Annotated in this window: 211 protein-coding genes and 5 pseudogenes (2 of these 216 cut by a window edge); 114 read left to right on the top strand and 102 right to left on the bottom strand. The window is 58.9% G+C overall.

All coding sequences use genetic code 11. The features are described 5' to 3' along the window. Window positions 1-859: the 5' portion of an HlyD family secretion protein gene (locus BK662_RS22500; RefSeq protein WP_123359903.1), read on the bottom strand. 275 nt of this gene lie to the left of the window's left edge; only the first 859 of its 1134 coding nucleotides appear in the window; its start codon is at window positions 857-859; its stop codon lies beyond the left edge, outside the window. A 258-nt stretch (window positions 860-1117) separates the two neighbouring features. On the opposite strand from BK662_RS22500, the gene BK662_RS22495 reads away from it, so the two are divergent. From BK662_RS22495 to BK662_RS22465, 7 genes are all read left to right on the top strand, one after another. Further along, on the top strand, window positions 1118-1741 hold the full coding sequence (locus tag BK662_RS22495) for a TetR/AcrR family transcriptional regulator (RefSeq protein WP_123359902.1): 624 nt from the start codon (window positions 1118-1120) through the stop codon (window positions 1739-1741). Window positions 1742-1749: 8 nt separating this feature from the next. Further along, entirely contained in the window at window positions 1750-2280 is a 531-nt protein-coding gene (gene mug, locus BK662_RS22490; protein WP_123359901.1) for a G/U mismatch-specific DNA glycosylase, read from the top strand. 187 nt (window positions 2281-2467) lie between these two features. Further along, window positions 2468-3043: a TetR/AcrR family transcriptional regulator gene (locus BK662_RS22485; protein WP_123359900.1), complete on the top strand. Its 576-nt coding sequence runs from the start codon at window positions 2468-2470 to the stop codon at window positions 3041-3043. A 396-nt stretch (window positions 3044-3439) separates the two neighbouring features. Beyond that, window positions 3440-3994 carry an OsmC family protein gene (locus tag BK662_RS22480; RefSeq protein WP_123359899.1) on the top strand — a complete coding sequence of 185 codons (555 nt, stop codon included), beginning with the start codon at window positions 3440-3442 and terminating at the stop codon, window positions 3992-3994. Between the two features lie 98 nt (window positions 3995-4092). After that, window positions 4093-4866 carry an SDR family NAD(P)-dependent oxidoreductase gene (locus tag BK662_RS22475; protein WP_123359898.1) on the top strand — a complete coding sequence of 258 codons (774 nt, stop codon included), beginning with the start codon at window positions 4093-4095 and terminating at the stop codon, window positions 4864-4866. Between the two features lie 120 nt (window positions 4867-4986). Next, window positions 4987-5685, top strand: coding sequence for a DsbA family oxidoreductase (locus tag BK662_RS22470; protein WP_123359897.1), 699 nt, complete (start codon window positions 4987-4989; stop codon window positions 5683-5685). A 63-nt stretch (window positions 5686-5748) separates the two neighbouring features. Further along, window positions 5749-6078 carry a thioredoxin family protein gene (locus tag BK662_RS22465; protein WP_123359896.1) on the top strand — a complete coding sequence of 110 codons (330 nt, stop codon included), beginning with the start codon at window positions 5749-5751 and terminating at the stop codon, window positions 6076-6078. A gap of 258 nt (window positions 6079-6336) precedes the next feature. Here the strand turns inward: BK662_RS22465 and BK662_RS22460 are convergent, their stop codons facing one another. Genes BK662_RS22460 through BK662_RS22450 form a run of 3 tightly spaced genes read right to left on the bottom strand, consistent with a single transcriptional unit; the run spans window position 6337 to window position 8075 of the window. Then, window positions 6337-6555: a tautomerase family protein gene (locus BK662_RS22460; RefSeq protein WP_123359895.1), complete on the bottom strand. Its 219-nt coding sequence runs from the start codon at window positions 6553-6555 to the stop codon at window positions 6337-6339. A 30-nt stretch (window positions 6556-6585) separates the two neighbouring features. Beyond that, complete coding sequence (locus BK662_RS22455) at window positions 6586-7698, bottom strand: alkene reductase (protein WP_123359894.1); 1113 nt, start codon at window positions 7696-7698, stop codon at window positions 6586-6588. Window positions 7699-7742: 44 nt separating this feature from the next. Continuing rightward, window positions 7743-8075 carry a carboxymuconolactone decarboxylase family protein gene (locus BK662_RS22450; protein ID WP_123359893.1) on the bottom strand — a complete coding sequence of 111 codons (333 nt, stop codon included), beginning with the start codon at window positions 8073-8075 and terminating at the stop codon, window positions 7743-7745. 477 nt (window positions 8076-8552) lie between these two features. Here BK662_RS22450 and BK662_RS22445 point away from each other — a divergent pair, with 477 nt between their 5' ends. Further along, complete coding sequence (locus tag BK662_RS22445) at window positions 8553-8969, top strand: hypothetical protein (RefSeq protein WP_123359892.1); 417 nt, start codon at window positions 8553-8555, stop codon at window positions 8967-8969. Window positions 8970-9264: 295 nt separating this feature from the next. Here the strand turns inward: BK662_RS22445 and phnE are convergent, their stop codons facing one another. The 8 genes from phnE to BK662_RS22405 form a co-directional block, all read right to left on the bottom strand. Continuing rightward, entirely contained in the window at window positions 9265-10032 is a 768-nt protein-coding gene (phnE, locus tag BK662_RS22440) for a phosphonate ABC transporter, permease protein PhnE (protein ID WP_123359891.1), read from the bottom strand. Continuing rightward, the gene (locus tag BK662_RS22435) at window positions 10029-10856 is read right to left on the bottom strand and encodes a PhnE/PtxC family ABC transporter permease (protein ID WP_123359890.1); all 828 of its coding nucleotides are present in this window, start codon (window positions 10854-10856) and stop codon (window positions 10029-10031) included. The genes phnE and BK662_RS22435 overlap by 4 nt, the downstream gene beginning before the upstream one ends. After that, window positions 10850-11647, bottom strand: coding sequence for a phosphonate ABC transporter ATP-binding protein (locus BK662_RS22430; protein ID WP_123359889.1), 798 nt, complete (start codon window positions 11645-11647; stop codon window positions 10850-10852). Before BK662_RS22430 ends, BK662_RS22435 begins: the two co-directional genes overlap by 7 nt. After that, window positions 11644-12495 (bottom strand): putative selenate ABC transporter substrate-binding protein, encoded by an 852-nt coding sequence (locus BK662_RS22425; protein ID WP_123359888.1) that lies wholly within the window; start codon window positions 12493-12495, stop codon window positions 11644-11646. The genes BK662_RS22430 and BK662_RS22425 overlap by 4 nt, the downstream gene beginning before the upstream one ends. Window positions 12496-12665: 170 nt before the next feature. Beyond that, window positions 12666-15107, bottom strand: coding sequence for a TonB-dependent siderophore receptor (locus BK662_RS22420; RefSeq protein WP_123359887.1), 2442 nt, complete (start codon window positions 15105-15107; stop codon window positions 12666-12668). Window positions 15108-15196: 89 nt separating this feature from the next. Further along, on the bottom strand, window positions 15197-16165 hold the full coding sequence (locus tag BK662_RS22415; RefSeq protein WP_123359886.1) for a FecR domain-containing protein: 969 nt from the start codon (window positions 16163-16165) through the stop codon (window positions 15197-15199). Continuing rightward, the gene (locus BK662_RS22410; protein WP_123359885.1) at window positions 16162-16668 is read right to left on the bottom strand and encodes a sigma-70 family RNA polymerase sigma factor; all 507 of its coding nucleotides are present in this window, start codon (window positions 16666-16668) and stop codon (window positions 16162-16164) included. The genes BK662_RS22415 and BK662_RS22410 overlap by 4 nt, the downstream gene beginning before the upstream one ends. Window positions 16669-16792: 124 nt before the next feature. Then, entirely contained in the window at window positions 16793-17014 is a 222-nt protein-coding gene (locus BK662_RS22405; RefSeq protein ID WP_123359884.1) for a hypothetical protein, read from the bottom strand. A 201-nt stretch (window positions 17015-17215) separates the two neighbouring features. Here BK662_RS22405 and souR point away from each other — a divergent pair, with 201 nt between their 5' ends. Continuing rightward, window positions 17216-18229 carry a transcriptional regulator SouR gene (gene souR, locus BK662_RS22400; RefSeq protein ID WP_185047182.1) on the top strand — a complete coding sequence of 338 codons (1014 nt, stop codon included), beginning with the start codon at window positions 17216-17218 and terminating at the stop codon, window positions 18227-18229. Window positions 18230-18338: 109 nt separating this feature from the next. On the opposite strand, the gene BK662_RS22395 is transcribed toward souR, so the two are convergent. Next, window positions 18339-18719: a RidA family protein gene (locus tag BK662_RS22395; protein WP_038983873.1), complete on the bottom strand. Its 381-nt coding sequence runs from the start codon at window positions 18717-18719 to the stop codon at window positions 18339-18341. A 32-nt stretch (window positions 18720-18751) separates the two neighbouring features. Next, window positions 18752-19393, bottom strand: a complete 642-nt coding sequence (locus BK662_RS22390; RefSeq protein WP_123359882.1) for an FMN-dependent NADH-azoreductase — start codon at window positions 19391-19393, stop codon at window positions 18752-18754. 93 nt (window positions 19394-19486) lie between these two features. Here BK662_RS22390 and BK662_RS22385 point away from each other — a divergent pair, with 93 nt between their 5' ends. From BK662_RS22385 to BK662_RS22340, 10 genes are all read left to right on the top strand, one after another. Next, a complete protein-coding gene (locus tag BK662_RS22385; protein WP_123359881.1) occupies window positions 19487-20341 on the top strand; it encodes a LysR family transcriptional regulator in 855 nt (284 codons plus the stop codon). Window positions 20342-20426: 85 nt separating this feature from the next. After that, complete coding sequence (locus BK662_RS22380; protein WP_123359880.1) at window positions 20427-21647, top strand: helix-turn-helix domain-containing protein; 1221 nt, start codon at window positions 20427-20429, stop codon at window positions 21645-21647. Between the two features lie 50 nt (window positions 21648-21697). After that, on the top strand, window positions 21698-22330 hold the full coding sequence (locus tag BK662_RS22375) for a Vgb family protein (protein WP_123359879.1): 633 nt from the start codon (window positions 21698-21700) through the stop codon (window positions 22328-22330). A gap of 91 nt (window positions 22331-22421) precedes the next feature. Then, a complete protein-coding gene (locus BK662_RS22370) occupies window positions 22422-23087 on the top strand; it encodes a DUF2238 domain-containing protein (RefSeq protein WP_123359878.1) in 666 nt (221 codons plus the stop codon). A gap of 565 nt (window positions 23088-23652) precedes the next feature. Further along, window positions 23653-24945, top strand: a complete 1293-nt coding sequence (locus BK662_RS22365; RefSeq protein WP_311196293.1) for a TackOD1 domain-containing metal-binding protein — start codon at window positions 23653-23655, stop codon at window positions 24943-24945. Window positions 24946-24948: 3 nt separating this feature from the next. After that, entirely contained in the window at window positions 24949-26277 is a 1329-nt protein-coding gene (locus BK662_RS22360) for a glycosyltransferase family 2 protein (RefSeq protein ID WP_123359876.1), read from the top strand. 1 nt (window position 26278) lies between these two features. Next, the gene (locus BK662_RS22355; RefSeq protein ID WP_185047181.1) at window positions 26279-27241 is read left to right on the top strand and encodes a hypothetical protein; all 963 of its coding nucleotides are present in this window, start codon (window positions 26279-26281) and stop codon (window positions 27239-27241) included. A gap of 6 nt (window positions 27242-27247) precedes the next feature. Further along, window positions 27248-28363 carry an HlyD family secretion protein gene (locus BK662_RS22350; protein ID WP_123359875.1) on the top strand — a complete coding sequence of 372 codons (1116 nt, stop codon included), beginning with the start codon at window positions 27248-27250 and terminating at the stop codon, window positions 28361-28363. Between the two features lie 7 nt (window positions 28364-28370). Beyond that, complete coding sequence (locus tag BK662_RS22345; RefSeq protein ID WP_123359874.1) at window positions 28371-29318, top strand: NAD-dependent epimerase/dehydratase family protein; 948 nt, start codon at window positions 28371-28373, stop codon at window positions 29316-29318. Between the two features lie 140 nt (window positions 29319-29458). Then, on the top strand, window positions 29459-32659 hold the full coding sequence (locus tag BK662_RS22340) for a glycogen debranching N-terminal domain-containing protein (RefSeq protein WP_185047180.1): 3201 nt from the start codon (window positions 29459-29461) through the stop codon (window positions 32657-32659). Between the two features lie 43 nt (window positions 32660-32702). Here BK662_RS22340 and BK662_RS22335 read toward each other — a convergent pair whose 3' ends face one another. Beyond that, entirely contained in the window at window positions 32703-32972 is a 270-nt protein-coding gene (locus tag BK662_RS22335; RefSeq protein ID WP_008068154.1) for a hypothetical protein, read from the bottom strand. Between the two features lie 467 nt (window positions 32973-33439). Between BK662_RS22335 and BK662_RS22330 the strand changes: the two genes are divergently transcribed. Further along, the gene (locus tag BK662_RS22330) at window positions 33440-34501 is read left to right on the top strand and encodes a hypothetical protein (protein ID WP_123359872.1); all 1062 of its coding nucleotides are present in this window, start codon (window positions 33440-33442) and stop codon (window positions 34499-34501) included. 16 nt (window positions 34502-34517) lie between these two features. Then, window positions 34518-34865, top strand: coding sequence for a DUF1428 domain-containing protein (locus BK662_RS22325; protein WP_123359871.1), 348 nt, complete (start codon window positions 34518-34520; stop codon window positions 34863-34865). A gap of 20 nt (window positions 34866-34885) precedes the next feature. Here BK662_RS22325 and BK662_RS22320 read toward each other — a convergent pair whose 3' ends face one another. Next, the gene (locus BK662_RS22320) at window positions 34886-35080 is read right to left on the bottom strand and encodes a hypothetical protein (RefSeq protein WP_030128949.1); all 195 of its coding nucleotides are present in this window, start codon (window positions 35078-35080) and stop codon (window positions 34886-34888) included. 125 nt (window positions 35081-35205) lie between these two features. Between BK662_RS22320 and thpR the strand changes: the two genes are divergently transcribed. Beyond that, window positions 35206-35745 (top strand): RNA 2',3'-cyclic phosphodiesterase, encoded by a 540-nt coding sequence (thpR, locus tag BK662_RS22315; RefSeq protein WP_123359870.1) that lies wholly within the window; start codon window positions 35206-35208, stop codon window positions 35743-35745. A gap of 351 nt (window positions 35746-36096) precedes the next feature. Here the strand turns inward: thpR and BK662_RS22310 are convergent, their stop codons facing one another. From BK662_RS22310 to BK662_RS22290, 5 genes are all read right to left on the bottom strand, one after another. After that, window positions 36097-37194, bottom strand: a complete 1098-nt coding sequence (locus BK662_RS22310) for a polyamine ABC transporter substrate-binding protein (RefSeq protein WP_123359869.1) — start codon at window positions 37192-37194, stop codon at window positions 36097-36099. Window positions 37195-37357: 163 nt separating this feature from the next. Further along, window positions 37358-38242 carry an ABC transporter permease subunit gene (locus BK662_RS22305; protein ID WP_123359868.1) on the bottom strand — a complete coding sequence of 295 codons (885 nt, stop codon included), beginning with the start codon at window positions 38240-38242 and terminating at the stop codon, window positions 37358-37360. Next, entirely contained in the window at window positions 38239-39120 is an 882-nt protein-coding gene (locus BK662_RS22300) for an ABC transporter permease subunit (protein ID WP_185047188.1), read from the bottom strand. Before BK662_RS22300 ends, BK662_RS22305 begins: the two co-directional genes overlap by 4 nt. A 29-nt stretch (window positions 39121-39149) precedes the next feature. Further along, window positions 39150-40292, bottom strand: a complete 1143-nt coding sequence (gene potA, locus BK662_RS22295) for a polyamine ABC transporter ATP-binding protein (RefSeq protein ID WP_050681360.1) — start codon at window positions 40290-40292, stop codon at window positions 39150-39152. 446 nt (window positions 40293-40738) lie between these two features. Next, entirely contained in the window at window positions 40739-41500 is a 762-nt protein-coding gene (locus tag BK662_RS22290; RefSeq protein ID WP_123359866.1) for a gamma-glutamyl-gamma-aminobutyrate hydrolase family protein, read from the bottom strand. Between the two features lie 280 nt (window positions 41501-41780). On the opposite strand from BK662_RS22290, the gene BK662_RS22285 reads away from it, so the two are divergent. The 6 genes and pseudogenes from BK662_RS22285 to BK662_RS22255 form a co-directional block, all read left to right on the top strand. Continuing rightward, window positions 41781-43157: a glutamine synthetase family protein gene (locus BK662_RS22285; RefSeq protein WP_123359865.1), complete on the top strand. Its 1377-nt coding sequence runs from the start codon at window positions 41781-41783 to the stop codon at window positions 43155-43157. A gap of 207 nt (window positions 43158-43364) precedes the next feature. After that, on the top strand, window positions 43365-44855 hold the full coding sequence (locus BK662_RS22280) for an aldehyde dehydrogenase (RefSeq protein ID WP_123359864.1): 1491 nt from the start codon (window positions 43365-43367) through the stop codon (window positions 44853-44855). Between the two features lie 52 nt (window positions 44856-44907). After that, window positions 44908-46191: an NAD(P)/FAD-dependent oxidoreductase gene (locus BK662_RS22275; RefSeq protein WP_123359863.1), complete on the top strand. Its 1284-nt coding sequence runs from the start codon at window positions 44908-44910 to the stop codon at window positions 46189-46191. Between the two features lie 544 nt (window positions 46192-46735). Then, on the top strand, window positions 46736-47284 hold the full coding sequence (locus BK662_RS22265; protein WP_008011722.1) for a cupin domain-containing protein: 549 nt from the start codon (window positions 46736-46738) through the stop codon (window positions 47282-47284). A gap of 300 nt (window positions 47285-47584) precedes the next feature. Beyond that, on the top strand, window positions 47585-48052 hold the full coding sequence (locus BK662_RS22260; RefSeq protein WP_123359862.1) for a GNAT family N-acetyltransferase: 468 nt from the start codon (window positions 47585-47587) through the stop codon (window positions 48050-48052). After that, a pseudogene (locus BK662_RS22255) lies at window positions 48051-48140 on the top strand (cupin domain-containing protein); the annotation flags it as partial. The gene BK662_RS22260 and the pseudogene BK662_RS22255, both read left to right, overlap by 2 nt. Window positions 48141-48246: 106 nt before the next feature. Here the strand turns inward: BK662_RS22255 and BK662_RS22250 are convergent. Both BK662_RS22250 and BK662_RS22240 read right to left on the bottom strand, forming a co-directional pair. Then, window positions 48247-48777: a DUF2867 domain-containing protein gene (locus tag BK662_RS22250; protein ID WP_123359861.1), complete on the bottom strand. Its 531-nt coding sequence runs from the start codon at window positions 48775-48777 to the stop codon at window positions 48247-48249. Window positions 48778-49049: 272 nt separating this feature from the next. Further along, on the bottom strand, window positions 49050-49670 hold the full coding sequence (locus BK662_RS22240) for a DJ-1/PfpI family protein (protein WP_123359943.1): 621 nt from the start codon (window positions 49668-49670) through the stop codon (window positions 49050-49052). Between the two features lie 126 nt (window positions 49671-49796). On the opposite strand from BK662_RS22240, the gene BK662_RS22235 reads away from it, so the two are divergent. Further along, window positions 49797-50351 (top strand): TetR/AcrR family transcriptional regulator, encoded by a 555-nt coding sequence (locus BK662_RS22235; protein WP_123359860.1) that lies wholly within the window; start codon window positions 49797-49799, stop codon window positions 50349-50351. A 232-nt stretch (window positions 50352-50583) separates the two neighbouring features. On the opposite strand, the gene BK662_RS22230 is transcribed toward BK662_RS22235, so the two are convergent. Then, window positions 50584-52410, bottom strand: a complete 1827-nt coding sequence (locus BK662_RS22230; RefSeq protein WP_123359859.1) for a di-heme-cytochrome C peroxidase — start codon at window positions 52408-52410, stop codon at window positions 50584-50586. Between the two features lie 273 nt (window positions 52411-52683). Here BK662_RS22230 and BK662_RS22225 point away from each other — a divergent pair, with 273 nt between their 5' ends. The 3 genes from BK662_RS22225 to BK662_RS22215 are packed head-to-tail and all read left to right on the top strand — an operon-like array spanning window position 52684 to window position 56183. Then, window positions 52684-53679, top strand: a complete 996-nt coding sequence (locus BK662_RS22225; RefSeq protein ID WP_123359858.1) for an isocyanide synthase family protein — start codon at window positions 52684-52686, stop codon at window positions 53677-53679. Beyond that, window positions 53679-54395 (top strand): HAD family hydrolase, encoded by a 717-nt coding sequence (locus BK662_RS22220; RefSeq protein ID WP_123359857.1) that lies wholly within the window; start codon window positions 53679-53681, stop codon window positions 54393-54395. Before BK662_RS22225 ends, BK662_RS22220 begins: the two co-directional genes overlap by 1 nt. Before the next feature lie 27 nt (window positions 54396-54422). Continuing rightward, the gene (locus BK662_RS22215; protein WP_123359856.1) at window positions 54423-56183 is read left to right on the top strand and encodes an isocyanide synthase family protein; all 1761 of its coding nucleotides are present in this window, start codon (window positions 54423-54425) and stop codon (window positions 56181-56183) included. 110 nt (window positions 56184-56293) lie between these two features. On the opposite strand, the gene BK662_RS22210 is transcribed toward BK662_RS22215, so the two are convergent. Beyond that, a complete protein-coding gene (locus BK662_RS22210; protein WP_123359855.1) occupies window positions 56294-56587 on the bottom strand; it encodes a fructose-bisphosphate aldolase in 294 nt (97 codons plus the stop codon). Between the two features lie 492 nt (window positions 56588-57079). Next, window positions 57080-57358: a hypothetical protein gene (locus tag BK662_RS34895; RefSeq protein WP_185047178.1), complete on the bottom strand. Its 279-nt coding sequence runs from the start codon at window positions 57356-57358 to the stop codon at window positions 57080-57082. Between the two features lie 43 nt (window positions 57359-57401). Between BK662_RS34895 and BK662_RS22190 the strand changes: the two genes are divergently transcribed. The 10 genes from BK662_RS22190 to BK662_RS22145 all read left to right on the top strand — a co-directional run bounded on the left by BK662_RS22190 (window position 57402) and on the right by BK662_RS22145 (window position 67045). Beyond that, window positions 57402-57824: an HD domain-containing protein gene (locus BK662_RS22190; RefSeq protein ID WP_123359853.1), complete on the top strand. Its 423-nt coding sequence runs from the start codon at window positions 57402-57404 to the stop codon at window positions 57822-57824. 536 nt (window positions 57825-58360) lie between these two features. Then, on the top strand, window positions 58361-59206 hold the full coding sequence (locus tag BK662_RS22185; RefSeq protein ID WP_123359852.1) for a transporter substrate-binding domain-containing protein: 846 nt from the start codon (window positions 58361-58363) through the stop codon (window positions 59204-59206). A gap of 53 nt (window positions 59207-59259) precedes the next feature. Then, the gene (locus tag BK662_RS22180) at window positions 59260-60081 is read left to right on the top strand and encodes an amino acid ABC transporter ATP-binding protein (protein WP_123359851.1); all 822 of its coding nucleotides are present in this window, start codon (window positions 59260-59262) and stop codon (window positions 60079-60081) included. 11 nt (window positions 60082-60092) lie between these two features. Continuing rightward, the gene (locus BK662_RS22175) at window positions 60093-60764 is read left to right on the top strand and encodes an amino acid ABC transporter permease (protein WP_123359850.1); all 672 of its coding nucleotides are present in this window, start codon (window positions 60093-60095) and stop codon (window positions 60762-60764) included. Window positions 60765-60774: 10 nt separating this feature from the next. Then, window positions 60775-61440, top strand: a complete 666-nt coding sequence (locus BK662_RS22170) for an amino acid ABC transporter permease (RefSeq protein WP_123359849.1) — start codon at window positions 60775-60777, stop codon at window positions 61438-61440. A gap of 23 nt (window positions 61441-61463) precedes the next feature. Beyond that, window positions 61464-62345 carry a 4-hydroxy-tetrahydrodipicolinate synthase gene (dapA, locus tag BK662_RS22165; protein ID WP_123359848.1) on the top strand — a complete coding sequence of 294 codons (882 nt, stop codon included), beginning with the start codon at window positions 61464-61466 and terminating at the stop codon, window positions 62343-62345. Window positions 62346-62454: 109 nt separating this feature from the next. Continuing rightward, complete coding sequence (locus tag BK662_RS22160; protein WP_185047177.1) at window positions 62455-63741, top strand: NAD(P)/FAD-dependent oxidoreductase; 1287 nt, start codon at window positions 62455-62457, stop codon at window positions 63739-63741. A gap of 8 nt (window positions 63742-63749) precedes the next feature. After that, window positions 63750-65231: an aldehyde dehydrogenase family protein gene (locus BK662_RS22155; RefSeq protein ID WP_123359846.1), complete on the top strand. Its 1482-nt coding sequence runs from the start codon at window positions 63750-63752 to the stop codon at window positions 65229-65231. A gap of 11 nt (window positions 65232-65242) precedes the next feature. After that, window positions 65243-66265, top strand: a complete 1023-nt coding sequence (locus tag BK662_RS22150; RefSeq protein WP_123359845.1) for a proline racemase family protein — start codon at window positions 65243-65245, stop codon at window positions 66263-66265. Window positions 66266-66334: 69 nt separating this feature from the next. After that, window positions 66335-67045 (top strand): GntR family transcriptional regulator, encoded by a 711-nt coding sequence (locus BK662_RS22145; protein ID WP_123359844.1) that lies wholly within the window; start codon window positions 66335-66337, stop codon window positions 67043-67045. A gap of 367 nt (window positions 67046-67412) precedes the next feature. Here the strand turns inward: BK662_RS22145 and BK662_RS22140 are convergent, their stop codons facing one another. Continuing rightward, on the bottom strand, window positions 67413-68249 hold the full coding sequence (locus tag BK662_RS22140) for an NAD(P)H-dependent oxidoreductase (RefSeq protein ID WP_123359843.1): 837 nt from the start codon (window positions 68247-68249) through the stop codon (window positions 67413-67415). Window positions 68250-68334: 85 nt separating this feature from the next. Between BK662_RS22140 and BK662_RS22135 the strand changes: the two genes are divergently transcribed. From BK662_RS22135 to BK662_RS22115, 5 genes are all read left to right on the top strand, one after another. Further along, window positions 68335-69228, top strand: a complete 894-nt coding sequence (locus BK662_RS22135) for a LysR family transcriptional regulator (protein WP_123359942.1) — start codon at window positions 68335-68337, stop codon at window positions 69226-69228. A 211-nt stretch (window positions 69229-69439) separates the two neighbouring features. Then, window positions 69440-70228, top strand: a complete 789-nt coding sequence (locus tag BK662_RS22130; RefSeq protein WP_123359842.1) for a DeoR/GlpR family DNA-binding transcription regulator — start codon at window positions 69440-69442, stop codon at window positions 70226-70228. A gap of 61 nt (window positions 70229-70289) precedes the next feature. Next, a complete protein-coding gene (locus tag BK662_RS22125) occupies window positions 70290-70526 on the top strand; it encodes a hypothetical protein (protein ID WP_007904583.1) in 237 nt (78 codons plus the stop codon). A gap of 124 nt (window positions 70527-70650) precedes the next feature. After that, complete coding sequence (locus BK662_RS35470; protein WP_123359841.1) at window positions 70651-70887, top strand: hypothetical protein; 237 nt, start codon at window positions 70651-70653, stop codon at window positions 70885-70887. Window positions 70888-70958: 71 nt separating this feature from the next. After that, on the top strand, window positions 70959-71357 hold the full coding sequence (locus BK662_RS22115; protein ID WP_123359840.1) for a YfeK family protein: 399 nt from the start codon (window positions 70959-70961) through the stop codon (window positions 71355-71357). A 15-nt stretch (window positions 71358-71372) separates the two neighbouring features. Here BK662_RS22115 and chrA read toward each other — a convergent pair whose 3' ends face one another. After that, on the bottom strand, window positions 71373-72731 hold the full coding sequence (gene chrA, locus BK662_RS22110) for a chromate efflux transporter (RefSeq protein WP_123359839.1): 1359 nt from the start codon (window positions 72729-72731) through the stop codon (window positions 71373-71375). A 35-nt stretch (window positions 72732-72766) separates the two neighbouring features. Then, window positions 72767-73618, bottom strand: coding sequence for a CAP domain-containing protein (locus tag BK662_RS22105; protein ID WP_123359838.1), 852 nt, complete (start codon window positions 73616-73618; stop codon window positions 72767-72769). A 28-nt stretch (window positions 73619-73646) separates the two neighbouring features. On the opposite strand from BK662_RS22105, the gene BK662_RS34905 reads away from it, so the two are divergent. From BK662_RS34905 to BK662_RS22090, 3 genes are all read left to right on the top strand, one after another. Further along, the gene (locus BK662_RS34905; protein WP_185047175.1) at window positions 73647-73817 is read left to right on the top strand and encodes a hypothetical protein; all 171 of its coding nucleotides are present in this window, start codon (window positions 73647-73649) and stop codon (window positions 73815-73817) included. Next, complete coding sequence (locus BK662_RS22095; RefSeq protein WP_123359836.1) at window positions 73808-74428, top strand: cell wall hydrolase; 621 nt, start codon at window positions 73808-73810, stop codon at window positions 74426-74428. Before BK662_RS34905 ends, BK662_RS22095 begins: the two co-directional genes overlap by 10 nt. Before the next feature lie 216 nt (window positions 74429-74644). Further along, a complete protein-coding gene (locus tag BK662_RS22090; RefSeq protein WP_123359835.1) occupies window positions 74645-76546 on the top strand; it encodes a potassium transporter Kup in 1902 nt (633 codons plus the stop codon). A 233-nt stretch (window positions 76547-76779) separates the two neighbouring features. On the opposite strand, the gene BK662_RS22080 is transcribed toward BK662_RS22090, so the two are convergent. Then, the gene (locus BK662_RS22080; RefSeq protein WP_123359834.1) at window positions 76780-77841 is read right to left on the bottom strand and encodes an alkene reductase; all 1062 of its coding nucleotides are present in this window, start codon (window positions 77839-77841) and stop codon (window positions 76780-76782) included. Between the two features lie 102 nt (window positions 77842-77943). Here BK662_RS22080 and BK662_RS22075 point away from each other — a divergent pair, with 102 nt between their 5' ends. Together BK662_RS22075 and BK662_RS22070 are read left to right on the top strand one after the other, a co-directional pair. Beyond that, the gene (locus BK662_RS22075; protein ID WP_123359941.1) at window positions 77944-78825 is read left to right on the top strand and encodes a LysR family transcriptional regulator; all 882 of its coding nucleotides are present in this window, start codon (window positions 77944-77946) and stop codon (window positions 78823-78825) included. Window positions 78826-79074: 249 nt separating this feature from the next. After that, on the top strand, window positions 79075-80787 hold the full coding sequence (locus tag BK662_RS22070; RefSeq protein ID WP_123359833.1) for an amidase: 1713 nt from the start codon (window positions 79075-79077) through the stop codon (window positions 80785-80787). A gap of 353 nt (window positions 80788-81140) precedes the next feature. Here BK662_RS22070 and BK662_RS22065 read toward each other — a convergent pair whose 3' ends face one another. From BK662_RS22065 to BK662_RS22055, 3 genes are all read right to left on the bottom strand, one after another. Then, the gene (locus tag BK662_RS22065) at window positions 81141-82010 is read right to left on the bottom strand and encodes an AraC family transcriptional regulator (RefSeq protein ID WP_123359832.1); all 870 of its coding nucleotides are present in this window, start codon (window positions 82008-82010) and stop codon (window positions 81141-81143) included. A gap of 295 nt (window positions 82011-82305) precedes the next feature. Next, window positions 82306-82749: a DUF4124 domain-containing protein gene (locus tag BK662_RS22060; protein ID WP_123359831.1), complete on the bottom strand. Its 444-nt coding sequence runs from the start codon at window positions 82747-82749 to the stop codon at window positions 82306-82308. Between the two features lie 358 nt (window positions 82750-83107). After that, entirely contained in the window at window positions 83108-83485 is a 378-nt protein-coding gene (locus tag BK662_RS22055) for a hypothetical protein (RefSeq protein ID WP_259695951.1), read from the bottom strand. A gap of 68 nt (window positions 83486-83553) precedes the next feature. Between BK662_RS22055 and BK662_RS35475 the strand changes: the two are divergent. Both BK662_RS35475 and fabV read left to right on the top strand, forming a co-directional pair. Then, window positions 83554-83733, top strand: a pseudogene (locus BK662_RS35475) (integrase); the annotation flags it as partial. Between the two features lie 212 nt (window positions 83734-83945). Continuing rightward, the gene (fabV, locus tag BK662_RS22045) at window positions 83946-85142 is read left to right on the top strand and encodes an enoyl-ACP reductase FabV (protein ID WP_123359829.1); all 1197 of its coding nucleotides are present in this window, start codon (window positions 83946-83948) and stop codon (window positions 85140-85142) included. 188 nt (window positions 85143-85330) lie between these two features. Here fabV and BK662_RS22040 read toward each other — a convergent pair whose 3' ends face one another. Continuing rightward, window positions 85331-85756: a GNAT family N-acetyltransferase gene (locus BK662_RS22040; RefSeq protein ID WP_123359828.1), complete on the bottom strand. Its 426-nt coding sequence runs from the start codon at window positions 85754-85756 to the stop codon at window positions 85331-85333. Between the two features lie 304 nt (window positions 85757-86060). Between BK662_RS22040 and BK662_RS22035 the strand changes: the two genes are divergently transcribed. Then, entirely contained in the window at window positions 86061-86777 is a 717-nt protein-coding gene (locus BK662_RS22035) for a class I SAM-dependent methyltransferase (RefSeq protein WP_123359827.1), read from the top strand. A 108-nt stretch (window positions 86778-86885) separates the two neighbouring features. Here the strand turns inward: BK662_RS22035 and BK662_RS22030 are convergent, their stop codons facing one another. Continuing rightward, complete coding sequence (locus BK662_RS22030; protein ID WP_123359826.1) at window positions 86886-87365, bottom strand: VOC family protein; 480 nt, start codon at window positions 87363-87365, stop codon at window positions 86886-86888. Between the two features lie 197 nt (window positions 87366-87562). On the opposite strand from BK662_RS22030, the gene BK662_RS35480 reads away from it, so the two are divergent. Then, complete coding sequence (locus BK662_RS35480) at window positions 87563-87862, top strand: hypothetical protein (protein WP_123359825.1); 300 nt, start codon at window positions 87563-87565, stop codon at window positions 87860-87862. A gap of 126 nt (window positions 87863-87988) precedes the next feature. On the opposite strand, the gene BK662_RS22020 is transcribed toward BK662_RS35480, so the two are convergent. The 4 genes from BK662_RS22020 to BK662_RS22005 all read right to left on the bottom strand — a co-directional run bounded on the left by BK662_RS22020 (window position 87989) and on the right by BK662_RS22005 (window position 91616). Next, entirely contained in the window at window positions 87989-88507 is a 519-nt protein-coding gene (locus BK662_RS22020) for an isochorismatase family protein (RefSeq protein ID WP_123359824.1), read from the bottom strand. A 274-nt stretch (window positions 88508-88781) separates the two neighbouring features. Beyond that, window positions 88782-89708, bottom strand: a complete 927-nt coding sequence (locus BK662_RS22015) for a sugar ABC transporter substrate-binding protein (RefSeq protein WP_123359823.1) — start codon at window positions 89706-89708, stop codon at window positions 88782-88784. Between the two features lie 100 nt (window positions 89709-89808). Beyond that, the gene (locus BK662_RS22010; protein ID WP_123359822.1) at window positions 89809-90597 is read right to left on the bottom strand and encodes a TIM barrel protein; all 789 of its coding nucleotides are present in this window, start codon (window positions 90595-90597) and stop codon (window positions 89809-89811) included. Further along, complete coding sequence (locus BK662_RS22005) at window positions 90594-91616, bottom strand: Gfo/Idh/MocA family oxidoreductase (RefSeq protein WP_123359821.1); 1023 nt, start codon at window positions 91614-91616, stop codon at window positions 90594-90596. The genes BK662_RS22010 and BK662_RS22005 overlap by 4 nt, the downstream gene beginning before the upstream one ends. Before the next feature lie 201 nt (window positions 91617-91817). On the opposite strand from BK662_RS22005, the gene BK662_RS22000 reads away from it, so the two are divergent. After that, on the top strand, window positions 91818-93839 hold the full coding sequence (locus BK662_RS22000) for a sigma-54 interaction domain-containing protein (RefSeq protein ID WP_185047174.1): 2022 nt from the start codon (window positions 91818-91820) through the stop codon (window positions 93837-93839). A gap of 189 nt (window positions 93840-94028) precedes the next feature. Here BK662_RS22000 and BK662_RS21995 read toward each other — a convergent pair whose 3' ends face one another. Then, the gene (locus BK662_RS21995; RefSeq protein ID WP_123359820.1) at window positions 94029-95078 is read right to left on the bottom strand and encodes a LacI family DNA-binding transcriptional regulator; all 1050 of its coding nucleotides are present in this window, start codon (window positions 95076-95078) and stop codon (window positions 94029-94031) included. 180 nt (window positions 95079-95258) lie between these two features. On the opposite strand from BK662_RS21995, the gene BK662_RS21990 reads away from it, so the two are divergent. The 4 genes from BK662_RS21990 to BK662_RS21975 all read left to right on the top strand — a co-directional run bounded on the left by BK662_RS21990 (window position 95259) and on the right by BK662_RS21975 (window position 98951). Beyond that, on the top strand, window positions 95259-96371 hold the full coding sequence (locus BK662_RS21990; protein ID WP_123359819.1) for a fatty acid desaturase family protein: 1113 nt from the start codon (window positions 95259-95261) through the stop codon (window positions 96369-96371). A gap of 149 nt (window positions 96372-96520) precedes the next feature. Continuing rightward, window positions 96521-96841 (top strand): MocE family 2Fe-2S type ferredoxin, encoded by a 321-nt coding sequence (locus BK662_RS21985; protein ID WP_123359818.1) that lies wholly within the window; start codon window positions 96521-96523, stop codon window positions 96839-96841. Between the two features lie 18 nt (window positions 96842-96859). Beyond that, a complete protein-coding gene (locus tag BK662_RS21980) occupies window positions 96860-98101 on the top strand; it encodes an NAD(P)/FAD-dependent oxidoreductase (RefSeq protein ID WP_123359817.1) in 1242 nt (413 codons plus the stop codon). A 1-nt stretch (window position 98102) separates the two neighbouring features. Further along, window positions 98103-98951 carry a sugar phosphate isomerase/epimerase family protein gene (locus BK662_RS21975; RefSeq protein WP_123359816.1) on the top strand — a complete coding sequence of 283 codons (849 nt, stop codon included), beginning with the start codon at window positions 98103-98105 and terminating at the stop codon, window positions 98949-98951. Window positions 98952-99016: 65 nt separating this feature from the next. Here the strand turns inward: BK662_RS21975 and BK662_RS21970 are convergent, their stop codons facing one another. After that, complete coding sequence (locus tag BK662_RS21970; protein ID WP_123359815.1) at window positions 99017-99931, bottom strand: LysR family transcriptional regulator; 915 nt, start codon at window positions 99929-99931, stop codon at window positions 99017-99019. 151 nt (window positions 99932-100082) lie between these two features. Between BK662_RS21970 and BK662_RS21965 the strand changes: the two genes are divergently transcribed. Beyond that, window positions 100083-101093, top strand: a complete 1011-nt coding sequence (locus tag BK662_RS21965) for a zinc-dependent alcohol dehydrogenase family protein (protein ID WP_123359814.1) — start codon at window positions 100083-100085, stop codon at window positions 101091-101093. A gap of 181 nt (window positions 101094-101274) precedes the next feature. Here BK662_RS21965 and BK662_RS21960 read toward each other — a convergent pair whose 3' ends face one another. The 4 genes from BK662_RS21960 to BK662_RS21945 form a co-directional block, all read right to left on the bottom strand. Then, window positions 101275-102105 (bottom strand): alpha/beta fold hydrolase, encoded by an 831-nt coding sequence (locus tag BK662_RS21960; protein WP_123359813.1) that lies wholly within the window; start codon window positions 102103-102105, stop codon window positions 101275-101277. A 248-nt stretch (window positions 102106-102353) separates the two neighbouring features. Further along, entirely contained in the window at window positions 102354-103343 is a 990-nt protein-coding gene (locus tag BK662_RS21955) for an MBL fold metallo-hydrolase (protein WP_123359812.1), read from the bottom strand. Window positions 103344-103385: 42 nt separating this feature from the next. Beyond that, entirely contained in the window at window positions 103386-104588 is a 1203-nt protein-coding gene (locus BK662_RS21950) for an NAD(P)/FAD-dependent oxidoreductase (protein WP_123359811.1), read from the bottom strand. 243 nt (window positions 104589-104831) lie between these two features. Next, entirely contained in the window at window positions 104832-105224 is a 393-nt protein-coding gene (locus BK662_RS21945; RefSeq protein WP_123359810.1) for a response regulator transcription factor, read from the bottom strand. A gap of 299 nt (window positions 105225-105523) precedes the next feature. Between BK662_RS21945 and BK662_RS21940 the strand changes: the two genes are divergently transcribed. From BK662_RS21940 to BK662_RS21925, 4 genes and pseudogenes are all read left to right on the top strand, one after another. Beyond that, on the top strand, window positions 105524-106459 hold the full coding sequence (locus tag BK662_RS21940) for a LysR family transcriptional regulator (RefSeq protein ID WP_123359809.1): 936 nt from the start codon (window positions 105524-105526) through the stop codon (window positions 106457-106459). Between the two features lie 169 nt (window positions 106460-106628). Continuing rightward, window positions 106629-112083 (top strand): annotated as a pseudogene (locus BK662_RS21935) (trifunctional serine/threonine-protein kinase/ATP-binding protein/sensor histidine kinase). Window positions 112084-112239: 156 nt separating this feature from the next. Beyond that, window positions 112240-112830 (top strand): lecithin retinol acyltransferase family protein, encoded by a 591-nt coding sequence (locus tag BK662_RS21930; RefSeq protein ID WP_123359939.1) that lies wholly within the window; start codon window positions 112240-112242, stop codon window positions 112828-112830. Between the two features lie 105 nt (window positions 112831-112935). Next, the gene (locus BK662_RS21925; RefSeq protein WP_123359808.1) at window positions 112936-113589 is read left to right on the top strand and encodes a response regulator transcription factor; all 654 of its coding nucleotides are present in this window, start codon (window positions 112936-112938) and stop codon (window positions 113587-113589) included. Between the two features lie 180 nt (window positions 113590-113769). Here BK662_RS21925 and BK662_RS21920 read toward each other — a convergent pair whose 3' ends face one another. Both BK662_RS21920 and BK662_RS21915 read right to left on the bottom strand, forming a co-directional pair. Continuing rightward, the gene (locus tag BK662_RS21920; RefSeq protein WP_123359807.1) at window positions 113770-114282 is read right to left on the bottom strand and encodes a GrpB family protein; all 513 of its coding nucleotides are present in this window, start codon (window positions 114280-114282) and stop codon (window positions 113770-113772) included. A 135-nt stretch (window positions 114283-114417) separates the two neighbouring features. Further along, window positions 114418-115278 (bottom strand): LysR family transcriptional regulator, encoded by an 861-nt coding sequence (locus BK662_RS21915; RefSeq protein WP_123359806.1) that lies wholly within the window; start codon window positions 115276-115278, stop codon window positions 114418-114420. 193 nt (window positions 115279-115471) lie between these two features. Between BK662_RS21915 and BK662_RS21910 the strand changes: the two genes are divergently transcribed. From BK662_RS21910 to BK662_RS21900, 3 genes are all read left to right on the top strand, one after another. Next, on the top strand, window positions 115472-117055 hold the full coding sequence (locus tag BK662_RS21910; protein ID WP_123359805.1) for an MFS transporter: 1584 nt from the start codon (window positions 115472-115474) through the stop codon (window positions 117053-117055). A gap of 78 nt (window positions 117056-117133) precedes the next feature. Further along, window positions 117134-118414 carry a peptidase MATCAP family protein gene (locus BK662_RS21905; protein ID WP_123359804.1) on the top strand — a complete coding sequence of 427 codons (1281 nt, stop codon included), beginning with the start codon at window positions 117134-117136 and terminating at the stop codon, window positions 118412-118414. Between the two features lie 41 nt (window positions 118415-118455). Then, a complete protein-coding gene (locus BK662_RS21900) occupies window positions 118456-118854 on the top strand; it encodes a DUF1801 domain-containing protein (RefSeq protein WP_123359803.1) in 399 nt (132 codons plus the stop codon). A gap of 104 nt (window positions 118855-118958) precedes the next feature. Here the strand turns inward: BK662_RS21900 and BK662_RS21895 are convergent, their stop codons facing one another. The 4 genes from BK662_RS21895 to BK662_RS21880 form a co-directional block, all read right to left on the bottom strand. Then, entirely contained in the window at window positions 118959-120146 is a 1188-nt protein-coding gene (locus BK662_RS21895) for an MFS transporter (protein WP_123359802.1), read from the bottom strand. A gap of 61 nt (window positions 120147-120207) precedes the next feature. Further along, window positions 120208-120906: a dienelactone hydrolase family protein gene (locus BK662_RS21890; RefSeq protein ID WP_123359801.1), complete on the bottom strand. Its 699-nt coding sequence runs from the start codon at window positions 120904-120906 to the stop codon at window positions 120208-120210. Between the two features lie 47 nt (window positions 120907-120953). After that, window positions 120954-121469, bottom strand: coding sequence for an HvfX family Cu-binding RiPP maturation protein (locus BK662_RS21885; RefSeq protein WP_123359800.1), 516 nt, complete (start codon window positions 121467-121469; stop codon window positions 120954-120956). A gap of 137 nt (window positions 121470-121606) precedes the next feature. Continuing rightward, window positions 121607-122236, bottom strand: a complete 630-nt coding sequence (locus BK662_RS21880; RefSeq protein ID WP_123359799.1) for a ferric reductase-like transmembrane domain-containing protein — start codon at window positions 122234-122236, stop codon at window positions 121607-121609. 229 nt (window positions 122237-122465) lie between these two features. Between BK662_RS21880 and glsB the strand changes: the two genes are divergently transcribed. The 4 genes from glsB (at window position 122466) to BK662_RS21860 (ending at window position 126797) form a co-directional block, all read left to right on the top strand. Continuing rightward, the gene (glsB, locus tag BK662_RS21875) at window positions 122466-123374 is read left to right on the top strand and encodes a glutaminase B (RefSeq protein ID WP_052962965.1); all 909 of its coding nucleotides are present in this window, start codon (window positions 122466-122468) and stop codon (window positions 123372-123374) included. Between the two features lie 88 nt (window positions 123375-123462). Then, a complete protein-coding gene (locus BK662_RS21870) occupies window positions 123463-124581 on the top strand; it encodes a DUF3616 domain-containing protein (protein ID WP_123359798.1) in 1119 nt (372 codons plus the stop codon). A gap of 83 nt (window positions 124582-124664) precedes the next feature. Beyond that, a complete protein-coding gene (locus tag BK662_RS21865; RefSeq protein WP_123359797.1) occupies window positions 124665-126167 on the top strand; it encodes an aldehyde dehydrogenase family protein in 1503 nt (500 codons plus the stop codon). Between the two features lie 279 nt (window positions 126168-126446). Further along, window positions 126447-126797 carry a BON domain-containing protein gene (locus BK662_RS21860; protein ID WP_123359796.1) on the top strand — a complete coding sequence of 117 codons (351 nt, stop codon included), beginning with the start codon at window positions 126447-126449 and terminating at the stop codon, window positions 126795-126797. 108 nt (window positions 126798-126905) lie between these two features. Here BK662_RS21860 and BK662_RS21855 read toward each other — a convergent pair whose 3' ends face one another. Both BK662_RS21855 and cynS read right to left on the bottom strand, forming a co-directional pair. Continuing rightward, entirely contained in the window at window positions 126906-127565 is a 660-nt protein-coding gene (locus BK662_RS21855) for a carbonic anhydrase (RefSeq protein ID WP_123359795.1), read from the bottom strand. Between the two features lie 199 nt (window positions 127566-127764). After that, window positions 127765-128232: a cyanase gene (cynS, locus tag BK662_RS21850; protein WP_030130783.1), complete on the bottom strand. Its 468-nt coding sequence runs from the start codon at window positions 128230-128232 to the stop codon at window positions 127765-127767. Window positions 128233-128351: 119 nt separating this feature from the next. Between cynS and cynR the strand changes: the two genes are divergently transcribed. Next, window positions 128352-129236 (top strand): transcriptional regulator CynR, encoded by an 885-nt coding sequence (gene cynR / locus BK662_RS21845; RefSeq protein ID WP_123359794.1) that lies wholly within the window; start codon window positions 128352-128354, stop codon window positions 129234-129236. 1 nt (window position 129237) lies between these two features. Here cynR and BK662_RS21840 read toward each other — a convergent pair whose 3' ends face one another. The 4 genes from BK662_RS21840 to BK662_RS21820 all read right to left on the bottom strand — a co-directional run bounded on the left by BK662_RS21840 (window position 129238) and on the right by BK662_RS21820 (window position 133331). Beyond that, the gene (locus tag BK662_RS21840) at window positions 129238-129540 is read right to left on the bottom strand and encodes a hypothetical protein (protein ID WP_123359793.1); all 303 of its coding nucleotides are present in this window, start codon (window positions 129538-129540) and stop codon (window positions 129238-129240) included. Window positions 129541-129707: 167 nt separating this feature from the next. Then, window positions 129708-130037, bottom strand: a complete 330-nt coding sequence (locus tag BK662_RS21835; protein WP_052962958.1) for a hypothetical protein — start codon at window positions 130035-130037, stop codon at window positions 129708-129710. Between the two features lie 571 nt (window positions 130038-130608). Further along, entirely contained in the window at window positions 130609-131148 is a 540-nt protein-coding gene (locus BK662_RS21825; protein WP_123359791.1) for a GNAT family N-acetyltransferase, read from the bottom strand. A gap of 233 nt (window positions 131149-131381) precedes the next feature. After that, on the bottom strand, window positions 131382-133331 hold the full coding sequence (locus tag BK662_RS21820; RefSeq protein WP_123359790.1) for a DNA topoisomerase III: 1950 nt from the start codon (window positions 133329-133331) through the stop codon (window positions 131382-131384). Between the two features lie 148 nt (window positions 133332-133479). Here BK662_RS21820 and BK662_RS21815 point away from each other — a divergent pair. Both BK662_RS21815 and BK662_RS21810 read left to right on the top strand, forming a co-directional pair. Then, window positions 133480-133569: pseudogene (locus BK662_RS21815) on the top strand (M10 family metallopeptidase C-terminal domain-containing protein); the annotation flags it as partial. Between the two features lie 155 nt (window positions 133570-133724). Next, complete coding sequence (locus BK662_RS21810) at window positions 133725-134087, top strand: DUF427 domain-containing protein (RefSeq protein WP_123359789.1); 363 nt, start codon at window positions 133725-133727, stop codon at window positions 134085-134087. A 254-nt stretch (window positions 134088-134341) separates the two neighbouring features. On the opposite strand, the gene BK662_RS21805 is transcribed toward BK662_RS21810, so the two are convergent. Together BK662_RS21805 and BK662_RS21800 are read right to left on the bottom strand one after the other, a co-directional pair. Beyond that, window positions 134342-135964, bottom strand: a complete 1623-nt coding sequence (locus tag BK662_RS21805) for an MFS transporter (RefSeq protein WP_123359788.1) — start codon at window positions 135962-135964, stop codon at window positions 134342-134344. 171 nt (window positions 135965-136135) lie between these two features. Beyond that, on the bottom strand, window positions 136136-137785 hold the full coding sequence (locus BK662_RS21800; RefSeq protein ID WP_123359787.1) for a GMC family oxidoreductase: 1650 nt from the start codon (window positions 137783-137785) through the stop codon (window positions 136136-136138). 133 nt (window positions 137786-137918) lie between these two features. On the opposite strand from BK662_RS21800, the gene BK662_RS21795 reads away from it, so the two are divergent. After that, complete coding sequence (locus BK662_RS21795; protein ID WP_123359786.1) at window positions 137919-138812, top strand: LysR family transcriptional regulator; 894 nt, start codon at window positions 137919-137921, stop codon at window positions 138810-138812. A gap of 573 nt (window positions 138813-139385) precedes the next feature. After that, complete coding sequence (locus BK662_RS21790; RefSeq protein ID WP_123359785.1) at window positions 139386-139745, top strand: DUF6124 family protein; 360 nt, start codon at window positions 139386-139388, stop codon at window positions 139743-139745. Between the two features lie 172 nt (window positions 139746-139917). On the opposite strand, the gene BK662_RS21785 is transcribed toward BK662_RS21790, so the two are convergent. The 7 genes from BK662_RS21785 to BK662_RS21755 are packed head-to-tail and all read right to left on the bottom strand — an operon-like array spanning window position 139918 to window position 146263. Beyond that, window positions 139918-141336, bottom strand: a complete 1419-nt coding sequence (locus tag BK662_RS21785; protein ID WP_123359784.1) for an ATP-binding protein — start codon at window positions 141334-141336, stop codon at window positions 139918-139920. Next, window positions 141333-141995, bottom strand: a complete 663-nt coding sequence (locus BK662_RS21780; protein ID WP_123359783.1) for a response regulator — start codon at window positions 141993-141995, stop codon at window positions 141333-141335. Before BK662_RS21780 ends, BK662_RS21785 begins: the two co-directional genes overlap by 4 nt. An 11-nt stretch (window positions 141996-142006) precedes the next feature. Then, complete coding sequence (locus tag BK662_RS21775; RefSeq protein ID WP_123359782.1) at window positions 142007-142651, bottom strand: tetratricopeptide repeat protein; 645 nt, start codon at window positions 142649-142651, stop codon at window positions 142007-142009. Next, entirely contained in the window at window positions 142648-143457 is an 810-nt protein-coding gene (locus tag BK662_RS21770) for an SDR family oxidoreductase (RefSeq protein ID WP_123359781.1), read from the bottom strand. The genes BK662_RS21775 and BK662_RS21770 overlap by 4 nt, the downstream gene beginning before the upstream one ends. Continuing rightward, window positions 143444-144118, bottom strand: a complete 675-nt coding sequence (locus tag BK662_RS21765) for an iron-containing redox enzyme family protein (RefSeq protein WP_123359780.1) — start codon at window positions 144116-144118, stop codon at window positions 143444-143446. Before BK662_RS21765 ends, BK662_RS21770 begins: the two co-directional genes overlap by 14 nt. After that, a complete protein-coding gene (locus tag BK662_RS21760; protein ID WP_123359779.1) occupies window positions 144115-145596 on the bottom strand; it encodes an AMP-binding protein in 1482 nt (493 codons plus the stop codon). Before BK662_RS21760 ends, BK662_RS21765 begins: the two co-directional genes overlap by 4 nt. Continuing rightward, a complete protein-coding gene (locus BK662_RS21755; RefSeq protein WP_123359778.1) occupies window positions 145586-146263 on the bottom strand; it encodes a thermostable hemolysin in 678 nt (225 codons plus the stop codon). Before BK662_RS21755 ends, BK662_RS21760 begins: the two co-directional genes overlap by 11 nt. A gap of 186 nt (window positions 146264-146449) precedes the next feature. Here BK662_RS21755 and BK662_RS21750 point away from each other — a divergent pair, with 186 nt between their 5' ends. Next, entirely contained in the window at window positions 146450-147022 is a 573-nt protein-coding gene (locus tag BK662_RS21750; protein ID WP_123359777.1) for a cytochrome b, read from the top strand. Here the strand turns inward: BK662_RS21750 and BK662_RS21745 are convergent. Next, window positions 147003-148109: a DNA alkylation repair protein gene (locus BK662_RS21745; RefSeq protein ID WP_123359776.1), complete on the bottom strand. Its 1107-nt coding sequence runs from the start codon at window positions 148107-148109 to the stop codon at window positions 147003-147005. The two genes, BK662_RS21750 and BK662_RS21745, sit on opposite strands and share 20 nt — an antisense overlap. A gap of 159 nt (window positions 148110-148268) precedes the next feature. Continuing rightward, the gene (locus tag BK662_RS21740; RefSeq protein WP_123359775.1) at window positions 148269-150077 is read right to left on the bottom strand and encodes a monovalent cation:proton antiporter-2 (CPA2) family protein; all 1809 of its coding nucleotides are present in this window, start codon (window positions 150075-150077) and stop codon (window positions 148269-148271) included. A gap of 194 nt (window positions 150078-150271) precedes the next feature. Between BK662_RS21740 and BK662_RS21735 the strand changes: the two genes are divergently transcribed. Next, entirely contained in the window at window positions 150272-151186 is a 915-nt protein-coding gene (locus BK662_RS21735) for a LysR family transcriptional regulator (protein WP_123359774.1), read from the top strand. On the opposite strand, the gene BK662_RS21730 is transcribed toward BK662_RS21735, so the two are convergent. Together BK662_RS21730 and BK662_RS21725 are read right to left on the bottom strand one after the other, a co-directional pair. Beyond that, window positions 151176-151952, bottom strand: a complete 777-nt coding sequence (locus BK662_RS21730; protein ID WP_123359773.1) for a substrate-binding domain-containing protein — start codon at window positions 151950-151952, stop codon at window positions 151176-151178. The genes BK662_RS21735 and BK662_RS21730 overlap by 11 nt on opposite strands. Window positions 151953-151982: 30 nt before the next feature. Continuing rightward, window positions 151983-153275, bottom strand: coding sequence for an MFS transporter (locus tag BK662_RS21725; RefSeq protein WP_123359772.1), 1293 nt, complete (start codon window positions 153273-153275; stop codon window positions 151983-151985). A gap of 280 nt (window positions 153276-153555) precedes the next feature. On the opposite strand from BK662_RS21725, the pseudogene BK662_RS21720 reads away from it, so the two are divergent. Then, window positions 153556-153907 (top strand): annotated as a pseudogene (locus BK662_RS21720) (FKBP-type peptidyl-prolyl cis-trans isomerase). A gap of 254 nt (window positions 153908-154161) precedes the next feature. On the opposite strand, the gene BK662_RS21715 reads toward BK662_RS21720, so the two are convergent. Both BK662_RS21715 and BK662_RS21710 read right to left on the bottom strand, forming a co-directional pair. Then, window positions 154162-154497, bottom strand: a complete 336-nt coding sequence (locus BK662_RS21715; RefSeq protein ID WP_259695950.1) for a hypothetical protein — start codon at window positions 154495-154497, stop codon at window positions 154162-154164. A 206-nt stretch (window positions 154498-154703) separates the two neighbouring features. Next, window positions 154704-155825, bottom strand: coding sequence for a cytochrome P450 (locus BK662_RS21710; protein WP_123359771.1), 1122 nt, complete (start codon window positions 155823-155825; stop codon window positions 154704-154706). An 81-nt stretch (window positions 155826-155906) separates the two neighbouring features. Between BK662_RS21710 and BK662_RS21705 the strand changes: the two genes are divergently transcribed. Then, a complete protein-coding gene (locus tag BK662_RS21705) occupies window positions 155907-156671 on the top strand; it encodes an ArsR/SmtB family transcription factor (protein ID WP_123359770.1) in 765 nt (254 codons plus the stop codon). Here BK662_RS21705 and BK662_RS21700 read toward each other — a convergent pair. Then, window positions 156668-157276, bottom strand: a complete 609-nt coding sequence (locus BK662_RS21700; RefSeq protein WP_123359769.1) for a LysE family translocator — start codon at window positions 157274-157276, stop codon at window positions 156668-156670. The two genes, BK662_RS21705 and BK662_RS21700, sit on opposite strands and share 4 nt — an antisense overlap. 105 nt (window positions 157277-157381) lie before the next feature. On the opposite strand from BK662_RS21700, the gene BK662_RS21695 reads away from it, so the two are divergent. Continuing rightward, window positions 157382-158308, top strand: a complete 927-nt coding sequence (locus BK662_RS21695; protein WP_123359768.1) for a LysR substrate-binding domain-containing protein — start codon at window positions 157382-157384, stop codon at window positions 158306-158308. Here BK662_RS21695 and BK662_RS21690 read toward each other — a convergent pair. From BK662_RS21690 to BK662_RS21665, 6 genes are all read right to left on the bottom strand, one after another. Continuing rightward, window positions 158298-158639 carry a hypothetical protein gene (locus tag BK662_RS21690; RefSeq protein WP_123359767.1) on the bottom strand — a complete coding sequence of 114 codons (342 nt, stop codon included), beginning with the start codon at window positions 158637-158639 and terminating at the stop codon, window positions 158298-158300. The genes BK662_RS21695 and BK662_RS21690 overlap by 11 nt on opposite strands. Window positions 158640-158773: 134 nt before the next feature. Continuing rightward, window positions 158774-159793 carry a branched-chain amino acid aminotransferase gene (locus BK662_RS21685; protein WP_123359766.1) on the bottom strand — a complete coding sequence of 340 codons (1020 nt, stop codon included), beginning with the start codon at window positions 159791-159793 and terminating at the stop codon, window positions 158774-158776. 288 nt (window positions 159794-160081) lie between these two features. Next, on the bottom strand, window positions 160082-161464 hold the full coding sequence (gene lpdA / locus BK662_RS21680) for a dihydrolipoyl dehydrogenase (RefSeq protein WP_123359765.1): 1383 nt from the start codon (window positions 161462-161464) through the stop codon (window positions 160082-160084). 17 nt (window positions 161465-161481) lie between these two features. Then, entirely contained in the window at window positions 161482-162750 is a 1269-nt protein-coding gene (locus tag BK662_RS21675; RefSeq protein WP_123359764.1) for a dihydrolipoamide acetyltransferase family protein, read from the bottom strand. Then, the gene (locus BK662_RS21670) at window positions 162751-163809 is read right to left on the bottom strand and encodes an alpha-ketoacid dehydrogenase subunit beta (RefSeq protein ID WP_007895121.1); all 1059 of its coding nucleotides are present in this window, start codon (window positions 163807-163809) and stop codon (window positions 162751-162753) included. It lies immediately after the preceding gene. A gap of 1 nt (window position 163810) precedes the next feature. After that, window positions 163811-165046: a 3-methyl-2-oxobutanoate dehydrogenase (2-methylpropanoyl-transferring) subunit alpha gene (locus BK662_RS21665; protein WP_123359763.1), complete on the bottom strand. Its 1236-nt coding sequence runs from the start codon at window positions 165044-165046 to the stop codon at window positions 163811-163813. Between the two features lie 185 nt (window positions 165047-165231). Here BK662_RS21665 and bkdR point away from each other — a divergent pair, with 185 nt between their 5' ends. After that, on the top strand, window positions 165232-165720 hold the full coding sequence (gene bkdR, locus BK662_RS21660; RefSeq protein ID WP_017339472.1) for a Bkd operon transcriptional regulator BkdR: 489 nt from the start codon (window positions 165232-165234) through the stop codon (window positions 165718-165720). 118 nt (window positions 165721-165838) lie between these two features. Here bkdR and BK662_RS21655 read toward each other — a convergent pair whose 3' ends face one another. Next, window positions 165839-166702: an MBL fold metallo-hydrolase gene (locus tag BK662_RS21655; RefSeq protein ID WP_123359762.1), complete on the bottom strand. Its 864-nt coding sequence runs from the start codon at window positions 166700-166702 to the stop codon at window positions 165839-165841. A 104-nt stretch (window positions 166703-166806) separates the two neighbouring features. Here BK662_RS21655 and BK662_RS21650 point away from each other — a divergent pair, with 104 nt between their 5' ends. The 6 genes from BK662_RS21650 to nahK all read left to right on the top strand — a co-directional run bounded on the left by BK662_RS21650 (window position 166807) and on the right by nahK (window position 174755). Then, the gene (locus BK662_RS21650; RefSeq protein ID WP_032830345.1) at window positions 166807-167142 is read left to right on the top strand and encodes an ArsR/SmtB family transcription factor; all 336 of its coding nucleotides are present in this window, start codon (window positions 166807-166809) and stop codon (window positions 167140-167142) included. A gap of 174 nt (window positions 167143-167316) precedes the next feature. Further along, window positions 167317-168561 (top strand): NAD(P)/FAD-dependent oxidoreductase, encoded by a 1245-nt coding sequence (locus BK662_RS21640; RefSeq protein WP_123359761.1) that lies wholly within the window; start codon window positions 167317-167319, stop codon window positions 168559-168561. A gap of 9 nt (window positions 168562-168570) precedes the next feature. Then, window positions 168571-169377 carry a sulfite exporter TauE/SafE family protein gene (locus BK662_RS21635; RefSeq protein WP_123359760.1) on the top strand — a complete coding sequence of 269 codons (807 nt, stop codon included), beginning with the start codon at window positions 168571-168573 and terminating at the stop codon, window positions 169375-169377. A 209-nt stretch (window positions 169378-169586) separates the two neighbouring features. Continuing rightward, entirely contained in the window at window positions 169587-170771 is a 1185-nt protein-coding gene (locus BK662_RS21630) for a porin (RefSeq protein WP_008005357.1), read from the top strand. A gap of 257 nt (window positions 170772-171028) precedes the next feature. Beyond that, a complete protein-coding gene (gene nosP / locus BK662_RS21625; RefSeq protein WP_123359759.1) occupies window positions 171029-172192 on the top strand; it encodes a nitric oxide-sensing protein NosP in 1164 nt (387 codons plus the stop codon). After that, complete coding sequence (gene nahK, locus BK662_RS21620) at window positions 172161-174755, top strand: hybrid sensor histidine kinase/response regulator NahK/ErcS' (RefSeq protein ID WP_123359758.1); 2595 nt, start codon at window positions 172161-172163, stop codon at window positions 174753-174755. The genes nosP and nahK overlap by 32 nt, the downstream gene beginning before the upstream one ends. Before the next feature lie 127 nt (window positions 174756-174882). Here nahK and BK662_RS21615 read toward each other — a convergent pair whose 3' ends face one another. The 6 genes from BK662_RS21615 to pedA1 all read right to left on the bottom strand — a co-directional run bounded on the left by BK662_RS21615 (window position 174883) and on the right by pedA1 (window position 180273). After that, window positions 174883-175548 carry a response regulator transcription factor gene (locus BK662_RS21615; RefSeq protein ID WP_008005351.1) on the bottom strand — a complete coding sequence of 222 codons (666 nt, stop codon included), beginning with the start codon at window positions 175546-175548 and terminating at the stop codon, window positions 174883-174885. 6 nt (window positions 175549-175554) lie between these two features. Beyond that, a complete protein-coding gene (locus tag BK662_RS21610; protein ID WP_123359757.1) occupies window positions 175555-176166 on the bottom strand; it encodes a PQQ-dependent catabolism-associated CXXCW motif protein in 612 nt (203 codons plus the stop codon). 398 nt (window positions 176167-176564) lie between these two features. Further along, entirely contained in the window at window positions 176565-177356 is a 792-nt protein-coding gene (gene pedC, locus BK662_RS21605) for a lanthanide ABC transporter permease protein PedC (protein WP_123359756.1), read from the bottom strand. Beyond that, entirely contained in the window at window positions 177353-178096 is a 744-nt protein-coding gene (pedB, locus tag BK662_RS21600) for a lanthanide ABC transporter ATP-binding protein PedB/LutE (RefSeq protein WP_123359755.1), read from the bottom strand. Before pedB ends, pedC begins: the two co-directional genes overlap by 4 nt. Further along, window positions 178093-179052, bottom strand: coding sequence for a YVTN family beta-propeller repeat protein (locus BK662_RS21595; protein ID WP_123359754.1), 960 nt, complete (start codon window positions 179050-179052; stop codon window positions 178093-178095). The genes pedB and BK662_RS21595 overlap by 4 nt, the downstream gene beginning before the upstream one ends. 36 nt (window positions 179053-179088) lie before the next feature. After that, the gene (gene pedA1 / locus BK662_RS21590; protein WP_123359753.1) at window positions 179089-180273 is read right to left on the bottom strand and encodes a lanthanide ABC transporter ABC transporter substrate-binding protein PedA1; all 1185 of its coding nucleotides are present in this window, start codon (window positions 180271-180273) and stop codon (window positions 179089-179091) included. Window positions 180274-180433: 160 nt separating this feature from the next. Between pedA1 and BK662_RS35490 the strand changes: the two genes are divergently transcribed. From BK662_RS35490 to BK662_RS21520, 13 genes are all read left to right on the top strand, one after another. Further along, the gene (locus BK662_RS35490; RefSeq protein ID WP_256348746.1) at window positions 180434-180562 is read left to right on the top strand and encodes a hypothetical protein; all 129 of its coding nucleotides are present in this window, start codon (window positions 180434-180436) and stop codon (window positions 180560-180562) included. 103 nt (window positions 180563-180665) lie between these two features. Further along, window positions 180666-181127, top strand: a complete 462-nt coding sequence (gene pedF, locus BK662_RS21585; RefSeq protein WP_123359752.1) for a cytochrome c-550 PedF — start codon at window positions 180666-180668, stop codon at window positions 181125-181127. A 3-nt stretch (window positions 181128-181130) separates the two neighbouring features. Further along, on the top strand, window positions 181131-182006 hold the full coding sequence (locus tag BK662_RS21580) for a substrate-binding periplasmic protein (protein ID WP_123359751.1): 876 nt from the start codon (window positions 181131-181133) through the stop codon (window positions 182004-182006). Next, a complete protein-coding gene (locus BK662_RS21575; protein ID WP_123359750.1) occupies window positions 182006-182767 on the top strand; it encodes a quinoprotein dehydrogenase-associated SoxYZ-like carrier in 762 nt (253 codons plus the stop codon). Before BK662_RS21580 ends, BK662_RS21575 begins: the two co-directional genes overlap by 1 nt. 15 nt (window positions 182768-182782) lie before the next feature. Then, the gene (locus tag BK662_RS21570) at window positions 182783-183721 is read left to right on the top strand and encodes a quinoprotein relay system zinc metallohydrolase 1 (RefSeq protein WP_123359749.1); all 939 of its coding nucleotides are present in this window, start codon (window positions 182783-182785) and stop codon (window positions 183719-183721) included. Window positions 183722-183976: 255 nt separating this feature from the next. Then, window positions 183977-185752 carry a PQQ-dependent methanol/ethanol family dehydrogenase gene (locus BK662_RS21565; protein WP_123359748.1) on the top strand — a complete coding sequence of 592 codons (1776 nt, stop codon included), beginning with the start codon at window positions 183977-183979 and terminating at the stop codon, window positions 185750-185752. Window positions 185753-185999: 247 nt separating this feature from the next. After that, window positions 186000-187520 (top strand): acetaldehyde dehydrogenase ExaC, encoded by a 1521-nt coding sequence (gene exaC / locus BK662_RS21560; RefSeq protein WP_123359747.1) that lies wholly within the window; start codon window positions 186000-186002, stop codon window positions 187518-187520. Window positions 187521-187911: 391 nt separating this feature from the next. Then, window positions 187912-187983 (top strand): pyrroloquinoline quinone precursor peptide PqqA, encoded by a 72-nt coding sequence (gene pqqA / locus BK662_RS21545; RefSeq protein ID WP_010455123.1) that lies wholly within the window; start codon window positions 187912-187914, stop codon window positions 187981-187983. 55 nt (window positions 187984-188038) lie between these two features. After that, window positions 188039-188953, top strand: coding sequence for a pyrroloquinoline quinone biosynthesis protein PqqB (gene pqqB, locus BK662_RS21540; RefSeq protein ID WP_123359745.1), 915 nt, complete (start codon window positions 188039-188041; stop codon window positions 188951-188953). Window positions 188954-189105: 152 nt separating this feature from the next. After that, complete coding sequence (gene pqqC, locus BK662_RS21535; RefSeq protein WP_123359744.1) at window positions 189106-189858, top strand: pyrroloquinoline-quinone synthase PqqC; 753 nt, start codon at window positions 189106-189108, stop codon at window positions 189856-189858. Further along, entirely contained in the window at window positions 189855-190988 is a 1134-nt protein-coding gene (pqqE, locus tag BK662_RS21530) for a pyrroloquinoline quinone biosynthesis protein PqqE (RefSeq protein WP_123359743.1), read from the top strand. Before pqqC ends, pqqE begins: the two co-directional genes overlap by 4 nt. Window positions 190989-191226: 238 nt before the next feature. Next, complete coding sequence (gene ercA / locus BK662_RS21525) at window positions 191227-192390, top strand: alcohol dehydrogenase-like regulatory protein ErcA (protein WP_008071266.1); 1164 nt, start codon at window positions 191227-191229, stop codon at window positions 192388-192390. Beyond that, entirely contained in the window at window positions 192374-194101 is a 1728-nt protein-coding gene (locus BK662_RS21520; protein ID WP_123359742.1) for a hybrid sensor histidine kinase/response regulator, read from the top strand. The genes ercA and BK662_RS21520 overlap by 17 nt, the downstream gene beginning before the upstream one ends. Here BK662_RS21520 and BK662_RS21515 read toward each other — a convergent pair. The 7 genes from BK662_RS21515 to BK662_RS21480 form a co-directional block, all read right to left on the bottom strand. Beyond that, complete coding sequence (locus BK662_RS21515) at window positions 194086-194940, bottom strand: aldose 1-epimerase (RefSeq protein WP_123359741.1); 855 nt, start codon at window positions 194938-194940, stop codon at window positions 194086-194088. The genes BK662_RS21520 and BK662_RS21515 overlap by 16 nt on opposite strands. Window positions 194941-195112: 172 nt before the next feature. Next, entirely contained in the window at window positions 195113-196393 is a 1281-nt protein-coding gene (locus BK662_RS21505; RefSeq protein ID WP_123359740.1) for a TRAP transporter large permease, read from the bottom strand. After that, the gene (locus BK662_RS21500) at window positions 196394-196921 is read right to left on the bottom strand and encodes a TRAP transporter small permease (protein WP_123359739.1); all 528 of its coding nucleotides are present in this window, start codon (window positions 196919-196921) and stop codon (window positions 196394-196396) included. 76 nt (window positions 196922-196997) lie between these two features. After that, window positions 196998-197981 (bottom strand): TRAP transporter substrate-binding protein, encoded by a 984-nt coding sequence (locus tag BK662_RS21495; RefSeq protein WP_123359738.1) that lies wholly within the window; start codon window positions 197979-197981, stop codon window positions 196998-197000. Window positions 197982-198042: 61 nt separating this feature from the next. Then, window positions 198043-198936, bottom strand: a complete 894-nt coding sequence (locus BK662_RS21490) for an SMP-30/gluconolactonase/LRE family protein (protein ID WP_123359737.1) — start codon at window positions 198934-198936, stop codon at window positions 198043-198045. A gap of 45 nt (window positions 198937-198981) precedes the next feature. Then, window positions 198982-199794 carry an NAD-dependent epimerase/dehydratase family protein gene (locus BK662_RS21485; RefSeq protein ID WP_123359736.1) on the bottom strand — a complete coding sequence of 271 codons (813 nt, stop codon included), beginning with the start codon at window positions 199792-199794 and terminating at the stop codon, window positions 198982-198984. Window positions 199795-200098: 304 nt separating this feature from the next. Next, window positions 200099-201394 carry an OprD family porin gene (locus BK662_RS21480; RefSeq protein WP_123359735.1) on the bottom strand — a complete coding sequence of 432 codons (1296 nt, stop codon included), beginning with the start codon at window positions 201392-201394 and terminating at the stop codon, window positions 200099-200101. 281 nt (window positions 201395-201675) lie between these two features. Here BK662_RS21480 and BK662_RS21470 point away from each other — a divergent pair, with 281 nt between their 5' ends. Beyond that, window positions 201676-203340 (top strand): MFS transporter, encoded by a 1665-nt coding sequence (locus BK662_RS21470; protein WP_123359733.1) that lies wholly within the window; start codon window positions 201676-201678, stop codon window positions 203338-203340. After that, entirely contained in the window at window positions 203337-204467 is a 1131-nt protein-coding gene (locus BK662_RS21465; RefSeq protein WP_123359732.1) for an HlyD family secretion protein, read from the top strand. The genes BK662_RS21470 and BK662_RS21465 overlap by 4 nt, the downstream gene beginning before the upstream one ends. A gap of 157 nt (window positions 204468-204624) precedes the next feature. Here the strand turns inward: BK662_RS21465 and copD are convergent, their stop codons facing one another. Then, complete coding sequence (gene copD / locus BK662_RS21460) at window positions 204625-205485, bottom strand: copper homeostasis membrane protein CopD (protein WP_123359731.1); 861 nt, start codon at window positions 205483-205485, stop codon at window positions 204625-204627. Between the two features lie 3 nt (window positions 205486-205488). After that, window positions 205489-205854 (bottom strand): copper homeostasis periplasmic binding protein CopC, encoded by a 366-nt coding sequence (gene copC, locus BK662_RS21455; RefSeq protein ID WP_123359730.1) that lies wholly within the window; start codon window positions 205852-205854, stop codon window positions 205489-205491. Between the two features lie 139 nt (window positions 205855-205993). Between copC and BK662_RS21450 the strand changes: the two genes are divergently transcribed. Next, window positions 205994-206614, top strand: a complete 621-nt coding sequence (locus BK662_RS21450; protein WP_007899508.1) for a TetR/AcrR family transcriptional regulator — start codon at window positions 205994-205996, stop codon at window positions 206612-206614. 143 nt (window positions 206615-206757) lie between these two features. Here BK662_RS21450 and preA read toward each other — a convergent pair whose 3' ends face one another. The 3 genes from preA to hydA form a co-directional block, all read right to left on the bottom strand. Further along, window positions 206758-208032 carry an NAD-dependent dihydropyrimidine dehydrogenase subunit PreA gene (gene preA / locus BK662_RS21445; RefSeq protein WP_123359729.1) on the bottom strand — a complete coding sequence of 425 codons (1275 nt, stop codon included), beginning with the start codon at window positions 208030-208032 and terminating at the stop codon, window positions 206758-206760. Continuing rightward, window positions 208033-209400 (bottom strand): NAD(P)-dependent oxidoreductase, encoded by a 1368-nt coding sequence (locus BK662_RS21440; protein ID WP_123359937.1) that lies wholly within the window; start codon window positions 209398-209400, stop codon window positions 208033-208035. Between the two features lie 155 nt (window positions 209401-209555). Next, the gene (gene hydA / locus BK662_RS21435; RefSeq protein WP_123359728.1) at window positions 209556-210995 is read right to left on the bottom strand and encodes a dihydropyrimidinase; all 1440 of its coding nucleotides are present in this window, start codon (window positions 210993-210995) and stop codon (window positions 209556-209558) included. A gap of 622 nt (window positions 210996-211617) precedes the next feature. Here hydA and BK662_RS21430 point away from each other — a divergent pair. From BK662_RS21430 to BK662_RS21400, 7 genes are all read left to right on the top strand, one after another. Then, window positions 211618-213102, top strand: a complete 1485-nt coding sequence (locus BK662_RS21430) for an NCS1 family nucleobase:cation symporter-1 (protein ID WP_123359727.1) — start codon at window positions 211618-211620, stop codon at window positions 213100-213102. A 241-nt stretch (window positions 213103-213343) separates the two neighbouring features. Beyond that, entirely contained in the window at window positions 213344-214627 is a 1284-nt protein-coding gene (locus BK662_RS21425; RefSeq protein ID WP_123359726.1) for a Zn-dependent hydrolase, read from the top strand. Window positions 214628-214814: 187 nt separating this feature from the next. Then, on the top strand, window positions 214815-215249 hold the full coding sequence (locus tag BK662_RS21420; protein WP_063343432.1) for a carboxymuconolactone decarboxylase family protein: 435 nt from the start codon (window positions 214815-214817) through the stop codon (window positions 215247-215249). Window positions 215250-215252: 3 nt separating this feature from the next. Next, on the top strand, window positions 215253-216146 hold the full coding sequence (sigJ, locus tag BK662_RS21415; protein ID WP_123359725.1) for an RNA polymerase sigma factor SigJ: 894 nt from the start codon (window positions 215253-215255) through the stop codon (window positions 216144-216146). A 476-nt stretch (window positions 216147-216622) separates the two neighbouring features. After that, complete coding sequence (gene proA, locus BK662_RS21410) at window positions 216623-222478, top strand: anti-phage protein ProA (RefSeq protein WP_123359724.1); 5856 nt, start codon at window positions 216623-216625, stop codon at window positions 222476-222478. A 305-nt stretch (window positions 222479-222783) separates the two neighbouring features. Next, entirely contained in the window at window positions 222784-224280 is a 1497-nt protein-coding gene (locus BK662_RS21405) for a helix-turn-helix transcriptional regulator (protein ID WP_123359723.1), read from the top strand. Window positions 224281-224473: 193 nt separating this feature from the next. Further along, window positions 224474-224722, top strand: coding sequence for a DUF1652 domain-containing protein (locus BK662_RS21400; RefSeq protein ID WP_123359722.1), 249 nt, complete (start codon window positions 224474-224476; stop codon window positions 224720-224722). 539 nt (window positions 224723-225261) lie between these two features. Here BK662_RS21400 and BK662_RS21395 read toward each other — a convergent pair. From BK662_RS21395 to BK662_RS21375, 4 genes are all read right to left on the bottom strand, one after another. Next, window positions 225262-226377: a Gfo/Idh/MocA family protein gene (locus tag BK662_RS21395; RefSeq protein ID WP_123359721.1), complete on the bottom strand. Its 1116-nt coding sequence runs from the start codon at window positions 226375-226377 to the stop codon at window positions 225262-225264. A 294-nt stretch (window positions 226378-226671) separates the two neighbouring features. After that, window positions 226672-227439 carry an SDR family oxidoreductase gene (locus BK662_RS21390; protein WP_123359720.1) on the bottom strand — a complete coding sequence of 256 codons (768 nt, stop codon included), beginning with the start codon at window positions 227437-227439 and terminating at the stop codon, window positions 226672-226674. A gap of 38 nt (window positions 227440-227477) precedes the next feature. Continuing rightward, a complete protein-coding gene (locus tag BK662_RS21385) occupies window positions 227478-228545 on the bottom strand; it encodes a phosphotransferase family protein (RefSeq protein ID WP_123359719.1) in 1068 nt (355 codons plus the stop codon). Window positions 228546-229022: 477 nt separating this feature from the next. Further along, on the bottom strand, window positions 229023-229994 hold the full coding sequence (locus tag BK662_RS21375; protein WP_123359718.1) for a 2-hydroxyacid dehydrogenase: 972 nt from the start codon (window positions 229992-229994) through the stop codon (window positions 229023-229025). Between the two features lie 349 nt (window positions 229995-230343). On the opposite strand from BK662_RS21375, the gene BK662_RS21370 reads away from it, so the two are divergent. Continuing rightward, on the top strand, window positions 230344-230686 hold the 5' end (the start) of the coding sequence (locus BK662_RS21370) for a serine/threonine transporter (protein WP_123359717.1). It continues 938 nt past the right edge of the window; 343 of the gene's 1281 nt are visible here — the first part of the coding sequence; its start codon is at window positions 230344-230346; the stop codon falls past the right edge of the window.

The following is a 230686-nucleotide window of genomic DNA, read 5'->3' as shown; positions in this document are numbered from 1 at the left end:
TGGTCGCTGCCTGGCCGGGGCGCATGTGCGTCACTTGGGTTTCGCGGAAGTTGGCCTCGATCCAGAGCTCCCGGTCGGAGATCAGGGCGAACGCGGGCGCACCGCCGTTGACGTAGTTGCCGACCTGAAGATCGTCGACCTTGGCGACAATGCCATCGTCCGGCGCGGTGACTGTGGCGTAAGAGAGGTAGAGCTGCGCCTCGTCGAACTGGGCTTTGGCTTCGCGCACAGTCGGATGGCTGTCGATAGCGATGTCCGGATTGCCGTTGAGGGCAACGACAGTGCTTGCGATCTGTTGCTCGACCGAGGCGATACGTTGGCGCGCCACTTTGAGGTCGGTTTCCGCGCGCTCATAGATCGCTTGTGATACGAACTCGGTGGCGACCAATGCTTTTTTACGGGCGAATTCCTTTCGATCGAAGTCCGCCGATTCTTTGGCCGACTGCAACTCTGCCTGCTGCTGGCGGTAGCTGGCCTTTAATCCATCGATGCGCAGACGCGCGTTGCCCAGTTGCGCTTCGGCACGGTCGACGGCGATTTGCAGGGGCTTGGGGTCGATGCGGAACAGCACCTGGCCCTTGCGCACGGGCTGGTTGTCCTCGACCGCGATCTCAACCACTTGCCCGGAAATCCGCGCATTGATCGAGGCCTTGGCCACCCGGGTGTAGGCGTTGTCGGTGGAAACGATGGGCTCGTTCGCCACGTAGTGGGCGTAGCCGACGGCGGCGAAGAGGGCGGGCACACCCGCCATCAGCCATGGCCGCAACTTTTCCTTGAGCGGTTTTTTCGGCGCGCTGTTCTGGTTTGGCCCCGGATGTTCCAAGGCTTGTGTCGCTGAGAGATCGAACTGCTGAGTCATGATCGAATACGCCCTTAACCGGGAAATCGGGCCGACCTGGCACAATCGCTTGCGGCCCCGACGTCGTTAATTACTGTGAGAAACCACTGCCGTGCGCCGTGGGGAGGATCGCTCCGCCACCGCTATTTCGTCGTCGCCACACCCAGTTCGAGCTCCGCTACAACAAACCTGCCAATCAAGGAATTTCTGGTTCCTTAATTTTGTGCGATGGTGTAAGAATATCTCTCGACCCAAACCCTTTCAAGGATTTTGTACGACATGGCACAAAAAAAAATTACGGAAGGAAAGGGACGCGGCCGTCCGCGTGCCTACGACCCGCAAACCGCGTTAGCGCAGGCGCTTGGCGTGTTCTGGAATACCGGCTATTCCGGTGCTTCTCTGGATAGCATCGCCAGCGCCGCCGGGATGAATCGCCCCAGCCTGTATGCGGCATTCGGGGATAAACATGCGCTCTACATCAAGGCGCTCGAGCAGTATTGGGAGACAGCCTCGGCTGCGATGCAGGAGGCGCTGACGGACGCCAGTCTGACGCTGGAGCAGGCGTTGACGCGTTTCTACGATGGGCAATTGGCGATTTACTTCTCGGGGGACGGTCAACCCCGTGGTTGCTTCGCGATTGGCACGGCGACCACCGAAGCGGTCGAGGACCCAGAGATTCGTGACGTGTTATCAGATCGGCTGAGCCGGCTCGATGCCGATCTCGAAGCGCGCCTGCGCAAGGCTATCGATACCGGCGAACTGAAATCCAACGTCGATCCGGTGGCGCTGGCGGTGCTTGCATCGTCCTTGTTGCACAGCATTTCGATACGGGCGAGGGCAGGCAAATCCCGGGCTGAATTGACCGGGCTGGTGCGCAATGCGATCAAGGTGATGTGCGGTTGAGCGGCTTTATGACTGGCGAAGTACTCGAAGACATTCTGGTCCAAGACCTTTCAGTGATTTTCTGCGGGATCAATCCGGGGCTGGCAGCTGCGGCCCAGGGGCACCACTTTGCGGGGCGGGGCAATCGCTTCTGGCGAACCTTGCATCTGGCCGGATTCACTCCTGAGGAAATACGTCCGGAATACGATCGGTCGATCCTGCAATATCGGTATGGGTTGACGGCCGTAGTCCCGCGACCGACGGCGCGGGCGGATCAGTTGTCAGCGCAGGAACTCACTGCAGCGGCGGCGGATTTTGAGCAGAAGATCACACGGTATGCGCCGCGCTTTGTCGCGTTTCTCGGGAAGGCAGCGTACGCCGCATTGACGGGCCAAAAGGAAGTGGAGTGGGGGCCGCAGCGGAGGGCTTTCGGGAATACGCGTGTTTGGGTTTTGCCCAATCCGAGCGGTAGAAACCGTGCGTTCAATCTTGAGCAGTTAGTTGATGCGTATCGTCGGCTCCGCTTGGCGGCGGACGCCGAGAGGATGGCCGGTAGATGAGATCGAGAGCTCAACGTGCTCGACTGCAGACTGTGGCCAGTGATGATCCTGAATGTGCCTCGCACGCCACTCGATTAGCGTTGCTGAATACCTTGCATTGGGACGTTCGGATGTGAGCAACCTGAGCGCTGTCTTATGCAGAGGTACTAATTTATGATGCTGCATTGATAAATTTGGATCCGGCATCATGAGTACACGTTCCGACCTTCTGACCACCGCTGAACTATTGTTGCGTACAAAGGGCTATGCAGCTTTCAGTTACGCCGATCTCGCGGCTGACATCGGCATCAAGAAGGCGAGTATTCACCACCATTTTCCGACCAAGGAAGGCCTGGCAATTGCCATTGTTGAGAGCTACCTGTTCCGGTACAAGAAGCAGCTGGAGGTTATCAATGATGAACATACCGGCATTATTGAACGTCTAAATGCCTTCGCCCTGATGTTTGCGCAAAGCAGTGAGAACGGCATGTTACCGCTCTGTGGTGCCTTGGCCGCGGAGTTACTGGCATTACCGCAAAGCCTAAAGGAAATGACGCGGGACTTTTTCGAAATCCATCTCGACTGGCTTCAGGCCAATATTGCTCTAGGCCAAGAGGCAGGGGAGATCAAAGCTGAGCTGGACGGCGTGAAGATCGCCAGAGTCATCCTGAATACGCTGGAAGGTGGCAGCTTTGTATCCTGGGCGCTGAACGACAAGTACGATCGTTCTTCTGGATTCGATTTCATTTTAGATGGACTTCGGGTGGCCGAACCGCGCCACTAATGCCCGATCCGCTTTTTTTGCTTCATGAGACGACCGATTCTGCCATCGCCAGCTCGGTCTGCTGTTCCTGCCAAGTAAGTGGCTCCAGTCGCTTATCTCTCACCTCCTGAATTTTATTCCCGCCTACTGGATCTGAGGAGAACCCATCTCGTCTCTCGGTTGGGCTGCGGATATCTGCCAATGCCTATGGCCTGAGGTGGAAAGGCTATAACCAATAAGATGGCAAACCCTACATTTTAATAATGACATCGCGTATCCAAAAAAGGCCGGATCGTGGGTGTATTTGTTCGGCGAGTGCTGATGGGTTTAAAGATCTCTTGAATGACAACCTACTAGTTGGCAGGGTTGTGCCTCTTTCGGGCCAAGCGCCCGGTCCATCCAAAGAGGATTGAATAGATGAGCAACAACCTGAATGGTATCGACGTAGCCGCACTCCAGCAGTTTGCCCAAGGCGTTACTGAGGATGTGACCAAGCGCAAGGCAAGTTTCAACGTCAAGACCCAATGGGAGCACCAGACTCGCTCAGTCGCGAAAGTCAGCCGATACAGCTTGGCGGGTGAAACCTACTCACGCGATTTCGAAATCGTGGCCGATGAGCCAAATGAATTGCTGGGCCAGGACACCGCGCCTAACCCCCAGGAACTGTTGATGGCAGCGCTCAATGCCTGCATGTCGGTCGGTTATGCCGCCAACGCCGCGATGATGGGTATCAAGATTCATAGCTTGGAAATCGAGACGGATGGCACCCTCGACTTGCGCGGTTTTCTGGGGATTGAAGAGAGCGTCAACCCGGGCTATGACGAGGTAAGTGTGGTTATTCGCCTGCACACCGACGCTTCCCGTGAGCGCGTTGAAGAGCTGCACAAAGTTGTGCTCAAGACGTCGGTCAACTACGCAAACTTCTCAAAAGCCATCCGTATGGTTCCCACCCTCGAAGTTCGTGAGGGCTGACTTCGCCGATCCGGGCGTTGTTCAGGCTATCCACGCACCAGCAGGCGATGAGTCGTCCTGGTGCCAAGTTTTAAATCTTGATCAGAAGGACTGATGAAATGAGCGATTTCTTTAAAGGTCAGAAACTGTTAGTCGTCGGTGGCACCAGCGGAATGGGCCTGGAAACGGCCCGCATGGTTCTCAACGCGGGCGGTAGCGTGGTGCTTACCGGAAGCAAGCAGGATAAGGCCGAGGCTGCACGCCAGGAATTGAGCCCGCTGGGTTCTGTGTCCGTGATCGTCGCCAACCTGATGACTGAAGAGGGCATGAATTCCGTTCGGCAGGAAATCAATACCCACCACAGCGATATAAGCCTGATGGTGAACTCTGCCGGGATTTTTATTCCCAAGCCGTTCACTGAGCACGACGAAGCCGAGTACGACATGTACCTGTCGCTCAACCGTGCGACTTTTTTCATTACGCAAGCCGTGGTCAAGAACATGCTTGCCGCGAAGCGCAAAGGGGCGATTGTCAACGTCGGCTCCATCGGTGCACAGGCCGCATTGGCCGGTTCACCGGCATCGGCCTATTCCATGGCCAAAGCAGGTCTGCATGCGTTGACCCGCAACCTGGCCATTGAATTGGCCCACTCCGGAATCCGGGTCAATGCAGTCTCGCCAGGAATCGTCCATACCTCAATCTACGAGGGTTTCATGGACAAAGAAGCGATCCCGGAGGCAATGAAGTCGCTTAACGCTTTCCACCCACTCGGGCGAGTCGGTGTTCCCGAAGATGTGGCTAATACCATCCTGTTCCTGCTTTCCGACAAGGCGTCCTGGGTGACCGGCGCTATCTGGGATGTGGACGCCGGTGTCATGGCGGTACGTGCCTGACCACATCAGCAAGCGCGACCTTATGAAAGTCCCCCATTGGGGGGCTTTCTGTCGTCACTCCAACTATTTGCTTGAAACGCCGGCAACGCGGTCTCTATTAATTTTGGTGCAGGATGAATTATGCAAACCCCTTCAAAAAAATATGTAGTGGATATCTGGTCTGATTTTGTCTGCCCCTGGTGCTGGATTGCCAAACGTCGCTTCGAAAAAGCGCTGGAGCGTTTTCCTGAAAAAGACAGTGTGCAGGTAAATGTCAGGGCCTATCGTCTGGCGGCGAATCACGCGCCAGAGCCTATGGTTGCGGCTCTTAGGCGCAAGCTTGGAAACCCGGACTCCGCCGACGCGATGATGAGCACCGTCAGTAAATATGGCAAAGCCGATGAGCTGAATTACCGTTTTGACACCATGCTGTTTGGCGACACCGCTGATGCTCACGTATTGGTCAAGGCGGTTGAAGATCCGGCAGCGAAGAAGCGTCTGGTGGAGACGCTGTATGAGCAGAGTACGACCCATGGGAAGTCACTGTTTGATCGCAGCAGCCTGAAGACCATTGCCAAGGCAGTAGGTGTATCGGATGAGTCAATCCAACTGGCATGGTCATCCGCTGAATTGCGCGCAGAGATGGAGGAGGACGAACATATTGCTGCGCAACTGGGTTCGGGTGTTCCTTTGTTTGTATTCGACAATGCCTTCTCATTCTCCGGCGCTCAGCCTGAGGCCGCGTTTCTTGAAGCGCTGAACAAGCTGCAAACGAAGTCAAAGACCGAGGATGACACGTTCATCGGCCAGGTCTGCGGTATAGATGGCTGCAAGATTTGATCGGCAGAAGGTGTGCGGCACTGAGTGGTGCCGCTTTCCAGTGGCGTAGAAAACGAGGCAAAAATGAGCCGTATCGTTGAGTTGAGTGCCCCACAGTTCGCCCGTTTTGTTGCCAAGGGCAGCAGCGTCGTGCTGTTTTCCGCGTCGTGGTGCAAGCCTTGTCAGGAGATGAAGCCAGTCTTTCATGCCTTGGAAGAAAAGCTCCACGCCTTGGCGGCTTTTGGAAAGATCGATGTGGCGGTGTCTCCGACGATCTCGCAGATGTATGGCATCCGTGCAGTGCCATCCTTGGCAGTGTTTCACGAGGGGCGGTTGCTCCGGGTCATGCCCGGATCTCGTTCAGTCGCAGCGCTGAAAAAAGCGGTTCTTGCACAGTTGGAAGAGGCCGTTTAATCAGCCTCCCTGATCAGCCTTCCTTCCAAGAGGCCAGGCGCGTGCCGTAATACCCAATTTGCGAATGGAGCATGGTCTGTTCAGCATTGAACGCGCCGTGGACCTCCAGCACATCTGGCAGTAAGTCGCCGTCGCTTGCAGCGGTTGAGCCAGAACCGAAAAACCCAAACTACGCGTTCATTCAGAACGTAAAACTCCCTGATCGTTGAGCATGATGATGCCCAACGATCAGGGAGTCGTTTTTGAAGTAGGAAAACCTTATTGATCTGCTTGCAGCTTCAATATCTCCTGCGCAGTCATGGGTTTTCCGGCGATACCCCAATCCCCATTCTTGACCTCTTCGAAGATGACCCAGGTAAGGGCGCGCATGTTTTCACCTTCCACCGACACTATGGTGTCAGTCACTTTCTGGATAACTTCGGCTTTCTGCTGGTCGGTAAAAACGCCTTCAATGCCTTTGATGGTAACGAGTGGCATGGTCTGCTCCTTAACGTTCGAAATGGGATGTCAGGATTCGCCCGCGGCGTATGCCGGATAATCGGTATAACCTTTGGCAATCGTGTCGCTCACCCCGTAATAGGTCGTGCGATCACCCTCAGCCAATGGCCAGCCGTACTGCATGCGTTCCACCAGATCGGGATTGGCGATATAGGCGGTGCCGAAGGCGATCAAATCGAGCTCGCCCTTAGCCAGTTCCGATTCAGCGAGCGCTTGGGTAAACCCGCCGGCCGCCATCAACGTACCTTTGTAGGCTTCACGAAACGCGGCACCGAAACCAGGCGGCGTCTGGGCGGCGAGGATGGTCGGTTGATAGTTCAGGTGAACGTACGCCAGCTCACGTTCGTTGAGCGCTGCCGCCATGCTCATCCAGGTCTCTTCTTCGCCTTCGTACACACCAAAGTCATAAAGGCGGCCAAATGGCGAAAAGCGCACGGCAACGTTCGAACTGCCGATTTCATCAGCAATCGCGTCAATGGTTTCGAGCAGGAAACGCTGGCGATTGGCGATTGAGCCACCGTACTGGTCAGTGCGGGTGTTCAGGGCGCTGCTGAGGAACTGGTCGAACAGGAAGCCGTTGGCCGCCATGATTTCGATGCCGTCAAAACCTGCTTCCATCGCCAGGCGCGCAGACTTCACAAAGTCGGCGGTGACGCGTTTTACTTCGTTCGTCTCCAACGCACGTGGCACGCTGGGTTGCACATGGCCGGACTTGCCCGGTTCGATCCATGCGTAAACCGTGGTGTCGACCGCTGGCTGCGTACCCGAAGAAACCGGGACCGCGTTCTGCGGATGTACCGATACATGGGACATACGGCCGACGTGCCACAACTGCGCGAAAATCTTCCCACCCTTGGCATGCACGGCATCGGTGACCTGACGCCAGCCCGGCAAGTGTTCATTGGCGTAAATGCCCGGAGTGTACAGATAGCCGCGGGCTTCTTCGGAAATCGGCAGGCCTTCGGTGATGATCAGGCCGGCGGTTGCGCGCTGAGCGTAATACTGCGCGGTGAATTCATTAGGGATGTTTTCCAGGGTTCGGGTGCGAGTCATCGGAGCCATGACAACACGGTTGGCCAATGCGATACCGGACAGATCGTAAGGGGTGAATAGCTTATTCATGATTAAACTCGACGTCGTTGACAGGTTGAAAGCCAGCGTTTGATTTATGACTTATCGAATGCGTCCAGCACGTGTGTGCTGTATACCAGCGCGGCGCCGGCGTTCATGTTGATGGCTACGCCAAGCGCTTCACCAATTTCCTCGCTGGTAACACCGACTTTCTTTGCTTCGGCCGCGTGGAAGGCGATGCAACCGTCGCAGCGAGTGGTCACGGCCACAGCCAGGGAAATCAACTCGCGGGTCTTCGCGTTTAGATGATTGGTCTTGGCGCCTGCAGCGCCAAGTGACGCCATGCCTTTCATGGTTTCCGGAGAAAGGCCGTTGAGATCGACCAGGCGAGTGTTGATGTCTTTACGAGTTTGCTTCCAGTCTTGCATGGGATTCTCACAGGGATACGGATGGTGGTGATTACAGTGATTTTTGAAGCTCGCTAACAAACTACCATCCAGTTGGTAGGCTAACAACGTGTTCGTGCTGATGTTTACTATCAACACAATCGAAGATTGGATAGCCTCGTCTTTGGCAACAGAACGCGGCCAATACCGCGTCGTTGACAGGCGACAAGGCTGCAGCGGCTAAGTCTGCAAGCCTTGAGGGTTTTGGGGGCTGTAGAAGGGCTGATTATGCAGATGTTTAAAATCGAGGCGAACGGATTGATTCAGCTCCGTGAGGCTCTGACCCGTGTTGCAGGCGGATTGATCCTGTGGCTTCGCACTAGCGACGATAGTAGCGGTGATCGTCCTCGTTGATGCAACAGCATAATGTGAGTTTGTTGAAGAACATCATCGGTCGCCAATGTTAGAGTTCGACGGCCTCAGACCTTGGACTGCTTTTCAAATTATGGAGATGTGTAGATGGCCGAAGAGATTTTGAAGTCGAAGCTGGTCAATTTTCTGGTGGCCGACGCTCAGGTGAACTACGACGGCGTCAGCGACCTGTACGACGTAGCCGGGAGTGGCGTTGTGGAAGCGTTGGCCGACGTACTTGAGGGCTTCAAGGAAGCATACGGAGGTCTGTGGGTTGGCGGGAAAATGCTGGTTACCCAAACCGCGGTGCGCTTGAGCGCCAATGCCATGAACCGCCTCGTTCAGGAGGGGACCCTGGATATTGAAGTCCCACTGGCATTGGTTCGAAAGGTCAGCATTGAAGGTGGGTTTGTGACGAAGATCGTCCGTCTGGATACCGACGCTGGCAGCGTTAAATTTCGGTGTTTTGGTGCGAAGGACGTCGCCTCGCTGATAGAGAAGATGACCCTCTCGCCGGTCCGGTAGCGGGCGGTCGATTATCCCTCGGGGGGAAATCCGTCCCCCTTTACCACGGCATCAAACCGAAGGTTTCGTCGAGAGCGGAGCCCATGTGTGTTCCGAATGGAATTGCGCGCAAAGGTGCAGTACCTTGTATTTGTAGCACCCTCGTGTCGCAGTCCTGTCCAGGTTGAGAGGTGACCTTCATGAACAACATCATCTACATCGTCGGGGCCGTTGTGATCGTCGTGTTTATCCTGTCGTTCCTCGGGTTTGCATAGCTTCGAAGACCCACTGAACGATTGCCCGGCACCGAAAGCAGTCAGGCTTTGACCCAGCGTTGACGGCTCCAGCTACTCAATGTATCGACGGCGAGTACCAGTAACAGCATGGCCAGAATAACCGTGCTGGCTTGAGCTTCCTGGAACAGGCTGAGGCTGACATAGAGCATTTGCCCCAAACCACCGGCGCCGACGAAGCCGAGCACACTGGCCATGCGGATATTGTTTTCCCAGCGGTACAGGATGTAGGCCAATAGCTGTGGCAACAGGTTGGGCAGTGTGCCGTAACAGAAAGCCCATACGGCATTGCCGCCCTGCAGGCGGATGGCTTCGGCGGGTTCTGGTGGGGTGTTTTCCAGCGCTTCGGCGAACAGCCGGCCGAGCACGCCGGTGGTGTGCAGGGCTAATGCCAGGGTACCGGCATTGGGGCCGAGACCGGCGGCAAGGACCATCAACGCGGCCCACACCAGTTCCGGAACCGCGCGCAAGGCGTTGAGCACCAGACGCGATGCGCTCTGCAGTGGCCAGCCGAAGCGCCCGGCCGCAGGCAATGCCAACAGCAGACCGAATACCGCCGCGAGCAGGGTGCCAAGCGCGGACATGGCAATGGTTTCCAGGGCGCCGTGGCCGATGGCTTGCAGATGGCCCGAACTCAGGTCCGGGCTGAGAAAACGCTGCGCATAAGCGCCCATCTGCTTCAGGTTGCCAGTGCTGCCCAGCTCCCCGAGGTCGATGCCCAGGTAGTTGAACGAGGCGACGACCGCTGCGCCGATGCAGAGCAGCAGTGCCAGATTGATCAGACGATTCATGCCAGCCTCCAGCGCAGCAGGCGGCTGAGTTGATCGGCGAGCAGCACCAGTACGAGGAACGTCAGTAACAAACTGGCCACTTCACCTCCAGCGAACATGCGCAACGACAGATCCATTTGCTGGCCCAGACCGCCGGCACCGACAAAGCCCATCACCACCGAGGCGCGGATTGCGCATTCCCAGCGGTACACCGTGTACGACAGCAGCTCCGCAGCGACATTGGGCAGGATCCCGTAGCAGAAGGCTGCGAGCCGACCGCTGCCCGATTGCAGTAGCGCGTGAGCCGGACGCTGGTCGACCGACTCGAAAATTTCCGCATAGACCTTGCCCAACATGCCGCTGTAGGTAATGGCAATGGCCAGCACCCCGGCAGTCGGGCCGAGGCCGACAGCGCGCACGAACAGCAGGGCCCAGACGATTTCCGGCACGCTGCGCAGGAAGATCAGTAAACCGCGTATGGGCCAACGTAGCAGTTGGCCCCAATAACTCGGGTGGCCGGCCCGGGAGGCAGCAGACAGCGACAGAGCGCGGCTGGCCAACAGGCTGGCGGGGACTGCCAACAGCAACGCCAGGGCCATGCCGGCCGTGGCGATGGCCAAGGTCTGCAGGGTGGCTTGCAACAACAGCTCAATGAACTCTTCGCCATGAGCCGGTGGCCAGAAGGCGGATACAAACCGGCCCATCTCGCTCTGACTGTCACTCGCCAGCAGCACACTGAGGTTCAACTCGCTGAAGTGGATGCCTGGCCATAGCAAGGCGAGGGCCAGCAAGGTGAGCAGCAGGCGGGGGCGGGTGGCGGGATCTCGGGTATCACGGGTCAGCATCGGGGAATCTGCACACTCAGGGGCGCCGGAGCAATCGGTGGGGACAGCAATTGTTCGTTGGCGTAGAGCTTGTCCAGTAACTCACGGTCGACTTCGCTGGCCTGAAGGTCGAACAGGATCTGTCCATCACGCAAGCCGATGATGCGCGAAAAGTGCGCCAGGGCCAGCTCCACCGCATGCAGGCTGGCGACCAGGGTGACGTTGTGCTGCCGGGCATGGCTACAGAGCACCGAAAGCGTGTGCTGGGCCAACACGGGGTCCATGGCCGATACCGGCTCATCGGCCAGCAACACCTCGGGCGCTTGGTACAACACGCGGGCAATGCCCACGCGCTGCAACTGTCCACCGGACAGTTGCTGGCATTGCGCGAACAACTTGTCACTCAGGTCCAGCTTGGCCAATGCCGCGCGTGCGCCCGGAATATCCAGTGGATGCACCAGGTTCAACAGGCTCTTGCCCAAACCCCACTGCCCCAGCTTTCCGGCCAGAACCGCGGTGACCACGCGCTGGCGCGGTGGCAGGGGAGGCGACTGATGTATCAGGCCGATGCGAGCGCGCAAACGCTGACGCTGACGGGCCGAAAGTTGCCAGGCTCGCTCGCCGAGCACCTGCAGCTCGCCGTTGCCCGGTCGCAGGGCGGTGGCCAGCAGGTTGAGCAGGCTCGACTTGCCCGCGCCGGACGGGCCGATGATGGCAACCTGTTCGCTTGCACCGATGTGCAGGTCCACGCCACGCAGCGCCTGGACGCCGTTGGCGTGGGTAAGGCTGACCTGGGTCAGACGCAATGTCATTTGAGCAGTTCGGCGGCGAGGGCGGCTTCCTCGATGCCCTTATAGTTCTCAGGCTTGGTTTCGATGAATCGGCTGGCGGCCTGCAGATCCAGAATCTCCTTGTCCGCAGGCTTCGCCGGATCGAGCGCCAGGAAGGCGGCCTTGATTTTGGCCGCCAGCGCCGGGTCGAGGGTCCCGCGCACCGTCCAGTTGTAGTCGAAGTAGGCCGGGGTGGTCGCAAACACTCTAACCTTGGTGGTGTCGACTTTGCCGGCGGCGACCAGTTTTTCCCACACGCTGGCGTTCAGTACGCCGGCGTCGACCTTGCCGGCCTGGACCCAGGCGACAGTGGCGTCATGGGCGCCGGAGTAGCCCACTCGGCTGAAGTAGGTTTCTGGTTTGATGCCATCCTTCAACATGAAATAACGCGGCATGAGACTGCCTGAAGTGGAGGACACCGAGCCGAATGCAAAGGTCTTGCCCTTGAGATCGGCGAGGGACTTGACGGCAGGGTCGGCGGTGATGAATTTGCTGGTGAATTGGGCGTCCTGTTCGCGCTGTACCAGCGGAATGGCATTGCCGGTTTTCAGACGTGCCTGCACGAACGTGAAGCCGCCCAGCCAGGCCAGGTCAATGCGGTCGGTGGCCAGCGCCTCGACCACGGCTGGATAGTCACTCACCGGCACGAACTCCACCTTCATGCCCAACTGTTGTTCCAGATAGGCGCCAAGCGGCTTGAACTTGCGAAGCAGTTCGGTAGGGGCTTCATCGGGAATCGCGCTGACTTTCAGCGTATCGGCGGCCTGCGCCAACAGGGTGCAAAATGACAGGGTCAAGCCGATGGCCAATGCCAGGGTGCGCTTGAGCATGGAAAATCTCCGGTGTATTAACGAAAGAGTGTCGAGGCGCCAAGCATGCCTGGCGCGTTGTGAGGGTAGACGAAAGGAGCGATATTGACCGGTTTTGGCCCAATTGCAATCTGTTGCGAAGGGTGACAGTCGACCCGAAGCTCCATAGCGTCAGTGCCACATCTTCGTCGCTAGAACGAGGGGGTGTATTTTACGCTGAACATGACGTTTCGCGGCTCACCAAAGTTGTTGTTGCCATTCAGTTGGTTGTATCCCGCCATGTAGTAGGACTTGTCAAACAGGTTGTTGGCGTTGAGTGCCAGACCGATCTCGGGGGAGAGTTGGTACCCGAGGCGGGCGTTCCATACGGTGTAACCTGGCACCTGGTAAGTGCGTTCGTAACCCAGGGTGTGACTTTGGGTGGTGAAGCCCAGACCGGTGCTGACTCGGTTCCAGTCGCCACTGAACTGGTAGTCGCTCCAGACCCGCAGCATGTGTTTTGGCGTCCATTGGCTGAAGACTTTACCTTCGTCGACCGGATCTTCAAGGTATTTAGTGGTGTTGTAGGTGTAGCCAGCGAACAATTGCAAACCGCTGAGCACTTCACCGCTGATTTCTGCTTCGATCCCCTGGCTGCGAACTTTCCCCGCGGCCGTCGAGCAATACCAGCCGTCGCAGGCGAAACCCGAGGCGACGTCGTTGACGGCACGGTTTTCCTGGTCGTAGCGGAACACGGCGAGGGAGGTGTTGACCCGGCCATCCATCAGCTCGCCCTTAAGGCCGATTTCGTAGTTGGTGCCGATCACCGGTTTGAGCACCGAGCCGCTCGCAGTGCGTGCGGTCTGTGGTTCGAATACGTCGGTGTAGCTGGCATAGACCGCCCATTCGTGGCTCAGGTCATAGACGATGCCGGCGTAGGGCGTGACTTCCCCGGTTTCGTGCATGGCGCTTGGAGTATTGGCGATAGAGAGGTTGGTAAAGGCCGCCTGGTTCGCAGACGTGTAACTGTAGTCATACCAGCTGACCCGAGAGCCGAGTACCAGGGTCAACGGCTCGAATGGCTTGATTCGCCAGCTGCCATACAGGCCTTTTTGACGGATGTCGTACTTGCTGGTGGTCGCACGGCCGCCAACGGTATTGAGCAAACCTTCGTAGCTGATTTCGGGGCGGTCGTGGTCGATCTCGAAAATGCTATCGCTGGTGTTATTGAAGGTTCGCGCGTAACGGTCATCCGTGGTCATCTTGGCGTAATTGCCGCCCAGCGTGATTTCTTGCTGCATGGACAAGGCTTCAAAGCGCCCGGTCAGGTTCATGTCCAGACCGATCTTGGTGGAGTCGAAGTCCGTGACCCAATCGGCGTATTGCATGCCACTGCCGTCGGCGTTGAGGCCGGCCCCGGAGGTTTGCACCCGCTGGTGGGTGGATTTGTTCTCTTCACTCATGCGCACTGCGCCGACCTTGAAGGCCCAGTCATCGTTGAAACGATGCTCCAGATCGGCATAGACGGTGGTGACGTCGATGTCCGAATGGTTCCAGCGAGCGCCCGAGTAGGTTGAACGCGAGACGTCAACAGGGTCGCCGTTAGCGTAGCGAGGCAGGCCACGCAGCATCGGGCGCGATTCGGCGTCGGAGCGGCTGACCGCCAGGCCCAGGGTGGTGTCGTCGCGCAGATCGATATCCAGAGCGCCGTACAGCGAGTGGGTCTTGCTCCATTCGTAGTCGATGAATGAACCACTCTGGTCCTCGTCGGCAACGAAGCGTCCACGCACGGTGCCGGTCTGGTTCAGCGGCCCGCCGGCGTCCAGTTGCAGGCCGTAGTGATCCCAGGAGCCGGCCTTGCCGGTGAGGGTCACGGTCGGTGCGTTCTGGCCGCGTTTGCGCACCAGGTTGATCGCCCCGCCGGGGCTGCCTGTGCCCTGAAGCAATCCGGATGCGCCGCGCAGCACCTCCATGCGATCGAAGAAGATCAGATCCTGCGTGGCCCAATTGCCCAGCGTGTAGGTGTTGCGCGGGATCGGCACGCCGTCGTACTGCCAGTCATCGATCTGAAAACCGCGAGAGGTCAGAATCATGCCCTTGCCCACGCCTTGAACGCCAACCAGTCCGGTGGTCTGGTTGGCTGCGTCTTTGAGGTCGGTCAGGCCCTGGTCATCCATTTGTTTGCGGGTCATCACCGTGACCGACTGCGGAATTTCCTTGAGCGTGTGCGTACCCTTGCCGATAGTCACCGACCGCGCGGCATAGGAACCCGAGCCTTCGGTGGTGGCATCGACGCTGTGCTCGACGATACTGGTCATGTCCAGTTGCAGCGTTGCGTTGCTGTCCGTGACCGGCTCGACGCTGAAGTTGCCTTGCTCGGTCACCCGCAACTGCAGGCCGCTACCCGTCAGTGCCACGTGCATCGCCTGTTCAGCAAGCATCTGGCCGATCACCACCGGCGCCTGTTTGCCCTGCACCAGCGAAGGCTCCAGTGAAACGATATGCCCGCTTTGGCTGGCGATGGCATTCAGCGTGCTCGCCAGTGAGCCGGCTGGCAAGTTGAAGGTCAGGCTTTGCGTCTGGGCCAGAGTGGGGCTGGTCAGGGTTGCCAGGGCAACGGCAACGGAAAGGGTGTGGGACCACGGGTTGAGCACAGCATTCTCCTGATCGTATGGAAGTGTCAGGAGATAGGTGGGACGAGAAATGAAAACCGGACACGAATGAGAGTGATTTTCAAAAAAAATTATTTGGCACGAATCAGCGTCACCCAGGGGCTGTAGCGGTCCACGCGTATTGGCAGGGTTTCGGCCAGGGCGGTGAAGGCCCGATCGGGGTCGTTGAGCGGGAAAACGCCCTGGACGCGCAAATTGCGAACTTCGGGTGCGACCCGTACAAAGCCCCGACTGTAGGGGCGTAGAGCGTCGATGACCTGATGCAGTGGATCATCCAGCACGTTCAGCCGCCCGCTGAGCCAGTCGGAGCGATGGCGCTGGTCGCCGGTAATGGGGATTATCTGCCGGTCATATAACAAGGCTGACTGACCTTCTTGCAGATCAAGCGTTGGACCGTTGAACAGCCGAGCTTCGACCGAATGCTGCAGCACCACCACTCGACTGGCGTCCTGCTCCTTAGCAACCAGGAAACGAGTGCCCAGTGCACGTATTTCACCCTGTGCGGTACGCACGCGCAGCGGACGTTGGGGATCGGCGGCTACCTGAATCACCAGCTCTCCACGGCGCAGCACCACCAGCCTTTGCTTGTCATCGAAGTACAGGTCCACCGCACTGTCGGCGTTCAGGCTCAGGCGACTGCCGTCGGCCAGATTGAAGTGCTGACGCTCTCCGGTTCCGGTGTGCAGATCAGCCAGTAGCGAGTCGCCCAGCGGACTGCGAGCAGCCAGCCACAAGCCGCCCCCGAGCAAACCCAAGCCGGCGATCACACGGAGTGCGTCGCGGCGCGAACCATGGGGCTGCAGCAACAGTTGGCGGGCTTCACCGGCTTGACCGGGCACCCGTCGATCCAGCGCGCGAACCGTGTTGAAGGAACCACCGAGACATTCCTGCAATGTTGCCCAGGCCTGAGCGTGCGCAGGATCCATAACCAGCCACGCGTTGAAACGCTCTTGCAGTACGGCATCGGGCGTACCGGCGCGCAGCCTCACCATCCAGTCAATGGCCTGCTCACTGACAGGATCCAGGCGCGGCTTGCTCATGGCGATAATTCGCTCAGGTAGCACTGCTGCAATGCCTGTTTCATGTAGCGGCTGACCGTGCGTTCCGACAGCCCCAGCTTGTGCGAAATAGCCACGTAACTCAGACCGTCCAGTTGGCTGTAGAGGAAAGTCGCCTTGACCACAACAGGCAAACCGTCGAGCGCCCGGTCGATCGCGACCAGCGCCTGGATCAACTGCAACTGTTCTTCGGGGGAGGGTGCTAGCGCTTCGGGCAGCGTAGACAGGCGTTCCAGGTAAGCTAACTCCAACTTGCGCCGGCGATGACGATCGTAAATCAGCCGTCGAGCGATCGTTGAAAGGTACGCACGAGGTTGTTCGATGCTGTCGGGGTCAACGCGGGCCACCAGCATCTGGTAAAACGTATCGCCGACGGTATCTTCGGCATCCGCGCGATTGCGTAGACGCCGCTGAATATGCTGCAGCAGCCAACGATGGTGGTCGCTGAAAAAGAAGCCCAGCTTGCTGGTCGGGAGAGAGTGCACCGGTCGTTTTTCCAGATGTTAGTGTAAATCGTTCTCAATACTACCTGTGTGATGATGGCCGCTGCAATCTCTCTAATGCCCGGTGAACGAAGCGATCCGAAGGTCTCGCCCCTCGGGTATTTTGCTAATTACCATCCGCCACCTTGCGTTCTATCTCCGCTATTTTTCGCCTGAGCTCTTCAGCCTCCAGCTCCTGGGCGTGAGTTTGATTTACTCCTTCGACGTCATTATCGCTGTCCTCAAGTTCTCCTTCGACCACATCGACGGGTTTGCCAGACGTATCGGCAGGCGGGACGTTCGAGGTCGTTTCTGATTCGTCGTCATTAACACGGTGATCATTGTTCATTTCGCTCACCTCCATTGGCCTACATATTGGATTCAGCGGTAAGGAGGGAGTTCGATGATAAAGACCCCCTTCTTCACGGCTTTCAACTGGCCTGATCGATCGCATAATGGCGCTAGGGCTTTTTGAGCTTTTGCCGTTAGCATTACGCTTTATTAGCGCACCAAATGACAGGTTGGTTAACGTAACCGAGTGGGCCGAACATTGATCGAACGACGTCAATTCAGCGGAGGCATGAAGGGGAAAAACCTCCGCTATCTGAATGAAAATCCTGGCGAGCCTGCTCGAATGACTCGAGCGGGCTTTTTGCTGCTCGAGCATTTCTCGCTGCCCGCGTTCACGCAAGCGCTGGATACGATCGTCACCGCGAATCTTCTGCGCCCCGGCTTGTTCTCTTCCCGAACGTTCGGCTTGAATGAGGGGGAGGTCATCAGCGATCTGGGCCTGGTCATTCGGCCGGATGCACGTATCGATTCTTCAGCCATTCACGACCTGGACCTGCTGGTCATTTGCGGTGGCTACAGGACAGAACTGAAGGCGACTGATGAGTTCATCAGCCTGTTGCGAACGGCGGCAGATCAGGGCGTCAGTCTGGCCGGGTTGTGGAATGGGGCATGGTTCCTGGGCAGCGCAGGCTTGCTCGATGGATACCGTTGCGCCATTCACCCCGAACATCGTCCCGCACTCGCGGAAATCTCCAAGGCGACGCATGTCACCAGTGAGCCCTATGTCATCGACCGAGACCGGCTCACCGCGTCCAGTCCGTCTGGCGCATTTCATATGGCGTTGGACTGGATCAAGGAACTGCACGATAAAGCCCTGGTCGAGGGAATCGAGGACATTCTCGCTTTCGAGGAGTCTCGCTACCGGCGCATCAAACCGGCTGAAAATATCTGTGTGAGCGCGCCGTTGCGAGAGGTGGTCAAGCTGATGGACGCCAACCTCGAAGAGCCTTTGGAGTTGGAGCAGCTGGCGGTCTACGCCGGCCGTTCCCGGCGACAACTCGAACGCTTGTTCAAGGAGCAACTCGGGACAACGCCGCAGCGATATTACATGGAGCTGCGCATCACCGAAGCGCGTCGACTGCTTCAGCACACAGAGCTGTCACAGGTAGATGTGTTGGTTGCCTGTGGCTTTGTGTCGCCCAGTCATTTCAGCAAGTGCTATAGCTCGTACTTTGGCTACAGGCCTTCCAAGGAAAAACGGCTGGTCAAATAGCCGCTTTTTGAGTCCCGGCGAGGGTCTCCCGACGGCGCAAAATCTGCCGTCAGGAATGGCCCGGTGGTAGCCGCTCGCAGGAGCGGGGCCACCGGACAAGTCCGCGGACTCAGCCCTTGGCCGCCATCGCGGTGACTTCCACGCGCATACCTTCGACCGCCAGGGACGCCACGCCAACAGCGGCGCGAACCGGCCAGGGCTTGGCGAAGAAGCGCTTGTAGACCTCGTTGAAAGCGGCGCGGTCAGCCATGTCGGTGAGGTAGATGGTCAGATGCAGAACCCGATCCATGGAACTGCCGGCAAGCTCCAGTGCCACCTTGAGTGCTTGCAGAGTGCATTCGCTCTGCTCGGCGATGCCGCCCAGCTCCAGACTGCCGTCGGCGCGGGTAGGGATCTGAGTGGAGACCAGCAGGCCGCCGAAACCGGCGACGTCGGAAGAGATGGATTCCGGGTCTGGGTCGGGGAGAAAGGTGATGTCGTGGTTTGCCATGGGGGATCTCTTGTTTGAGGGGGTAGGTCAGTTTACAGCACGAGACTATCTGCCAGCCTCACGGCCTGCTGAGTCGCGGCCTTGCGCGCACTCAGGTCAACGTCTTCCCCCAGAATGGTTTTCTCGACAATCACCGAATGCACATCGCTCACGCCGATAAATTGCAGCCAGGCTTCCACGTAGGGCTTCTGAAAGTCGAAGCGCTCCGCTGGTGTGATCGATTGCGCCGAAAAATCCAGGCCGCGGGCGTACATCACCACGGCGGTTTTATTGTGCAGCATGCCTTCCAGACCGCGTTCCGGATCGAAGCTGAACAAAATGTCTTTCTGCGACACCAAGTCGATGAAGTGTTTGAGTTTGTACGGGATGCTGAAATTCCACAGCGGTACGGACATCACCAGGACGTCTGCGCGGTGCAGGTACGCGGCCAGATCTTTCAAGGTGTTCCAGGCGTCTTGCTGCGCCGGGGTCAAGGACGTGCCATTGAGCCCGGCGTATTTGGCGTCCATTGCCAGCTCATCGAATTCCGGCAGAACCCTGTTCCAAAGGTCGAGGGTGATGATTTCGGTGTCCGGGGTATTTTCTTGATAGCGCGCAATGAAGCTGCGGGCGACTTCAAGGGAGGCCGATCGCTGTTTGCGCGGGGAGCATTCGATATGCAGAAGGGTGGTCATGGCGTGTCTCGGACGGGAAGTTGGATCATTGCAACATAGTTTTATTTGGAATATAAATCGTGAATAAATAAGCCATTAATCACGAATAGAACTATGTTCGATGTGCTGTTGTTAAAAACCTTTGTCACCGTCGTCGATGAAGATGGTTTCAGCCGCGCAGCCGACAAGCTGCACCTGACTCAATCTGCGGTCAGCGGTCATTTGCGGCGACTGGAAGAACAGATCGGTAAACCGCTGTTGAAGCGTACGACCCGTTCCCAGCAATTGACGCCCGATGGCGAGCGCCTGATCGCTTATGCGCGGACGATCCTCGCGTTGAACCGTGATGCCTGGGCGCAACTGACGCGCACACCGTTTCACGGGCGGGTGCGGATCGGGGTGTCGGAGGATTTTGTCGAAGCGCGATTGCTGCGGGCTTTTCAGGATTTCGCGGCGCAGTACCCAGGCATGGAAATCGACGTGCAGGTGGGTATTCCTGGCACATTGCTGAACCTGATGAAGCAAGGCGATCTTGAGCTGGTCATCGGTTCTCTGTGCGAAACCAGTGAAGCAGGGTTGCTACTGTGGCAAGAACCGCTGGTGTGGGCCTGGTCGGCGCAACCCGTCACCCGGTTACCGACACCGTTGCCGCTGGCGCTGTTCCCTGCGCCCTGTCCTTATCGTGAGATAGCGCTGAGGCGGCTGGCTCAGGCGGGGATCGCCCAACGTACGGCGATGTCATGCACCAGCACCGCCGGGTTGCGGGCGGCGGCATTGGCGGGTTTCGCGGTGGCGCCCATGGCGGTCAGTCAATTGGGGCAAGGACTGGCGGCTCTGGGGCTGGAGCAAGGGTTGCCGGATTTGCCGGCTGCGCAGTTTCGGTTGTTTACCTCTGCTGAAGCGGATCAGACGATTGTCGCAGCGCTCACTCAGCTGATTGTGGAGTATTGCTCCACGCGAAGGGCTTGACCGTCATCGGCGTGCGGCCCGGCGGTCGTGAGATAGACTGATCAGCGGGCATCGAACGGTGGGGGTGGCAGGTGGCGCGCTTCAGATGGAATCGCTGATCACGGCAGCGGCCCGTGCGCTCGCGGCGGGTGATCCCCTCGGCGCGCTGAACCGCATCGCCTTGCGCGACGATGCGCCAGCCCTCGCGCTTCGCGGCATCGCGATGGCGCAGTTGGGTGACCTTGTGCGAGCGAAGGCACTGGTGCGCAGCGCCGCACGTGCTTTCGGGCCGAAAGAGGCTTTGGCCCGGGCGCGATGTGTCGTCGCCGAGGCCGAAATCGCGCTCGCCTCGCGGGACCTGAACTGGCCAACCAAGGCACTCGACGCCGCGCGAGCGACACTTCAGGCACACGGCGATGGGGTCAACGCCGCCCATGCGCGGTACCTCGAGATCCGCCGCTTGTTGCTGATCGGGCACCTTGACGAGGCTGAACACCGACTCGCCGAGCTCGATCCGACGCCGTTACCACCCGCATCGAGAGCGGCCTACGAACTGGTCGTGGCGGGCATCGCGATGCGCCGCCTGCAAACAAAAGCGGCGCGCGTTGCACTCGAACGGGCCGAGCGTGCCGCACAACACGCCGCTATCCCCGCGTTGACGGCCGAGGTCGAAAACGCCGCCCGCATCCTCGACACGCCGGCGGCGCGGCTGATTGTCGGTGGCCAGGAACGGCCGCTGCTGCTCGATGAAATTGAAGCCTTATTGGCATCCCCGACGCTGGTCGTGGACGCGTGCCGGTATGTCGTGCGCGACGCAGGCTCGGCGGTTTCACTCGCCCGGCGGCCGGTGCTATTCGCACTCGCCCGGGCGTTGGGCGAAGCGTGGCCCGCCGACGTGCCGAGGGAGACGCTGATTGCGCGCGCCTTTCGGATGAAGTTCGCGGATGACTCCTATCGCGCGCGGTTGCGCGTAGAACTCGGGCGGTTGCGCGCGGCGCTGCACCAGATCGCCGACGTCGTCGCGACCCCGCGAGGGTTTGCGCTGGTGCCGCACGATGCGCGTGACGTCGTGGTGCTGGCGCGGCCTGTCGAAGAGCAGCATGCGACGCTGCTCGCCTTCCTCTCCGACGGCGAATCGTGGTCGAGTTCGGCCCTGGCGTTGGCGCTTGGCGCCAGTCAGCGCACCGTGCAACGAGCCCTCGACACGCTGGTGGCTGCCGCCAAGGTGCAGTCATTCGGTCATGGTCGCGCGCGGCGCTGGATGACCCCGCCGGTTCCGGGATTCGCGACGGTATTGTTACTCACAGGGTTGCTGCCCAATGACTAGCATCCACTTCACCAACCCAGTGAATGCAGTCAGTGAACGAGGAGCAAGACATGAAACATTCAACAGCCGAAATCATCCGCGAATACGGACCTTTTCCAGGCGTCGACAGCGTGCATGGCGTCACCCATGACGGCCAGCAGGTCTGGTTTGCCTCCGGTGACAAACTCAACGCCCTGGATCCTGCGAGCGGCAAGACGCTGCGCTCGATCGATGTCGCGGCCCATGCCGGCACAGCCTTCGACGGTCAGCACCTGTTTCAGATCGCCGAGGATCGCATCCAGAAAATCGACCCACAGACCGGCCGCGTGCTCTCCACCATCCCCGCGCCCGGCGGCGGTGGTGACTCGGGGCTTGCATGGGCCGAAGGGACGCTCTGGGTCGGCGAATATCGCGAGCGCAAGATTCATCAGGTCGATCCCCAGACCGGGGCAGTGCTGCGCACGCTCGAATCCAACCGCTTCGTCACCGGTGTGACCTGGGTCGAGGGCGACCTGTGGCACGGCACCTGGGAAGGGGAAGAGAGCGAGTTGCGGCGAGTCGACCCGGCCACGGGCGAGGTGTTGGAGAGCGTCCAGATGCCAGCTGGCATCGGCGTGTCGGGACTTGAGTTCGATGGCCACGACCGGTTTTTCTGTGGCGGCGGCAACAGCGGGAAGGTGAGGGCGGTGCGCCGGCCTGAATGAGCCTTTGTGGCGCAAGTCTCGGGTCGTACCGCAGTGCGCGAATGCAACTAATCTACAGTGGCCGAGCGAGACCTTTTGAGGGACTCAAGCCATGCAACCGAAGGAACATCCGCGATACGACCTGGCGCTGTTGATCGTGTTTCTTTTGATCGTCGCAGCGCTGGGTATTTCACCCCATAGCCGAGTGGATTGGTTCCTGGAAAATCTGCTGGCCCTGCTGCTGGTGATGGTCCTGGTGGGCGTCTCCCGACGGTTCCGTCTGTCTGCCGTTTCCATCAGTCTGGTGTTCGTATTCCTCTGTATTCATGAACTCGGGTCGCACTACACCTATGCGCTGGTGCCCTACGACCGCTGGTGCTCAGCCTTGACCGGGGTCAGCCTGAACAAAACCCTTGGGCTGGAACGCAATCATTACGATCGACTGGTCCATCTGACGTATGGACTCTTGATGGTGTATCCGATTCGGGAAGTGCTTGTGCGAATCACGCCGCTGCGGGGTTTCTGGGTGGGTTTTATCGCGCTGAACATCGTGCTGTCGACCTCGGCTGTCTATGAAATCGTGGAATGGATAGGCGGGCAGTTCTTGGGAGAAGACACGGCGAAGGCATTTGTCGCTGCACAAAATGACCCATGGGACTCTCAGGCCGACATGGCGCTGGCAGTGGGAGGCGCGTTCTTCACGCTATTGGTTGTGTGGTTCCGGCGCCGATTGTTTTATCGAAATGTTCAATTAAATGTCTCCGAAAAAAATTCATAAAATTTATAGAGTGTTCTAATTGAATGATGTCGATAAGCCGCTAATGTAAAGTTGATGTAACACTTCGGATGTGTACGCAATAGTTGTTTTGCCGACGAATAGCGTTGAACTTATTTGGTCTCGGATAGTATCGATGTTATTGCAGTGTGCCTGCAATTTGGCAGGTGTTTTTATCTGGTAACAAGACGCATTAAGGCAAGGCTAAATTGTGCTGTATATTTATACAAATAGCTTTGTTGTTCAGCTTTTTATAGTCGTAATATATTGAATATAAACGATATTATTTTGGTTATTTGCTTAGTGTTTCAGGTTATTGATAATTGCGACTCGTGATGTTTAGTGGCGATATTTTGGCAATGGCAGTGTCAAAAAATAACCCGATAATTAGTCGGGCATTTTTCTGACGGGGTGCTAGTGTTGGTAGTCTTGTGTTGGATCACACTTGGGTGCTTCTTAGGGGGAGTGCATCATGTCGACTCCAAATCCTCGTATTGCAGTTTTCGGTAATAGGGTTGCCAGTTCTAATGTCCCGGAACTTGAACACTTTTCGGATCTAAGCAGTTTATTGGCTGCGCCTGTATTCGATGTTCTATTGCTTGATATGCCAGCGGCTTATGCCGGGCGAGTGTTGCGCAAATTGCGCTCGACGCCGGCGTATCGCTACCAGCTCGTTTATTGCTGTCGAGACCAGGACGGCTGGTGTGAAGCACTGGGCGATGGCGCATGCCCCGCCGAAACCAGCGAAATAAAAATGCTCTGGGAGATCTGGCGAGAACGCTTCAACCTGTTCCGGCAGGGTTCTGCGCCCGAGCGGTTTGAAAGTCGGGTGCTGTCGTGGCTGTGGTTGCGTGCCAACGCCCATGTGTATGCCCTGCGCGACCCCGAAGTCCCCCAGCATTATCGTTATCCGCTGCTCGAAGCACTGGCGGATGCCGAGCAGGTCAACCCGTTTGTCTGGCTCAGTTTGATGGTGCAGCACGACTGGCTGGAAGAGGGCGTGCTGGTCGATCGCGTTCGTCTGTGTTCGGACTGTGGCTCGGGGCGCCTCAATTACATTGATGTGTGCGCCGAATGCCAGGCGATGGACATTTCGCGGCAGCCGTCGTTGCACTGCTTCACCTGCGGTCACGTGGGTCATCAGGAGTCGTTTCTCAAGGATGGCGTGTTGCTCTGCCCCAACTGTCTGAACCGTTTGCGGCACATCGGCAGTGACTATGATCGCCCTTTGGAAAACTACCGCTGCCGCTCATGCCAGGCGTTTTTTGTCGACGCCGATGTGCAGGCGCGCTGCCTGGATTGCGGCTTGTCCCACGCGCCCGACAAGTTGCGCATACGCGAAGTTCGAGACTTTCGTCTGACGGAGGCAGGGCGCTTCCGTTGTCGCCAGGATTTCAACGATCGATCGATCGACCATTTCGGCCGTCTCAATTTGTTGGGCGGCAAGGATTTCTTCGAGCTTTTGACCTGGCAGCTTCAGGTGGTGCGTCGTTACAAGCAGCCGGCGTTCTCATTGATCGGCCTGCGCTTCGTCAATCTGGCCGGTACGCTGGCGCGTCTTGGTGAGCACCGCGGGCATGCCTTCATCGATAGCCTGACGGATCGCCTGAAAGAATCCGTCAGGGAAACCGATCGCTGCTCGCGAAGCACCGAAGAGTTCTTCTGGGTCATGCTGCCGCACACGGATGGCAAAGGGCTGGAGTTCGTCGCCCAGCGCTTGAGCCGGGTCGCCGAATTGTTTTCCGCGCCGGAGGTCAGTGATATTTCCCTGCGTGTCGTCAGTTTCACGGCCCCCGGGGATTTGCTCGAGAAAGAAGACGGTGAGCTGTTGCTGGCCCGTCTTGCCAGTGAGTTGATTTAAGCCATGAGCCCGTTGATGGAGCAACTCTACAGCATGCTCAGTGCAATCATGGGGACGGACGGTTTGAGCCGGTTGTTCTACATGCTCTTTCCGTTGTTTCTGGTGTTTGAATTGCCGCTGACGATCATGGTGCTGCTTGGCGTATTGCGCTGGTTTACCCGTCGGCGCAGCAGCGTGCCGAAGACCAGCCTCTATCGGCCCAAGGTCTCTTGCATCATCACCTGCTACAGCGAAGGGATGGATGTCCAGACCACGCTGTTAAGCCTGTGCGAGCAGACCTACCCCGGCCACATCGAGATGATCCCGGTGGTGGACGGCGCCACGGTGAATCAACCGACGCTCAGCGCCGTTCGCCGTTTCAACGTGGACCCGCTGTTGTACCCCCGGCGCCATTTACGCCCGATCGCCAAATGGCAGAGGGGCGGACGGGTGTCGTCATTGAACGCCGGTTTGTCCCATGCCAGCGGCGAAATCGTCATGGCGCTCGACGGTGATACATCCTTCGACAACAACATGGTCAGCGCCATCGTGCGCAATTTCGAAGACCCCTCGGTGCCTGCGGTCGCTGGCAGCCTGCGGGTGCGCAATGTCTGGGGTTCCTGGGTCACAGCGATGCAGGCGCTGGAATACGTGTTGTCGATTCACATGTCGAAAATCGGTCTGGCCGAATGGAACCTGGTGAATAACGTCTCAGGTGCCTTCGGCGCTTTCCGCCGCAGTTTCCTGGTGAAAATCGGTGGCTGGAACACCCATACCGCGGAAGACCTGGACCTGACGTTGCGCATCAAAAGTTACTTCAAGCGACATGACTTGAGGATCCCCTTCGAGCCGGAAGCGATCGGGCACACCGATGCACCCGCGACGCTCAGGCAGTTTCTGATGCAGCGTTTGCGCTGGGACGGCGACCTGTTTTTTCTGTACGTCAGAAAGCACAACCACAACATCAACCCGGATTTACTGGGCTGGCCAACCTTCCTGATGATCCTGCTCAGTGGCTTCTTTTTCCAGTTGGTGCTGCCGTTCATCATCTTCATCTACACCTTGCTGGCGCTATTCATTCTGCCGGGCAAGACGCTGTTGTTTCTGTTTGCGCTGATCTACCTGCTGTACCTGTTGATCACCATGCTGCTGTTCGGCGCCATGTTGTCGATGGTGTCCGATCGACCTCGACAGGACGTGACCCTGGGGTTGTTGGTGCCGGTCTTCCCTCTGTTCATGCTACTCATTCGGTGCTGGAGCGCAGTGGCCATGCTCAACGAGATGTTTCGTCGAGGCCATGAAGAGACCTCGATGGCGCCGTGGTGGGTTCTTAAACGAGCCACGAGGTTTTGATATGCGATCGGTCCTTCTAGCCTTGACGCTGTCGCTGCCCCCTGCGGCGCTCGTCGCACAACCGCTGCCCCTTCAGGGTTTGATCGACAAGCAGCAAGCCGGCCCCATGTTTCGCGCCGCCGAGGCCGACCTGCGGCAACCGCGTTTGTTGCTGGCGTCCACATCAGCGGCAGCGCCGAAAGCAGGGGCAGAGGCGGGGACGAGTTCGGGCAAATGGTCCCAGGCCAGTTATGTCTGGGACAGCGAAGCGTTGCTCGATCCCGATCGGCGCGAGGCGGAGCTTCAGGCGCTGCGCAAGGCCGGGATGGACAAGATCTACCTCGGCCTCAAGGCTGCACAGGTTAATGACTTGGTCACGACTCGCCGACGACTGGAGCAATTGCTTCAGGACGCGGCCCGAGAAGATCTGCAAGTGAGTCTGTTGCTCGGCGATTCGAGCTGGATCGAGCCGACGGACCGCCACCAGCTCAGCGATTTACTGAAGAAGTTAAAGGGGCTTGCATTCAGCAGCCTGCATCTGGACCTCGAGGTCGAACAACTGGGCATGCCCGTGCCCGATCAGCGCCTGAAAAACTGGCTCGATACCTTGCGCATGGCGTCAAACGAGAGCCCATGGCCCGTGGAAATTTCCAGCCATCATCGCTGGTTCGTTGAACCCAAGCCTGGGCAAACCTGTGTGCCTTGCTCACTTCCCGAGGCCGGCGTGCGTCAGGTCAGCCTGATGATATACACCCGCAACCCGAAAAACAGCGCACGCATGACAGAGCAGATCGCCCAGCGTTGGCCGGCGCTGCAATTTCGTTTGGCACAAAGCACAGAACCCGAATTGCCAGCCACGGAAAGCTGGGCGGGAGCATCGACTGAACAGTTGAAACACCAGGCCAGCGCCTGGCGCGAACAATTGCAACCGCGGGGGGTTGCCGGTATCGACTGGCAGGCCTGGCGAGACTTCCCCAAACGGTGAGCCGTCATGAAAATTCGTTTCGATAGTCGCAAGGAATTGAACCCCACCCAGGAACAGGGCTTGAGCGTGCTGTACGCACCGGGCAAGCGCATGGCGTTTCGCGCGCGCTGGTATTTGATTCTGTTGCTGGTTGCCAGCCCCTTGATCTGGCTGGGTGGAAAGCTGGCGTACAGCATGCTGATGATCGACGCACCGGCGCAATTGCGCCTGCCGATTTACGAGGTACGAGCGCGCGATGCCGGCCGGGTCGATCAGCTGTTTGCGAAGGCGGGCGAGCAAGTCCAGGCCGATCAGATGCTGGTCAGTCTGGACAACCCGGAATGGCGGGCCCGGCTGGCGCAACTGGCGGCCATGCCGACCAAGGCGACGGGCACAGGCACCGGCACTGCCCAATTGGGCGGTCGCGAGCGTCAGTTGCTCCAGACCCGAATCGGCAGGGCGGAACAAAAAATCAAGGAATTGGAGTACCTGGTTGACCGAGGCGCGGCGGCTCGCGGCGAGGTGCTGGCAGCGCAGTCGGAACTCGACGGGTTTCGAGCGGACCTGTTGGCGTTCGAACGCCGCGAGCAACTGGCGCGTCAGCCCCCGCAGGGGCTTGAGCGCGAGATCATTCAGCAGAACGCCGAACAGCAGTGGTTGAAGACGCGTCTCGCCGCGTTGTCGATCAAGGCGGGGCAAAGCGGCCGGATTGCGGAAGTGCTGGTAACCCCGGGCGAAAACGTCGGCGCCGGCACGTTGTTGATGCGCCTGGAGCGGCTGGAGGACCCGTTGCTATGGATTTATCTGGAACCGCTCAACATCAGTTACGCCGCTATCGGTCAGCCGCTACGCGTGCGCATGCCGGACGGCCAATGGCTGGCGGCTCACGTGGTTCAGGCGGTGGACAGCGCCGGGCGCACGCCGACGGTGCTGCGCGGGCCGTTTGCCGCCAGTGAAATGGGCTTGCAGGTCGCAGCCCGGTTTGATGACCCGCTGCCGCCGCGCTGGCGAATCGATCAACTGCCGTTGAATGTTCGCTTCCCCACCGATTGGCAAGAGATGTTCAGTGCCGGCCGGGCGTTGATGGAAAAAGTCGAGGGGCTCGTCGCGATGGATCGACCTACAACCACTACTCCAGAGTGAATTTGCCATGTCTGCTGATCGAATTCTTGTGACGGGTGGCGCGGGCTTCATTGGTTCGCACTTGGTCGAAGCCTTGCTTGAACACGGCTATGGCGTGCGGGTACTGGATGATCTTTCAACCGGCAAACTGGCAAATCTGCCGGTGGACCGGGCGCATTTGAGCCTGATAGTCGGGGATGTAGCAGACGCGCCGACGGTGGAGCGCGCCCTGAAAGATTGCAGCGCGGTGGTGCATCTGGCCGCCGTCGCCTCGGTCCAGGCGTCGGTCGAAGACCCGGTCGCCACCCATCAAAGTAACTTCATCGGAACGCTGAATATCTGCGAAGCCATGCGCGAGGCAGGTCTGAGAAGGGTGGTGTTCGCCTCCAGCGCCGCCATCTATGGCAACAACGGCGAAGGCACCCCCATTACCGAAGACACGCCCAAAGCCCCGTTGACGCCCTATGCCGCGGACAAACTGGCCAGTGAGCATTTCTTCGATTTTTACCGCCGCCAGCATGGTCTGGAGCCAGTGATTCTGCGCTTCTTCAACATTTACGGACCGCGCCAGGACCCTTCATCGCCTTACTCCGGGGTCATCAGTATCTTCAGCGAAAGAGCCCAGAAACACCTGCCCGTCACGGTGTACGGGGACGGTGAACAGACCCGGGATTTCGTTTATGTGGAGGACCTTGTAAAGGTACTGGTACAGGCGGTGAAAGAATCGGAGCCGAGCGGCGAACCGGTCAACGTCGGTTTCAACCGCTCCACCAGCATCAACGAGCTGGCGGCCACGTTGAGTACGCTGCTGGGCCGGCCTCTGGCGTTGAATTACGCTGCCCCGCGTTCCGGTGACATCCGCCATTCCCGGGCCGATAACCAACGTTTGCTTGAACGTTTTCGATGCACCGAGCCGACTTGTTTTGCCGATGGTTTGGGTCACTTGCTCAGAAGTCTGGAGAGCGGCGACCGCTGAGTACCCGGGGCGTATTACCGGATGGAACTGTTGCAGCAGGCGCACCGTCAATCGAGGACAGGGCCGCCAGATCTGAGTGAGAGGAAACGCCGAGGTGCTGGAGGCCATTATCCTTCGACCCCATGACGGAGGGCCCCTCAATGAGGATCGCTCAGATCGCGCCGCTTACCGAACGTTGTCCGCCCCGTTTGTACGGTGGCACTGAGCGGATTGTGTCTTACCTGACCGAAGAGCTGGTGCGTCAGGGTCACGATGTCACGCTCTTCGCCAGCGGCGATTCGCAAACCTCGGCACGTCTGGAATCGGGCGCGCACCAGGCTCTGCGGTTCGATCCACGCATCAAGGACGGGGCGCCTCATCACATCCTGATGCTTGATCAAGTCTTGCGTCAGGCGGATCAATTCGACGTGATGCATTTTCATGTCGATATCTTTCATTTTCCGTTGATTCGACACTTGGCCGGGCGCAGCGTGACCACGCTTCACGGGCGTCTGGACATTGCGGACTACCAATCCTTTTACCCTCACTTTCCCGAGGTGCCGCTGGTTTCGGTGTCCAAGGCGCAACGCACCCCGGTGAAGGGTGACGTCAACTGGGTGGGCAATGTCTACCACGGCATTCCGGGTGATCTGCTGACCTTCAACCCTGAACCGAGCGGCGACTATCTGGTGTTTCTGGGGCGTATCTCTCCTGAAAAGCGCCCGGACCGGGCCATCGAGATTGCCTTGAAGGCGGGGCTGTCATTGAAGATCGCGGCCAAGGTCGACAGGGCTGATCAGGTGTATTGGGAAGAAGTCATCGCACCGATGATCGCCTCCCATCCGAATGTCGAATTTCTCGGCGAGATTGATGAATCGCAAAAGGCAGACTTGCTGGGCAATGCTCGCGCCTTGATCTTTCCCATCGACTGGCCCGAGCCGTTCGGTCTGGTCATGATCGAAGCCATGGCCTGCGGCACGCCGGTGATTGCGTTTGGTCAGGGCTCGGTGCCGGAAGTGATCGACGAGGGCGTGTCCGGTTACATCGTCGATGGCGTCGCAGGGGCAGTAGCGGCGGTGCAGCGGTTGGCAGAGCTGGATCGGCGCAAGGTGCGGGCCAGGTTCGACGAGCGGTTCACGGTCGAGCGCATGACCAATCACTATCTGGAGTTGTATCGCCATCTGACGGCGGGCAACACCTATGGCCATCCCTCCACACCCTTCGATATTCCGGCCACCGCGTCGCTGCAAGAGCTGCGCTTGCGCAACCTGAAAAACAACGACACCTTCGCGGTGTTCGATCCCAATGGCGACGTGTTGTTTGCGGACGACAGCCCGCAAGGGATTTTCCATACCGATACCCGACACCTTTCCGGGCTCTACCTGACGCTTAACGGCGCGCGGCCGCTGTTGCTCAGTTCCACGCTACGAGACGATAACGCGATGCTCACGTGCGACCTGACCAACCCGGATCTGTTCGACGCCCATGGTGAAAAAATCCTGCACCACGATTTGATCCATCTGCGTCGCTCACGATTCTTGTGGAATGGCTCCTGTTATGAACGGCTGACCCTGCGCAATTTCGACGATTCGCCCCAGCATCTGCAATTGAGAATCCAGTTCGCGGCCGACTTCAAAGATTTGTTCGAAGTTCGCGGCGCTCGGCGTCCGCAACGCGGTGAAGGGCACCGGGCGGAGATTACCGATGAAGAGGTGGTGCTTTCCTATACCGGCCTGGACCACAAACGGCGCATGACCCGCCTGCGTTTTGCCCCGGTGCCGGCCAGCCTGACCTGTGATTCGGCGTTGTTCGAGGTTCGGCTGGCCCCGGGGGAAAGCCAGTCGCTGTTCATGGACATCAATTGCGGCGTGCAAAATCCGCCGTTTACGGTGCGCCATGGGTTCTTTATTTCATTGCGCGATTCCCGGCGCGAGTTACGCACATTCTCTTCGCGGGCGGCCTCTGTGGTGACCTCCCATGATGTGTTCAACGAGGCGGTCAGCCGCAGCGTTTCCGACCTCTACATGCTCATGACCAAAACCCGCGAGGGGCTATATCCCTATGCCGGCATTCCATGGTTCAGCACCGTTTTCGGACGAGATGCGCTGATCACGGCATGGGAGATGCTGTGGTTCGATCCCGGTATTGCCAAAGGCGTGCTCGGGCATCTGGCCGCCAACCAGGCAACCATCGTTGACCCCCACGCCGATTCCGAGCCCGGTAAAATCCTGCACGAGATAAGGCTGGGGGAAATGGCCGAGTTGGGCGAGGTGCCGTTCCGACGTTATTACGGCAGCATCGATTCCACGCCGTTGTTCGTCATGCTGGCCGCCGCGTACCTGGAGCGCACCAATGACCTGGGTACACTGCGTCAGCTCTGGCCCAATATCGAAGCGGCGCTGACCTGGATCGAGGAGTACGGCGACCGCGATGGCGATGGTTTTGTCGAGTATGGCCGGCAGTCCGCCGAGGGGCTGATTAACCAGGGCTGGAAAGACAGCCACGATTCGGTTTTCCATGCCAATGGGCAACTGGCCGTGGGCCCGATTGCGATTGTCGAAGTTCAGGCCTATGTGTATGGCGCCTGGACTGGTGCGGCCAAAATCGCTCGTCGGCTGGGTGATCCGGAGCGGGCTCAGCGCCTGAAATACAAGGCTCAACGCTTGCGTGAAGAATTCGATTCCCGCTTCTTCGACGAAGAACTGGGCACTTATGTATTGGCCCTGGACGGCAACAAGAAACCCTGTCGAATCCGTACCTCCAATGCCGGTCATGCCCTGTTCGCCGGCATCGCTTACCCGGAACGCGCGGCGTCGGTCGTCGACGCCCTTATGGACCGCTCATCCTTTTCCGGTTGGGGCGTGCGCACGGTCGCGTCCTCCCAGGCTCGCTATAACCCGATGAGTTATCACAACGGCTCCGTCTGGCCCCACGACAATGCGCTGATCGCCGCTGGTTTCGCCCGCTACGGATATCGTCGGGACGCGGCGCGGATTTTCGAAGGCCTGTTCGCCGCGTCTACCTATATCGATCTGCGGCGCTTGCCCGAACTGTTTTGCGGCTTTGCCCGGCAACGCACCCAAGGGCCGACGTTCTATCCAGTCGCCTGCATGCCCCAGGCCTGGGCCGCCGCTGCGCCGTTGTCGATGATTCAGTCGTGCCTGGGGCTGAGCTTCAGGCCGAGGAAACTCAACATCCTGTTCGACGAACCGGTGCTCCCGGCATTTCTGGACACCATCGCCTTGCGGCGTTTGGCAGTGGGTGCCGAATGTGTGGACTTGATGCTCCGGCGCTCGGGGGAAAATGTCATGATCGAGGTTCTCGATCGCCAGGGCCCGGTGCGAATCTTGAGCACCAGTTAGGGTGATGAGCGCGGGGCTTGGATTCTGAATATCTCGTAGCATGTCAGAAGGTGAACGCTTGTCCCGCCCGTGACGGATGCTGAGCCATTTCAGTCTCCAGCAAATGCTCAACCAGCACATCATTCAAAAAGCGGAACTGATCGTTGAGCCCGACCACTTCGTTACTGAAGTGGTTGGCCGCTGCCGGCATCAGCAAGGCCTCGAAGTGCTCGTCGAACACCAGCGCGACTGCTTTGCGAGACACGACCTGCTGCGAATAATAGTTGCTGCCGAATACCGGAAAGCTCACGGCGAGGCTGACGGAATGAATCATGATTTCGACTCCTCGGTTTGACCGATATCCAGCACCAAGCGGGAAAACAAGGTCAGGGTGACGGCCGTCAGGGCCAGGCAGGTCAGGAGATGGATCAACATGATTTGCCCCTCCGTGCGGGGGTTTAAAATGGGGATGACGTCAATCCTGCACCTGACGGTTTTTTTGCGGAAGGCATTCACGGCGATGGTGAATATTGATGTGAATGATGGTGGTGATCTGTAGGAGCTGCCGAAGGCTGCGATCTTTTGATCTTGCTCTCCGATGGCCCCTAAAAGATCGCAGGCTGCGCCAGCTCCTACATTTGAAATGCATTCTCCTGTGGGAGCGAGCCTGCTCGCGAAGGCGTCCTCGAGGGCGTCATCCACCCATCTGACGGACGGAGCCCCACCCCGACCTATACTCAAATCAGCACGTTCTTTAGCGTCGAACACTCCGTTTGGCGAAGACTGTAGGACACCGCGATCTTGAACCTGCGTTCGCTGATCGTTGCTGTGTTGGTGATATTGGCGGGATGCGTCACGCACACGCCTGCCCCGGTAATCGTGGTGCCGGTGGTGGTATCCCAGAGCACCTGGCAGCAGGTGGACCGAGAGATTGTCGCCGCTTCGCAACAGGCCACCGAACAGGCCAGGGTCTACGCCCGCGGGTCCATGGAGCACTGGCGCACGCGGGTTTATCAGCAGACCGAAGAAGTCTTCATTCCGTGGTTCAGCAGCTACTGGACCCAGGAATGGCTGTCGATGAAAGTCAGCTGGTACGCCATCAATGCCGGGGACGAGCAGGATGCGACGAGCAAACGCCTGGCGGCCTATCTGCTGGAGCAATATCACCAGCGCGTGCTTGAGCCAGTGGCAGTGGAGATCGATCCCGACGCGATTCTCGGGCAGGCGACAGAGTTTTATGTGCAACTGATGGGGCAGCAACTCGAAATCATCTCCAAACGTCATGGCGTGCCGATGGCGCAGCTCAACGGTCGTATCCAGAAAATCCCGGCTATTTCACTGGGCCCGCCGTCTGCCCGTGACGCTTCGCTGTATCAGGTGGTGCATGCCGAACTGAGCAAATTGCCGGCCTACACGGCGCTGATCGAGAAGATCCACACGGCGGGCGGCGAGAAGGGCATTGCTTCGACGGATGCCGGCATGGCGCCGGTGGCCAAACGTGCCAGCCGACGAATACAAGCCGAAATGGCCCCCCGAGGCGCGGCCAGTGCCGTGGCGGCAGTGGCGGGGAAGGCGGCCGGGGCGTTGATTTCCGTGGGGGTGGCGGGGGTGCGCGCGATTATTCAGGCCAACGATCGGCCCGATAGCGAAGCGCTGATCCGCAGCAGCCTGGGTAATTCGTTCGACAAGGCATGGGTGAAACTGGTGGATAACCCCGCCACCGGCGTCATGGCCGGAACGCTGTACATGGCCAGGCAGATCGAAGGCAGCCTGGAGGAGACCCTCGAGCCGTCGGTCGGTCTGGATGCAGGGGCTGTCGATTTTAGCCACGCTGATTCGACTACCCACCAGATCAACCCATAACCCGAGGAGAACGATCATGGCTTACGTTGATGGCTTCGTCGCTGCAGTACCCACCGCCAACCGCGAAAAATTCAAGCAACATGCGCTATCCGCCGCCGCAATCTTCAAGGAAAACGGCGCGCTCAGCCTCGCCGAATGCTGGGGCGACGACGTGCCCGACGGCAAAGTGACCTCGTTTCCCATGGCGGTAAAACTCAAGGAAGACGAAACCGTGGTGTTTTCCTGGATCGTCTGGCCCGACAAGGCCACCCGTGACGCCGGGATGGCGAAACTCATGAGCGATCCGCGGCTGCAACCCGACGTCAATCCAATGCCGTTTGACGGTCAGCGCATGATTTTTGGCGGTTTCGAAATGATCGTGTAAGCCTGAACGTAGTCGCAGGATCACTCCGGCGTCGGGGCGGTCCTGCAACTCTTGCGATTACGAATCTCGCTGTCCGAGGGGCGCTCCTTGATGAACTCGAAGCGCGGCTCGCCTTCGTTGTAGTGAACCAGCCAGCCCCATTCCAGCTCGGACTCATCCTGGCCGGGTTTCGGTGGAACGGCCCACCATGGCTCTTTACTGATGATCTGACGCATGGCGCCCTCCCGTCGATTCGGTTGCTTCAACTATAACCCGCATGCCGTCACGTGCCAGAAATGCACTTGCTGGCGTGGTATCCCTTTGTAAAATCAAAGGGTCCCCCAGCCTTGAGGTGCCAGACATGAGCGATGAAACCCGTGAGCCGTTCAAGCGGCTGTTCTTCGCCCTGAACTGCGCCCCCGAGCAACGCCGGGCCATCGCCCAATGGCGCAACGCGCTGGAACTCAATGTCGGGCGCCCGGTGCCGGCGGAAAACTTTCATCTGACGCTGCTGTTTCTCGGCACAGTGGGGATGGCGCAGATAGCGGGTGTCTGCGAGGCCGCCGCCAATGTCCAGATGCCCGGCATGCCGTTGACGGTTGTGCTTGATCGTCTGGAAGTCTGGCGTCGCTCCGGGGTTTTGTTGCTGGCGCCCGCGCAGGCAGCACCGCAGTTGTTGCGGTTGGTGTATGCGCTGGAGCAGGCCATGTTGCCGTTTGGCTTTGAAGACACCCGTCGGGAATTTCGCCCGCATTTGACCCTGATGCGCGACTACCGGGCGCCGGTTCCCGAATCCGCTACGCCGCCAGAGTTTTTCCTGCGCGCCGACCGCTTCACCTTGTTCGAATCCCATAAAGGCCGGTACCGGGCGCTGGCCGAATGGCCGCTGGTCTCTGCATAAGCCCAAAAAAAGGCGCCCGAGGGCGCCTAAATTCACCTTGACCGAGGAAGCCAGGTGAAGCCGTTCTTCTTCAGAGGAGTGCAGCGGTGGTAAGGCGCTGCGTGAACGGAAAACGAGAAAGCTGTAATTGATGTTGGATGTGATGGCCTCATCGCGAGCAGGCTCGCTCCCACAGGGGATAGGCGTCATCAAAAAATCTGTGTTCCACTACGGACTCCTGTGGGAGCGGGCTTGCTCGCGAAAGCGGTAGATCAGTCACCAATGATGTTGAATGTGATGGCCCCTTCGCGAGCAAGCCCGCTCCCACATTTTGGTCCGTGGTAGTCAGATATTTTTGTGTCCGATCGTGAATCACTTACCGAGCTTCACCCGCGTCCAGCCCCGGGTCATCACCCGCTGAATACCGATCGGCATATCTGGAATCGCATACAACGTCGCCATCACCGCTTGCGGCGGGTAGGAGCCCGGGTCGTCACGAATCGCTTCATCCACCAGTGGCGTGGCCGCTGCGTTGGCATTGCTGTAGCCAACGCTGTTGGTGACTTCGGCAATGATGTCCGGGCGCATCAGGAAGTTCATGAACAGGTAGGCGTTGTCGACGTTGGCCGCGTCCCGTGGGATGGCGACCATGTCGTAAAAGCTGCCGGCGCCTTCTTTCGGAATGCTGTATTCGATCTTCACCTTGTCGCCGGCTTCCTTGGCGCGGGCCTTGGCTTGCAGCACGTCGCCGGAGTAACCGACGGCGACGCAGATGTTGCCGTTGGCCAGGTCGGAGATGTACTTCGACGAATGAAAGTAAGCCACCGACGGCCGAATCTTCATGAACAGCGCTTCGGCTTCAGCGATCTGCGCCTTGTCCTGAGAATTCACCGGGTAGCCCAGATAGTGCAGGGCAGCCGGGAGCATCTCCGTCGGCGAATCAAGGAAACTGATGCCACAGGCTTTGAGCTTCGCGGCGTTTTCCGGTTTGAACAGCAAGTCCCAGGAGTTCACCGGCGCATCAGTGCCCAGCACTTCCTTGACCTTGGCCGGGTTGTAACCGATGCCGATCGAACCCCACATGTACGGGAAGGCGTGGCCATTGTCAGGATCGCTGGCGGAGGCGTTTTTCAGCAGCACCGGGTTGAGGTTTTTCCAGTTCGGCAGCTTCGATTTATCCAGCGGCTGATAGACGCCAGCCTTGATCTGCTTGGCCAGGAAACTGTTGGACGGCACCACAATGTCGTAGCCGGATTTACCGGCCAGCAAGCGTGCCTCAAGGGTTTCATTACTGTCGAACACATCGTAGGTCACGCGGATGCCGGTCTCGTCTTCGAACTTCTTGACGGTGTCCGGGGCGATGTAATCCGACCAGTTGTAGACGCGCAATACCTTGTCATTGGCCTGGGCACCGGTAGCCATCGCGCCCAGTAAGGACAGTGTCAGCAGAGTCCTGCCAAACATTTTCATCGGTACAACTCCATTTTCTTTTTATAGAACCTGTGGCGAGGGAGCTTGCTCCCGCTTGAGTGCGCAGCACTCACAAAATTGGCATGGGTTGCCAGAATTTTTGGGGCCGCTTCGCAGCCCAGCGGGAGCAAGCTCCCTCGCCACAGTTAACTGAACCGCAGCACTAAGCCGTCGCTTCGACTCGCTGGTTTTTCGGCTGCTGCCACGACTCGCTGGCGGTCTGGTCCATCGCTTCCTGAATCGCCCGTTTGCGCGTGGCTTCGGCCTTGCGGCTGAAGTACCAGACCATGAACGTCACGATCGACACCGCCAGCAGAATCAGACTGGCCACGGCATTGATCTCAGGCTTCACGCCCAGACGCACCGCCGAGAACACTTCCATCGGCAAGGTCGTCGAGCCTGGGCCAGAGACGAAACTTGCCAACACCAGATCATCCAGCGACAGAGCAAACGACATCATGCCGCCGGCCGCCAGTGACGGCGCGATCATCGGAATGGTGATCAGAAAGAACACCTTGAGCGGACGCGCACCCAGGTCCATGGCCGCTTCTTCAATCGACAGGTCCAGCTCACGCAAACGCGCCGAGACAACCACCGCCACATACGCTGCACAGAACGTGGTGTGCGCGATCCAGATCGTCACCAAACCACGCTCCTGCGGCCAGCCGATCAACTGCGCCATGGCCACAAACAGCAGCAACAGCGACAGACCGGTGATCACTTCCGGCATCACCAACGGTGCCGTTACCAAACCACCAAACAGCGTACGCCCCTTGAAACGCGTCACACGGGTGAGCACGAAAGCGGCGAGGGTGCCCAACGCCACGGCGGCAATCGCGGTGTAGCAGGCGATTTCCAGGGAGCGCACCACCGAGCCCATCAGTTGCGTGTTGTCGAGCAGGCCGACGTACCACTTCACCGACCAGCCGCCCCACACCGTCACCAGTTTCGAGGCGTTGAACGAGTAGATCACCAGAATCAGCATCGGCAGGTAGATAAACGACAGACCGAAAATCAGCATCAACTTTGAAAATCCGAAGCGTTTCATCCCCGTCCCTCCATCTCTTTAGCCTGGCTGCGGTTGAACAGCAGAATCGGCACAATCAGGATCGCCAGCATCACCACCGCCAAGGCGGATGCCACCGGCCAGTCGCGGTTGTTGAAGAACTCCTGCCACAGTACGCGGCCGATCATCAGGGTTTCCGGGCCGCCCAACAGTTCTGGAATCACGAACTCACCGACCACCGGAATGAACACCAGCATTGCACCTGCAATGATGCCGTTCCTGGCCAGCGGTACGGTGATTTTCCAGAAGTTGTTGAAGTTGCTCGAACCCAGGTCTGACGCGGCTTCCAGCAGGCTTTGATCGTGCTTCACCAGGTTGGCATACAGCGGCAACACCATGAACGGCAAGTAGGCATAGACCACGCCGATGTACACCGCCGTGTTGGTGTTGAGGATCTCGATCGGCTGCGACGTGAGCCCGGTCCACATCAGGAACGCATTGAGCAAACCGTTGTTGCTGAGAATGCCCATCCACGCATAGACGCGGATCAGGATCGCGGTCCAGGTCGGCATCATGATCAACAGCAGCAGAACGTTCTGCGTTTCCTTGTTGGCCTTGGTGATCGCATAGGCCATCGGGAAACCGATCACCAGGCACATCAGCGTGCTTAGAAACGCGACCTTCAACGAGCCGAAGTAGGCCGAGATGTACAACTCATCTTCGGTCAGCAGCGAGTAGTTGCCGATGTTCAGCAGCAGCTGAAATTTCTGTTCGGCGAAGGTGTAAATCTCGGAGTAGGGAGGAATGGCCAGGGCCGCTTCCGAGAAGCTGATCTTCATCACCAGGAAGAACGGCAACAGGAAAAACAGGCACAACCACAGGAAAGGAATGCCGATGACCAGTTTGCGGCCGCTGGGCACCAGGCGCAGGAATTGCTGATTGAAGGTTCTCATGAGCGCAGTACCACGCCGCTGTCGTCTTCCCACCACACGTAGACCTGATCGTCCCAGGTCGGGCGGGCGCCACGGCGTTCGGCGTTGGCCATGAACGACTGGACGATCTTGCCGCCGGGCAGTTCCACGTAAAACACCGAGTGGCCGCCGAGGTAGGCGATGTCATGCACCTTGCCTTCTGACCAGTTGTAGCGAGTCTCGGGTTTGAGGGTGCTGACCAGCATTTTTTCTGGACGGATGGCGTAGGTGATCGACTTGTCCTGCACCGACGTACTCACGCCGTGGCCGACGTAGATCTTCTGTTGCAGATCCGGGCTGTGAATGATCGCGTGACCTTCCAGATCCTCGACCACGGTGCCGTCGAAGGCGTTCACGTTGCCGATGAACTCACAGACCATGCGGCTGACCGGGGCTTCATAAATGTCGACCGGGCTGCCGATCTGGGCGATCCAGCCCAAGTGCATGATCGCGATGCGTTCGGCCATGGTCATGGCTTCTTCCTGGTCGTGGGTCACCATCACGCAGGTCACGCCGACGCGCTCGATGATTTGCACCAACTCCAGTTGCATCTGTGAGCGCAGCTTTTTATCCAGTGCGCCCATCGGTTCGTCGAGCAACAACAGCTTCGGACGCTTGGCCAAGGAACGGGCGAGGGCGACACGCTGACGCTGGCCGCCGGACAACTGATGCGGCTTGCGTTTGGCGTATTGCGTCATGTGTACCAGCCGCAGCATCTCCTCCACCCGAGCGTCGATTTCGCTGGCGGGCAAACGGTCCTGCTTGAGGCCGAAGGCGATGTTCTGCGCCACCGTCATGTGCGGGAACAGTGCGTAGGACTGGAACATCATGTTGATCGGCCGTTCGTAGGGCGGCATGTCGGTGATGTCGACACCGTCGAGCAGAATCCGCCCTTCGGTCGGGCGCTCGAAGCCGGCGAGCATGCGCAGCAGCGTCGATTTACCCGAGCCGGAACCGCCGAGCAGGGCGAAGATTTCCCCTTGATGGATCTCCAGGGACACATCGTCCACGGCGGTGGTTTCGTCGAATTTCTTGGTGACGCGGTCGACTTTCACCAACACCTTTTTCGGTGCCTGGTGACCTTCAAGAGCCTTCCTGTAGATGCTGGAGGCGTTTGCCATATGAAACTCCCAACAGGTTTCAGTCGTCGGGCCAACGCGGCCTGACTTAAGAGTGGATTGCAAGCCCAAGCCGTACGGTGCCAGTCAATTCCGCGAAGATCCCCTGTGGGAGCGAGGCTTGTGTGGCGAGGGGGCTTGCCCCCGTTGGGGTGCGAAGCGCCCCTGAATCAGTCGCCGCGATCTTGAATTAGAAAGCGGTGACCGATTGACGATTGCTTCGCAATCGAACGGGGGGCAAGCCCCCTCGCCACACAAGCCCGCTCCCACAAGGGGATTTGCATTTGAATCACTGGCCCATACCGATCGGGCTTATTCGGCACCGCCATCCTGGCTGCCTGGTCGTACTTGTTGTTATTGCGGTTCATCTATTACGTGAGCGACCAGCGCGCAAAGGCACGCCCGCCAAACTCACGGGGGCAGTTAAATCGTTGAATGCTTTTTTGAAGTCAGCGCGTATTACGCAGCGCCGCCCGTTGCCGGCACGCATCGCCAAACGCCTGGAAAATACTCAAATAGGGGGGATTCGAAAGCACCTGCCATTCCGGGTGCCATTGCACGCCGACAGCGAAGGCCTTGCTGTGATCGACGGAGATCGCCTCGATCAAACCATCCGGCGCGACAGCTTCAGCGCGCAGGCCGGGAGCGAGCCGGTCGATGCCCTGGCTGTGAATCGAATTCACCTGGAACACCTGCGGCAGGTCCAGCGCTTCGAACACACCACCCGGCTGCACATTCACCGCATGGGCCGCTGCGTACTGCACCGCCAGGTCCGGGTGATCCGCTTCGCGGTGATCGAGGTAGCCGGGCAGTTCATGCACCTTCTGATGCAGGCTGCCGCCGAACGCCACGTTCATTTCCTGAAAACCCCGGCAGATGCCGAGCACCGGAACACCGGCGGCAATGGCTGCGCGCAATAAGGGCAGGGTGGTGGCGTCCCGTTGCGGATCGTGATCCGTGCCGGGGGCACTGGCCGGGCCTTGATAGTGGAAGGGCTCCACATTCGACGGCGATCCGGTCAGCAACAGACCGTCGAGCTGCGCGAGCAGGTCATCGATTTCGGTCAGATCGCCTAAGGAAGGAATGACCACTGGCAACCCCAAAGCCGCGACGCTGACAGCACGCAAATACTTGTCGCCGCTGACGTGGTAGGGGTGCAGGCCAATCTGTTTGACGCACGCAGTAACGCCGATCAATGGCTTGAATGCCATTTTTATCACCTCGAAGTTTCACACTTGAACGAGCTTTTCCGGAGCTTAGCCTTGTTGATTTTAATTAACAACTCTCATGTAAAAAATTCTAAACGCCACGCGTCCGATCTTCAGGGTTTACGCGGTGCGCAAGCCTTAATTGACACTCTTGTGCCCTAAAAAGGCCCGAAAATAAAGGTTGAAAGGCCAGGTGTTCGCTATTGACTTCACTTTGCCTTTCGGATTGACTGGGCTCGTGAAAGGGTGGTGAACATAATAATTAACAGCTAATAGGTGCATCATGTCGGTCCCTCTGCGTGCCGTTCAACTCAACGAAGCAAACGCATTCCTTAAGAAATATCCTGAGGTTTTGTACGTCGACCTTCTGATTGCGGATATGAACGGTGTGGTGCGCGGCAAGCGCATCGAACGCACCAGTCTTCATAAGGTTTACGAAAAAGGCATCAACCTCCCGGCGTCACTGTTTGCGCTGGACATCAACGGCTCGACGGTGGAAAGCACTGGCCTGGGTCTGGACATCGGCGACTCGGATCGCATCTGCTTTCCCATCCCCAATACCCTGAGCATCGAACCCTGGCAGAAGCGCCCGACCGCGCAGCTGTTAATGACCATGCACGAACTCGAAGGTCAGCCGTTCTTCGCTGACCCGCGCGAAGTGCTGCGTCAGGTGGTGAGCAAGTTCGATGACATGGGCCTGACCATTTGCGCAGCCTTCGAACTGGAGTTCTATCTGATCGACCAGGACAACGTGAACGGTCGTCCGCAGTCACCACGCTCGCCGGTGTCCGGCAAACGTCCGCACTCGACTCAGGTGTATCTGATCGATGATCTGGACGAATACGTCGACTGCCTGCAAGACATCCTCGAAGGCGCGAAAGAGCAGGGCATTCCTGCCGACGCCATCGTCAAGGAAAGCGCCCCGGCGCAATTCGAAGTGAACCTGCATCACGTCTGCGACCCTATAAAGGCCTGCGACTACGCGGTGTTGCTCAAGCGTCTGGTGAAGAACATCGCCTACGACCACGAGATGGACACCACCTTCATGGCCAAGCCGTATCCGGGCCAGGCGGGCAATGGTTTGCACGTGCATATTTCGATTCTCGACAAAGAAGGCAACAACATTTTTGCCAGCGAGGATCCCGAGCAGAACACCGCACTGCGTCACGCGATCGGCGGTGTGCTCGAGACCCTGCCGGCGCAGATGGCGTTCCTCTGCCCGAACGTCAACTCGTACCGACGTTTCGGCGCGCAGTTCTACGTACCGAACTCGCCAAGCTGGGGCATCGACAACCGTACCGTTGCGGTACGCGTGCCAACCGGTTCGGCGGATGCTGTGCGCATCGAGCATCGTGTAGCCGGCGCCGATGCCAACCCGTACCTGTTGATGGCTTCTGTTTTGGCCGGTATTCACCACGGCCTGACCAACGAAATCGAACCGGGCGCCCCGGTGGAAGGCAACAGCTACGAGCAGAACGAACAGAGCCTGCCGAACAACCTGCGCGACGCCTTGCGCGAGCTGGACGACAGCGAAGTCATGGCGCGCTACATCGACCCGCTGTACATCGACGTGTTCGTCGCGTGCAAGGAAAGCGAGCTGGCCGAGTTCGAAAACTCCATCTCCGATCTTGAGTACAACTGGTACTTGCATACGGTTTGATGGACTGCATGCGCAGGCTTTGCGAACAACGCCGATCAACTGTGGGAGCGAGCCTGCTCGCGATGAGGGCGGCACAGTCAACATTGATGTTGCCTGACACTCTGCCATCGCGAGCAGGCTCGCTCCCACAGTGATCGTGGTTTTCTGATCGTTAATTGGTCGGCTTTAGTCCGACGACTACTTATTCCTCTGCGTAGAGTCACAACAATGACAAACACTCGCAGCGACTGGGAGCAACGCTTCCAGTCCTTGACGCTAGAAGGCCGCGCATTCATCGACGGCCAATATCGCCCGGCACTCAGCGGCGATACCTTCGAATGCATCAGCCCGGTCGACGGCCGCTTTCTGGCGAATATCGCCAGCACCGACGAAGCCGACGCCAATGCCGCCGTGCAGGTTGCACGCCGCACCTTTGAATCCGGCATCTGGGCCAAACTGCCCCCGGCCGAGCGCAAGCGCATCCTGATTCGTTTCGCTGATCTGATTCTGCAAAACCAGGAAGAACTGGCACTGCTCGAAACCCTCGACATGGGTAAACCGATCAGCGATTCCATGAGCATCGACATCCCTGCGACCGCCAACGCGATCCGCTGGAGCGCCGAGGCCATCGACAAAATCTACGACGAAGTCGCCGCCACACCGCACGATCAACTCGGCCTCATCACCCGCGAACCAGCGGGCGTCGTCGCTGCCATCGTGCCGTGGAATTTCCCGCTGATCATGGCCAGCTGGAAGTTCGCCCCGGCCCTGGCGGCAGGCAACTCGTTCATCCTCAAGCCTTCGGAAAAGTCACCGCTGACGGCCATTCGCATCGCGCAATTGGCGCTCGACGCCGGCATCCCCAAAGGCGTGTTCAACGTCCTGCCAGGCTTCGGTCACACCGTCGGTAAAGCGCTGGCGTTGCACATGGACGTCGACGTGCTGGCCTTCACCGGCTCCACGGCGATTGCCAAGCAACTGCTGATCTACGCCGGGCAAAGCAACATGAAACGCGTCTGGCTCGAAGCAGGGGGGAAGAGCCCGAACGTGGTGTTCGCCGATGCGCCGGATTTGCGCGCAGCAGCACAAGCAGCGGCTGGTGCGATTGCCTTCAACCAAGGCGAAGTCTGCACCGCCGGTTCGCGCTTGCTGGTGGAGCGCTCGATTCGCGAGCAGTTCATTGCGCTGCTGGTGGAAGCACTGCAAGCGTGGAAACCGGGGCATGCCCTCGATCCTGACACCACCGTCGGCGCGGTCGTCGATCAGCGCCAACTGGAGAACGTGCTGCGCTACATCCAGATCGGTAAAGACCAGGGTGCGCAACTGATCGCTGGCGGCAATCGTACCCTCGAACGCACCGGCGGCCTGTACGTGGAACCGGCGATTTTCGACGGCGTGACCAACGCCATGACCATCGCCCGGGAAGAGATTTTCGGCCCGGTGCTGTCGCTGATCACCTTCGACACCGCTGAAGAAGCACTGGCGATTGCCAACGACAGCATCTTCGGCCTCGCCGCTGGCGTGTGGACCAGCAACCTCAGCAAGGCTCATACCTTCGCTCGCGGTTTGCGCGCCGGCAGCGTCTGGGTCAACCAGTACGACGGCGGCGACATGACCGCGCCGTTCGGTGGGTTCAAACAGTCGGGTAACGGTCGGGACAAATCGCTGCACGCGTTCGACAAATACACCGAACTCAAAGCGACCTGGATCAAGCTCTAACACTTTTACAGCGGCGGTCGCAGGCGAGCGTTTGCGGCCATCGGAGAAACCTATGAAACAAACCCATGTAAACAGCTACTACGCCGCGACCCGCAATCACACAGCCGACTTCCCGATGCTTGAAGAGCTGGTGGAATGCGACGTCTGCGTGATCGGCGCCGGCTACACCGGTCTGTCCTCGGCGCTGTTCCTCAGCGAAGCGGGTTACAGCGTCACCGTACTGGAAGCCGCCAAAGTCGGCTTCGGCGCCAGTGGTCGCAACGGCGGCCAACTGGTCAACTCCTATAGCCGCGACGTCGATGTCATTGAAGAACGCTACGGCGATAAAACCGCCGAAGTGCTCGGCAGCATGATCTTCGAAGGCGCCGACATCATCCGTTCGCGCATCAAGGAATACGACATCAAATGCGATTACCGCCCCGGCGGCATCTTCGCAGCGCTGAACAAAAAACAACTCAACGGCCTGGCCGAACAGAAGAGCAGCTGGGAACGCTACGGCAACAAAAACCTGAGAATGCTCGACGCGGCTGACATCAAGCGCGAAGTGGGTTGCGACAACTACGTCGGCGGCCTGCTCGACATGCAGGGCGGCCACGTTCACCCGCTGAACCTGGCCCTCGGTGAAGCCGCCGCGATTATCAGCCTGGGCGGCAAAATCTACGAACAATCCGCCGCCGTGGAAATCACCTACGGTGAACCCATCACCGTGCGCACCGCCAAAGGTGTGGTACGGGCCAAGTACCTGCTGATCGCCGGCAACGCCTACCTGCCTCAAGACCTCGACAACCGCGTCACGCGCAAAAGCATGCCCTGCGGTTCGCAAATCGTCGTCACCGAACCGCTGTCCGAACGAGTCGCTCGCAGCCTCATCACCAACAACTACTGCGTCGAAGACTGCAACTACCTGCTCGACTACTACCGCCTCACCGCCGACAACCGCCTGCTGTACGGTGGCGGCGTGGTCTACGGCGCCCGCGAGCCGGACGACATCGAACAACTGATCAAACCAAAAATCCTCAAGACCTTCCCGCAACTCAAGGACGTGAAAATCGACTACCGCTGGACCGGCAATTTCCTGCTGACCATGTCCCGCATGCCGCAATTCGGCCGCATCGAGAAAAACGCCTACTACATGCAAGGCTACAGCGGCCACGGCGTCACCTGTTCGCACCTGGCCGGCAAACTCATCTCGGAAATGATCCGCGGCGACGCCGAACGCTTCGACGCCTTCGCCTCCCTGCCGCACATGCCCATGCTCGGCGGCCGCACCTTCCAGGCCCCGCTCACCGCCATGGGCGCCGCGTATTACGCGCTACGCGACCGCTTCGGCATCTAAGTAGAACCTTACCGGCGGCCATCCCAAAAATGTGCCGCCGGCCAATGCCAGCCATAGCAGGGCACCGCTCCCACAGAAATCCAGGCCGAACACCAAATTGGTGGTCGACCGGGACCAAACTGTGGGAGCGAGCCTGCTCGCGATGAGGCCATATCAGCCGCCATCGATGTCGCCTGAAACACCGCTATCGCGAGCAGGCTCGCTCCCACAAGGGAATTGGCGACATACACAAATTTTGCGAACAGCACCGACCCCTGTGGGAGCGGGCTTGCTCGCGAAGAGGTCAGCACAGTCAACATTGATGTCACCTGACCCACCGCTATCGCGAGCAGGCTCGCTCCCACAGGTTTCGGACATGGACGGACGACTATCATTCACCTATTCGATTTATCTGCCGTTTATCGAACCTGCTGAGCAACACCAACAAACGTGATTTAATACCCGCCTTCCACGGTTCCGGGACGGGAAACGGCGAAATCCGCGGCCACCAGTCGCCCGCCACCCACCCCCATTACCCCTTAAGTATTCTTCGCATAAGGCTGTCATGGACACGGGCTCACGACTCAAATTAGTACGCGAAAGCTACAAACTGTCCCAGCGCGAGCTGGCCCGGCGTAGCGGCGTCACCAATGCCACCATTTCCCTGATCGAACAGAATCGGGTCAGCCCCTCCGTCAGCTCCCTGAAAAAACTGCTCGAAGGCATTCCCATGTCCTTGGCGGACTTCTTCACCTTCGACCAACCGCCGCGTGAGCATCAATACGTGTTCCGCGCCAATGAGCAGCCGGATCTCGGGCGTCATGGGCTGCGGTTATTGCTGATCGGCGCTTCGGTGCCGAGTCGGCAGATGCGGCTTTTGCGCGAGCAGTACGCGCCTGGGGCGAGTTCTGGCGAAGAGCCCATCGTGCATGCTGAAGGGGAGGAGTGTGGGCTCGTAACCCGTGGCACGGTTGAGCTGACGGTGGATGGGCAGATTAGTGTGCTGAATGCCGGGGATGGGTATTACTTTCCGACGACGCTGCCACATCGGTTTCGGAATATTGGGGCGGATGAGGCGGAAATCATCAGCGCCAACACCCCGGCTAACTTCTGATCTCGATAGCGAATATCAAACCTGTAGCAGCTGCCGAAGACTGCGTTCGGCTGCGAAGCAGTCGTAAATCCGGGTACTGTTCCTAATCATTCCGCTGCACGATTGACAACCCGGATCATCCAAAACACTATCTGCCCATGACCTACACACGCCACATGAACATGATGTGCTCCTCCATGACCGCCTCTGGCGGGCCATGAGGTCATGCGTTCATAGAATTTGACGTAAAAACCCAAGGCCCCGCCAGAAATGGACGGGGCTTTTTAGTTCTCCGTCTACCGATGGCTAATGGAGAATGAAATGTTCGAGATTCGACGAGCCACGCATAGCGATGCCCAAATGGCGTTCGACATTCGCCTTCAAGCGATACGGCATCAATGCATCGGTGCCTATACCACGGAGCAAATGCTGGCCTGGACGGCAGGAGCAGCCAAGGACGGGTATAGCGACCTGATGGATAAACACTTTTATCTGGGTTGTATTCAGGGTGAACCGGTGGCGACAGGAATGCTTGACCTAGAGAGGAGCGAAATCGGTGCGATCTTTGTGCTCCCGAGCTTTATGCAACGTGGTATTGGCTTGAGAGTCTTGGACTACCTTGAATCCCTGGCACGGGATTTGGGGCTGAGGGAAGTCAATCTGGACGCCACGTTGAACGCAGCTGACTTTTACCGGCGCTGCGGTTTCGTTGGTGACAAACCTGCTATTTACCATTCGCCCTCCGGGCTTCAGCTGGCTTGTGTTCCGATGGTGAAAGGGCTTTTGTAGGCTTGGCGTTGATGGGCAGATTAGTGTGTTGAATGCCGGGGATGGGTATTACTTTCCGACGACGTTGCCGCATCGGTTTCGCAATTGAATGAATTTTAGAGGCCTGACGTTTGACCTGAGAGACTTGGCCAGGCTTGCCAGAACAGCCTTTCGATGGAAGGGTTAGACCTCAGGGGCACACAGCGCTCTCAGCCTTAGGGGCAGGTAGCCAGAGGCCAACCGACGCGCGCTGCACGGAGGAGGCTGGCCTTAACCACCAAGCGGTGAAATGGGGCAATAACGAAGATGTAGGCCCGGCCTAGACGGTTGTGGCACTGGACCACGGTTGAAAAAACGAGTTGGCGACTGCCTTCTGGCTCTGCCTCTCCAGAACACAGGATCGATATCCGGAAGTCGAGATGCTTGTCGTCCTCTCCCAACACGATTTCAGTCTGGTTCGTGCTGTAGACCTTGAAGATTCCAACCCGATTAGCAAGTGATGCCAAATGTTTGGCTGTCTTGAGACCAAAACAGGCAACGATAGTGTCTCGGACTTTCATCAGCCATCCAATCCAGGATGGCTGGTGGGAAAGGATGAATCGAGCTAGCAAATCTGGATTGCTAGATGTGCCCGCAGGGAGCCGAATCGCAAAAGCGTCCGCTAGGTTCATCGACTTGTAAAGGTGGGTGATGCCGGACCTCGAGGGGACTGGCACGGACATAATGAGCTCAAATTCTCGGGGCATAGGGGATCTCTCCTGAGTTCTAACTACTAATTAGACGACATGCCATGTCGCGTTTCTTGTTGCGATGGTTTGACGTATAACGCTCCTTGTCGCCCTGTAAGTGCTTGTCTAGCTTAGAAGTGACGGTTACCGACTTTCAAGCCGGACAGGGACAACCGCGCTCACTGCTCATTCCCAAGCACACGAGGTATCTGCATAGTGGAGGAATCTCGCTGTACAAGCGGCTCTTTTTCCATATTGCGGCGTGCCTACTTAGGCTATCAGGTACGTATTCAAGTGTGGGGTGTTGAGGCGCCAACTTCTCCTTGTCGGATACTGAGCCCGATCAAGGCATCATAGAGCTCTTGCTGCCCAGTTGGCAGAACAGGGAGCAACGTCGCACGGCGCTTGTCGACATCGAACCAGGATTCAACCAACCATCCCACCAGATAGAGCGCCGAAAGGCATCCGCCAGCGGTTGCAACGTTCCCCTGGCATACAAGAGGCTGGTCCACGGGCTCAAGTCCCAGAGCTCGCAAGCTCGATCGTGCATCCGGGTGTGTAGTTGCTTGGCCGCTGAGCAGCCCAAGCCGTTCGAGAATGAAAGCTCCGGCGCATATGGAGCCGATTCGCTGGCGTCTGGAGTCAAGTTCAAACGACTTCAGGAAATCTGGGGCGGCAAGTGCAGCGGGTATCCCTTCCTTGCCGCTGACGAACAATACCGCGTCGGCGCTATTGGCCTCGGAAAGCGGACCGTGCACCGAAACAGGCAGGCCGTGCGCCGATCGCACGATAGAGCTAGAACCCAATATTCGGACGTGCCAGTCCTCAGTGTTGCGGCCTAAAATGTCCCACATCAGGAATAGGTCGATATCAGTGAATTGGTCGAAAGCAACCAGAACGATTTTCTTCAAGGCGAGCTCCATGAAAAGTGCTGGCGTGCAAAACGCAACGGCCATCTTTGCTGGTGTTCGCAGCGTATCAATCGGTTGCGCACCATACACAGTCTGTATGGCGCTAAATATGGAGCGAAATAACTGGTGAGAAAACTAACTCGTAACCATTGGATCGCGGCTGGTTTTGAGGCCCTCGACCAAATAGGGCATATTGGCGTTTCGGCCGAGAGTCTCTCGCGCCGATTAAATGTGACCCGCGGATCGTTCTATCACCATTTCCGCAATCGCGAAGACTTTGTCCGCACCTTGCTGGCCGCTTGGGAAGAAGACTACACGGAGCGCATGCTCGCTTATGCGGCGCAGGGTCGTAGCGCGGGCGAAACCTTGAAACGCTACTTGAGTATTGCCGCTGAGAAACAACCTGGGCGGGAAGTTTCCATCCGAGCCTGGTCGCTGCACGATCCGTTGGTAGGCGAGTTTCAGCAGCGTGTTGACACAAGACGACTGAACTTCGCGATACGGACGTGCCGCCGCTTGGTCCATATGCCAGGCGAAGCAGAAGTGATTGGTCAGGTGGCCCATCTATGCCTGATTGGTGGTCAACAGGCAGGGCTGCGGCGTGATGCCGCTCGCTTCAACAGTTTCCTGCATCGAGCCTTTTCACTTTTCGAAGGGGCTCTTCCACCGTGGCGGGCCTAAGTCATGAGGCTGCTTGAACGCCATTCCCTTCAAGGCAAGCAGCCTAGCTAACGCGATCTACCATATTGGGTCGGATGAGGCTGAAATCATCAGCGCCAACACCCCGGCTAACTTCTGATAGCTAAAGCAAACATTAAACCTGTAACGGCCTCGGCGGGGCGACCACTACTTTTGGTCGCCCCTCCTAGCGATTACCACGCCATGCCTCAGGTGAGGGCGTCTGCGACGCAGCTCAAAGTGACTTCAAGTAGTCGAGAAGCTGTGACCTTTGGATATCACTAAGACTGCCCACGCCATAGTCATGGCCGGCGTTGCTGTTGCCCTCAAGCTTGGTGTCGAAAAGAAACCAATTCTTGTCCGATTTCTCGGTCTTGAATCCCACCTTTTGATTATCGAATTCATGGGTCCCTGTATAAAAACTCGAGGGACGCTGACGGGGTGGCAGGAGAAGGTCGTTCAGGGTCGGAACAGAGCCGTTATGCAAGTAAGGCGCTGTGGCCCAAATGCCGGTGAGGGGTCTTGCTTTATAGGCGAGAAGAGCGACCTTTGGGCTGGCACGGTAACAGTTGTATAGCCGTAACGCTTTCTCATCAACACTACTGAACAAGGCACGGTCTTTGAATCCCGGGACTTTTACAGGTTGAGGCTCTATGCCAAGCAATCCATCGAAAACCAGCTCGGCGACATCGCGTCCTTTGCCAAGTAATGTCTCCAGGACGGTCACACCCAGCATGTTGTAGAGAAGCTCATTTGACTGAATGGGCTCTTTTGTTTTATCGGCTTTAAGATAACCCGCTAACACTCCAGCATCCGCTTTAAATTGATAGGCATTGCACGCCATCCAGGGGTCCGTGCTAATGGTCCTGTCATTTGGGCCCCGAGGATTTAAATGTTCATTCGCAGCAATTGGAACCATGACCGCTTTGATTGGCGTGGTGAGATCGTTTCTCTCAAGGGGTGCATGGCAGCCTGCACAATTGTCCGTAAATAATTTGGCACCTGATGTGAGGTCTTTTGGCAGCGCCCCGGGCCACCGCGGAGGCTTCAGGCTATAAAGAGAATGTTCTAAAACCACCAGATTTTTCACGTTCACACTGGAGACAAATCCTGGCTTGGCCGGATTTTCTTTAACCGGTCGAATATCGGCGTACACGCCGATAGCCTCTCCAGCATTACGCCCCAGACCTCCAACATCGAGGCCGTCGCCGCCTGGTATTAACGGGTTGATTTCTGATTTACTGACCATTCCGTTCCATTGGAGGACGTTGTGTTGATGTGTATTCCAAAGAAATGGATAACTCACCGGAGCATCAGAGGGGTTAGGGGTAGGCGGGTTCGCTTGGGTGACTTGACTGATCTTGTTGAGAATGTGGCCCACTGCATCAAGGCGACCTGGGCCATATTGCAGATCGGTGGCGTTCAGTGTCTCGTTTTGTGCATAAAACGCATTCAAGCTTTCCAGGGATTTTTTCAGCCGTTGGCGATTCCCGTCCGACAGGTCATCCTCCAGGACATTCTTTGCAAAGCGTTCAAATTTTTCAGGGTCGGAAGCCGTTGTGGTTAAAGCCGCTCTCAACGCTTTAAAGAAATTTTGAAAGTCGGCGTTGGTTGGCCCGCCATTGATGACAAGATTCTGTCCTTCAAAATTGATTTGAGCCGTGTGACAAGCAGAGCAGTTCATCCCCACCCACGGCTCTTGCGTCCCTTGTCCAAAAAACCAACGGAGTTTGGTGAAAGACAGCTTGCTGTCGTGGCTATCATCCAAAACGAAACCCATCGGCAACGTAAGACGCTTACCTTTATAAGACGGATTATAAGGCGTGTAACCGTAGGCTGAGATCGTGTTGTCACTCATGAATTTCTCCTCTGAAGTGGGCTCTTCCAATGCAAGCGCCCAGGAGAGAGGGAGAATTCTCGATCCTTGTGAAAGGTCATGCCAATTGGAGAGGGTGGTGTCATTCCATCCCTGATCCAGAATGTCGGCAGCCTGAGTCATTGAATTGCAGCCGAAAAACAACAATGCAGCGCAGGCAAACGGGGGGGCTTTTAATTTGTTCATCAGATTCCCTTCTATTTGTAATTTCCTATTGGGACCCATCACGTTGGTAGCCAAAAGCTACCAGTGATGAGTGTAGCCACGAAAAAACACAGTTCTTTAATTTTTGTTCTATGGCATTCGCATCGAGCCCCTCGACCACAAACCAGACCGCAATATTCCTGATTGCCACGATTGACAGCCCTAACGACTTGTAGGAATTTAGCCGCCCGCAGGTAAGGAATATCTGCTGGCGGCCAAAAAAATGGCCGTTATTCACCACACAAGGGATTGTCTATGCAGGGTTCAAACACCGTTGCTCAACAGGTGTGCGGTCAGCTGGTGCACGAGCATCAGAACATCGCGCACATGAACATTGCCCAGCAAATCCTCGAATGCCTGTTTCGACGTCGTAGCCTTGCCCCGGGGCAGGATCACGAACTTTCGTTGCAGGTGCTGCAACCCCATCTGGCGAAGGTAATGCAAGCGGTCGAGAGCGGTCGCCAGATCGAAATGGTCTTGCCAGCCTTTCCCGGCAAGTCGCCCAGCCGCAAGAAAACCCTCAGCCATCTACCCGATCTTGCTGAACATCATGCAATCGACGAGTTACATCGCCTGTGCAATGAGATCCACGAGATCTACGCACCGGGGGCGCTGATTCATATCTGCTCCGACGGCTATGTATTCTCTGACCTGGTGCATGTTCCCGATGCGGACGTTAAGGCCTACACCGACGCTATCCAGGACTACGCTGAACAGCACTATCCCGGCACGTTCGCCCATTTCGACCTCAGGGATGCCTATCCTCCGCTTGATTGTCTGGACGCCATGCGTGAGGAAATGATGATCGAGCACGGCCAGTCATTGGTCTTGTTGCAGCAGCGTTTCAAGGATGATCCGCACATGATGTTGATGTACTGCGGCATCCATCGCTTCCTTTCCGAGGATTACTCGGGGCTCAAGGTATTCGCCGGCATGAGTCTCAATGCGGTGAAGAAAATCGCCAAGCCTGCCTCGCAGCGGGTGATCCAGCGCAGTGAAGCCTGGAGTGCTCTGTTACAGGCGCGCTACCCGCATTGCCTGCGCCTGTCGATTCACCCGCAACTGGCGGTGTCGACGAAGATCGGTATTCGACTGGTGCCAACCAGTGACCTGTGGCGTACGCCCTGGCATTCGGTGGCGATCAAGCGACGGGGTGTGGTCACCCTCGAAAAACGCAGCAATGTCGATGAGCGCTACCACCGACTGGTGTTTCGCAAGGGGCGTCCTTGTCACTACGCCAGTGCTCAATGATGGCGTCTCGGTTGCGGGTCGAAGCCGTACTCTTCGATTTAGACGGGACCTTGGTCGACACCCTGCCTGACATCACTTGGTGCCTGAACCAGGTGTTGCTCGAACACGGTTGCCCGGCGCAGACAGCGCAAACGGTGCGGGGTTATATCGGCGGCGGGGTCACGGCGATGATCGAGCAGGTTGCCGAGCGGTTTGGCATTGCCGATGCGGTCGCTATGCACCAGCGCTATGTGACGCTGTATCAAAACAACCTTGTGCAATTTTCCCGGCCATTCAGCGGTGTGCTTGCCTTGCTTGAAGGTTGTCGCCAGTTACAAGTGCCGCTGGCAATCGTGACCAACAAGACCGAGGAAATGGCCCTGCAAGTAGCCGATGCGCTGCTTCCACAAAATACCTTCGGGACGATTCTGGGGCATCGCGCGGGCAGGGCGCTCAAACCTCAGCCGGATGTGGCATGGGAAGCCGCCCGGCGATTGTCGGTTGATCCGCAACGCTGTTTGTTCGTCGGTGACACCGAGATCGATTTGAAGACCGCGCGTGCTGCAGGCATGTACTCGGCGGCGGTCACTTGGGGGTATGGCCTGCCCCCAATATTGCGGGCCCAGGCCCCGAACTTCTGCTGCGAACAGCCGGCCGGGTTGCTGCGCATTCTGCAGCAAGTCTGCGGTACCGCGCCTGCATTCACCGAGCATGGCGACACGGTTAAATCCTATTGATACACACACTCTCAAGGAACTTGTTCTATGGAACATAGAGACGCATGGATCGCTGCCGTCAGCGATTTGCTCGCGGGTTATCTGCTCAAAGGCACGGATGATTGTTTCGACACACAAGGCAGAGCGCATCTCGCGTTACGTCTGGGGCATTGCTTCGATCAGAGCCTGCCGGTGCGTCTGGTACTGCCAGGCTTTCCCTGCAAGTCGCCAAACGCCACTGACCAGACATTCGGCGTGCTGCCGGATTATGGCGAAGTCATCGCTATCGAGCGCCTCGACCAGCTCGGCCAGGCCATCGCCGCGCTGCACGCACCGGGTTGTGTGGTGTCGATCCTCAGTGACGGAACAACGTTCAATGACATCGTCGGGGTGGCCGACGACGTTCGTGAGACCTACAACCGGGCTTTGCGTGAACTGTGTACCACCCATACGATTCAGTGGGTCAGCATGGAAGACCTGTTCCCTCAGGCCCAAAGTGCCGAGTCGGTTCGCGCCTGCCTGATCAAGCAGGCTCGTCTGCCCTGGAAAAACCTTGGGGATCTGATCGAGCAGAGCCGGCACGATGAATCCCTCAGCCAGGCGCATGATCACCTCTGCAGTCATCTCTACAACGACCTGCGTCTGTGTCGTGAGGACGGGCAGAGCGAGGATGAGTACCTGCAGCAAATCAATTTCAAAGCCTACCAAATGATGTTTCGCGGGCAGGCATTGAATGCGGCAGTGGATCGTTTCTTCGGTGACGACATTCGATTGTCGGTCCATCAATACAGCAATGCCGGGCCCAAATTCACCTTCGGCTTGGCCGAAGGGCTGACCCGTGTCGTCAGCCCCTGGCATGCCGTGCCGGTGTGCAACATCGATGGCAGCCAGAGCCTTCGCGCACGCGCCCAAGTCGACCTCGACCACCATGTGCTGGTCACCTGGCAAGGGCGGCCGTGGCTCTACCACCAAACAGAAAACCCGCAGGCCAAAGGCTTCGAATACGAACTGCAAAAGCTTCCGCTCTTTGGCCTGGTGGTGCGAGACCCGTTGGGGCTGGGTTTCGAACGACTGTCCACGGGCCTGTTGGAGGCACTGGTGGAAACCTTTGGTTTCGTCTGCCTCAAGGGCTGTCGCTTCGACGACCAGGACAGTTTTGCTCGCAGCTGCGAACGCTTCGGCACGCTGTACGAATGGGCCTTCGGCGCCGTGCATGTGGTCAAACCTGCGGACAAACCCCAAGGCGTGGTGCATTCGCTGGAGAAAACACCTTTGCACTGGGACCTGAACATGCTGCCCGACAGCGACGCACAGGTTCAGCGCAATCCAAAATTCTGCGCCAGCAAATTCATGCTGTATTGCAAGACAGCGCCGCAGCCGGGCGAGGGCCAGACCACCATCGTCGACAGCCGAAACGTACTGCGCAAAGTCGGGCAGCAAGTCGCCCGACAATGGCAGAACGTGAACATCACCTACTACACCAAAATGACCTACTTCGGTGGCTCCCCGCGCATGTACAGCCTGGTGGATCATCACCCCCGCAGCGGCGAACTCATCCTGCGCTACCAAGAGGGCACCGACTCGACACTGCAGACCCTGAGCCAGGCTGTGCAGGACCATGATGAGGAGGCTCAGCAGGCGTTGTTGGAACAGGTCAACGCGCTGGTTTATGACCCGGAGTGCATGATTGCCCATCAATGGAGTGAAGGGGATTTGGTGCTGATTGATAACTATCGGACACTGCATGGAAGGCTGCCGATGTCGGCGGCTTCGTCTTCGCGGGAGTTGTGGCGGGTGCAGGTTTACTGATCGCTGTTGTCTTGCAGGCCTTGGAGACATCGGCGGTGAAAAATCCGTTGGCAGCAATGAAGCGATTAGAAAACCCGCAGCAACGCGGGTTTTTTGCAGCTCAAATCTGGTTACTGGCCCATAGGTGCATCAAACCCACGCTGCTCAATCACCCGAAACACATCGCTCACATCCTGGACCATGATCCGGGCGATGTTGGTGACGGTGTTGATGTCGTGCTCGGCGTAGTCCGGCAGGCTGGTGCAGGCCATGAGGTTGAGGTATTTGAGGACGGCGCTGAGGCGTTCGCTGAGGCAGTTGTGGAGTTCGCGCAGTGGGGCGTCGGCGTCGATGAGGAGGACGGGATGGTCGGTGGCGAAGTGGGACATTGGGGCGTAATGGCGGAGCGGGGTATTCGTGCTCATAAGTAAATCTTCCTCGTATCTGTAAGAAGAGCTACTGCCGTTCGCTGCGAAACGAATGGGTGGTAGCTATGTGCGGGTTCGCAGACCGAGGATACGAGGAACCCGGCAGACCAGAAGGTCTCCCACACACAGCCACCATAAAACGGAGTACGGGCGCGTTTGTGCGACCGTTGCTGGTTATGGGGTGCAAGGTTACTACACGTATCGTCAGGGCTGCGAAACCCTATCGCTAAATGCGGTCAGCGACAGACCCACTCTAGTCAGCGACTTTGATAGCCGCAACCGGGCTGTAGGACCACGCGCGGTCACTGTGGCGAGGGGGCTTGCCCCCGTTCGGTGGCGCAGCCGCCGCAAAACCGGGCGTTGCGGTGTGTCTGAGGAAACGGGCTAGCAGGATTGGGGGCTGCTTCGCATCCCAGCGGGAGCAAGCTCCCTCGCCACAAACGGTTATTTCCTACGAGATTCTCAGACTTCAAAATCCTGGCCGCACGCTCATTGAACGATCAGGCTCGGGATTTTCGGCGGTGAGGACGCTTGCTTCCGTTCAGCGCCGCCACCGTCGTAGACTGAAAGCCGACGGGAATTCAAGGATGGAACGCGCCCATGATCGAAATCGGCAACCGCAACAACGCCCCAACGCCACAGCACAAAACCCAGGACATTTACCTCTTCCACATCGACCTTTCCCGGCCGGATACGCCTTTTTGTTTCGAGCAGTCCATCGGTGGCGCTCATTACGAAGAGGGTTGCAGTTTGGTTCAAACGCAACATTCATTTCAGCGGCCGTTACGGCGTTTAACCCGAGGAGAATCCCATGACCCAGACACTGGAACGCGCCATTGCCATCGCCGCGGCGGCGCACGAGGGGCAGTTGGACAAGGGCGGTGCGCCTTACATCCTGCATCCGCTGAAAGTCATGCTACGGGTGAACACGCTGGAAGAGCGCATCGTCGCGGTGCTGCATGACGTGGTCGAGGATTGCGGCATCAGCTTCGACGATCTGCGTAACGAAGGCTTCAGCGAAACGGTGCTGATGGCAATTGCGTCGGTGACCAAGGTACCGGACGAGTCCTACGAGGCGTTCGTCGAGCGCGCGGCGCAGAACCCGATCGGGCGGGTGGTAAAGCTGGCGGATCTGGAAGAGAACAGCGACTTGTCGCGGATTGCCCAGCCGTCCTGGGAGGATCTGGAGCGCGTTGAGAAGTATCGGCGGGCGATGGGGGTGTTGCGTTCGTAGAGTGGAATTCCGGATTTACTGCGTGCTCATGCTTACAGTGGCCCCATGTCTAGCGCCCGCACGGCGATGATACCGGGCACGATATCAGCAATCATGACCTGCGCGAGCAGTGTGAATCCATGACGCGCTGATTAAATGGCTCTGCGGGCGAACCCATAGCCTTGATCGCAATAAATTAAAATCCGATGCCTGAACGGACATCGGATTTTTTATGCGCATCAATCGGGCGAAACCTTCACCTACGCGCTGCTAACAAGCTTCCCACTCGATAACCGGCGCTCGTAGGCGCTGTCCCGGCTGGACGCCTGAGCCTCACCCCTTTCTGAAACCGTACAGCAAACCGCGTGACGGTTTCGACCCTTGAGCGGTCATCCGACCGCTCAGTCACTTTCCTGAAAAAATCTCCGGAAGCCTGTTGACAGCTCAATTCGTTCAAAACTAATCTGCATACAGCGCTGCATACATGACAGCGCACATCGTTACACGCTTGTACCTTTCTGCCCAAGAACAACTACATATCGGTGAGGTTCAAAAAAATGGCTCGGTTATTCTCTCGCTCCGTCCGCAACATGCTCGTCTGTGCAGCCGCTATCGGTGCGCTACTGAGCCAGGCTCCAGCGCACGCCGCTGATCCGTCACTTTGGCAAGGCGTGCAAAAAGCCGGCGTGCTGCGTTGCGGCGCTGCCGTCGCGGCGCCCTATGTGATGCGTGATGCCCGTTCGGGTCAGTACAGCGGTTACTTCGTGGATTTGTGCCGGGACTTCGGCGAGAAGGTGCTCAAGGTCAAGGTGGAGTTCGTTGACACCAATTGGGACAATCTGGTCGCGGGCCTGCAAGGCGGGAAATGGGATCTGGCGATGGCGTTGAATCAGACCCCGGAACGCGCCATGGCCGTCAGTTTCTCGGTCCCGGCGACTGACTACCAGATCTCGTTGCTCACCCATAAAGACAATCCCAAACTCGCCACGGCGGGCAATGCAATCGCGGACTATGACAAGCCGGGCGTGTCGTTCGCGGTGATGTCTGGCACTGCCGCCGACAAGGCGATCAGCGCGGTGGTGAAGAATGGCACGGTCATGCGTTTGCCCGGGATGGACGAGACGCGACTGGCAGTGATGTCCCGTCGGGCCGACGTCCTGGTCGACGCCAGTGACACCAACCATTTGTTCGCCGTCGCCAACCCGGACTGGACCAAGGAAATACTGCCGGCCCCGGCATTGGCGAAGCAGGGCGTAGCGTTCGGGCTGAGCCGTGACGCGTCACCATCAGACCTGCAAGTGCTGAACATTTACCTCACCCAGCGTCGCGAGACAGGCGAGATTGCCGCCCTGGTCGACAAGGCTTCCGTCCTCGCGAACGCCGACGAAAAAACATCCAAGTAATTTCGATGATTCCCGAGAGCGGCCCGTAACCGCCGCTCTCCTGGAGACCCCCTATGACAGCTCCTTTACTGGTGGCCGCCCAGCCACAGGCTTCGTTCGTCCCTGATTCGGCCGGCGGTGACTTCATCCAGCTTCGCGATGTTTACAAATCCTATGGCGAAGGGTTGGTGGTCATGGACCATTTGAACCTGGATATGCGCGCTGACGATCGGTTGGTCATCATCGGTCCCAGCGGTAGCGGAAAGAGTTCGTTGCTGCGGGTCATGATGGGGCTTGAAAGCATTCAGGGCGGGACGATCAGCTTCCAGGGCAAGCCTTACATCGATGGCAATGCGAGAAATCACGGCAAGCCACTGGATGTGCGCTTGCAAACCCAGGTCGGGATGGTGTTTCAACATTACACGCTGTTCCCGCATCTTTCGGTCTTGAGCAACCTGATTCTGGCGCCCATGAAGGTTCACGGACTCTCCAAGGTCCAGGCGACCGAGAAGGCTCGGCTGTTTCTGGCTCGCCTGGGTCTGGAAAGCAAGCTCAATGCGTATCCGAGCCAGCTCTCCGGCGGGCAGAAGCAGCGTGTCGCGATTGCCCGAGCCTTGATGCTCGAACCGAAGCTGATGCTGTTCGACGAGGTGACCTCGGCGCTCGACCCGGAAATGGTGACCGAAGTGCAGAACGTGATGATGCAACTGGCAGAAGAAAAAATGGCCATGATCATCGTCACCCACGACATGCACTTCGCCAGGAACATCGCCTCGCGGGTGGTGTTCTGCGCCAATGGAAAGGTCGTCGAGCAGGGGCCTCCCGCGCAGATCTTCACTCAGCCGAAGGAGCCGCGCACCCGCGAATTCCTCGAAAAAGTCCTGCACCTGGACTGAGGATAACGGCCATGAATTATCAATTTGATTTCCATTTTTTGACCGGCAACTTTGGTGCCCTGTGGGAAGGCCTCAAGGTCACCCTGCAACTGGCGTTGGTGTCGAACGTGGTGGGGCTGATACTCGGTTTTGGCCTGTGCCTGCTGACCTTGAACCGCTGGTTTTTCATCCGCTGGCCCGCTCAGCTGTTCATCGAGTTCTTCCGCTGCACGCCGGCCTTGTTGCAGATCGTCTGGTTTTTCTACTGCTTGCCGATGCTGTTCAATGTGTTCATCGATCCGATCACCATGGGCGTACTGGCCCTGGGGCTGAACCTTACCGCGTTCAACGCAGAAGCCTATCGGGCAGGGGTGCAAGCGGTTCCGCGCGAACATCTGGATGCCTGCGTTGCGCTGGGTCTGCGTCCGTGGCAGCGAACGCTTTACGTGATTCTCCCGCAAGCCGTGCGCACCGCGCTGCCGGTGCTGATGACCAACGGCATTTCAATTCTCCAGCAAAGTGCGCTGGTTGCCATTGTGGCAGTCGCTGACCTGATGTACGTCGGCAAAAGCATTGCCACTGAAGCCTATCGCCCACTCGAAACTTACTCGCTGATTGCCCTGATCTACTTCGCCCTCTCGTTGCCCATCGCGCAGTTGGTGCAGTGGCTAGAGCGACGCCAGGACACTGCGCTCGCGCGCTGAGGAGACAATGATGCAACTGGATTTCATGGTGGTCCTTTCCTATTGGCAGGTGTTGGCCAAAGGCCTGGCGCTGACGCTGGCGTTCACCGTCAGCTGCGCCGTACTGGGTAGCGTTTGCGGGTTTCTCTTGAGCCTTTTGCGGCTCTCGAAAAGCCCCTTGATCCGAATCCCTACCGGGCTTTACGTCGAGCTTTTTCGCGGCACGCCGTTGCTGATTCAACTGTTCTGGATCTTTTTCTGCCTGCCTGTCGTATTCGGTATCTCGGTTCCCCCTTACGTATCGGTGGTGTTGGCGTTGACGCTGTACATGACCGCCATCACCAGCGAGACCTTTCGCGGCGCGCTCAAGTCCATTCCGAGCGAACAACACGATGCCTGCACTGCCCTTGGCGTGGCGTCGTGGAACAAGGTGTTTTACGTGATTTTCCCGCAAGCACTCTTGCGCGCAGTCCCGCCACTGCTTTCCAACGTGGTCAGCCTGTTCAAGGAAAGCGCGCTCATCTCGTCGGTGGGGATCGCGGACCTCATGTTCGTCGGCCAGAACATTTCCAACAGCACCGCACGCCCGGTCGAGTTCCTGTCGGCGGTGGCGGTGATTTATTTCCTGGTGGCGTTCCCCCTGACCCGACTGGTCGGCGTGATCGAAACCCGGATGCTCAGACGCTACGCGTACTAACTCAACACACTGGAGACACTCCCATGCAGCAACTCAAAGGCATCCTGCCAGCCCTGGTGACCCCGTTCGATCAATCCGGTGCCATCGATTACGACGTCCTTGCATCGATCATCGAATATCAACTCGAGCAGGGTGTGAGCGGTTTCGTGCCACTGGGCTCTACGGGCGAATACTACGCGCTGACCAATGATGAGCGTCGTCAGGTCATGGCCACTGTCCGTGAGGTGGTCGGTGATCGCGGCATGCTGATCGCGGGTGCCAACGGCTCATGCACCCGTGAAGTGATCGAGCAGGTCAAACAGGCTCGCGACATCGGTTACAGCAACCTGCTCATCGCGCCGCCGTACTACGCCATTCCGACCCAGGAAGAGCTGATCGGTCACTACGAAGCGATTCTCGATGCCGTCCCGGATGTGAATGTGGTTCTTTATAACTACCCGATCCGGACTAACGTTGAAGTGGGCTATAGCGTGCTCGATGCGCTCAAGGATCATGAGCGGGTGATTGGCATCAAGGAAAGCGCAGGCAGCCTGCTGCGCGCCATTGAGATCGGTGAAAACTATAAAGGCAAAATTCAGCTGTCCTGCGGTTCCGATGACCAGGCGCTGGACTTTTTCCTGTGGGGCGCTACCAGCTGGATCTGCGCACCGGCGAACTTCCTGTCGCCGCAAATCGTTTCGTTCTACGACAAGTACACCTCGGGTGACATGGCCGGTGCGCAGCAAATCGTCCGCTCGCTGTTCCCGTTGATGGCCAATCTGGAAAGCGGCAAGTTCATTCAGAAGGTCAAATACGGATGCGAACTGGCTGGCTTTGAAGTGGGTATCGCGCGCATGCCACTGTTGCCGCTGACGCCTGAGGAAAAAACCGAATTCCGCAAAGAGTTCGAGAAGCTGCAAGGCTGATACTTTTCCCGCATCGGCCTCCACGCGGGCCGATGCGGGTAATGGCGTGTCCGTGTCAGGATGGGTTCCACCTGTACGGGCTCGGCTTCATGAAAGAGAGACGGTGTTTATGACCCCTATGCAATCACCCATCCAGCAGCAAGCCGATCGCCAAACCGCCGTTGTCATTGGCGCAGGCATCGTTGGCGTCTGCTGCGCCTTGTATCTGCAGCGCGAGGGTTATCGAGTCACGTTGATCGATCCCGAGGCGCCGGGCGACAGCACGGCCAAGTGGAGTTGCGGGCAAATGGCGGTGAGTGAAGTCATCCCGTTGTCCAAACCGGGAATACTGAAAAAGATTCCGGGCTGGTTGCTGGATCAGAAAGGACCATTGGCGTTGCGACCCAGTGCCTTGCCGGGAATCCTGCCGTGGTTTATGCGGTTTTTGGCCTGCGCGCGGCATTCCAGGATTGTCGAGATTTCCAATGAGATGGCGACGCTGACGCATCATGTCTATGAAGACTATGCGCCCCTGCTGGATGCCTGTGCAGACAAGACGTTGATGGGCGAACGCCCGATCATCGAAGTCTTTGACACGGCTGCAGGGCTTGAACAGGAAGGACCGCATATGGAGCTGCGCAGGTCCCTCGGCTTCAAGTCGCAGGTTTTGGATCGCGCAGCAATCGCCGACCTTGAACCTGCATTGGCCGGTAAATTCAGCCACGGGCTGCTGTTTCCCGATTGGCGCGCGGTCAGCGATACCAAAGGATTTATTGCCGCGTTGACGCAAAGTTTCGTCGATCAGGGCGGCGTCAGGGTACGTGCTCAGGTGAAGCACATCGATGAGGTCGCAGACCGTGCCAGCGGCGTGACCGTGACCACCGGTGAGCGTTATGCCGCTGATCATGTGGTGATCGCGGCCGGCACCGGCTCACGACAATTCTTCGAACAGACAGGCGCCAGCGTGCCTCTGGCGGGCATTGCCGGCTATCAAGTGCTGCTCCCGCATTCCGGTGTCGAGGTTCGTCACTCGGTGATTTACGCCGACGGCGGTTTTTGTTTCGCACCGATGACCCGAGGCCTGCAAATAGGCGGAACGATCGAGTTCGCGGGCCCTAATGCCGCGCCTAATTACAAGCGTGCGGAAATCATCCTGGAGAAGGCGCGCAAGATCCTTCCTCAGTTGAAGATCGACGACCTTGAATACGGCGTGGGTTATCGGCCGTTTCTGCCGGACACCAAACCGGTGATCGATCGTAGTGATCGGCTCAAAAACGTATTTCTCGCGTTCGGCCACGGTCAACTGGGGCTGACCCTCGGTGCTACAACCGGGCGACTCATTACAGACCTGGTCGCCGGGCGCAAACCTGCCCAGGACCTGACCCCATTCAGTGCCAAACGCTTTGCTTTCAATTGAGGCCATTCATGAAATCCTACGACCTGCTTTACATCGACGGCCAATGGGTGAGCCCCGCCAAGGGCGGCAGCTTCGAGACCATCGACCCGAGCAATGAGTGTGTGATCACCCGCGTGGCCGCCGCGACCGCGCAAGACATCGACCTGGCGGTGAAAGCCGCGCGCCGCGCGTTTGATGACGGTCCCTGGCCGCAGATGACCGGGGCTGAACGTGCCATCGTGCTGCGCCGAATCGCCGCCGGGATTCGCGAGCGTCTGCAGCCCCTGGCCGAACTTGAGGTACGAGACAACGGCAAGCCTTTGCCGGAAGCCCTGTGGGACATCGGCGATACGGCGGGCTGTTTCGACTTCTATGCCGATCTGGCCGAAGACCTCGATGGACATCGGGAGCAACCGATCGCCCTCGCGGATGAACGCTTCAGCTCGATCGCCCGTAAAGAGCCCATGGGTGTCGCGGGCGCGATCATTCCCTGGAACTTTCCGATGCTGATGGCGGCATGGAAAGTCGCCCCCGCGCTCGCGGCGGGCTGCTGCATGGTGTTGAAACCGTCTGAGCTCACGCCGCTGACGGCATTGGAGCTGGCCGACATCGCCCATCAGGCCGGCTTGCCCGCCGGTGTGTTGAACGTCGTGACCGGTCTGGGCAGCGAGGCCGGCGCGCCGTTGAGTGAGCATCCGGGCATCGACAAACTGGCCTTCACCGGCAGCGTGCCGACCGGAACGAAGATCATGCAGTCGGCGGCTCGCGACATCAAAAACATCAGCCTGGAACTGGGCGGCAAGTCGCCGTTCATCATTTTCAATGACAGCGATATCGACGCTGCCGTCGAATGGATCATGTTCGGGATTTTCTGGAATCAGGGCGAAGTGTGTTCAGCGACCTCCCGTGTGCTGGTCCAGCGTGATCTGTACGAGCCTTTGCTCAAGCGTCTGGTCGAACAGACCCGAAGCCTGAGCATCGGCAATGGCCTGAAAGAAGGCGTTTTGCTTGGTCCGCTGGTGAGCCGTGGCCAATACGACAAAGTGCTGGAAGCCATCGCCAAAGGGCAGGAGGAGGGCGCAACCTTGTTGTACGGCGGCAAGCGCCCGGCTGACTGTGAAAAAGGCTACTTCCTGACGCCGGCGATTTTTGCCGATGTGCCCGAAGAGAGCTGGGTCTGGAAAGAGGAAATCTTCGGCCCGGTGGTGTGCGTACGTCCTTTCGACGATGAGGCCGAGGCATTGCGTAGCGCCAACGATTCACGCTTCGGTCTCGCGGCGGCGGTGATGTCTGCGGATCTGCAGCGGGCGGAGCGAGTCGCGCGCCGACTGCGGGCCGGTATCGTCTGGGTCAATTGTTCGCAGCCAACCTTCACCGAAGCGCCTTGGGGCGGCTACAAGCAAAGCGGGATCGGCCGTGAGCTGGGTGAGTGGGGCTTGAACAATTACCTGGAAACCAAGCAGATCACCCGTTATGACAGCCAGCAGCCTTGGGGCTGGTACATCAAGTAGAGGAGGCCGAGATGCGCTGGAAGAAAACCCTGCAAATGGCCGACGTGCATTGCGAAGGCGAGATCGGCAAAGTCATTACCGGTGGCGTGCTCGACATCCCCGGCAAAACCATGCTCGACAAGATGAACTATATCAACGAGGTGGACGATAGCCTGCGTCGGCTCGTGGTGCTGGAACCCCGTGGCTGCCTGCAAATGTCCGTCAACCTGCTGTTGCCGCCCACCCGGCCAGAGGCTCAGGCTGGCTTTATTGTGTTGCAAGCGGACAAGGCTCACCCGATGTCCGGCAGCAACTGCATCTGTGTGGTCACCGCGTTGCTGGAGCTGGGCATTTTGCCGATGCAGGAGCCGTCCACCACCGTGGTGCTCGACACGCCGGCCGGCCTGGTCACGGCGCGTGCCCAGTGTGCGGATGGGCGCTGTCTCAGCGTCTCGCTGGATATGGTGCCCTCGTTCGTCGAGCATTTGGACGTGGTCATCGAAACCGCCGAATATGGACCGATCAAGGCTGACATCGCTTTTGGCGGTGTCTATTACGCGTTGGTGGATGTCGATCAGATCGGCCTGAGTATCGCCCCGGAAAACGCCCGTACGCTGGCAAGCGAGGGGGTACGTTTGCGGCGCGTGATCAACGAGCAGGTAGTGGTCCGCCACCCGTTGATCAAAGAGCTGAATGAAGTCGCGTATGTGATGTTCCGCAATCGCCTCGACGATAAAACCTGGCAAACCTGCACCACATTGCCGCCCGGCCGAGTGGACCGTTCGCCGTGCGGTACGGGCAGCTCTGCGAACCTGGCGACCCTGAGCGCGCGCGGTCTGGTGCGCCCGGGCGACCAGCTCACCTCGCGTTCCACCATCGGTGGTGAATTCAAGGTCGAGTTGCTGGGCTTGACCGAGGTGGGGGATCGGCCCGCGGTATTGCCGAGAATCACCGGGCGTGCCTGGGTATATGGTTTGCATCAGATCGGCGTGGACCCGGACGACCCGCTCCGTGAAGGGTTCATGCTGAGCGATACCTGGGGCGAAGGTTTCTAACCGAGCCTTGGCTGATGCTAAAGTTGCGGGCCGGACAAACGTCCGGCCCGCACCGCTGAGAGCTGCCTGATGAGCAAAGACACCGCTGAACCCAACGCAAGCGTCAAACGCCATGGTGGGCGTTACATTTACGAAGAGCTGCGTAAACAGATCCTGACGCTCAAGCTCAAGCCGGGCACGCCATTGGATGAAGTGTCATTGGCGGCGCAATTCGGGCTGTCACGCTCGCCTGTGCGCGACGCTCTGGCGCGACTGATCAGCGAAGGGCTGGTCACGATTCTGCCCAATCGCACCACGTTGGTGACACCGTTCGAGATCGAAGAATTCCCTAATTACATCTCCGCCCTGGACCTGATTCAGCGTGCCGTCACAAGGCTGGCGGCGTTACAGCGCACCGAAGACGACTTGTTGCGTATTCGCGCCGCCGATGCCGCCTATCTGGAAGCCGTCAGCACCGGGGATTTTCAGGCGATGTCGGAAATGAACAAAGCCTTCCACATGACCATTGCCGAAGCCGGCAAGAATCCCTACTTCATCAACTATTACGAGAAGCTCCTGGGGGAAGGCCAGCGACTGCTGCATCTGCATTTCGACTACATCATCAGTGCTGCCAGCACGAGCACGCGGTTGGGGCGTGACCATGATGAAATGATCGACGCCATCGCGGCGCGCAATCCAGATGAGGCCGAACAGGCCGCGCATGAACACACCATGCTGTTTCAGCGTCGCTTCCTGGCTTACATGCAGCAGAACCTTACTGGCAGCATGTCCGTGAATTAGATCGTCACGGTCGCGTTAGTATTTTTCCATTTGCCGGTGATTCCCCTAGAAAAGAATCGGTCTAAAAAGCCCGACCCAGGCTTCGATCAATTTGCTATTCTGAAGCTGTAGGTGAAGACGCAGACTGATGCGCAAAGGGATAGCGAGGAAGCGTGGGGCGCGCTCCCAAGGGTACACGGTTAGAAAGATCTCCGCGCTGAGATCCAGCCCTTATGCCGTGTGAGGCAGAACAGCCTAAAGTTAAAAATCCTGTTCTGTGAGAGGCCCGATAAACCTTGTAAGCCAGAGACCAGCGCTGGCCACCTACATCGATTTCCAAAGCCCGCCTTGTGCGGGCTTTTTCGTGTTTGCGGGTAGCCAGTTTGTTCTACACGGCGGCGCGCGCTTTTGCGAATGGCGCACGCACGCCTGGTCCATCGCGTTCCGCCTGTCTGACGTGAGCCGCAAAGCCAGTCTGATCCGAAGCAATCTCCGCACGCAATGTAAGCTGCGGGATGTCATACGCCCCGGCATTCTGCGGCCGGAAAGGAATCGGTGCGGCTTTCCAGAGATCATCGAGCCGTTGGCCGAGCGCGTCGCAGGTCGTTGAAAATTTCTCCTCATCCATTCGGCTCGTGCGATAGATCACGAACGGTGGCAGCACGTCGAAGCCGGGGTAAAACAGTACGCCATGCTGAATGGGGAATAACAGGTCATCGATGGGCCCATTGATGCCCCGAGGGCTGTAATGAGACTCCCATCCACCTGCAGTGACGATCAGCATCGCCCGTTTGCCCGCGAGCGTACCTTCTCCATAGCGGTTGCCCCAGCGCGCATCGGAATGCTCCCCTACGCCATAGGCAAAACCATAGGCATAAACGCGTTCCACCCAGCCTTTGAGGATCGCCGGCATCGAGAACCACCACAGCGGAAACTGCAGAATGACGGCATCGGCCCAGAGCAGTTTTTCCTGTTCGAGGGCGATGTCCTGGCTTTGCCGGCCTTCTTCGAAGGCAAGTTTGGAGTCCAGCGAAGGATTGAACCGCGATTCGGCTGGCCGGCCGGGACTGTCATCGGCGTCCAGCGAGGCTTTCCAGTCCATCGCGTATAGATCGGAGACCTGCACCTGATGGCCAGCGGCCTCCAGGCGTTTGACGGCAAAGTCTTTGAGCGAGCCGTTCAATGATTTGGGTTCGGGGTGGGCATAAACAAGCAGAACTTTCATGGCTGAGTCTCCAGTGTCAGGAGCCAGCAGAATCAGACTTTAGCCGGTATATTGGAAATGAATAACCAATATGCCAGGTATTACCATGAATAATCTGCGACGCCTGGACATCAACTTGCTGCTGACCCTTGATGTCTTGCTCTCGGAACACAACGTGACCCGTGCGGCGCAACGCCTGAATTTGTCTCAACCTTCGGTGAGTGTTCATCTTGCCAAATTGAGGGACATTTTCGGTGATCCGCTGTTATTACCAGGACCGCGGGGCATGCGGCCCACGGCCAGGGCCGATGAGTTGCGCGAGCCGTTGCGCCTGGCACTTGAAGCCCTGGAGCGCGCCGTGTCGCCCGCCAGTCCTTTCAACCCGGCCGAGGCACGCCAGACGTGGAATGTCATGGCGTCCGACTACGGTGAGACGACTATCGTTTTGCCTGCGTTAGCCGGGCTGCGTTCGGCAGCGCCGGGCACGCGTTTGGCGGTGTTTGACCTGGTTCCGTCACAGATCGCCAAGCAAGCGGAGCAGGGGGTAATCGATCTGGCTTTTCACACCAGCGAGGACGCTCCCCTCGGCTTGCGACGTCGCGCGTTGTTTACCGAGCAGTATGTTTTGGTGGGCCGTGCCGGCCATCCGCAGTTGAAAAAACGGCCGACACTTGCGCAATTCTGCGAGCTCGACCACGTGATCGTGTCGCGGGATGGCGGAAGTTTTCAGGGTGTCACCGACCAGGCGCTTTCGGCGGTGGGCATGACACGCCGGGTGGTGCTTTCAGTCCCGCATTTCCTGTTTGTGCGGTCGGTAGTGGAGAGCACTGACATGGTGGCGATGCTGCCATCGCGGCTGGTTCGCGATGCGGATGCGTTGGGAGTGGTCGAGCCACCGCTTGATGTCCCGGGTTACGAGATGTCGATGCTCTGGCCCGAGCGTGTTCATCGCGACCCTGCGCATCAATGGTTGCGGGAGTTCATTGTGGGCGCGTTGTGATTTATTTCAGTTAACGCATCCCATGTGGGAGCGAGCCTGCTCGCGATTGCGGTGTGTCAGGCAACATCAATGCTGGGTTGCCGCCGCCTTCGCGAGCAGGCTCGCTCCCACAAGTTCTGCGCCTGACATGAGCCTGCATTCTTCTGCTGCCAGTTGTGTTCATCCCGCCGTTTGGCTAATCTCGCACAAACACGCAAAAACAGGCATAACCATGCAGGCTGAGCATTCCAGCGCCGAACTCCCGCAGTTGCGCCGTCAAAAAATCCTGCTGATCCTGGAGCGCGACGGTAAGGTCATGGCCTCCGAACTGAGCCAGCATTTCGCAGTGTCCGAAGACACCATTCGCCGGGATCTGTCGGAGCTGGCCAGCGCCGGGCTGGTGCAGCGAGTGCATGGCGGGGCGCTGCCGCGGCCCAAGGACACGGGCAAGGATTACTTCACCCGGGTCGGCGAAACCGATGAGGTGAAAACCCGGCTGGCCCAACTCGCCGCACGCCGGGTCAAAGATGGCCAGATCGTGATTTTCGATTCCGGCAGCACCACACTGCAGATCGCACGCTCGCTGCCCGTTGATATCTCCATCACAGCCATCACCGCCTCGCCAATGATCGCGATCACCCTCGCCGAATACAAAGGCATCACGGTGATCGTCGCCGGCGGTCAGCTCAATCCCGCGACGATGTCTTCCGGCGGCCATGAAGCGCTGCGGCTGATCGAGAGCATCAAGGCCGACCTGGTGTTTACCGGGGTTTGCGCCATTCATCCGGAAGTCGGCCTCAGCTCACTGCATTTCGATGAGGTGCCGGTGAAGCAGGCGATGCTCGCCAGCGCTTCCCATGTGATTGCCGTCACCACCGCGGACAAACTGGGGGCGGTGGAACCCTTCGTTGTTGCGCCTTGCAACCGCGTGCATACCCTGATCACCGAACGTCACGTGGCCTCGGGCAATATCGAGGATTATCAGAAACTGGGGATCGAGGTGGTGCAGGTGGACGCTTGAGCGTCATCGCGGTCAGCGCTGCATGGGTTACGCTGATAGCTACGACGGGAGGAATGCAGTCATGACTGAGCGCCATATGATCCACTCGGAAACGCTATCGAACGGATGCACGATCAAGGTTAAGGCCGAGATATTGAGAGACGGTTCGCTGGGGATGTTCATCGGTGTTTACTGGCCGGACGGCTCGGCCATCGTTGAGGACAACCATCCGTCGCCGCATCTGCTGGACATGGAGGCCGCACTGGACTGGGCCATCGAAAAAGCCAAAACCATCGGTAACAGTCAAAGAACGCTGTAAGACCCGGCGATAACTGAATCATTGATCGGCTGGAAGGTCGTAGCTATGGGTTTGAACGCACTGCGATTGAATTCGCGGGCAGCGTCACCTCATCCCCGTAGCTCTGACCTTTTAGGACGTTTAAATGAAGCGCACCGCGATAATGACCCTGGCCATTGCAAGTACCCTCCTGCTGGGAGGCTGCTTTCCTCACTGGGAAGATGACGACAGGTATGATCGGGATCACCGCCGTGAATACCGTCGCGACCATGACCGAGGGTATGACCAACGTGATGATCGAGGGTATGACCGGGATTACGACCGTCGTGATGATCGCCGTCGTTACCGCGATCGGGACCATGACGACCGCGACGACGATTGAGACTTGCCGTCAGCCTTCAGAGCGGAGGGCACCGCCGCTCTGATCTGCCATTGCTCATGCGAGGCCCAACCATGGGAATTCTGACTGGACGTATCGCCAGGCCCCTCAGCCTATGGCTGATTGCGGCAGGGATTGGCCTGACCGCCATGGTGCTCGATGCACAGGCGCAAACCCCACCTCAAGCCACTCAGGAAATAAACAGCTTGCTGGACTTTGTCGAGCACAGTGAGTGCCGGTTTGTGCGTAATGGAAGCGAATACCCGGGCGTTCAAGCCCGGGCGCATCTGCAGAAGAAGCTGACGTACCTCGAAGACAGAAACAAGATAAACAGCGCCGAAGACTTCATCGAGCTGGCGGCCAGCCAAAGCAGTATGAGTGGCCGCGCCTATGAAGTGCGCTGTCCGGCAGGCGTACAACCCGCCAACCTCTGGCTGAAGACTGAGCTACAGAGGCAACGGCAAGGTCAATGATTGCGTCTTGATGGGCTAGCGCAGCAGATGCACCGCCAGCCCGATCAACGCGCAGGCCATCAACACCTCGATTACCCCCCGTTTGAAACGGAACAAGGCAATGGCCGCTGCAATGGCGATCAGCGCCGAAGGCCAGTCGAGTTGACCGCCGAAGCCGTTGGGCCAGAGCACGTGATAGCCGAAGAAACACGCCAGATTAAGAATCACGCCGACCACCGCCGCCGTAATCGCGGTCAGCGGTGCGGTGAGCCTGAGTTCGTTGTGCGTCGATTCCACCAACGGGCCGCCGGCGAGAATGAACAGGAACGAAGGCAGGAAGGTGAACCAGGTCACCAGCGTGGCGGCGAGGGCGCCTGCCAGGAACATGTGTTCGGGGCCGAACACTTGCTGAACATAGGCGCCGACAAAGCCGACGAAAGCAACCACCATGATCAGCGGCCCGGGGGTGGTTTCGCCGAGCGCCAGGCCATCGATCATCTGCGTGGGTGTCAGCCAGCCATAGTGACCGACAGCGCCCTGATACACATAGGGCAGCACGGCATACGCGCCGCCGAACGTCAGCAACGCCGCTTTGGTAAAGAACCAGGCCATCTGGGTGAGGGTGCCTTCCCAGCCAAACAGCGCGGTGAGAATGCCCATCGGCAATACCCACAAAACAGCACCTACCAGCAACAGGCGCAGCAATTTGAAACTGCTGAAACGGGCATGTTCGGGAGGCGGGGTATCGTCGTCGATAAAAGCCGGGCCGAAGGTTTTTTTCGTCGCGCTGTGGCCCCCGGCGCGGAATTTTTCAGGTGCCAGTCGTCCGCCGACATAACCGATGATCGCGGCGCCCAGCACAATCAACGGGAAGGGCACATTGAACACGAAGATCGCCGTGAATGACGCCGCGGCGATCCCCCATAGCCAGTTGTTCTTCAGGGCCCGCGAGCCGATTCGGTGGGCCGCCTGCACCACAATGGCGGTCACGGCCGGTTTGATCCCATAAAAAAGCCCGGCCACCACCGGCACTTCGCCAAAGGCGATGTACACCCAGGACAATGCGATCAGGATGAACAGCGACGGCAGCACAAACAGCGCGCCGGCAATCAGGCCGCCCCACGTCCGGTGCATCAGCCAGCCGATGTAGGTCGCCAGCTGCTGAGCCTCAGGCCCGGGCAGCAACATGCAGTAGTTGAGGGCATGCAGAAAGCGCCGTTCCGAGATCCAGCGTCGGCGTTCCACCAACTCCTGGTGCATGATCGAGATCTGTCCGGCCGGCCCGCCGAAACTGATGAAGCCGAGCTTCAGCCAGAACAGAAACGCTTCCCGCAGGCTGATGGCCTCAGGCTTCGACAGGTCCTGTTCGACGGTCGAAGAGGGGGCTTTATTCAAATGACGATTCCTTTTTCAACTGTCGATTCAAGCCTTCACGGCGTACCAAACATCGCCGTCCAGTAAATCCCCGCGTCACTCTTCGGGTCCACCGCATAGGCCGCACCCAGCTCGCGAAATTGCGGGTTCATCAGGTTGGCGCAATGGCCCGGGCTGGCCAGCCAGCCATCGACCACTTTGCGCACGGTGTCTTGCCCGGCGGCGATGTTCTCGCCGACCTGTTGACCGGCGTAACCCGCCAATTCAGCGCGATCACCCGGCGTGCGGCCGTCGCGGTCCTTGTGATCGAAATAGTTATTGTTGGCCATGGCCCGGCTGTGGGTCTCGGCCGCGGAACCCAGCGTGGCGTTCCAGGCCAGCGGCGTCGTGGCGGTAAAGGCTTGGGTGCCGCACTGGCGCGTCTGAGCGCGAGCGCTGTTCATCGCTTCAAGCAGTTTCTGTCCCTCCGCCTGCCAGTCGCCCAGACGCCCGGTCAACAGCGGACGCGCGAGCACGATGCGCCACTCACGGCCATCGCGGCTGACGCCGACGTCGACGAATTGCGGGTCCAGCACCACCTGGCAGAAGCTCTCCTGAATCGCCTTCATGGCGGACGGCGCATCACGCGGGCCAGACAGGCTGATCGCCTGCACATTGACCATCGGATAAGCCGCGCGGGCCAGTGCCTGCTGCAAGTCGCCGATGCTGTTGGCGGACAGGACCAGGCGCGGATCGCTCGCCAGCGGCGGCAACTCCGAAGACGCCTGGCCGCCGCAGCGCTGCACCTGGCTACGGTAAACGTTGATCGACTCGACCAGCTGCGTTTCATCGGCCGCCGAGGCGGCGACGCTGAACACCAGCCCGAATGACAACACGGCAAGATGCAAAACGGATGACAGGCTGCGCATGAAAATCTCCCTTGAACGGACTGCGTCCATGATGCGCGATTTCACCCCTTTGGATGCAATGCCTTTTCGCCTCGACATGCAGATTTTTGTCAGGCTGCTGGAATGCCTTGCGACGACTACAATCACAGCAGGTCAACGCTACAACATCGCCGTTTCATTGCTCAAGCCAGGTTCATCGGAAGGATCGACATGCGATTAAAATGGGTAGTCACCTGCTTCGCAATCATCCTTCTGTGTGGCCAGGTGTTGGCGACTGAGCAGGAGCAAAAACAGGAAGTGGCCGAAGACAAGGCGCAGGTCCTGGAACAGAAAGCCGCCGAGAAGGACAGTGAACTTCCGGTGCCCAAGTCCGCCGTCATCACCCCCTCCGAAGCGCAGGCGGTCGATCCGGCAGGCGCAGCCCCTCTGGACGATGCCATCACCTGCCTTGCACGCAGCATCTATTGGGAATCCAAAGGTGTGGCCGGTGCGGACATGGAAGCCGTTGCCAGCGTGGTCATGAACCGGCTGGGCCATGAGGGTTTTCCCGATACGGTGTGTGCGGTGGTCAAGCAAGGTTCTGAAACGCATGCCTGCCAGTTTTCGTGGTGGTGCGACGGACGTGCGGATCAGGTAAAGGAAGACGACGAATATGTCCTCGCCAAGGAAATCGCGCGCAAGGCACTCAACAAGCAACTCACGGACCGCACCCATGGTGCTTTGTATTTCCACGACAGAACGGTGAAACCCGCCTGGGCGAAGAAATACACCAGGACGGCCGAGACCCGGAGGTTCCTGTTCTATAAACCTCATGGCGGGACGGCGAAGTAGGTGGGAGTCGCTGGCGGAGCGTGCTGTCCGTAGAATTTTACGGATTCTTTACGGTGGGTATTCTTCCTCGCAACGATACTTGCCGCGTTTTTTTGGTCATCGATATGCCTGTAATTTTTCGTCCTTATCAAGCCGTTGGGTCTCATGGCGGCCGAGTCGAAACGTCTACCCAGTGACCCCGCAAACCCTCTTTTCCTCAATTTCGAGAAGCGACCCATGAGCGAAACAGCGATCCCTGCCCATGAAGAAACCCATTCCAAAACCTCGGGAGTGGGTTTGCTCGTCGCCGCGGTGGGCGTGGTTTATGGGGATATTGGCACCAGCCCTCTTTACACCCTCAAAGAAGTGTTCGCCGGTCACTACGGAGTCCAGGCCAATCACGACGGTGTACTGGGTATTCTGTCGTTGATCTTCTGGTCATTGATCTGGGTCGTCTCGATCAAGTACGTGCTGTTTATCCTTCGCGCCAGCAACCAGGGCGAGGGGGGCATCATGGCCTTGACGGCACTGGCACGCAGGGCTGCGGCGCCATATCCCAAGATGAGCAGGGTCCTGGTGCTGCTTGGCCTGTTTGGCGCGGCACTTTTTTACGGCGACAGCATGATCACCCCGGCCATCTCGGTGCTCTCTGCGGTTGAAGGGCTACAGCTTGCGTTCGATGGCATTGAGCATTGGGTGGTTCCGTTGTCCGTGGTCGTCCTGGTAGCACTGTTCCTGATACAGAAACATGGCACGGCTCGTATCGGCATCCTGTTCGGCCCGGTCATGGTGCTGTGGTTTGTGGTGTTGGGTACACTCGGCATTTACGGAATCTTGCAACGGCCGGAAGTTCTGCAAGCGCTGAATCCCGCGTGGGCGGTGCAATTTTTCGTGGTTCATCCGGGCATTGGCGTCGCCATCCTGGGTGCCGTCGTTTTGGCATTGACCGGTGCTGAAGCACTGTATGCCGATATGGGCCATTTTGGTCGCAAACCCATTGCTCGTGCCTGGTTCATCCTGGTGCTCCCCGGCCTGGTACTCAACTACTTTGGCCAAGGCGCGCTGATCCTCGGGAACCCTGAAGCGGTACGTAATCCGTTCTATCTATTGGCACCTGACTGGGCGTTGCTGCCGATGGTCGCGCTCTCGACACTGGCCACCATCATCGCCTCCCAAGCGGTGATTTCCGGCGCATTCTCACTGACTCGCCAGGCTATTCAGCTGGGTTACGTGCCTCGTATGTTTATCCAGCACACCTCCAGTCAGGAGCAGGGGCAGATTTACATCGGCATGGTGAACTGGGCGCTGATGGTCGGCGTCGTGTTGCTGGTCATCGGTTTTGAATCGTCCAGTGCACTGGCGGCGGCATATGGCGTGGCGGTGACGGGGACCATGCTGATTACAACCATTCTGTCCTCGGCCGTCGTATTGCTGCTATGGAAAACACCCCGTTGGCTGGCTATTCCGATGCTGTTGGGGTTTCTCATGGTGGACAGCCTGTACTTCGCCGCCAACGCTTCGAAGATCTTCCAGGGCGGTGCGTTCCCGGTGATTGCCGGTATTGCCCTGTTCATATTGATGACCACCTGGAAACGCGGCCGAAAGATCATTGTCGAGCGACTGGACGAAACCTCGCTGCCGCTGCCGTTGTTCATCAGCAGCATCGGCTCGCAACCACCCCATAGGGTGCAGGGTACCGCGGTATTTCTGACGGCCAGGGCTGATGCGGTCCCTCATGCCCTCTTGCACAACCTGTTGCATAACCAGGTGCTGCACGAGCAGGTGGTGTTGCTTACCGTGGTGTCTGAAGACAGCCCGCGTGTGGCTGCGGATCGGCGATTCGAGGTCGAAGCTTTTGGTGAAGGATTCTTTCGAGTGAGTCTGCACTTTGGTTTTATCGAGGAGCCTGACGTACCTCTGGCGTTGAGCCTTTGCCATTTGAAAGAGTTGGATTTCAGTCCAATGCGTACCACTTACTTCCTCAGCCGAGAGACGGTCATTCCGACCAAGCGTATCGGCATGGCCCGTTGGCGCGAAAACCTGTTCGCGTTCTTGCTGAAGAACGCCAACAGCAACCTCAAATACTTCAAGTTGCCGCTCAATCGTGTGATCGAGCTGGGCACGCAGGTTGAGATGTAGACGGCAACAGTCAGTTAAACGCACCTAAGCCCTGTGGGAGCGAGCCTGCTCGCGATTGCCGTCAGTCATTCCAGTTGATGTCGACTGATCCACCGCTATCGCGAGCAGGCTCGCTCCCACAGGTTTTGTGCTTAATGGCCTGAAAGCTTTTAGCCTTGAAGCGCTTCCATCAGCACTTGCACCAACTGTCCACCTTGCGGCGTAGCCCAGCTTCCGGCGTTTCCTCAGGCGCTTTAAGCCGGGCTCATGGCCGGGTAATCGATATACCCCTGAGCGCCCGGTGCGTAGAACGTGTCTTTGTCCGGCACATTAAGTTCGGCGCCTGTGCGAAAACGCTCGGGCAGGTCGGGGTTGGCGAGGAATGCGTTGCCAAACACCACCGCGTCGGCCTGGCCCTTAGCGAGCAGGGATTGGGCGGCGTTTTGGTCGAGCCCGCCACCGATCAGGTAGCTGCCATCAAACAGTGGGCGCAACAAGGCGTGGTAGTCGACGCTGGCGCCGAACAGGGCAACGTGCAGATAGGCGAGATTCAGCCCGCGCAATTGCTCGACCAGCCAGGTGTAGGTTTCTTGCGGGTTGGCATCGACGATGTCGTTGAAGTTCATTTCAGGGGAGAGCTTGATGCCGACGCGATCACTGCCAATTTCCGTCGCTATGGCGTTCAACACTTCCAGTACAAAGCGAACACGGTTTTCAACCGATCCACCGTACTCATCCGTGCGCTGATTGCTGCTCGTCGAGAGAAACTGTTCCGGCAGATACCCCGAAGCGGCATGCAGCTCGACACCGTCGAAGCCGGCCTCGATGGCCAGGCGTGCGGCCTGACGGTAGCCCTCGATGACCGCGGCAATCTCGACCACGCTCAGCGCATGGGGTGTGACGAAGTCCTGAAGGCCTGAGGCTGTCCAGGTCTGGCCGGCGGGTTTGATCGCGGAGGGGGCCTGTGGCAGGGCGCCGTCAGGCAACAGCGAAGGGTGCGAGATGCGACCGCAGTGCATCAGCTGCATGAAGATTCGTCCGCCACGAGCATGCACGGCCTCAGTGACGTGCTTCCACGCGGCGACCTGCTCAACGGTTTCGATGCCTGGGGTACGGACATAGCCCTTGCCCATTGCAACGGGGAACACCCCTTCACTGATGATCAGCCCGGCGCTGGCACGTTGTGCGTAGTAAGTCGCAACCAGTTCGCTTGGCACACCAGCGTCGTCGGAACGCGAACGGGTCATCGGGGCCATGACCATGCGGTTGGACAGTGTAAGGCGACCGATCTGGACTTGAGAAAAAAGCGAATGCATTGCGGTACTCCTCGGTAAACGATGTGGCTATCATTGATCAATCCGAATCCGGGATAAACCGGGTAAAACTGAATTGACTGATCCACTGATGGAGCAATGACATTGGAGTTTCTCAACGACATGGCATTGTTCGTCGAAGTCGTGAAGGCGCGCAGTTTCCGCCGGGCGGCGGAGGCGATGGGGATGCCGAACTCGACGCTGTCGCGCCGGATAAGTGGCCTCGAGAAGGAAATCGGGCTAAGGCTTTTGCATCGCACCACGCGCAAAATCGAGCTGACCGAGGCGGGGCAGTTGTACTTCGATCGCTGCAAACGCATCGTCGATGAAGCCAGGCTCGCGCACGAGCAGCTCGGCGAAATGCTTGCCCGGCCCAGCGGTGTACTGCGGGCCTCGCTGCCGGTGGATTTCGCCAATATCTACCTGGCACCGCTGATCGCGGAGTTTGCCCGGTTGTATCCCGGCATCAATTTCGAGATTGATTTGACCCCGCGTCAGGTCGATCTGGTGAGTGAGCCGGTTGATGTGGTCATTCGCATGGGCGAACCCGCGAGTTCGAACCTGATCGCCCGTAAGCTCGCCAGTTTGCGCCGCGGCCTGTATGCCTCACCCCGTTATCTCGAACTGTACGGTGATCCGATTCATCCCTCGGACCTGACCGGGCACGAATGCTTGCGTATGCGCGGCACGCGCGCCAACCGCTGGATACTCACCGACAGTGAAGGGGAGGTGGAGGTTGAGGTGGGCGGTCGATTCGAACTCAACAGCGTGGGAATGATTCGACGTCTGGCGACGCTGGATCTGGGTATCGCGTTATTGGGGGAGGGTATCGTTGCGCAAGACCTCGCCGATGGCACACTGCGCAGAGTCTTGCCGCAGTGGCAGGCTTCACCTGTCTCGGTTTACGCCCTCACCGAGACACGGCTGTTGCCAGCGAAAACCCAGCGATTTATCGAGTTTCTGCGTGAGCGGCTTCAGGACGCATAGCGCTCCAGGGCCGTTCATGGAGTGGGCTCTTTCTCTAATCTCATGCAAAATCACGGGTACGACGTACTCACCGCGTATTGATCGCAGATCCTGCAGCAAGCGCCCTGAAATAAAGATGTTAAGCACGTATTGTGGATGATCGAGCGCGCTAATGCAGTGCAACGAGAACCAGTACAAAAACCCATTTTGAGATAAGTGATGTCTTTGAGCCCAAGATCCAGTCACCCATCAGCAGCCGGCGGTAATAGCATGATTGAGGTCACCGAGGTTTCCATTGCCCAACTGCGTGCTGCGCTCGAATCGGGCCAGACGACGGCGGTTGAGCTGGTCCAGGCCTATCTCGCCCGGATCGATGCCTACGACGGTGCCGACACGCCCACCGCCCTCAACGCGGTGGTGGTTCGCAATCCCGATGCACTCAAGGAAGCGCAGGCGTCCGATGCCCGTCGGGCCAAGGGCGAAACGCTGGGTCCGCTCGATGGTATTCCCTATACCGCCAAGGACAGTTATCTGGTGAAGGGGCTCACTGCAGCCTCTGGAAGTCCCGCCTTCGCGAACCTGATTGCTTATCGCGATGCGTTCACCATCGAACGGCTTCGTGCCGCCGGCGCGATTTGCCTGGGCAAAACCAATATGCCGCCCATGGCCAACGGCGGCATGCAGCGCGGGGTCTACGGTCGTGCGGAGAGCCCGTACAACGCTGGCTATCTCACCGCACCCTTCGCGTCGGGCTCATCGAACGGCGCCGGTACTGCAACCGCCGCCAGCTTCGCTGCATTCGGCCTCGCCGAAGAAACCTGGTCGAGCGGCCGGGGGCCTGCATCGAACAATGGCTTGTGCGCCTATACGCCTTCGCGCGGAGTGATCTCGGTGCGCGGGAACTGGCCGTTGACGCCGACCATGGACGTTGTCGTGCCGTTTGCCAGAACCATGGCCGACCTGCTCGAAGTGCTCGACGTGGTGGTGGCGGACGATCCCGACACACGAGGCGACCTGTGGCGGATGCAACCTTGGGTGCCCATCCCGAGTGTCGCTTCGGTGCGTCCCGCTTCCTATCAGTCGCTTGCCGCGAATACCGATGCCCTCGCCGGAAAGCGCTTCGGCGTTCCTCGTATGTACATCAACGCCGATCCCGATGCAGGCACCAGCGATGCGCCTGGCATCGGCGGTCCGACGGGCCAGCGAATCAACACCCGTCCCTCGGTTATCGGGCTCTGGGAAGAGGCTCGCAAAGCACTCGAAGCCTTTGGTGCCGAAGTGATCGAAGTCGATTTCCCGCTGGTCTCCAATTGCGAGGGTGATCGTCCAGGTGCGCCGACGGTGTTTAACCGGGGCCTGGTTTCCAAAGAGTTCCTTCACCATGAGTTGTGGGACCTGACGGCCTGGGCATTTGACGATTTTCTGCAGGCCAATGGTGATCCAAAACTGAATCGCCTGGCCGATGTGAACGGCCCGCTGATTTTCCCGCACGATCCGGGGACGCTGCCCAACCGTGAGGGCGACCTTGCCGCTGGTATGGACGAATATGTGCGGATGGCCGAGCGCGGCATCACCCCTTGGGATCAGATCACCACAGTACCTGACGGACTACGCGGCCTTGAGCAGACGCGCCGAATCGATCTTGAGGACTGGATGGATCGGTTGGGGCTCGACGCAGTGATCTTCCCGACGGTGGCCGACGTTGGGCCGGCGAATGCCGATGTCGATTCGAAGTCTGCGGACATCGCATGGAGTAACGGTGTCTGGGTCGCCAACGGCAACCTCGCCATCCGCCACTTGGGTGTTCCCACGGTCACGGTGCCGATGGGTGTCATGCCGGACATTGGCATGCCCGTCGGGCTGACCTTCGCCGGTCGTGCCTATGACGATTCGACGCTGCTTCGCTTGGCTTCGGCGTTTGAGTCGACGGGGACGAAACGATTGATTCCGCCTCGAACCCCACCATTGTCGGGTGGTCAATAATAGGAAGGGCGGGATTGGGGCGTTACACGTTCCAAATCCCGCCCGGTAACGGTAAGCCAGAGCAGTCTGGCTCGTGTCGCAGTCCAATCCAGGTGGAGAGGCGGACTTCATGAACAACATCATCTACATCGTCGGGGTCGTTGTAATCGTCGTGGTTATCCTGTCGTTCCTCGGGTTTGCATAGCTTCGATGGCCGTCTTTATTCATCGATTGTGATCGATTTTCATGACGTCGACGTCCGCCTCATCATCAGTGCTTCGATGATGGCACGGACGTCCACTCGTCACATGACGATGCCGATATCGCGCTCAAAAACGTTTTTACACAGCTTCGGTCAAAAGCTGCTTGCTCCGCTATTGCAGCGGAACATACACATCAGTTTGCCATTGATCCTGCGGTGTCTCGGGATAGACGCTCAGGTAATGAAAGAACAGTGGCTGGTCACGAAGTTCCTCTCCACTGGCGGGAAGCCAATCGCGGTAAATCGGATAGATCGTTTCGCCGATGTGATCCGGTGACCCCGCGTGTCGCACCACGACGCAGCGACCGCCAGGAATGACGATCTCATGAACGCCGAACCCATTCGGCGCCACGGCCTCGTGAATCTCGCCGCAAATGGCGAAGCGAAATGCTTGTGGAGGTGTCGTATCGGGGTTGCCATAGGGAATGCCAAAGGTGCGACTCGAGGCCACCGGCGACTGTCCGCTCTGCATACGCCACTCGATGAACTTGCACACGCTCTCATTGACGAGCCCGGCTGGTCCGCAGTGCTCAAGCGTTGCTACCCTGACTTCAGGGAATTCCACGATTCGTACTTGCATGATAATAGTCCTGGAAAAGTGAGGGATTGCGAATACCGCATTCCAGACCTGCCAGTTCGGTTCCTTCCTGAACGCACTCGGCGTCATACCGAACGCCCGCCTGAATGCCCTGCAAAATGCCTCGGGACTTTCAAAGCCGGCACCAAGTGCGGCGTCCAGTACCGAGTGATCAGCGAGGGCGGCCAGGCGATGTGCCGCGCGTCGTAGCCGCATCAGCTGCACATAACGTGAGACAGGCACTCCTACGAACGCGGTGAATTGTCGATGGAAGTGAAACACCGAAAAGTTCGCCACATGGCTCAACGTCTTCACCGACAGGTCACCTTCGAGATGGGCATCAATGTAGGCGAGTACGGCGTTGAAGCGTTTTGTGTAAGCGAAGTTGGTCGGCATGTCGGACACTGGGAAAAGGCTCCTGGAAGTACGGTCGGCAATAGAGTCGACTATAGCGGCGTGAACGTGCCTAGCCGCGTTTGCTCAAGGCACGTTTTGGGTTGGCCAATGCGATATCTTCCAAAGCGATGTAAAGGTCGAGGGCATTCCAGATGTCACTTCTGGCCGATTGCTGCCTGTGACGAAAAGCTGCTTCGACCATGGACCGAAATAGCGGTATCACTTGTTCGCTAGATAGGCGCTTGAGCAGCGCGCGAAGTCCGGTCACGCGAGACCATCAATTCAAATTCGTCATTCAAAACAATTAGTGTTGGTAGTAAAGTTCTCGAGCCTCCTCTTTCAGACGCATCGATTTTTCGTGGTTGGTTTCGCTACCCTTATTTTTGATCACCGTCACGCCAGGGATTTTCGGTTTCAGACTGTCGAGATACTCCTCCTGAGCCCTTAAACGTCGCTTGATACGACCATCCCTTGTATCTTCATCGGCGGAATCTTGGACTACGGTCGGCGAGTTATGAGGCGAATCCGAATCCACGCTTTGGGTTTTCCGTTGCCCAGAAGATGGTTGGATGGGCCCCCCCATGTTGTTGATTTTCAGCTCTTGTAATTCTGCGCTCCCGTTTGCGGTTCCGCATCCGGAGTTCGAGAAAACCACACGACCATCCGGGGTCGTGCATTTGTACACATCCGCAGCTTGGACGATGGTGGTACAAAGAGCCGCGAGTGCCAAGTGCGAAGTCCATTTCATGATGCACCCCCCCAGAAGGCTGGACGACACTGCAAACTGCTGTGGCGCTTCCCATTTCTGAGCTTAATCGTAAAAAGTACAGTGACATTGATGATAGCCGCAATGGTCAAGATTGCTGCCGGGCGCGCGCTCCATTATCGGAACGGGAGAGACGGGCTTTCGAAGACTGACCGCCCCTCGCCTGGTAACTGCCCGTCAGGGAGGGGTGCAATATGGCCCATGGTTGCCTGTTGCAAAGGTCTGCAATCGATCCCGCTTTAGTAATGCAGTTAAATCACCTTTTAGATCCCCGCCGCATCGTTGATAGCCGCCTCATATGCATGCTTCTCAAATGTGAAGGGGCCAACGCCTTCTATGATTAAAGGCTCTTCATAACCGTTCTCGTAAGCAAAGGAATCCCACGTAAAGCAGTCATCGTTTTGGCGAACATGCACCGAGTAGGAACCACACCCATGTCGCCGCACTCGGGGCAAATGTAGAGGAGGATACGACCACTTTCTGTTTCAGCGTGTTCGCATAAAAGCAGGCGAGAGTTAGACAGGTTGTTTGGCTCCGGAAAGCCTTTGACGAAACAGCCCATATAGTCTGAATGATCACCAGCAGCTGTGATGAGAGCATTGAGCAATGAACGTTCGTCAATTAGAAAATCGATGGAGCATCGTTCGGCCACGGTGCAGCCATTTGAGTAGCTCCCCGGACGAAACAACTGTTGAAATGTGAGGGAGCGGGTGTCCATTCTCGCGACCATTTTATGCACCGAATGTGCGTGAGATTACCGTAGAGAGGTTGCCGATGCAGGACACACCAACCATGTACGGTACCCACACGCTACGGAGAACCAAGGTATCGCTAATCTATCGCAGGACGAAGAACCTGAGAGCAATGCGACTCCTGCTTGGCCGTACGAAGCTTGGATGTACCGTCAGATACCTGGGGATCGAGGTCGATGACGCCCTGGAAATTGCGGAACAGACGGACGTCTGACCACCCACTGCAACGGTCGAGGCTAGACCGTCGCAGTCTCTTGCCCGGCTCGAGGTCGGCCAATGCCATATGACTAGAAGGAAGGATTTGTTCAAGTATTGCTTGGCGAGGCACCAATCGCTGCAGATCTTCCATCGTGACGTTCCAGCTTTCCAGGCGTCTATAACTTTGTAGCCAAGGTTGGCTCTCATCCTGGAAGAGGGAGAACTTTTATGATCATTAAACCGCGCGTTCGCGGCTTTGTCTGTGTGACTACCCATCCCACTGGCTGCGAAGCCAACGTAAAGAATCAGATCGATTACGTTACTACGAAAGGATTGATCACCGGAGGGCCAAAGAGCGTACTCGTGATCGGTGCATCGACCGGATACGGACTTGCTGCGCGGATAACGGCAGCTTTTGGTTGTGGCGCCAGCACTCTCGGTGTGTTTTTCGAACGTGAAGGCGATGAGGGCAAGCTCGGCACCGCCGGCTGGTACAACACAGCGGCCTTTCACACGTTTGCCGAGTCCGACGGCCTCTACGCCAAGAGCATCAACGGCGATGCTTTTTCCGATGAGATCAAACAGAAGACTATCGACGTTATCAAGCGCGACTTCGGGAAGGTCGACCTGGTTGTTTACAGTCTTGCCGCACCGCGCCGGACACACCCCAAGACGGGTGAAGTATTCAGTTCTACCCTCAAGCCGCTCGACAAGGCCGTGACCTTGCGGGGTCTGGATACTGATAAGGAAGTGGTCAAGGACACCACGCTACAACCCGCGACCCAAAGCGAAATCGATGGCACGGTGGCCGTGATGGGCGGCGAAGACTGGCAGATGTGGATCGATGCCCTGCACGAAGCGGGTGTTTTGGCTGATGGGGCGAAAACGACCGCGTTCACTTACCTGGGCGAAAAACTGACTCATGACATCTATTGGAATGGCTCCATTGGTGCGGCCAAGAAGGACCTGGATCAGAAAGTCCTTGGTATCCGTGAACGGTTGGCTGTGCTGGGGGGCGATGCGCGGGTCTCGGTATTGAAAGCGGTGGTTACCCAGGCAAGTTCAGCTATTCCGATCATGCCGCTGTATCTGTCATTGTTGTTTAAAGTCATGAAAGCGCAGGGCACACACGAGGGGTGTATCGAGCAGGTCTACGCGCTCTACAAAGACAGCTTGTACGGCCATTCTCCAGTTATGGATCAAGAGGGTCGCCTGCGCGCGGACTACAAGGAGCTGGCTCCCGAAATCCAGAATCGCGTCAAGCAACTCTGGGATCAGGTCAGCAATGACAACCTTTATGAACTTACTGACTTTGTCGGTTACAAGACGGAGTTCCTGCGTCTCTTCGGTTTCGGGATCGAAGGGGTGGACTACGAGGCTGAGGTCGATCCGGACGTCAAGATCTCCAACCTGGTTCAGGCTTAGGTCGCAAGTGTGAAAAGCTGCCTCGACGCCTCTGAGGCAGCTGCTGTCGTGGAGTGCTGTAAATGGATGTCTGCTTCTGGCCGATTACTGCCTGCAGTGAAGGGCAGCAGTCGACCCAAAGCTGACGGTCAGCATTGGCTGAAATTGGTCTGCTATGAAGCAGTTATCTGGCCAAGATCAAAACGTTGTCAGCACAACAGCTTCTGGTAATAGAGTCGGGTATGTCCCGGTGGATAGTCTGCCAGGCGTCCGAATTCGGAGTAGCCCAGTTTTTGATAAAAGCCTGGTGCCTGAAAGCTGAAGGTCTCCAGCCAAATACCAGTGCAGTTCTTTTTCTGAGCGATATCTTCGGCCATGCGCATTAGCCGCTCTCCGATACCTCGGCCACGCATCGACTCGGGAACGCTGACAAGATCAATGAGCAGCCATTGATATGAGACCTTGCCGTATAGCCCGCCTATAACTTCATTACTGTCAGGGTCTCGTAGCAACAGGGCAAATGTTTCATGGGCGTCATCCCCACCGTTGGCCAGATTATGGGCCAGTAAAGAAGTCAAAATTCCTAACCGCTCTGCTTCGGTCGCGTTTTCCGAAAGCTGGATCTCTACAGACATGACGCTCTCCCTGAGCTATGAGTAAATGGGTCAACAAGGTAGCCCATTTCTGTCACCCCATGGTGAAGCAGTAAATCGTCCGTTTTTTTGATGGGCTGGACGGCTGCTCTTGGCCGATAGCGGTCTGTCAGGAAGAGCTGCAACCGACCCAAAGCTAACTGTCGCCACAAGGCTGAATCAGCTTAAGCAGACGAGAAAAATGTTTGGGCTATATATTCCTTACGGGAATGCAATACATAAAATTAATGAATTTTTATTATTGCTGGGTATAACGTAGCTTGATTCAAGGACATGGAGAACCGCCTTGAAATCATACCCTCTCAACGCTGCTGGAAAATTTGATATCTCACGAGCCAATGAGTACGGACGACAGAGCCGTATTGCACTAGCCGGATATGACGCTTGCCAAGACTTGGCGGCGTGCATGCTGGCGGCAAGCCTTGGTAATACAAGCATGGCAAAAATACTGGTAGTGGGCGCTGGGGGCACGGCGCAGGAGATTATTGCTATGGCCAAGCTTGAGCCGGGTTGGCGCTTCACTGCCGTTGATCCATCCGAGCCGATGCTGGAGGCAGCAAAGCAGCAGTTAGAGGCGAACAACTTGCTTGAAAGAACGACCATGCATCTTGGGCATGTTGAAGACCTGGCAGCAGACGAATCATACGACGCAGCCACCTTGATCGGTGTACTCCATCATCTCGATGGAGATGATACCAAGCGACAAATTTTACGATCCATTCGGACTCATCTAAAGCCGGATGCACCGCTGATTGTCGCGGGGAATCAATATGCTTATGCCAGCCAGCCGTTACTGCTTGCTGCCTGGGGGCAACGGTGGCGGCAGCATGGAGCCAGCCCGGATGAAGTGAAGGTCAAGCTTGGGAAGATCCTTCAAGGTGCGGACCCTCCACACTCCGAGGCGGCGGTTCAAAAGCTGTTGCATGACGCCGGATTTGGGGATGCCACCCGTTTCTTCAGCAGTCTTTTCTGGGGGGCGTGGTTGACGTGCAAAGCGGCCTGAACATGGAGGCTTTTTGGCCGATATCTGCCGGTTACAGTTTTTCAGTACCCGGCTTCAGCACCGGCCACATCCGACACGTCCAAGCGCGCCAACCCCAGGCACCGCTGGTTAACCCTTCAGAGCCGCTTCAATCGCAGCGATGTCGATCTTTATCATCCCCATCATGGCGTCGAACGCGCGCTTGGCCGCCGCTCGATCAGGATCGGTTATCGCCGCTGTCAGAACGCGTGGGGTGATTTGCCATGACAGTCCCCACTTGTCCTTGCACCAGCCGCATGCACTTTCCTGGCCGCCGTTTTTGACAATCGCGTTCCACAAGCGGTCTGTTTCGGCTTGGTCGTCGGTCGCCACCTGGAACGAGAAAGCCTCGTTGTGCTTGAACGCCGAGCCCCCGTTCAGCCCAAGGCAAGGAATGCCCATCACCGTGAACTCGACCGTCAAGACATCGCCCTGTTTGCCCGCCGGATAATCGCCCGGTGCGTGAAAGACAGCTCCCACAGCGCTGTCCGGGAACGTCTCGGCATAGAACGTCGCAGCATCCAGCGCGGTGCCGTCGTACCAGAGACAAATCGTGTTTTTGCTGATCATCTCGGTTCTCCAAAATAGGGACTGATGCATACATTTTAGTAGCGTAGGCAACCGGGCTATTTTGGCAACTTCCGGAGAGTGGCAGGCCCGCGCAAATCAGTCCGCTGAACGGAGCCAAGGGCAGGCACAACACCGTCTAATCTGAATAGTACACGAGCACAAACGTGGCTCATGCCTCTTGCTACAGGGGAAACGGGATGACCGGAACAACAGCGTGCCAATGCTCGTCATGGGTTCTACTCTCCCTGTTAGTCATCAACCTGGCGCTGACGGCGGGATGTTCAAGCAACGTTTCCACGGCTCGCTATTCGGCCTCAAACATAGGCTCAAGCTGTTATGCAAAAGCGCTACCCACCGCTGGTGAAGGTGGCCTGGCTTGGGGCTCAACCTTGAGCATGGCGCGCGAAAAATCCCTGACTAATTGCATACGCTATGCCGGCCGATCCGGTGGCACGCCGGGTACCTGCCACGTGGTTTTGTCGGAGTGCAAAAATTAGAAAATGGCTCGTTAGATGGAACGAGCGAGTAGTGTCAGGCCCGATATCTGACACGCTCGGGCTCAAGCGGAAACGACGCCGACGAAGGATAGATCGACCCAGCCTGAGCCGATCTATCAACGTTGGTCAGAAGTGCCAGTTCTCAGCGCGAACGACACGACAGAATGGGCCCGCCAGGGTTGCATTGTGATGAGCGACGATATTTTCGGCCGTCAACGCAGGGGTGTCGGCGCAGGTATGACCATCGGCGATCAGCACTGCATCGAACCCAAGATCTCGTGCGGCGCGGCAGGTGCTGTCGACACAATACTGGGTCTTCATTCCGGCAATAACCACACCTTGAGATTCACACGCTTTTAACCGATCGGCCAGATCAGTCATGGCGAAAGCGTTGGGTCGGCTTTTTTCGAAGATCACTTCGTCGCCTTGTAGCAGCAGTTCCTGCACCAGTTGTGTCAACGGGCTCGCAGGCTCGATAGGCGAGCCAGGCGGACCCACATGGCGAGCCAGGAAAACTGGTGCGCCTGCCTTCCGGGCTTTGCTCAGCAGGCTATTCAAGGTATTTAACAGCGCTTCGCCAGCCCAGGGTTTATCCGGGCCATGAAACAATCCAACCTGCATATCGAGAATCAACAGTGCATGCATAGTGCTTTTTCTTGCGTTTGGACCAGTGACACAAGGGCAAAAGAAAAGGCCCTCTCCATCACTGGCGGGCCTTTGAAGTTCGTGCGTTATTGGCTCACGACACCTCTCACGACCCGCCCTGGGCGGTCGTGGTTGTGGTGGTCGAGGCAATGCGTGGTTGATTCATGAAGCTGACAGTATCTGCACGGTGCCTGGTTGGCAAGGGCGCGCATCCGTGCGCCAAACATCGTGATGCCACGGGTCGCTTTGAGGAGTAGGCCGCAACCGTTTGACGCTATTTATAATGCTGCTCAAACACCGCTACCTGCTCCGGCGTGATCAGCTGAAAGGGCACCCAGACATCCGTCTCGACCGGCTCCCCTTTGATCATTTTGATGGCCGCTTGCAGCGCGCTGGTCGCTTGGGCTTTGGGGTCTTGAAACACGGAGGCTACGAGCATTCCTCGCTTGATGGCCGCCAGGCCGTCAGGCAGGCCGTCGATGCCGACAATTGCAATCTCGCCCTTGGCTTTACCGGCTTGCTGCAGTGCCATGGCGGCGCCGATGGCCATCTCGTCGTTGTTGGCAACGATGGCATCGAAGCCGGTGCCGGCCAGCAGCCAGTTGCTGGTCAGGTCCATCCCTTTGTTGCGCTGCCACTCGGCACTTTGTTGTTCGACGATCTTGATCCCGGGATAGTCCTTGAGCACCTGTTTGACGCCTTCGGTGCGGTCGTGCGTGGAGTTCTGCGCCAGGTCGCCCATGATGATCGCGATGTTGCCTTTGCCCGCCATCTTGTCAGCCAGGTAGCGCATTTGCAGCTGCCCGGCCTCAACGTCGTTGGACGCGACCGTGACCACGCCTTTGGGCAGGACGCGTTCGTCCGGATGGCGGTTAACGTAGACCAGCGGTATTTTCGCTTCGACGGCGGCGCGAGTCATGTTGGCGGTGGCGGCGGTGTCCACGGGCAGGACGATGACGGCATCCACCTTCTGGCCGAGAAAGCCCTGAATCTGATTGAGCTGGCGAACCACATCGCCCTGGGCATCCTCGAACTGGATCTCGACGTTTTCCTTCCTGGCGGCATCTTCCAGGCCGCTGCGCACATAGGTCATGAAGTTGTCGTCAACCCTGGCAATGCTGACGCCGATGCGATAGCTGGCGGCGGCCCATTGGCTGAAGAGGAATAACAGCGTGGCAAAAAGAAGTGTGCAGCGACGCATGATGGTTTTTCCTTTTTTGTTATGAGTTGAAATTCATCAAGATCAAACGTGAGGGTTTCTGGCGCTCTCTGAATCAAACCCGCCGAGAGCGCCAGCGTCCTCAATCCAGCGTGAAGGCTTGCCGAAAGCGTTCAAGTGCCGCTTCGCTGTCGCCGCTGGCCCAGCCCTCAAGCCCGACGACACCGGTGTATCCCATGCGGAACAAGGCTTTGGCAATGGCCGGATAATGGATTTCGCCGGTGCCGGGTTCCATGCGGCCGGGGACATCGGCGACCTGGATTTCGCCGATGGCGCTGCCGGCGCGCTGGATCAGTTCGATCAGGTTTCCTTCGCCGATCTGGGCATGGTAAAGGTCCAGGTTCATCTTCAAATGAGGGCTGCCCACGGCCTCGATCAGCGCCAGGGTATCGTCGGCGCGAGCGAAGGGCGTGCCGGGGTGGTCCACCTCGGTATTGAGGTTTTCCAGCAAGAATACCCGGCCTGCGTCTTCGCCCAGGCGAGCGATTTTCTCCAGGGTCTTGCAGGCGCTCAGCCACATGCGTCCGGTGGTGTGGGCCACGGGTTTGACCGGCAAGCCTTGGTCGCCCAAACCGGTGCCATGCAGGTTGAGGCTCGGGCAATTCAGTTGTGCGGCGACGGCCAGGGATTCTCGTGCGCTGTCGAGCAGGTGCTGGATGTCTTCGGGGTCGGTCAGGTTGCCCGAGATGTAGCCGGTCATCGAGGTGAAGTCAGCGCCCGTGGCGACAAGGGCCGCAATGTCTTTCTTCGTCCAGTCCCAGAGTTCGGCGCTGAAACCCAGCGCGTGAATGCGTTTGACGCGCTCTGTGAATGGCAGATCGAGGAAGACCATCTCGGCACTGATCGCCAGTTTGAACGGTGTGAAACTCATGACTGGGCTCCTTGCACGCGCACAGGTTTGCCCTGCTGGAAGGACTCGATACACGCGCGGGCAATGGCCAGTGCCGCCCGGGCATCTTCGCCGCTGGCGAGTGGTTTCTCGCCGGTGCGCAGGCAATCGACAAAGTGGTTGAGCTCAGCCACATAGGCATCACGCAGCAGGTCGGTGTCCATGCGCTGAGTGTCGGCCTGGATGCCATTGGCCAGATAGCGCACCAGGTCAGAGTCATTGAGGCTGCCCATGATCAGCATGCCAGCGCTGCCGAACACTTCCCCTCGAACATCGTAGCCATACACAGCCTGGAAATTGGCCTCGGCCGTCGCGATGGCGCCGTTGTCGAAACGGATCGTGACCACGGCGGTGTCGAGGAAGCCCTTGGCCTTGTAGTCCGGTGCAATCAGGGCATCGGCCATGACAAAAACTTCGACCGCTTCGGCACCGAGATTGAGGTAGCGCAGGGTATCGAAGTCATGGATCAGGGTTTCGAGGAAAATCACCCACTGCGGCGAGGCAGCCGGGTTGTTCAGCGCCGGGTCGCGGGTCAGCGAGCGCAGCAGTTGCGGCGTACCGATACGGCCGGCGACCACGTCCAGGTGGGCGGCCCTGAAGCTCTTGGCAAAGCGGCGGTTAAAGCCGACCTGTAGCGGCACACGCGCATCGGCGGCTGCGGCGATGGCGCGGTCCGCCTCGTCGAGGGTGATGGCCATGGGTTTTTCACAAAACACGCCTTTGCCGGCGCGGGCCGCACTGATCACCAACTCGGCATGGCTGCGGGCGGGGGCGGCGATCAAGACAGCATCAATTTCCGGGTCATCGAGCAGTTGCTGTGGATCGGTATAGACCCGTTGCACACCCAACTCTGCGGCCAGGCGGGCGGCTTGACCGGGTGTTGGGTCGGCGATGGCGGCCAGGCAGGCGCCGGGAATGTGTCTGGCGGCAGTCAAGCCGTGAAAGCTGCCCATGCGGCCAGCACCGATGAGACCCAGGCGGATGATCTTGGACGTACTCATGAAATGACTCCCTTTTATTGTTGTTCAATGACTCGCAGCAGGAATGTCCTTGCTGGCGTCAATCAAGGGAGCAAGGGCTGTGCCAATATTTAACTCATTGATATTCAAGGGTTTAATTAATATTTTTTGAAAGATGTGTTCATTCCCATGACATGTCTACACTGACATGTCTAAAACGTGAACATGGAAGTGGATCTGACGATGGTGAACCCACAGCTGACAGCCTTCAGCGCGCAAGACCTCGATTACATCACCGCACTCGGTCCTGCGTCGTTGAACGAAGGACCGATCGCCGAGCTGGACCAGGCTTGGCTGGCTTGCCTGAAAGGGCGCATCGATCGACCTGCCGGGGTCAGGCAGGTCATTTGGGATTCCTGGCTGCGCAGCGTCAGTGCCGGTCTCGATTCTGAGGATGGCGAATACCGGTTTGTCGCCCCGACCGTTCTGGCTGCAACGCTGGCGGCCAATCGTGCCTTGATCGCCGCGGCGGCGGAGGTCATGAAGGGATTGCTGGCTTACAATCCCAGGGGCCATATCAATCTGACCGATGCCGCAGGCACGACCCTGTATTTCTGCGGCCTGGACCTTACGCCTGTGGGCAGTCGACTGCTGGAGTCGGTGCAGGGCACCAACTGCACCGGGCTGGCGATTGCCGAAGATCGCTTGGTGTATGTGCTGGCCGAGGAAAACTTCGGGATCGGTCTGCGTCGCCGGCGCATGCATTGTGCCGCCGCGCCGATCCGGGATGCGCAGGGCAGGACGCTGGCCATGCTGACCCTGACCGCCGAGCCGGGGTGGTTTCATTTCCATACGCTGGGCACCGTCCAGGCGGCGGCCGAAGCGGTCTCGCGGCAGATGGCGCTGCAAGCTCTGCTGGAAGAACAGCAAACCGTCCTCGAAGTGCTCAACGAGGGGCTCGTGGTGCTGGATGAGCGGGGCTGCATCAAGGCGCTCAACCGCTATGCCCGCCAATTGTTTCGTGTCGGCCGGGACCTGTTGGGCAGCCCGTTCCAGCGTCTGGGCCAGAGCGAACTGACCGATGAGATTCTGCTGCGCGGCGGGGAAGGGCAGCAGTATGAAGGGATAAGAGATCTGGATTGCACGTTTGAGCTGCATGATCGCAGCCTCTTGGCGTGTCTGGTGTCGGTGTGCCCACTGGAGCAGGGTGGGCGCATTGTTTCGTTGCGCGAGAACCGGCGCATCCGGGAAATTACCCGGCGAATAATCGGCACTCAAGCCAGCTACACCTTCGAGACCATTCAAGGCAGTTCGCGAGCCATACAGGACGCGTTGCACCTGGGGCGGATTGCCAGTCGCAGTGACTCGACCACGCTGATCCTCGGTGAGAGCGGTACCGGCAAGGAGCTGTTTGCCCAGGCGATCCATAACGCCAGTGAGCGTTGCAGCGGTCCGTTTGTGGCGGTCAATTGCGGGGCCATTCCGCGAGATCTGGTGCAGAGTGAACTGTTTGGTCATGTCGAGGGTGCCTTTACCGGATCGGCCCGTGGAGGCTCTGCCGGGAAGTTCGAATTGGCCGATGGCGGAACGATTTTCCTCGACGAAATCGGTGACATGTCTTTCGATGCCCAGGTCAGCCTGCTGCGCGTTTTGCAAGAAGGTGAGGTGACTCGCGTGGGCGCGAAAAAATCCCGGCAAGTGGATGTACGCATCATCGCCGCCACCCACCGCAACCTGAGCCAGGCGGTTGCCGATGGCGCGTTCCGTGAGGATCTTTACTACCGGCTCAATGTGCTGAACCTGACGGTTCCGCCGTTGCGGATGCGCCGGGAAGATGTTCCATTGCTGGCGCGACATTTTCTCAATCGTTGCACCCGGTCGTTGCGCAAATCGGTGCAGGGCATCTCGCCAGAGGCGTTGGATATTCTTTCGGCGTACAGCTGGCCGGGTAATGTTCGCGAGTTGGAAAACACCATCGAGCGCGCGACCAATCTGGCGGTGACCGAACTGATTCAGCCAGCTGATCTACCGCTTGAAATCAAGCAAAGGCTGCGTCAGTCGACGCCGGGAAGTGTGCCCGAGCCCCGGGCTGCCCTGGACCTTGGCACCCATGAAATGAATGCGATCATCGCGGCCCTCAGGGATACCCGCGGCAACATCCGCCTGGCCGCGAGGCAGCTGAATGTTTCTCGCGGCGGGTTGTACAACAAGATGAATCGGTTCGGGTTGAGCGCCGATGCTTTCCGTTCGGAACCCAACCTCTGACAGGCTGAAAATGACCTTGTGGCGAGGGAGCTTGCTCCCGCTGGGTTGCGCAGCGACCCCAATAGGTCTTGTCTCAGTCTTTCAGAAGAAACTCAGTGATTGGTTTTGGGGCTGCTACGCAGCCCAGCGGGAGCAAGCTCCCTCGCCACAGGTTTAGTGTGTCTGCGAAACTCGGTACCACTCACAGGTTCACTGTCGGGCGTTCTCTGAGGTGATGATCTGCAATGGAATATGGATTCGATGCCGGCTCGGATCGAAGTCTGGCGTGGTCTGCAGCTCGACCAGCAAGTCGACCAGCGCGGTTGCCAGTAATCGCGGCTGGGAGTCGATCACCAGGCTGATCAATCCCTGATCCAGGGCTTGTCGCGACAGCTCGGTCGACTCCTGCAGGATGCAGCACAGCGACGGCTGCTTCGGCAGTTGCGACAGGGCATTGATGACCCCGTCGCCGCCACCGCCGACCACGCACAAACCGCGCAAGTCGTCATGCCGCGCCAGCAGGTCCAGCGTCGCCTCTTCGGTGATGTCGCAATTGTCCAGATTGATCACCGCTTCCAGCAGCCGCAACCCCGGGGCGCGTTCCGCCAGGTAGCTGCGCAACCCCTCGACCCGCGCCTGATGGCCAAGAAAACGGTGACCGCCGAGCAACACCCCGACACTGCCTTTGCGGGCGCCACAGGTGTGAGCCATCAGCCAACCCATGGTACGTCCGACCTCGTGATTATCCTGGCCGACGTAAGGCTCATCCGCCGCCTCATGAATGTCGGACAGCATTGCGATCACCGGCACGCCGGCTTCTCTGATCTGCGCAATGGCGGCATTGATCAGCGGATGCGCGAAGCTGACCACCGCCAGACCATCGCACTGCACCGCCAGTTGTTCGATCTGGGCAATGATCGCGCTGGGCGTGCGATCGAAAACGTACTCGAATTGAATGCTCAGGTTGGCGCCAGCCTGACGCTGCGCCGCCTCGGTGATGGCGGTGGCCACGTTGCCATAGAAGGCCTGGGCGGTGCCGAGCAGCAGGATGCCGAAACGATAGGTGGGACGCCGTTCGCGGATCCGCTGGCCGATCAGCCTGGCGGCGAAATAACCGACCGCTTCGGCGGCCTGGAATACCTGCTCGGCGGTGTCCGGGTTGACCGGAGCCCTGGCGTTGAGCACCCGGTCCACGGTGGCGACACTCAAGCCAGCGTGTTCGGCAACGGTGGCGATGGTTGGGCGTTTAGTGTTGTTCATGGCGGGCCCCGCAAGCGCTTTGATAGAAAACTATCAAGCTTCAATGGGCCTGGATGATAGCTTGATAGGGAATGTATTCAAGGGCTTGAGGGTGATTTCTGCGCTCTCTATATTTTCCCCAGCGATGTGATCCCGCGTCGAAAAGTGCCTAAAACAATCAAGCTTGCGGAGAACAATAAAATGCCTGAACAAAACGCAGCCTTTGAAAACCCCGGTAAGCCCGAGCCTCGGGATTATCGATTGACCGGCCCCGAAGCCGCCCGAGCGGCGCAAAAAGGCCTGGTATCGGCAAGCTGGTACCAATCCCCCATTTCTCGTAAACGCATGAAGGAATTGATGCAGCGCCGCGATGGCCCGGCCTTGCTTGATACCGCGATCTGGCTGTCGGCGATGGTCGTGACCGGCTTCGGCGGTTACTGGCTCTGGGGCTCCTGGGCCTGCGTTCCGTTCTTCTTCGTCTACGGGATGCTCTACGGCACGGCGTCCAATGCCCGTTGGCACGAAGCGGGTCACGGTACGGCGTTCAAGACCCGCTGGATGAATGATGCGGTCTATCAGCTGTCGAGCTTCATGTTCATGTTCGAACCCCAAGTCTGGCGCTGGAGCCATGCACGGCACCACACCGACACCGTCATCGTCGGCCGCGATCCGGAGATCGTCGAACCGCGTCCGCCAAGCCTGATCAATATGGTGCTGAGCCTGTTCAGAATGCCTTATGCGTTGAAGACGATGTGGTCAGTCTGCAAGCATGCGGTAGGGCGGATGGGTGAAGAAGAACAGACGTTCATCCCCGAGTCCGAGTGGCCCAAGGTGGTGAGGGACGCACGTGTCTGGCTAGCGATTTATGCGCTCACCGTGGGCGCTGCGCTGTACATGCAGAGCTGGTTGCCGCTGATGTTTATTGGTCTGCCGACCCTCTATGGCGGTTGGCTGTCCTACCTGTTCGGCCTGTCGCAGCATGTCGGCCTGGCTGAGGATGTACTCGATCACCGCAGCAACTGCCGCACGATTTATATGGGCCCGGTGCTGCGCTTCATGTACCTCAACATGAACTATCACCTTGAGCACCATATGTATCCGATGGTGCCTTTTCACGCGCTGGCGCAGCTTCACGAGGAGATTCGCAACGACTGCCCGCCGCCTTACACCAGTCTGTTCGAGGCCTTCAAGGAAATCATCCCGACCATCTGGAAGCAGCGCAAAGACCCGACTCATTTCGTCTCTCGTCCTTTGCCACAAAGCACCAAAGCCGCCGCAACCGTCCGGGCACAACCTGAAGCAATGCCGGGCTGACATCCAATAGGCACAACCCCTGTGGGAGCGGGCTTGCTCGCGAAGACGGCGTCACAGTCAACATCGATGTCGCCTGATACACCGCTTTCGCGAGCAAGCCCGCTCCCACAGGACACCTTCCTGTGTGTACCACTACAAGAGAAAACGCCATGACCGATCAATGGATCGATGTATGTGCCGTGGGCGATATCGACGAAGAAGATGTCATTCGTTTCGACCATGGCCAGCACACCTATGCCGTCTACCGCTCCGCCGACAGCGAGTTTTTCGCCACCGCGGGCCTGTGTACCCATGAGTCCATCCACTTGGCCGATGGCCTGGTGATGGAGCATGTCGTCGAGTGCCCCAAGCACAACGGGCGTTTCGATTACCGCTCCGGCAAAGCCCTCGGCGCACCGGTGTGCGTCAACCTCAAGACCTATGAAGTCCGGGTCGAGGCGGGGCGTGTGCTGCTCGCCATCACGGTTTAACTGCACGGAGTCTGTGCCATGAATCCTGCCAATGCTCCATTGATCATCGTCGGCGCCGGGCATGCGGGTGGCCGTGCGGCCCTGACCTTGCGCGGTGAAGGTTATAGCGGCCGCCTGATTCTGATAGGCGACGAGTCCCACCCGCCCTATGAACGTCCGCCGCTGTCCAAGGGGCTGTTGCAGGGCACGGTCGATCTGGCGGGTTACAGCCTGTGCGACACCGCTCAGCTCGCCGATCTGGACATCGAACACTTGTCCGGCAACCCGGTGAAATGCCTGGATCCGCAGCAGCATCGTCTGCAGTTGGCCGACGGCAACTGGCTGCATTACGCGCGGCTGTTATTGGCGACAGGAGGGCGGTCGCGCAGACTCGCCTCGGTGCCCGAGCATCTGGGCAATGTGCTTTATCTGCGTACCCATGACGAGGCCCTGGCACTGCGCGCTTCGTTGCAACCCGACGCGCGGGTGGTGATCATCGGCGGTGGTTTCATCGGACTCGAAGTCGCCGCCACCGCCCGAGCCTTGGGTTGCACGGTGACCTTGCTCGAGGCCGGACCGCGTTTGGCGGGGCGAGTGTTGCCGGAGCAACTGTCTAGTGTCCTGCTGGAACTGCATCGCAGTCGGGGCGTGGATGTCCGGCTGAATGTGGCCATTGAGGCGGTGCAGGGCGCTACTCACGCTGAGTCCGTGCAACTGGTCGACGGCGAGTTGCTGCCCTGCGACCTGGTGGTGGTGGGCATCGGCATGCAACCCAACACTGAACTGGCTGCGGCCGCAGGACTCGAGGTCGGCCAGGGCATCCGCGTCGATGCCCGACTGCGCACCAGTGCGCCGGACATCTTTGCGGCGGGCGATGTCTGTGAGTTTCGTCTGAACCCGCAAGGCGTTTTCCAGCGTCAGGAAACCTGGCGCAACGCCGAAACCCAAGGTCGTCACGCCGCCCTGAATCTGTTGGGCGGCGAGTTGCCCTTCGAGGTCATTCCCGGTTTTTGGTCCGATCAATACGACTGGGGATTGCAGACCGTGGGCGTGATCGCAAACACACAACCCGCCGCGAGCCGGACAACCCCCGGTGGCGGTTTCCTGTCGTTCTACCTCGATGCCGAGCAACGTCTTCAAGGCGCTTGCGGCTGGGGGCAGGGGAATAGCATCGCCAAAGACATCAAGCTTTGCGAGCGGCTGATCGCTCACCATAACCCTCTCTCGGTAGACGCTCTGGCCGACGCCGATGTACCGCTCAAACAACTGCTGAGGAACTGACATGCGTGAATTTCTGGTCTTTCAGTCCCAGTGGGCCATGCAAGATCACCGCGGCCAATGCGACCTTCCCCTGGAAGCGCAAGTGGAGAAAATCGCCGCCGCCGGTTTCGATGGCATCACCGACCATTTCTGGGTCGCGCCACATGCCGCACGCCTGCATGCCGCCGCCAAGGCGCAGGGCCTGCAAATCGAAGGGCAGGTGTTCCCCCGCACCGTGGATGATCTGGCGGCAGCGATCGATGTCGCATCCCGCTACGGCTGCCACCACCTCACGCTGCAAGCAGACGTGAGACCGCGCACGTTGAAGCAAGCTATTGAACTGATCGAAGGCTGGCAGCGTCTGGCCGAGCAGGTGGACTTTCCCGTTCTGCTGGAAACCCACCGTTATCGCCTCACCAGTGACCTGTTGTTCACCCTCGACATTCTCGCTGAAATGCCCGACCTCAAACTGTTGGCCGACTTGTCCCACTATGTCGTAGGCCGCGAATTGCCAGAGCCGGCCACCGCCGAGGACGACGAACAGATACACACCATCCTGCGCCACAGTTGGGGTTTTCATGGTCGTGTCGCCAACGGCGAACAGGTCCAGGTGCCCCTGAGCTTCGCCCAGCATCGACCCTGGCTGGAGCGTTTCCTGGGTTGGTGGCGCTATGGGATCGAGGATTGGCTGGCCCGACCGAACACGCCCGACAGCCTGTCCTTCACCTGTGAACTCGGCCCGCCGCCTTATGCCATTACGGGTGCCGACGGACGCGACATCACCGATCGCTGGGCCGAGGCGCTGATGCTTAAGGAGGTGATACGTGAGGTTTGGAATGACTGTCGGGCACCGTCAAACGATGGGGGCTGATTTAACGCGGGAATGGTTTTGGGGCTGGCAGCTTTCGGACGCGTTGTAGCGATTTTTTTGATCGCTTATTGTTCCAGCCAGTCAGAGTGGAGCTGCGGAAAACGCTCTTGCAACCATTCAATAAAAACTTGCACCTGCGGTGCCAGGTGCGTCCGGCTTGGGTACAGCACCGACACAGGACGAGGGGCTGGCCGATAGGGTTTTAGAATCTCCACCAAAGCGCGACTGTCCAAATGCTCGGCCACGGTGATGCCTGGCGCCTGGATTATTCCGAAGCCCGACACGCCACACTGAACGTACGCATTCGACTCGGTGACTGTGATACCTGCGTTACTGACAAACGCTCGATCCTGACCCTTTACCGAGAAGTGCCAAGGCAGTGTCCTGTTGCTCTGACCGGACAAGAAGTTGACGCCTCGATGGGACACTAGATCATCGAGTGTCTCGGGTTCGCCGTGCTCATACAGATACTCGGGAGCTGCGCATGTCACCATGGTTGCCATCGCGATGGGGCGAGCGATCAAGGTCGAGTCCGGTAAATCACCTATACGTAACGCACAGTCGATGCCTTCACCTATCAGGTCAACGGCTCGATCGGTCACGCCCAGTACCATGTTGATGCCGGGGAAGGTTCTAGTGAATTCTTTCAGACTTCTTATGAACTCCATTTGCGCGAAAGCGGTCGGGATATCGACTCGAAGTCGGCCCATGAGCGTTGCTCCGGTGCGGTCAAACATCGAGGTCGCGGCAGAAATATCCGCGAGAATTTCCTGCACCCGCTCATAGAACCGTTCGCCCTCGGCGGTGAGCGCCACCTTTCTCGTGGTGCGTTGGAATAGGCGCACGCCCAATGACGTCTCCAGCTCCTGGATGTAACGGGTGACCTGAGGCCGCCCGATGTCCAGCGACTCGGCGGCTTTAGTGAAGCTGCCGAGTTCAGCAAGCCTGGCGAACAGTCGCATTGATTGCAGCAATTCCATGATGTCTTACCTTGCCTAATACAATTGTTGCCTCAGGATAGAATAATCATGTCCTTTTTTACGTATTTATTGCGCGCCCCCAAAAGCGAAAGATGTGCTCAAGGCGAAGCCGTTGCGGTTTGCAGCCATTGACTCGTTTTGGAGATTCGCAATGAAAGCTTGGTTATTGAAAGATTTCGGACTCGACAACCTGCAACTGGGAGAGACAGCGACCCCGCAACCCAAGACCGGCGAGTTGCTCGTAAAGGTCGGCGCTGTCTCACTCAACTTTCGCGACAAGGCGATTGTTGATGGCATCTATGAGCCGCATAGGGTGCCCAAACCCCTGATCCCGGTTAGCGATGCAGCCGGCACAGTGGTCGCGGTCGGTGACGGCGTCACGCGCTTCAAAGTCGGTGATCGGGTCAACTCGCATCTGTACTCCCGTTGGCTGGATGGCGAGCCTGGGCCGAATGAGCCGGATTACTGTTTCGGTTCGCCGTTGCCTGGCGGTTTGGCCGAATACATGATCATCCACGAAGACAGCGCCGTTGGTGCGCCAGACAACATGAGCGATGAAGAGGCAGCGACGCTGCCGATTGCCGCGCTCACGGCGTGGTACTCGCTGGTAGACTTTGGACAAATTCAGCCCGGGCAAACCGTGTTGGTTCAAGGCACTGGCGGTGTGTCCATATTTGCCGTGCAGATCGCTACTGCGCTTGGCGCGAAGGTGATCGCAACGTCGAGTAGCGACGAGAATCTGCAAGCCGTGCAGGAGCTGGGAGCCGTAGCGGGCGTCAACTACAGAACTACTCCGAACTGGGCAGACGAGGTACTGAGGCTGACCGAAGGCAAAGGCGTGGACCTGCTGCTCGATGTGGCCGGTGGCAGCGGCATCAATCAATCGGTCGCCGCGACCAAGGCATCCGGGCGTATTGCGCAGATCGGCTTTTTGACCGGGCAGACCGTTGAACTCAATCTGATGCCACTCATTTTTCGCCAGACGACCATTCGCGGTATTGCTGTGGCGCCGCGCTCATCGTTCGACCGGATGAATGCATTCCTCAACGAACACAAGATTCGTCCTGTGATCGATCAGGTGTATCCGTTCGAGAAAGCACGAGAAGCTTACGAGCATCTTGCGAAGGGGGCGTTTGGGAAGGTTGTAATCAAAATCGCTTGATACCGCTAAAGGCGCCAATATGGCGCCTTTTTTCAACGCCGAGTGCGGCTCTGGCTCGAACGTCCGCTATTGGCTGTAGATTCAACCGGTCGATGCAACAGATTGGCTAAATCGTTCTGCGGGCGTTTCGTAGTTTAGTGTTTTCCAGCACCGGCCATTTCAGACGTCGCGACGTTAGTGCTCAACCGCGAATGAACGCCAGCAAATCGGCGTTGATCTGATCCGCGTTGGTAGTCGGCATACCGTGAGGAAAGCCCGGGTACGTCTTGAGGGTGGAATGCTTCAATAGTTTGGCCGAAAGCGGCGCAGAGTCGGCAAACGGCACAATCTGATCATCCTCTCCATGCATGGCCAGTGTGGGCACCTGAATCGCCTTCAGGTCTTCGGTGAAGTCGGTCTCGGAAAACGCTTTGATGCAGTCGTAATGAGCTTTTGCACCGCCCATCATCCCTTGACGCCACCAGTTGTCGATTGCGCCTTGTGAAACCTTGGCCCCGGGTCGATTGAAACCGTAGAACGGCCCCGACGGCACGTCCAGGTAAAACTGTGCGCGGCTGGCGACCAGTGCCGAACGGAACCCGTCGAACACTTCCAGAGGTAAACCGCCGGGGTTCTTCTCTGACTTAACCATGATGGGGGGAACCGCGCTGATCAGTACGGCCTTGGCAACGCGTCCCGGTTTGGCTCGAGCGGCGTAGCGCGCTACTTCACCACCACCGGTCGAATGGCCGACATGGATCGCACCTTTAAGGTCGAGCGCATCGGTCAGCTCGATGACATCGGCGGTATAGGTGTCCATTTCGTTGCCCACCCAGGTTTGGGTCGAGCGCCCGTGACCGCGGCGGTCGTGCGCGATCACCCGATAGCCTTTGAGCAAGAAAAACATCATCTGGTTGTCCCAGTCGTCCGCGCTCAATGGCCAGCCGTGGTGAAACACGATGGGCGTCGCGTCTTTCGGACCCCAATCCTTGAAGAAAATCTCGGTGCCGTCTTTGGTCGTAATAGAGTTCATAGCGTGCATCTCCTTGTGATCTGGTTTGTTTTGGGTTGCAGAGTGCTTAATAGCGGCCTGCGTCAACTCGGAAAAGCTGGAAAGCGGTACCAACAAACTGGCGGCCACTACTGCTGAACTTGTCAATATGGCCCGACGCTGGAGATCTATCTCCCGATTGGAGTCTTTCATTGAAGGTCGCTCGATCATGTGATGTTGCTCAGGGAGATTCGTGCCTCCGTGAACGGAGGCGCAAACCCGACAAGCGATCAGTAGTCCCAGAAACCCGCGACCCAGCGAAAGGCGTCACCGTCCACTGCCACCCGGCCAACGGAGGGGAACGGCAGGTGAGTCGCCACAAACAGCTCACCGCTAGCTGCCGCCTCTTGCAACAGGCGGACACGAACGCGAACCGACTCCTCAGGGTCATGTTCAAAGCCGTTATGCCAGTCGGGGTGTTCGAAGGCGACCGGGAACAGGGCGTCGCCTGCGAAGGTCAACCGCTCACCGCCGGATGTCACGTAGACCACGCTGTGCCCTGGGGTGTGGCCGCCGGTGAGCTTGACGACCACGCCTGGTGCCACCTCATACTCATCCTCGAACGTGCGCACCTTGCTGCGGTATTCGTTAATGAACTGATTGGCCGTTGCCCGCAGGACGTCCGGCACCGGCGACGGCATGGAGGTGAGGGAGAAATCGGGCGACTCCCAAAACGCGACCTCGGTGGCTGAAACGTGGATACGCAGATCTGGACGTAGTTGGCTCTTCACCTCATCGACAAGCAGCCCGCCGATATGGTCCATGTGCATGTGGGTTATCACCACGTCGGTCACGGACGCAAGATCGATACCGGCGGCCTTCAGTCGTTTGGGGAACTGCCCGGCCCGCGGAAATCCGGGGAACTGCCCTCCGAGTCCAGCGTCGACGAGGATGAGCTTGTCGCCGCTACGCACCACAAGTACGTTCAGCGCCCAATCGAACGCGTCCGGCCCCAGGAACATGTCCTTGAACCAGGTCGCGCGGGCGGCTGGGTCGGCATTGGTGGACATCGTCTCGGTCGGCAGAGGCAGCACCCCATCACTGACCACCAGCACGTCAATCTCGCCGATCCGCAGCGCATAGCGCGAAGGAACCAACTCCTCGGACCCCGACCCACCGGGGTGTGAGGTGTTGTGCAAGCTCAGGTTTGACTCCTGCTGAGCGTTCCTTTTTTGATGTGTTCCATCCTTTTGGGTGGGGTGGTTCAAATGCATAGTCATGGTCCTTCTCCTATTGCTTGGGTCAAGAATCTCAGAGGGGCTTCAAGCCACCGGAATCATCGGGTCGGCTGCCGCCAGGGCGGCGGCCCGATCAGCTGCCGGTGGGTAGATCCACTGGGTGTTGATCTGCGTCTTGAGCTCCTTGGCCGTTTCCTTGACCAGCTTGAGCTGGCGATCCCAGCCTTCAGTAAACACCGCGCCCCAGGCGCCCAGATCGAGGCAGGTCACGTACTTGGGCTGACGGTAGGGGGTGGGCGCGACACCTAGCAGGTCCGCAGCGACGTTATTCCCGGCGTGACGGCCTAGAGAAATCGCATGCTGGCAAGACATTGCGGCGAAGTTGCCGAGGTCGTCGGTGGCGGCATAGGCGACATCTCCAGCGGCGTAGACATGTTCCTGGCCGAACACCTTCAGGTTCTCATCGACGTGCAAGCGACCCTGGACATCGCGCACGCTGGAAATCTGTTCGGTCAGCGGGCTGGCGCGAAAGCCGACGGTCCAGATCACTGTTTGGCTCTCGATGCGGCGACCATCAGCGAGGGTAACGCCGTTGGCGTCCACCGCCGTCACACTGGCGTTGACCACCCATTCAATGCCCAGGTATTCGGAGGCCTCGATGATTGATGGACGAATTCCCTCACCCATGGTCGCGCCGATCTGAGGCGCACGGTCGATGATGATCACGCGGATGTCCTGATCGTTACCGAGCAAGGACCGCAGGCGTTCCGGCATCTCGGTGCCGGTCTCGATACCGGTGAAACCGCCACCGGCGACCACCACCGTGTTGCGGGCAACGCTGGAGGGACGGTTCTTGAGGGATTTGAGGTGGTTCTCCAGGCGCACCGCGGCTTCGATCTGATCAACGTCGAAGGCATGGGCGTCAAGGCCTGGCACCGTCGGGCGGGCTAACTGGCTGCCAGCCGCAAGTACCAGGCGATCGTAGGTCAATGTGCTCCACCGGCCAGCCTCATCGCGATAGCCAACGGTCCTTCCAAGGTCATCAATGTGCTCGGCGGTGCCTTTGATGAAACGCACACCTACCGAGTCGAACAACCCATCCAGGGGAGCGAACATTTTGTGCACGTCGCTTTCGTAGAAGCGGGGACGGATGCGCAATTGCGCCTGGGGCGCCAGCAACGTGATGTCCACGTCGCTACGACTGTGCTTATCCAGTAGACGGGCGGCGCTCAATGCACTCCACACACCACCGAACCCCGCACCAATAACCAGAATATGCTGTTTCATTAGTTGTTCCTCAAAAAGGTTTTCAATGTTCTTGAAGTTATTCTTCAAGTTTGGTGGAGCGATACAAGGGCGCCGAAAGTCAAGGTGTCTATGTTGAATGCAGCAGGTCGCCCGCTGTGGATTTATGTTATTGCTGGATTATTGTCGGCGCACTTCTACATCGGTTCAGAAAAGCTATACGTCAGTGGTATGGGGATATACGAAGGTTTGTATTGGATGCAAAAGAGAACTTTCAGAACGCTCTCAATTCTGCTGGAGGAGGGCTGTTTCGATGCAGTTCAGAAGCTTATTGGTTTCACAAGGTTTAGGCAGATAGGCAATCAGCGCAGGCGTATCGGTGCTAAGGGGAGGGAGGGCTTCAGGGTAAGCAGTGATGAATATAGTGGGAATGTGAAAGCCCATCGCGACGAGCTGCTTATGAAGCTCAAAACCGCTCATTCCCGGCATCTGGATATCGGATATAAGGCAACGTGTTTGAGCGGGGCCATCCGTGTTGAGAAACTCCAGAGCGCTGCAATAAGTTTGAACTTTGTAACCGCAGGATCGCAGCAAGCTTTCAAGCGCTGTCCGGACCGAATCATCATCGTCGACGATGGCGATAATCATTGAATTGCGTATTTGCGTATCTTGTTTCATTTGGGACCCTCGTGACAGCTTTGGCCGTTACTACAACATACGCCAACTTATAAGGGGTAGAAGTATACCAATGTATAGTCAGCTAAGACCAAGGTGTAGATGGTCTACCTGGAAGTTCGATGAAGTCACCCAGGTTGGTCTTGTGCTACTGGGTCGCAGTTCCGGGCATACCCACGTACAAGGCTGCCCAACCAAGGGATACATCGGTTGAACCTAGGTACAAGTGACGTCTTGCTGTTGGCCTGCATAAGCTTGAACTCCCCTTACCCATGCGGCCTTGCGCCTAGGCGGTGAACGTGATGAACAGAAATGATCTGCGGCGTGCCGACATTAATCTGTTGATTGTCTTCGAAACAGTGATGTGCGAACGCAACGTTACCCGGGCCGCAGAGAAACTTTTCCTGTGTCAGGCCACTATCAGCAGCGCCCTCGGGCGACTGCGTTCGATGTTCAATGATCCGCTGTTCATCCGCACTGGCAGGGTGATGGAGCCGACGGCGCGGGCAGAAGAAATTCATGCGCGGCTGACGCCAGCATTGGATGGCATTGCTGTCGCCTTGAGTTGTGCCCAGACGTTCGACCCACTCACCAGTGACGAGACCTTTCATATCGGACTCTCTGACGATGTCGAGTACGCGCTGCTTCCTCGTTTGATCAAGCACCTGCGGGACGAGGCGCCAAACATCACACTGGTAGTGCGCAGAGTGGACCATCGGCAATTACCCCAATTGCTGACCTCGGGAGAGATTTCCGTGGGTATCAGCTTTGCGCAAGAACTGCCTGCAAGTGCCCATTGCAAAAGCTTGCGAGCGATGCAACCCATGCTATTGCGCGCCGATTCGGCCCCCGGTTCCCTCGAGCTGGATGACTTTTGCAGGCGGCCTCATGTGGTTGTCTCTTCGATGGGAAATGTCATCGACGATGCCGACCATGCCCTGAGTCTGATCGGTCGGCAGCGCAGGGTAGTACTGGCTGTTCCGCAGTTCAGTGCCTTGCCCGCTTTGCTCGCCGGCAGCGACATGATTGCGATCGTACCGGACTACGTCGCCCGGGCCATGGCGCGAATGGAAGGGATGCGTGCCGACTTTGCGCCATTGGCGTTACCGGCGCCGGACTTGTCCATGGCTTGGCGCGGCGCGGCCCACAACGACCCTCGGGAACGCTGGTTGCGTTCGTGCTTCTGTCGCTATCTCGGTCAACATCAAGAGCAGCCCGCGCCTCTGGCCGTAGCGTGACCTTTGTGCTGACGGTGGGCTGGGTCAAATCTGAGTTCTAATGGTACTGGAAGCTGTTGTAGGCTATTGCGGCGGCATTGGCATGTGCGGCGCGACTCTGGATACAGCGTGACGGCAATGTGCGGCAGTCAAGAACCTACTTATTGTTCCCGCTCCGACGGATAACAACATGCAGATACTATGGAACGATGGTGAGCGTACCTTCTGTCGAGAGTTACGCTCGGGGGTGGAAGGCGACCGCAATGTTCTAGTTGCACGACCCGCTGCTGAACAACCGCTTCCGGCTTGTCTTGGCCGTTTCGCCCACGAGTTTGGCCTGAAGGACGAACTGGATGGCTCCTGGGCTGTGCGTCCGCTTGAGATGGTGCGAGAAAGTGGGCAGATGTATCTGCTGCTGGAAGATACGGGCGGCACGCCGCTTGTGCAGTTGCTGGTTGCCCCCATGGAAACGCTAACTTTTCTGCGTCTTGCTATTAGCATCGCGCAGGCATTGGGAAAGCTCCACCAGCGCGGACTCGTCCATAAAGATATCAAGCCCTCCCATATTTTGGTGAACTGCTCCGACGGTCAGGCCCGGCTTACAGGGTTCGGCCTCGCCTCGTGGCTACCGCGTGAGCGACAGGCGCCTGAGACCATCGCCGGCACGCTCGCTTACATGGCACCTGAGCAGACCGGCAGGATGAATCGCTCGATCGATTTGCGCAGCGACCTCTATTCCTTCGGCGTCACGCTTTACCAGATGCTCACGGGCTCGCTGCCGTTTACGGCATCTGAGCCGATAGAGTGGGTGCACTGCCATATCGCCAAAAAACCGCAGCCACCGAGCGTGCGGGTCGAAACCGTCCCCGATGTACTTTCCCGGATTGTCATGAAGCTGCTCGCCAAGACCGCTGAGGAGCGCTACCAGACGGCTGCGAGTGTTGAACACGATCTGCGGCAATGCCTGGCAGACTGGGAGTCCTTGAGCCACATCAATGCCTTCGCGTTGGGCGAGCAAGGGACATCCGATCGGCTGATGATTCCCGAGAAACTCTACGGGCGCGAGCATGAGGTGAGTACCTTGATCGCCGCGTTCGATCGGATCATCGCAAGCAGCGCGCCGGAACTGATGTTGGTCACCGGCTATTCCGGTATTGGCAAATCCTCTGTGGTCAATGAGCTGCACAAAGCGCTGGTCCCGCCGCGAGGACTCTTCGCTACCGGCAAGTTCGATCAATACCGGCGCGATATTCCCTATTCGACGCTGGTGCAGGCATTTCAAAGCCTGGTGCGCACGCTGCTGGGCAAGAACGACACTGAACTGGCGCAATGGCGTGACGCATTACAGAACGCACTGGATGCCAACGCGGGGCTGATGACCGACCTCATTCCCGAACTGAAGCTCATCATTGGTGAGCCGCCACCGGTGCAGACACTTGAACCTCAACAGGCGCAACGCCGTTTCCTCCTGGTGTTCCGGCGCTTTATCGGTGTATTTGCCCGGGCGGAGCATCCGCTTGCCCTGTTTCTGGACGATCTGCAGTGGATCGACGCGGCAACGCTCGACCTGCTGGAGGATCTGTTGACCAGCTCGGATGTGCGGCATCTGATGCTGGTAGGTGCCTACCGCACCAATGAAGTGAATGTCACGCATCCATTAGCGGGCAAACTTCAGGCCATTCGGAACGCCGGGGGCAGGGTAGATGAAATCACTCTGGCGCCGCTCGCGAAGGGACACATTGAGCAGTTGATTGCGGATGCGCTTCACGACGAGCTTGCGCACATCGAGCCCCTGGCGCAGTTGGTGCTGGACAAAACCGCCGGCAACCCGTTCTTCGTGATCCAGTTTCTGCAAACGCTCGCTGACGAACAGCTGCTGACCTTCGATCATCAAGCAAGGCAGTGGTGCTGGAGCCCGGAGCGCATCCATGCCAAGGGGTACACCGACAACATCGTGGACCTGATGGTCGGCAAGCTGACCCGCTTACCGGCTGAAACGCAACTGGCATTACAGCAGCTTGCCTGTCTGGGGAACGTTGCCGGGACCACGACGCTTTCGACCGTTCTGGGCATCCCCCAGGCACAGATCCGCACGGTATTGTGGGAAGCCGTGCGCCAGGAGTTGGTTCAGCGGCTGGAAGGCGCTTATGGCTTTGTCCATGACCGTATTCATGAAGCGGCCTATTCACTGATCCCTAAGGATTCACGCGCCGAGGCTCATCTGCGAATCGGCCGGCTGCTCGCAGCGCAGACGCCCCTGCAAGGGCGGGAGGAGGCGATCTTTGACATCGTCGGCCAGCTCAACAGCGGCGCAGTGCTGCTCACCGATCAGGCCGAGCGGGAGCAATTGGCAGAGCTCAACCTGATGGCCGGCCAGCGTGCCAAGGCGTCAACGGCCTATGCCTCGGCGCTCAACTATCTCACCACGGGTGCGCAGCTGTTGGACGACAGCTGTTGGGCGCGTCTGCATGGGTTGATGTTCGCGCTGGAGTTGAACCGGGCCGAATGCGAGATGCTGACTGGACAGTTATCGGTCGCGGACAAACGCCTGGCGGCGCTTTCGGATCGCGCCATGACGACGATCGAACGAGCCAATGTCGTGTGTCTGCAAATGGATGACTACCTGCTCCTGGATCGGAGCGATGGCGCGGTCGCTGCTTGTCTCGCCTATCTGCGGCATGTGGGTATCGAGTGGTCAGCCCATCCGAGCGACGATGAAGTGCGCCAGGAGTACGACCATATCTGGTCGTTACTGGGCGATCGGGCAATCGAGGAGCTCATTGATTTGCCATTGATGGAGGACGCAGCTTCCCTCATGACCGTCAGCGCGCTGGGCAAGCTCTTCCCGCCTGCCTTGCAGACGGATGCGAACCTGACGGACCTGTTGATCTGCAAGGCGATCAGCCTGAGCCTCGAAGGGGGCAACTGCGATGCCTCATGTGTGCATTACGCCAATGCATTCAGAGTCGCCGGACGGCGTTTCGGCGATTACGAGGCAGGATTCCGATTCGGCCAGCTCGGCTGCGAACTCGTTGAACAGCGAGGCCTGAAGCGATTCGAAGCCAGTACCTATCTTTGTTTCTCGAATTTTTCCGTGCGCTGGATGAAGCCCGTAGAGCAATGCCGCGACCTGCTGCACCGCTCATTTGCTGCGGCGAACCGGATTGGTGACTTGCCATATGGTGCTTACGCGGGCAATAGCCTCACCTCCGACGCTCTCTTCGCCGGCGAGCCATTGTCCGAGGTACAGGACGAAGCCGAACGTGGCCTGGCTTACGCCAGGAAGGTGCGGTTCGGGCTGGTCACCGATTTCATTGGCACACAACTGGCGCTGATCCGGATGCTCCGGGGCTCGACGCCAGTATTCGGTTGTTTTGATGATGGACAGTTTGACGAGCCAGGCACCGAAGCCCACCTGTCCAGCAATCCGGACCTGGCATTGGCCGAGTGCTGGTACTGGGTCCGCAAATTACAGGCATGCTACATGGCCGACGACCCCAGGGCGGCCATGCAAGCCGCCGCAAAGGCACAGCAGTTGCTATGGACGTCATATTTGTTCTTCGAGGAGGCTGAGTTTTACTTCTATGACGCACTGGCTCGTGCCCGATGGTGCGACAGTGTCCCGGTGGACGAACGTGCGCAGCACTTGATCGCAATGGCGACGGATCACCGGCAACTCCAGATCTGGGCTGAACAGTGTCCAGAGAATTTCGCGAGCCGGGCCGCGCTGGTCGACGCCGAGATCGCCCGCGTCGAAGGGCGCATGATCGAGGCTGAGTTGCTTTACGAACAAGCCGTCCACTCGGCGCAGAAGAGCGGTTTCGTCCATATCGAAGCGCTTGCCAACGAACTGGCGTCTCGCTTCTATGCGGCCCGCGGTCTTGGGAAAGTAGCCCGCGTTTACTTGCAAGACGCTCGCTACGGCTACCTGCGCTGGGGCGCTGATGGCAAGGTGCGGCAGCTTGAGGCGCGGTATCCGTTGCTGAGGGCCGAAGAGCAAACGCTCGGCCCGACAACTACGATGGCCGCACCGGTCGAACACCTCGATCTGGCCACCGTGATAAAGGTCTCGCAGGCCGTGTCGGGAGAAATCGTCCTGGAAAAACTCATCGACATGATCATGCGCACAGCCATCGAACAGGCCGGTGCCGAACGAGGCGTGTTGATTCTGTCGGACACTGGTGAACACCGCATAGCAGCGCAAGTGACCACTGGCAGCCATTCGATGCAGTTGCGCGATGAGCCGATGACTTCGGCGCTGCTGCCGGAGTCACTTCTCTACCATGTCCTGCGCACGGGTGAGAGTGTTTTTCTTGATGATGCCCTGACCGAGGCCCCGTTTGCCGAAGACCCCTATATACGTCGGCACCACGTCCGATCGGTTCTCTGCCTGCCGTTGATGAACCAGGCCAAACTGACCGGTGCGCTCTACCTCGAAAACAATCTGACCGCCCGTGTGTTCAGCCCATCCCGGATTGCCGTGTTGAAACTGGTGGCCTCACAGGCTGCTATTTCGCTGGAAAATGCCCGTTTGTACCGCGAGGTCGCGGAGCGCGAAGGGAAGATTCGGCGTCTCGTAGACGCCAACATCATCGGGATCCTCGTCTGGAACGCCGACGGTGATATCGTCGAGGCCAATGATGCATTTCTTCGCATGGTCGGATACGACGGGCTGTCTGCGCTGGAGAGATCTGACAACACCGGAATTTCATGAACTCAGCGAGCACTTTTTGGCGCAAGCCGTGCGGACCGGCTATGCCCAACCCCACGAGAAGGAATATTTCAGAAAGGATGGTAGTCGCCTGCCGGTGATTGTCGGTTTGGCGATGTTCGAAGCCAGCAGCAAGGAGGGGGTCGCTTTCGTGCTGGATCTGACCGAGCGCAAACAGGCGGAAGAAAAAATCCGCGAAAGCGAACGACGCTATCGCGAGGTGCAAACGGAGTTGGCCCACGCGAACCGCGTCGCGACCATGGGGCAGCTTGTCGCCTCGATTGCTCACGAAGTCAATCAGCCGATTGCAGCGGCCATCCTCAATGCCAACGCCGCGCTGCGCTGGCTAAACATCCAGCCGCCGGAGATCGAAGAGGTCCGCAAAGTACTTGGCAGTCTCATCATGGATGCCAATCGAGCAGCCGATGTATTGGGTCGAATTCGTCGACATATCCGCAAGGCACCCCCGCAAAAGGGGGCGGTGGACATCAGCGCGGCAATTCGCGAGATGATCGAGTTCACCCGTGGCCAGATCATGAAGAGTGGGGCCTTGATTCGGACTCAACTCAAAGACGGTTTGCCATTTATCGAAGGCGACCGCGTTGAACTGCAACAGGTGCTGCTCAACTTGATCATGAATGCGCTCGAGGCCATGAATGGTGTGAGCGAGGGTGAACGCCAATTGCACATCAGCGCTCTGTTAAATGACGCCGGCTGTGTGCTCGTCAGTGTGAGCGATTCGGGGCCAGGGTTTGCCTCGGAAAACACCGAGCAAATTTTTGCTTCTTTCTACACCACCAAGCCCACCGGATTGGGGATGGGGTTGTCCATTTGTCGCTCGATCATCGAGGCACATGGCGGCCACTTGTGGGCAAGCGTCAACCGGCCCCGCGGTGCTACCGTTCAATTCACCCTGCCTGTCGAGCATCATTGAATCTACTGCACTCTGGTCGCCTGCAACCAGGTGCTCGGTTTAATACTTAGGTTTAGGGGAGGTATATTAATGGTCACTTAAATTAATCCTGTGTACAAATGAAGCTTCGCAGCCCTGGCGATATATTACATGACAAGGGTCTGCGGAGAATTTGTCGTGAATACTCTAGCTATCAAGTTGATAAGTGGATTTTCATCGCTTCGATCAGCAATCGTTTTTTGTCTGACGATAATGGCAATAGACCTCGCTGGTTATTTGAAGGCGCTGATGCTCGAGCGCTGCAATGGTAGTAAGTCGCCAAGAAGATCCTTCATGTTTCCATTGGAGTTAGTGCATGTCGAAAAGGATGCAGTTAATTTGCCAATAGGTTCGCACCTGATTAGCCCGCGCAAATTTTATGTGCATCATGGCATATACCTTGGGTGTGGAGACGTCGCTCATTACTCTGGATTTAGCAGTTCACTCAAACCAGGTCCCATCGAAGTGACTGACCTTGAAAGCTTCGCACGTGGCAAGCCAGTCTGGTTGATACGGGAATCGTGTGAATATTCAAGCGATGAAATTGTCAGCCGTGCGCGCTCTAGAATGGGTGAAAGTCAATACAGGATTCTGTCCAATAACTGCGAGCATTTTTGCAACTGGTGCATTAGTGGGAGAAGTTGTAGTGTCCAGGTCAGGGCGTTTCTACATTGCCCACGTTATCTGCTTTCTTTTATTTCAGCGCTGGAGCTGTATTTTATTGCATGACTTTTCCCGGTCTTTCCGGGTAGTTGTAATCGTGCTTGTGCGCGCTAACGCAAAATAAAGTGTTGTGCTAGACTTTTTCCTTCAACCAACCAAAGAGGGCTGTGCATGAACGGAAATCCACCATCCAATGAGCAAGGCAGTAAAGGTTCTATGGTGTTCGTGGTGGATGACGATGCTTCCATGCGCGACGCATTAAGCAATCTTTTACGCTCTGCCGGTATACAAGTCGAGACGTTCGCATCCACTGCGGAGTTTCTTCAACAGCCAAAGACAGAGGGTGCAAGCTGTTTGATCCTTGATGTACGACTTCAAGGTAACAGTGGTCTTGAGTTTCAAAGCCAGTTAGCTAAATCCAATGCCAATATTCCGATTATTTTCATCACTGGGCATGGGGACATCGAAATGTCCGTCAAGGCGATGAAAGCCGGCGCGGTGGATTTTTTGGCAAAACCGTTCCGTGAACAGGACCTTCTGGATGCGGTGTCTGCCGCACTGCAGGCAGATGTCAAACGCCGGCAATTTGAGCAGCAGTTTTCAGATCTGCATGCCCACTATCAGACGCTGACAGTTCGTGAGAAAGAGGTAATGGCCCTTGCAGTCAAAGGTCTGATGAATAAACAGATTGCAGGGCAGATGAATCTGAGCGAGATCACCGTGAAAATTCACCGCGGGCATGCAATGAAAAAAATGCACGCAAAGTCGTTTGCTGATTTGGTTCGAATGGCAGAGTCATTAGGGGTGTCGAGATCGATCCCATAAGCCCTTCGATAAAGGTAATGCGGGTCATGTAGGCATGACTCCTCAGTCATGCCTACCTTTGTGGCGAGCGAGCTTGCTCGCGCTGGGCTGCGTAGCGGCCCCAAAAATCTGACAACCATTGCCGATTTTTTGTGAGTGCTACGCACTCAAGCGGGAGCAAGCTCCCTCGCCACAAGTTTCTCACTGACTCAAGACTCTCTTAAGTGAACAGCATTGCTCGATAAAGGGTGCTTTCCGTGCCAGGTATTCACCTATGCCCCCGGTGTTGCTTGCTTCCAGTTCAAGTTTCAAGTCTTGATACTGCTGGCGAATCACAGGGGCGTCCCTGAGCAGGTCACGAAAACGGAGCATTCTTTCGATTTGACCGTGGCCGGTGATACAAACGTGGGCCTTATGTGTTCGCACACCCTCAATATCGCGACGATAAAAATGGTGTCCCGCCGACAGATCGCTTCCCCGTGCGTAGCCTAATTCGCGCATGACATTGTCTCGGGAGGATTCGTTTCGATGCTCCGCAACCTCGACCAGGAGGTCGATCTCTGGCTTGGCTGCGAGCCCGGGAACGGCGGTACTTCCGACATGATGGATGGCAACAAGCTCAGTGCCAAACGCCTTCGCGATCTGCTCTTCGGCACTAACGAAGAACGCGGGCCATCTACTGTCGTAGGGGGAAATCTTGCTGGTTAGCGCCATGGTGTTTCTTCCTTGTATCCGCAGGCTTGGCAATATTGCGGCGATAGCCATTGCGTGTCCAACGTCCACAACCCAAACAGCTATTCGCAATCAACAGGGCGCTTACCCTGGAATGCCAATGGCAGTCAGCCTGTTCTAGATTGATGACGACTCAGACATCTCCACCAGCAGTTGCCCAAATGCATGGGCCGCAGGCGTCTTTCCTGTGACACTCCATATCAGTCGGAAATCAGCATCCAGCAGCGGTGGCAGGCCATGTTGACCGTCAATCACTACCATGCCGGGCTCTAGATCTCCCTGCGGTAGCGCGGTGACGGCAAGCCCCGCCAATACCGCCGCGCGCAGTCCTTGTTGACTTGGAGAGGTAAAGGCGACCCGCCAATCCACTGTGGAACTCGCCAGTGCCTCTACAGCCACTTGCCGGTGCATGCAGGGCGCTGGTGCAAACGCCAGCGGTAAAGGGGCGTCGTCGGCAGGGTCGAAACTCTGCGCCGCGGCCCAGACAAACCGGGTTTCGCGCAGCACGGTACCGCCGGCCTGACTGCCCGGCAATGCCATGACCACGGCCAGATCGAGCCCATCGGCATCGACCTGCGCGCGCAGATCGAGGTAAGTGCCGACGGTTACATCCAGACGTACTGCGGGAAATTGTCTGGCAAACCGAGTCAGTAACGGCGGCAGACCGTCGCCAATAAAGTTTTCTGGCACACCGAAGCGCACGGTCCCGGATACCGATGATGTTTCGAAACGCCGGGAGAGGGCGTCTTGCGCTCTGAGGACATGTTCGGCATGACGCAGAAAATCTTCGCCATCTTCTGTCAGCGTCAAACGTCGGGTGGTGCGCACCAGCAGGGTGGTGCCGGCCTGTTCTTCCAGACGCCGGATCTGATGACTGATCGCTGACTGGCTCAAGTGCAGGCGTTCTGCGGCACGAGTGAAACTTCCGGTCTCCTTGATCGCGACAAAAGCACGCAACAGAGCTGGGTCGAAGTCCATTTAGTCAACTCATGATGAATATTAATAAAACTTACGAAATTAAATCATTTCTGTCATTTTTTAATTACTTCCAGAATGCGGCCGGTCACTTGGAGTTATGTCTGGTGACGCTGGTGAGGCTATCGCGCCAACTTCCCTGAGGGGGGGCAGGGCCGTCTTGCCAGTGCCTATCAACTTGATCTGAAAGATCACGATGCAGTTCTCTTCTTCGCAAAAGGATGTTTTCACAATAGCCGCCGTTTGCTTGGCCTCGCTGATGTTCGGCCTGGAAATCTCGAGCGTGCCGGCAATCTTGCCCACACTTGAATCGGTTCTGCGCAGCGATTTCAAAGATATGCAGTGGATCATGAATGCCTACACCATCGCCTGCACCACGGTGCTGATGGCCACCGGCACACTGGCGGATCGGTATGGGCGCAAGCGAGTGTTTGTCATTAGCCTGCTGCTTTTCGGCATGACCTCTCTGAGCTGTGGATGGGCGCAAAGCACCAGCGTGTTGATCGCAAGCCGATTTCTGCAAGGCATGTCCGGTGGTGCCATGCTGATTTGTCAGGTGGCAGTACTGTCTCACCGATTCCAGTCGGGAGCTGCGCGCGGCAAAGCGTTCAGTGCCTGGGGGATCGTGTTCGGCATCGGTCTGGGGTTCGGTCCGATTATCGGCGCAGCTATCGTGGCGTTGTCGAGTTGGGAATGGGTGTTCCTGGTGCATGCGCCCATTGCCGTGCTTGCGCTGGTGCTGGTGCTCGTCGGTGTCGATGAGTCACGTGATCCGCAGCGCCGCAGGCTGGATGTGTTGGGCATTATTTCGTTATCGCTGGCGGTGTTGGGTCTTTCCTGGTTCATCACTCAGGGAGCGGGGCTGGGCTTCTCCAGTGGTTCGGCCATCGCCAGCCTGGTTGTAGCAATGGTCAGCTTCATTGTCTTTGTCATCGCACAGCGACGCTATGTCGATCCCATGTTCGACTTCTCTGTATTTCGCATCCGCCGTTTCTCGGGTGCCTTGCTAGGGTCGGCAGGCATGAACTTCAGCTTCTGGCCATTCATGATCTACCTGCCTCTGTACTTTCAAAATAGCCTGGGCTACGCCAGTGTCGGCACTGGTTTGGCACTGCTGGCGTATACGCTGCCGACGCTGGTTATCCCTCCGTTGGGCGAGCGGCTGGCGCTGCGCTATCGACCTGACGTGGTGATTCCCGCAGGCTTGTTCACCATAGGTCTGGGGTTCCTGCTGATGAAATGGGGCAGCAGTGTCACGCATGCCAGCTGGTTGACGATGCTTCCTGGCTGCCTGATCGCCGGGATCGGACTGGGGCTGACCAATACGCCTGTTACCAATACCACTACCGGATCGGTGCCCAGTGAACGTGCCGGCATGGCATCGGGCATCGATATCAGTGCTCGTATGATCAGCCTTGCAATCAATATCGCGCTGATGGGGTTCATCCTGGTGGAAGGCATCCTGTCTTCCCTGCGCGAGCAGTTATCTGGCTCCTCCGATGATGTGCAACTGAGGTTGCTGGCGGAGAACATTTCAGCCGGCAACTCCGCTGTGTTGGCGCAGACTGGCCAAGGCACTACGATTCCGGTCGATGTGGCCAACGCAGCGCTGGCCCATGGATTTGGCTGGGTGATGCTGTATGGCGGTATTGCGGCATGGGTGCTAGTGGCGGCGAGCTGCCTGGTCTTTCGTTCGAGCAAAGCCGTGCATTCTCAGTCAATCGCAACTGGGCCGTGCCGAGATGGCCAAGACCATGAATCCAGCGGAAAGCCTGGTTAAGACTCGACCTGTTGCAACGCCACGCTTCAACAACGACTAGACTTTTTGCACTGACCGTCGTCTCCCAAGGAGAGTTCTGTGAGCGCCGCTGCCCTGTCCGAACTCGATGCCGCTTTGCCCGGTTTGGCCCGCAAGATCCGCGTACTGGATGCCCTGGCCTGGCCGGATGGGGTCGAGGAAGTATTCCTGGCGCGTTGGCGCGCCGGGCATGCAGAACTGCCCAGGGTCGAACTGCGCCCGCGCGCGCACAGCGCGGACATCGCCGCCCTGGAAGCCTTTACCGACCGCTGCGATGAGGGGCATCCGGCCGGGCGCTACCTCGCCATGACGGCGCGCAGTTATGCCACGGCCGGGCGCATGCTGGGTGCCATTGGCACACCTGCTTTCACTCAGTATTCGTCAGCGTTGTACCGGCGCCCGGACTTCTATTACCCGAGCCAGAAACTGAGCATGCTGGACGCGGCCCAATTCTTTCTCAAGACCACCGATGCCCTGCTGGGCGGTGCCCGGATTCCACCGAGCCCGGCGGAGATTCCGGCTGAGGCCTTCGCTGCCTGGATGCAGCCGGAACTGGATGGCTTCTTCGGCCCGGGCCGGATCACGGTCGTGCTTGATCCCACTCTGGCCGCCAAGGCCATCGCCGGGTCGAGCCGCATCCGTCTGCGTGCCAGCGCCCTGTTTTCGGAGCTGGACAAGAGCCAGTTATTGCAGCATGAGGCTTTCGTGCATGTCGCCACGGCACAAAACGGCGCGCTCCAACCCAACCTGAAAAGCCTGGGTCTGGGGGCGCCACGCACCACCCAGACTCAGGAGGGCATTGCCACCCTGGCCGAGCTGTTCACCGGCAGCATGGACATCAACCGCCTGCGCCGCCTCGCCCTGCGCGTGCTTGCAGTCCAGCAGGCGCTGGATGGCGCCGATTTCATCCAGGTATTCGAAGGTTTTCTCGCGGCCGGCCAGTCGCAAGAGGAGTCCTTCCGCTCGACACAGCGGGTTTTTCGCGGCGCCGACCTGCGCGGTGGTTCGGCGTTCACCAAGGATGCCGCCTACCTGACCGGTTTGCTCGGCGTCCATACCCTGCTGCGTATCGCGATCCGCGACAACCGGCCAGAACTGGTGGGTCATCTGTTTGCCGGGCGCCTCAGCCTGGGGGATACCGTTCGTTTGGCTCCGCTCTTCGAGTCCGGCTGGCTCCAGGGGCCGGTTCATGTCCCGGCCTGGGCCGCCGATCTGCGTCGGCTCGCCGCCAATCTTGCCTTCTCGGCCTTTATCGCCCAGATCAAGCTGGATGTGCTCGATCTGGAGGTGCTCATGGCCTTCGCGGACGAGCATGAAGCCGATGCCAGCGCTTTGGCTTGAAGCTAAGGCGTTGATAACCCCTCATAGGAGTGACAACCATCATGAAGAAGATCGACACAAAGGAAGACGAGGAGGGAGGCTCTGCCTCTGAGCTGATTGAGGCGAAAATCCAGGCGCTGAGTGACTGGCGGGGTGAGACGCTCGCTCGGGTTCGGGCGCTTATCAAGCAGGCAGACCCCGACGTGGTCGAGGAGTTGAAGTGGAGAGGGGTTCCGGTGTGGTCGCATGCCGGCATCATCTGCACCGGTGAGACGTACAAGAATGCCGTGAAGATGACCTTCGCCAAGGGTGCCTCGCTGGAGGATCCTTCAGGTCTGTTCAACGCCAGCCTCGACGGCAACACCCGACGTGCCATCGATATTCATGAGGGCGAGAGAATTGATGAGCAAGCGTTGAAGGCGCTGATCCGCGCAGCGGTGGCGCTTAACACGTCAGTGTGAACGGCTGACCGCACTATTAACAGGTTTGGCGCTCATGTTGGTTGGCTCAATCCTGGCAGTCGCCAATGGATAGTTCAGGCGATCGTGTTCGCAGTTGCGGTGGGCTAAGGCTTTCGAAACAGTAGCAACAGCAGCGCCGCCGCCGCCAGCACCGCCCCGACGATGAAGGTGCTGGCCGAGCCTGAGGTCTCCCACAGCGCGCCGGCGAGCACACTGGCGATCAACAGGCACACGCCGCTGCTCAGATTGAACAGACCGAATGCCGTGCCCCTGAGATGTTCGGGCGCGGTGTCGGCGATCAGCGTTGCGAGAATTCCTTGGCTGAAGCCCATGTGCAGGCCCCACAGGGCCACGCCCGCCAGCATGGTCATGATCGAATCCGCTTGTGCCAATAACAGGTCTGCCAGGATCAACAGGACTATGCCGATACACAGTATTTTGGTGCGGCTGATCCGGTCGGACAACCAGCCGGCAGGGTAGGCGGACACGGCATAGAGCAGCGACATGACCACCATCACCATCGGCACCCAGGTTGCCGTCAGGCCTGTTTGTTGCGCCTTCAATACCAGAAAGGCTTCGCTGAAACGGGCCAACGTGAAGAGGCCGCCGACGACCACCACCCACCAGTAACCACGGGAAAAATCCCGCAGAACCTTCCAGTGGATAGGTGAGCGAAAGGTGTGTTCGCCAGCGGCAGCGGTCGGTTCTTTTACCCCGCCGACAATCAGCGCCACCGATATCACCGCCGGGATCACCGCGAACCACAACACCAGATGGATCTGCCCGAGCCAAAGCATCAGCACGATGGCCAGAATCGGACCCAGAATGGCGCCCACGGTGTCCATCGACTGGCGCAAGCCGAAGCAGGCGCCACGGATTTCGGCGGGCGCGATATCGGCAACCAGCGCATCTCGCGGCGCGCCACGAATACCTTTGCCGATGCGATCCAGAAAACGCGCGGTGAACACCACATCCACCGAGTGCGCGAGGGGAAAGAGCGGCTTCGTCAAGGCGGCCAGACCGTAGCCCATCAACAGCAGGCCTTTGCGCCGGCCGATGAAGTCGCTGATGGCGCCGGAGAAGATCTTGGTCAGCATCGCAGTCGCCTCGGCGATGCCCTCGATCACCCCAACGGTCAACGCGCTGGCGCCCAGGGTTGTGACCAGAAACACCGGCAGCAGGCTGTGTACCAGTTCTGAAGACAGGTCCATGAACAGGCTGACAAAACCCAGGGCCCAGACCGTGGAGGGAATGCGCAGTGAGGCCGATCTGGGTTTTGAGAGGTTGTCCATGCTGGTTTCCGGGATTGAATGCTCACCGATTGTTTATGTCGCCAACCCCAGCGATCAGGCCTTAAAGGTTCTGACTCAAAAAGAGCAACGTATTGCCATGTGCCTCGACCGCCGCCCGCTGGTTGTAGCTGTCACGGTGTGAGCAGTTGAAGCCATGTTCGGCTCCCGGATAAACCTCGATATCGACGTCGTCATTGAACTCGAAACGCTCGGCGATTTGCTTCACGGCGTCGATGGGGATGTGGCTGTCCTGTTCACCGAAGTGCATCAGCATCGGCACCTTGATTTCACCGGCCCGATCCAGTTGGTTCTGAATGCCGCCGCCGTAGTAGGCGATCGCCACGTCGACGAAACCGTTGGCCGCGGTGTTGTACGACAGCATGCCGCCGAAGCAGAAACCGATCGACGCGATTCTGCCGTCCAGCCCCGGCTGCGCTTTCAGGGCGTCGATGGCCAGTTTGATGTCGGCCTGGGCCTTGGTGGTGTCGGTGGCGTTCATCAGCTCGACGGCGCGTTTCCAGCCGGCTTCGTCGTAACCCAGTTCGATACGGTGGCCGTTGCGCCAGAACAGATCCGGCGCGATGACCAGGTAGCCGTCGGCGGCGTATTGCTCGGCGACCGAGCGGATGTGCTCGTTGACGCCGAAGATTTCCTGAATCAGCACAATCCCCGGACCTTTAAGGGTGTGGGGAATGGCCAGGTAAGCGCCGAATGTGCCTTCGGCGCTGGTGATCTCGATCCATTGGGTGGTCACGCTCATGATGGCTCCTTTACATAAGTTGGGTGGGTTATCGAGACGCTGGCGTATCAGCGGAGACTGCGCCGCCAGAAGTATCGAGCCAACAGCGCGTCCACGCTGAGTTTGCCGGCCCCCGAGAGCAACAACGGCATGAGGGCTGCGAGGTAGATCAGCGGCAGTTTGAAGTTGCCATGGCCTTTATTGCTGATGGCATAACCCTGGGCAAGTTCACTCAATGTAGACCAATCGGCCGGCCAGTGAACGGCAGCGGTCGCAACGATCGTGACCACGGTCAGAATAACCGCCGAAACCCGCGTTCCCAGACCCACCAGCAAGGCGAGGGCGCAGATCAGTTCGGCCCACATCGACAGTTCCCAGTTCAGCGTGGCCGGCACGTGGTTGAAGGGAAACGGGAAGCTGCTCTGGATGTCGGCGAACCAGTTCTGGCCGTTCCATTTTTCCAGGCCTGACTCGAAAAACTCCCAGGCCAGAAACACCCGCAAGGTCAGGGGCGCGATCCAGCTGCCGGCGCGGTCGAGGTTCAGGTGCAGGCCTTTGATGGCCGACGAGAGAGAGGTGTTCATGGGCTTGAGCTCCAGGGATTTATTGTGGGAGCGAGCCTGCTCGCGATAGCTGGCTGACAGTCAACATTGATATCGACTGTTGTGGCCTCTTCGCGAGCAGGCTCGCTCCCACAGGGGATTGTGGTGTTCCAGGGATTTCACTCGGCCAATAGCGCACTCCTGGCCGACCGTTTGTACTTCAACGCAATCTTGCCCAGCAGCCGAATGACGATCGCCGAAAACATCAAACCGAACGGCAGGACGTACCAGGCACTCATGGGGATGCGTTTGAAGTTGGAATAGGTGAACACCGCTGCGAGTACCCACATGCCGCTGAGGTGCAGGGCTTTCCAGGGTTTGGGGCCGATCAGCCGCGCCGTGGTTTTGAACGAGGTCAGCGCCATCAACAGGATGAACAGATAACCAACCGAGCCCGGAATGTTGCCGACCGTGGTGCGGCTGGGCCAGAACTCGGGATTCAGTTGGCCGTAGCTGTAGATCAGGACGGCGTGGACCAGATGGGAAAATGCAAAGGCCAGGCCGATGAAGCGTCGCTCGCGCACCAACGATCGGGTGAAAGGCGAGGGCACCAGCACGGCCAAAGCGGACGCAGTAAACGCAGCGAGAAACAGTGCAAACGAAGTGCGTGCCGTGGCGCGAATGGCGCTGCGGGTGGCTTCCACCAGGTCCGGGTTCAGCAACAGAATCAGGCCGGTCATCAACAGCACCAGCAAGGACAGCAGGCCAAACAGCGACCAGCCGTGGTAACGGGGAACTTGGGTCAGCATGACAACACTCCTGAGCAAGGGCCGACCTGGTTTTGCCGGTGGTCAGCGGACAGCAGGAGTTTTTCAACCCGGTGTGTGGGGGGTATGTCCGAAAGGTCGCCCGGTGCAAGTTCATGTATCCGGGGCCGCGACAGATACATTCCCATACAAAACTGTGATTCAGCACCGACCAGCAGCGTCTAGCGACAGTGTCCCCGCAATCCTATGGGGCGAGACTTCGGAACCCGGCATGCAAGCGCTGTTGAACGAGATCCTTGACGCAGTCCGACCGTTGATCGGTCAGGGCAAAGTGGCTGACTACATTCCCGCCCTCGGCACCGTGCCGTCCAATCAGTTGGGCATTGCCGTGTATGGCAATGACGGCGAGTTGTTTTGTGCCGGAGACGCCGACACGCCGTTCTCGGTGCAGAGTATCTCCAAGGTATTCAGCCTGGTGCAGGCCATCGACCATTCCGGCGAAGCGATTTGGGAGCGCCTTGGCCACGAGCCTTCCGGTCAGCCGTTCAACTCGCTGGTGCAGCTTGAATTCGAGCGCGGGCGCCCGCGCAATCCTTTCATCAACGCCGGTGCGCTGGTGATCTGCGACATCAACCAGTCACGTTTTGCCGCGCCGGCGTTGTCGATGCGCGATTTTGTCCGGCGTTTGTCTGGTAACCCGAATGTCATGGTGGACGGCAAAGTCGCCGAGTCGGAATATCAGCACCGCGCGCGCAACGCGGCCATGGCTTATCTGATGCAGTCGTTCGGCAACTTTCATAACGACGTCGAAGCCGTGCTGCGCAGCTACTTCAGCCATTGCGCGCTGCGCATGAGTTGCGTGGATCTGGCCCGCACGTTCTGCTTTCTGGCCAACGACGGTTTCTGCAAACACAGCGGCGCCCAGATCCTCAGCGCCCGCCAGACCCAGCAAGTCAACTCGATCATGGCCACCAGCGGGTTGTACGACGAAGCGGGCAACTTTGCCTATCGCGTCGGCCTGCCAGGCAAGAGCGGTGTGGGTGGCGGGATTGTCGCAGTAGTGCCGGGGCAATTCACGGTGTGCGTCTGGTCTCCGGAATTGAACGCTGCCGGCAACTCCCTCGCTGGCATGGCCGCGCTGGAATTGTTGAGTCAGCGGATTGGCTGGTCGGTGTTCTGATGACCAGTCTTGACTAGCGCCCGATGACCGCTACCGTGAAGCAGGCATTCTTTGACTCACCCGAACGGGTGAAGGAGCGGGTGACTTCATGGTGAAATTCGGTTCCGCGCTTCTAGTCTTCAATGACCCGGGCGCTCATTTGCGCAAAGGGTTGTCTGCCGTGGTCCAGATAGGCAATACCCTGTGGGTCGCCAATGATGAATCCTTGAGCCTGGAGCGCCTCACCCTGCGTGAGCCTGCCGGTGCGGGCGAATTTCTGTTTGACCAGCACAAACAGTTCTCGTTGGCGTCCCTGTTAGCCCTGCCGGTCATCCCGACGATTGGCAAAGAATTCGTTGAAGCAGACCTGGAAGGCATGAGCTACGACCGCGACACGGGGTATCTCTGGGTTGTGGGGTCTCACAGCCTGAAACGGAAACAACCCGACAACAGCAAGTCCCTGAAGAAAAACGCCGAGCGTCTGGCAACCGTCAGCAGCGATGGCAATCGTTTTCTCCTGGCCCGGATTCCGGTGGTCGAAGAAAACGGGACGTTCACTTTGGTGAAGAGTACCGCCGGCGATGATCGAGTTGCCGCCCAATTGGCCGGCAATCAACTGGGTAACGAATTGCTCGATGAGCTCAAGGACGACGAGCATGTGGGGGCATTTCTGCACATTCCCGGCAAGGACAACGGGTTCGATACCGAAGGCCTCGAGATCAACGGCAAGCGTGTTTTTATCGGGTTGCGAGGGCCGGTGTTGCGGGGCTGGACCATTGTTCTGGAGGTCGAACCCGAAGACCATCCAGATGCTGCTCACACACTGACGCTGAAAAAAATCGGGCCCAAGGGGCGCAAATATCGAAAGCATTTTCTCCAGCTGGATGGACTCGGCGTCAGGGACTTATGCATCGATGGTGACGACATGTTGATCCTGGCCGGGCCGACGATGAACCTCGACGGGCCTGTCAGCTTATTTCGATGGCACGACGGCGCCAGGCCAACAGACGAAAGTTTTGTCTTCAGCGAACAATTGACGCCGGTCCTGGAGGTTCCTTACGGACAAGGAGAGGATAAAGGCTGCGATCATGCCGAAGGACTGACCTTTGTCAGCACCGCGGGCGTAGAAGAGCCCTTGCTGCTGGTGGTCTATGACGCGAATGCCGGGTGGCGCAAACAGGGGAGCAATCGCCTGGAGCAAGATGTATTTCGACTTGCGAAAAAGTAACCGCCACCACGCCCCAGGGAATGACGCTCCACGGATTTTCCTATACATTTTCTGGCCGCTCTCCTGCATGGTGAAACCGTTTCATGTCTCTTGCGCTCGAACGTCTAGTCGCTGGCACGCCAATCCCTTTTGCCGGTAATCGTGTCACTGTCGTCAGCCCCGAACTGGCGGCGCGCTTTCAGCCCGGCGACCATCTGCTGGTGGAGCAGGTCAGCGGCGAATTGTTGCTGATCCCGGTAGCGGACCAGCAAGCGGCGGCGGTCGCCATCGAGCGCGCAGAAGCGGCTTTTGCTGCGATGTCCGGTGTCTCGGATCACGCCATCAGCGAGTTCTTCGATCACTTTGCTCAACGTCTGGAAACCCCGGAATGCTGGGCCTTGATTGCGGCTGCCAACCTGGCCGACATCGAGCGGGCCAAGGCGCGCGGGCGCTCCACCACGCGGTTGCTCGCCGATGAACGCATGCGCGGCGACATGATCGCCGGCCTGCGCGCCTGGCGCGATGCACCGGCCACCCGTGGCAAGGTCGTGAGTTGTGTCGAGCATGACGGCTGGAAAGTCGAGCAAGTGGTGTCGCCGCTGGGCATCGTCGCGTTCGTGTTCGAAGGCCGGCCAAATGTCTTTGCCGACGCCGCCGGGGTATTGCGCACCGGTAACACCGCGGTGCTGCGCATTGGCAGCGATGCGCTGGGCACCGCCCAGGCCATCGTCACCCATGCATTGAATCCTGCATTGGCTGATGCCGGATTGCCGACCGGAGCAGTTTCGCTGGTGGAAAGCGTCAATCACGCCGCCGGTTGGGCGATGTTCGCCGATAGGCGCTTGTCGCTAGCTGTGGCCCGCGGGTCGGGGCGTGCGGTCAGTCAGTTGGGCAGCATCGCGCAACAGGCCGGCACCGCGGTCAGCCTGCACGGCACCGGTGGCGCGTGGCTGATCGCCGACAAGGACGCCGATGCCCAGCGCTTTGCCGCTGTGGTGCGCAACTCGCTGGACCGCAAAGTCTGCAACACCCTGAACGTTTGCCTGATCCACCGCGACCGCGCCGCCGAGCTGGTGCCGCTGTTTCTCGACGCCCTGCAACAGGCCGGCACCGCTCGGGGCCAGGGCTGCAAGTTGCATATCGTCGAGGGTAGCGAGCAGCATTTGCCAACTGATTGGCAAACCGCGAGCGTCGAGGTGTACCGCGCCGAAGGCTATCAGACCGAAGCGTTGGCCGAACCGCTGCCCGAGGATCAATTGGGCCGCGAGTGGGAATGGGAAGAAACCCCGGAAGTCAGCCTGAAGATCGTCGACGACCTGGACCAGGCCATCGCTTTGTTCAACCGCTACAGCCCGCAATTCACCGTGTCGCTGATCAGTGAAGATGCCCCGGCGCAGGAGCGTTTCTACAACGCGGTCAACGCGCCTTTTGTCGGCAACGGGATTACCCGCTGGGTCGACGGGCAGTACGCGCTGAACAAGCCGGAACTGGGGCTTTCGAACTGGGAGAGTGGGCGCCTGTTTGCGCGCAGCGCGATTCTCTCGGGGGATGGCGTGTTCACCATCCGTAGCCGCATGACGCAGACGGATCTGTCGGTCAAACGCTGAAACGGCACTCCAGAACAGCCGGCATCGGTAGTTAAGGGCTTGAACACCGCAGTCCTGTGGGAGCGAGCCTGCTCGCGATAGCGGCGGGTCAGGCAACATTGATGCTGAAGGTGCCCCCGTCATCGCGAGCAGGCTCGCTCCCACAAGTTTGCGCGGCTTAACTTACCGGCATCAGGGACAGCCCCCCGACTGCAGGCAACGGCCGCACTATAATTAATGTGTGTCCGTGTCTGCGGTGGGGCGGGCGGCGCATCTGATTACGTGAGGGAGGGTTGCGCCATGAAACTTCATTCCTTTCAACATTACTCTCATGATCTGGAATCGGTCGTTCACGACGCGTGGATTACCACCAGGGTGAAGTCGGCCCTGGCATTGGCCGACTCAACCCTTGGCCTGCATGTCCATGTCAAAACCCATGCGGGCAGGGTGGCATTGAGCGGCCGCGTCAACACTCACAGGCAGTGTGAGCATGCTGTTGCTCTGGCCCGTTCGGTTCACGGTGTTGTCGACATCGACGCCAGCGAATTGCTCACTCACGTGTTCACGCCGGGCAGTTTTCCAGAAGCGCCCAACGCCGAAGAGTCCTCCGAGCGTCGGTCACAATCGTCTACAAAGATGGACGATAAATGACAGTGGCGATCTTGTGAGTGTCACATTCCCGGTCGGCGGGTGTAGTCGCGCGCGTGCCCATTTTGTCATGCTGCACCAAGCCTGGCGCAGCTCGGGCGGGTGAAGACTTCAGGCGGCTTCGACCGCTTGACCATACACCGCACAGGTGTCCGGGTGCTCGGCCAGCGACACGAAGTTGCGACGGCTGGCATCCAGAGCATCGACCGAACCGGTCTCGATGTCATACACCCAACCATGCAGATTCAGCAGGCCTTTTTCCTGGGCCAGACGCACGCTCGGGTGAGTCTGGATATTTGCCAGTTGGGCGATAACGTTTTCCCGGACCATCGAATTCACCTTGGCTGCGTCGCTGGCGTGAGGGCGGGAGTCATTGATCACTTTGGCCGACTCGGCGTGTTGCAACCAGCCACTGACTGCGGGCAGGTGATCCATGCATTTGCACTGGGCAATGGCGGTCATGGCGCCGCAGTCCGAATGCCCGCAGATTACGATGTCGGTCACGCCCAATACCGCGACCGCATATTCGACCGTGGCCGACACGCCGCCGGGATGCGGACTGTAAGAGGGCACGATATTGCCGGCATTGCGCACCACGAACAGTTCGCCGGGCTCTTGCTGGGTCAGCAGTTCCGGCACCACACGGCTGTCGGAACAGGTGATGAACAAAGTGCCGGGATGCTGGGTGGTGGCCAGGTGTTTGAACAGGTCGGTACGTTGTACAAAGGCTTCGTTCTGAAACTTCAATAAACCTTCGATGAGCGCTTTCATGGCGGACTTCCTTGCAATGAATGAGGGGGGGTTAATGCCAGTCAGTTAGGCACAATCCATGTGGGAGCGAGCCTGCTCGCGATGGCGGTACATTCAGCATCAATGTTGGCTGACCCGCCGCTATCGCGAGCAGGCTCGCTCCCACAGGAGGGCGGTGTTCAAATTCTTAACTGACTGACATCAGTCGGTGCGGGCTATTTCAGAACGGACGCAGCGGCAGGAACTTGCCGTCCAGAGTAATCACTGCGCGGGAACCACCTTCCGGGTCTTCAACTTTCTTCATGTCCAGCTTGAAGTTGATCGCGCTGATGATGCCGTCGCCGAATTGCTCGTGAACCAGGGCTTTGAGCGTGGTGCCGTAGATCTGGATCATTTCGTAGAAGCGGTAGATGGTCGGGTCGGTCGGGACGCCCGAGAGGCTGCCGCGCAGCGGAATGATTTGGAGGCGGGCCACGGCGTCGGCGTCCAGTTCGAGTTTCTCGCCAATCACTTTGGCGGCAGCTTCCGGCAGCGGATGTTGGCCGAGCAGGGCGGCGGTGACGTAGGCCAGACCCAGGCCGGTGCCGTCGGTCAGATCCTGCCAGGACAGATTCTTGCGCGCCTTGGCATCGAGAATCGAAGTGGTCAGGGCCAGACTCGGGTCCTGGTAAGCGTGGGACTGTTGCATGATGTGACTCCTATCGGTTGTGGCTGGAAAGTGGAGCCATCTTCGGTCGATTGATCCATAGCGTCCAAGACCGATATACAATGCTTCGCATAAGCCCTGCCTATAGATGGTGTACCCCCATGCTGCTTCGACATTTGCGCTACTTGCTGGCAGTCGCCGACCACGGCGGCTTCACCCGCGCCGCCGAGGCGTTGCATGTCTCCCAACCGACGCTGTCCCAGCAGATCCGACAACTGGAGGAAACGTTGGGCGTGAGCTTGTTCGACCGCACCTCGCGCACGGTCAAGCCGACCGATGCGGGACTGGCCTATATCGAAAGTGCCCGTCGGGTACTGGTGGAGCTTGAAGCGGGGAAACGCGCGCTGCATGACGTGAAGGACTTGTCTCGCGGCACTTTGCGATTGGCCATGACGCCAACGTTCATGGCGTATCTGGTGGGGCCGTTGGTGCGCGATTACGTGGCGAAGTTTCCGAACATCCGTCTGCAGATTTTCGAGTTATCGATGGATGACATCGAGGCCGGGTTGCTCGATGACTCGCTGGACATCGCCATCGCCTTTACCCCGGTGAGAAGCCCCGACATCGAGTGCGTGCCGGCGTTTGTCGAGACCTTGGGCGTGATGGTCGGGCGCAGTCATCCGTTGTACGAGCGCCAGAACCCGCTATCGGCAAAGGAGGTGGCGCAGCTGGAGTTCGCGTTGCTGACGCCGGACTTCATTACCCGATCCTCCATCGACGGGTATTTTCGGCAACAGAACATCACGCCCAAAGTGGCGATCGAGGTGAACTCGGTGAGTACGCTGTTGGAGGTCATTCGCCACGCGCCGATGGCCACCATCCTCCCTGAACCCATCGCCACTGCGGAGCGGGCATTGCGCCGGATTGAATTACAGGGCGAAGCACCCCGGCGCGACGCGGCGTTGCTGCGCAGGAAGAACAATTATCACAGCGCCGCGTCGGTGGCGTTCGCGAACCTGGTGATGACCGCCAGCGCCAGCGTGTAGATCAATCATCCACGGACTGGCAGATGCCATTGCCGCCTTTCTTGCTGGTATAGGTCACGGCAACCGAATCGTCATCCGCGATGCTGATCGAGATCGTTACGTCCGCCCCCTTGGCCTCGAAAAGGCGATCGTTGATCATTTTGGTCTGGGCTTCTTTGCTGTTGATCAAGACCGGGCCATCCTGGTCGGCGTGGACCATGATTTTCCCGGGGCAGTCCACATCAAAGGCAGGAACGCCGGGAACGCTGTTCGCATGAGCGGCACCCGCCAACGCCAGTAGCATGAATGTCAGGGTTCTTTTCATCGCAGACCTCCAGTGAATAAACCGATGTCCAGCGCTCTGTTAACCATAGCTCTGTTCTTTTGACTCAGTGCGAAGTAAGAGGTGTATACGCGACAAACAAAAAAAGGCCCCGCTCGATGATACGAGCGGGGCCTTTTGTTTATGGGGGGAGACCCCTTTGAAAGAGATCAGTACAACCGATCAATCACCCGAACTTCGTTCTGGTTCTGCATCGATGCCCACGCTTGTTTCAGCGTTTGCAGCACATTACCGATGAAGTCCTTGTCGGCCGCGGCTTTCTTGCCGACATAGCCTTGGCCGCGACGGTACATCTTCAGTCGGGCGAGCAGGTTCTGGTTGTTCTGGTCGAACTCTTCTTCGTGGGCATGAGGCGACAGGCAGTCGATATGAACCTGGCCCGATTTGCTGATCCACAGAATATGGCTGTCCTGGCTGTCTTTTTGCGCAGCGAACAAGCGAGCCAGTTCATCGATAGTAGGTTGATTGTTCAGATTCATTGTAAGCCCCTTGACCATTTGGTGATCTTTCAAAGTTGATTCGCTAATACAAGTAGCCCATCGGTTAGTTGATCCCTGGCACCGAAACCAGGACGTCAGCGGTCGACCGTCAATACGACGGGGTCTCGCGTCTGCTGCATGTAGTCGTGTTGAATAACTGCTACGCAATAGCGTCACAACGAAGAGAAGCAGCGAAAACCTGGAGGCCACTGCCGACATTTTCAGGGTCGGCCACAAGCTTCATGAGGATTGATCGCCAGCGCTTCTCGTCCTTTGTACTGGACGTTCAGGCCAGGTCAGCTTCTTCAATCTGCCTTGTGGGCAGCGTGTATCCGGGAAAAACAGCTCGGCGGTCAGACGAGCTTGCTCAAACGTGTTGCCTGTACTCCCGATCGGGGAGACGTCTGCATCATGCAAGGGCAAACCGGAGGCGTCAACGGTTTTGTAGTGATTATTTTTGTTCACTACATATTGTCGGACAAAGTGGTTTTGGAATTAGAAAGTCGGGTGTGGCTAGCGATTGGAGGGCTGTGATGTCACAGAATCGCCAAGATCGTACCTTCGGCAGCTCCTACCCCGGCCCCGTAGGAGTTGCCGAAGGCTGCGATCTTTTAAAGCGGTAAACGGTGCATGGATAACCGTCGATCGACAGGTGATGCAAGGTGAACTCGCCACCCGTGAGATCGGGCATCACCCTGGCCCAGAACAGCCGTGCAGGCTGGTTGGCATCGATGTGGAAAATCTGCCATTGACCGGGGAATCGGTTCAAGAGGGCAGAGACGACAAACTTCGCGACGCCTTGGCCACGAAAGCGTCGACTGACAAAAAAGTAGCCGATGTTGTGCTCGGCGCCGACGGTATGGGTTTCATTATCCACGGTCACAAAACCGGCAAGCTCGCCGTCAACCTTGATCAGAAACGGCCTGGTTGCCGGGTTGCGCCAGTAATCAAGCTTGGGCTGGATGTTGAAGAAGCCATGATCCCCGAGTTTCAGGGGCAGCCATTCGCTGAAATCGTAGATGTAGAACTGCATCAGGTTTTCGATGGTTTCCAGTTCGTCGCGCTGAGCGGCGTGCAGTTCTATTGAGGGCTGGCTTCTGATTGTCGTCATGGTCGTACCTTTTCAGAAAGCTGGGCTGTTGCCTGATGCCTGTCAGTTAGGGGGCGGAACCTGTGGGAGCGAGCCTGCTCGCGATAGCGGTGTGTCAGTCGACATCAATATTGACTGTGCCGTCGCCTTCGCGAGCAGGCTCGCTCCCACATGGATTGGGCTTGACTGACTGGCATGGGGGCTATTGCCGGACATGAAGAACACTAGACCATTCAGGTTCGCTCGAACTGTCCTCAAGCCTTGCTTGCCGGTTTCACCGCGCGTTTGGTGCCGGTCGAGGGCTTGCGTTTGGCCGGTTTGCGTTTGTTTTTCCACGGTGTGGCGCCACGCCCGGCCGGGCTTGCCGGCCCGCTGATGGTCAGGTTCAGGCCGGCGCAACGTGCCACCTGCTTGCTCATCCACGCAGCCTGTTTGGTGACGAATTCTTCCAGGCTCATTTCACCGCTCTGCACCATGTCCAGGGCCTGTTCCCAGATCGCCGTGGTTCCGGGGTCGGCAATCGCGCGCGGCACGGCATCGATCAGGCTGAACGCTGCCGGCGTCGCGGCCAGGGCCTTGCCATTCTTGATCAGGTAGCCGCGGTCCAGCAGGCCCTGGATGATCGAGGCGCGGGTGGCTTCGGTGCCGATACCAGTGGTGTCCTTGAGCTTCTGCTTGAGCAGCGGATCTTCCACCAGTTTGGCGACGTTCTTCATCGCCTTGATCAGATCACCTTCGGTGAATGGCTTGGGCGGCTGGGTCCAGAGGTCCTTGAGCTTCACGTCGGCCACTGCGCAGTCACGCCCTTCTGCCAATGCCGGCAGTGTTTGTGGTGCCGGTGCTTCGCGGCCCTTGGCTGGCGCGAGGGCTTCGGGCAAGGCGCGTTTCCAGCCGGGCTCGACAATCTGCTTGCCCACGGCACGCAAGGCTTCACCGGCACAGTCGAAGTCGGCCTGGGTCCGGTCGTACTCATGGTTGGGCAGGAACTGCGCCAGATAACGCGCACGAATCAGGGTGTAGACCGCCCGTTGCTTGCCTACCAGTCGGTCGAGGTTTTTCGCCGCCGCAGTGGGAATGATGCCGTGGTGAGCGCTGACCTTGGCATCGTTCCAGGCCCGTGAGCGGCGCTGGGGCTCCAGGTAATCGTGCAAGGCGTTCAGGGCCGGATCGGCTTGCCGAAGCGCCGCCAGAATACCCGGGGCTTCGCTGTGCTGACTCAGGGGCAGGTAGCCGCAGTCGCTACGCGGGTAGGTAATGACTTTGTGGGTTTCGTACAGCGCCTGGGCAATATCGAGGGTTTCCTGAGCACCGAGCCCGAGCTTCTTTGAACAGACTTCCTGCAACGTGCCCAGATCGAACGGTAAAGGCGCGACTTCGCGCATCCGCTCGGTGCGCAGTTTGATCACCCGAGCGCTCGCCGCACCGCTAATGGCCGTAGCCGCTTTTTGCGCCAGCGCCTGATTCAGGCAACGGTCCTGATCGTCGCAAGCGTCGGAGGACGCACGCCATTGGGCGGTGAACGCGGTGCCATCGTGCAGCAGTTGCACATCGATCGCCCAGTAGGCGACCGGGACGAAATCGGCAATGCTGCGGTCGCGATCCACCACCAGGCGCAAGGTCGGTGTCTGCACCCGACCGACCGGCAATACGCCCTGATAGCCGGACTGACGCCCCAGCAGGGTGAACAGCCGACTCATGTTCATCCCGATCAGCCAGTCGGCCCGGGAGCGCCCCAATGCCGAATGATAAAGGCTGAACGTCTCGGCCCCCGGCTTGAGCGCCGCCAGTGCCTTGCGGATCGATGCATCGTCCAGCGCCGACAGCCACAGCCGCCGGATCGGCCCGCGATAACGGCAATGCTCCACCAGTTCCCGGGCGATCATCTCGCCCTCACGGTCGGCGTCGGTGGCAATCACCAGTTCACTGGCCTCGCCGAGCAAGCGTTTGACCGCCTTGTACTGGCTGGCCGTGCGCGGTTTGACGGTCATCTTCCATTTTTCGGGAATGATCGGCAGATCCGCCAGCACCCAACGCTTGTAACGCGCGTCATAGGCATCCGGCGGTGCGGTTTCCAGCAGATGGCCGATGCACCAGGTCACCGTGACACCCGTTCCCAGCCAGCAGCCGTCGCCCCGGCGCTTGGCGCCGAGCACGGCCGCGATGTCTTTGGCCTGGGAGGGTTTTTCACAGAGGTACAGCTGCATAACCACCATCATCAATCAGTGTTCGGGAGATGCACAGAATGGCGGCTGATGAGCGATGGAGCAATCTTTATCTGTATGGATGTACAGCTTAAGCTGTTGCCGTTGATGACTGTGGTCAATCCACCACGATCAACCTGGTGCCAATGGCGGTGCCAACCTCGAGACTCGCGCCGACGACACGGTCTATGGTTTCAACTCCAACGCCAAGCGGGATTTCGACAGTACTACCTCTGCGAGCAAGCTTGCACCCGTTCGGCTGCGAAACCGTCGCGTCGACGGAACATGGGTTATACCTGATGGTTCCTGGTAAAGGTGTGTGAGGGCTATGCTGCCCATCGCGAACAAGCCTGCGCTCCATTTGGATCTTCGCCGTTGTAACAGAGGAGCTATCCCATGAAAGTCCCAGGTCCCGGTAATCCCATCGCCATCGCCCCTCAACCCGGCTGCGTGGTGGTGAAGTTCCATGGCATTCAAGTGGCGTCATCCACTCGGGCGCTGGTCATGCATGAGGCCAATTATCCTCCGGTGTACTACATCCCTCGTGAGGACATCGCCGAACACTATTTCGCCCGCACCGACCACACCAGCTATTGCCCGTACAAGGGCGATGCCAGCTATTTCAGCCTGCAAATACCCGGGCATGAAGGTGCCAATGCGGTGTGGAGTTATGAGGACCCGAAGGTGTCAGTTGAGCAGATTCGCGGGTATGTGGCGTTTTATCCTGAAGAAGTGACGTTTGAGGTGCTTGATACCTGAGGTGCAGAAAGCATTGTGGTGGGGGGCTTGGCCTAATGTCGGCCAGTTAACAGAAATTCAGAGTCTCGCGTACCATTGTGGCGAGGGAGCTTGCTCCCGCTGGGGCGCGTAGCGGCCCCGAAGCCTGTCAGCGCACGGGATTCAGATAGAGCATGGTGTCCGTCTTGCGACTGCTTCGCAGCCGAGCGGGAGCAAGCTCCCTCGCCACAGGAAGCCCGCTCCCACAGGTAAGCCTGGGCTAGAGGTACGTGCCGTCAGTTCTTGTCCAGATCCACATTCTTCGTCTCACGCAAACAGATCATTCCCACCACCAGGCTCACCCCGGTAATCACCACCGGGTACCACAGCCCATAGAAAATATCCCCGGTGTACACCACCAGGGCAAACGACACCGTCGGCAGGAAACCACCAAACCAGCCGTTGCCGATGTGGTAGGGCAGGGACATGGAGGTGTAGCGAATGCGGGTCGGGAACAGTTCGACCATCAACGCTGCCAGCGGGCCGTAGCACATGGCGGAGATGATAATCAGCGCCACGATCAGCGCCACGATCATCGGTTTGTTGATCAGCTGGGTGTCGGCTTTTGACGGATACCCAGCCAGGGTCACGGCGCCACGCAGGGCCGCTTCATCGTAGCCTTCAAGTTTCACTTCACCGACGCTGACCTGCACGGCGCTGCCGGCCGGAGCCGCTTCGCTGTTGTAGGGCAGGCCTTGTTTGACCAGGAAGGTTTTGACCTTGTCGCACGGGCTATCAAATTTAGCCTTGCCCACCGGGTCGAACTGGAAGGTGCAGGTGGCCGGGTCGGCCAGCACGGTGATCGGTGCCTGGCGGCTGGCCTGGTCGATGGCCGGGTTGGCGTAATGGGCCAGAGTCTTGAAGATCGGGAAGTACAGCGCGGTGGCCAGCAACAGGCCGATCATCAGCACCGGTTTGCGCCCGACCTTGTCCGACAGCCAGCCAAAAAAGATGAAGAACGGTGCGCCAATGATCACGCTGACGATCAGCAGACTGTTGGCCAGGGCCGGGTCCATTTTCAGGAATTGGGTGAGGAAGAACAGCACATAGAACTGCGCTGCGTAGAAGGTCACCGCTTGCCCGGCGTTGATGCTGAACAGCGCAATCAGCACCACTTTGAGGTTGTCCCATTTGCCGAAGGAATCGCGCAGCGGCGACTTGCAGAGCTTGCCTTCTTCTTTCATTTTCACGAACGCAGGCGACTCATGCAGGCTCAAGCGAATCCAGGTCGAGATGCCCAGCAGCACGATTGAAAACAGAAACGGAATGCGCCAGCCCCAGACTTCGAACTGGTCACCGGTGAAGTAGCGGCAGCCGAGCACCACCAGCAGCGACAGCAGCAAGCCGAGGGTGGCGGTGGACTGAATCCAGCTGGTGTGGAAACCGCGTTTGCCGATCGGCGCGTGTTCCGCGACATAAGTGGCCGCGCCGCCGTATTCACCGCCCAGCGCCAGACCCTGGAGCATGCGCAGCACCACGAGGATGATCGGCGCGGCAATGCCGATACTCGCATAAGTCGGCAGCAAACCGACGCAGAACGTCGCCAGGCCCATGAGGACGATGGTCGCGAGGAACGTGTATTTACGCCCGATCATGTCCCCCAAACGTCCGAACACCAGCGCACCGAACGGCCGCACGATGAAGCCGGCGGCGAAGGCCATGAGCGCGAAGATGAACGCCGTGGTGTCGTTGACCCCGGCGAAGAACTGTTTGCTGATGACCGCCGCGAGGGCGCCATAGAGGAAAAAGTCGTACCACTCGAACACCGTCCCGAGGGACGAGGCGAAGATGACTTTCTGGGTTTCCTGACTGGTGCCGGCGCTGCGGACGGCTTCCAGGGGCTGAACATGTTCTGACATATCGGTATCCCTCACAGTGATTGTTTTTGTTGTTCCACTGGTGTTGCGTGTTCCTTGTAGGGGTAATGCTCAATGCTCGCGAATCAGCTGCAATCCCTGTTGGAGTGCAATCCCTTGTGGGAGCGAGCCTGCTCGCGATGGCGGTGTATCAGTCACCATAGATGTTGGATGTCAGACCGTCATCGCGAGCAGGCTCGCTCCCACAGTGGGGGTGTTGGCGGTAGTTTCGAGGATCAATTGCGCAGCTTTCTCGGCAATCATCAACGTCGGCGAGCAGGTGTTGCCTGAGGTGATGCGCGGCATGATCGAAGCATCGGCGATGCGCAGGCCGGGGATGCCGTGAACACGCAACTCGGCGTCGACCACCGCGTGCGCATCGTTGCCCATCCGGCAGGTGCCCACCGGGTGGAAAATCGTCGTGCCGATCCGGGCGGCCGCTTCGTGCAATTGCTCTTCACTCTGCAAGCTGTCGCCGGGCAGGTACTCGACCGGTTTGAACGCTTGCAAGGCGGGCGCGGAGACGATGCGGCGGGTCAGGCGGATGGCGTCGGCTGCCACTCGCAAGTCTTCGGGATGACTCAGGTAGTTGGGCTGAATCAGCGGCGCTTCCCGCGGGTCGGCGGAACGAATGTCTATCCGGCCACGGCTTTGCGGGCGCAGATCGCAGACCGACGCAGTGAAGGCGGGGAAGGCGTGCAGCGGCTCGCCGAAGCGCTCCAGCGACAACGGTTGCACGTGGTATTCGAGGTTCGCCGAGGTCTGCTCCGGCCCCGAACGGGCGAAGGCACCGAGTTGGCTCGGTGCCATGGACAGCGGGCCGCTGCGGTCATACAGATAACGCAGGCCCATGCCCATCTTGCCCCACAGCGTGCCGGCAATCTGGTTCAGGGTGCGGGCGTTTTCCAGTTTGTAGATCAGCCGCAGTTGCAGATGGTCCTGCAGGTTGCCGCCCACGCCGGGCAGTTCATGGACAACGCCGATGCCCAGTTTTTGCAGGAGCGGGCGAGGGCCGATTCCGGAACGCTGAAGGATGCCCGGTGAACCGACGGAACCGGCACACAGCACAATTTCCTTGCGTGCCTTGAAGGTTTTGGCCTGGCCTTGCCAACGTGCGCTGACTGCTGAGGCACGGCCGTTTTCCAGCTGCACGCGGTCCACTTCGACGTCGGTCAGCACCGTCAGATTGGCGCGCTGGCGGATCGGTTTGAGAAACGCCTTGGCCGCGTTCCAGCGGATCCCGGCTTTCTGGTTGACCTGGAAATAGCCGCAGCCTTCGTTGTCGCCCTGATTGAAGTCATCAATGCTGGCAATGCCGCTTTGCTCGGCAGCGGTGCGGAAGGCGTCGAGGATCGGCCACGACAGCCGCTGCCGTTCGATCCGCCATTCGCCGGCAGCGCCATGAAACTCCGAGTCGCCGGCAAAGTGGTTTTCGCTTTGTTTGAACAGGGGCAGAACGTCTTGCCAGCCCCAGCCGGCATTGCCCTCGGCCGCCCAGCCGTCGTAATCACCGGCCTGGCCGCGCATGTAGATCATGCCGTTGATCGAAGAACAGCCGCCGAGCACCTTGCCGCGTGGGTAGCTCAGGGCGCGGCCTTGCAGGCCCGGTTGCGTTTCGGTCTTGAAGCACCAGTCGGTGCGCGGGTTGCCGATGCAGAACAGGTAACCGACGGGAATGTGAATCCACGGGTAGTTATCGCGGCCGCCGGCTTCGAGCAGCAGCACGCGATGCTGCGGGTTGGCTGACAATCGATTGGCCAGCAAACAACCGGCCGGCCCGGCGCCGACCACGATGTAGTCGTATTCATCAAGGGAAGTCTGCATCCCTGACCTCGTATTGTTGTTCTTGTTGTCGGTCATCCTAGTTGTTAGCTTTCGTTAAAAGAATGTTAGTTTTTGCGCAGCTGCTGTGCGTTTTTAGACAGCGTCGTTAACGGCATAACGTCAGGGATGGTTCATGTTCGACTGGAATGACCTGCGGTTTTTTCTCGAATTGCAGCGCAGCGGCCGCTTGCTCACCGCCGCTCGCCGTTTGAACACCACCCACGCCACCGTGGCCCGGCACATCGAAGCCATTGAAAAAAGCCTCGGCACCGCGCTGTTCGTCCAGCATACCCAAGGCTACGAATTGACCCCGGCCGGCGAAGCGCTGCTCAAACACGCCGAGGCCATGGAAAACGTCGCGCTGCTGGCTCAGGAAGAAATCACCCAATCATCCGCGCCGCTGGGCAAGATCCGCGTCGGGGTGACGGAAGGGCTGGGCATCATGTTCCTCGCCAGCCGCATGAACGGGCTGTTCGAACGCTATCCGGGGTTGGAGGTGGAGCTGGTGGCGGTGCCGCGCTTCGTCAGCATTCTCAACCGTGAAGCCGAGATCAGCATTCACCTGGAACGCCCGGCCGCCGACATGCTGGTCACTCGAAAACTCACCGATTACCGACTGGCGCTCTACGCCAGCCAGGCCTATCTGGACCGCGCGCCACCACTGCGCAGCCGCGAAGACCTCGGTCGGCATGCATGGATCGGCTACGTCGACGACTTGCTGTTCAGCCAGGAACTGATGTTCCTCAACAGCTTCTGCCGCAACCCCCAGGTGGTCTTCCACAGCACCAGCGTCATCGCCCAACAACAGGCCGCGCGCTCGGGGTTGGGGATCGCCGTGTTGCCGTGCTACATGGCCAGCGCCGATCCGGACTTGGTGCCGTTGCTGCCGGATGAAAGCATCCAGCGCAGTTATTGGATCAGCACGCGGCGCGAGCTGCACAAGTCCGTGCGGCTGCGGGTGTTGTGGGATTACGTGGTGGAGTTGTGTGAGCGTGAGCAGGATCTGCTGCGAGGCTCCTACGGGTAATGCTGTTCACTTAAGAGAATCTTGAGTCAGTGAGAAACCTGTGGCGAAGGAGCTTGCTCCCGCTTGAGTGCGTAGCACTCACAAAAACCGGCGATTGTTCAGATTTTGGGGCCGCTACGCAGCCCAGCGCAAGCAGCTCGCTCGCCACAAAGGCAGGCATGACCGAAGAGTCGCGCTTAAGTGAACATCATTACGCTCCTATGGGGCACGTTTTAAACAAGAAAAACCGCGATCGTTTAAATGAAGCTTGCCGTTACCATCCAGAGGCTACAACGCCTTGCGCCACTCCCTACACGTAAGACAGAATCCGCCGGCTTGTGCGCCTTGGGCCCGCTCGGTAACTTGATTCCCGTCACTGCTCATCAGTGATCGGGTCTGCAAGCCCGCCGGAATACCAGTCGCATAGCCCTGCCAAAGGACGCTCGTTTATGTCCGCGAAATGGCGGCTTTGTGCGGGAGATCTTCGGATCTGCCGGGTTCCTGGTTTCCCGGTCTTGCAGACCCGCACATGGCTGCCACCCATCATCTGCAAGTGATGTCGGTAGTTCCTAATGAACAATCAGGAGTTTCACCATGATCAAACCTACGCCCAATCCGCCGGACACCGATCCGATATCCCCGTACGAACCCGATTCAAAAAAACTCAATGAGGCCGCCAAACGCGCCCTCGACTTCCACTTTCCATCGAATGCCGATATCAAAGCCACCGCGCGTAACCCCAGCAAGCTGTTTGCCGTGGCCCCAGAGGCCACAGCCGAAACCCTGGCGATTTTTTTGGTCGAGACGCTGGCCTCGGTCGATGTGATGGTCCATCAGTTGGTGGATCATCTGGAGGGTGAGTCACGCTACGCCCTGCTGGGCATTTCAAACAGCATCATGGTGGCGGAGATCACCGCGAACCGGGTTCTGGATCACATTGATACGCCCGAGTAGGCATGGGCTGCTGTGGTGAGTGAGTGACTGACGCAGGGTTGTGCAGTGGCTCCTTTTTTGGGACCGCTTCGCGGCCTAGCGGGAGCAAGCTCCCTCGCCACAGATTGTTCAGCGGCCACGAACAGGATGTGCCGCATGCACCATTCGCCTGTAGGAGCGGGGCTGTGGTCATTCAGCCATTGGGCGGCAGCTCGCGGGTGGTCCGTCGCACAGAGTTGTGCTTCTGGCCATCGGGAATCGACAGGGTCGCCCGCAGCCCGCCTTCGGGTGGATTGACCAGCGTAATCCGCCCACCCAGCCGCGTCGCAATGGTGCTGACGATGGTCAACCCCAACCCCGCGCCCCCGGTATTTCCGCGGCTGTAAAAACGTTCGAACAACCGCGTACGTTCCGCTTCGTCGATGCCCGGCCCCTGGTCCTGGACGCTCAAGTTGTAGAACCCTTCCTCCTGGCTCAATTGCACGGTGATGACGCCATGCTCTGGCGAAAAATTCGCGGCGTTGGTGACCAGATTGTTCAGGGCGATGTCGATGGCGGCGGCGTCGGCGAGGACTTTGAACGGCTGGTCATCGACGTCGAAGGCCAGTTCCAGGTTCCGGCTCAGTAACCAGGGTGTGAGTTGGGCCAGGCTGGCGCGCACGGTTTCGCTCAGGTCGATGCTGTGCAGCACCGGCGCCACGGCTTTGGGCTCGAGACGGGCCATGGTCAGCAACTGATTGACCAGGCGGCTGGTGCGGTCGACCCCAGCAATCAGAAACGCCAGGGATTCACGACGTTCCTGTTCCGTGCCGGCTTCCTGCAGGTTTTGCGCATGCACCCGCAGCACGGCCAGCGGCGTGCGTAATTCGTGGGCGGCGTCGGCGATGAAGCGCCGCTCGCGGCCAAGCACCTCTTGAATTTGCGCGAGCATGCGGTTGAGCGCTGCCTGCATCGGTTCCAGTTCGCTGGGCAATGGAGTCAGTTGCAACGGCTCCAGAGAACCACTGTGCCGTGCCCGCAACGTTTCCGCCATATTGGCCAGGGGTTTGAGCCCCCAGCCAATGGCCAGCCAGACCATGGCCGCCAGTATCAGGCTGCCCAGCACATTGGGCCACAGGGTATGACGCACGATCCGGTCTACCAGGTCCGCACGCACGTCGTCCCGTTCACCGACCCAGATGCGCAGGTCATTCTGTTTGTCTTCGAGCATGAACACCCGCCAATGGCGGTTGTGCAGATCCACCACATCGCTGAAACCGGATTTCGTCGGCGGCGCCGTGAAGGAGGGCGCACTGGCGGTATGCACCAGTACTTCGCCCTTGCGATTCCACACCTGAAAGGCAATTTTGCTTTCATAGGGATGACCATCAACTCTCGGCACCGCTTCACTCAAAGCCATGTTGAATGCCTGGTACAGTTCGGCGTGTTCATTGCTGGCCAACGGCATGCGCATCACACCCTGCAGCAACCGGGCGTTCTGGGCCAGTTGGGCGTCGTAGACTTCGGCAATCTCGTGATTGCTGTCGTGCAGGTTGAGCACGCTGATGATCGCCAGGCCAGTCAGTAACAGGCCGATGATCAGCGTCAGGGTGCGACGCCGGATGGAAGTCATCGACGCTCCTCCACCAGGTACCCGACACCGCGAATGGTGCGGATTAGGTCGGTGGAGAACTTCTTGCGCAGGTGATGGATATGCACTTCCAGGGTGTTGCTTTCGGCTTCTTCGTTCCAGCCGTAAAGCAGTTGCATCAGGTGATCGCGGGTCATGACCCGGCCCGGCGGCGAAAGCAATTCGTGGAGCAGTTGATATTCCTTGGGCGTCAGCGCCACCGGCTCGCCTTGATAGCTGACTTGCTGGGTGCCGGGGTTCAGGCTGATGCCGGCGTGTTCGATCAGCACTTGGGCGCGACCGGCGCTGCGTCGCAACAAGGCCCGCAGGCGAGCCTTGAGTTCGGCCAGGTCGAAGGGCTTGATCAGGTAATCATCGGCCCCCGCATCCAGGCCGGCGATGCGGTCTTCGGTGGCGTCCCGGGCGGTGAGGATCAGTACCGGCAGGTTAGAGCCGCTTTCGCGCAGGCGGCGCAACACTTCCAGGCCATCCAGGCGCGGCAGGCCGAGGTCGAGCACGGCCAGGTCAAACGTCTCGCTGAGCAGCGAATGCAAGGCACTGCTGCCGTCTTGCAGCCAGTCGACGGTGTAACCCTCACGGCCCAGGGCCTGATGAATGCCCTCGCCGAGAGCCACGTCATCCTCGATCAGTAATAAACGCACGCGGACTCCTGTCAGCTGAGTTTCTTGTTCACGTCCACCAGTAATGCCTCGATCTCTTTGCGGCGCCCGGCATCGGCGCTTTCCCGGCCAGGACGCGGTGCCGCTTGCAGGGCTTTTTGCAGTGCGTCCTTGGCTTCACCATAGCGCTTTTGACGGTAAAGGTGATCGCCCCAGAAGTACAGACTGTCGATGCCGGCCGGGTTCAACTGCAAGGCCTGCTTCAACAGTTGTTCGGCCTTGTCGGCATCGCCGAAACCGATGGGCCAGCCGGGCACGCGATCATACAACGCCGCAAGGCTGGTGTAGGCCGAGCCTTGCAGGGCCTTGGGATCAATGGCCAGGGCTTTTTCCAGATCGACTTTGGCGGCCTTGGCTTTGCTCAGGGCGCCGAGGCCACCCTGGGCTCCGGCCCAACTGCTGGTGACAATGCCGGACCAGATCCACGCTTCAGCCAGGGATTGACGTTCCTGGGTGAACGCCGAGGCCTGGGTCGCGAGTTTTTCGAAGGCCGCGGTGCGCTGTTCGGCGGGCAATTCGTATTGAATGTGCGCCCAGCTTTGCTGAATGCCATTGAGGCGCTGCTGATCGGCGGCGTCCAGCGCCCAGACACTTTGGCTCAACACCCCGAACAGCAGGCACGTGACGATTTTTTTCATGGTTTGAGGCTCTCGTTATCGGGCTTCTGACTGAGGCGACGGATCAGCGGCAATTGTTTGCGCAAGCCACGGTCCACCAAGTGCGGCAACAGACTGTTCAGGCGGACGAAAAAGCGTTCCGGCCAGCCCAGGTACAAGTCGCGCCGGTCACCGGCAATCGCATGGATGACCGCCGAGGCAACGGTCTGCGGGTCGTCGACGTTGGCTTTGAGCGCGTCGTTCAACGCCTGGGCCGCCGGGCTGTTCATGCTGGTGTGGGTCGCCCGGGGGGCGACGTAGAGCACGCTGATGCGAGTGTCGGCCAGTTCCCGGCGCAGGGCTTCGGAGAAACCGCGCAAAGCAAATTTGGTGGCGCAATAGCTGGCGTAACCGGGGTAACCGATGGAGCCGTAGGTTGAGCCGACGTTCACCACCATGGCGCTCTCGGCTTGTTTGAGCAGCGGCAGCAACAGCTTGGTCAGGCAGATCGGCGCACTGATGTTCACCGCCAGCATCGCATTGATCTCGCTGTCATCGAGCTGTTCGAGCATGGCGAAGTGATTGACCCCGGCGGCATTGACCAGCAGGTTGATGCCACCGATGGCTTCGGCCGCAGCCAGCACTTTGTGTCGGTCGCCGGGGACGGTCAGGTCAGCGCCGACCCAACACAGGTGCAGCGGGTAGTGTTCGAGCAAGGGCTCCAGCGACTCCCGGTGCCGGGACACGGCCAACACCCGCGCGCCACTGGCACACAGGGCACTGGCAATGGCCAGGCCGATACCGCCGCTGGCTCCGGTCAAAACCACACGGGCTTCATGCAGCTGCATGCAGGTTCTCCCCATCGCGGGGCAGGCCGCGGAACATGTCGGTATAGAGTTTGTAAACGACCTTCGAGGCATGAATCACCGCGGCTTGATCCGCCGGGTCTTCGAGTGTGTTCATCAGCCGGCGGTAAGTTTGCATGTGTTCGATATCCAGCGAGCCGTGGGAGCTCAGGTAGCTGAAGGCGGTTTCCGGCAGCGCCAGGCGTTCGCGGATGCTGCCGGCCGCGTGGGTGGCCAGGGCAATGCTGGTGCCTTCCAGCACGTTGACCATGCCGAACAGGCCCACCGGGTTGTCCCGTGCAATCAGGTCGTAAAGGAAGCTGACCATCAACTCGATTGGCAGCGATGGACGACCGTCACACACCGCCTCTCTGTCGCCACCACAGGCCTCGATGTCGTCGAGTACCCATTGTTCGTGGCCGTATTCGTCCTCGATGTACTCGCACACTGCTTTGCGCAGCCATTCCAGCCGCTGCGGCAGCCGTGCGCCGCACGCCATCATCAACGGCACGGTATGGCGCACGTGGTAGTAGGCCTGGGCGAGGAAGGCGCGGTAGCTCTCCAGGCTGACTTTGCCCTCGAGGGCATCGCGGATGATCGGCAGGTTGAACAACTCGTGGCGTTCCTGCTGGGTGGCTTCTTGCAGGGTGTCGAAAAAACTCATGATGCGGATTCCTCGGAAAAAACGGAGTCAGTGAGCTGCGCCCGGTAACGCTCGACGATGGCGTCGCGGCGTGGTCGGCCATTGGCGGTCAGCAAGCCGTTGGCGGCGGTGAACGGTTGATCGAGACGGGTCCAGTGATGAACCTGGGCGTAATCGGGCAGGGCCTCGTTGGCCTGGGCCACCGCAGCGGCCAGTTCTTCATCGGTGCAGTCCGGCCGATGGGGCCAGAGTAGAGCGTGGTTGGTTGGCATCGCTTCGCCGTAGACGAACGCCTGAGCGATGTGGCGACGCTGAGTGAGTTCGGCCTCGACCCATTCCGGATTGACGTTGCGACCGAAACTGGTGACGAACTGATGCTTCTTGCGCCCGTTGAGGTAGAGAAAACCTTCCGGATCGAACTCGCCGAGATCGCCGGTCGGCCACCATTCATCGCTGAAGGGCGCTTGCCCCAGATAGCCGAGCAGGGTCGAGCCCTTGACCAGCACTTCACCATCATCGGCCAGGCGAATCTCAACATGGGGCAGGGGCCGGCCGACGCTGCCGGGGCGGCGCGCGCCCGGGCGATTGAGGCAGACCACCGACGAGCATTCCGACAACCCGTAACCCTCGTAAACCGGAATGCCGATGCGCTGAGCGCGATGCAATAATTCTTCGGAAACCCGCGCACCGCCCACGGCGGCAAAGCGCAACGACTGAGGGTTGAACGCTTTTTGCTCGGCGGCGCTGACCAGCATCAGCAGCAACTGCGGCACCAGGATCAAGCTCTCGGGTGCGCGGATGGCCAGGCAACCCAAAAGCCGCGGCACATCGACACCGCTGGCGCCTTGAATGCCCAGGGTTTTCTGGCTGGGTACGCTCAAGGTCGCGCCGGCATACAGCGCGGCATAACAGCCGAGGTTTTCCAGCAGAATCGCCAGGGGCAGCAGCGCCAGGTGATGCCGTGGATCGGTGGGCTTGCTTGCCTGATCCAGTTCACGGGCCACCCGCAAAAGGCTCTCGGCGCTCAGGCACACGCCTTTGGGCGTGCCGGTGGTGCCTGAGGTGAAGGTCAGTTTGGCGGTGCGTTCGGGTATCCGGTTCGGATCGCTGAAGGTGCGACGCCAGAATTCGCCGGTCTTCTCGTAGCCGGCCGCCTGCAGTTCGGCCTCCAGTTCCGGTTCGGCAATCACCCGTTCGGCCTGGCTCTGTTCCAGGCAATGACTGCGTTGTGCCGGGCTGAAGAAGGGCGGCAACGTCAGGCAGGTCAGGCCTTCGAACAGTACGGCCAGGTCCCATAGTATCGCCTCGGCGCCGTTGTCCAGGGCCAGCGCGACCACTTTGACGTGCTCATCGCGCAGACGCTGTTGGCGGTACATGACCTCGGCGTACAGCGTGGCGTAGTCCAGTTTCAACTGATCGCCCCACAAGGCGATGGCGTTGGTCTTGCGTTCGGCGTGATTGCGCAGGGTCTGTTTGAACCGCTCCATTTCAGGCGACATGGCTGGACTCCTCAAGGGACGTCGGCAACCCCAGGCGATTGAACAGACCGATGTTGCGTAAATGGATGAAACCGGCGCGGATGTTGCCGACATGCACCCATGGCTGACTCTCGTAATAACTGCCCCAGAGGTGACGGTCGTCGCCCAGTCGCGCAGGGTCGGCGGCGCAGAGCGTCACCGGCTTCAAGCCCAGGCGATGAAAACTGTTCACCAGCCCGATGTTGCCGGTGAACGCCACCCATTCCAGCCCGCCCATGGCCAACAGGTAGGTGATGGCGATGATGCTCAGGCGCGCACTGCCGGTATCGCTGGCAGCGAGGTTCCCGACCTCGACAATACCGGCCCGGTCCACGGGTTGACCGGCAGCGTCGCTGATCAGCGGATCGATCGCCTCGTCCAGGTAACGCTCCAGAAACAGCGGTTCGGCACTGGCCAGTCGTACGCCGGCCACCGCACACAGCGTGCCTGACGCATCGCTCATGCCGAACAGCTGTGGCATGAATTGGCGGATGTCGGCGCCGTGGGTCTTTCGAAAACGCTGCTGGATAAAAGCTTCGAAGACCGGACGCTGGGGATCGTCCGGCAAGGCTCTGGCCAGACTCATCTGCGGGGTTTCGGCTTGGCCGAAGTGCAGGGGCAGAGGGATGTTCCAGTCGAAATCGGGCATGGGCAAGAACGCCTCCCTGAGTAAGTTTGGGAGGAGTATCAAAGGCAATTCTTAACGGAGTCTGAAGGTGGCCTTCAGATTGCCTTAAGACTGGGCGGGCAGGGTGGCGCCGGTCGGTTCGACGAAACCGGATCCAGGCTGTACGAAATGAGTCGGCAGCCGCCACCGATCTTCACGAGGCCCTGTATGACCCGAGATTCAGCAGTACACCGGTATGGAAAACTCTCGATCACCTTGCACTGGCTGATGCTGGCGCTGTTCGTCGGCGTTTACGGTTGCATCGAGATCAAAGGATTGTTGCCCCGTGGGCATGCCTTGAAGGGCCTGTTTCTGGGGCTGCACGGCATATTCGGGTTGAGCATTTTTGTGCTGGTCTGGGTTCGCTTGCTCGGGCGCCTCACGCCCCGACCACCGATTACCCCGGCCCCACCCACCTGGCAGACGGGCGTCTCGCACCTCATGCACCTGGCGCTTTATGGGCTGATGATCGCTACGCCGCTATTGGCCTGGTTGATGCTGGCCGCCGGGGGCAAGCCGATGCCGTATTTCGGCTTTTTCCTGCCGGCGCCGATTGCGGTTGATCCCGATCTGGCCAAGCAACTCAAGCATTGGCACGAATTGCTCGGTAGCACTGGCTATTGGTTGATTGGTATGCATGCAGCGGCGGGGTTGTTCCATCACTACTGGGTCCGCGACAACACGCTCACGCGCATGCTGCCGGGCGGCTCTGGTGTGGGCATCAATGAGCGTCAGCGATAATTCGGAATTGGGTGCTGGCCAAGCGTTCGCCATTTACCAGAATGTGCACCGCGTGCTGGCCGGCATAGTGCCTGCGGGTGGTCAGTTCCTTGATGTGCTGACTGCGGCTAATGGCTTCGCTGGCATTGTCGGACAGCGTGAGGGCTTTAAGTTTGAACACCTTTGCCGAGGTGCTGCCGTTGGCTTTGACATAATCGATAGCGTAATCGATCACCAATCGCTGACTGTCCGGGACCGTGGACTTCACTCTGAAAGACAAAGTGATTTTCTCCCCCAGTCGAATCACCGCCGGCTCAACCTTCACGTCAATGATTTCAACTTCGGGCTTGCCACCCGCGCCAATGATTGCCAGCGCCCGCTTGTTACCTTGTTTGATCAAACTGCGCAGAGCGTGTATGGCGATCCACGCCGTATGCTTGTTGTCCAGCGACCAACCCTCGATCAGCGCCAGCACCCACTCGGGATGATCCTTGGTGATGTCGTTGAGGTGGTTGGCCACGGATTTGCGCACGTAGAGGCTGTCGTCGGCCTTGAGGTTGTCGAGGATCGCAACCGCCAGTGTCGGGTCGGCCTGGACCTGTTCCAGGCGGAACGACCATGGCAGGCGCGGTCGGCTGCCTTCGCTCGCCAGGCGCCGGACGTGTTCGTTTTCATCCAGCGACCAGTCGTGCATCAGCGCCAACGAGCGTTCGATATCACTGCGCAAAAAATGCCGGATGGCAAACTCCGAGGAGCCGAAGGAAGTGAAATATTTGAGCGAATTCATCGACAGATCGAACGTGTGAGCGCCGTAGGTCGCGACGTAGTGCGGCAAAAACATACTGACGAAGGCGCTGTTGAGGCGCGGGGCGAGGGCGCGCAGGACGTCCAGGGATTCTTCAAAATCGAGTGGCAACACCGCGTGCAGACATTCACTGACGCGGGCCATGCGTTGCATGACTGACAATTTCGCCAGACCGGTTTTGGCCAGTTTCAGGAAAGCTTTGGCATCGAAGCCGGGGTAGACCGCAGTCATCTCCGTGGCGATGTGCGCGAGGCGTTCGGCGTTGAAGATTTCCTTCAGGGCGGGGGAGGTCTGGTCAGCCATTGTGGGTTCCTTGGTCGTTGTTATTTATCCCATGCACCGCGTCATCGTTCATCGCGAGCAGGCTCGCTCCCACAGTGATCGAGTCAGCCACAAGATTTTCGGCTGACATAGATCCCCTGTGGGAGCGAGCCTGCTCGCGATGGGGACATCAGATTCACCTCAAGCCTTACCCGCTTCCTCCTCCAACTGATCCGACTCAAACAGTTTTGCCAGTTCCGCCCGTGCTTCCTGCGCGGTCTGCATCACCTTGGCCGCATCGTCGTACACCGCATGCTGGGCTTCCAGCACCTGTTCATCGTGATGGGTAAAGCGCTTGATCCGCGCATCCGCCTGGGCCTGGGTCAACCCTAGTCCAACCAGGGTCCGCCGGGTCATTTCCAGGCTGGAGTAATAGGTTTCCCGTACCGCCTGAGCCCCGACATCCACCAACCGGTGTACATGCTGACGGTTACGGGCGCGGGCGATGATTTTGATGTGCGGATAAAGCTTGTGTACCACCTCGGCCGTCTTGATGTTGGTGTCCGGATCATCGGTGGCGATCACGAAAAACTCCGCTTGCTCGACCTTGGCCGCGCTGAGGATTTCCGGGCGCATCGGATCACCGTAGAACACCGGCACGCCGCCGAAGCTGCGGGACAGTTCAATGGTTTCCACCGACGTGTCGAGGGCGACGAACTTGATGTTCTGCGCCCGCAGAATCCGCGCCACGATCTGCCCCATACGGCCCATGCCGGCGATGACTACGCGAGGTGTGTCGGTGTCGATTTCGCGGAATTTCTCCGGCACCTCCACCGGTTGAACCTTGGGTTTGACCAGTCGTGCGCAGGCCAGCAACAACAGCGGTGTCAGCGCCATCGACAGGGTGATGGTCAGCACCAGCAAGTCGTACAGGCGCGGCTCGAACAAGCCCTGATCCCGGCCGATCTTGAACACCACAAAGGCAAACTCACCACCGGCCGCCAGCACGATGCCCAAGCGAATCGCATTGACCTTGCCCAGGCCCCCGGCCAATCGACCGACCACAAACAGCAACGGCAGCTTGATCGCGATCAGCAGCACCGTCAGCCCCAGCACCACAATCGGCGCACTGAGCAACAAACTCAGATTGGCGCCCATGCCGACGCTGATGAAAAACAGCCCCAGCAGCAGGCCCTTGAACGGCTCGATCTGCGCTTCCAGTTCGTGGCGATATTCGGAATCCGCCAGCAGCAAACCGGCGAGGAACGCGCCAAGTGCCATGGACACACCGACCAGGTCCATCAGCCACGCCGTACCAATCACCACCAGCAACGCAGTGGCGGTGGACACCTCCGGCAAGCCGGTCTTGGCCACCACGCGAAAAACCGGTCGCAGCAAATACCGCCCGCCAATCACCACCACCGCGATACTGCCCAGCACCCGCAAACCATGGTTCAGATCATCGGCGGCGCTGCTGGTGTGATCACCGCCGGCCAGCAGTGGCACCATCGCGATCAGCGGGATCGCGGCGATGTCCTGGAACAGCAAAATCGCGAACGCCAACCGCCCATGGGGGCTGGTCAGTTCCTTGCGCTCGGCCAGGCTTTGCAAACCAAATGCAGTAGACGACAACGCCAGGCCAAGGCCCAACACGATGGCGCTGTTCAGGGATTGGCCGAACACGAACAACGCCAGCACACCAATCACCGACCCGGTCAGCAGCACCTGCGCCAGGCCCACGCCAAACACCGATTTGCGCATCACCCACAAGCGTCGCGGCGACAGCTCAAGGCCGATGATGAACAGCAACAACACCACCCCGAGTTCGGAGATATGGCTGACGCTTTGCGGATTACCGATCAAGCCAAGCACCGACGGCCCGATGATCACCCCGGCAAACAGATAACCCAGGACCGCCCCCAGTTGCAGGCGCTTGGCCAAAGGGACGGTGAGCACCGCCGCGAATAAAAAGACGACAGCGGCTTGCAACAGATTGCCTTCGTGGGGCATGGCGAAACTCCATTAACTCGGTGCGACGGGGGCGCATAGGATAAAGGCTGACACTGGATGCGTCAGCCATGAACGAAAACGTTATGCGCCGACACACATCGCGAGCAGGCGACAAAGATGTCGTTACATTTGGCATCAATTAGTTACATTAATAGGATAAGCTGATCAATCCGTTTCGTTCCCGAGTGCGCACCATGACCATCAACTTCGACCTTAACGATCTGCAAGCCTTCCGCGCCGTGGTGGAGCAGGGCAGCTTTCGAAAGGCCGCGGACACGGTGCGTATTTCCCAACCGGCCCTTAGCCGGCGGATCGAAAAGCTCGAAGACGCTCTGGGCGTGAAATTGTTCGAGCGCACCACTCGACGGGTCAGTCTGACTCAGGCCGGACGCGGTTTCTTGCCCAGCGTTGAGCGCTTGCTGGATGACCTGGACGTTGCGCTTTTAGGCATCAGTGAAGTCGCTTCGAGCCGGCTCGGCCACGTGACCGTCGCGTGTGTACCGTCTGCGGCGTACTACTTCATGCCGCGTGTGATCGCCCACTACCACCGGCAATTTCCGCGGATCAAGGTCAAGGTGCTCGATTCCAGTGCCCACGAGGTATTGAGCGCCGTCGTCAACGGTGAAGCGGATTTCGGTCTGAGTTTCATGGGGGTTCTGGAGGTCGAAGTCGAGTTCGAGCAGTTGGTGCAGGAAGGTTACGTGGTGGCGTGCAGACGAGATCATCCCCTGGCGGGACGCAGCAGCGTGACGTGGGATGAGTTTTATCAGCAGGATTACATCTCGCTGGACAAGACTTCGGGCAATCGATTTCTGCTGGATCAAGCGCTGGCTGGCGTGGTGCCCAAGCGGCCGAGCATCTGCGAAACCCGTCATGTGACGACCATGATCGGTCTGGTAGAAGCCGGGTTGGGCGTGGCAGCGGTGCCGTTGATGGCGATGCCGGCTGCGGACCATCCGATTCTGACGCGGGTACCGCTGACCGATCCGCAGGTGATGCGCAGTGTTGGTTTGATCAAGCGCCGGGGTCGTACGTTAACCCCGGCGGCATTGGCGTTGGAGCGCCTGGTGGTGGAAATGAAAGTCCAGCAACCCTCGGTCAGTGGCTGACCGAGTCCAGCCCCGTTGCTTTTACATCCGGCTGAGCTGCGGTGGAGGCCAGGTATTCAAGCAGCGCCTTGGCCTCGGTCGGGTGTTGCGCATTGACCGGAATGCCGGCGGCGAAACGGGTGACCGATTGCACCGATTCTGGAATTTTCGCCACAAAGCTCACTCCCGGCACCGGCAGCAATTCGCTGACCTGCTGGAAGCCCAGTTGATAGTCACCGGTGGCAACAACCGAGCCCACCGGGATTTTCGAGATCATTTTTGACTTGGGTTTGAGCTGGTTTTCGATGCCCAGGCGCTTGAACAGTTGCTGTTCGATGTACACACCGCTGGCACTGTCGGAATAGGCGACTGATTTGGCATCGAGCAAGGCTTTTTTCAATCCATCCTCCGAGCTGATATCCGGCTTCGGCGCACCTTCACGCACTGCCAGACCAATTCGCGAATCCGCCAGTTCGACCCGTGAAGCGGGATCGATTTTGCCTTGCTTGATCAGGTCGTCGAGGGCATAACCGACCATGATGACCACGTCGGCTTGTTCACCACGGGCCAGACGATTGGGAATGGCTTCCGGGGCTTTTCCCATGGATGGGCCGAGGGCGGTGTCCAGGGTGTTGCCGGTAGACTCGACAAATTTCGGGCCGAGGATCTTGTAGGCTGCGGTGAAACCACCGGAAGTCATCACACGGATTTCTTCGGCCTGGGCGACTGCACTCAAACCGAGGCTGATCACCAGGGCCAGGGCGGTGAAGTTGAAAAATTTTTTCATCGAATGGCTCTCGCAGTTAGAGGTCGGGGTTTACGACACGGCCGGTTGCAGGCGGCCAGAGGCACGGCGATAGAGAAACAGCGTTGCGCACAAGGCACAGAGTGCGGCGAAACTCATCCAGTACCCGGGTGCAGCCTTGTCGCCGGTGTACTGGATCAGGAAGGTCGATATCGCCGGTGTGAAACCGCCAAACACCGCCGTCGCCAGGCTATAAGCCAAAGAGAAACCTGCAACCCGAACCTCGACCGGCATGATTTCCGTGAGCGCGGCGATCATCGCGCCGTTGTACAAGCCATAAATGAACGACAGCCACAGCAGCACCAACAGCATGTTGATGAAACTCGGTGCTTGCACCAGATAGGTCAGCGCAGGGTAGGCGGTGGCCAACGTCAGCAACGCCATGGCGATCAGTACCGGGCGACGACCGATGCGATCCGACAGTGCGCCGCCAATCGGCAGCCAGAAAAAGTTCGAAACCCCCACCAGCAAGGTCACCAACAGCGCATCGGAGGTACTCAGGTGCAGCACGGTTTTGCCGAAGGTCGGCGCGTACACGGTGATCAGATAGAACGCGGTAGTGGTCAGGGCGACCATCATCATTCCGGCGAACACGATGACCCAGTTCTGCGCCAGGGTGCGGAACACCTCGGCCATGCCAGGCCGATGTTTACGAGCGGCAAACTCTTCGGTTTCTTCCAGGTTACGGCGCAGGAAGAAGATGAATGGCACGATCATGCAGCCGACGAAAAACGGAATCCGCCAGCCCCAATCGGCAATCATCGTCGGCGCCATCCATTGGTTCAGACCATAGCCCAAAGCCGCCGCGATGATGATCGCCACCTGCTGGCTCGCTGATTGCCAACTGGTGAAGAAGCCTTTGTTGCCGGGAGTGGCGATCTCCGCGAGGTACACCGATACACCGCCCATTTCCGCACCGGCCGAGAAGCCTTGCAGCAATCGGCCGATCAGCACGATGGCCGGAGCGAACAGCCCGATGGTGTCGTAACCGGGCACCAGCACAATCAGAATCGTACCGCTGGCCATGATCGACAGGGTGACGATCAACCCCTTGCGTCGCCCCACATCATCGATGTAAGCGCCCAGCACCACGGCGCCCAACGGGCGCATCAGGAAGCCTGCGCCAAACACCGCGAAGGTCATCATCAGGGACGCGAACTCGCTGCTGGCGGGGAAAAACACGGCAGCGATCTGCGTGGCATAAAAGCCGAAAAGGAAGAAATCGAATTGTTCGAGGAAGTTGCCCGAGGTCACCCGGAAAATCGAACTGGCCCGGGAGCGACCGGAATGGATTGATGCTGTCATTGACGTGTACTCCACCGCTTTTATGACGTGCACTGCCTGGACGCGGTGCACGGTTCTTATTAGGGCGGATAGTGGAGCAGGGCCATCGATATGTTAATTGCATAGTTGGCATGCATTGATGCGTTGAGCGGATCAATGCATGCGTAAGCATCGAGGTGGTGGGTATCTTAGATCACGGCCACTGCCGGAGACAGGCCGAAACGGTTGCCAACAGCCTGTATTTCTGGGAAAACGGCGCCCATGAAGCTTGTTCGGGCAAGCGCACACTAGAGTGAATGTAATGAATGATGAATTGCAGGTAATCGACCTTGAAGTGGGCGACGGCAAAGCGGCTGTCAAAGGCGCGCTGATCACCACCCAATATCGGGGTTGGCTGGAAGATGGCACTGAATTCGATTCTTCCTACAGTCGGGGTAAACCGTTTCAGTGCGTGATTGGCACGGGGCGGGTGATCAAGGGCTGGGATCAAGGGCTGGGATCAAGGGATCATGGGCATGCAGGTTGGCGGTAAACGCAAGCTGCTGGTGCCGGCGCATCTGGCTTATGGCGAGCGAACGATGGGCGCGATTACACCGAATTCGAATCTGATTTTCGAGATTGAATTGCTGGAAGTGCTGACGCGTGATGATTGATGGCTGTGTGAGTTGAAACGACAAACCCCGCCATTTCTTCTTACAGAGATGGCGGGTTTTTGGCTTTTTTGTGGCGAGAGGGGCTTGTCTTGATGACTGTCCGTTTAGTGTTGGCGGCCCCAAAAGATCGCAGCCTGCGGCAGCTCCTACGGATTTGTGTACGGCTTCGATTCCATGGGTGTACCCGGTCGGCGTAGGAGCTGCCGAAGGCTGCGATCTTGGCGATCCCAAGTGTCCTTTTGCTAAACGGTAAGTCAGGTGTATGCCTCAATATCATCAAGGGTGTCCGCCACAGTCCCTTCCAGTGAGGGGAATCTTTCCTTCACCTTTTCAAGAGCCGGGCGTACAGCACCCAAGTCCAGACCACCCTGTCTGCGGGCTATGTGACCGAGCGCGGTGATGGCAGCTGCTGCAACCGATTCGGATTCACCCTCGAGATACTTCAGGCAGGTGTTCTGAGCCCAAACCCTGTCTTGCTCATTCAGCCCGATAGAAATCAATGCGGCGGCAACGTTGGTTTCTAAGTCGCTCGCTAGAAGTCTCGTCGCTTCCTCGTGGCTCATTGTTGGATCTTGGTAGAGGAGGCTCACTTTGTAACTCCATTCTGTGGCTGGTTCACGGTCAGTTCACCCGCGATGTAGCCTATTGCGCAAGTCAAAAGTAATGCGTTGTTTGTCAGGCCGCCTTCGCGAGCAAGCCCGCTCCCACAGGGGATTTGTGTCGATCACAAATGTTGTGAACATCGACGATCAAGTGTGGGAGCGGGCTTGCTCGCGAAGAACGATGACGCGGTCTGTCAGGTATTCGGCAGGTCGGTGAACAAAGGAATCCGCCCATTCAGGGAAGGGCGATAGTGCCAGGCCAAACGGTCCAAAGCAGGTTTCATCGCCAGGATCTCAGTCAGCGTGGCGCTGGCAATGCTCATGGCTAACACCTGCCCCGGACATTGATGACGCCCCGCGCCGAAAGTGAAACTGCGACGGTTCGGGCGATCGGGCAAAAACGCATCGGGATCCTCATTAAGCTGCGGATCGCGATTGGCTGAGGCCAGCAGCACCAGAATAACGTCGCCGGGGTTCAGGTTTATGCCGTCGATTTCACACGGCTCGGCGACGAAACGGCGGGTGTTTTGCACCGATGGGTCGAAGCGCTGGACTTCAGCGATCAAGTCATCAACTTGAGCCGAATCCAGCTGTGGGTTTCGGATTAACGCTAATAGCGCATTACCGATCAGCCCGGCAGTGGCTTCATGGGTCTGGGAGAAAAGGCCGATCAAATTGGCGATCAAGATTTCAGAATCGGTCGATGTTGCCGCGAAGCGCTGCCGGATACCGGCGAGCAGGGCACTTCGGTTGCTCGGGTCGTCCAGAAGCCCGATGAAATAACCCTTCAGTTGTTCCGCCGCGACATGGGCGGTGTCCAGCTGCGCTTGGTCGCTGAGGGGCGACAGGCAGGCGACGAAGTCGGCGGTCAGCTCGCTGATGGCCCGGCCCTGAGCTGGAGAAAACCCCAGCAACGCCGCCACTACGCAGACCGGCCCGCGAAACATCGCCGCGTACAACCCGTCGGCGCCCGGGGTAATCAACCGAGCGCCGACCAACGCATTGACCTCGTTCACGTCAATCAACGCCAGCCCCGGCTCAATCGCCGCCCTCGGGCAACGCTGCCGTGCGCCCTCGTTCATCCGCATCAACTGACCGAACACCTTGCCGGCCATGCCTTGAGCAATGCCCTTGGGCACCGGTTCATGGGGAGGCCGCACATGACAATCCGGATGCGCCAGCACGGCCGCGACGGATCGCGCGCTGCTGGCCACCCACAGTTTCAGTCCTTGATGAAAAGCCAGTCCGCCCTCGGTGCGCAATTGCGCGTAGTAAGGGTAGGGATCGGCGTGAGTCGCAGCGATGATCGGGTCCATGGGTCGCAGCCTTATCGGTGGTTGAAAAGTGTTGCTACTATCTCCAGTCCGAAAGGGCCTTGATTCGTCCAGGAGCGAAATATGAACGTAGAACAACACGACATTGGCGTCTCTCAAGTGGCGGCAGCGATTGCCGAACCGGCCCGGACGAAAATCCTCTGTTCGCTGATGGACGGCCACGCCCGCACCAGCACCGAACTGGCGGCGGTTGCCGAAGTCAGCGCCTCGACCGCAAGTGCTCATCTGGCCAAGCTCAAGGAGCTGGCGCTGGTGCGTTTGCACATTCAGGGCCGTCACCGCTATTACAGCCTCGCGGACAAGCGCGTGGCCCAGGCCCTGGAAGCGCTGATGGTAATCGGCCAGAACGCGGCGCCGACGTTCAATCCGCGCACCCCCGACCGCCTGCAATTCGCCCGCACTTGCTACGACCACATGGCCGGTACGTTGGCGGTGTTGCTGCATGACCGGATGATCGAAGCGGGGTGGTTGCTGGAAACCGATGAGCAGGCTTATCGACTGAGCGACAGCGGTGAAGCGTTGTTCGAAGGGTTGGGGATCGACGTCAAAGACCTCGGCACCTTGCGCCGCCGCTTCGCCTGCCCGTGTCTGGACTGGAGCATGCGTCGGCCGCATTTGGGCGGCGCCTTGGGCGCGGCATTGCTGCAAACGGCGATCAAACGCAAATGGGTGACGCAGGATCTGGACAGCCGGGCGCTGGCGTTGACGGCGGTGGGGCGCAAGGAACTCAGTAGCCGGTTCGCCGTTGAGCTGCCGGTTCAGGCGACAACAGCACAACCCGCGGCCACTGAGAGCAGGCGCCGCGCGATTGCCAGTCCTGTGGCTTAGCGACTCGACGAGGCCATGAGCACGCCAAAGCCGGCGAAGGTCACGCCCGAGACTTTCGCCGCCAGCCAGGAACCCTTCGGGCTCGACAACCAGCCTTTGGCGGCATTGGCGAGCAAGGCATAGCTGCCATGCACCAGAATCACCAATACGCCGTAGGAAGCGACCAGTTTGATGAACTGGGTGTAGAAGTGCGCCGAGGTATCGATGAATTGCGGAAACACCGCCAGAAAGAAAAACACCGCCTTGGGGTTCAAAAGCTGCATCGAAGCCGCTTCAAGGAAGCGATAGCCAGGGCTTGAGGGGCGCGTTTCAAGCAGCGTACTGAAACGATCCGAGCGCCAGCTTTTGTAACCCAGGTACAACAAATAGGCGGCCCCTGCGTATTTCAACGCGGTAAAGGCGTTTGCGGAGGTGCTGAGTATCAGACCCACACTGGTGGCACTGATGGCGGCGACAACGAACGCCCCCGACGCGATCCCCAGAATGCCCGGCACTGCGCCCGTCCAGCCGTGACGCACTGCGTTGGACAGGGTCAGGACCACGCCAGGCCCCGGGCTCAAAATGGTCAGGGTGGCGAAAAGTATAAAGAGTCCATAGCTGTTCATGTCGTGCTCCGTCAGGTGGCGCTGGCTGCGTGCTGGCAGAGTGGCGTGACGACGAGGGCGTGACAAACGCTTTAATTAAAGCGCATAGGTGACTAAATTAGACGCATGAAAAATCAACTACCGCCGCTTAATGCTGTTCGCGCCTTCGCCATCGCTGCTCGTCATCAGAGCTTCAGGCTGGCGGCCGAAGAGTTGCATGTGAGCCACAGTGCCGTCAGCCGGCACATCAAATTGCTCGAGGAATACCTGGGCGTGCTGCTGTTCGAGCGGCGCATCCGGCAATCGGTGCTGACGCCGGCCGGCCAGCGCTTTTATGAGCAAGTCAGCGCCGGGCTGGCGCAGATAGCCAACGCCGCCGCTGCGCTCAAGCAACATGCCTCGCTGCCTACCGTGAAGATCAATGTCCGTCCGTCCTTTGCCGTGCTTTGGCTGACGCCCAGGCTGGGGGATTTCATTGCGCAGCACCCGGACATCAAGCCGCAGGTGATCACGCAAACCCAGGCGCCCGATCAGGCACGCGACGGGTTCGATATCGTCATTCGCCGTGGTCGTGACGATTGGGCGCCGGAGATTGAGGCGCGAGCGCTGTTCGAAGACGAACTCTTACTGGTCGCGGCGCCATCGCTGATCGAGCGCCTGCCACTTGAAGACCTCACTTCGCTGAGCCGGCACACGTTACTGACCGCCAAGGCACGTCGTGAAGACTGGCACCATTGGGCGATGCACTTTGGTCAAAGTCTGTCAGCTACTCAGGTCACCCGGCAGTTTGATCACATGCACATGGTGCTTCAGGCTGCCGTGGAGGGACAGGGCATAGCCTTGTGCCCGACCTCTTTGCTGGGCACCCATCTTTTGAGCGGAGACCTGACCTGCCCGTTGCCCGAGTTGCGTATGCCGTTGCCGCGTTATTACTACGGTGTTGCGCCGGACGTGACGGCGCAGACACGGGTGTTTGTGGAGTGGTTGTTTGCCCGGATTGCTCAGGATGAGCAGCGTTGGAAAACACCTCGTGCTGTGACCGCTACGCTCTGAAAACCCAGACAATCTCCACCACGCGGACTGCCAAGATCAGGTAAATCAGAAACAAGATAATCTGAAATGCCGTGTGATACGGCAACTTGGACAGCCGGCGCAGACCGTCACTGACACTCAGCAACATCAGCATCGCTGACACCAAAATCAGCCCCCAACCCGCCAGATTCGAAGCGAGCAACCCCATGAACAGGTGATGCTCGCGATCCAGTACGTTGGTGCCTGCAGCGAACAGAAGGGCGCACACCAGCAGGTTTTTGATGTTGTCGAACACTTGCGTGGTGAAATCGGTGTCCAGCAAGGCCAGATACTTTCGCCAGAGTTTTCCCATGGTTTTAGTGGCACCTGTTGATGGCTGTTGCACGTGGCAAGTCTAGTGACGTTTCCACGAAACGCAGACGAAAAAAAGCCCGGCCTTCAATGTGATGGCCGGGCTTTTGTGTTCAAACGGGCAGTCGCGTCAAATCAAACTTTGACGATCCAGCCCGCTGGCGCTTCGACGTCGCCGGTCTGTACACCGGTCAGCTCTTTGTAGAGCTTCTGGGTGACCGGGCCGACTTCGGTTTCGCTATGGAACACGTGCAGCTTGTCGTTGTAGCTGATACCGCCGATCGGGGTGATCACGGCGGCAGTACCGCAAGCACCGGCTTCCTTGAAGTCGGACAGCTTGTCGATGAACACGTCACCTTCGATCACTTCCAGGCCCAGACGGGTTTTGGCCAGCTCGATCAACGACAGACGAGTGATGCCCGGCAACACCGAAGGGGAATTCGGGGTGACGAACTTGTTGTCGTGGGTGATCCCGAAGAAGTTGGCCGAGCCGACTTCTTCGATTTTGGTGTGCGTCAGCGGGTCCAGGTAGATGCAGTCGGCGAAATGCGCCTTCTTGGCCTGGGAGCCCGGCATCAGGCTGGCGGCGTAGTTGCCACCGACCTTGGCCGCGCCGGTGCCTTGTGGGGCAGCACGGTCGTAGCTGGAGATGAGGAAGTTGTGCGGGGTCAAACCGCCCTTGAAGTAGGCGCCGACCGGGATGCAGAAGATCGAGAAGATGAACTCGGGCGCGGTACGCACGCCGATGTTGTCACCCACGCCGATCACGAACGGGCGCAGGTACAGCGCGCCGCCGGTGCCGTAAGGCGGGATGAAACGCTCGTTGGCGCGCACCACTTCCTTGCACGCTTCGACGAACTGCTCGGTAGACACCTGCGGCATCAGCAGGCGCGCGCAGCTGCGTTGCATGCGTGCGGCGTTCTGGTCCGGGCGGAACAGGTTGATCGAACCGTCCTTGCAGCGGTAGGCCTTCAGGCCTTCGAAGCACTGCTGGCCATAGTGAAGGGCAGTGGAGCCTTCGCTGATGTGCAGCACGTTGTCTTCGGTCAGGGTGCCTTTGTCCCACTCGCCATTACGCCAGTGCGACAGATATCGCTTGTCTGTCTTGATGTAGTCAAAACCCAGCTTGTCCCAATTGATGCTTTCGTTACCCATGACACCCTCTATCACTTAACAACCGCCGAAACGGTTCAAGGCTTCTGACATTTTTCTGGATGGGGACAACAATACTTCATTCCGGGCCCATTTCGCAGCCCGGACTATCGGCTCGCTCATTAAATTTGCTGCCGATTATTCATTGTTCGAAACCCTGTGGCGAGGGAGCTTGCTCCCGCTCGGCTGCGAAGCAGTCGTAAATCCAGACAACGCGGTGTGCCTGAAAGTCAGCAAGGGGCCGCTTCGCAGCCCAGCGGGAGCAAGCTCCCTCGCCACAGTTGATCGCGTTTACAGGTGCAACGCATGCCCCAAAGCACGCAACGCCGCTTCCTGCACCGCCTCACCGAGCGTCGGATGCGCGTGGATGGTGCCGGCGATGTCTTCCAGTCGGGCGCCCATTTCCAGGCTTTGACCGAACGCCGTCGACAACTCCGACACGCCCACACCCACCGCCTGCCAACCAACAATCACATGATTGTCACGGCGCGCCACGACCCGCACAAAGCCGCTTTTCGACTCCAGCGTCATCGCCCGGCCATTGGCGGCGAACGGGAAACTCGAAACGATGCAGTCCAGTCCCGCAGCCTTGGCCTCGTCCGGTGTCTTGCCGACCACCACCAGTTCCGGGTCGGTGAAGCACACGGCGGCGATGGCGGTCGGGTTGAATTCGCGGTGTTTACCGCTGATCAGCTCGGCAACCATTTCACCCTGAGCCATGGCCCGGTGGGCGAGCATCGGTTCGCCGCTCAAGTCGCCGATGGCGTAGACATTGCGCATGCTGGTCTGGCAACGGTTGTCGATCTTGATCGCCGAACCGCTCATCTCCAGATTCAAGGCTTCGAGATTCCAGCCCTGAGTGTTGGGTTTGCGACCGACGGCCACCAGCACCTGATCGGTTGCAAGATTCAGGATGTCGCCGTTAGGGTCACGAACTTGTAGAGTATTTCTTTGTGAATCAAAGCCTTCGACGCTGTGTTTCAAGTAAAGCTTCACGTCGAGTTGCTTAAGCGCTTCGTGTACGGGATGGGTCAGTTCGGCATCGTAGGCCGGCAGGATACGATCCTGCGCCTCGACCACACTGACCTCGGCGCCGAGTTTGCGATAGGCAATCCCCAGCTCCAGACCGATGTAACCGCCACCGACCACGACCAGCCGTTTCGGCACGCTTTTCGGCGCCAGGGCTTCGGTGGAGGAGATGATCGGCCCGCCAATCGGCAGCATTGGCAGGTTCACGCTTTTCGAACCGGTGGCCAGCACCAGGTGCTCGCACTGAATGCGCGTGTCGCCGACATCGACGGTTTTGCCATCGATCACTTTGGCCCAGCCTTGAATGACCTGGACCTTGTGCTTCTTCAACAGCGCCGAGACGCCGGTGGTCAGACGATCAACGATACCGTCCTTCCACTCGACGCTCTTGCCGATGTCCAGGGTCGGTGTCGACACGCTGATGCCCAGCGCCGAGTATTGGCTGTGGTGTTGCGTCTGATGGAACTGTTCGGCGACGTGAATCAATGCCTTCGATGGAATGCAGCCGATGTTCAGGCAGGTGCCGCCCAACGATTCGCCTTCCACCAGAATGGTCGAAATGCCCAGCTGACCGGCACGGATCGCCGTCACATAGCCGCCAGGGCCGCCGCCGATGATCAGCAGCGTGGTGTTCAAAGTTTGCATGCCTGCTCCACTAATAATTAGTCCACAAACAGGGTGGCGGGTTGTTCGAGCAAGCCACGAACGGCCTGGATGAATTGCGCCGCGTCCATGCCATCGACCACGCGGTGATCGAAGGAGCTGGAGAGGTTCATCATCTTGCGAATCACGATCTGGCCTTTGACGACCATCGGCCGTTCGACGATTTTGTTCACGCCGACGATTGCCACTTCCGGCAGGTTCAGCACCGGGGTGCTGACGATGCCGCCCAGGGCGCCGAGGCTAGTCAGGGTGATGGTCGAACCGGACAGCTCATCGCGGCTGGCCTTGCCAGTGCGCGCGGCGGTGGCCAAACGGGAGATTTCCGCGGCGCTGTCCCACAGGCTGCGAGTTTCGGCATGACGCACAACCGGCACCATCAAACCGATGTCGGCTTGGGTGGCGACGCCCACATGCACCGCGCCGAGGCGGGTGATGACTTGCGCTTCGTCGTCGTAGCGGGCGTTGATCTGCGGAAAGTCGCGCAGAGCCACAACCAGCGCGCGGACCAGGAACGGTAGCAAGGTCAGCTTGCCGCGGGTCGCGCCGTGTTTTTCGTTCAGGTGTGCGCGCAGTTCTTCCACGGCAGTGACGTCGATTTCTTCGACGTAGCTGAAGTGGGCAGCACGCTGGGTGGCGTCTTGCATGCGCTGGGCGATCTTGCGGCGCATGCCGATCACCGGGATTTGCTCTTCGTCGTTGCGCTGGGCGTACGCGGCGGTGGCGGTCGATGCATTCGACTGACCCTGAGCCAGCCAGGCTTCGAGGTCTTCGTGCAGCACCCGACCGGCAGGGCCGCTGCCACGCACCAGACGCAATTGAATGCCGAGGTCCAGGGCATGTTTGCGCACGGCCGGGGAGGCCAGCGGGCGTTCATCGGCCTCGCGAGCAACCATCGGGCCTTGGCACGCGGCGGCCGGGCGAGGCGCCGCAACCGGTTTGCTTTCAACAACGGCTTCAACTTTCGGCGCTGCAACGGGTGCTTCTTTAACCGCTACTGGCTGGGCCGACTCTTTAACGTTGCCCGTGCCTTCAACTTCAATGCTGATCAAGATGCTGCCAACCGCCATGACTTCGCCAGGCTGTCCGCCCAGCGAAATCACCTTGCCATGCACCGGGGATGGAATGTCGACCATCGCCTTGTCGGTCATGACATCGGCCAGCACCTGATCCTCGACGACCATGTCGCCAACCTTGACGTGCCACTGAGACAGTTCAACTTCTGCAATGCCTTCGCCAATGTCCGGCATTTTAATAACGTGCGTGCCCATTCAGACCTCCATAACCCGATGCAAAGCCGCGCCCACTCGGGACGGACCAGGGAAATACGCCCACTCTTGCGCATGCGGGTAGGGGGTGTCCCAACCGGTGACGCGTTCGATCGGCGCTTCCAGGTAGTGGAAGCAATGCTCTTGCACCAAGGCGACCAGTTCGGCGCCGAAACCGCAGGTGCGGGTCGCTTCGTGAACAATCACGCAACGGCCGGTTTTCTTCACCGACTTGACGATGGTGTCCAGGTCCAGCGGCCACAGGCTGCGCAGGTCGATGACTTCGGCGTCGATACCGGTTTCTTCAGCCGCCACTTGCGACACATAAACCGTGGTGCCGTAGGTCAGGATGGTCACGTCTTTGCCCGGACGAGCGATGGCGGCGACGTCCAGCGGCACGGTGTAGTAACCGTCCGGTACTTGCGCGGCGGGGTGTTTCGACCATGGCGTTACCGGACGGTCGTGGTGACCATCGAACGGGCCGTTGTACAGACGTTTTGGTTCGAGGAAGATCACCGGGTCATCGTTTTCGATGGAGGCGATCAGCAAGCCTTTGGCGTCGTAAGGGTTGGACGGCATGACCGTGCGCAAACCGCAAACCTGGGTGAACATCGCCTCGATGCTCTGGCTGTGGGTCTGGCCACCATAGATGCCGCCGCCGCATGGCATGCGCAGGGTCATCGGCGCGGTGAACTCACCGGCCGAGCGATAACGCAGGCGTGCCGCTTCGGAAATGATCTGGTCCGACGCCGGGTAGACGTAATCGGCGAACTGGATCTCGGCCACCGGCCGCAAACCGTAAGCGCCCATGCCCACGGCGACGCCGACGATGCCGCTTTCGGAGATCGGCGCATCGAATACCCGGGAGGTGCCGTATTTGTTCTGCAGGCCTTCGGTGCAACGGAACACGCCGCCGAAATAACCGACGTCCTGGCCGAACACCACGACGTTATCGTCACGCTCAAGCATCACATCCATGGCCGAGCGCAGGGCCTGGATCATGGTCATGGTGGTCGTGGTCATGGCGGTTTCCAACTCGATTTTATTGTTGTGATCGTTCATGTCAGATCCCCAACTCTTGACGCTGGCGCTTCAAGTGCTCCGGCATCTCTTTGTAGACGTCTTCGAACATGGTCGCGGCGCTTGGAATCTGGCCGCCGGCGAGGGTGCCGTACTGCTCGGCTTCTTTCTGTGCGGCGATCACTTCGGCTTCCAGTTCGGCGCTGACGGCGACGTGTTCCTCTTCGGACCACTGACCGACTTTGATCAGGTGCTGCTTGAGGCGGGCAATCGGGTCGCCCAACGGGAAGTGGCTCCAGTCGTCGGCAGGACGGTATTTGGACGGATCGTCGGACGTCGAGTGCGGGCCGGCGCGGTAGGTGACCCATTCGATCATGGTCGGGCCGAGGTTGCGGCGCGCGCGTTCGGCGGCCCAGGCAGAGGCGGCGTACACCGCGACAAAATCGTTGCCATCGACCCGCAGGGAGGCGATGCCGCAACCGACGCCGCGACCGGCGAAGGTGGTGGCTTCACCGCCGGCAATCGCCTGGAACGTCGAGATCGCCCACTGGTTGTTGACCACGTTGAGGATCACCGGCGCACGGTAGACGTGGGCGAAGGTGAGGGCGGTATGGAAGTCCGATTCTGCGGTAGCGCCGTCGCCGATCCAGGCCGAGGCGATTTTGGTGTCACCCTTGATCGCCGAGGCCATGCCCCAGCCCACGCCCTGAACGAATTGAGTGGCGAGGTTGCCGGAAATGGTGAAGAAGCCGGCGTCTTTGACCGAGTACATGATCGGCAGCTGACGGCCTTTGAGCGGATCGCGCTCGTTGGACAGCAGTTGGCAGATCAGGTCGACCAGTGGCACTTCGCGGGCCATCAGGATGCTTTGTTGACGGTAGGTGGGGAAGCACATGTCGTCGATGTTCAAGGCCAGGGCCTGGGCGCTGCCGATGGCTTCTTCGCCAAGGCTTTGCATGTAGAACGACATTTTTTTCTGACGCTGGGCGACCACCATGCGGTTGTCGAAAATCCGCGTCTTGAGCATGGCGCGCATGCCTTTACGCAGGATCTCGACTGGCACGCCTTCAGCCCATGGGCCGAGGGCATTGCCCTGGTCGTCGAGCACGCGAATCAGGCCTTTGGCCAGATCAGCCGTGTCCGCCGGTTCAACGTCGATTGGGGGTTTGCGCACCAGGCCTGCGTCAGTCAGATGCAGGTAGGAGAAGTCGGTTTTGCAGCCGGGGCGGCCCGAAGGTTCGGGAACGTGCAGGCGCAGCGGTTCGTACGCTTGGTTCATGGCTTCTACGCTCGATCTTGTGAATTTCTTGTAGTGAGCTGGCAGTCATTCTTCGGTAAAAGAATTCTTGTCCTACAACAATCATAGGCCGGCCCAAGAAGAATATTTCTCTCTGTTTCGTTGCGCTTGCGGTCATTTGAGGATAAAAATTCTGCATAAACATAAAAAGCAGGTGGTTTTGTCTCATGCGCAAACTGGACCGTACCGATATCGGCATTCTCAACAGCCTTCAGGAGAACGCGCGCATCACCAACGCCGACCTCGCGCGCTCGGTGAACCTGTCGCCGACGCCGTGCTTCAACCGGGTCAAGGCGATGGAAGAATTAGGACTGATTCGTGAGCAAGTGACCCTGCTGGATGCCGACCTGCTGGGGCTGCATGTGAATGTGTTCATTCACGTCAGCCTGGAGAAACAGGTGGAGGAGGCGTTGCAGCATTTCGAAGAGGCGATCTCGGATCGCCCGGAAGTGATGGAGTGCTATTTGATGGCCGGCGACCCGGACTACCTGATCCGCGTGCTGGTGCCGACCATTCAGTCGCTGGAACGCTTCATGATGGATTTTCTGACCAAAGTGCCGGGGGTGGCGAACATCCGTTCGAGCTTTGCGCTCAAGCAGGTGAGGTATAAGACGGCGCTGCCGTTGCCGGCGAACGGGTTGACGTTGGCCAATTGAAAATCAAAAGATCGCAGCCTTCGGCAGCTCCTACGGCGGGGGTTGGGTACACCCATTACATTGAGGTTGCATACGATCAATGTAGGAGCTGGCGAAGCCTGCGATCTTTTGATCTGATTTACAGCTTATTAATCGGGATCTTCAGGTAAGTCACGCCATTCTCTTCCGCCGGCGGCAAATTCCCCGCCCGCACATTCACTTGAATCGCTGGCAGCAACAACGTCGGCATGCATAACCCGGCATCGCGCCGGGTACGCATGGCGACGAAGGCGGCCTCATCAATGCCATCGTGAATATGAATGTTGCTTTTGCGCTGCTCACCCACCGTGCTCTGGCATTGCGGAGCGCGGCCCGTGGGCGGGTAATCGTGGCAGACGTAAAGCCGCACGCTGGCGGGAAAAGCCAACAGTTTCTGGATCGAGGCAAACATCTGGTTGGCGTTGCCACCGGGGAAGTCGCAGCGCGCCGTGCCGACATCCGGCATGAACAACGTATCGCCCACCAGAATCACATCGCCGTCGATCAAATAGGCCATGTCCGCCGGGGTATGCCCGGGCACATGCAGGGCCGTGGCCTTGAGGTTGCCGATCCGGAATGACTCGTCCGGCGCGAACAGGTGATCGAACTGTGAACCATCGACGCTAAATCCCGGCTCCAGATTGAACAGCGTCTTGAACACCCCCTGAACCTTGCTGATCGACTCACCAATCGCAATCTTGCCGCCCAGTTCCCGACGCAGATAAGGCGCGGCGGACAGGTGATCGGCATGGGCGTGGGTTTCCAGCAGCCATTGCACCTGCAACTGGTGTTCGCGTACGAAGGCGATGATCTTGTCGGCCTGGACGGTCGCGGTGCGCCCGGCGGCGGGGTCGTAATCCAGCACCGGATCGACAATCGCGCAGTGCCCGCCATCGTGTTCGTAGATCACGTAGCTGTAGGTCTTTGATGCGGGGTCGAGGAAGGCTTCAATCAACGCAGACATGGGGACGAACCTGTGGAAAGGGGCGAGAGCACAGTAACCGGTTGCAACACTTTATGTTTAAACATAATGTCCGCAGCTTAAGTGACGTCGAAGGCATCCTGCAAATGCAATCCAGTCTGACCGAATGTGAAGTCGCCCAGCTCCGGGCCTCGGCCTCCAAGGCTTGCGCGCTGCTCAAAGCCCTGGCCAACGAGGACCGCTTGCTGATTCTCTGCCAATTGACCCAGGGCGAGCGCAACGTCGGCGAGCTGGAGAAAATGACCGGCGTGCGCCAGCCCACACTGTCCCAACAGCTGGGCATCCTGCGCGACGAAGGATTGGTAGTCACCCGTCGTGAAGGCAAGTACATATTCTATGGTTTAGCCAGTCACGAAGTGATTCAGGTGATGAAGACACTGTCCGGCCTGTACTGCGGAGCGGTGCTGAAAAGCTGGGGCTGAACCTGATGCCGGTCAGTTAAGCGCAATCCATGTGGGAGCGGGCTTGCTCGCGAAGGCGGTGGCACAGTCAATAATGATGTCGCCTGACACACCGCTTTCGCGAGCAAGCCCGCTCCCACAGGTTCCGCGACTTAATGAACCTGGCGCCATGCATGCAATAACAAGGAATGAATGATGAACGATCAACACTGGGGCCCATCCATCAGTGCCGACATCGTGGTAATAGGCGGCGGGACCGCCGGCATTGGCCTGGTGGCCAGCCTGCTGAAACGCGATCCGGGCTTGAACATCACTGTTATCGAACCCGATAGCCGGCACTACTACCAACCGGCGTGGACGCTGGTGGGCGGCGGTGCTTACGCGGTGAAAAACACCGCGCGCCCGATGTCCTCAGTGATGCCGCGTCAGGCCACTTGGTTGCAGGCGTCCGTGACTGATATCGCCCCGGACAGCAAACAGCTGACCCTCAACGATGGCCGCACCGTCAGTTACCAGAACCTCGTTGTCTGCCCGGGGTTGTGCCTGGCCTGGGAGAAAATCGAAGGCTTGCAGGACACCCTCGGCCAGAACGGCGTGACTTCCAATTACAGCTATCGGCACGCGGCCTACACTTGGGAACTGGTCCAGGGATTGCGCGGCGGCAAAGCGATCTTCACCCAGCCAGCGATGCCGATCAAATGCGCTGGTGCGCCGCAGAAAGCCTTGTACTTGTCCTGCGATCACTGGCGTAAAACAGGGGTTCTGAACAAATTCGACGTCGAGTTCAATCTGGCCGGCGCAGCGTTGTTCGGCGTGGCGACATTCGTGCCGCCGCTCATGAAGTACATGGAAAAGTACAACGCCCGGCTGGCCTTCAATTCCAATCTGGTCAAGGTTGACGGACCGTCGAAAACCGCGTGGTTCGAGGTCAGGGACGCTGCAGGTGTTGTGACCGTAGAAGAAAAAACCTTCGACCTGCTGCACGTCGTGCCGCCTCAGGTCTCGCCGGATTTCATCCGCCAGAGCCCGTTGGCCGACGCCGCTGGCTGGTGCGAAGTGAACCCGCACAGCCTGCAACACGTACGCTATACAGACGTCTTTGCCTTGGGCGATGTCTGTTCCACCAGCAACGCGAAAACTGCTGCCGCCGCGCGCAAGCAGATCGTGGTGGTGGCGCAAAACCTGCTGGCCCTGCGCAAGCAACAGCCGTTGCCACTCAAGTACGACGGCTACGGTTCCTGCCCGCTGACGGTGGAGAAGGGCAAGGTGATCCTCGCCGAGTTCGGTTACGCCGGTAAATTGCTGCCGACCTTTCCCCTCGACCCGATCGTGCCGCGTCGTTCAGCCTGGTTTCTCAAGGCGACCCTGCTGCCATGGTTCTACTGGAATGGCCTGCTCAAGGGCCGTGAATGGCTGACCCATCTGTCCAAGGTTGACTGAGAGAACTCTATGTTGCTGGCCAGTTTTTTCGGTGTGGTCATGGGCCTGGTGCTCGGTTTGACCGGTGCCGGTGGCGGTATTCTTGCGGTGCCGGCCCTGGTGCTGGGGCTGGGATTGACCATGACCCAAGCGGCGCCCGTCGCCTTGTTCGCGGTGGGCAGTGCGGCGGCGATCGGTGCGATCGACGGTTTGCGCCATGGCCTGGTGCGCTATCGCGCGGCGTTGTTGATTGCACTGCTGGGCGCGGTGTTTTCGCCGGTGGGCATCTACTTCGCCCATCAGTTGCCGGAAAAGATCCTGATGATTCTGTTCAGTCTGCTGATGGTCATGGTGGCCTGGCGGATGCTGCGCCGGGAAAAGCCCGACGATGGCCCGAGCGATCACGGGCATGCCAACTGGGGCCAGAAGAACTGCATGCTCGATCAGCAGACCGGGCGTTTTTCCTGGACCGCCAAATGCACCGCAACCCTGGCGGTACTCGGCGCGGTGACCGGTGTGGTCTCGGGGCTGCTCGGTGTTGGCGGCGGCTTTCTGATTGTGCCGGCGTTCAAGCAACTGACCGACGTGCAGATGCGCGGCATCGTCGCTACTTCGTTGATGGTGATCAGTCTGATCTCGGTGATTGGGGTGATCGGCGCGTTTCATGCCGGGGTGCGGATCGATGGTTTGGGCGTGTCGTTCATTGTCGCCAGCATCGTCGGGATGATCCTCGGTCGAAAACTCTGCGCACGGGTACCGGCCCGAGGGCTGCAGATCGGCTTCGCCAGCGTCTGCGTGGTGACCGCCGTTTACATGCTGTTTAGAGCGCTCGCCTAGCGGACACCGGTTCCTGTGGACGCCAGTCGGGTCCACAGGCGTACACCCTAAGTTCCGGGCCTGGCCGGCGGGCGGTCTTACACCGAATTTGCCGCGCGCCACCGGCCAATCCAAAGCAGCTGACAACCGCCCCCAAGGCAGCGTATGACGCCGCCGGTCCACTTTCGATAATCGCCTCCGACATCAAGTCCCCCGTTGCGGAGCGCGTCATGCACAACAATAAGAACTTCAAGCATCGTTTCTTGCCGGCCTTCATCGCCAGCCTGTCCTCCCTGGGCCTGAGCTCAATGGCCGAGGCCGAGATCATGCTGTACGACAAGGACCAGACCACGTTCTCCACGGATGGCTACATCAACGCCTTCTACGTGAACAGCGACGTGGACCGGGCCGGCGAGCAGTACGACCGGCGCCAGGCGCGGGTGAAGATGGGATTCCTGCCCAACTACCTGGGCTTCAACATGGGCAAACAAGTCGATGACCTCAAGCTCGGCGCCCGCGCCTCGTTCTGGGTGACCATCAACGACAGCGAAACCAACGGCACCGACACCGCCATCGACGTGCGGCAGTTCTACGGCACGGTGGCCAATCCAGAGTGGGGCGAGGTGCTGATCGGCAAGGACTTCGGCCTGTTTGCCCGCTCCAACATCCTGCTCGATGAATTGCTCGCCGGTTATGGTCAGGTCAGCGATACGTTGGGCCTGGTGGACGGCGGCGGGGTGTCGTTCGGCAACATCGGCAGCGGTTATCCGTACCCGTTCCCGACGTCGCAGATTACCTATCGCACCCCGGTGATGGATGGCTTGCGGGTGGCGGTCGGGATCATGGACCCGGTCGACACCAACGACAGCAGCGCGACGGGCAAGGCGTATCAGGAGAACCCGCGCACCGAGAGCGAGATCACCTATCAGTTCGACGTCGGCGGGGCGAAGATTTACAGCTGGCTCAACGGCAGCTACCAGACTTCGGACAACACCGACTCCAGCGTCGAGTCCGTCACCTCCAAAGGCGTCGGCTACGGCGTGCAGGCGAAGATGGGCGGGCTGTCGCTGACCGGCTCCGGTTTCCAGGCCAAGGGCATCAACCCGTTCTTCACCAACAACGCCGGCGAACCGACCTTGCGCAACGTCGACAGCGACGGTTACTTGTTGCAGGGCTCCTACAAACTCGGCAAAAACCGCCTGGCACTGTCTTACGGCAAGACCGAGGACGACGGCAACGGCGTGGTCGGCAGCGGCGCCGATTACGAGACCCGCGGCATTGCGCTGTTCCATGACGTCAACGACAACCTGAAGCTGGTGGCCGAGTACAACCAGTTCGAAATCAACGGCCATGACACCAGCGCTCAGAATGAAGACACCGATACGTTTGCAGTGGGGGCGGTGTTGACTTGGTAACTCCGTAATCGGCACAACGCAGATCCAATGTGGGAGCGAGCCTGCTCGCGATGAGGGCCTAATATTCAGCGAATATGTTGAATGTAAGTCCGCCATCGCGAGCAGGCTCGCTCCCACAGGGGATCTGCAGTGTCTTATAGATTCTGAAAGCCCTCTCATCCCATCGAACCACCCACCCACTACCCAAGTAGCATTCGCCGCCGCCCGCAGGCTTCGTACACTCGTGCCTCATACAGGCGCACCGGCGAGGGGCGAGGATGGAGCAGGTTCAGAACGACGGTGTGGTCAGTGCCATGTCCCAGGCCACCGACGCCCAGCAAGCGGCTCAGGATCTGGCGCGACAACTCTTGCACCCGCATTTGGGCTTCGTGCTGTTCTTCTGCTCCGCCGAGTACGACTTGCAGGCGCTGGGGCAGGCGTTGCAACAGAGCTTCGGCGGCATTCGTCTGGTGGGCTGCACCAGTGCCGGAGAAATCACCCCCCAAGGCTATGGCCGCAGCTGCGTGACGGCGGTGGGCTTCGATCATCGGCACTTTTCCATCTCCACCGAACTGATCGACGAAATGGAACATTTCAGCCTGATCGATGCCCAGCAAATGGTCGAGCGACTGGTCAGTGGCTGTCGCAGCAACACCCTGGCGCCAATCAAGGGCAACAGCTTTGCCCTGACCCTGCTCGATGGCTTGTCCAGCCGTGAAGAAATGGTTCTCGCTGCCCTGAGTGCGGCGTTGGGCGACATTCCGCATTTTGGCGGTTCGGCCGGCGACGACAACTACCTGACCCACACCCACGTGTATTTCGGCGGCGAGTTTCACAGCGGCGCGGCGGTGGTGGTGTTGGTCAATACCTGGCTGGACTTCGAAGTCTTCACCACCCACCACATCCTGCCCAGGGCCGAGAAACTGGTGGTCACCGCTGCCGACAGCGCCTCACGCCGGGTGTTCGAACTCAACGCCGAACCGGCCGCCGAAGAGTACGCCCGGCACATCGGCGTGGCGGTGGCCGACCTCGATTACCGGATCTTTGCCGCGCACCCGTTGGCGGTGCGAATCAACGATCAGTATTACGTGCGGGCGATCCAGCAGGTTCATCCGGACCTGAGCCTGAGTTTCTACTGTGCGGTGGAAAACGGCATCGTCCTCACCGTCATGACCCCCGGCCCCATGCTGCCGAATCTGCAAAACCTGTTCGACGGTTTGCAGGAGCGTCTCGGCGACCTGTTGCTGACCATCGGCTGCGACTGTTTTCTCAGGCGTCTGGAACTGGAAGACGGCGGCCGTCTCGAGCAGATCGGCGCATTTTTGCGGGATCAGCGGGTGATGGGTTTCAACACCTACGGAGAACAGTTCAATGGCATGCACATCAACCAGACCTTCACCGGGGTTGCCATTGCCCGAGGCCGCTCCCCTGGACAGCGCTGACCTTCAGGCGCAGATCGCCAGCCTGCGGCGCGAAAACCACAAACTGCAGCGCATTAATGGCGCGCTGATCGAGCGCATCGAATCCGGCATCACCCGGGGCAACGACCCGTATGCGGCGTTCCAGCATTCGGTGGTGCTGGCCGAGCAGGTGCGTGAGCGCACCGACGCCCTGAACCAGGCCATGGCCGAACTCAAGGCCGGCAATCATTTGCTCAGCGAGGCACGACTGCGGGCCGAAACTGCCCATCAACACTTGATCGACGCCATCGAAAGCATTTCCGACGCCTTTGTATTGTTCGATGCCGAGCAGCGGATCGTGCTGTTCAACAGCCGTTTCAAGGCGTTTTGGGGCAACAGCCGGGTGCGGATCAACGCCGGCATGCGCTTGCGCGAGGTCAAACGGCTGATGACCGCGACCGGACTGTTCAGCGAAGAACCCCGCGGGCACGCCGACGAAAACCTGCTCTATCGCCTGCACAACGGGCGCTGGCTGCAAGTCAGCGAACGGCCGACTCAGGAAGGCGGGCGGGTGATCCTGTTCACTGACATTACCGACGTCAAACTCAGCGAAACCCTGCGCCGCGAACAGGCCGTGGCGCAGAAGTCGCATTTGTTGCAGCGGGCGGTCGACAACCTGTCCCAAGGGGTGGCGATGGTCAACGCCGAGGGCATTCTGGAACTGTGGAACCGGCGCTTCCTGGAACTCAGCGGTCTGGCCCCGGTGGCGGCCCATCGGCCGTTCGCCGAAGTGATTGCCGACAGCGAACTGAACCTGCTGACCCCGGCCAGTCGCGACCCGAACGGGCGGCACGTGCAGGAGTGCGAGCAGCGCCTCTACGATGGCCGGGTGCTGGAAATCCGCACCCATCCGTTGCCCACCGGCGGTTTCGTCAACACCTTCACCGACATCACCGAACGCTACCAGCACGCCGAAGCACTCAGCGAAAGCGAGCGCTGGATTCGCCTGATCACGGACCACGTGCCGGCGCTGATCGCCTACCTGAACGCCGATCTGGTCTATGAATTCACTAACAAAGTCTACGAAGAATGGTACTGCTGGCCCCGGGGCGTGATGCTCGGGCAGAGCCTGCGCGAAGTTCACAGTGAACAGCATTATCAGCGCCTGGAAGCCTACGTGGCCCGGGCCCTGACCGGCGAGAGCGTGACGTTCGAGTTTGCCGAAACCAACATCAATAATCAGGAGCGCTACATGCTGCGCTCCTACGTGCCCAATCGCCTGGCCACCGGGGAAGTGGTGGGGATTTTCGTGTTGATCCGCGACATCACCGAGCGCCGCCGCACCGCCGAAGCGCTGCATCAGGCCTATCAGAACCTTGAATTGCGGGTGCGTGAACGTACCACCGAACTGACCACCCTCAATGACCAATTGCTGCGCGAAATCGACGAGCGTCGCCGCGTGGAGTCACGCTTGCGCGAGGCCAAGCTCGAGGCCGAGCAGGCCAACCTGTCGAAGACCAAATTTCTCGCGGCGGTCAGTCACGACCTGCTGCAACCGCTGAATGCTGCGCGGTTGTTTACCAGTGCCTTGCTGGAGCGCCGGGAGCCGGTGGCCAACGAGATTCTGGTGCGCAACGTCAGCAATTCCCTGGAGGACGTGGAAAACCTGCTGGGCACCCTGGTGGATATTTCCAAACTCGATGCCGGAGTGATCAAGGCTGACATTGCGCCATTTGCCCTGAGCGAATTGCTGGAAAACCTCGCCGCCGAATACACCCAAGTGGCCCGCAGCGAAGGCCTCGAGCTGCATTTCATTCCGTGTTCGGCGCTGGTGCGCAGCGACATTCAGTTGCTCGCGCGGATCCTGCGCAACCTGCTGAGCAATGCCATTCGCTACACCTACAGCGGGCGAGTGGTGCTCGGCTGCCGGCGTCATCATCAGCGGCTGACCATCGAAGTCTGGGACAGCGGCATGGGCATTGCTGAAAACCGTCTGGAGGAGATTTTTCAGGAGTTCAAACGCGGTGACGTACAGCGTCCGGATCAGGATCGCGGCTTGGGGCTGGGTCTGGCGATTGTGGAGAAAATCGCGCGCATTCTTGGCCACCGGATTCATGTGCGTTCGTGGCCGGACAAGGGCTCGATGTTTTCCGTCGAAGTGCCGTTGAGTGCCACGGCGCCGAAGGCGTTGCCGAACCTGCTGATGAGTGAACCGATGCTCGAGCGCCTGCGCGGCGCACGGGTGTGGGTGCTGGACAACGACGCGGCCATTTGCGCGGGGATGCGCACCTTGCTCGAAGGTTGGGGTTGCCGGGTAATCACGGCGTTGTCGGAGGAGGACCTGGCGCGGCAAGTGGATAATTACCACGACGAAGCTGACCTGCTGATTGCCGACTATCACCTGGATGACGAGAAGAATGGTGTCGACGCCGTGGCCCGCATCAACGCCCGTCGCGCTTCAGCGATCCCGGCGATGATGATCACCGCCAACTACAGCAACGAACTCAAACAGCAGATCCGCGAACTGGGCCACACCCTGATGCACAAACCGGTGCGGCCGATGAAACTCAAGACGGCGATGAGTCATTTGCTGGGTCGGCCTTGAGTTTTCTGGTGTTTGTGAGGGCCTCATCGCGAGCAGGCTCGCTCCCACATTTGACCGAGTCATCTCAGATCTAATGTGGGAGCGAGCCTGCTCGCGATAGGGGCGACGCGGTCTTTCTGAAGAAGCATCAACGCCGCAAATACGACCCGAAATCAATATCCCCGGCACTCAAAATTGCCTGCACCCGATTGTGTACATTGAGTTTGCGCAATATCGCCGAGACGTGAGCCTTGACCGTGGTTTCGGCGATTTCCAGGGTGTAGGCGATCTGTTTGTTCGATTCGCCTTTGGTCATACGCTCAAGCACCAGCAACTGCTTGCGGGTCAGTGCCTGGAGCAGCTCCGGCGGGAAGCTCGGGGTGTCATTCATCCGGCGATGAGTGCCGCTTTTCTGCGTGCGGATGATGTCCGGCGGCAGGTAGACGTTGCCATTGAGAATCTGCTGGATGGCCTCGGTCATCTGCACCCGAGGCGAGGACTTGGTGATGAACCCCACCGCGCCATAGGTGATGGCTTGCAGCACGATTTGCTTGTCCTGCTCGGCCGAGACGATCACCACCGGAATGGTCGGCGCCTCGTTGCGCAGGTTGATCAGGCCATTTAGGCCGTGCATGCCAGGCATGTTCAGGTCGAGCAGGATCAGGTCCAGGTCATCGTGTTCCTGAGTCAGGGCCAGGGCACTGTCGAGGTCGGCGGTTTCCATGACCTCGCTGCCGGGGAAACCATCGCTGATGACGTTATGAATGGCTTCGCGAAACAGCGGGTGATCGTCGGCAATCAGAATTTTGTACATGGCCTTTCACCTCATTATTTTTTTTTGATCAGGGTGTGGCAACAACACGCAAGCGCTCAAGTCAGGGAAAGGGTCGGGCCGGGCCGGCGTCACGGGCAGATTCGCCGCCTGCCACGCATCCAGTCCGTCGCGGTACCAATACAGTGTCTTATAGCCCATGGAAGCGGCGCGTTTTACCGCGTTCCAGCTCAACCAGCAATCGGAACGGCAGTAAAAGACCAACGGTCGCGTCAGGTCACCCGCCGTCAATTGCTGCAGGTGGTGCGCGAAATATTGCTGCCACGGGGGCGTCAGGTCGCCGTCACCGGTATTGGCCAGCCAATGGCTGCCGGGCAGGTTTTCGTGGGCCTCGTCTTCGATGAAACGGTCTTGCAACCATTGCCGGCGGTAGACATCGATCAGCAGCGGTTGGGGCGTGTGCTTGAGCAGGTTTTGCAGGGCGGGGGTGTCGATGATGTTCGCACCCTGGAGCTGAGTCGGGGTCGGGCTGCGGTACAGACCGATGCGATAACCTTCGGCGGAGAACAGCGCAGTTTCAGCCTGCGCCACGCCCAGCAACAGGCTCAGCGACAGCGCGGCGAGAGAAGGGCACAGCAGAACACGTCGTGCACGCGGCATGGAGGTTCAGTCCTTATAGTTATGAACCCATTACATGCCAGTAGCGGTGCGTTGTGAATGCGACGATAGACAGGTAAACCAGTACTAAAGTAGTAATTTTGCCCGGATTGCCGGGTGCTTTCCTTGTGAACACAAATATGTGAACACCTCAGATCAACTGTGGGAGCGAGCCTGCTCGCGATGAGGCCATCACATCCAGCATTGATGTCGACTGACACACCGCAATCGCGAGCAGGCTCGCTCCCACACTGAATGGTGTGTGAACACAAAATATGTGAACACCTCAGATCAACTGTGGGAGCGAGCCTGCTCGCGATGAGGCCATCACATTCAGTATTGATGTCGACTGATACACCGCCATCGCGAGCAAGCCCGCTCCCACACGGGGAATCGTGTTGTCAGTTGGTTTTGCGCAAGGCCGCGTGCTGCGGGTTGAAGGTGAGCACGGCCAGCAGGGCAAACACCAGCGTCAGCCCTACGCACACCGCCAGCGCGACCGGGTTGAAGCGTTCATACAGCGCAAACCGCACCAGTTCCACCGCATGGGTGAACGGGTTCAAGGCACACAACCAATACAACCACTCGCTGGATTCGCGCATTTTCCACAGCGGATACAGCGCCGACGACAGGAAAAACAGCGGGAAGATTACGAAGTTCATCACCCCGGCAAAGTTCTCCAGTTGGCGGATGGCGTTGGACAGCAACAGCCCCAGCGCGCTAAGCATCAACGCGACCAGAAGCAACGCCGGCAACGCCAGCAACAAACCCGTGGCCGGCGGTCGCACGCCGTACAGCCAGGCAATCGCCAGAAAGGCATACACCTGCAACAGCGAAATCAGCGATGTCGCCAGCAATTTGCTGCACAGCAGGAAGGTCCGGGGCAGGGGGCTGGTCAGCAGCACGCGCATGCTGCCCATCTCCCGGTCGTAGACCATCGACAGCGAACCTTGCATGCCGTTGAACAGCAGGATCATGCAGGCCAGGCCCGGGATGATGTAAACCTCATAGGGAATGTAGGTGTCATAGGGCTCGATGATGGCGATGCCGAGTGCCGCGCGAAAACCGGCGGCGAACACCAGCAGCCACAACAACGGCCGCACCAACGCACTGAGAAACCGCGTGCGCTGCAACACAAAGCGTAGCCATTCACGCAGTACGATACCGCTGAAGCATTGCCAGTAAACATTCATCTGACGACTGCTCCTGAAGGGGCCGAGGTGGTCAGTCGCGCGAAGGCCGAACCGAGGTCACCGCCATGTTCCAGGCTCAACGCATCAGCCTGTCCGCTGGCCACCAAACGGCCTTGATGCAGGATCAGCAAGTTGTCGCTGGGCTGCACTTCATCCAGCAAATGAGTGGTCCAGAGCACACTGATGTTGTGCTCGCGGCACAGACTGCGGATGTGTTGGTTGAGCGCCAGACGACTGGCCGGATCGAGGCCGACACTGGCCTCATCAAGCAGCAGCAAGCTTGGCTCATGCAGCAACGCGCGGGCGATTTCCACCCGCCGGCGATGGCCGCCATTGAGTTCGCGTACCCGTTCGCCACGGCGTTCGGTCAAGGCCTGACGTGCCAGTTCGGCGTCGACCCGAAGTCCGGTCTGGCGTCGGGACAGGCCATGCAGCGCGGCGTGATAACGCAGGTTCTGCTCGACGCTGAGGTCTAGATCCAAGGTGCTTTGCTGAAATACCACACCCAACTGCTTGAGCGCCGGACGTGCCGAGGTGCGCAAGGAACAGCCGCCGACCCGAATATCACCGCGCTGTACATCATAAAGACGGGTGAGCAGGGCGATCAGTGTCGACTTGCCCGCGCCGTTCGGTCCCAGCAGCGCGGCAAAACGCCCGGATGCCAGGTTGAAACTCACCTGACGCAAGGCCTCGCGCTGGCCGTAAGCGAAACTCAGGTCGCTGACTTCAAGGGCGTTCATGGCGTCACCACCACGCCCCACGGATAGCGCCCGACCTTCACCGATTTGGTCACCTTGAGGCTGTCGACATCGATCACCGATACGTCGCCACTGACGCCATTGGTGGCCAGTAATTGCCGTTGATCCGGGGTGAACGACATCTGCCAGACCCGTCGGCCCACCAGCAGGTAATCAAGGATCTCGAAGGTCTTGGCGTCGATCACCGCCACATGGTTGGCCGGGCCGAGGGCGACGAAACCGTATTTGCCGTCGGCGCTGAGTTTGATCCCCACCGGCTGAACCTTGTCCGGGTGTACGCCTTTGATCTGGAAGGTCAGGGTCTTGAGGATCTTGCGGCTGGCGACGTCGAGAATCGTCACCGTGCCGCCGATTTCCGCCGAGGCCCAGAGCTGCGAGCCATCGGGATTGAATTCGACAAAACGCGGCCGCTGATCGACCAGGGTGTTGTCGGCCAGGTTCTGGGTGCTGGTGTCGATCCAGTGCAGCATGTTGGTGGTTTCACTGGTGTTCACCGCCCACTTGCCGTCGGGGCTGACGGCCATGCCTTCGGGCTCGACGCCGACGTTGATCTGCCCGAGCACTTTGGAAGTTTCGGTGTCGATCACTGTCACCAGTGCATCGTCCTCGTTGGAGACATACAGCCAGCGATTATTAGGGTGCAGGGCGAATTGCTCGGGGTCTTTGCCCGAAGGCAGTTCCTTGATGATCTTGCGCGTGGCGACGTCCATCACCTGGACCCGGTCCGAATCGCTGGCGCAGATGTACAGCAGCTTATTGTCGTGGGACAGCAACAGGCCGCGCGGGCGCTGGCCGACGGGCAGGGTGTCGGTGACTTTCAGGGTCTGCATGTCGATCAGGCTCAGGCTGTTGTCCTTTTCGTTGGAGACCCAGGCGGTGCTGGCAGCGGCGTGCCCGGCGGCGAGCAGCAGGGCGCAGGAAAGCAGGGTGCGGCGCATGGCAGATTCCTTATTGTTGTTGTCGTGAAAAAAGGATCAGAGAAAGCGGCAGCTGACCTCGGCTTTGTCGTAACCCAGGCTGTCCATTTCGTTGACGGGGTGCAGGAAACCGTCTTGCGGCGAGGTGCTGACCAGTGCCCGGGGTTGCACGATGGGGATCGGCTGGCGCAACTGACCGTTCCATGGCCGATAACTGAGCTTGCGACCCTTGAAGCCGTCCAGAGGCAATTGATCGCTGATTGCAAGCGTACGGATCGCCATGGCATCGGCCTGACGCAGTTTGCCCACCGCACTGGCGATGCTGCGTACGGCCATCCACGCGGCGAAATCCCGGTCGTTCATCCAGCGTCCGGTCAGGGCTTCGAAGCGCTTCTGCAACTGCGCGGCGCCGTAGGTTTCTACGGTCTTGTGCCAGCCCACCGGGGTCAGGCCCTGAGTGCCGGCGACCGGCCGTGGATACCAGGTCTGGTAGGGCACGTACTCGCCGAAGTCGCCGCGTTCATCGGCCACCAGCACCACGTCGTACTCGGCGGTCTGGGTGAACAGTGGCATGTCGGCCTGGGCGCTGCGGCGCTGGTCGTTATCGAAGCTCCAGGCTTTCTCCGCTATCAGTTGCAGGCCGAAGCGTTTGGCCGCCCGACGCAGGGCGGCGGCATAGGCTTGATCGTCCGCGGTCGGGCCGACAATCAGCAGCGCCCGTTGCCATTTACGCAGCACCAGAAATTGCGCCAACGCATCGGCCAGCATCGCGCGGCTTGGCAGGCTGTGCAGCACGTTTGGCAGACAATCGGTGCTGCGCAGACTGTCATCGGGGCTGCCGGCATTGAACAGCAAGCTGTCGGGTAGCACGGCGCTGAGTCTGCGCAGGGTTTCCACCGGTGCATTCACCACAAACAGGCGCAGGCCTTGTTCGTGTTGGGCTTTGGCTGCTTCGATCAGCGCATCCGGAGTGTCGACGCTGGCGCTGACCAGGCTGTAGCTGTGATTGAGAAAGCGCCCGGTACTGTTGCTGTCGGTGATCGCCAGTTCGGCGCCCCGCAGGCCGGCATCGGTCGGTTCGGGAATGACGTTCGACAGCAACGGGCCGGGGTCGGGGCGATAGCCCAGGTAGCCGATTTGCACCTGCAACGGCGCATCCGCCGCCTGAACCTGGGTCGCCACCCCGGCGGCGCAGGCTATCGCCAGCAAGTAGATCAAGGCATAAGGGGCGAGCTGGCGCATAAAGGCACTCCATCACAGGTAGCGTCAGCATAGGAACCCAGGACGGGCGGGGAAATATGCAGAAAGTACCGATGAGCCAGTACCAAGGTCGTAACTCACCCAGGGCGGCGCGGTTTTAGCATGGGCTACAACGGCCATCACTCAAGGGGGGAGATTGACCATGCGAATTCTCAAAGCACTGCTCCTGCCGTTTTTGCTGATCCTGACCCTGATCGGCATCGACAAGCTTCACGGCGCCCGACCCGTATTGGTTGGTCCTGCGCCACAAGCCCTACTACCAAGGGAGTAGGCCGCGGCCACCAAAGCAGCATGGGGTTGGCGCAAAGCCGTTCCTAAGATGGGTGCCATAGCCTCTTCAAAGAGGTTTTGCGTGCAATCTTGAGGGCAGAACAATGACAACAAAACGCAACGCCTTGCTCATTGCCGGACTGCTGGCCGGTTTTATCAGCGCAGGTTCCGTCTGGGCTCACGGCAACGTGGTACCCCAGGCCGTCGAAACCAAGGGACTGACCCCGATCAAGGATGCCGGTGTGCAGGTCGATGCCGATGGTTGGGCGGCGGCGAACCCTTACCGTTCCTCCCCGGAACACGATAAAGCCTTGGAAATCGGCTCTTCGGCCTACAACCAGAACTGCGCGGCCTGTCATGGCCTGGAAGCCAAGTCCGGCGGCATCGCCCCTGACTTGCGCATGCTCGACGTCGGCGAGGCCGGTGATGAGTGGTTCGTCGAACGCGTGCGCCATGGCGCCGTGCGTGACGGCCGGGTGTACATGCCGAAGATGGCCGACTACCTGAGTCAGGAAGCCTTGTGGGCGGTGCGCACCTACCTGGACAGCGTGCATGTCGAGGAGTGACCCATGCGTTTGCTCGCGGTGTTGATCAGCGCTGTGTGGCTGTGTTGCCAGACAGCGCAGGCGCAGGTCCGTACCTATGACGAAATGATCGCCGCCGCCGAGCTGAAAGTCGCGGTGTACAAGGACTTCGCGCCCTACAGCTTTGAAGACGCTGGCGAGGCTCGCGGGGTCGATGTCGAGCTTGCCCAGGCACTGGCCAAGGCCATGGGGGTGCGCCTGAAACTGATCTGGGCACCCGCCGGGGAAAAGCTCGACGACGACCTGCGCGATTACATCTGGCGGGCCAGTCAGTTGCACAATCAGCAACTGGCCGACCTGATGATGCGCGTGCCCTACGATCGCGATTACTCACAGAAACGCAATGAACTGGGTGAACTGGAAAACGGCCATGTGGTGATGTTCGGGCCGTACCAGACCGAACAATGGCAAGTGGCTTATGACCGTCGTCGTCTGGACTCGGTGGCGAGTGTCGCGGTGTTCCAGCAACACCCGATCGGCGTCGAGGTCGACAGCGTGCCGTCGTTTTACCTGACCTCGGTGTTCAACGGCATGCTCGCCGCCAAGACCCACCATTATCCAGGCGTATCTCAGGCGTTTGCCGCGATGAAGGCTGGTGAAGTCGACGCGGTAATGGCCATGCGCGGCGAGATCGACTGGCAAGTCCATCAGGCTGCCGACCCGCAAGTGGCGCTGGCGGAAAACGCCTACCCGAACATGGGCAAACAGCTCTGGGAGATCGGCATGGCGGTGCATGAAAGCAATCGGCAACTGGCCTACGCCGTGGAAGAGGCGCTGGAAGGGTTGATTCGCGAGGGCTCGGTGAAAGCCATTTATGCCCGTTACGGCCTGCGGTATGACGTGCCCGAGATGTATCAATAGTGAACTGGCGCGCGAGTTGTCTGTTGGCCTGCTGGTTACCCTTGGCCGCGAACGCGGTGGACGTCGAACCGGGTAAAGACCCGGTGCCGTCGGTGATGTGGGCGTTCTATCACAAGCAGATGCTCGGCGACGCACCGTTCGTGTTCGACGAGCGGGTCAAGTTGCTCGCGCCGCCATTTGCCGAAGACGCCCGACAAGTTCCGCTGGAAATTGACGCCCGGGCGTTCAAGGGTGAAGTGGTGCGAATCCTCGCCTGGGCCGAACTCAATCCGCTGCCGAAAATCGTCGACTTCGAACCCTTGCCCGGTGTGCTGCCGTGGCTGTCGATCCGCATCCGCGTTGAACAGGCCACGCCATTACGTGCGGCGGTACTGACCCGCGACGGACTGTGGCATGTCGGCTCGACCCTGATCGATGCGGCAGGCGGCGGCTGCACGGCACCGAGCGTGGTGCGCACCCAGCCGGGTTGGGAAGAACACATCGGCGAAGTGCTGGGTGGTCGCTATCCCCGTGGTGAATTCAGTCGCGTGCGTTTGCAGGTGGCGCATCCGATGGACAACGGCATGGTCAGCGGCATCCCGGAATTTTTCATCAACCAGGCCGAACTGCGCGATCAAAACGATCAGCTGCTGGCACGTCTGGCGTTGTTCCCGGCGGTCAGTGAAAACCCCAACCTGGCCTTCGACATCGAAGGAGCAGGGCAGACGCGCCTGGTGTTGCGCGACAACAGCGGCAATCAATTCGATGCGGCCATTCCCTGACCCAAGGAGCGAGTGATGCGCTGGATGCTGCTGTTGTTCATCAGTCTGAGCCTGCCGACCCTGGCCGATCCCGACTACGCACTCAAGCCCCGACAGATCGCCGAAGACACCTGGTTGCTGGAAGGCAGCACCGACAACTTCGCCAAGAGCAACGGCGGCAACATCGTCAACACCGCGTTCATCGTCACCGAGGAGGGCGTGGTGGTAATCGATACCGGACCGTCGAAACGCTATGGCGAAGCCCTGCGCAAAGCGATTGCGATGACCACCGATAAACCGGTGACCCAGGTGCTGCTGACCCATCACCATCCCGACCATGTGTTGGGTAATCAGGCTTTCACCGACGTGCCGATCGGCGCTTTGGCCGGTACCACCGAGTTGTTGCATCAACAGGGTGATGTCATGGCCGAGAACATGTATCGGCTGGTGGGCGACTGGATGCGCGGCACTGAGGTGGTATTGCCGACGCAGGCGCTGATGCCAGGTGTGAAAAGTTTTGGGAATCACGATTTGCGCCTACTGAGTCTGGGTGGGCACACCGGCGCGGATCTGGCTATTCTCGACCAGAAAACCGGCGTGCTGTTTGCCGGGGACCTGGTGTTTTATCAACGCGCCCTGACCACGCCGAACAGCCCGGGGCTGTCGGTGTGGCTGGCGGACATCGCGACCCTGCAGGGTTTGCCGTGGACATTGATTGTCCCTGGCCATGGGCCGGTGGCCACGGACACAAAACCGTTCGAGCAGATGCGCGATTACCTGACCTGGCTGGACCAGCTGATGCGCGATGGCGCCGCTCATGGCAGCGACATGGCCGAGATGATCCGCAGCCCCATTCCCGAACGTTTCGCCGGGATCAGCCTGAGCCGCTATGAACTGATTCGCAGCGTCAGCCATTTGTACCCGCGTTACGAACGGGGGCAGATGAGGCGGGTAGATTCCGGCATGCGCAAATGACGCTTTTTGTGGGAGCGAGCCTGCTCGCGATGGCGGTGTGTCAGGCGTCATCAATGTTGAATGTTCTGGCCTCATCGCGAGCAGGCTCGCTCCCACAGGGGCCGATGTCGATCACAAAATCCGCGACCGACCCGGTACTAAGGAACTAGCAATCTCCGCATTGCGGGCAATTGTTGCAAGGGCGGCGGCGCCCAAGAATCTGCACCAGACCGGGAAAATTTCCCGGGTATAACAAAAACCGCAGAGGTAGCCGTCATGACCCAACCCGCACGTCGCCAACCCTTCGCCTTGAGCGTGCTGCTCAGTGCCATGCTGTTGTCCGGCCAGGCATTGGCCGCAGTCTCCGATCAAGACATCCTCCAGGACCCGAAGAACCCGGAGCAGGTCGTCACCAACGGCCTGGGCGTCCAGGGTCAGCGCTACAGCCCGCTGGACACCCTCAATGTCGACAACGTGAAGGACCTGCGCCCGGTCTGGGCCTTTTCGTTCGGCGGGGAAAAACAGCGCGGTCAGCAGGCGCAGCCGATGATCAAGGACGGCGTGATGTACATGACCGGCTCCTACTCGCGGGTATTCGCGGTGGATGCGCGCACCGGTCGCAAGCTCTGGCAATACGACGCGCGCCTGCCCGATGACATCCGCCCGTGCTGCGACGTGATCAACCGTGGTGTTGCGCTGTATGGCGATCTGGTGATTTTCGGCACCCTCGACGCCAAGCTCGTGGCCCTGAACAAGGACACCGGCAAGGTTGTCTGGAGCAAGAAAGTTGCCGACCACAAGGAAGGCTATTCCATCAGCGCCGCGCCGTTGGTGATCAACGGCAAACTGATCACCGGTGTGGCCGGTGGCGAGTTCGGGGTGGTGGGCAAAATCGAAGCCTATGATCCGAAAAACGGCGACCTGCTGTGGACTCGTCCCACCGTCGAAGGCCACATGGGCTATGTCTACAAGGACGGCAAAGCGGTAGAGAACGGCATCTCCGGCGGCGAAGCGGGCAAGACCTGGCCGGGCGATCTGTGGAAAACCGGCGGCGCGGCCCCTTGGCTGGGTGGCTACTACGACCCGGAAACCAATCTGCTGCTGTTCGGCACCGGCAACCCGGCACCGTGGAACTCGCACCTGCGTCCGGGCGACAACCTTTACTCGTCCTCGCGTCTGGCGCTGAACCCGGACGACGGCACCATCAAATGGCACTTCCAGAGCACCCCCCACGACGGTTGGGACTATGACGGCGTGAACGAGTTGGTGTCGTTCAACTACAACGAAGGCGGCAAAGAAATCAAAGCCGCGGCCACGGCGGACCGTAACGGTTTCTTCTACGTGCTCGATCGCACCAACGGCAAATTCATCCGTGGCTTCCCGTTCGTGGACAAGATCACCTGGGCCAGCGGCCTGGATAAGAACGGCCGGCCGATCTACAACGAAGCCAGCCGTCCGGGTGCGCCGGGCTCCGAGGCCAAAGGCAGTTCGGTGTTCGTCGCGCCAGCGTTCCTCGGCGCGAAAAACTGGATGCCGATGGCCTACAACCGCGACACCGGCCTGTTCTATGTGCCGTCCAACGAATGGGGCATGGACATCTGGAACGAAGGCATCGCCTACAAGAAAGGCGCGGCGTTCCTTGGCGCCGGTTTCACCATCAAGCCGCTCAATGAAGACTACATCGGTGTGCTGCGCGCCATCGACCCGAAAACCGGCAAGGAAGTCTGGCGCCACAAGAACTTCGCGCCGCTGTGGGGCGGAGTGCTGACCACCAAGGGCAATCTGGTGTTCACCGGTACGCCGGAAGGTTTCCTGCAGGCATTCAATGCCAAGACTGGCGAGAAAGTCTGGGAATTCCAGACCGGTTCCGGCGTGCTCGGCTCGCCCATCACCTGGGAAATGGACGGCGAACAATATGTCTCGGTGCTCTCCGGCTGGGGCGGCGCGGTACCGCTGTGGGGCGGAGAAGTGGCCAAGCGCATCAAGGACTTCAACCAGGGCGGCATGCTCTGGACGTTCAAGCTGCCTAAAGATCTGGTGGCGAAGCATTAACTCAAAATCCACCGCATAACCCTGTGGGAGCGAGCCTGCTCGCGATAGCGGTCTGACAGTTAACATCATTGTTGAATGTACTGGCCCCATCGCGAGCAGGCTCGCTCCCACATTAGTTTGTGTGAAACCTACTACCAAATAACGAGAATCCCCCTGCCAACGGCGCATTCGTCTGGCAGGCGGGGCTCTCTACTATCGGTTCATCGCCTGTTGGCTCGACAGGCATCGACCCAGACAGAGGCCCACCATGATCTACGCACAACCTGGAACACCCGGCGCCGTCGTTTCCTTCAAACCGCGCTACGGCAATTTCATCGGCGGCGAATTCGTTGCCCCAATCAACGGCGAGTACTTCACCAACACCTCACCGGTCACCGGTGAAGTGATCGCCGAATTCCCACGCTCCAGCGCCGCCGACATCGAAAAAGCCCTTGACGCCGCCCATGCCGCCGCCGATGCCTGGGGTAAAACCTCGGCGCAGGATCGCTCGCTGGTGCTGCTGAAAATCGCCGACCGCATCGAGCAGAACCTGGAAATTCTCGCCGTCACCGAAACCTGGGACAACGGCAAGGCCGTGCGCGAAACCCTCAACGCCGACGTGCCGCTGGCCGCCGACCACTTCCGTTATTTCGCCGGTTGCATCCGCGCTCAGGAAGGCGGCGCCGCCGAGATCAACGAACTGACCACCGCCTATCATTTCCACGAACCGTTGGGCGTAGTCGGGCAGATCATTCCGTGGAACTTCCCGCTGCTGATGGCCGCGTGGAAACTCGCCCCGGCCCTGGCTGCCGGCAACTGCATCGTGCTCAAACCTGCCGAACAAACGCCACTGTCGATCATGGTGTTCGCTGAGCTGATCGCCGACTTGCTGCCAGCCGGCGTGCTGAATATCGTCCAGGGTTTCGGTCGCGAAGCCGGTGAGGCGCTGGCCACCAGCAAGCGCATCGCCAAAATTGCCTTCACCGGTTCCACCCCGGTCGGCGCGCACATCATGCATTGCGCGGCCGAGAACATTATTCCAAGCACCGTTGAACTGGGCGGCAAATCGCCGAACATTTTCTTCGAAGACATCATGAACGCCGAGCCGCAGTTCATCGAGAAAGCCGCCGAAGGCCTGGTACTGGCGTTTTTCAACCAGGGCGAAGTCTGCACCTGTCCGTCCCGGGCGCTGGTGCAGGAATCGATCTACGAGCCGTTCATGGCCGAGGTGATGAAGAAGATCGTCAAGATCAAGCGCGGCAATCCGCTGGACACCGAAACGATGGTCGGCGCCCAGGCGTCCGAGCAGCAGTACGACAAGATTCTCTCGTACCTGAAAATCGCTCAGGAGGAGGGCGCCGAACTGCTCACCGGCGGCGCGGCCGAGCGTCTTGAGGGCGACTTGTCGAGCGGCTATTACATCCAGCCGACCCTGCTCAAGGGCCACAACAAAATGCGTGTATTCCAGGAAGAAATCTTCGGCCCGGTGGTGGGTATCACCACCTTCAAGGACGAAGCCGAAGCCCTGGCGATTGCCAACGACAGCGAGTTCGGCCTCGGCGCCGGCCTGTGGACCCGCGACATCAACCGCGCCTACCGCATGGGCCGGGCGATCAAGGCCGGGCGCGTCTGGACCAACTGCTACCACCTGTACCCGGCCCACGCCGCGTTCGGTGGCTACAAAAAGTCCGGTGTTGGCCGTGAGAACCACAAGATGATGCTCGACCATTACCAGCAGACTAAAAACCTGCTGGTGAGCTACGACATCAATCCGCTGGGGTTCTTCTAACCCGCAAGAACACCATTGAAACCTGTGGGAGCGGGCTTGCCCGCGATAGTGAACTGTCAGTCAACGAATGTGTTGAATGTGATGGCGCCATCGCGGGCAAGCCCGCTGCCACAGTGGATTTGTGTCTGTCAGTCATTGCCGGGTAACGCAGTTCAAAGGTGGGAGCGAGCCTGCTCGCGATGACGCCAGCACATTCAGCATCAAGGTTGACTGACATCCCGCCATCGCGAGCAGGCTCGCTCCCACATTGGTTTTGTGTGTTTCCAGGACCTGCGCAACACCCCCTACCAACGCACCCCACAACCTCCTTCGAAAGTAGCATTCGGTCATCCCATCCCCCGTGCATTAATGGTCTTACCGGAATTGCCCGGCACAAGAAGAGGATTGACCCATGTGGAATAAACCCGCGTTTACCGATCTGCGCATTGGCTTCGAAGTGACGATGTATTTCGCCAACCGTTGATTTGATCGCCCGGTCAGCCGTCGCGTTGGCCGGGCCTGCCTTCTGGAGCCATCCCATGCACATCCGCGTTCTCGGTTCCGCCGCTGGCGGCGGTTTTCCGCAATGGAACTGCAACTGCCGTCAATGCGCCGCCATGCGCAACGGCAACCTGCGCGCGCAACGCCGCACGCAGTCGTCCATTGCCCTGAGCGACGACGGTGTGGAGTGGGTGCTCTGCAATGCTTCACCGGACATTCGCGCGCAACTCGAAAGCTTCCCGGCGATGCAACCGGCCCGACGCTTGCGTGACACGGCGATTGCCGGTGTCGTCCTGCTGGACAGTCAGATCGACCATTGCACCGGGCTGTTGAGCCTGCGCGAAGGTTGCCCGCATTCGGTCTGGTGCACCGAGCGGGTTCACGAAGACCTGAGCAGCGGCTTTCCCTTGTTCGCCATGCTCAAACACTGGAACGGTGGCTTGCAGTGGCAACCCATCGGGCTGGACCGCGAGCCGTTCAGTATCGCTGCCTGCCCACACCTGCAATTTCGCGCGATTCCGTTGGTCAGCAATGCACCGCCGTATTCTCCCAACCGTGGCAACCCGCAACCGGGCGACACCATCGGCCTGTTCATCGAAGACCTGCGCAGCGGTGCATCGGTTTTCTATGCGCCGGGGCTGGGGCAGGTCGACGCCGAGGTGTTGAGCTGGATGCAGCGCGCCGACTGCCTGCTGCTGGACGGCACGCTGTGGCGCGACGATGAAATGCGCGCGTGCGAAGTCGGCCAGAGCCTGGGCAGCGAAATGGGCCACCTGCCGCAAAGCGGCCCCGGCGGCATGCTCGACGTGCTGGAGGGCTTCAATCGCCAGCGCAAGGTGCTGATCCACATCAACAACACCAACCCGATCCTCGATGAAGACTCGGCCGAGCGTGCCTTGCTGGAGCGGCGTGGGATTGAAGTGGCTTATGACGGCATGGACATTGTGTTGTAGCTGATGGCCCCATCGCGAGCAGGCTCGCTCCCACAGGAGTCCGGGTCGTATCCAATTTTCTGTGCAAAGCAGGTCCATTGTGGGAGCGAGCCTGCTCGCGATGGGCCAGACCAGACAATACAGAACACACGGTTATTCCCCGGAGAACCGCCATGACTAGCAAAGCAATGACCCCCGCCCAATTCGAAGCCGCCCTGCGCGCCAAGGGTGCCTATTACCATATCCACCACCCGTTCCACCAAGCCATGTACGCCGGGCGCGCCACCCGCGAGCAGATTCAGGGCTGGGTCGCCAATCGCTTCTATTACCAGGTGAACATCCCGCTCAAGGATGCCGCCATCCTCGCCAATTGCCCGGACCGCGACGTGCGCCGGGAATGGCTGCAACGGATTCTCGACCACGACGGCGTCCCCGGCAGTGAAGGCGGCATCGAAGCGTGGCTACGATTGGGCGAAGCAGTGGGGCTGGATCGCGAACAAATCCTCTCGCAAGAACGGGTGCTGCCGGGCGTACGTTTCGCCGTGGACGCCTACGTCAATTTCGCCCGCCGCGCTCGCTGGCAAGAAGCGGCCAGCAGTTCCCTGACCGAACTGTTCGCGCCACAAATCCACCAGTCCCGGCTCGACGCCTGGCCCACCCATTACCCATGGATCGACCCGGCCGGTTACGACTATTTCCGTACGCGTCTGAGCCAGGCCCGGCGCGATGTCGAGCATGGTTTGCGCATCACCCTGGCGCACTACGTCACGGTCGAAGGCCAGCAACGCATGCTGGAGATTCTGCAGTTCAAGCTCGATGTGCTGTGGAGCATGCTCGACGCGATGAGCATGGCCTACGAGCTGGATCGCCCACCGTATCACACCGTCACCACCGAGCAGGTCTGGCATCGGGGGATCACCCTGTGAGCCAGATCGAACAGCAACCCGGCCCACCGCTGTGGTTGCTGGCGGAGCTGACCTATCGTTGCCCGCTGCAATGCCCGTATTGCTCCAACCCGCTGGACTTCGCCCAACAGGGTGAGGAGTTGAGCACAGAAGAGTGGATTCGGGTGTTCCGCGAGGCGCGGGAGATGGGCGCTGCACAACTGGGTTTTTCCGGGGGCGAGCCGTTGGTGCGCCAGGACCTGGCCGAGCTGATCAAGGCCGCGCGGGACATGGGTTACTACACCAACCTGATCACCTCGGGTATCGGCCTGACCGAACAGAAGGTCCGCGACTTTAAAGTCGCCGGGCTGGACCATATCCAGATCAGCTTTCAGGCCGCCGACGAAGAGGTGAACAATCTGCTCGCCGGCTCGCGCAAGGCCTTCGCCCAGAAACTGGCCATGGCTCGGGCGGTGAAGGCCCAGGGCTACCCGATGGTGCTGAACTTCGTCACCCATCGGCACAACATCGACCAGATCGCGCAGATCATCGAACTGTGCCTGGAGCTGGAGGCGGATTTCGTCGAGTTGGCGACGTGTCAGTTCTACGGTTGGGCTGAACTGAATCGCATCGGCCTGTTGCCGACCCGCGAACAGTTGCAGCGCGCCGAGCGCATCACCAATGAATACCGCCAGCGGCTTGAGGCCGAGGGCCACCCGTGCAAGCTGATTTTCGTCACCCCGGATTACTACGAAGAACGCCCCAAGACCTGCATGAATGGCTGGGCCAACCTGTTTCTCGACATCACCCCGGACGGCACGGCGTTGCCCTGTCATAGCGCCCGCCAGCTGACGGTGCAGTTTCCCAACGTGCGTGAGCACAGCATCGAACACATCTGGAACGACTCCTTCGGTTTCAACCGTTTTCGCGGCGATGACTGGATGAAAGAGCCATGCCGTTCCTGCGATGAAAAGCACAAGGACCTCGGCGGCTGCCGCTGCCAGGCGTTCATGCTCACCGGTGATGCCGCCAACGCCGACCCGGTGTGCAGCAAGTCGCCGCAGCACGACGTTATTCTCAAGGCTCGGGACGACGCCGACGTGCCGGGGCAGGGCATGGAGCACCTGACCTTGCGCAATGAAAAGGCTTCGCGACTGATTTATCGCGGATGAGTTGTGAACACAGAACCCTGTGGGAGCGAGCCTGCTCGCGATGGCGGAGTGTCAGACAACATCATATTGACTGGAAGACAGCCATCGCGAGCAGGCTCGCTCCCACAGGGGATCTTCGGTGAATCTGAAATCGGAGTGCACCCCCGGGCTGGCTCGCTATCCATTGGTCTGATTGCATTCGCAGCCGGATGCTTTAGTGTGGACTTTACCTTCCAAAACAATAAAAACAGGCTTTCCAATGAGCCAGAATCTCAGCCAGCTGCGTAAATTCGTTTCGCCTGAAATCATCTTCGGTGCCGGCTGTCGGCATAACGTCGGCAACTACGCCAAGACCTTCGGCGCCCGCAAGGTGCTGGTGGTCAGCGATCCCGGTGTGATTGCCGCCGGTTGGGTCGCCGATGTCGAGGCCAGCCTGCAAGCCCAGGGTATTGATTTCTTTTTGTATAGCGACGTTTCGCCCAACCCGCGGATCGAAGAGGTCATGCTCGGCGCCGAGTTGTACCGGGAGAATCACTGCGATGTGATCGTGGCGATCGGCGGCGGTAGCCCGATGGATTGCGGCAAGGGCATCGGCATCGTCGTCGCCCACGGGCGCAACATCCTCGAATTCGAGGGCGTGGACATGTTGCGCATGCCCAGCCCGCCGCTGATCCTGATCCCGACCACCGCCGGCACTTCGGCCGACGTGTCGCAGTTCGTGATCATCTCCAATCAGCAAGAACGCATGAAATTCTCCATCGTCAGCAAAGCCGCGGTGCCGGACGTGTCGCTGATCGACCCGGAAACCACCCTGAGCATGGACCCGTTCCTGTCGGCCTGTACCGGCATCGACGCGTTGGTCCATGCCATCGAAGCCTTCGTCTCCACCGGTCACGGGCCGCTCACCGACCCTCATGCGCTGGAGGCGATGCGGCTGATCAACGGCAATCTGGTGCAAATGATCGCCAACCCCAGCGACATCGCCCTGCGGGAAAAAATCATGCTCGGCAGCATGCAGGCCGGGCTGGCTTTCTCCAACGCGATCCTTGGCGCGGTGCACGCCATGTCTCACAGCCTCGGCGGCTTCCTCGATCTGCCCCATGGCCTGTGCAATGCGGTGCTGGTGGAACACGTGGTGGCGTTCAACTACAGCTCGGCGCCCGAGCGCTTCAAGGTGATTGCCGAGACGTTCGGCATCGATTGCCGTGGCCTCAATCACCGGCAGATTTGCGGGCGGCTGGTCGAACACCTGATCGCCCTTAAACACGCCATCGGCTTCCACGAAACCCTCGGTCTGCACGGGGTGAGTACGGCGGACATTCCGTTCCTGTCGCAACACGCCATGCACGACCCGTGCATCCTTACCAACCCGCGCGAATCCAGTCAGCGCGACGTCGAGGTCGTCTATGGCGAAGCCCTCTGACGAGCAACAACGGGCGCTGGCCGGGTTACTCGGCTTGGGCAACCACTCGGCGCGCAAGAGTCATTACCCGGAACTGGCTGCGCGCCTGGATGAACTGGAAACCGAACGCAACCGCTACAAATGGCTATTCGAAAACGCGGTACACGGGATCTTCCAGGCCAGCCTGCTGGAGGGCATGCGCGCCGCCAACCCGGCGCTGGCGCGAATGCTTGGCTATCAAAACCCGCAGGAGGTGCTGTTTTCCCTGACGGACCTGGCGGGCACGTTGTTCGTCGGCGGGGCGCAAGAGCTGGAAAGCATCGGCGAAATCCTCCAGCGCGAGCGCAGCCTGCTGGGCTATGAAACTCAGCTGCGGCGCAAGGACGGCAGCGTCCTCGACGTATTGATGAACTTGCTGCTCAAACCGGATCAGGAAGGTTTGGTGGAGGGCTTTGTCGCCGACATCACCGAGCGAAAACTGGCTCAGCAGCGCCTGCAACAACTCAATGACGAACTGGAGCAGCGGGTCACCGCGCGCACCAACGAGTTACTGGACGCCAACCGCAACCTGCAACAGCAGATCACCCAGCGCAAACAGATCGCAGAAGCCTTGCGCGATGCCCGTGATGCCGCCGAAGCCGCCAATCGCAGCAAGGACAAATACCTCGCCGCCGCCAGTCACGACTTGCTGCAACCGCTCAACGCTGCGCGTTTGCTGATCTCGACCTTGCGCGAACGCAAACTGCCCGACGTCGAGCAGGTGCTGGTGGAACGCACGCATCAGGCGCTGGAGGGGGCTGAAGACTTGCTCACCGATCTGCTGGATATTTCCCGGCTCGATCAGGCCGCGGTGAAGCCGGACATTGCCCTGTACCGCCTCGACGAATTGTTCGCGCCACTGGTCTCGGAGTTTCAGTCGGTGGCCGCGGCAGCCGGGTTGAACCTGCGGGTGCGCATGGGCGATTACGCCATTCATACCGACTTGCGCCTGATGACCCGAATCCTGCGCAACTTCCTCAGCAATGCCTGCCGCTACACCGACGAAGGCTGCATTCTGCTGGGGGCAAGACGCCGGGGCGATGCGCTGCGTCTCGAAGTCTGGGACACCGGGCGCGGGATTCCTGCGGATCGTCTTGACTCGATCTTCCTCGAATTCAACCAACTGGACGTCGGGCGCGCCGCCGATCGCAAGGGCGTGGGCCTGGGACTGGCGATTGTCGAACGCATCGCCAAGATCCTCGACTACAGGATTCAGGTTCATTCGCAGCCGGGGCGTGGTTCGATGTTCAGCATCGAAGTACCGATTTCCCATGAGGTTCCACTGCCGATCAGTCAGGTCGCGCCGCAACCGAGTACCGGCAACCCGTTGCCGGGCCGGCGCCTGTTGGTGCTGGACAACGAAGTCAGCATTCTTGAAAGCATGAGCGCGCTGCTCGGGCAGTGGGGCTGCGAGGTGGTCACCGCCACCGACGAGGCCACGGCACTAGTGGCTTTGCAGGGACAGGCCCCGGAACTGATTCTGGCGGACTATCACCTGGATCACGGGGTAGTGGGTTGTGAGGTGGTTCGGCATTTGCGCGAGCATTTCAGCCAGGCGATTCCGGCGGTGATCATCACCGCCGACCGCACCGACCAATGTCGGCGCTCATTGCAGCGCCTCGACGCGCCGCTGCTGAACAAACCAGTGAAGCCCGGCAAATTGCGCGCAGTGCTGACTCAGTTGTTGGCGTAGCGATAGCGCAGGCTGAAACCGAGCTCGGCAGATTGGCCTTGCTCCAGCAAACGCAACCCTGGCCGACCCGGCAAGTGATGGGCATTGACCGGGTGGCTCACCGGTTCGATGCAGAAAAATTCCAGGCCTACGGGGCAGTAGAGCAGGTAGTAGTCGCTGCCGGTGGCCTGGCATTCCAGTTCATAACCCAGCTCGGGTTGCTGGATCAGGCAGCGGCCGTCCCATTCGCAAAAGCCGTTGTCCACCAGCGTTTCGGCTAATGCCCGGGGCTGGCTGAAGTCCCAATCCTTGGGTATCGAAGTGAGTTGTGTTGGCAGTTTTGTGCTGTCGCACAACCAGACCTGCCGCGCCTGTGCCTGCAACCGAGTGCCTGCGGTGCGGGGGAAGTAGGGATGTAAACCGAGCCCATGCCAGGCGGCGTGTTCGGCCAGGTGGGTGACCTGTAAATCGATGCTCAGCTTGCCCTCGCTCAGATGGAAACGTTGCCTTGCGCAATAAGCGAAGGGTGTGGTGCTGTCGAGTTGCAGGGAGACGATCTGCCACGGCTGTTGCCAGGCACTGCCATGGATCGGCAGGGGATCGGTGAGGCTGTTGGGCGTCAGCGCCAGCCAGCGATCCGGGCAATCGAAACCGCCTTCGGCGATACGGTTCGACCACGGCGCCAGGGGATAGCAGGCGAGTTTGCCGGGCAGGCCGGTGTTCAAGGCGTGTTGGTCACTGTGACGCAACAGCGGTTGGCCGGTGCTGCGTACCGTCCAGTTGACGATGCCCGCCCCGAGTGCCGGGGCGAGGGTGAGGCGGGTGAGTTCGTCTTCGAGTTCCAGGAGTGTTGGCGTCATGGCGATCTTCATTGGCTGCATGAGGTTTTTTGTGGCGAGGGAGCTTGCTCCCGTTCGGCTGCGAAGCAGTCGTAAATCCAGATAACTCGGTCCCTCGGGAAGATTGCTGGGGCCCGCTGCGCGAGCCAACGGGAGCAAGCTCCCTCGCCACAGGGAGATTTGCCAGCCGTTGTTACAACACCAAATGCGGCAACCACAGCGAAATGGCGGGAATGTAAGTCACGGCCATCAGCACCAGGAACAGCACGCCATAGAACGGCAGCAGCGCTTTCACGGTGCTTTCGATGCTGACCTTGCCCACCGCCGAGCCGACAAACAGCACCGCGCCCACCGGCGGTGTGATCAAGCCGATCCCCAGGTTCACCAGCATGATCATGCCGAACTGCACCGGGTCCACGCCAATGCCCAGAATCACCGGCATCAGAATCGGCGTGAGGATCAGGATCAGCGGCGCCATGTCCATCACCGTGCCGAGCAACAACAGCATCACGTTGATGCACATCAGGATCACGTAACGGTTGTCCGACAGGGTCAGGAACATCGTGGTGATCTTCGCCGGGATCTGCATCAGCGTCATGATGTAGCCGAAGCTGGCGGCGAAGCCGATCAGGATCATCACGATCGAGATGGTGCGCACCGTGCGGTGCATCAACTTGGGCAGCTCACTCCACTTGTAGTCGCGGTAGATGAACATGGTGACGAAGAACGACCACAGCACCGCGATCGCCGCCGATTCGGTGGCGGTGAAGATGCCCGAGAGAATGCCGCCGAGAATGATGACCATCGCCATCATGCCCCACATCGCTTCACCGCAGATTTTCAGCGCCTCCTTGAGCGGAATGACTTCGCCCTTGGGGTAATTGCGCTTTCTGGCGAAAATCAGGCACAGCACCATCAGGCACGCGCTCATCAACAGGCCCGGCACCACGCCGGCCATGAACAGCGAGGCGATCGAAACGGTCCCGCCAGCGGCCAGCGAGTAGAGCACTGAGTTATGGCTGGGCGGCGTCAACAGGGCTTGCACCGAACCGCTGACCGTCACCGCTGTGGAGAAATCCCGCGGGTAGCCGCGACGCTCCATTTCCGGAATCAGCACCGAACCGACCGACGCCGTGTCCGCCACCGAAGAGCCGGAAATCGCGCCGAAGAAAGTCGAAGCCATGATGTTCACCAGCGACAAGCCGCCGCGCACGAACCCCACCAACACCCCGGCAAACGCCACCAGTCGCCGGGACATGCCGCCCTCGGCCATGATCGCGCCAGCGAGCACGAAGAACGGAATCGCCAGCAACGAGAATTTGTTAACACCGCCGGCGACCTGAATCATCAGCGCCTGGAACGGGATGTCGATCCACCACGCACCGATCAGGGCAGAAAGCCCCAGGGCGTAAGCGACCGGCATGCCGATCAGGATCAAAGCGATAAAACTGCCGAGCAGAATCAGAGCGTCCATTTATGCGGCACCTTCGCTTTCTTCAACCAGGTCGAAACGCACGACCCGACGGTTGCTCTGGTCACCGAGCAAGAGTTTTTCCAGCACGAAAATCAGCGTCAGCACACCGCCAACAGGAATAGGCATATACGTGATGCCCACGCGCAGGGTGGGCAGGGAGCTCATGAACTGATTCCAGGTGGACATACAGAGCTTGGTGCCCCAGATGGCCATGAACAGGCAAATGGTCGCCATCAGCAGCTGCGAAACGATGCTCATGGTCTTGCGCAGTTCGGGGGGCATGCGCTCGGTGAGCATGGCCACGGCCATGTGCGCTCCGGCGCGATAACTGGCGGCGGCACCGATGAAGGTGAAGACCATCATCAGCAAAATCGCGGTGGGCTCTGGCCAGCTTGAACCGGTGCCGAGGACGTAACGGGCGAAGACGCCCCAGGGAATGATCAGGGCAATGGTCAGGACCGACAGGCCGGCGACCCAGATGCAGGTCATGTAAATCCTGTCGTTGATGCGCAGCAGCAGATTCTTCATCGGGTTTCACCGTAACCGGGCGCCGCTGACGATCCACTCGTCAACGGTACCGGGCCTTTCATGAATGCAGGGAGGGTTACTGAACGGCTTCGATGCGCTTGATCAGGTCGGCGTAAGGCGCGCCGTATTTTTCCCGGACCGAAGCCGTGGCTTCATAGAAAGGTTTTTTGTCGACGGTGATGAACTCGACGCCGGCAGCCTTGAGTTTTTCTTCACTGCTGGCCGACTTCGCATCCCACAGCGTGCGCTCCTGGGCCTGTGCGGCTTTGGCGGCTTTTTTCACCAGCACTTGCTGCTCGGGGCTGAGTTTTTCCCAAGTGATTTTCGACATCACGATTGGCTCGGGCAGGATCAGGTGCCCGGTCAGGCTGTAGAACTTGGCGTTCTGGTAGTGGTTGTGTTCGAGCAGGGTCGGCGGGTTGTTTTCCGCGCCGTCGATAACCCCGGTCTGCAATGCACTGAATATCTCGCCGGTGTCCATGGCAATGCCGTTGCCGCCCATGGCGTTGATGGTATCGATGAACATCGGGTTGCCTTGCACGCGGATCTTCATGCCTTTGAGGTCGGCGAGGCTGCGTACCGGTTTTTTGGTGTAGATATTGCGCGTGCCGCCGTCCATCCAGGCCAGGGCGACCAGGTTGAATTCGGAGTTGGTGATCTTGTCGAGGATCTCATCGCCGACCTCACCGTCGATGACATTGCGCATGTGCGCCTGGTCGCGGAACACGAACGGCATGTTGAACACGTTCACGTCCGGCACCACTGGCCCGACGATGCCGAGGCTGACCCGGGCCATTTGAATAGCGCCGACCTGGGCCTGTTCGATGACTTCTTTTTCCGAACCGAGCACACCGCCGGCGAACATCTTGAACGTCAGTTTGCCGTTGCTGTCGGCCACCAGGGTTTTACCCAGCTGTTCCTCGGCGACCACGGTCGGGTAACCGGCGGGGTGAATGTCGGCGAATTTGATTTCCAGCGCCTGGGCGGCGCTGCTGAGGGTGAAGGTGAGCGCTGCGGTGATGGGAAGTGCGGCGGCGAGCAAGGTGCGTTTGAAGTCCATGGGGTGCGTCTCCAGTCTTGTTGTTTTTTTTATTCAAGGCACAGCGATGCAGCAGGCGGGGTTAAAGCCATTCGTTGAACACCGGTTCCGGCAAGCCTTTGACACCGGGGTTAAGAGCGAACACGCCGCCGGCCAGCGACTGTTCGTCATGGTCGTCAGCGGGGCGGATCGAGGTCACAAACAGAGTGTCGAGCTGGCTGCCACCGAAGGCGCACATGGTCGGTTTCTTCACCGGCACGGGGAGCGAACGATCCAGTCGGCCATCAGGGGTGAAACGGTGAATCAGCCCGGCGTCGTTGGCGCAGATCCAATAACAACCTTCGGCATCCACTGCCGCGCCATCGGGGCGGCCAAGGAAGTGATGCATGTCGACAAACAGCCGACGGTTGGACGGCGTGCCGCTATCGATGTCGTAATCGAAAGCCCAGATCTGCTGCACATTCGGGTGCGAATCCGAGAGGTACATGGTCTTGCCGTCCGGGCTGAAGCCCAGGCCGTTGGGCACGATGAAACCGCTGAGCCGGGCGTCGAGCGGCCCGCGTTGTCCGGCACTGTAGCGATAGAGCGTGCCGTCGGCGGCGTTGGCGCCCATGTTCAGCACCATGCTGCCGGCCCAAAAACGGCCCTGACGATCACAGCGGCCATCGTTCAGGCGCATGTTGGGGCGGGCGTGATCGACGTGGGCCAGCAGTTCGCTGTCGAGGCTGCCATCGTTGTGCGGGTGCAGGTGAAAAAATCCGCTTTCCATGCCGGCGACCCAGCCACCCGCGCTGTGACGAGCGATGCAGGCAAGCATTTGCGGGGCTTTCCAGGCGTGAACGTGCCCGCTGTCGGCATTCCAGCGCTGTAATCCACCGGCCGGAATATCGACCCAGTACAGGGCGTTTTCCTCGGGGACCCACACCGGGCTTTCACCGACCGCATTGCGGGCATCGACAATCAATTCGGCTTGCATGGCAACGCATTCCCTTGGCTTTGTTATGTGGGGATTGGCGAGGGCTCAGTCGCCGAACGGCCCGGCCGCGACAAAGGCGCCACCCTGATAAACCCGGGCCGGATCATCTTCGGCGGGCATTGGTTGGGCTTCGACTTTTTCGCGGAAGACTTCGGACGTGTCCTGGGGCGCATAACCCAGGTGCGCCGCGAATCGGTTGTCCCACCAGATGCTCTTGTTGTCGGACATGCCGTACACCACGGTGTGGCCGACATTCGGGGTGTACAGCGCGCGTTCGAGCAGTTGGGTCAGGTCGTCGAAGCTCAGCCAGGTGCTCATCATTCGGCGGTTCTGTGGTTCCGGGAACGAGGAGCCGATGCGGATGCTGACGGTTTCGATGCCATAGCGATCGAAGTAGAAACTGGCCATGTCTTCGCCGTAGGACTTGGACAAACCGTAATAGCTGTCCGGGCGGCGAGGGGAGTGGGCGTCGAGGGCTTCGTCCTGCTTGTAAAAGCCGATGACGTGGTTGGAACTGGCGAAGATCACCCGCTTCACGCCATGGCGACGGGCCGCTTCGTAGATATGAAACACGCCGCAGATGTTGGCGCCGAGGATCTCTTCGAACGGACGCTCCACCGACACGCCGCCGAAGTGCAGGATCGCATCCACGCCTTCGACCAGTTGATGTACTGCTTGCTTGTCGGCGAGGTCGCAGGGCACGACTTCTTCGCGATCATCAATGGCTGGCGCCATGTCGGCGATGTCCGACAGACGGAGTACGTTGGCGTAAGGTCGCAGGCGTTCGCGCAGGACTTTACCGAGGCCACCGGCGGCGCCGGTCAGGAGCAGGCGATTGAATGGGGATGTGGTCGTCATGTAAATCCCTGAACAGAAAATTGTAGTTATTGGGTTTGTTGTAGGTTGTCGTATGACTTGGACGAAGTATTGTTAGGCTTTCCGGTGCTTGTCAACGCCACTTTGGTTGAAATTGACGGAGGGTCATGTTCATCCAATGAGTTCACTGACCTGTGGCGAGGGAGCTTGCTCCCGCTGGGCTGCGAAGCAGCCCCCATCCAGAAGTTCAGGAACATTCAGTGATCGGATTGGGAGCGCTTCGCACTCCAGCGGGAGCAAGCTCCCTCGCCACAAGGGGGTATCCTGCCTGCAGAAGATCTGCGCCTTACAACAACGAAATCGGGTAACTGATAAAGATCCTGTTCTCATCAAATTCGTTGGTGCTGAAATCGCGGCGGATGGTCGCGTTGCGCCATTTGACGTTGAGGTTCTTTAGCGCGCCGCTTTGCACGGTGTAGGCCAGTTCCGATTCGCGGCCCCATTCCTTGCCGTTGGTGATCGCGCCGGTGTGTACGTTATCGCCGCTGATGTAGCGGTTCATCAGCGTCAGGCCGGGGATGCCGAGGGCGACGAAGTTGTAGTCGTGACGCACCTGCCAGGAGCGTTCCTTGGCGTTGTCATAACTGGCGTTGTAACTGTCGTTGGCCAGCGTGCCGCCGCTGGTGCCGTTGACACGCATCCAGGCGTTGTCGCCGCTGAGTTTTTGCAGGCCGACATAGAAGGTGTTGCCGCCGTATTTGGCCGAGAGCAGGGCGAACGCGGTTTTGTTGTCGAGATCGCCGGCCAGCGCACTGCCGTCTTCCTTGCCGATGAAGTAACCGAGGTTGGCCCCCAGGGTCCAATCGCCCATGGGCTGGCTGTGGCTCAGGTTGAAATACTGCTGCTGATAAATGTCGCTGAGTTCCGCGTACCAGACGCCGACCTGAGTGCGTTTTTCATTGAACGCATACTCGCCGCCGCCGAAGTTGAAGCGGTCGGAGGTGAACGCGCCTCTGCCGTTCATCGACATGTCTTCCATGCTCGCGTCATTGCGCGGGCTGTTGCCGCGGAACTGGCCGCCGTAGAGCGTCAGGCCGCTGAGCTCGGTGGAGGTGACCTGGCCGCCGCGGAAGGTTTGCGGCAGCGAGCGACCATCATCGGAGCGCAGGATCGGCAGCACCGGCATCCATTCCCCGACCTTCAATTCGGTTTTCGACACCTTGGCTTTCAGCGCCACGCCCAGACGACCGAAATTGTCCGCGGGGCGACCGTCATCATGGATCGGCAGCAACTGCGTGCCGCCCGTACCCTTACCGCCGTCGAGTTTCTGCGAGTACATACCGAGCACATCCATGCCGAAACCGACGGGGCCCTGGGTGAAGCCGGATTTAGCGTCGAGGATGAAGTTTTGCGTCCACTCTTCAGCCTTGCCTTGGGCGTTGTTCGGATTGGTGAAGTTGCGATTGATGTAGGCGTTACGCAGGTTCAGCGTGGCCTTGGCGTCATCGACGAAACCTTCGGCCTGGCTGGTCATGGGCAGGGCGAGGGCCAGGCTGCTGCAACCGATCAAACTGAGGGTATGGCGACGGGCGAAGGTGGGGTGAGGGGTGCTGGTGAAGGAATTGCGGGCGAGTCTGCTCACAGTAACGCTCCCTGGTTTTTTGTTATTTTTATTTTTTGTTATACGTCGTCGTACAACATTGGCGGCGATTATTTGCGAGGCTTTGCACGAATGTCAATCACAAGTTGTACGATCACATCGTCCCCTTGTGGGAGCGAGCCTGCTCGCGATAGCGGTCTGACATTCAACATTGATATCAGCTGACAATCCGCCATCGCGAGCAGGCTCGCTCCCACAAGGGTTTTGTGTTTCGGCTGAGATTTTCCGGCAAACTGACAACCTTCCCGAAACAAGGCCATTGAATGGATCACTACACCCCGCGCAACTGGCAGCCTCACGAGCGCCCCAGCCTGCCCGGTTCGCCTTCGACGCCATTGCACTCCAACCCCAGACGGCTGGCCTATGCGTTGGTGGGTTTGCTGGTGGCATTGACCGGCGGCCTCGGCAACTCGCTGGTGATCGCCAACCTGCCTTACCTGCAAGGCGCGTTGGGGGCGACCACCGCCGAGATGGCCTGGTTGCCGGCGGCCTATGTGATGACCAACGTATCGATGAACCTGCTGCTGGTGAAGTTTCGCCAGCAGTTCGGCTTGCGGGCGTTCACCGAAGTATTCCTGATGCTCTATGCCCTGGTGACCTTCGGCCATTTGTTCGTCAACGACCTGAGTTCGGCGATTGCCGTGCGCGCGGCCCACGGCATGGTCGGCGCGGCGCTGAGTTCGCTGGGCCTGTATTACATGATCCAGGCCTTCCCGGCGAAATGGCGGATGAAGGCGCTGGTGTTGGGCCTCGGCACCTCACAACTGGCGTTGCCGATGGCGCGGTTGTTCTCCGAAGACCTGCTGCAAATCGCCGAATGGCGCGGCTTGTATCTGTTCGAACTGGGCATGGCGCTGTTGTCCCTGGGCTGCGTATTCCTGCTGAAATTGCCGCCGGGTGATCGCTTCAAGACCTTCGAAAAACTCGACTTCCTGACCTTCGCCATCCTTGCCAGCGGCGTGGCCTTGCTTTGCGCGGTGCTGTCCTTGGGGCGGATCGACTGGTGGCTCGAAGCGCAGTGGATCGGCGTGGCCTCGGCGGCCTCGATCGTGTTGATCCTCACGGGCCTGGCCATCGAGCACAACCGCAGCAACCCGATGCTGATGACCCGCTGGCTCGGCAGCGGGGCGATGATTCGCCTGGCCTTGGCGGTGATTCTGATCCGAATGGTGACGTCGGAACAATCCACCGGCGCGGTGGGGTTCATGCAGACGCTGAACATGAGCAGTCAGCAACTGCACAGTCTGTATGTGGTGATGTTGATCGGCAGCATTGCCGGTCTGGCCACCAGTGCCCTGACCATCGATCCCAAACACCTGATCATGCCGCTGAACATCTCTCTCGCGCTGATGGCGGTCGGCTCGGTGATGGACAGCTATTCGAACAACCTGACCCGTCCGGAAAACTTGTATTTCAGCCAGTTCCTGCTGGCCTTCGGCGGGACGTTTTTTCTCGGGCCGACCATGGTCTACGGCATGCGCAACGTGCTGTCCAGCCCCCGTAACCTGGTAAGTTTCTCGGTGCTGTTCGGTATTTGCCAGAACCTCGGTGGCCTGATTGGCGCGGCATTGCTGGGGACGTTCCAGATCGTGCGCGAGAAGTTCCACTCCAGCCACATCGTCGAGCAGCTGACCCTGCTTGATCCGCGTGTGGCTGCGCGGGTACAGAGCGGTGGCAACGCGGTCGGCTCGGTGATCGCCGACCCGAGCCTGCGCAACCTGCAGGGCATTCGCAGCCTGGCCGCCGCGGCCACCCGCGAGGCCAATGTTCTAGCCTATAACGATGTGTTCATGCTGATTGCCGTGATCGCGGTGCTGACCATGATCTGGATCTCCATTCGCGCCCTGTGGCTGATGAGCACCACCCAAACTGTCGCCCCGGCGCCTGCCACTCCAACCGTACAACCCAGCGGTGCCACTTCTCCATGACCGAACCGACCACCAACGCCATTGCCGCCACCCCCGAGGGCGTAACGCCGCCATCCTCGCCGGGCACCGAACCGCGTTCGCTGCGGGTGCGGATCATCTCGTCCTTGGGCTTTGCGGCGATTGCCATCGTCGGCGTGCTGATCGTGTTGTACGCCTGGCAACTGCCGCCGTTCAGTAGCGCGGTCGAGACCACGGAAAACGCACTGGTGCGGGGCCAAGTGACGATCATTGGCCCGCAGCTCAGCGGTTACGTGTACGAAGTGCCGGTGCAGGATTTTCAGTTTGTGAAGGCCGGGGATTTGCTGGTGCGCCTCGACGACCGCATCTACAAGCAGCGCCTCGATCAATCCCTGGCGCAATTGGCGGTGGAGAAAGCCGCGCTGGCCAACGTGGTGCAGCAACGCAACAGCGCCGAAGCGACCATCAAGTTGCGTCAGGCCGCCGTCGCCGACGCCCAGGCGCAGTTGCGCAAAAGTGAAGCGGATTTGCGTCGTAACAAGGAGCTGGTCAGCGATGGTTCGGTGTCGAAACGCGAACTGGACGTGACCCTGGCCGCCAATGCCCAGACCATTGCCGCCGTGGCGCAGGCCCAGGCTAATCTGGAAATCTCCCGGCAGGATCTGCAAACGGTGATCGTCAATCGCGGCTCGCTGGAAGCGGCGGTGGCCAATGCTGAAGCGGCGGTGCAACTGGCACGGATCGACCTGTCGAACACCCGCGTGGTGGCGCCGCGCGATGGGCAACTCGGGCAGATCGGTGTGCGCCTTGGCGCCTACGTGAACTCCGGGGCGCAGCTGATGGCGCTGGTGCCGAACCAGTTGTGGGTGATCGCCAACATGAAGGAAACCCAGATGGACAACGTGCGGGTCGGCCAACCGGTGAGCTTCACGGTCGATGCGCTGAGCCATCGTCAATTCCACGGACGGGTACAGCGGATTTCGCCGGCCACAGGGTCCGAGTTCAGTTTGCTCCAGGCCGATAATGCCACCGGCAACTTCGTCAAGATCGCCCAGCGGGTGCCGGTGCGGATCACCGTCGATGCCGATCAGGAACAGAGCGAGCGGTTGCTGCCGGGGATGTCGGTGGTGGTGAGTATTGATACCGCTGCCGCGATCACCCCTGATTGACACGGTCCTTGTAGGAGCGACCTGTGGCGAGGGGGCTTGCCCCCGTTGGGCTGCGAAGCAGCCCCAAAATGTCTGTTGTAGCAAAAATCTTGTGAGCGCTACGCACTCAAACGGGGGCAAGCCCCCTCGCCACAGGGCTCCCACATTGGAGGTGTGTTCAGGCAGTAGTCATCGGCGGCATGGTGCCCAGTAGCGAAACCGCTGCCACCGCGCCAATCCCCAGCAACCACTCCAGCACGACGCTGGCACGCAACAGGTCCGGGCGCTGCTGGCAATCCTTGACCCGCCGCCGATTGAACAGCGCCAACCCCAGCATCCCGATCACCAGCACAACCTTGATCAGCAGGATCAGCGCAAACCCGGACAGCAACGGCGTCGGCCAGAACACGCCGGTCAATACCCGCACGTTGATCAGCCCGGTCATCACCAGCCCCGCCACCAAGGCGTAACCGATCCCGCTGAAGCGTTGCAATATCGCGCTCAAGGGATGATCGGCCGGTTGGCGCAGGATCATCACCAACAGCATCAACCCACCCAGCCAGGCGCCGACGCACGCCAGGTGAATGATCTGGTTAAGAATCAGCAACTGGCCTTGCAGGCCATCGAGCATGGCGCCATGACCGACCGGGGCCAGCGTCGCCAGCAGCAAGCTCGAAAGGCTGATGCGCCAAAGCGAACTGGAACGCCAGGGCGTCAGCAGCAGGGCCATGAGCAACAGATTGAGCAGCAGATGCCAACGCCAGACCTGACCGAAAAAGGTATTGCTCAGCACCAGGCCTAGCGTCGCCGGATCAAGTGCCGCGTCCGCGGAGCCGGCCATGCTGGCGGTGATCAGCAGCAACCAGCCGACGCCACTGATTAACGCTACAGCGGTAAGCCAGCGGGTCACACGCGCCAGAGATGGATCCAGCCACGCGGTTTCACGGCCCAACAGCAGAGGCCTGAACACCCAGGCCCCGAACAGCATCAGCACCACGGTGAAATGCAGAAAGCGGCACAGCACCAGCGCATCGGTCATGAATTACTGACCGACCTTGAAGCGATAGGCGCCTTCACTTTTATGGGTGTCGACCGACACGGCGTGCCATTCGACTTTGTAATCGCCAGCGGCCAACGGCACGGCAGGGGTGACGATCAGGGTTTTCTTGTCGCTGCCTTCGGTGGCGAGGTTTTTTACCGGGATGTCGGCACCGTCTTTGCTGATCGTCACTTTGGTGAACGTCGCTTCAACCCCTTCGGAAAACTTCAGGCGCAGCTCCGAGGGCGCGCTGACGGTGCTGTCGGCCGCCGGGGTCTGGCTTTTCAGGTGCGCGTGGGCAAACACCGATGAGGCGGCGAGCAACGAGCCGAGAAGGGCGGTGGTGGTCAGGGCGTTCTTGAGCAGCATCGTGAAGACCTCGGAGGCAGGTTCAAAGAGGCGGCCAGTTTACCTGCCACAAGACCACCGTACGAAGTTTCGTTTTCCCCTGTCGCCCCGATCCAGAGCGGATGCTAGTCTTGATCAACGCTGTTGTCAGGGAGCCCTCATGGGCAATCACAAGATCGAGATTCGTCGCAGTAACGTCGAAAAGATTCTGCTGGGGGCCGAAAAAGTCTTCGCCGAAAAAGGTTTCGGCAGCACCGCCATGGCTGACATCGCCGCCGAAGTGCAATTGCCGCGTTCCAACCTGCATTACTACTTCAGCACCAAGAGCGAGCTGTACAGCGCGGTGTTGCTGGGTTTGCTGGAGGTCTGGAAGCAGGACGCCCTGTGCTTCGAGATGTTCGACGACCCGCGAGTGGTGCTCAGCAGCTATATCCGCGCCAAGATGAACCATTCCCGCAGTCGCCCTTACGGCTCGAAAGTCTGGGCCAACGAAATCATCCACGGTGCGCCGACACTGGGTGAGAAACTGGACGCCAGCCTGTACGACTGGGCCAAGATGAAAGAAGCGAAAATTCGCCAGTGGGTGGAGGACAAACGCATCCTGCCGGTGGAGCCTTCCAGCCTGCTGTACATGATCTGGGCCTCGACCCAGCATTACGCCGACTTTGATCACCAGGTGAATATTCTTAATGATCACCAGCCGTTGTCGGACATGCAGTTCGAGCGGGCGGTTCAGACGGTGACCAGCGTGATATTGCGCGGGATCGGGTTGGAGCCTTGAGGTTTGCGGCGCAGCAGCTGGCCTCTTCGCGAGCAAGCCCGCTCCCACATTAAATCTCTAGCGAACACAGGATTTGTGCGCGAAGTTGATCCACTGTGGGAGCGGGCTTGCTCGCGAAGGCGTCAGTTCAGGCGCCGCTGAGTTCAGACCGCGACATGGTACGGATTCCTCGGATCATGGTTCCAATCCAGAAACGGCTTGCCGGTATCCATCGGCACCATTTCGATGCAATCCTGCACCGGGCAGGTGATCTGACACAGGTTGCACCCCACGCACTCATCATCAATCACTTCATATTTATGCGTCCCGTCCGCCTGCTTAAGGCTCGCAATCGCCTGGTGCGAGGTGTCTTCGCAAGCGATGTGACAACGACCGCAACCGATGCACGCCGCCTGATCAATCTTCGCAATCACCTGATAGTTGATGTCCAGGTACTTCCAGTCCGTGGTATTGCCCACCGCCCGCCCGGAAAATTCCGAGACGCTGGCGTAGCCCTGACTGTCCATCCAGCGTGATAAACCGTCCTTCATCTCCTCGACAATCCGGAAACCATGCAGCATTGCTGCCGTGCATACCTGCACCGCGCCGCTGCCCAGGGCAATGAATTCCGCCGCATCGCGCCAACTGCCAATCCCGCCAATGCCACAGATCGGCAAGCCCTGGGTCTGCGGATCGCGGGCGATTTCGGCGACCATGTTCAACGCAATCGGCTTCACCGCCGAACCGCAATAACCGCCATGGGTGCTTTGGCTGCCGACGGCGGGATTGGCGACCATGCGTTCCAGGTTGACGCTGGTGATCGAGTTGATGGTGTTGATCAACGACACCGCATCAGCCCCGCCCCGGTAAGCGGCACGGGCGGCGACGCGGATGTCGGTGATGTTCGGCGTGAGCTTGACGATCACCGGCAGCGAGCAATAGGTCTTGCACCAGCGGGTGACCTGTTCGACGTATTCCGGCACCTGGCCGACCGCCGCGCCCATGCCCCGTTCCGGCATGCCGTGGGGGCAGCCGAAATTCAACTCGATGCCATCGGCCCCGGTGGCTTCCACCAGCGGCAGGATGTTTTTCCACGACTCTTCGACGCAGGGCACCATCAGCGACACGATCAGCGCGCGGTCCGGCCAGTCCTTTTTGACCTGGGTAATTTCACGCAGGTTGATTTCCAGCGAACGGTCGGTGATCAGTTCAATGTTGTTAAAACCAAGCACCTCCCGATTAGCCCCGAAGTGCGCCGAGTAACGCGACGACACGTTGACCGCCGCCGGGTCTTCACCCAGGGTTTTCCAGACCACGCCGCCCCAGCCTGCCTCGAACGCGCGAACCACGTTGTAGGCTTTGTCGGTCGGCGGCGCGGAAGCCAGCCAGAACGGATTGGGGGCTTTGATGCCGGCGAAAAAAATCGAGAGATCGGCCATTTACGCAGCCTCCACGTTGAGCATGAGTTGAGCGTTGATGGCCTCGGCGGCCAGCTTGCCGTGCTGCACGGCTTGCACGGTGAGGTCCTGATCGAGGCTGGTGCAATCGCCACCGGCATACACCCCGGGAATGCTGGTACGCAGCTGTTCGTCGACGAGGATGCGGTCGCCCTGACGCTTGAGTTCACGGGCCAGCGGATCGGCGAGGGTGCTGTTGTCGAAGGCTTGGCCTATGGCTTTGAAGATCGCGTCGGCGGCCAGTTCAAAGGTTTCGCCAGTGGTTTGCAGGCGACCATCCACCAACCGGGTGCGGGCGAAGCGCATGCCGCGCACCTTGCCCTTATCGTCGAGCAGCACTTCTTGCGGTTGAGCCCAGGTCAGCAGACGCACCTGATTGGCCTTGGCGATGTCCTGTTCGTGACCGGTGGCGCCCATGTCCTCGACGCCGCGGCGGTACACAAGATTGACGTCGCGAGCGCCGAGGCGAGCCATTTGCACGGCCATGTCGATGGCGGTGTTGCCGGCACCAAGGACGATGCAGCGCTCGGCCAGCGGCAGTTGCGTCAGGTCATCGGCCTGGCGCAGTTCGCGGATGTAGTCGGTGGCGGCAAGCAGGCCGGGGGCATCCTCGTGGGCCAGACCCAGCTGTTTGCTGGCGGCCAGACCGAGGCCGAGGAACACCGCATCGAATTGCTGATGCAGTTCGCTGAGGGTCAGGTTGTCGCCGAGCTTCTGCCCGTGACGAATTTCGATCCCGCCAATCCCCATCAGGAATTCAAGCTCCTTCTGCGCGTAATCGTCCACCAGTTTGTACTTGGCGATCCCGTATTCGTTGAGTCCACCAGCCTTTTCCCGCGCCTCGAAAATCACCACGTCATGGCCGTGCATGGCACTGCGGTGCGCGCAGGACAAACCGGCCGGACCGGCACCCACCACAGCGATGCGCTTGCCAGTTGCGGCGGCGCGTTGGAACGGGTGTTCGCTGAAGTGTGCGTTGTCCACGGCGTAGCGTTGCAACAGGCCGATCAGCACCGGCGCGCATTCTTGGGCGTTGTTGCGCACGCAGGCTTGCTGGCAAAGAATCTCCGTCGGGCAGACCCGGGCGCAACTGCCGCCGAGGATGTTCGCCGAGAGGATTTTCTGCGCGGCGCCCTGAACGTTTTCCTGATGGATATTGCGGATGAACGACGGAATGTCGATGTCACTCGGACAGGCATTCACGCACGGCGCGTCGTAGCAATACAGGCAGCGCGAGGCTTCCAGATGCGCCTGACGGTCGTTGAGCGGCGGCGCCAGATCGGTGAAGTGGCCGGCGAGGGCGGCCGCGTCCTCATGGGGATGCGGGAGGTGGTTCAGGGTCTTGATCACGGTGTTGGCCTCACGGTTATTTGAGGTATTGCCTCTGGTGGGCATTGGTTTTTGTGTTGTCAGGACTGCCGCCTTCGCGAGCAAGCCCGCTCCCACATTTGGAATGCGTTCCCTTGTGGGAGCGGGCTTGCTCGCGAAGGCCGAAGGCCTCGATTTCAGCGTTTCACAGCAACCGGCCTGCACAATTCAGCCCGCTTGCTCAGCAAATCGAACACCGCCGGATACGCCGGCCGTTCGACATACCGACCGGCACCACGCTCGGCCCGCAAATCACCATCGGCCCACACCACTCGGCCCTGGCTGACGGTGTGGCTCGGCACGCCGCGCACGGTCTTGCCTTCGAAGATGTTGAAGTCGACTTGCTGGTGATGGGTCTTGGCTGAAATCGTCCGCGTGCCTTCCGGATCCCACAGCACCAGATCGGCATCAGCGCCCACACGAATCGCACCCTTGCGCGGATAGAGGTTGAAGATCTTCGCGGTGTTGGTGGAGGTGAGGGCAACGAAATGTTGCATCGACAAGCGCCCGGTGTTCACCCCTTCATCCCAGAGCACTGCCATGCGGTCTTCGATGCCGGCGGTGCCGTTGGGAATCTTGCTGAAGTCGTCACGGCCGGCGGCTTTTTGCTCGGCGCAGAAGCAGCAGTGGTCGGTGGCGGTGGTGTGCAGGTTGCCTGATTGCAAGCCATGCCAAAGGGCTTCCTGATGGCCGTGAGGACGGAAGGGCGGGCTCATTACGTAACCGGCGGCGGTCTGCCAGTCCGGGTGTTGGTAAACGCTGTCGTCCAGCAGCAAATGCCCGGCCAGCACTTCGCCGTAGACCTGTTGACCCTTGCTGCGGGCATAGGTGATTTCGTCGAGGGCTTCCTTGGTCGAGACGTGGACCAGGTACAGCGGCGTGCCGAGGGTTTCGGCAATACGGATCGCCCGGCTCGCGGCTTCACCTTCCACCTGCGAAGGTCGCGACAGCGGGTGCGCTTCCGGCCCGGTCATGCCCTGGGCCATCAACTTGCGTTGCAGGTGATAGACCAGCTCGCCGTTTTCCGCATGCACGGTGGGCACTGCGCCCAATTCCAGACACCGCTCGAAACTCGCCACCAGCGTATCGTCGGCAGCCATGATCGCGTTCTTGTAGGCCATGAAATGCTTGAAGCTGTTGACCCCGTGATGGCTCACCAGCTCAGCCATTTCTTCGCGGACCTGCTCGCTCCACCAGGTAATGGCGACGTGGAAACCGTAGTCCGACGCCGACTTCTCGGCCCAGCCGCGCCATTGATGAAATGCCTCCATCAACGATTGCTGCGGGTTGGGAATCACGAAGTCGATGATCGAGGTGGTGCCGCCGGCAAGCCCCGCCGCGGTGCCGCTGAAGAAGTCTTCGCTGGCCACCGTACCCATGAAGGGCAACTGCATATGAGTGTGCGGGTCGATGCCGCCGGGCATCAGGTATTGGCCGCTGCCGTCGAGCACTTCGGCATCGGCGGGAACATCAAGGTTTTCACCGATGGCTTTGATCACGCCCTCGGCGCAATAGACGTCGGCGCGATAACTTTCATCATGGGTAATAACGGTGGCGCCACGGATCAACAGAGACATTCCGAGTTCCTCGCAGGCATTGACCGACTGATGCCGGTTCTAAATGTTTTATATGAAGCAGACGCCAATCGGTGTATTCCTGTCAGCGCTGTCAAGAATAGACGCTAGCTGCAGTTTACGGATTGAGCAAGAATATTTTTTATAAGCTTATGACTGTTTTAACTGATTGATAAATAACGATTAAAACTGAAAATCACCAAAATGGTGAGGCCTCTCACCATTTTGACGCACTTGACAGGTTCCAAAAATAGACGAGATTTTCTATGTGAAATCAGCCGCTTGTAGATGGTCTATGGTTGAGGCGCAGTCTTTCAAAAAAGATCGACGCACCAGATTGAGTCCTGACTGTTCGGACAACTTGCCTGACATTCGGCCTGAGTGGCATCGCAACTCACCGCGGATTCAATAGTTGGATAAATAAAGCTGATCAATATCAGTTGGTTAGCGAAATTTTATGGCACTGCCCGATGCGTAAGCGGGGTACCCGGCACGTTTATTGATGCCGCCGCTGACACCTTGGCCGGTCCGTAAAAGTTGTCAGTTTCTCCGGCCATCGTCCGGCTCGCGCGTCTCGCGCCAGCCCCTGATGAGCAAAAATAATCAAAAGAACAGTGGAGCGGCCATGCAACAGATCAGATCGCAAGTGACCGAGCGCGACGGCTTGTTTGAGCTAGAAGCCGGCAGCGATGTCCTTGACAGTCCCCGTTACAACCACGACATGGCACCAACCAAGGTGCATGAACGAACCTGGAACAAATGGCACATCACCGCGTTATGGGTCGGCATGGCGATCTGCGTGCCGACCTATACCCTCGGCGGCGTGCTCACCGCTTATTTCGGGCTGACCGTCGGCGAAGCGCTGCTGGCGATTCTGTTCGCCAACATTATCGTGCTGATTCCACTGACCCTGAACGCCTTCCCCGGCACCAAGTACGGCATCCCATTCCCGGTGTTGCTGCGTTCGTCCTTCGGCATCCTCGGTTCCAACATTCCATGCCTGATCCGTGCCCTGGTAGCGTGTGGCTGGTTCGGCATCCAGACCATGTTTGGCGGGTTGGCGATTCACCTGTTTCTCGGGTCGGTGTTCGATGACTGGAAAGCCCTCGGCGGCACCGGTGAAGTGATCGGCTTCATGGTGTTCTGGGCCTTGAACCTGTGGGTGGTGATTCGCGGCGCGGACTCGATCAAATGGCTGGAAACACTGTCCGCACCGTTACTGGTACTGGTCGGCGTGGGGCTGCTGATGTGGGCGATGCCGAACGTATCGATGAGCGAATTGATGGCGATCCCGGCCAAGCGTCCGGAAGGGGCCAGCGTGGTCAGTTACTTTGCCGCCGGGCTGACCGCCATGGTTGGCTTCTGGGCCACCTTGTCGCTGAATATTCCGGACTTCAGTCGCTACGCGAGAAGCCAGAAGGATCAGATTATCGGGCAGATTATCGGCTTGCCCCTGACCATGTTCCTGTTCGCCTCCCTCGGCGTGGTGATGACGGCCGCTTCGGTAAAACTGGTGGGCGTCACTGTTTCCGATCCGGTCACCCTGATCGGCCATATCCAGAGCCCGGTCTGGGTCGCCCTGGCCATGGCGCTGATCATCATCGCCACGTTGTCCACAAACACCGCGGCCAACATCGTTTCGCCGACCAACGACTTCCAGAACGTTGCGCCCAAGATCATCAACCGCACCAAAGCGGTGATCCTCACGGGGCTGGTCGGCTTGGCGCTGATGGCTCATGAATTGTTGAAAAAGCTGGGGCTGATCGTTTCGGATTTGAGCCTGGAGACGGTGTATTCCAACTGGTTGCTGGGCTATTCGAGTCTGTTGGGGCCGATCGCCGGGATCATGGTGGTGGACTATTTCCTGATCAAGAAACAGCAGCTGGATCTGGCGGGTCTCTACCGCGATGACGTTTACCCGGCGTGGCACTGGTTCGGTTTTATCGCGTTCGGCGTGCCGGTGGCATTGACGCTGCTGTCGCTGGGCAGCGATGCGTTCAGCTGGTTCTACAGCTACGGCTGGTTCACCGGCTCGGCCCTTGGTGGGCTGATTTATTACGGGTTGAGTGTGATGCGGCCGAGTCCTACTGCTGTGAAAACTGCGGTGTGAGGGATGGCCTCATCGCGAGCAGGCTCGCTCCCACAGGGGAATGCATCTCAACTGTGGGAGCTGCCGAAGGCTGCGATCTTTTCGGGGCCGCCGGAGAGCAAGATCAAAAGATCGCAGCCTTCGGCAGCTCCTACAAGGGAATGCATTTCAACTGTGGGAGCGAGCCTGCTCGCGATGGCGGCCTCACAATAACCACAAATTTTCATGAAGAAACCTATAACAACTGCCTGAGGAGATCACCATGAACGCTGCCATAGACGTTCTGCAGTCCACCCATCAGCACATCAACCGCGACCGTCTGTGGCAGTCGCTCATGGACCTGGCCAAACTCGGTGCCACGGTCAAGGGCGGCGTCTGCCGACTGGCCCTGACCGACCTCGACCGCCAGGCCCGGGACATCTTCGTGAACTGGTGCGAGGAAGCCGGCTGCACCGTCAGTATCGACGCTGTCGGCAACATCTTCGCCCGCCGTCCGGGGCGCAACCCGAACCTGCCGCCGGTGATGACCGGCAGCCACATCGACACTCAACCCACCGGTGGCAAGTTCGACGGCTGCTTCGGCGTGCTGGCCGGGGTCGAAGTCTTGCGCACCCTCAATGACCTGGGCGTGGAAACCGAAGCGCCGCTGGAAGTGGTGGTCTGGACCAACGAAGAAGGCTCGCGCTTCGCCCCGTGCATGATGGGCTCCGGTGTGTTCGCGGAAAAATTCACCCTCGAAGAAACCCTGGCCAAGGTCGATGCCGAGGGCGTGACCGTCGGCGAAGCCCTGAATGCCATTGGCTATGCCGGCCCGCGCAAAGTCAGTGGCCACGCCGTCGGCGCCTATTTCGAAGCCCACATCGAGCAAGGCCCGATTCTTGAGGACGAGCGCAAAACCATCGGCGTGGTCATGGGCGCCCTCGGGCAGAAATGGTTCGACCTGAAATTGCGCGGCGTCGAAGCCCACGCCGGCCCGACACCAATGCACCTGCGCAAGGATGCTCTGGTCGGCGCCTCAGTGATCGTCGGCGCGGTCAATCGCGCCGCCCTCGGCCATCAACCCCACGCCTGCGGCACTGTCGGCTGCCTGCAAGCCTACCCCGGCTCACGCAATGTGATTCCCGGCGAAGTGCGCATGACCCTGGACTTCCGTCATCTGGAACCGGCGCGACTCGATTCAATGATCGCCGAAGTTCGCGAAGTCATCGAAACCACCTGCGAAGAACACGGCCTGACCTTCGAATTGACTCCCACCGCCGACTTCCCGCCGCTTTACTTCGACAAGGGTTGCGTCGAAGCAGTACGCGGCGCCGCTCAAGGGTTGGGTTTGTCGCACATGGACATCGTCAGCGGGGCAGGGCACGACGCGATCTTCCTCGCCGAACTCGGCCCGGCGGGGATGATCTTCGTGCCCTGCGAAGGCGGCATCAGCCACAACGAAATCGAAAACGCCACGCCGGATGACCTCGCTGCCGGGTGTGCGGTGTTGTTGCGGGCGATGCTGGCGGCTTCGGATGCGATTGCCAGCGGAGAACTTGCGGCCTGAAGATCAAAAGATCGCAGGCTTCGCCAGCTCCTGCATTGAGCCGTACACCCATGGATGTACGCGACCCCTGTAGGAGCTGCCGAAGGCTGCGATCTTTCGCTTTTATGCGTTAAAAAAAGTCCCCACGTCACAAACCCGAATCCTCAATCGTCATCCTGTTGAACCCCTCAATTAGCGGAGCAACACGATGTCGTCCAACACCCAACCGGTCAATCTGCTGCAGTCCATTCCTCAGGTTTTCGAAAGCCTGACCCAAGTCCATGTCACCCTCGACAGCCATGACCTGGACCCGACCCTCAAACACCTGCTGCACCTGCGTGCCTCGCAGATCAACCAATGCGGTTTCTGCGTGAAGATGCACACCCGTGAGGCGCGTGAGGCCAATGAAACCAACGAGCGCCTGGACCGCCTGATCGTCTGGCGCCATGTCAGCGATTTCAGCGCTGCCGAACGCGCGGCGCTGGCTTGGACCGAAGCCCTGACTGTGCTCGATGAAAAGACCGACTACGCCAGCCTGCGCGGGGACTTGCGCGAGCATTTCAACGATGCTCAGATCGGTGCCTTGACGGCCGAGATCGGCATGATCAACCTGTGGAACCGTTTGCAGGTGTCGAGGCACTGATTGATGAACTCCGCTGAAAACGCCGCCGCTGTGTTCGAGCAGCGCCGGCCCTTTTTGCTCGGTCTGGCGTATCGCATTCTCGGCTCGCGCACCGAAGCCGAGGATGTGGTGCAAGAGTTGTTCATCAAGTGGCTGGAGGCCGACCGGGCCTCCATCACCACGCCAGCCGCCTGGCTCACCACCGCTTGCACCCGGCACTGCATCGACCTGTTGCGCTCGGCGCACAAGTCACGGGTCGATTACATCGGCACCTGGCTGCCGGAGCCGATTCACACCACCCATCAGCATTCACCCGAACACCTGCATGAACTGGCCTCGTCATTGTCCACCGCGTTCCTGCTCTTGCTGGAACGGCTGACCCCCAAGGAGCGCGCCGCGTACCTGCTCTACGAAATTTTCGATATGGATTACGCCCAAGTGGCGGAGGTTATCGGGGGCCAGGAAGCGGCTTGCCGCAAGTTGGTGTCCCGGGCCAAGGCCGGTCTGGGTAGCGGGCAAATCCGCTATCAACCCGAACCCGCGCGTCAGAACCAGTTGCTGAACGCCTTCCACAGCGCCATCGCCAGCGGCTCAACCGCGTCCCTGACCGCGCTGCTGGCCGAAGACGTCGAACTCTGCGCCGACGGCGGCGGCAAGGCCTCGGCCATCCGCGAAACCCTGTTCGGCATCAACCGCGTGCTGGATTTCATTGGTCAGTCGCTGCACACCTACTGGCAGACGTACGAATGGCTGCCCACGCAAATCAACGGCGCTCAAGGCGTGATCATCAAAGCCGACAGCGAACTCGTCGCATCGCTGAGTTTTGGTTTTGACGAAGCGGGGCGGGTGAACCGGATTTTCATCATGCGTAATCCGGATAAGTTGGTGGGGTTGCGAGATTTGTTGGATGTGCAGTAACTCAGTGCGAGATTGTTGCCACCACACTCAGCGGTCCCGTTTATTTTGTTCAGAGCTCCTGACAATTCGGGCCGCAATTATCGAAAAATCCTGTTGCCATTGAGCGTTTCTACACGCGCCCTATGAGACTACAAGAAACGGCCTGCGGGCCGTTTTTTGTTGGCTGGCGAAAACCTTCGGCCGGATGCTACTTCTGTGGCGAGGGGGCTTGCCCCCGCTCGACTGCGAAGCAGTCGCCTGAGGGAGAGTGCGTACTGAATTGATGACTTCACTTTTAACTGGCCAAGGGGCCTACGCTTGCGAGCTTTCAGTGTTGATTCTTACGATAAATGCACAGCCTTAAGAGTAGGAGCTTTCGCAACTACACATATAGTAAAAAAAGCAGTTTCAAAATCCATGCATGTCGGTGAGTATGCCCACTATTTGTGCCTGTCTTTCAAAGTCGCGTCGTCGAGTTCACCACGGAGAAATGGTTTATGACCATCAAGATCGAGGGAGTGATCGCCAATAAAATTGGCTTTGCTTCCCACCAGAATGCTGTGCCAGTCCTAAGGGAGCTGATGGTACACAATGACGGTGATGCAGATTATAACGATCTTGAGCTGGAGCTTGTGGCGGATCCTCCCTTCCTCGAAGGCAAGACGTGGCGGCTCGACCGGTTAAGCAAAGATTCGACGCTGCATATTTCAGAGCGCAATTTGACGCTGAATGCTGGCTATCTTGCAGACCTTGCGGAAAGCCTGACTGCAACGTTGGTTCTGCGCCTCCGCTGCAAAGCAGAAATTCTCTACAGCCAGTCGTTCCCGATTGAGCTTCTAGCAAAAAACGAATGGGGCGGCGTGAACTCCATGCCGGAGTTGCTTCCTGCGTTTTCCATGCCCAATGATCCGGCCGTTGATCGGATACTTAAGTCTGCTTCGGATGTTTTACGTCGCGCTGGTAAACCAGATGGCATCAACGGATACGAAAGCAAATCCAGAACCCTAACGTGGGAACTGGCTTCCGCGATATGGTCGGCAGTCTGTGGTCTGAGATTAAGTTATGCATTACCACCCGCAAGCTTTGAAACCCAAGGGCAAAAGGTCCGAACACCAGGGCTTATTCTGGAGGGTGGTGTCGCAACCTGCTTGGACACCGCATTGCTTTTTTCGGCAGCACTAGAACAGGCGGGGCTCAATGCTCTCTTGATACTGACCAAAGGCCACGCTTTTGTTGGTGTTTGGCTTCAACCACAAGAATTTTCCCAGCTCATTACCGACGAAGCTTCTGCTGTACGAAAGCGTATTGACCTGAAAGAAGCCCTCGTATTTGAAACCACCCTTGCTACGCGGTTTCCTGTGCCGAGTTTCAGTCAGGCAGTAAGTACAGCAGAGCGGCAAATTAATGATGAAGATTTCATCATGGCCATTGATATACACCGGGCGCGTATGCAACGCATCCGACCTTTGGCAACGTCGATCTCTGGGCCAAAATCGGAAACTGTTCAAGATTCGGAAGCAACTCTAGAGGCGTTGGAAATTGCGCCTTCGCTACCTGGTTTCGACATTGAAATTCTTACCGAAACCGATTCTCCGGCTGGGAAGCTAACCTTGTGGCAGCGCAAGCTTCTGGACCTGACTACTAGAAACCGCCTCTTGCACCTGCCTGATAGCGCAAAGGGCGTTCGCTTGATTTGCCCCGAGCCTGCTGAGTTGGAGGATCAACTGGCCAGTGGTAAACGCATCAGAATTGTTTCGGTACCCGATCTAGAAGCAGGCGGTAGAGACGCCGCTCTTTATGAACAGCAAAATCGTGAAAGTTTGCGCGATGAATATGCACGGAGCGCTCTGTCTCGAGGTGAAGTACTGGCCACGCTGGAGAAAAGCAAACTTGAAGTAGCGCTGATAGAGCTTTATCGCAAAGCCCGGAGCGATCTTGATGAGGGCGGCGCTAACACGCTGTTTCTTGCTCTCGGCTTTCTAAAGTGGAAAAAGTCGGCAGACGATTCGAAGACCTATTCAGCTCCCCTGATTTTGTTACCGGTAAAGCTTGATCGAAAAAGTGCCTTGTCGGGTGTGACGATGACCCTGCTTGAGGATGAACCTCGCTTTAACCTGACATTGCTCGAGTTGCTTCGGCACGATTTCGAGTTGGTGATTCCAGGATTGGAAGGAGAGCTTCCGACCGATGAAAGCGGTATCGATGTAGCAGGTATCTGGAATACTGTCAGGCGTGCGATAAGGGATGTGCCGGGGTTTGAAGTCACTACGGAACTTGTGCTTGGGACTTTTTCCTTTGCAAAATACTTGATGTGGCAGGATCTGGCGGCCCGCTCAGAACAGCTTTTGAAAAGCCCCATGGTCAAGCACTTGCTCGAGAGGAGTGTTGGCGGTGAAGGTTATTCCACCTCAGGTGACTTTCCTCACCCCAATGAATTGGATAGGAAGGTCAATCCGGCTGATCTTTTTACACCGTTACCGGCAGACTCCTCCCAATTAGCAGCCGTCGTTGCATCGGCCAGTGGTTGTGACTTTGTACTCGACGGACCTCCCGGCACCGGTAAATCTCAAACCATTGCCAATATGATTGCGCACAACCTCGCCTTAGGGCGCAGAGTATTGTTTGTCGCTGAAAAGATGGCTGCTCTGGATGTGGTTTATCGTCGACTTGAAGAAAAAGGATTGGGCGAGTTCTGCCTTGAGCTCCACTCCAGCAAGACCTCGAAAGTGGAAGTGCTCAAACAACTCGAACGTGCATGGGACGTGCGTGATGCTCTGACAGCAGACGAATGGACAGTTGAAACAGCGAAGCTGCATAAGCTGCGAAATCGACTAAATGAAGTTGTTGAGTTGTTGCATCGCCGTTCGCCCAATGGATTGTCTGTGCATCAGGCTATCGGCCGGGTTGTGCGGGATGGAAATTCCTCGTTACCGCGTCTTGGATGGCCAGAAGGAACAACCCACGACGCGCATACCTATGCTCTGCTGCGCGATATCGCTAGACGTCTTGACCTAAATAGTCAGGCCGCCCGAGAGCTTTCTGTCGGCTTTTCACTTTTGGCCCCTACGGATTGGTCGAACGGGTGGCAGGAGGCGATTGTTGCTGCTGCCAGTGATTTGCCTAGTGCAATAGAACGACTTAAAGCCGCAAGCACCAGTTTGTTGAAGGCAACGGACCTTCCACTTGCGGTCGCACATAGCGACGATATCGAGCAACTTGCGCAGTTCGTCGCTGTTCTGGTTGATGCACATGGTGTTGATCTTTCATTCGTTTTTACGCTGAATGTGAGCGCGAAGATAAGCGCCGCCAAAAAAGCCATTCAGCTACTAGCTGAATATCGAGAAATCGAACAATCGCTATCTCTGCGATACGCACCAGAAGCTTGCCGCACCCTCAACCTTGAACAGCTCAAAAACGACTGGGAGGTAGCCAACGGTAAGTTCTGGATACTCGCTACTTTCGGCAAGAAGAAGGTGGCCAAAAACTTGGCAAGCGTTGGTGGTGCTGCTGGTCTTCCAGACGTTGAGTCGGATCTGCTCAAGTTCAACGAAATGCGCAGCTTGCTTATCTCTCTGGAGGGTGTATCTGCAGATTTGAGCTCTGTGCCTGGCTGGAGCGGCCTGTCCAGCAATGTGTCTGCCATGGCCGCTGCATGTGAGTTGGGCGAGCGCTTGCGGACGATGATTAGCTCAAGGGCAGAGTCCCCTGAGGACCTGATTGTATTGCGCGGGGCCACTGAAAAGCTTGTCGTTAAAGCCAATGAATTACTGGGTGGAGGAGGGTTCATTGCCTCGGCGCTTCATCAGTTGAAGGATGCACTGGCTTACTTTAATCAAGCAACTAAACGATTCAACGAACTGGGCAACCGTCCATTTGAAGGCAAGCTGACGATTGAGTCCTTGCTAGAAGCCTCTAATGCCATCGTCCGGCAGGAGTCGAAGCTGAAAGCCTGGTGTGATTGGTGCCGGGTTAGAGAGGAGGCAATTGCCTCAGGGCTTCAACCTTTAAGCGATGCACTGGCGGCTAATGCGATACCTGAAGGTGGCACTGTTGATACCTTCGAAACGGCCTACGCTCGTTGGTTTGCAACGGTGACGATTGATGCAGAACCGTTGTTGCGAAACTTTGTACCCGCGGAACACGCAAGCGACATTGACGCATTTATTCGCCTTGATGAGGATTTGTCCAAGCTCACAGTGCGATACATCCGAGCAAAACTGTGTGGTTTGATCCCGTCAAAAAACGAGATCGGCAAGCAAGGCGGCTTTGGTATTTTGAAACATGAACTGCTAAAATCTCGGCGCCATAAACCAGTACGACAACTGGCAGTCGAGATGGGTGATGCAATGTCCAAGCTTGCCCCTTGTATGCTGATGAGTCCGCTTTCGATTGCGCAATATCTACCGACAGATCTGGCCCTTTTTGACTTGGTCATCTTCGATGAGGCTTCGCAAATTGCCCCATGGGACGCCATCGGCTCCATTGCGAGAGGCAAGCAGGTGGTAATCGCAGGTGATCCTCGGCAGATGCCACCTACTAATTTTTTCAATCGCGCTGCGTCCGCCTCAGAAGATGATACGGCGGAGGATATGGAAAGCATTCTGGATGAGTGTCTCGGCGCGGGCATCCCGAGCCATAGTCTCAGCTGGCACTACCGTAGTCGCCATGAAAGCTTGATTGCGTTTTCCAACCATCGTTATTACGACAGTAACTTGATTACGTTCCCGGCTGCCGAAACACGGGCGAGTGCTGTGGAGTGGCGTCGTGTTGACGGTGTTTATGCGAAGGGTAAAGGCCGGCACAATCAGGCAGAGGCCGAGGCCATCGTTACCGAAACCGTGAAGCGCTTGATGGACCCAGCCTTTATCGCTGCGGGTCATACGATCGGGATCATCACGCTTAACAGCGATCAGCAAAGGCTTATTACCGATCTGTTGGACAGAGCACGGCAACAATTTCCGCAGATTGAGCCATTTTTCCAGGATGATATTGCCGAACCTGTAGTCGTAAAAAATCTGGAGACAGTACAAGGTGACGAACGTGATTTGATCATGCTGGGTATTGGGTATGGTCCGACGGAATCTGGTGCTCAGGTTATGTCGATGAACTTCGGCCCCCTGAATAAGGAAGGTGGATGGCGTCGTTTGAATGTCGCGATAACACGTGCGCGTAGGGAAATGCTGGTCTTCTCGTCTTTTGATTCTTCGATGGTTGACCTGAACCGTACCAATGCACGAGCCGTGCGTGATCTGAAACACTTTATTGAGTTTGCGCAGCGTGGGCCGAGGGCGCTGGCTGAAGCGGTACAGGGTTCAGTGGGTGGCTACGATTCGCCGTTTGAAGAAGCGGTCGCTCAAGGTTTGCGACGTAAGGGCTGGCAAGTGGTGCCGCAGATTGGTGTCTCTCGTTTTCGAATTGATTTGGGGATCGTCCATCCAGATAGACCAGGTGACTATCTTGTCGGTGTCGAATGCGATGGCGCGACCTACCACAGCGCTGCGACAGCCAGAGACCGCGACAAAGTCCGCAGTGCAATTCTCAAAGGGTTGGGCTGGAAGTTGGTTCGACTGTGGTCCACCGAATGGTGGATTGATAAGTCTGGTGCCCTTGATCGCTTGCATGTGTCACTGGAAGCGCTGCTGCAGGAGTCTCGTGCGGTCCCCGCCGCAAGCCTGTCGCCCAACAAAGATCTGCATATTCCTCAATTGTCACTGGTGCAGAACGCTCCAGTAGCAACAGTCGTTGATCAAGTAGAAGAAGTTGTCGACGCACCAGCGATGGAAATGCCAGTCGAGGAGCCGGTAGACCTCAAAATTGCGAGATCCTTTATGGCGTCGGCCAGCCCTGCGATCAAAGGTGAGTACCGTGTCACTGATTTCACCGGTGTGGGCGACAGGATTAGTGCAGAGGCCTTTTACTCGCCAGAATACGACGCAGTTCTCGCAGATTTGATTGCACATGTATTAGTACACGAAGCTCCAATCCTCGACTCATTGCTGGTGCAACGGGTTGCTCGAGCTCATGGGTTTCAGCGCTCCGGACGCCTTATTCGAGAACGAGTCCTGGACCTGACAGAGCAGAATCATCACCTGAGAACCGATCCCGTTGACGGTCAATTTGTCTGGCACTCTGAAAATGATGTTGCTGGCTGGAACCGCTATCGGATACCGGTGACTATCGAAGATGCCCGGTCTGTAGAAGAGATAGCTGCCGAGGAGTTGCTGACGGTGGCGTCCTTGATCTCAGCAGGTGACAGGCCACTTGAAATCGCTAAAGCATTGGGGGTGAGGCGCCTGACCAGCGCTGCACGGGAGCGAATAGAGCTGGCGATGAAGTCGATGTCAGACTTCTAAGTCATCACGGAAGAAACACTCAGCATCGAGGGGCGCGCGAACGTCGCACCGCCGCCGTATGGCGAGGGAGCTTGCTCCCGTTCGGCTTCGTAGCGGTCGTAAACCAACTAACGCGCAGTACCTGAAACAACGCGGTGACAGGATTTGGGACCGCTTCGCGCTCCAGCGGGAGCAAGCTCCCTCGCCACAAAGGTTGTGTTGGCAATTGGAGGAGGTGGCAGTGCTATCTGCACTATCGCAAACGCTGGCGGTCGTAATCTTCACAGGGTCGCGCGTAACTGCGCCGCCGCAATCGTGGAGTTCCAATGAGCCAGGACGTCCTGACCACCGAAACCAATCGCCGCCAGTTGCAGCAGATCATCGCCGGACTGTCCGATGGGGTGATTCTGCTGGAGCTCGACCAGACCATTCTCTGGGCCAATGACGCCGCGCTGGCCATGCACGGTGTCAATCGGATTGGTGAGCTGGGCGCCAATGCCAGGGAGTACGCGAAGCGGTTTGCCTTGCGCTATCGCAACAATCATCCGGTAGCGACGGAGAATTATCCGATCAGCCGCGTGGCCCGCGGCGAGATGTTCAGTGATGTTCTTGTTGAATTGACGCCAGTCGAAAACAAAGAGCGCACCTGGGTTCATAGCGTGCGCAGCATGGTGCTGGCCGACCGCGCCGGCGAGCCGGAGTCGTTGGTGCTGATCATGAACGACGTCACCGAATGGGCCAGCGCCGAGCAGCGTTTCGAAAAGACCTTCAATGCCAACCCGGCCCCGGCGGTGATCTGTCGCCTCAGCGATTTGCGCTTCATCAAAGTCAATCAGGGCTTCCTGGAAATGACCGGTTATGCCCGCGATCAGGTGATCGGCGCTTCGACCTATGAGCTGGATGTACTGGAGCGCGCTGAAAACAAGGAACTGGCCAAGCAGCGTTTGCGTGACGGGGCAACCATTCCGCAGATGCAGGCCGAACTGCAATTGCCCGACGGTGGCAGCAAACAGGTGATCGTTGCCGGGCAACCGCTGGAGCTCAACGACGAAGCTTGCATGCTGTTTTCCTTCGTCGACATGGAGCTGCGGCACAAGGCCGAAATTGCCCTGCGCCAGAGCGAGGAACGGTTCGCCAAAGCCTTTCGCCTCACCCCGGTGCCGATCCTGGTGTGCAGCGCCGACGATCAAGTGGTGATGGACGTCAACGAAGCCTTTCTCGATACCCTCGCGTGCCCCAGTGAAGAGGTGCTCGGCAAGACCGTGGCGCAACTCGGATTCATCGACGATGCGGGCACTCGCACGCGACTGTTTGCGGCCCTGGAGAAAACCGGGCGCGTGGATCGCGTCGATGTCAGGGTACGCTGCAAGGATGCCGGGCTGATCGATTGCGCCGTCTCGGCGGACACCGTGAACATTCAGGACGGCACTTGTTATCTGCTGGTGTTGATGGACATCACGGAGCGTAAACGCACCGAGCTGGAGTTGGTGTCGGCGATTGAAGAGGTGATGAAAGATGCCTCCTGGTTCAGCCGCACGCTGATCGAGAAACTGGCTAATGTGAAGAACGTCAATTTGCCGCAATTGCCCAGTGTGTCGTTCACCGACCTGACCGCCCGGGAGCGTGATGTGCTCGGCTTGATCTGTGAAGGCCTCGCCGACAAGGAAATCGCCGCGCGCCTGAAACTGGCGCCCAATACGGTGCGTAATCATGTCTCGACGGTGTATTCCAAGCTCGACGTGCATAGCCGCAGTGAGGCGATTGTATGGGCCCGCGAACGGGGTCTGTTCTCCAGCGAGAGGCGGCCCAAGGGGCAACGTTAAGATGCAAATGCACTAGTTGGGATGGTGCAATTTGATGTTCTGCCAAGGGGCTGGTTTTTCTAGGCTGTAAGGGTGCGATACGTGACTTCGGGTCGGTATCGGGTCCTCTTCGATGCAGCTAAAGGAACAGCCACATGGGTGCGAACAGATCAAGCGTGGGGTCGATTTTGCGTCGTCGCCAAGGTGAATCGGGATGATTCATCTGGCGCAATTGCGTATGCAACTGGAGCGGAATTTTTCACCGTTGGCCTGTGAGTGTGCGCTCACGGGGGATAATTCGTTGACGGTGAAGCTTTATCACCCGGCGACGGGGCAGGTGGATCTGGTGGTCAGTGGGTTGAGCATGGCGATGCTCAGGACGCCAGAGGCAATGGCGGCGTTGATTGAAGAGTTGCGGTACGAGCTTGAGAGCATTGGCCTGCATCGGTCCAGTGCTTTGTAGGCGCTGGCTTTTCTCTCGCAGATATCCCCCGATCCACTGTGGGAGCGGGCTTGCTCGCGAAGACGACCTTATAACCTATAAATCCCCCTCTGATGTACGCCGTTCAAACTGTGGGAGCGAGCCTGCTCGCGATTTTCTGGCATTGGCGGGTGGCTGGGCTATAAGGAATGCGAGGTATTTCTTTTCTGTGACGGGGCCGCGGGTGTGCGGTGTGGTTTTTGTGTCGCGGAAAATGTCGATTACTTACCGCGGGTCAGCCTATGAACAGTTTTGGGATACGTATTTTTTCGCCATTGTCGCTCGTACTCTGCGCGGCGATTCTGGGTGGTTGCGCCAGTCCGCCGCCTCCACCACCCGCTGCGCCGCCACCGCCACCGGTTCGAACCTGTCAGACCTCCGAAAACACCGATGTGCAGGGTGATATGAGGGTTGAAGGGCAGGTGACCCGGACCACGACCCTGACCCGTTGCGTCACTCAGTAAGCCGGGTCAGGTGTACCGGCGCGATGTGCGACCGGCGGGTGTGGCCTGAGTGGCGGGTCAGACTTCCTCGATCCTGACCCACCGCGACGCTTGTGCCGCCAAACGAATTGCCGTCGCCAGGCGTTCGACTTCCCATGCCTGTTCGAAATCTGTCCCGTCCTGACCGAGACCGGCCAGCGCCATCACCAACTCATGCACTTCAAGGGTCTTGAGTTCGTTGTAACCCAACTGATGCCCCGGTGCCGGGCTGAAGGCGGCATAACCCGGTAAATCCGGCCCGGCCAGCAGCCGTTGGAAACCGCCTTGCCCTGCGCGATACAGCCGCAGTTCATTCAAGCGTTCCTGATCGAACGCCAAGGTGCCTAGGGTGCCGCTGATTTCAAAACTCAGGTGATTCTTGTAACCGTGTTTGAGCCAGCTGCTGCTGAACGTCCCGCGCGCGCCGTTGGCGAACCGCAGCAACGCGTGGACCTGATCGTCGACCGCGACCTCGCGCCGTTCCTGACCGCCCAACGTAACGGGGCGTTGCGCATGTACGGTCTGGGTGTCCGCGCACACCGCCTCGATATCGCCCAGCAGATGACGAGCCATGGCCAGCAAGTGACTGCCCAGGTCCGCCAAGGCACCGCCGGCGTAATCGGCGTCGCAGCGCCAGGACCAGGGTGAAACAGGGTCGGCCATGAAGTCTTCGCTGAATTCGCCCTGGAAACTGATGATCTGCCCCAGCGATCCGTTTTGAATCAGATCGCGAGCCAGGCCGATGATCGGGTTGTGTTGATAGTTGTAACCGACCCGCGTCACCACACCCGCTGCTTTGGCGGCCAGACGCATGGCACTGGCCTGTTCGAGATTCACGGCCAAGGGCTTCTCGCAGTACACCGGTTTGCCGCCTGCTAGGGCGGCCATGGCCATGGGGTAGTGCAGATGATTAGGAGTAGTGATGGCGATCAGGTTGACCTTGGGGTCATTGATCAGCTGTTGCCAGTCGCTGTGAGCCGCATCGAAGCCCCAGGCGTCGGCGCAGTGGCGCGCACGTTGCGGGTCGGCGTCGGCGAGGGCGGCGAGTTTGAGCTTCAGCGGCAATTCAAAAACGGCGCTGACGTTGCGAAAGGCCAAGGCGTGGGCACGGCCCATGAAACCTGTGCCGATAAGTCCGATACCGAGTTCGCGCATAGCCAAGGTCCTTTGGTTTTTATTTTCAGGAGGGTTATTTATGGAATAAATATTCCCAATATGCAAATGGTGGAATAAATATTCTTATGTTTGGATTCGATACTTCCTGTGAAAACGCCGATCCCACTGTAGGAGCTGCCGAAGGCTGCGATCTTTTTGACCTTTAACGATTCAACTGACGCCATAGATCAAAAGATCGCAGCCTTCGGCAGCTCCTACACGGGGACGGTGTACATACGCAGGACACAAAAAAGGCAGCCTTTTGGCTGCCTTCAGTTTATTCGCAGAACCAAATCAGGACAGAAAACCACCATCCACATTCAACGAAACCCCAGTCGTGTAGCTCGACGCATCACTCGCCAGATACAACACCGCACCGGCCATTTCACTCGGATCCGCCACACGCTTGAGCGGAATCTGCTGCAGCGCCGTTTGCAATATGGCGTCGTTCTTCACCAGCGCCGAAGCAAACTTGGTGTCGGTCAGACCCGGTAGCAGGGCGTTGCAGCGAATGCCGAATTGCGCGCATTCCTTGGCGAAGACTTTGGTCATGTTGATCACCGCGGCCTTGGTCACCGAGTAGATGCCCTGGAAGATCCCCGGCGAAATACCATTGATCGAGGCGACGTTGATGATGCTGCCGCCGCCGTGTTCGCGCATCAGCTTGCCGGCTTCCACCGACATGAAGAAATAGCCGCGAATGTTCACGTCGACGGTTTTCTGGAATGCGCTGAGGTCGGTGTCCAGGACGTTGCAGAACTGCGGGTTGGTCGCGGCGTTGTTGACCAGAATGTCCAGGCGCCCGAACTGTTCGCGGATGCCGGCGAAGACTTGGGTGATCTGCTCCATCTCACCAATGTGGCAGGCGATGGCGGTGGCCTTGCCGCCGGCGGCGATGATGGCGTCGGCGACGTGCTGGCAACCATCGAGTTTGCGGCTCGAGACGATCACGTGGGCGCCTTGCTGCGCCAGCAGTCTGGCAATGGCTTCACCGATGCCGCGGCTGGCGCCGGAGACGAAAGCGATCTTGCCGTCGAGGTCGAACAACTGAGTCTTGGACATGATTTTTCCTTGTTTTTGGGCCCGATCAGCGGCCGTGATCAGAGGCTGGATTTCGAGATGACTTGCAGGCTCATCTGCTCCAGCAGTTTGTTCATGTGAATGAACTGCGCGAAGCGTTTGTCCTGGGTCTGACCATGGAAGAAGCGGTAGTAGATCTGCTGCACGATGCCGGCCAGACGGAACAGGCCGTAGGTGTAGTAGAAGTCGAAGTTGTCGATCTGGATGCCGGCGCGCTCGGCGTAGTAATCGACAAACTCACGGCGGGTCAGCATGCCGGGAGCGTGGCTTGGCTGGCGGCGCATTAATTGCACCGGCGCCGGGTCGTCGGCTTCGATCCAGTAGGCGAGGGTATTGCCCAGATCCATCAGCGGGTCGCCAAGGGTGGTCAGCTCCCAATCGAGCACGCCGATGATCTGCATCGGGTTCTCGGGGTCGAGGATCACGTTGTCGAAGCGGTAATCGTTATGGACGATGCTCGAGGTCGGGTGATCGGCCGGCATCTTGTCGTTGAGCCAGGCCTTGACCGCTTCCCACTTCGGCGCATCCGGGGTCAGGGCTTTTTCGTAGCGCTCGCTCCAGCCTTTGATTTGCCGCGCGACATAACCTTCGGGTTTGCCAAGGTCGCCCAGGCCATAGGCCTTGTAGTCGACCTGGTGCAGTTCCACGAATTTGTCGATGAAGCTTTTGCACAGGGCTTCGGTCTTGGCTGAATCAAGACCCAGTTCCGGCGGCAGTTCGGAGCGCAGGATGATGCCCTTGACCCGCTCCATCACATAAAACTCGGCGCCGATCACCGATTCGTCAGTGCAATGCACGTAGGCTTTGGGGCAATAGGGAAAGCCGTCCCGCAGCTGATTGAGTATGCGGAATTCGCGGCCCATGTCGTGGGCGGACTTGGCCTTGTGACCGAACGGTGGCCGACGCAGGACGAATTCCTGTTCGGGGTATTCCAGCAGGTAAGTCAGGTTCGACGCACCGCCCGGAAACTGGCTGATTTTCGGCAAGCCACTCAGGCCCGGAATGTGCGCCTTGAGGTAAGGATCGATCAGGCTGGCATCGAGTTCTTCGCCGGAGCGTATACGGGTGGACTGGTCAGTAAGCGCCATGCTTATCCCTTCTGCTTATTTTGGAGGCCAGACATCATTGGCTAATCTAATGGTGCGCCGGGGGGGCCACAAGCGCGGCACGGTCTTATAGGTTAGCGTGTTGCCGGATAATCAGCGTTCCTGATGTGCGAGCGCAGGCTCGGCGGACGAATGTCGGCCAGCATCGATAATGAATGTGCCGACGTCATCGCGAGCAGGCTCGCTCCCACAGGGATCTCGGTTGAGCGCGGTATTTATGTACGACGGAGATCCAAAAGGTGGGAGCGAGCCTGCTCGCGATGAGGCGATCTCAGTCAATACAAGGCTTTAAGCTCCGGCAGCATCGGTCGAGCGCCAAACCAACCCCGGCGCCTGTCGATACGCTCATGGTGGCGGCATCGACCCCGGCCGCCAGGCCGCCAGTCATCCCGGCACCCCAGTACTCAGCGAACCCGCGAATAGTGAAGAAGCGTACCGATAACTGCTATTGGGCGTCCTTTAGTGATTGTGCCGGGTGGCTGCCGTCGGCGGCGGTAAAGCAATGGGGGTCAGTACCGGTTGACCGGAAAAAAACGCCGTCAGGTTTTTGCCGACCAGTTCCACGGTGCCTTGGGTGGCCTCCGGGGACAATCCGGCGACATGCGGGGTCAGAATCACGTTGGCCAGTCCCTTGAGGGCGTCCGGCACCTGGGGTTCGTTATCGAAGACATCCAGCGCGGCGCCAGCGATCCGTCGTTGTTCCAGCGCGCTGATCAGGTCTGCCGTGATGATCACACTGGCCCGGGCAATGTTGACGATAAATCCGTTGGGCCCTAAAGCATCCAGTACCTGCCTGTTGATCAAGTGTTGGGTGCCGAGCCCGCCGGGTGCGGCAACTATCAGAAAATCCGAATGGCGCGCCAGTTCAGTCGGCGTCGAGCAGAAACTGTAGGGCACATCGCTGCGATGCTGGCGATTGTGGTAACTCACGCTCATGTCGAAGCCGTTGGCGGCACGTTTGGCGATAGCGATGCCGACGGCCCCAAGGCCGAGGATGCCCAGGTGTTTGCCAGCCAGGGAAGGGCGCATGATTTTCGGCCACTCGCCCCGACGCACGGCAGCATCGGCCCGAGGAATATCCCGCACCAGTGCCAGCAGCAACGCCATGGCGTGGTCGGCGACGGAAGAGGCATTGACGCCGGCCCCGTTGGTGACGGTGATGCCGCGGTCGGCGGCGGCTTGCAGGTCGACATGTTCGTAGCCGGCGCCGATCACGCAGATGATCTTGAGGTTGGGCAGGGCGGCAATTTCATTGGCGTACAGGCCCAATGGACCGCGCGTCAGCACTGCATCGATCTGACTGCCCTGTCGGGCAATGGCGGCGGCACGCTCGGCCGGGGTCGGGGCCAGAATCAGATGAAACCCCTGATGTTCGAGAATCGGCAGGTATTCATTAATGGTTTCAACCAGTACCAGAACAGTTGCGGTCATGCTGGGCTCCTGCGGGCAGCGGAATGTCGGGGGCTCGAACGTCGCTTCAGATTGCTGACCTCAGAGCGATTTGGCAATGGCCAGGGTTTTGGCTCCCGGTGGCGGAGCTGGCGAAGCCTGCGATCCTTCTAATGACAACACTAGATCAGTGCGAGGCAGATGGAGAGGATTTGTCCGCTCGCTCCTACGGGAGAATCTGATCCGCATAACCATTCCTCACCTAAGCCTTTGCTTCTGTTGATTAATCCCGGACAATCGCGCCCCTGTTTCGGCCAGGGCGCTGCCTGTCGGGTTTTTCCGACTCGTCCTGACCGGGTGGCAAGTGACCGGAAAGCGGAGATCCGACCCGATGAATGATCAGGCCAATAGCGTCGACGAACGCTATGTAGCGGCAACACCAGCGAGCCTAGAAAGCTGGAATCGCCATGACACCACCTGGATGCTGGGCCTGTTTGGCACGGCAATCGGGGCCGGTACCCTGTTTTTGCCGATCAACGCGGGGCTGGGCGGTTTCTGGCCGCTGCTGATCCTGGCAGTGCTGGCGTTCCCCATGACGTTTTACGCACACCGTGGCCTGACCCGCTTTGTGTTGTCCGGCCGTGAAGGCGCCGACATCACCGAAGTGGTGGAAGAACACTTCGGCATCAAGGCCGGTGCGTTGATCACATTGCTGTATTTCTTCGCGATCTTCC

The organism is Pseudomonas frederiksbergensis (assembly GCF_003732275.1).
Lineage (GTDB): Bacteria > Pseudomonadota > Gammaproteobacteria > Pseudomonadales > Pseudomonadaceae > Aquipseudomonas > Aquipseudomonas frederiksbergensis_H.
Note: the sequence above shows the minus strand (reverse complement) of the source record. Positions and strands in the feature narration are given on the sequence as shown.

Bases quoted from the DNA above. Each gene is read 5' to 3' on its own strand.
- BK662_RS22495 (WP_123359902.1), top strand. From the start codon at position 1,118: ATGGCACAAAAAAAAATTACGGAAGGAAAGGGACGCGGCCGTCCGCGT.
- mug (WP_123359901.1), top strand. From the start codon at position 1,750: ATGACTGGCGAAGTACTCGAAGACATTCTGGTCCAAGACCTTTCAGTG.
- BK662_RS22485 (WP_123359900.1), top strand. From the start codon at position 2,468: ATGAGTACACGTTCCGACCTTCTGACCACCGCTGAACTATTGTTGCGT.
- BK662_RS22480 (WP_123359899.1), top strand. From the start codon at position 3,440: ATGAGCAACAACCTGAATGGTATCGACGTAGCCGCACTCCAGCAGTTT.
- BK662_RS22475 (WP_123359898.1), top strand. From the start codon at position 4,093: ATGAGCGATTTCTTTAAAGGTCAGAAACTGTTAGTCGTCGGTGGCACC.
- BK662_RS22470 (WP_123359897.1), top strand. From the start codon at position 4,987: ATGCAAACCCCTTCAAAAAAATATGTAGTGGATATCTGGTCTGATTTT.
- BK662_RS22465 (WP_123359896.1), top strand. From the start codon at position 5,749: ATGAGCCGTATCGTTGAGTTGAGTGCCCCACAGTTCGCCCGTTTTGTT.
- BK662_RS22460 (WP_123359895.1), bottom strand. From the start codon at position 6,555: ATGCCACTCGTTACCATCAAAGGCATTGAAGGCGTTTTTACCGACCAG.
- BK662_RS22455 (WP_123359894.1), bottom strand. From the start codon at position 7,698: ATGAATAAGCTATTCACCCCTTACGATCTGTCCGGTATCGCATTGGCC.
- BK662_RS22450 (WP_123359893.1), bottom strand. From the start codon at position 8,075: ATGCAAGACTGGAAGCAAACTCGTAAAGACATCAACACTCGCCTGGTC.
- BK662_RS22445 (WP_123359892.1), top strand. From the start codon at position 8,553: ATGGCCGAAGAGATTTTGAAGTCGAAGCTGGTCAATTTTCTGGTGGCC.
- phnE (WP_123359891.1), bottom strand. From the start codon at position 10,032: ATGAATCGTCTGATCAATCTGGCACTGCTGCTCTGCATCGGCGCAGCG.
- BK662_RS22435 (WP_123359890.1), bottom strand. From the start codon at position 10,856: ATGCTGACCCGTGATACCCGAGATCCCGCCACCCGCCCCCGCCTGCTG.
- BK662_RS22430 (WP_123359889.1), bottom strand. From the start codon at position 11,647: ATGACATTGCGTCTGACCCAGGTCAGCCTTACCCACGCCAACGGCGTC.
- BK662_RS22425 (WP_123359888.1), bottom strand. From the start codon at position 12,495: ATGCTCAAGCGCACCCTGGCATTGGCCATCGGCTTGACCCTGTCATTT.
- BK662_RS22415 (WP_123359886.1), bottom strand. From the start codon at position 16,165: ATGAGCAAGCCGCGCCTGGATCCTGTCAGTGAGCAGGCCATTGACTGG.
- BK662_RS22405 (WP_123359884.1), bottom strand. From the start codon at position 17,014: ATGAACAATGATCACCGTGTTAATGACGACGAATCAGAAACGACCTCG.
- BK662_RS22395 (WP_038983873.1), bottom strand. From the start codon at position 18,719: ATGGCAAACCACGACATCACCTTTCTCCCCGACCCAGACCCGGAATCC.
- BK662_RS22390 (WP_123359882.1), bottom strand. From the start codon at position 19,393: ATGACCACCCTTCTGCATATCGAATGCTCCCCGCGCAAACAGCGATCG.
- BK662_RS22385 (WP_123359881.1), top strand. From the start codon at position 19,487: ATGTTCGATGTGCTGTTGTTAAAAACCTTTGTCACCGTCGTCGATGAA.
- BK662_RS22380 (WP_123359880.1), top strand. From the start codon at position 20,427: ATGGAATCGCTGATCACGGCAGCGGCCCGTGCGCTCGCGGCGGGTGAT.
- BK662_RS22375 (WP_123359879.1), top strand. From the start codon at position 21,698: ATGAAACATTCAACAGCCGAAATCATCCGCGAATACGGACCTTTTCCA.
- BK662_RS22370 (WP_123359878.1), top strand. From the start codon at position 22,422: ATGCAACCGAAGGAACATCCGCGATACGACCTGGCGCTGTTGATCGTG.
- BK662_RS22360 (WP_123359876.1), top strand. From the start codon at position 24,949: ATGAGCCCGTTGATGGAGCAACTCTACAGCATGCTCAGTGCAATCATG.
- BK662_RS22355 (WP_185047181.1), top strand. From the start codon at position 26,279: ATGCGATCGGTCCTTCTAGCCTTGACGCTGTCGCTGCCCCCTGCGGCG.
- BK662_RS22350 (WP_123359875.1), top strand. From the start codon at position 27,248: ATGAAAATTCGTTTCGATAGTCGCAAGGAATTGAACCCCACCCAGGAA.
- BK662_RS22345 (WP_123359874.1), top strand. From the start codon at position 28,371: ATGTCTGCTGATCGAATTCTTGTGACGGGTGGCGCGGGCTTCATTGGT.
- BK662_RS22340 (WP_185047180.1), top strand. From the start codon at position 29,459: ATGAGGATCGCTCAGATCGCGCCGCTTACCGAACGTTGTCCGCCCCGT.
- BK662_RS22335 (WP_008068154.1), bottom strand. From the start codon at position 32,972: ATGATTCATTCCGTCAGCCTCGCCGTGAGCTTTCCGGTATTCGGCAGC.
- BK662_RS22325 (WP_123359871.1), top strand. From the start codon at position 34,518: ATGGCTTACGTTGATGGCTTCGTCGCTGCAGTACCCACCGCCAACCGC.
- BK662_RS22320 (WP_030128949.1), bottom strand. From the start codon at position 35,080: ATGCGTCAGATCATCAGTAAAGAGCCATGGTGGGCCGTTCCACCGAAA.
- thpR (WP_123359870.1), top strand. From the start codon at position 35,206: ATGAGCGATGAAACCCGTGAGCCGTTCAAGCGGCTGTTCTTCGCCCTG.
- BK662_RS22310 (WP_123359869.1), bottom strand. From the start codon at position 37,194: ATGAAAATGTTTGGCAGGACTCTGCTGACACTGTCCTTACTGGGCGCG.
- BK662_RS22305 (WP_123359868.1), bottom strand. From the start codon at position 38,242: ATGAAACGCTTCGGATTTTCAAAGTTGATGCTGATTTTCGGTCTGTCG.
- potA (WP_050681360.1), bottom strand. From the start codon at position 40,292: ATGGCAAACGCCTCCAGCATCTACAGGAAGGCTCTTGAAGGTCACCAG.
- BK662_RS22290 (WP_123359866.1), bottom strand. From the start codon at position 41,500: ATGGCATTCAAGCCATTGATCGGCGTTACTGCGTGCGTCAAACAGATT.
- BK662_RS22285 (WP_123359865.1), top strand. From the start codon at position 41,781: ATGTCGGTCCCTCTGCGTGCCGTTCAACTCAACGAAGCAAACGCATTC.
- BK662_RS22280 (WP_123359864.1), top strand. From the start codon at position 43,365: ATGACAAACACTCGCAGCGACTGGGAGCAACGCTTCCAGTCCTTGACG.
- BK662_RS22275 (WP_123359863.1), top strand. From the start codon at position 44,908: ATGAAACAAACCCATGTAAACAGCTACTACGCCGCGACCCGCAATCAC.
- BK662_RS22265 (WP_008011722.1), top strand. From the start codon at position 46,736: ATGGACACGGGCTCACGACTCAAATTAGTACGCGAAAGCTACAAACTG.
- BK662_RS22260 (WP_123359862.1), top strand. From the start codon at position 47,585: ATGTTCGAGATTCGACGAGCCACGCATAGCGATGCCCAAATGGCGTTC.
- BK662_RS22250 (WP_123359861.1), bottom strand. From the start codon at position 48,777: ATGCCCCGAGAATTTGAGCTCATTATGTCCGTGCCAGTCCCCTCGAGG.
- BK662_RS22230 (WP_123359859.1), bottom strand. From the start codon at position 52,410: ATGAACAAATTAAAAGCCCCCCCGTTTGCCTGCGCTGCATTGTTGTTT.
- BK662_RS22225 (WP_123359858.1), top strand. From the start codon at position 52,684: ATGCAGGGTTCAAACACCGTTGCTCAACAGGTGTGCGGTCAGCTGGTG.
- BK662_RS22220 (WP_123359857.1), top strand. From the start codon at position 53,679: ATGGCGTCTCGGTTGCGGGTCGAAGCCGTACTCTTCGATTTAGACGGG.
- BK662_RS22215 (WP_123359856.1), top strand. From the start codon at position 54,423: ATGGAACATAGAGACGCATGGATCGCTGCCGTCAGCGATTTGCTCGCG.
- BK662_RS22210 (WP_123359855.1), bottom strand. From the start codon at position 56,587: ATGAGCACGAATACCCCGCTCCGCCATTACGCCCCAATGTCCCACTTC.
- BK662_RS34895 (WP_185047178.1), bottom strand. From the start codon at position 57,358: ATGTTGCGTTTGAACCAAACTGCAACCCTCTTCGTAATGAGCGCCACC.
- BK662_RS22190 (WP_123359853.1), top strand. From the start codon at position 57,402: ATGACCCAGACACTGGAACGCGCCATTGCCATCGCCGCGGCGGCGCAC.
- BK662_RS22185 (WP_123359852.1), top strand. From the start codon at position 58,361: ATGGCTCGGTTATTCTCTCGCTCCGTCCGCAACATGCTCGTCTGTGCA.
- BK662_RS22180 (WP_123359851.1), top strand. From the start codon at position 59,260: ATGACAGCTCCTTTACTGGTGGCCGCCCAGCCACAGGCTTCGTTCGTC.
- BK662_RS22175 (WP_123359850.1), top strand. From the start codon at position 60,093: ATGAATTATCAATTTGATTTCCATTTTTTGACCGGCAACTTTGGTGCC.
- BK662_RS22170 (WP_123359849.1), top strand. From the start codon at position 60,775: ATGCAACTGGATTTCATGGTGGTCCTTTCCTATTGGCAGGTGTTGGCC.
- dapA (WP_123359848.1), top strand. From the start codon at position 61,464: ATGCAGCAACTCAAAGGCATCCTGCCAGCCCTGGTGACCCCGTTCGAT.
- BK662_RS22160 (WP_185047177.1), top strand. From the start codon at position 62,455: ATGACCCCTATGCAATCACCCATCCAGCAGCAAGCCGATCGCCAAACC.
- BK662_RS22155 (WP_123359846.1), top strand. From the start codon at position 63,750: ATGAAATCCTACGACCTGCTTTACATCGACGGCCAATGGGTGAGCCCC.
- BK662_RS22150 (WP_123359845.1), top strand. From the start codon at position 65,243: ATGCGCTGGAAGAAAACCCTGCAAATGGCCGACGTGCATTGCGAAGGC.
- BK662_RS22145 (WP_123359844.1), top strand. From the start codon at position 66,335: ATGAGCAAAGACACCGCTGAACCCAACGCAAGCGTCAAACGCCATGGT.
- BK662_RS22140 (WP_123359843.1), bottom strand. From the start codon at position 68,249: ATGAAAGTTCTGCTTGTTTATGCCCACCCCGAACCCAAATCATTGAAC.
- BK662_RS22135 (WP_123359942.1), top strand. From the start codon at position 68,335: ATGAATAATCTGCGACGCCTGGACATCAACTTGCTGCTGACCCTTGAT.
- BK662_RS22130 (WP_123359842.1), top strand. From the start codon at position 69,440: ATGCAGGCTGAGCATTCCAGCGCCGAACTCCCGCAGTTGCGCCGTCAA.
- BK662_RS22125 (WP_007904583.1), top strand. From the start codon at position 70,290: ATGACTGAGCGCCATATGATCCACTCGGAAACGCTATCGAACGGATGC.
- BK662_RS35470 (WP_123359841.1), top strand. From the start codon at position 70,651: ATGAAGCGCACCGCGATAATGACCCTGGCCATTGCAAGTACCCTCCTG.
- BK662_RS22115 (WP_123359840.1), top strand. From the start codon at position 70,959: ATGGGAATTCTGACTGGACGTATCGCCAGGCCCCTCAGCCTATGGCTG.
- BK662_RS22105 (WP_123359838.1), bottom strand. From the start codon at position 73,618: ATGCGCAGCCTGTCATCCGTTTTGCATCTTGCCGTGTTGTCATTCGGG.
- BK662_RS34905 (WP_185047175.1), top strand. From the start codon at position 73,647: ATGATGCGCGATTTCACCCCTTTGGATGCAATGCCTTTTCGCCTCGAC.
- BK662_RS22095 (WP_123359836.1), top strand. From the start codon at position 73,808: ATGCGATTAAAATGGGTAGTCACCTGCTTCGCAATCATCCTTCTGTGT.
- BK662_RS22090 (WP_123359835.1), top strand. From the start codon at position 74,645: ATGAGCGAAACAGCGATCCCTGCCCATGAAGAAACCCATTCCAAAACC.
- BK662_RS22080 (WP_123359834.1), bottom strand. From the start codon at position 77,841: ATGCATTCGCTTTTTTCTCAAGTCCAGATCGGTCGCCTTACACTGTCC.
- BK662_RS22070 (WP_123359833.1), top strand. From the start codon at position 79,075: ATGATTGAGGTCACCGAGGTTTCCATTGCCCAACTGCGTGCTGCGCTC.
- BK662_RS22060 (WP_123359831.1), bottom strand. From the start codon at position 82,749: ATGAAATGGACTTCGCACTTGGCACTCGCGGCTCTTTGTACCACCATC.
- BK662_RS22055 (WP_259695951.1), bottom strand. From the start codon at position 83,485: ATGGACACCCGCTCCCTCACATTTCAACAGTTGTTTCGTCCGGGGAGC.
- fabV (WP_123359829.1), top strand. From the start codon at position 83,946: ATGATCATTAAACCGCGCGTTCGCGGCTTTGTCTGTGTGACTACCCAT.
- BK662_RS22040 (WP_123359828.1), bottom strand. From the start codon at position 85,756: ATGTCTGTAGAGATCCAGCTTTCGGAAAACGCGACCGAAGCAGAGCGG.
- BK662_RS22030 (WP_123359826.1), bottom strand. From the start codon at position 87,365: ATGATCAGCAAAAACACGATTTGTCTCTGGTACGACGGCACCGCGCTG.
- BK662_RS35480 (WP_123359825.1), top strand. From the start codon at position 87,563: ATGACCGGAACAACAGCGTGCCAATGCTCGTCATGGGTTCTACTCTCC.
- BK662_RS22020 (WP_123359824.1), bottom strand. From the start codon at position 88,507: ATGCATGCACTGTTGATTCTCGATATGCAGGTTGGATTGTTTCATGGC.
- BK662_RS22015 (WP_123359823.1), bottom strand. From the start codon at position 89,708: ATGCGTCGCTGCACACTTCTTTTTGCCACGCTGTTATTCCTCTTCAGC.
- BK662_RS22010 (WP_123359822.1), bottom strand. From the start codon at position 90,597: ATGAGTTTCACACCGTTCAAACTGGCGATCAGTGCCGAGATGGTCTTC.
- BK662_RS22005 (WP_123359821.1), bottom strand. From the start codon at position 91,616: ATGAGTACGTCCAAGATCATCCGCCTGGGTCTCATCGGTGCTGGCCGC.
- BK662_RS22000 (WP_185047174.1), top strand. From the start codon at position 91,818: ATGGTGAACCCACAGCTGACAGCCTTCAGCGCGCAAGACCTCGATTAC.
- BK662_RS21995 (WP_123359820.1), bottom strand. From the start codon at position 95,078: ATGAACAACACTAAACGCCCAACCATCGCCACCGTTGCCGAACACGCT.
- BK662_RS21990 (WP_123359819.1), top strand. From the start codon at position 95,259: ATGCCTGAACAAAACGCAGCCTTTGAAAACCCCGGTAAGCCCGAGCCT.
- BK662_RS21985 (WP_123359818.1), top strand. From the start codon at position 96,521: ATGACCGATCAATGGATCGATGTATGTGCCGTGGGCGATATCGACGAA.
- BK662_RS21980 (WP_123359817.1), top strand. From the start codon at position 96,860: ATGAATCCTGCCAATGCTCCATTGATCATCGTCGGCGCCGGGCATGCG.
- BK662_RS21975 (WP_123359816.1), top strand. From the start codon at position 98,103: ATGCGTGAATTTCTGGTCTTTCAGTCCCAGTGGGCCATGCAAGATCAC.
- BK662_RS21970 (WP_123359815.1), bottom strand. From the start codon at position 99,931: ATGGAATTGCTGCAATCAATGCGACTGTTCGCCAGGCTTGCTGAACTC.
- BK662_RS21965 (WP_123359814.1), top strand. From the start codon at position 100,083: ATGAAAGCTTGGTTATTGAAAGATTTCGGACTCGACAACCTGCAACTG.
- BK662_RS21960 (WP_123359813.1), bottom strand. From the start codon at position 102,105: ATGAACTCTATTACGACCAAAGACGGCACCGAGATTTTCTTCAAGGAT.
- BK662_RS21955 (WP_123359812.1), bottom strand. From the start codon at position 103,343: ATGACTATGCATTTGAACCACCCCACCCAAAAGGATGGAACACATCAA.
- BK662_RS21950 (WP_123359811.1), bottom strand. From the start codon at position 104,588: ATGAAACAGCATATTCTGGTTATTGGTGCGGGGTTCGGTGGTGTGTGG.
- BK662_RS21945 (WP_123359810.1), bottom strand. From the start codon at position 105,224: ATGAAACAAGATACGCAAATACGCAATTCAATGATTATCGCCATCGTC.
- BK662_RS21940 (WP_123359809.1), top strand. From the start codon at position 105,524: ATGAACAGAAATGATCTGCGGCGTGCCGACATTAATCTGTTGATTGTC.
- BK662_RS21925 (WP_123359808.1), top strand. From the start codon at position 112,936: ATGAACGGAAATCCACCATCCAATGAGCAAGGCAGTAAAGGTTCTATG.
- BK662_RS21920 (WP_123359807.1), bottom strand. From the start codon at position 114,282: ATGGCGCTAACCAGCAAGATTTCCCCCTACGACAGTAGATGGCCCGCG.
- BK662_RS21915 (WP_123359806.1), bottom strand. From the start codon at position 115,278: ATGGACTTCGACCCAGCTCTGTTGCGTGCTTTTGTCGCGATCAAGGAG.
- BK662_RS21910 (WP_123359805.1), top strand. From the start codon at position 115,472: ATGCAGTTCTCTTCTTCGCAAAAGGATGTTTTCACAATAGCCGCCGTT.
- BK662_RS21900 (WP_123359803.1), top strand. From the start codon at position 118,456: ATGAAGAAGATCGACACAAAGGAAGACGAGGAGGGAGGCTCTGCCTCT.
- BK662_RS21895 (WP_123359802.1), bottom strand. From the start codon at position 120,146: ATGGACAACCTCTCAAAACCCAGATCGGCCTCACTGCGCATTCCCTCC.
- BK662_RS21890 (WP_123359801.1), bottom strand. From the start codon at position 120,906: ATGAGCGTGACCACCCAATGGATCGAGATCACCAGCGCCGAAGGCACA.
- BK662_RS21885 (WP_123359800.1), bottom strand. From the start codon at position 121,469: ATGAACACCTCTCTCTCGTCGGCCATCAAAGGCCTGCACCTGAACCTC.
- BK662_RS21880 (WP_123359799.1), bottom strand. From the start codon at position 122,236: ATGCTGACCCAAGTTCCCCGTTACCACGGCTGGTCGCTGTTTGGCCTG.
- glsB (WP_052962965.1), top strand. From the start codon at position 122,466: ATGCAAGCGCTGTTGAACGAGATCCTTGACGCAGTCCGACCGTTGATC.
- BK662_RS21870 (WP_123359798.1), top strand. From the start codon at position 123,463: ATGGTGAAATTCGGTTCCGCGCTTCTAGTCTTCAATGACCCGGGCGCT.
- BK662_RS21865 (WP_123359797.1), top strand. From the start codon at position 124,665: ATGTCTCTTGCGCTCGAACGTCTAGTCGCTGGCACGCCAATCCCTTTT.
- BK662_RS21860 (WP_123359796.1), top strand. From the start codon at position 126,447: ATGAAACTTCATTCCTTTCAACATTACTCTCATGATCTGGAATCGGTC.
- BK662_RS21855 (WP_123359795.1), bottom strand. From the start codon at position 127,565: ATGAAAGCGCTCATCGAAGGTTTATTGAAGTTTCAGAACGAAGCCTTT.
- cynS (WP_030130783.1), bottom strand. From the start codon at position 128,232: ATGCAACAGTCCCACGCTTACCAGGACCCGAGTCTGGCCCTGACCACT.
- cynR (WP_123359794.1), top strand. From the start codon at position 128,352: ATGCTGCTTCGACATTTGCGCTACTTGCTGGCAGTCGCCGACCACGGC.
- BK662_RS21840 (WP_123359793.1), bottom strand. From the start codon at position 129,540: ATGAAAAGAACCCTGACATTCATGCTACTGGCGTTGGCGGGTGCCGCT.
- BK662_RS21835 (WP_052962958.1), bottom strand. From the start codon at position 130,037: ATGAATCTGAACAATCAACCTACTATCGATGAACTGGCTCGCTTGTTC.
- BK662_RS21825 (WP_123359791.1), bottom strand. From the start codon at position 131,148: ATGACGACAATCAGAAGCCAGCCCTCAATAGAACTGCACGCCGCTCAG.
- BK662_RS21820 (WP_123359790.1), bottom strand. From the start codon at position 133,331: ATGCAGCTGTACCTCTGTGAAAAACCCTCCCAGGCCAAAGACATCGCG.
- BK662_RS21810 (WP_123359789.1), top strand. From the start codon at position 133,725: ATGAAAGTCCCAGGTCCCGGTAATCCCATCGCCATCGCCCCTCAACCC.
- BK662_RS21805 (WP_123359788.1), bottom strand. From the start codon at position 135,964: ATGTCAGAACATGTTCAGCCCCTGGAAGCCGTCCGCAGCGCCGGCACC.
- BK662_RS21800 (WP_123359787.1), bottom strand. From the start codon at position 137,785: ATGCAGACTTCCCTTGATGAATACGACTACATCGTGGTCGGCGCCGGG.
- BK662_RS21795 (WP_123359786.1), top strand. From the start codon at position 137,919: ATGTTCGACTGGAATGACCTGCGGTTTTTTCTCGAATTGCAGCGCAGC.
- BK662_RS21790 (WP_123359785.1), top strand. From the start codon at position 139,386: ATGATCAAACCTACGCCCAATCCGCCGGACACCGATCCGATATCCCCG.
- BK662_RS21785 (WP_123359784.1), bottom strand. From the start codon at position 141,336: ATGACTTCCATCCGGCGTCGCACCCTGACGCTGATCATCGGCCTGTTA.
- BK662_RS21775 (WP_123359782.1), bottom strand. From the start codon at position 142,651: ATGAAAAAAATCGTCACGTGCCTGCTGTTCGGGGTGTTGAGCCAAAGT.
- BK662_RS21770 (WP_123359781.1), bottom strand. From the start codon at position 143,457: ATGCAGCTGCATGAAGCCCGTGTGGTTTTGACCGGAGCCAGCGGCGGT.
- BK662_RS21765 (WP_123359780.1), bottom strand. From the start codon at position 144,118: ATGAGTTTTTTCGACACCCTGCAAGAAGCCACCCAGCAGGAACGCCAC.
- BK662_RS21760 (WP_123359779.1), bottom strand. From the start codon at position 145,596: ATGTCGCCTGAAATGGAGCGGTTCAAACAGACCCTGCGCAATCACGCC.
- BK662_RS21755 (WP_123359778.1), bottom strand. From the start codon at position 146,263: ATGCCCGATTTCGACTGGAACATCCCTCTGCCCCTGCACTTCGGCCAA.
- BK662_RS21750 (WP_123359777.1), top strand. From the start codon at position 146,450: ATGACCCGAGATTCAGCAGTACACCGGTATGGAAAACTCTCGATCACC.
- BK662_RS21745 (WP_123359776.1), bottom strand. From the start codon at position 148,109: ATGGCTGACCAGACCTCCCCCGCCCTGAAGGAAATCTTCAACGCCGAA.
- BK662_RS21740 (WP_123359775.1), bottom strand. From the start codon at position 150,077: ATGCCCCACGAAGGCAATCTGTTGCAAGCCGCTGTCGTCTTTTTATTC.
- BK662_RS21735 (WP_123359774.1), top strand. From the start codon at position 150,272: ATGACCATCAACTTCGACCTTAACGATCTGCAAGCCTTCCGCGCCGTG.
- BK662_RS21730 (WP_123359773.1), bottom strand. From the start codon at position 151,952: ATGAAAAAATTTTTCAACTTCACCGCCCTGGCCCTGGTGATCAGCCTC.
- BK662_RS21725 (WP_123359772.1), bottom strand. From the start codon at position 153,275: ATGACAGCATCAATCCATTCCGGTCGCTCCCGGGCCAGTTCGATTTTC.
- BK662_RS21710 (WP_123359771.1), bottom strand. From the start codon at position 155,825: ATGGACCCGATCATCGCTGCGACTCACGCCGATCCCTACCCTTACTAC.
- BK662_RS21705 (WP_123359770.1), top strand. From the start codon at position 155,907: ATGAACGTAGAACAACACGACATTGGCGTCTCTCAAGTGGCGGCAGCG.
- BK662_RS21700 (WP_123359769.1), bottom strand. From the start codon at position 157,276: ATGAACAGCTATGGACTCTTTATACTTTTCGCCACCCTGACCATTTTG.
- BK662_RS21695 (WP_123359768.1), top strand. From the start codon at position 157,382: ATGAAAAATCAACTACCGCCGCTTAATGCTGTTCGCGCCTTCGCCATC.
- BK662_RS21690 (WP_123359767.1), bottom strand. From the start codon at position 158,639: ATGGGAAAACTCTGGCGAAAGTATCTGGCCTTGCTGGACACCGATTTC.
- BK662_RS21685 (WP_123359766.1), bottom strand. From the start codon at position 159,793: ATGGGTAACGAAAGCATCAATTGGGACAAGCTGGGTTTTGACTACATC.
- lpdA (WP_123359765.1), bottom strand. From the start codon at position 161,464: ATGCAAACTTTGAACACCACGCTGCTGATCATCGGCGGCGGCCCTGGC.
- BK662_RS21675 (WP_123359764.1), bottom strand. From the start codon at position 162,750: ATGGGCACGCACGTTATTAAAATGCCGGACATTGGCGAAGGCATTGCA.
- BK662_RS21670 (WP_007895121.1), bottom strand. From the start codon at position 163,809: ATGAACGATCACAACAATAAAATCGAGTTGGAAACCGCCATGACCACG.
- BK662_RS21665 (WP_123359763.1), bottom strand. From the start codon at position 165,046: ATGAACCAAGCGTACGAACCGCTGCGCCTGCACGTTCCCGAACCTTCG.
- bkdR (WP_017339472.1), top strand. From the start codon at position 165,232: ATGCGCAAACTGGACCGTACCGATATCGGCATTCTCAACAGCCTTCAG.
- BK662_RS21655 (WP_123359762.1), bottom strand. From the start codon at position 166,702: ATGTCTGCGTTGATTGAAGCCTTCCTCGACCCCGCATCAAAGACCTAC.
- BK662_RS21650 (WP_032830345.1), top strand. From the start codon at position 166,807: ATGCAATCCAGTCTGACCGAATGTGAAGTCGCCCAGCTCCGGGCCTCG.
- BK662_RS21640 (WP_123359761.1), top strand. From the start codon at position 167,317: ATGAACGATCAACACTGGGGCCCATCCATCAGTGCCGACATCGTGGTA.
- BK662_RS21635 (WP_123359760.1), top strand. From the start codon at position 168,571: ATGTTGCTGGCCAGTTTTTTCGGTGTGGTCATGGGCCTGGTGCTCGGT.
- BK662_RS21630 (WP_008005357.1), top strand. From the start codon at position 169,587: ATGCACAACAATAAGAACTTCAAGCATCGTTTCTTGCCGGCCTTCATC.
- nosP (WP_123359759.1), top strand. From the start codon at position 171,029: ATGGAGCAGGTTCAGAACGACGGTGTGGTCAGTGCCATGTCCCAGGCC.
- BK662_RS21615 (WP_008005351.1), bottom strand. From the start codon at position 175,548: ATGTACAAAATTCTGATTGCCGACGATCACCCGCTGTTTCGCGAAGCC.
- BK662_RS21610 (WP_123359757.1), bottom strand. From the start codon at position 176,166: ATGCCGCGTGCACGACGTGTTCTGCTGTGCCCTTCTCTCGCCGCGCTG.
- pedC (WP_123359756.1), bottom strand. From the start codon at position 177,356: ATGAATGTTTACTGGCAATGCTTCAGCGGTATCGTACTGCGTGAATGG.
- pedB (WP_123359755.1), bottom strand. From the start codon at position 178,096: ATGAACGCCCTTGAAGTCAGCGACCTGAGTTTCGCTTACGGCCAGCGC.
- BK662_RS21595 (WP_123359754.1), bottom strand. From the start codon at position 179,052: ATGCGCCGCACCCTGCTTTCCTGCGCCCTGCTGCTCGCCGCCGGGCAC.
- pedA1 (WP_123359753.1), bottom strand. From the start codon at position 180,273: ATGCGCCAGCTCGCCCCTTATGCCTTGATCTACTTGCTGGCGATAGCC.
- BK662_RS35490 (WP_256348746.1), top strand. From the start codon at position 180,434: ATGCGAATTCTCAAAGCACTGCTCCTGCCGTTTTTGCTGATCCTGACC.
- pedF (WP_123359752.1), top strand. From the start codon at position 180,666: ATGACAACAAAACGCAACGCCTTGCTCATTGCCGGACTGCTGGCCGGT.
- BK662_RS21580 (WP_123359751.1), top strand. From the start codon at position 181,131: ATGCGTTTGCTCGCGGTGTTGATCAGCGCTGTGTGGCTGTGTTGCCAG.
- BK662_RS21570 (WP_123359749.1), top strand. From the start codon at position 182,783: ATGCGCTGGATGCTGCTGTTGTTCATCAGTCTGAGCCTGCCGACCCTG.
- BK662_RS21565 (WP_123359748.1), top strand. From the start codon at position 183,977: ATGACCCAACCCGCACGTCGCCAACCCTTCGCCTTGAGCGTGCTGCTC.
- exaC (WP_123359747.1), top strand. From the start codon at position 186,000: ATGATCTACGCACAACCTGGAACACCCGGCGCCGTCGTTTCCTTCAAA.
- pqqB (WP_123359745.1), top strand. From the start codon at position 188,039: ATGCACATCCGCGTTCTCGGTTCCGCCGCTGGCGGCGGTTTTCCGCAA.
- pqqC (WP_123359744.1), top strand. From the start codon at position 189,106: ATGACTAGCAAAGCAATGACCCCCGCCCAATTCGAAGCCGCCCTGCGC.
- ercA (WP_008071266.1), top strand. From the start codon at position 191,227: ATGAGCCAGAATCTCAGCCAGCTGCGTAAATTCGTTTCGCCTGAAATC.
- BK662_RS21520 (WP_123359742.1), top strand. From the start codon at position 192,374: ATGGCGAAGCCCTCTGACGAGCAACAACGGGCGCTGGCCGGGTTACTC.
- BK662_RS21515 (WP_123359741.1), bottom strand. From the start codon at position 194,940: ATGACGCCAACACTCCTGGAACTCGAAGACGAACTCACCCGCCTCACC.
- BK662_RS21505 (WP_123359740.1), bottom strand. From the start codon at position 196,393: ATGGACGCTCTGATTCTGCTCGGCAGTTTTATCGCTTTGATCCTGATC.
- BK662_RS21500 (WP_123359739.1), bottom strand. From the start codon at position 196,921: ATGAAGAATCTGCTGCTGCGCATCAACGACAGGATTTACATGACCTGC.
- BK662_RS21495 (WP_123359738.1), bottom strand. From the start codon at position 197,981: ATGGACTTCAAACGCACCTTGCTCGCCGCCGCACTTCCCATCACCGCA.
- BK662_RS21490 (WP_123359737.1), bottom strand. From the start codon at position 198,936: ATGCAAGCCGAATTGATTGTCGATGCCCGCAATGCGGTCGGTGAAAGC.
- BK662_RS21485 (WP_123359736.1), bottom strand. From the start codon at position 199,794: ATGACGACCACATCCCCATTCAATCGCCTGCTCCTGACCGGCGCCGCC.
- BK662_RS21470 (WP_123359733.1), top strand. From the start codon at position 201,676: ATGGATCACTACACCCCGCGCAACTGGCAGCCTCACGAGCGCCCCAGC.
- BK662_RS21465 (WP_123359732.1), top strand. From the start codon at position 203,337: ATGACCGAACCGACCACCAACGCCATTGCCGCCACCCCCGAGGGCGTA.
- copD (WP_123359731.1), bottom strand. From the start codon at position 205,485: ATGACCGATGCGCTGGTGCTGTGCCGCTTTCTGCATTTCACCGTGGTG.
- copC (WP_123359730.1), bottom strand. From the start codon at position 205,854: ATGCTGCTCAAGAACGCCCTGACCACCACCGCCCTTCTCGGCTCGTTG.
- BK662_RS21450 (WP_007899508.1), top strand. From the start codon at position 205,994: ATGGGCAATCACAAGATCGAGATTCGTCGCAGTAACGTCGAAAAGATT.
- preA (WP_123359729.1), bottom strand. From the start codon at position 208,032: ATGGCCGATCTCTCGATTTTTTTCGCCGGCATCAAAGCCCCCAATCCG.
- hydA (WP_123359728.1), bottom strand. From the start codon at position 210,995: ATGTCTCTGTTGATCCGTGGCGCCACCGTTATTACCCATGATGAAAGT.
- BK662_RS21430 (WP_123359727.1), top strand. From the start codon at position 211,618: ATGCAACAGATCAGATCGCAAGTGACCGAGCGCGACGGCTTGTTTGAG.
- BK662_RS21425 (WP_123359726.1), top strand. From the start codon at position 213,344: ATGAACGCTGCCATAGACGTTCTGCAGTCCACCCATCAGCACATCAAC.
- BK662_RS21420 (WP_063343432.1), top strand. From the start codon at position 214,815: ATGTCGTCCAACACCCAACCGGTCAATCTGCTGCAGTCCATTCCTCAG.
- sigJ (WP_123359725.1), top strand. From the start codon at position 215,253: ATGAACTCCGCTGAAAACGCCGCCGCTGTGTTCGAGCAGCGCCGGCCC.
- proA (WP_123359724.1), top strand. From the start codon at position 216,623: ATGACCATCAAGATCGAGGGAGTGATCGCCAATAAAATTGGCTTTGCT.
- BK662_RS21405 (WP_123359723.1), top strand. From the start codon at position 222,784: ATGAGCCAGGACGTCCTGACCACCGAAACCAATCGCCGCCAGTTGCAG.
- BK662_RS21400 (WP_123359722.1), top strand. From the start codon at position 224,474: ATGATTCATCTGGCGCAATTGCGTATGCAACTGGAGCGGAATTTTTCA.
- BK662_RS21395 (WP_123359721.1), bottom strand. From the start codon at position 226,377: ATGCGCGAACTCGGTATCGGACTTATCGGCACAGGTTTCATGGGCCGT.
- BK662_RS21390 (WP_123359720.1), bottom strand. From the start codon at position 227,439: ATGTCCAAGACTCAGTTGTTCGACCTCGACGGCAAGATCGCTTTCGTC.
- BK662_RS21385 (WP_123359719.1), bottom strand. From the start codon at position 228,545: ATGGCGCTTACTGACCAGTCCACCCGTATACGCTCCGGCGAAGAACTC.
- BK662_RS21375 (WP_123359718.1), bottom strand. From the start codon at position 229,994: ATGACCGCAACTGTTCTGGTACTGGTTGAAACCATTAATGAATACCTG.